The 230,686-nt window shown below is 48.1% G+C and carries 166 protein-coding genes, 17 pseudogenes and 1 riboswitch (2 of these 184 running past the window's edge); of the genes and pseudogenes, 97 read left to right on the top strand and 86 right to left on the bottom strand.

The genetic code is table 11. The annotated features are described in order from the left end of the window. From ACIDITHRIX25_RS92080 to ACIDITHRIX25_RS92070, 3 genes are all read left to right on the top strand, one after another. On the top strand, window positions 1-910 hold the 3' portion of the coding sequence (locus ACIDITHRIX25_RS92080) for an MFS transporter (RefSeq protein ID WP_201732815.1). It extends 566 nt beyond the left edge of the window; 910 of the gene's 1,476 nt are visible here — the last part of the coding sequence; the start codon falls outside the window, past its left edge; its stop codon occupies window positions 908-910. Window positions 911-1,598: 688 nt separating this feature from the next. Further along, entirely contained in the window at window positions 1,599-1,730 is a 132-nt protein-coding gene (locus tag ACIDITHRIX25_RS92075; RefSeq protein WP_283770401.1) for a hypothetical protein, read from the top strand. A 425-nt stretch (window positions 1,731-2,155) separates the two neighbouring features. Beyond that, window positions 2,156-2,437, top strand: a complete 282-nt coding sequence (locus tag ACIDITHRIX25_RS92070; RefSeq protein ID WP_201732814.1) for a type II toxin-antitoxin system TacA family antitoxin — start codon at window positions 2,156-2,158, stop codon at window positions 2,435-2,437. Window positions 2,438-2,680: 243 nt separating this feature from the next. Here ACIDITHRIX25_RS92070 and ACIDITHRIX25_RS92065 read toward each other — a convergent pair whose 3' ends face one another. Further along, on the bottom strand, window positions 2,681-2,905 hold the full coding sequence (locus ACIDITHRIX25_RS92065) for a hypothetical protein (RefSeq protein WP_213333417.1): 225 nt from the start codon (window positions 2,903-2,905) through the stop codon (window positions 2,681-2,683). Window positions 2,906-3,158: 253 nt separating this feature from the next. Here ACIDITHRIX25_RS92065 and ACIDITHRIX25_RS92060 point away from each other — a divergent pair, with 253 nt between their 5' ends. Together ACIDITHRIX25_RS92060 and gad are read left to right on the top strand one after the other, a co-directional pair. After that, a complete protein-coding gene (locus ACIDITHRIX25_RS92060) occupies window positions 3,159-3,383 on the top strand; it encodes a hypothetical protein (RefSeq protein WP_201732812.1) in 225 nt (74 codons plus the stop codon). 1,246 nt (window positions 3,384-4,629) lie between these two features. Further along, window positions 4,630-6,129, top strand: coding sequence for a glutamate decarboxylase (gad, locus tag ACIDITHRIX25_RS92055; protein WP_201732811.1), 1,500 nt, complete (start codon window positions 4,630-4,632; stop codon window positions 6,127-6,129). A gap of 530 nt (window positions 6,130-6,659) precedes the next feature. Here the strand turns inward: gad and ACIDITHRIX25_RS92050 are convergent. From ACIDITHRIX25_RS92050 to ACIDITHRIX25_RS92010, 9 genes and pseudogenes are all read right to left on the bottom strand, one after another. Next, complete coding sequence (locus ACIDITHRIX25_RS92050) at window positions 6,660-8,780, bottom strand: putative transposase (RefSeq protein WP_201732810.1); 2,121 nt, start codon at window positions 8,778-8,780, stop codon at window positions 6,660-6,662. A 201-nt stretch (window positions 8,781-8,981) separates the two neighbouring features. Next, window positions 8,982-9,302: a hypothetical protein gene (locus tag ACIDITHRIX25_RS92045; protein ID WP_201732809.1), complete on the bottom strand. Its 321-nt coding sequence runs from the start codon at window positions 9,300-9,302 to the stop codon at window positions 8,982-8,984. Window positions 9,303-10,291: 989 nt separating this feature from the next. After that, on the bottom strand, window positions 10,292-11,386 hold the full coding sequence (locus ACIDITHRIX25_RS92040) for an ABC transporter ATP-binding protein (protein ID WP_201732808.1): 1,095 nt from the start codon (window positions 11,384-11,386) through the stop codon (window positions 10,292-10,294). A gap of 81 nt (window positions 11,387-11,467) precedes the next feature. After that, a complete protein-coding gene (locus tag ACIDITHRIX25_RS92035; protein WP_052604205.1) occupies window positions 11,468-12,328 on the bottom strand; it encodes an ABC transporter permease in 861 nt (286 codons plus the stop codon). Continuing rightward, window positions 12,316-13,254 carry an ABC transporter permease gene (locus ACIDITHRIX25_RS92030; protein ID WP_201732807.1) on the bottom strand — a complete coding sequence of 313 codons (939 nt, stop codon included), beginning with the start codon at window positions 13,252-13,254 and terminating at the stop codon, window positions 12,316-12,318. The genes ACIDITHRIX25_RS92035 and ACIDITHRIX25_RS92030 overlap by 13 nt, the downstream gene beginning before the upstream one ends. Before the next feature lie 41 nt (window positions 13,255-13,295). After that, a complete protein-coding gene (locus ACIDITHRIX25_RS92025) occupies window positions 13,296-14,444 on the bottom strand; it encodes an ABC transporter substrate-binding protein (protein WP_201732806.1) in 1,149 nt (382 codons plus the stop codon). Window positions 14,445-16,453: 2,009 nt separating this feature from the next. Continuing rightward, window positions 16,454-18,394 (bottom strand): ABC transporter ATP-binding protein, encoded by a 1,941-nt coding sequence (locus ACIDITHRIX25_RS92020; protein ID WP_201732805.1) that lies wholly within the window; start codon window positions 18,392-18,394, stop codon window positions 16,454-16,456. After that, the gene (locus ACIDITHRIX25_RS92015; RefSeq protein WP_201732804.1) at window positions 18,391-20,124 is read right to left on the bottom strand and encodes an ABC transporter ATP-binding protein; all 1,734 of its coding nucleotides are present in this window, start codon (window positions 20,122-20,124) and stop codon (window positions 18,391-18,393) included. The genes ACIDITHRIX25_RS92020 and ACIDITHRIX25_RS92015 overlap by 4 nt, the downstream gene beginning before the upstream one ends. A gap of 245 nt (window positions 20,125-20,369) precedes the next feature. Next, a pseudogene (locus tag ACIDITHRIX25_RS92010) lies at window positions 20,370-21,225 on the bottom strand (IS1595 family transposase); the annotation flags it as partial. 121 nt (window positions 21,226-21,346) lie between these two features. On the opposite strand from ACIDITHRIX25_RS92010, the gene ACIDITHRIX25_RS92005 reads away from it, so the two are divergent. Then, window positions 21,347-22,606: an IS1380 family transposase gene (locus ACIDITHRIX25_RS92005; RefSeq protein ID WP_201732803.1), complete on the top strand. Its 1,260-nt coding sequence runs from the start codon at window positions 21,347-21,349 to the stop codon at window positions 22,604-22,606. Between the two features lie 569 nt (window positions 22,607-23,175). After that, complete coding sequence (locus ACIDITHRIX25_RS92000; RefSeq protein ID WP_201732955.1) at window positions 23,176-23,724, top strand: DDE-type integrase/transposase/recombinase; 549 nt, start codon at window positions 23,176-23,178, stop codon at window positions 23,722-23,724. Window positions 23,725-24,615: 891 nt separating this feature from the next. Here the strand turns inward: ACIDITHRIX25_RS92000 and ACIDITHRIX25_RS91995 are convergent. Further along, window positions 24,616-24,954, bottom strand: coding sequence for a helix-turn-helix domain-containing protein (locus ACIDITHRIX25_RS91995; protein ID WP_052604390.1), 339 nt, complete (start codon window positions 24,952-24,954; stop codon window positions 24,616-24,618). Window positions 24,955-25,036: 82 nt separating this feature from the next. Here ACIDITHRIX25_RS91995 and ACIDITHRIX25_RS91990 point away from each other — a divergent pair. From ACIDITHRIX25_RS91990 to ACIDITHRIX25_RS91975, 4 genes and pseudogenes are all read left to right on the top strand, one after another. Further along, window positions 25,037-26,538: pseudogene (locus ACIDITHRIX25_RS91990) on the top strand (adenosylcobalamin-dependent ribonucleoside-diphosphate reductase). Window positions 26,539-27,272: 734 nt separating this feature from the next. Then, the gene (gene ltrA / locus ACIDITHRIX25_RS91985) at window positions 27,273-28,415 is read left to right on the top strand and encodes a group II intron reverse transcriptase/maturase (RefSeq protein WP_249685607.1); all 1,143 of its coding nucleotides are present in this window, start codon (window positions 27,273-27,275) and stop codon (window positions 28,413-28,415) included. A gap of 175 nt (window positions 28,416-28,590) precedes the next feature. After that, a pseudogene (locus ACIDITHRIX25_RS91980) lies at window positions 28,591-29,271 on the top strand (TSCPD domain-containing protein); the annotation flags it as partial. A 512-nt stretch (window positions 29,272-29,783) separates the two neighbouring features. Then, window positions 29,784-30,170: an RNA polymerase sigma factor sigma-70 region 4 domain-containing protein gene (locus ACIDITHRIX25_RS91975; protein ID WP_052604386.1), complete on the top strand. Its 387-nt coding sequence runs from the start codon at window positions 29,784-29,786 to the stop codon at window positions 30,168-30,170. A gap of 77 nt (window positions 30,171-30,247) precedes the next feature. Here the strand turns inward: ACIDITHRIX25_RS91975 and ACIDITHRIX25_RS91970 are convergent, their stop codons facing one another. After that, window positions 30,248-30,934, bottom strand: coding sequence for a hypothetical protein (locus ACIDITHRIX25_RS91970; RefSeq protein WP_201732621.1), 687 nt, complete (start codon window positions 30,932-30,934; stop codon window positions 30,248-30,250). A gap of 449 nt (window positions 30,935-31,383) precedes the next feature. Between ACIDITHRIX25_RS91970 and ACIDITHRIX25_RS91965 the strand changes: the two genes are divergently transcribed. The 5 genes and pseudogenes from ACIDITHRIX25_RS91965 (at window position 31,384) to ACIDITHRIX25_RS91945 (ending at window position 33,486) form a co-directional block, all read left to right on the top strand. Beyond that, window positions 31,384-31,815 carry a helix-turn-helix domain-containing protein gene (locus ACIDITHRIX25_RS91965; protein WP_201732801.1) on the top strand — a complete coding sequence of 144 codons (432 nt, stop codon included), beginning with the start codon at window positions 31,384-31,386 and terminating at the stop codon, window positions 31,813-31,815. A gap of 53 nt (window positions 31,816-31,868) precedes the next feature. Continuing rightward, window positions 31,869-32,082 (top strand): annotated as a pseudogene (locus ACIDITHRIX25_RS91960) (transposase); the annotation flags it as partial. Window positions 32,083-32,385: 303 nt separating this feature from the next. Beyond that, a pseudogene (locus ACIDITHRIX25_RS91955) lies at window positions 32,386-32,478 on the top strand (IS3 family transposase); the annotation flags it as partial. Further along, entirely contained in the window at window positions 32,452-32,826 is a 375-nt protein-coding gene (locus ACIDITHRIX25_RS91950; protein ID WP_201732800.1) for a DDE-type integrase/transposase/recombinase, read from the top strand. The pseudogene ACIDITHRIX25_RS91955 and the gene ACIDITHRIX25_RS91950, both read left to right, overlap by 27 nt. A gap of 336 nt (window positions 32,827-33,162) precedes the next feature. Beyond that, window positions 33,163-33,486, top strand: coding sequence for an integrase core domain-containing protein (locus ACIDITHRIX25_RS91945; protein WP_502756213.1), 324 nt, complete (start codon window positions 33,163-33,165; stop codon window positions 33,484-33,486). Between the two features lie 124 nt (window positions 33,487-33,610). Here the strand turns inward: ACIDITHRIX25_RS91945 and ACIDITHRIX25_RS91940 are convergent, their stop codons facing one another. Together ACIDITHRIX25_RS91940 and ACIDITHRIX25_RS91935 are read right to left on the bottom strand one after the other, a co-directional pair. Beyond that, window positions 33,611-35,806, bottom strand: coding sequence for an IS1634 family transposase (locus tag ACIDITHRIX25_RS91940; RefSeq protein WP_201732798.1), 2,196 nt, complete (start codon window positions 35,804-35,806; stop codon window positions 33,611-33,613). A gap of 528 nt (window positions 35,807-36,334) precedes the next feature. Beyond that, entirely contained in the window at window positions 36,335-36,505 is a 171-nt protein-coding gene (locus tag ACIDITHRIX25_RS91935; protein WP_201732797.1) for a hypothetical protein, read from the bottom strand. A 716-nt stretch (window positions 36,506-37,221) separates the two neighbouring features. Between ACIDITHRIX25_RS91935 and ACIDITHRIX25_RS91930 the strand changes: the two genes are divergently transcribed. The 4 genes from ACIDITHRIX25_RS91930 (at window position 37,222) to ACIDITHRIX25_RS91915 (ending at window position 40,984) form a co-directional block, all read left to right on the top strand. Then, window positions 37,222-38,292: a YHYH protein gene (locus tag ACIDITHRIX25_RS91930; protein ID WP_201732796.1), complete on the top strand. Its 1,071-nt coding sequence runs from the start codon at window positions 37,222-37,224 to the stop codon at window positions 38,290-38,292. A gap of 366 nt (window positions 38,293-38,658) precedes the next feature. After that, window positions 38,659-39,501, top strand: a complete 843-nt coding sequence (locus ACIDITHRIX25_RS91925) for an MFS transporter (protein WP_201732795.1) — start codon at window positions 38,659-38,661, stop codon at window positions 39,499-39,501. An 84-nt stretch (window positions 39,502-39,585) separates the two neighbouring features. Next, window positions 39,586-40,692, top strand: a complete 1,107-nt coding sequence (locus ACIDITHRIX25_RS91920; RefSeq protein ID WP_201732794.1) for an IS1380 family transposase — start codon at window positions 39,586-39,588, stop codon at window positions 40,690-40,692. Between the two features lie 10 nt (window positions 40,693-40,702). After that, a complete protein-coding gene (locus tag ACIDITHRIX25_RS91915) occupies window positions 40,703-40,984 on the top strand; it encodes a hypothetical protein (RefSeq protein ID WP_201732793.1) in 282 nt (93 codons plus the stop codon). A gap of 255 nt (window positions 40,985-41,239) precedes the next feature. On the opposite strand, the pseudogene ACIDITHRIX25_RS91910 reads toward ACIDITHRIX25_RS91915, so the two are convergent. Both ACIDITHRIX25_RS91910 and ACIDITHRIX25_RS91905 read right to left on the bottom strand, forming a co-directional pair. Then, window positions 41,240-41,363 (bottom strand): annotated as a pseudogene (locus ACIDITHRIX25_RS91910) (IS1595-like element ISAxf1 family transposase); the annotation flags it as partial. A gap of 185 nt (window positions 41,364-41,548) precedes the next feature. Continuing rightward, entirely contained in the window at window positions 41,549-42,688 is a 1,140-nt protein-coding gene (locus tag ACIDITHRIX25_RS91905; protein ID WP_201732792.1) for an IS630 family transposase, read from the bottom strand. 323 nt (window positions 42,689-43,011) lie between these two features. On the opposite strand from ACIDITHRIX25_RS91905, the gene ACIDITHRIX25_RS91900 reads away from it, so the two are divergent. Both ACIDITHRIX25_RS91900 and ACIDITHRIX25_RS91895 read left to right on the top strand, forming a co-directional pair. Continuing rightward, window positions 43,012-43,338: a hypothetical protein gene (locus tag ACIDITHRIX25_RS91900; RefSeq protein WP_201732791.1), complete on the top strand. Its 327-nt coding sequence runs from the start codon at window positions 43,012-43,014 to the stop codon at window positions 43,336-43,338. Between the two features lie 614 nt (window positions 43,339-43,952). Next, a complete protein-coding gene (locus ACIDITHRIX25_RS91895; protein ID WP_201732790.1) occupies window positions 43,953-44,171 on the top strand; it encodes a TroA family protein in 219 nt (72 codons plus the stop codon). On the opposite strand, the gene ACIDITHRIX25_RS91890 is transcribed toward ACIDITHRIX25_RS91895, so the two are convergent. From ACIDITHRIX25_RS91890 to ACIDITHRIX25_RS91880, 3 genes are all read right to left on the bottom strand, one after another. After that, the gene (locus ACIDITHRIX25_RS91890) at window positions 44,168-44,365 is read right to left on the bottom strand and encodes an IS3 family transposase (protein ID WP_201732964.1); all 198 of its coding nucleotides are present in this window, start codon (window positions 44,363-44,365) and stop codon (window positions 44,168-44,170) included. The genes ACIDITHRIX25_RS91895 and ACIDITHRIX25_RS91890 overlap by 4 nt on opposite strands. A gap of 242 nt (window positions 44,366-44,607) precedes the next feature. Continuing rightward, window positions 44,608-44,793, bottom strand: a complete 186-nt coding sequence (locus tag ACIDITHRIX25_RS91885; protein WP_201732789.1) for a transposase — start codon at window positions 44,791-44,793, stop codon at window positions 44,608-44,610. Window positions 44,794-44,900: 107 nt separating this feature from the next. Then, a complete protein-coding gene (locus ACIDITHRIX25_RS91880; protein WP_201732788.1) occupies window positions 44,901-46,676 on the bottom strand; it encodes a DUF2075 domain-containing protein in 1,776 nt (591 codons plus the stop codon). Window positions 46,677-46,993: 317 nt separating this feature from the next. Here ACIDITHRIX25_RS91880 and ACIDITHRIX25_RS91875 point away from each other — a divergent pair, with 317 nt between their 5' ends. The 3 genes from ACIDITHRIX25_RS91875 to ACIDITHRIX25_RS91865 are packed head-to-tail and all read left to right on the top strand — an operon-like array spanning window position 46,994 to window position 47,923. Continuing rightward, window positions 46,994-47,176: a hypothetical protein gene (locus ACIDITHRIX25_RS91875; protein WP_201732787.1), complete on the top strand. Its 183-nt coding sequence runs from the start codon at window positions 46,994-46,996 to the stop codon at window positions 47,174-47,176. Window positions 47,177-47,228: 52 nt separating this feature from the next. Continuing rightward, window positions 47,229-47,525, top strand: a complete 297-nt coding sequence (locus ACIDITHRIX25_RS91870; RefSeq protein WP_349632136.1) for a type II toxin-antitoxin system Phd/YefM family antitoxin — start codon at window positions 47,229-47,231, stop codon at window positions 47,523-47,525. Continuing rightward, the gene (locus tag ACIDITHRIX25_RS91865; protein WP_201732785.1) at window positions 47,522-47,923 is read left to right on the top strand and encodes a type II toxin-antitoxin system VapC family toxin; all 402 of its coding nucleotides are present in this window, start codon (window positions 47,522-47,524) and stop codon (window positions 47,921-47,923) included. The genes ACIDITHRIX25_RS91870 and ACIDITHRIX25_RS91865 overlap by 4 nt, the downstream gene beginning before the upstream one ends. Window positions 47,924-48,282: 359 nt before the next feature. Here the strand turns inward: ACIDITHRIX25_RS91865 and ACIDITHRIX25_RS91860 are convergent, their stop codons facing one another. Then, window positions 48,283-48,732 carry a hypothetical protein gene (locus ACIDITHRIX25_RS91860; RefSeq protein ID WP_201732784.1) on the bottom strand — a complete coding sequence of 150 codons (450 nt, stop codon included), beginning with the start codon at window positions 48,730-48,732 and terminating at the stop codon, window positions 48,283-48,285. 651 nt (window positions 48,733-49,383) lie between these two features. Between ACIDITHRIX25_RS91860 and ACIDITHRIX25_RS91855 the strand changes: the two genes are divergently transcribed. Together ACIDITHRIX25_RS91855 and ACIDITHRIX25_RS91850 are read left to right on the top strand one after the other, a co-directional pair. Beyond that, a complete protein-coding gene (locus tag ACIDITHRIX25_RS91855; RefSeq protein WP_201732783.1) occupies window positions 49,384-50,802 on the top strand; it encodes an ATP-binding protein in 1,419 nt (472 codons plus the stop codon). 1,315 nt (window positions 50,803-52,117) lie between these two features. Next, window positions 52,118-53,344, top strand: coding sequence for an MFS transporter (locus ACIDITHRIX25_RS91850; protein WP_201732782.1), 1,227 nt, complete (start codon window positions 52,118-52,120; stop codon window positions 53,342-53,344). On the opposite strand, the gene ACIDITHRIX25_RS91845 is transcribed toward ACIDITHRIX25_RS91850, so the two are convergent. Both ACIDITHRIX25_RS91845 and ACIDITHRIX25_RS91840 read right to left on the bottom strand, forming a co-directional pair. Further along, window positions 53,341-54,165 (bottom strand): SMP-30/gluconolactonase/LRE family protein, encoded by an 825-nt coding sequence (locus ACIDITHRIX25_RS91845; protein ID WP_201732781.1) that lies wholly within the window; start codon window positions 54,163-54,165, stop codon window positions 53,341-53,343. The two genes, ACIDITHRIX25_RS91850 and ACIDITHRIX25_RS91845, sit on opposite strands and share 4 nt — an antisense overlap. A 547-nt stretch (window positions 54,166-54,712) precedes the next feature. Beyond that, on the bottom strand, window positions 54,713-55,885 hold the full coding sequence (locus ACIDITHRIX25_RS91840) for an ABC transporter ATP-binding protein (RefSeq protein WP_201732780.1): 1,173 nt from the start codon (window positions 55,883-55,885) through the stop codon (window positions 54,713-54,715). A gap of 384 nt (window positions 55,886-56,269) precedes the next feature. Between ACIDITHRIX25_RS91840 and ACIDITHRIX25_RS91835 the strand changes: the two genes are divergently transcribed. From ACIDITHRIX25_RS91835 to ACIDITHRIX25_RS91805, 7 genes are all read left to right on the top strand, one after another. After that, entirely contained in the window at window positions 56,270-56,989 is a 720-nt protein-coding gene (locus ACIDITHRIX25_RS91835; protein ID WP_052605932.1) for a FadR/GntR family transcriptional regulator, read from the top strand. 111 nt (window positions 56,990-57,100) lie between these two features. Then, window positions 57,101-57,397 (top strand): UxaA family hydrolase, encoded by a 297-nt coding sequence (locus ACIDITHRIX25_RS91830; protein ID WP_052605933.1) that lies wholly within the window; start codon window positions 57,101-57,103, stop codon window positions 57,395-57,397. After that, window positions 57,379-58,536, top strand: coding sequence for a UxaA family hydrolase (locus tag ACIDITHRIX25_RS91825; protein WP_052605934.1), 1,158 nt, complete (start codon window positions 57,379-57,381; stop codon window positions 58,534-58,536). The genes ACIDITHRIX25_RS91830 and ACIDITHRIX25_RS91825 overlap by 19 nt, the downstream gene beginning before the upstream one ends. Window positions 58,537-58,538: 2 nt before the next feature. Then, complete coding sequence (locus tag ACIDITHRIX25_RS91820) at window positions 58,539-60,011, top strand: NAD-dependent succinate-semialdehyde dehydrogenase (protein WP_201732779.1); 1,473 nt, start codon at window positions 58,539-58,541, stop codon at window positions 60,009-60,011. After that, window positions 60,008-61,726: an IlvD/Edd family dehydratase gene (locus ACIDITHRIX25_RS91815; protein WP_201732778.1), complete on the top strand. Its 1,719-nt coding sequence runs from the start codon at window positions 60,008-60,010 to the stop codon at window positions 61,724-61,726. Before ACIDITHRIX25_RS91820 ends, ACIDITHRIX25_RS91815 begins: the two co-directional genes overlap by 4 nt. Next, the gene (locus ACIDITHRIX25_RS91810; RefSeq protein WP_201732777.1) at window positions 61,723-62,514 is read left to right on the top strand and encodes an SDR family NAD(P)-dependent oxidoreductase; all 792 of its coding nucleotides are present in this window, start codon (window positions 61,723-61,725) and stop codon (window positions 62,512-62,514) included. Before ACIDITHRIX25_RS91815 ends, ACIDITHRIX25_RS91810 begins: the two co-directional genes overlap by 4 nt. A gap of 391 nt (window positions 62,515-62,905) precedes the next feature. Then, the gene (locus tag ACIDITHRIX25_RS91805) at window positions 62,906-63,814 is read left to right on the top strand and encodes a dihydrodipicolinate synthase family protein (RefSeq protein WP_052605937.1); all 909 of its coding nucleotides are present in this window, start codon (window positions 62,906-62,908) and stop codon (window positions 63,812-63,814) included. On the opposite strand, the gene ACIDITHRIX25_RS91800 is transcribed toward ACIDITHRIX25_RS91805, so the two are convergent. Beyond that, complete coding sequence (locus ACIDITHRIX25_RS91800) at window positions 63,811-64,851, bottom strand: Ldh family oxidoreductase (protein ID WP_201732776.1); 1,041 nt, start codon at window positions 64,849-64,851, stop codon at window positions 63,811-63,813. The genes ACIDITHRIX25_RS91805 and ACIDITHRIX25_RS91800 overlap by 4 nt on opposite strands. 158 nt (window positions 64,852-65,009) lie before the next feature. On the opposite strand from ACIDITHRIX25_RS91800, the gene ACIDITHRIX25_RS91795 reads away from it, so the two are divergent. Continuing rightward, window positions 65,010-66,005 carry a hydroxyacid dehydrogenase gene (locus ACIDITHRIX25_RS91795; protein ID WP_052605939.1) on the top strand — a complete coding sequence of 332 codons (996 nt, stop codon included), beginning with the start codon at window positions 65,010-65,012 and terminating at the stop codon, window positions 66,003-66,005. Window positions 66,006-66,228: 223 nt separating this feature from the next. Here the strand turns inward: ACIDITHRIX25_RS91795 and ACIDITHRIX25_RS91790 are convergent, their stop codons facing one another. From ACIDITHRIX25_RS91790 to ACIDITHRIX25_RS91755, 8 genes are all read right to left on the bottom strand, one after another. Further along, on the bottom strand, window positions 66,229-67,605 hold the full coding sequence (locus ACIDITHRIX25_RS91790; RefSeq protein WP_201732775.1) for an ABC transporter substrate-binding protein: 1,377 nt from the start codon (window positions 67,603-67,605) through the stop codon (window positions 66,229-66,231). A 214-nt stretch (window positions 67,606-67,819) separates the two neighbouring features. After that, window positions 67,820-70,234 carry a glycoside hydrolase family 31 protein gene (locus ACIDITHRIX25_RS91785; RefSeq protein ID WP_201732774.1) on the bottom strand — a complete coding sequence of 805 codons (2,415 nt, stop codon included), beginning with the start codon at window positions 70,232-70,234 and terminating at the stop codon, window positions 67,820-67,822. Next, window positions 70,234-71,133 carry a carbohydrate ABC transporter permease gene (locus ACIDITHRIX25_RS91780; protein WP_160291836.1) on the bottom strand — a complete coding sequence of 300 codons (900 nt, stop codon included), beginning with the start codon at window positions 71,131-71,133 and terminating at the stop codon, window positions 70,234-70,236. The genes ACIDITHRIX25_RS91785 and ACIDITHRIX25_RS91780 overlap by 1 nt, the downstream gene beginning before the upstream one ends. Before the next feature lie 26 nt (window positions 71,134-71,159). Further along, window positions 71,160-72,116: a carbohydrate ABC transporter permease gene (locus tag ACIDITHRIX25_RS91775; protein WP_052605943.1), complete on the bottom strand. Its 957-nt coding sequence runs from the start codon at window positions 72,114-72,116 to the stop codon at window positions 71,160-71,162. 1,420 nt (window positions 72,117-73,536) lie between these two features. Further along, window positions 73,537-74,118 (bottom strand): signal peptidase I, encoded by a 582-nt coding sequence (locus tag ACIDITHRIX25_RS91770; protein ID WP_152626046.1) that lies wholly within the window; start codon window positions 74,116-74,118, stop codon window positions 73,537-73,539. A 420-nt stretch (window positions 74,119-74,538) separates the two neighbouring features. Beyond that, window positions 74,539-75,144 (bottom strand): hypothetical protein, encoded by a 606-nt coding sequence (locus ACIDITHRIX25_RS91765; protein ID WP_201732773.1) that lies wholly within the window; start codon window positions 75,142-75,144, stop codon window positions 74,539-74,541. A gap of 1,448 nt (window positions 75,145-76,592) precedes the next feature. Beyond that, on the bottom strand, window positions 76,593-78,704 hold the full coding sequence (locus ACIDITHRIX25_RS91760; protein WP_052605947.1) for a DEAD/DEAH box helicase: 2,112 nt from the start codon (window positions 78,702-78,704) through the stop codon (window positions 76,593-76,595). Between the two features lie 1,125 nt (window positions 78,705-79,829). Continuing rightward, a complete protein-coding gene (locus ACIDITHRIX25_RS91755; protein ID WP_082058692.1) occupies window positions 79,830-81,353 on the bottom strand; it encodes an MFS transporter in 1,524 nt (507 codons plus the stop codon). 133 nt (window positions 81,354-81,486) lie between these two features. On the opposite strand from ACIDITHRIX25_RS91755, the gene ACIDITHRIX25_RS91750 reads away from it, so the two are divergent. Next, window positions 81,487-82,146 carry a TetR/AcrR family transcriptional regulator gene (locus ACIDITHRIX25_RS91750; protein WP_052605958.1) on the top strand — a complete coding sequence of 220 codons (660 nt, stop codon included), beginning with the start codon at window positions 81,487-81,489 and terminating at the stop codon, window positions 82,144-82,146. Between the two features lie 1,469 nt (window positions 82,147-83,615). Here the strand turns inward: ACIDITHRIX25_RS91750 and ACIDITHRIX25_RS91745 are convergent. The 3 genes from ACIDITHRIX25_RS91745 to ACIDITHRIX25_RS91735 form a co-directional block, all read right to left on the bottom strand. After that, a complete protein-coding gene (locus tag ACIDITHRIX25_RS91745) occupies window positions 83,616-84,548 on the bottom strand; it encodes an LLM class F420-dependent oxidoreductase (RefSeq protein WP_201732772.1) in 933 nt (310 codons plus the stop codon). Between the two features lie 341 nt (window positions 84,549-84,889). After that, on the bottom strand, window positions 84,890-86,548 hold the full coding sequence (locus ACIDITHRIX25_RS91740; RefSeq protein WP_201732771.1) for a serine/threonine protein kinase: 1,659 nt from the start codon (window positions 86,546-86,548) through the stop codon (window positions 84,890-84,892). After that, window positions 86,548-87,243: a hypothetical protein gene (locus tag ACIDITHRIX25_RS91735; protein WP_201732770.1), complete on the bottom strand. Its 696-nt coding sequence runs from the start codon at window positions 87,241-87,243 to the stop codon at window positions 86,548-86,550. The genes ACIDITHRIX25_RS91740 and ACIDITHRIX25_RS91735 overlap by 1 nt, the downstream gene beginning before the upstream one ends. Window positions 87,244-87,791: 548 nt before the next feature. Here ACIDITHRIX25_RS91735 and ACIDITHRIX25_RS91730 point away from each other — a divergent pair. The 5 genes from ACIDITHRIX25_RS91730 (at window position 87,792) to arfB (ending at window position 96,552) form a co-directional block, all read left to right on the top strand. Beyond that, window positions 87,792-89,414, top strand: coding sequence for a hypothetical protein (locus ACIDITHRIX25_RS91730; RefSeq protein WP_201732769.1), 1,623 nt, complete (start codon window positions 87,792-87,794; stop codon window positions 89,412-89,414). A 636-nt stretch (window positions 89,415-90,050) separates the two neighbouring features. Then, entirely contained in the window at window positions 90,051-91,028 is a 978-nt protein-coding gene (locus ACIDITHRIX25_RS91725) for a glycosylasparaginase (protein ID WP_201732768.1), read from the top strand. 343 nt (window positions 91,029-91,371) lie between these two features. Continuing rightward, window positions 91,372-92,340: an aldo/keto reductase gene (locus ACIDITHRIX25_RS91720; RefSeq protein WP_052605952.1), complete on the top strand. Its 969-nt coding sequence runs from the start codon at window positions 91,372-91,374 to the stop codon at window positions 92,338-92,340. Window positions 92,341-93,615: 1,275 nt separating this feature from the next. Beyond that, window positions 93,616-94,944 carry a hypothetical protein gene (locus ACIDITHRIX25_RS91715; protein ID WP_201732767.1) on the top strand — a complete coding sequence of 443 codons (1,329 nt, stop codon included), beginning with the start codon at window positions 93,616-93,618 and terminating at the stop codon, window positions 94,942-94,944. 1,212 nt (window positions 94,945-96,156) lie between these two features. Further along, on the top strand, window positions 96,157-96,552 hold the full coding sequence (gene arfB, locus ACIDITHRIX25_RS91710) for an alternative ribosome rescue aminoacyl-tRNA hydrolase ArfB (protein ID WP_201732766.1): 396 nt from the start codon (window positions 96,157-96,159) through the stop codon (window positions 96,550-96,552). A gap of 1,670 nt (window positions 96,553-98,222) precedes the next feature. On the opposite strand, the gene ACIDITHRIX25_RS91705 is transcribed toward arfB, so the two are convergent. After that, complete coding sequence (locus ACIDITHRIX25_RS91705; protein ID WP_201732765.1) at window positions 98,223-99,863, bottom strand: APC family permease; 1,641 nt, start codon at window positions 99,861-99,863, stop codon at window positions 98,223-98,225. Window positions 99,864-100,653: 790 nt separating this feature from the next. Here ACIDITHRIX25_RS91705 and ACIDITHRIX25_RS91700 point away from each other — a divergent pair. Together ACIDITHRIX25_RS91700 and ACIDITHRIX25_RS91695 are read left to right on the top strand one after the other, a co-directional pair. Then, window positions 100,654-101,508 carry a transposase gene (locus ACIDITHRIX25_RS91700; protein ID WP_201732764.1) on the top strand — a complete coding sequence of 285 codons (855 nt, stop codon included), beginning with the start codon at window positions 100,654-100,656 and terminating at the stop codon, window positions 101,506-101,508. 281 nt (window positions 101,509-101,789) lie between these two features. Then, window positions 101,790-102,095, top strand: coding sequence for a hypothetical protein (locus ACIDITHRIX25_RS91695; protein ID WP_201732374.1), 306 nt, complete (start codon window positions 101,790-101,792; stop codon window positions 102,093-102,095). 2,284 nt (window positions 102,096-104,379) lie between these two features. On the opposite strand, the gene ACIDITHRIX25_RS91690 is transcribed toward ACIDITHRIX25_RS91695, so the two are convergent. The 5 genes from ACIDITHRIX25_RS91690 to ACIDITHRIX25_RS91670 form a co-directional block, all read right to left on the bottom strand. Continuing rightward, window positions 104,380-104,880: a transposase gene (locus ACIDITHRIX25_RS91690; RefSeq protein WP_283770399.1), complete on the bottom strand. Its 501-nt coding sequence runs from the start codon at window positions 104,878-104,880 to the stop codon at window positions 104,380-104,382. A gap of 127 nt (window positions 104,881-105,007) precedes the next feature. Continuing rightward, window positions 105,008-105,256, bottom strand: coding sequence for a helix-turn-helix domain-containing protein (locus tag ACIDITHRIX25_RS91685; RefSeq protein ID WP_052605479.1), 249 nt, complete (start codon window positions 105,254-105,256; stop codon window positions 105,008-105,010). Between the two features lie 745 nt (window positions 105,257-106,001). Beyond that, window positions 106,002-106,706 carry an FAD:protein FMN transferase gene (locus ACIDITHRIX25_RS91680; RefSeq protein WP_201732762.1) on the bottom strand — a complete coding sequence of 235 codons (705 nt, stop codon included), beginning with the start codon at window positions 106,704-106,706 and terminating at the stop codon, window positions 106,002-106,004. A 20-nt stretch (window positions 106,707-106,726) separates the two neighbouring features. Then, window positions 106,727-107,269 carry an FMN-binding protein gene (locus ACIDITHRIX25_RS91675; RefSeq protein WP_201732761.1) on the bottom strand — a complete coding sequence of 181 codons (543 nt, stop codon included), beginning with the start codon at window positions 107,267-107,269 and terminating at the stop codon, window positions 106,727-106,729. A gap of 16 nt (window positions 107,270-107,285) precedes the next feature. Further along, window positions 107,286-108,680, bottom strand: coding sequence for a ferredoxin reductase family protein (locus tag ACIDITHRIX25_RS91670; RefSeq protein WP_201732760.1), 1,395 nt, complete (start codon window positions 108,678-108,680; stop codon window positions 107,286-107,288). A 1,232-nt stretch (window positions 108,681-109,912) separates the two neighbouring features. Between ACIDITHRIX25_RS91670 and ACIDITHRIX25_RS91665 the strand changes: the two genes are divergently transcribed. Both ACIDITHRIX25_RS91665 and ACIDITHRIX25_RS91660 read left to right on the top strand, forming a co-directional pair. Next, window positions 109,913-110,074: a hypothetical protein gene (locus tag ACIDITHRIX25_RS91665; RefSeq protein WP_160291920.1), complete on the top strand. Its 162-nt coding sequence runs from the start codon at window positions 109,913-109,915 to the stop codon at window positions 110,072-110,074. A gap of 30 nt (window positions 110,075-110,104) precedes the next feature. Next, a pseudogene (locus ACIDITHRIX25_RS91660) lies at window positions 110,105-110,338 on the top strand (helix-turn-helix domain-containing protein); the annotation flags it as partial. Here ACIDITHRIX25_RS91660 and ACIDITHRIX25_RS91655 read toward each other — a convergent pair. Then, on the bottom strand, window positions 110,324-110,659 hold the full coding sequence (locus ACIDITHRIX25_RS91655) for a hypothetical protein (RefSeq protein ID WP_201732758.1): 336 nt from the start codon (window positions 110,657-110,659) through the stop codon (window positions 110,324-110,326). The pseudogene ACIDITHRIX25_RS91660 and the gene ACIDITHRIX25_RS91655 sit on opposite strands and share 15 nt — an antisense overlap. On the opposite strand from ACIDITHRIX25_RS91655, the gene ACIDITHRIX25_RS91650 reads away from it, so the two are divergent. Then, a complete protein-coding gene (locus ACIDITHRIX25_RS91650) occupies window positions 110,643-112,298 on the top strand; it encodes a putative transposase (RefSeq protein ID WP_201732757.1) in 1,656 nt (551 codons plus the stop codon). The genes ACIDITHRIX25_RS91655 and ACIDITHRIX25_RS91650 overlap by 17 nt on opposite strands. 559 nt (window positions 112,299-112,857) lie before the next feature. On the opposite strand, the pseudogene ACIDITHRIX25_RS91645 reads toward ACIDITHRIX25_RS91650, so the two are convergent. Beyond that, window positions 112,858-113,235, bottom strand: a pseudogene (locus ACIDITHRIX25_RS91645) (HipA domain-containing protein); the annotation flags it as partial. Between the two features lie 263 nt (window positions 113,236-113,498). Between ACIDITHRIX25_RS91645 and ACIDITHRIX25_RS91640 the strand changes: the two are divergent. The 14 genes and pseudogenes from ACIDITHRIX25_RS91640 to folE2 all read left to right on the top strand — a co-directional run bounded on the left by ACIDITHRIX25_RS91640 (window position 113,499) and on the right by folE2 (window position 130,464). Next, window positions 113,499-114,404, top strand: coding sequence for an EamA family transporter (locus tag ACIDITHRIX25_RS91640; protein ID WP_201732755.1), 906 nt, complete (start codon window positions 113,499-113,501; stop codon window positions 114,402-114,404). 1,552 nt (window positions 114,405-115,956) lie between these two features. Beyond that, window positions 115,957-116,050, top strand: a riboswitch (guanidine-I (ykkC/yxkD leader). Between the two features lie 76 nt (window positions 116,051-116,126). Continuing rightward, window positions 116,127-117,881 (top strand): ABC transporter substrate-binding protein, encoded by a 1,755-nt coding sequence (locus ACIDITHRIX25_RS91635; RefSeq protein WP_201732754.1) that lies wholly within the window; start codon window positions 116,127-116,129, stop codon window positions 117,879-117,881. Window positions 117,882-117,906: 25 nt separating this feature from the next. Then, complete coding sequence (locus tag ACIDITHRIX25_RS91630; RefSeq protein WP_201732753.1) at window positions 117,907-119,886, top strand: dipeptide ABC transporter ATP-binding protein; 1,980 nt, start codon at window positions 117,907-117,909, stop codon at window positions 119,884-119,886. Then, window positions 119,883-120,731, top strand: coding sequence for an ABC transporter permease (locus tag ACIDITHRIX25_RS91625; protein WP_200891287.1), 849 nt, complete (start codon window positions 119,883-119,885; stop codon window positions 120,729-120,731). The genes ACIDITHRIX25_RS91630 and ACIDITHRIX25_RS91625 overlap by 4 nt, the downstream gene beginning before the upstream one ends. Next, window positions 120,731-121,804: an ABC transporter permease gene (locus tag ACIDITHRIX25_RS91620; protein ID WP_201732752.1), complete on the top strand. Its 1,074-nt coding sequence runs from the start codon at window positions 120,731-120,733 to the stop codon at window positions 121,802-121,804. Before ACIDITHRIX25_RS91625 ends, ACIDITHRIX25_RS91620 begins: the two co-directional genes overlap by 1 nt. Window positions 121,805-121,908: 104 nt before the next feature. Further along, a complete protein-coding gene (locus ACIDITHRIX25_RS91615; protein WP_052606452.1) occupies window positions 121,909-123,039 on the top strand; it encodes an agmatinase family protein in 1,131 nt (376 codons plus the stop codon). Window positions 123,040-123,045: 6 nt separating this feature from the next. Beyond that, entirely contained in the window at window positions 123,046-123,870 is an 825-nt protein-coding gene (locus ACIDITHRIX25_RS91610; protein WP_201732751.1) for an N-acyl homoserine lactonase family protein, read from the top strand. Window positions 123,871-124,956: 1,086 nt separating this feature from the next. Continuing rightward, the gene (locus tag ACIDITHRIX25_RS91605; protein ID WP_268749160.1) at window positions 124,957-125,082 is read left to right on the top strand and encodes a hypothetical protein; all 126 of its coding nucleotides are present in this window, start codon (window positions 124,957-124,959) and stop codon (window positions 125,080-125,082) included. Window positions 125,083-125,301: 219 nt separating this feature from the next. After that, a complete protein-coding gene (locus tag ACIDITHRIX25_RS91600; RefSeq protein ID WP_201732750.1) occupies window positions 125,302-125,727 on the top strand; it encodes a BLUF domain-containing protein in 426 nt (141 codons plus the stop codon). 41 nt (window positions 125,728-125,768) lie between these two features. Then, window positions 125,769-126,998: a GGDEF domain-containing protein gene (locus tag ACIDITHRIX25_RS91595; RefSeq protein WP_201732749.1), complete on the top strand. Its 1,230-nt coding sequence runs from the start codon at window positions 125,769-125,771 to the stop codon at window positions 126,996-126,998. A 955-nt stretch (window positions 126,999-127,953) separates the two neighbouring features. Further along, a pseudogene (locus ACIDITHRIX25_RS91590) lies at window positions 127,954-128,661 on the top strand (7-cyano-7-deazaguanine synthase). Continuing rightward, window positions 128,658-129,293 carry a 7-carboxy-7-deazaguanine synthase gene (gene queE / locus ACIDITHRIX25_RS91585; RefSeq protein WP_052607054.1) on the top strand — a complete coding sequence of 212 codons (636 nt, stop codon included), beginning with the start codon at window positions 128,658-128,660 and terminating at the stop codon, window positions 129,291-129,293. Before ACIDITHRIX25_RS91590 ends, queE begins: the two are co-directional and overlap by 4 nt. Further along, window positions 129,293-129,649: a 6-carboxytetrahydropterin synthase QueD gene (gene queD, locus ACIDITHRIX25_RS91580; RefSeq protein WP_052607053.1), complete on the top strand. Its 357-nt coding sequence runs from the start codon at window positions 129,293-129,295 to the stop codon at window positions 129,647-129,649. Before queE ends, queD begins: the two co-directional genes overlap by 1 nt. Then, entirely contained in the window at window positions 129,649-130,464 is an 816-nt protein-coding gene (folE2, locus tag ACIDITHRIX25_RS91575) for a GTP cyclohydrolase FolE2 (protein ID WP_052607052.1), read from the top strand. The genes queD and folE2 overlap by 1 nt, the downstream gene beginning before the upstream one ends. Before the next feature lie 660 nt (window positions 130,465-131,124). Here the strand turns inward: folE2 and ACIDITHRIX25_RS91570 are convergent. Both ACIDITHRIX25_RS91570 and ACIDITHRIX25_RS91565 read right to left on the bottom strand, forming a co-directional pair. Continuing rightward, a complete protein-coding gene (locus ACIDITHRIX25_RS91570; protein ID WP_052607051.1) occupies window positions 131,125-131,904 on the bottom strand; it encodes an SDR family NAD(P)-dependent oxidoreductase in 780 nt (259 codons plus the stop codon). Window positions 131,905-132,920: 1,016 nt separating this feature from the next. Beyond that, window positions 132,921-133,730, bottom strand: a complete 810-nt coding sequence (locus ACIDITHRIX25_RS91565) for a hypothetical protein (RefSeq protein WP_201732748.1) — start codon at window positions 133,728-133,730, stop codon at window positions 132,921-132,923. 1,322 nt (window positions 133,731-135,052) lie between these two features. Between ACIDITHRIX25_RS91565 and ACIDITHRIX25_RS91560 the strand changes: the two genes are divergently transcribed. Further along, on the top strand, window positions 135,053-135,451 hold the full coding sequence (locus tag ACIDITHRIX25_RS91560) for a low affinity iron permease family protein (RefSeq protein ID WP_052606774.1): 399 nt from the start codon (window positions 135,053-135,055) through the stop codon (window positions 135,449-135,451). A gap of 742 nt (window positions 135,452-136,193) precedes the next feature. On the opposite strand, the gene ACIDITHRIX25_RS91555 is transcribed toward ACIDITHRIX25_RS91560, so the two are convergent. Further along, complete coding sequence (locus tag ACIDITHRIX25_RS91555; protein ID WP_052606776.1) at window positions 136,194-137,174, bottom strand: aldo/keto reductase; 981 nt, start codon at window positions 137,172-137,174, stop codon at window positions 136,194-136,196. 3,222 nt (window positions 137,175-140,396) lie between these two features. Here ACIDITHRIX25_RS91555 and ACIDITHRIX25_RS91550 point away from each other — a divergent pair. After that, window positions 140,397-140,960 (top strand): hypothetical protein, encoded by a 564-nt coding sequence (locus ACIDITHRIX25_RS91550; RefSeq protein WP_152626138.1) that lies wholly within the window; start codon window positions 140,397-140,399, stop codon window positions 140,958-140,960. A gap of 217 nt (window positions 140,961-141,177) precedes the next feature. On the opposite strand, the pseudogene ACIDITHRIX25_RS91545 reads toward ACIDITHRIX25_RS91550, so the two are convergent. The 6 genes and pseudogenes from ACIDITHRIX25_RS91545 to ACIDITHRIX25_RS91520 form a co-directional block, all read right to left on the bottom strand. Continuing rightward, a pseudogene (locus ACIDITHRIX25_RS91545) lies at window positions 141,178-143,835 on the bottom strand (heavy metal translocating P-type ATPase). After that, window positions 143,824-144,138, bottom strand: a pseudogene (locus ACIDITHRIX25_RS91540) (cupredoxin domain-containing protein); the annotation flags it as partial. The pseudogenes ACIDITHRIX25_RS91545 and ACIDITHRIX25_RS91540, both read right to left, overlap by 12 nt. A gap of 79 nt (window positions 144,139-144,217) precedes the next feature. After that, window positions 144,218-146,401, bottom strand: coding sequence for an IS1634 family transposase (locus ACIDITHRIX25_RS91535; protein ID WP_201732746.1), 2,184 nt, complete (start codon window positions 146,399-146,401; stop codon window positions 144,218-144,220). 447 nt (window positions 146,402-146,848) lie between these two features. Beyond that, on the bottom strand, window positions 146,849-147,373 hold the full coding sequence (locus ACIDITHRIX25_RS91530) for a hypothetical protein (protein WP_052606782.1): 525 nt from the start codon (window positions 147,371-147,373) through the stop codon (window positions 146,849-146,851). A gap of 33 nt (window positions 147,374-147,406) precedes the next feature. Then, window positions 147,407-147,559: a hypothetical protein gene (locus ACIDITHRIX25_RS91525; protein WP_160291890.1), complete on the bottom strand. Its 153-nt coding sequence runs from the start codon at window positions 147,557-147,559 to the stop codon at window positions 147,407-147,409. Between the two features lie 92 nt (window positions 147,560-147,651). Next, entirely contained in the window at window positions 147,652-147,927 is a 276-nt protein-coding gene (locus tag ACIDITHRIX25_RS91520; protein ID WP_152626139.1) for an SHOCT domain-containing protein, read from the bottom strand. Between the two features lie 1,741 nt (window positions 147,928-149,668). On the opposite strand from ACIDITHRIX25_RS91520, the gene ACIDITHRIX25_RS91515 reads away from it, so the two are divergent. Both ACIDITHRIX25_RS91515 and ACIDITHRIX25_RS91510 read left to right on the top strand, forming a co-directional pair. Next, a complete protein-coding gene (locus ACIDITHRIX25_RS91515; RefSeq protein WP_201732745.1) occupies window positions 149,669-150,763 on the top strand; it encodes an AAA family ATPase in 1,095 nt (364 codons plus the stop codon). Window positions 150,764-150,786: 23 nt separating this feature from the next. Then, on the top strand, window positions 150,787-151,377 hold the full coding sequence (locus tag ACIDITHRIX25_RS91510) for an RloB family protein (protein ID WP_201732744.1): 591 nt from the start codon (window positions 150,787-150,789) through the stop codon (window positions 151,375-151,377). Between the two features lie 320 nt (window positions 151,378-151,697). Here ACIDITHRIX25_RS91510 and ACIDITHRIX25_RS91505 read toward each other — a convergent pair whose 3' ends face one another. Further along, window positions 151,698-152,177 (bottom strand): glutaredoxin domain-containing protein, encoded by a 480-nt coding sequence (locus ACIDITHRIX25_RS91505; protein ID WP_201732743.1) that lies wholly within the window; start codon window positions 152,175-152,177, stop codon window positions 151,698-151,700. Between the two features lie 337 nt (window positions 152,178-152,514). On the opposite strand from ACIDITHRIX25_RS91505, the gene ACIDITHRIX25_RS91500 reads away from it, so the two are divergent. Beyond that, window positions 152,515-152,847 carry a DUF3024 domain-containing protein gene (locus ACIDITHRIX25_RS91500; RefSeq protein WP_502756200.1) on the top strand — a complete coding sequence of 111 codons (333 nt, stop codon included), beginning with the start codon at window positions 152,515-152,517 and terminating at the stop codon, window positions 152,845-152,847. A 484-nt stretch (window positions 152,848-153,331) separates the two neighbouring features. Here the strand turns inward: ACIDITHRIX25_RS91500 and ACIDITHRIX25_RS91495 are convergent, their stop codons facing one another. After that, on the bottom strand, window positions 153,332-153,760 hold the full coding sequence (locus ACIDITHRIX25_RS91495; RefSeq protein ID WP_201732741.1) for an IS1634 family transposase: 429 nt from the start codon (window positions 153,758-153,760) through the stop codon (window positions 153,332-153,334). A 732-nt stretch (window positions 153,761-154,492) separates the two neighbouring features. Between ACIDITHRIX25_RS91495 and ACIDITHRIX25_RS91490 the strand changes: the two genes are divergently transcribed. Next, the gene (locus ACIDITHRIX25_RS91490) at window positions 154,493-154,690 is read left to right on the top strand and encodes a hypothetical protein (RefSeq protein WP_052606789.1); all 198 of its coding nucleotides are present in this window, start codon (window positions 154,493-154,495) and stop codon (window positions 154,688-154,690) included. Window positions 154,691-154,744: 54 nt separating this feature from the next. Here ACIDITHRIX25_RS91490 and ACIDITHRIX25_RS91485 read toward each other — a convergent pair whose 3' ends face one another. The 3 genes from ACIDITHRIX25_RS91485 to ACIDITHRIX25_RS91475 form a co-directional block, all read right to left on the bottom strand. Further along, on the bottom strand, window positions 154,745-155,371 hold the full coding sequence (locus tag ACIDITHRIX25_RS91485; RefSeq protein ID WP_201732740.1) for a class I SAM-dependent methyltransferase: 627 nt from the start codon (window positions 155,369-155,371) through the stop codon (window positions 154,745-154,747). Window positions 155,372-155,909: 538 nt separating this feature from the next. Continuing rightward, on the bottom strand, window positions 155,910-156,758 hold the full coding sequence (locus ACIDITHRIX25_RS91480; protein ID WP_201732739.1) for an SDR family oxidoreductase: 849 nt from the start codon (window positions 156,756-156,758) through the stop codon (window positions 155,910-155,912). A 547-nt stretch (window positions 156,759-157,305) separates the two neighbouring features. Continuing rightward, a complete protein-coding gene (locus ACIDITHRIX25_RS91475) occupies window positions 157,306-158,577 on the bottom strand; it encodes a hypothetical protein (protein ID WP_201732738.1) in 1,272 nt (423 codons plus the stop codon). 616 nt (window positions 158,578-159,193) lie between these two features. Here ACIDITHRIX25_RS91475 and uidA point away from each other — a divergent pair. Beyond that, a complete protein-coding gene (uidA, locus tag ACIDITHRIX25_RS91470; protein WP_052606798.1) occupies window positions 159,194-160,993 on the top strand; it encodes a beta-glucuronidase in 1,800 nt (599 codons plus the stop codon). A 469-nt stretch (window positions 160,994-161,462) separates the two neighbouring features. Further along, a complete protein-coding gene (locus ACIDITHRIX25_RS91465; protein WP_201732737.1) occupies window positions 161,463-162,629 on the top strand; it encodes a PTS transporter subunit EIIC in 1,167 nt (388 codons plus the stop codon). A gap of 198 nt (window positions 162,630-162,827) precedes the next feature. On the opposite strand, the pseudogene tnpA (ACIDITHRIX25_RS91460) reads toward ACIDITHRIX25_RS91465, so the two are convergent. After that, window positions 162,828-163,265, bottom strand: a pseudogene (gene tnpA / locus ACIDITHRIX25_RS91460) (IS200/IS605 family transposase). A 295-nt stretch (window positions 163,266-163,560) separates the two neighbouring features. Here tnpA (ACIDITHRIX25_RS91460) and ACIDITHRIX25_RS91455 point away from each other — a divergent pair. Then, on the top strand, window positions 163,561-164,685 hold the full coding sequence (locus ACIDITHRIX25_RS91455; protein WP_201732736.1) for a zinc ribbon domain-containing protein: 1,125 nt from the start codon (window positions 163,561-163,563) through the stop codon (window positions 164,683-164,685). Window positions 164,686-165,638: 953 nt separating this feature from the next. Then, on the top strand, window positions 165,639-166,679 hold the full coding sequence (locus ACIDITHRIX25_RS91450; protein WP_349632149.1) for a LacI family DNA-binding transcriptional regulator: 1,041 nt from the start codon (window positions 165,639-165,641) through the stop codon (window positions 166,677-166,679). Window positions 166,680-166,991: 312 nt separating this feature from the next. Here ACIDITHRIX25_RS91450 and ACIDITHRIX25_RS91445 read toward each other — a convergent pair whose 3' ends face one another. Together ACIDITHRIX25_RS91445 and ACIDITHRIX25_RS91440 are read right to left on the bottom strand one after the other, a co-directional pair. Continuing rightward, window positions 166,992-167,504 (bottom strand): gluconokinase, encoded by a 513-nt coding sequence (locus ACIDITHRIX25_RS91445; RefSeq protein ID WP_052606921.1) that lies wholly within the window; start codon window positions 167,502-167,504, stop codon window positions 166,992-166,994. Beyond that, on the bottom strand, window positions 167,497-168,768 hold the full coding sequence (locus ACIDITHRIX25_RS91440; protein WP_201732735.1) for a lactate racemase domain-containing protein: 1,272 nt from the start codon (window positions 168,766-168,768) through the stop codon (window positions 167,497-167,499). Before ACIDITHRIX25_RS91440 ends, ACIDITHRIX25_RS91445 begins: the two co-directional genes overlap by 8 nt. A gap of 785 nt (window positions 168,769-169,553) precedes the next feature. Between ACIDITHRIX25_RS91440 and ACIDITHRIX25_RS91435 the strand changes: the two genes are divergently transcribed. Then, on the top strand, window positions 169,554-170,219 hold the full coding sequence (locus tag ACIDITHRIX25_RS91435) for a GNAT family N-acetyltransferase (protein ID WP_200891318.1): 666 nt from the start codon (window positions 169,554-169,556) through the stop codon (window positions 170,217-170,219). A 544-nt stretch (window positions 170,220-170,763) separates the two neighbouring features. Here ACIDITHRIX25_RS91435 and tnpA (ACIDITHRIX25_RS91430) read toward each other — a convergent pair. Continuing rightward, a pseudogene (tnpA, locus tag ACIDITHRIX25_RS91430) lies at window positions 170,764-171,201 on the bottom strand (IS200/IS605 family transposase). A 295-nt stretch (window positions 171,202-171,496) separates the two neighbouring features. Between tnpA (ACIDITHRIX25_RS91430) and ACIDITHRIX25_RS91425 the strand changes: the two are divergent. Both ACIDITHRIX25_RS91425 and ACIDITHRIX25_RS91420 read left to right on the top strand, forming a co-directional pair. Continuing rightward, the gene (locus ACIDITHRIX25_RS91425; protein WP_201732504.1) at window positions 171,497-172,621 is read left to right on the top strand and encodes a zinc ribbon domain-containing protein; all 1,125 of its coding nucleotides are present in this window, start codon (window positions 171,497-171,499) and stop codon (window positions 172,619-172,621) included. A gap of 160 nt (window positions 172,622-172,781) precedes the next feature. Further along, the gene (locus ACIDITHRIX25_RS91420; RefSeq protein ID WP_052604216.1) at window positions 172,782-173,258 is read left to right on the top strand and encodes a LapA family protein; all 477 of its coding nucleotides are present in this window, start codon (window positions 172,782-172,784) and stop codon (window positions 173,256-173,258) included. A 435-nt stretch (window positions 173,259-173,693) separates the two neighbouring features. Here ACIDITHRIX25_RS91420 and ACIDITHRIX25_RS91415 read toward each other — a convergent pair whose 3' ends face one another. Then, window positions 173,694-173,858 (bottom strand): hypothetical protein, encoded by a 165-nt coding sequence (locus ACIDITHRIX25_RS91415; protein ID WP_213333414.1) that lies wholly within the window; start codon window positions 173,856-173,858, stop codon window positions 173,694-173,696. 903 nt (window positions 173,859-174,761) lie between these two features. Here ACIDITHRIX25_RS91415 and ACIDITHRIX25_RS91410 point away from each other — a divergent pair. Both ACIDITHRIX25_RS91410 and ACIDITHRIX25_RS91405 read left to right on the top strand, forming a co-directional pair. After that, window positions 174,762-175,052 carry a type II toxin -antitoxin system TacA 1-like antitoxin gene (locus tag ACIDITHRIX25_RS91410; protein ID WP_052604214.1) on the top strand — a complete coding sequence of 97 codons (291 nt, stop codon included), beginning with the start codon at window positions 174,762-174,764 and terminating at the stop codon, window positions 175,050-175,052. After that, window positions 175,049-175,291 carry a hypothetical protein gene (locus ACIDITHRIX25_RS91405; RefSeq protein WP_052604213.1) on the top strand — a complete coding sequence of 81 codons (243 nt, stop codon included), beginning with the start codon at window positions 175,049-175,051 and terminating at the stop codon, window positions 175,289-175,291. Before ACIDITHRIX25_RS91410 ends, ACIDITHRIX25_RS91405 begins: the two co-directional genes overlap by 4 nt. 775 nt (window positions 175,292-176,066) lie before the next feature. On the opposite strand, the gene ACIDITHRIX25_RS91400 is transcribed toward ACIDITHRIX25_RS91405, so the two are convergent. Beyond that, the gene (locus tag ACIDITHRIX25_RS91400) at window positions 176,067-177,083 is read right to left on the bottom strand and encodes a hypothetical protein (protein WP_201732732.1); all 1,017 of its coding nucleotides are present in this window, start codon (window positions 177,081-177,083) and stop codon (window positions 176,067-176,069) included. Between the two features lie 1,025 nt (window positions 177,084-178,108). Between ACIDITHRIX25_RS91400 and ACIDITHRIX25_RS91395 the strand changes: the two are divergent. Then, window positions 178,109-178,427 (top strand): annotated as a pseudogene (locus ACIDITHRIX25_RS91395) (reverse transcriptase N-terminal domain-containing protein); the annotation flags it as partial. A gap of 87 nt (window positions 178,428-178,514) precedes the next feature. On the opposite strand, the gene ACIDITHRIX25_RS91390 reads toward ACIDITHRIX25_RS91395, so the two are convergent. The 8 genes and pseudogenes from ACIDITHRIX25_RS91390 to ACIDITHRIX25_RS91355 all read right to left on the bottom strand — a co-directional run bounded on the left by ACIDITHRIX25_RS91390 (window position 178,515) and on the right by ACIDITHRIX25_RS91355 (window position 186,306). Further along, a complete protein-coding gene (locus tag ACIDITHRIX25_RS91390; protein WP_249685707.1) occupies window positions 178,515-179,120 on the bottom strand; it encodes a GAF and ANTAR domain-containing protein in 606 nt (201 codons plus the stop codon). A 42-nt stretch (window positions 179,121-179,162) separates the two neighbouring features. After that, window positions 179,163-181,283, bottom strand: coding sequence for a putative transposase (locus ACIDITHRIX25_RS91385; protein ID WP_201732730.1), 2,121 nt, complete (start codon window positions 181,281-181,283; stop codon window positions 179,163-179,165). A gap of 286 nt (window positions 181,284-181,569) precedes the next feature. After that, on the bottom strand, window positions 181,570-181,764 hold the full coding sequence (locus ACIDITHRIX25_RS91380; RefSeq protein WP_201732729.1) for a hypothetical protein: 195 nt from the start codon (window positions 181,762-181,764) through the stop codon (window positions 181,570-181,572). A gap of 34 nt (window positions 181,765-181,798) precedes the next feature. Continuing rightward, the gene (locus ACIDITHRIX25_RS91375; RefSeq protein WP_201732728.1) at window positions 181,799-182,890 is read right to left on the bottom strand and encodes an RNA-guided endonuclease TnpB family protein; all 1,092 of its coding nucleotides are present in this window, start codon (window positions 182,888-182,890) and stop codon (window positions 181,799-181,801) included. 34 nt (window positions 182,891-182,924) lie between these two features. Continuing rightward, complete coding sequence (locus ACIDITHRIX25_RS91370) at window positions 182,925-183,737, bottom strand: ExeA family protein (protein WP_052604286.1); 813 nt, start codon at window positions 183,735-183,737, stop codon at window positions 182,925-182,927. Next, a pseudogene (locus ACIDITHRIX25_RS91365) lies at window positions 183,734-185,087 on the bottom strand (DDE-type integrase/transposase/recombinase). Before ACIDITHRIX25_RS91365 ends, ACIDITHRIX25_RS91370 begins: the two are co-directional and overlap by 4 nt. 26 nt (window positions 185,088-185,113) lie before the next feature. After that, on the bottom strand, window positions 185,114-185,701 hold the full coding sequence (locus tag ACIDITHRIX25_RS91360) for a DUF6431 domain-containing protein (protein WP_201732726.1): 588 nt from the start codon (window positions 185,699-185,701) through the stop codon (window positions 185,114-185,116). Window positions 185,702-185,871: 170 nt separating this feature from the next. Continuing rightward, complete coding sequence (locus ACIDITHRIX25_RS91355) at window positions 185,872-186,306, bottom strand: hypothetical protein (protein WP_201732725.1); 435 nt, start codon at window positions 186,304-186,306, stop codon at window positions 185,872-185,874. A gap of 178 nt (window positions 186,307-186,484) precedes the next feature. On the opposite strand from ACIDITHRIX25_RS91355, the pseudogene ACIDITHRIX25_RS91350 reads away from it, so the two are divergent. Next, a pseudogene (locus tag ACIDITHRIX25_RS91350) lies at window positions 186,485-186,676 on the top strand (ATP-binding protein); the annotation flags it as partial. A gap of 159 nt (window positions 186,677-186,835) precedes the next feature. Beyond that, window positions 186,836-188,698 carry an HD-GYP domain-containing protein gene (locus ACIDITHRIX25_RS91345; protein WP_201732724.1) on the top strand — a complete coding sequence of 621 codons (1,863 nt, stop codon included), beginning with the start codon at window positions 186,836-186,838 and terminating at the stop codon, window positions 188,696-188,698. A 470-nt stretch (window positions 188,699-189,168) separates the two neighbouring features. Here ACIDITHRIX25_RS91345 and tpiA read toward each other — a convergent pair whose 3' ends face one another. The 3 genes from tpiA to ACIDITHRIX25_RS91330 all read right to left on the bottom strand — a co-directional run bounded on the left by tpiA (window position 189,169) and on the right by ACIDITHRIX25_RS91330 (window position 191,291). Further along, a complete protein-coding gene (gene tpiA, locus ACIDITHRIX25_RS91340) occupies window positions 189,169-189,942 on the bottom strand; it encodes a triose-phosphate isomerase (protein ID WP_201732723.1) in 774 nt (257 codons plus the stop codon). 118 nt (window positions 189,943-190,060) lie between these two features. After that, complete coding sequence (locus tag ACIDITHRIX25_RS91335; protein WP_201732722.1) at window positions 190,061-190,744, bottom strand: PRC-barrel domain-containing protein; 684 nt, start codon at window positions 190,742-190,744, stop codon at window positions 190,061-190,063. Window positions 190,745-190,997: 253 nt separating this feature from the next. Then, window positions 190,998-191,291 carry a hypothetical protein gene (locus ACIDITHRIX25_RS91330; protein WP_201732721.1) on the bottom strand — a complete coding sequence of 98 codons (294 nt, stop codon included), beginning with the start codon at window positions 191,289-191,291 and terminating at the stop codon, window positions 190,998-191,000. Window positions 191,292-191,537: 246 nt separating this feature from the next. On the opposite strand from ACIDITHRIX25_RS91330, the gene ACIDITHRIX25_RS91325 reads away from it, so the two are divergent. The 5 genes from ACIDITHRIX25_RS91325 to ACIDITHRIX25_RS91305 all read left to right on the top strand — a co-directional run bounded on the left by ACIDITHRIX25_RS91325 (window position 191,538) and on the right by ACIDITHRIX25_RS91305 (window position 194,426). Next, window positions 191,538-191,729, top strand: coding sequence for a helix-turn-helix domain-containing protein (locus ACIDITHRIX25_RS91325; RefSeq protein WP_201732636.1), 192 nt, complete (start codon window positions 191,538-191,540; stop codon window positions 191,727-191,729). Next, window positions 191,726-191,998 (top strand): hypothetical protein, encoded by a 273-nt coding sequence (locus tag ACIDITHRIX25_RS91320; protein ID WP_052604141.1) that lies wholly within the window; start codon window positions 191,726-191,728, stop codon window positions 191,996-191,998. Before ACIDITHRIX25_RS91325 ends, ACIDITHRIX25_RS91320 begins: the two co-directional genes overlap by 4 nt. 54 nt (window positions 191,999-192,052) lie before the next feature. Further along, window positions 192,053-192,775, top strand: a complete 723-nt coding sequence (locus tag ACIDITHRIX25_RS91315; protein WP_201732720.1) for a Mu transposase domain-containing protein — start codon at window positions 192,053-192,055, stop codon at window positions 192,773-192,775. Beyond that, complete coding sequence (gene istB / locus ACIDITHRIX25_RS91310) at window positions 192,768-193,562, top strand: IS21-like element helper ATPase IstB (protein WP_201732634.1); 795 nt, start codon at window positions 192,768-192,770, stop codon at window positions 193,560-193,562. Before ACIDITHRIX25_RS91315 ends, istB begins: the two co-directional genes overlap by 8 nt. A gap of 531 nt (window positions 193,563-194,093) precedes the next feature. After that, window positions 194,094-194,426 carry a hypothetical protein gene (locus tag ACIDITHRIX25_RS91305; RefSeq protein WP_152625793.1) on the top strand — a complete coding sequence of 111 codons (333 nt, stop codon included), beginning with the start codon at window positions 194,094-194,096 and terminating at the stop codon, window positions 194,424-194,426. A gap of 122 nt (window positions 194,427-194,548) precedes the next feature. On the opposite strand, the gene ACIDITHRIX25_RS91300 is transcribed toward ACIDITHRIX25_RS91305, so the two are convergent. From ACIDITHRIX25_RS91300 to ACIDITHRIX25_RS91255, 10 genes are all read right to left on the bottom strand, one after another. Next, window positions 194,549-195,610: an IS3 family transposase gene (locus ACIDITHRIX25_RS91300; RefSeq protein WP_283770417.1), complete on the bottom strand. Its 1,062-nt coding sequence runs from the start codon at window positions 195,608-195,610 to the stop codon at window positions 194,549-194,551. Between the two features lie 10 nt (window positions 195,611-195,620). Next, entirely contained in the window at window positions 195,621-196,109 is a 489-nt protein-coding gene (locus tag ACIDITHRIX25_RS91295; protein ID WP_052604628.1) for a hypothetical protein, read from the bottom strand. Window positions 196,110-196,555: 446 nt separating this feature from the next. Beyond that, on the bottom strand, window positions 196,556-197,536 hold the full coding sequence (locus ACIDITHRIX25_RS91290; protein WP_201732719.1) for an aldo/keto reductase: 981 nt from the start codon (window positions 197,534-197,536) through the stop codon (window positions 196,556-196,558). A 433-nt stretch (window positions 197,537-197,969) separates the two neighbouring features. After that, complete coding sequence (locus ACIDITHRIX25_RS91285; RefSeq protein WP_201732718.1) at window positions 197,970-198,638, bottom strand: haloacid dehalogenase type II; 669 nt, start codon at window positions 198,636-198,638, stop codon at window positions 197,970-197,972. A 238-nt stretch (window positions 198,639-198,876) separates the two neighbouring features. Beyond that, window positions 198,877-199,518: a peroxiredoxin-like family protein gene (locus ACIDITHRIX25_RS91280; protein WP_201732717.1), complete on the bottom strand. Its 642-nt coding sequence runs from the start codon at window positions 199,516-199,518 to the stop codon at window positions 198,877-198,879. A 50-nt stretch (window positions 199,519-199,568) separates the two neighbouring features. Then, window positions 199,569-199,934: a hypothetical protein gene (locus ACIDITHRIX25_RS91275; RefSeq protein WP_213333412.1), complete on the bottom strand. Its 366-nt coding sequence runs from the start codon at window positions 199,932-199,934 to the stop codon at window positions 199,569-199,571. 324 nt (window positions 199,935-200,258) lie between these two features. Next, window positions 200,259-201,677: an aldehyde dehydrogenase family protein gene (locus ACIDITHRIX25_RS91270; RefSeq protein ID WP_201732961.1), complete on the bottom strand. Its 1,419-nt coding sequence runs from the start codon at window positions 201,675-201,677 to the stop codon at window positions 200,259-200,261. A 335-nt stretch (window positions 201,678-202,012) separates the two neighbouring features. Then, window positions 202,013-202,954 (bottom strand): UDP-glucose 4-epimerase GalE, encoded by a 942-nt coding sequence (gene galE, locus ACIDITHRIX25_RS91265; protein ID WP_201732715.1) that lies wholly within the window; start codon window positions 202,952-202,954, stop codon window positions 202,013-202,015. Between the two features lie 173 nt (window positions 202,955-203,127). Further along, the gene (locus tag ACIDITHRIX25_RS91260) at window positions 203,128-204,123 is read right to left on the bottom strand and encodes an aldose epimerase family protein (RefSeq protein ID WP_201732714.1); all 996 of its coding nucleotides are present in this window, start codon (window positions 204,121-204,123) and stop codon (window positions 203,128-203,130) included. A 104-nt stretch (window positions 204,124-204,227) separates the two neighbouring features. Continuing rightward, window positions 204,228-205,697 carry a glycoside hydrolase family 36 protein gene (locus ACIDITHRIX25_RS91255; RefSeq protein WP_201732713.1) on the bottom strand — a complete coding sequence of 490 codons (1,470 nt, stop codon included), beginning with the start codon at window positions 205,695-205,697 and terminating at the stop codon, window positions 204,228-204,230. A 442-nt stretch (window positions 205,698-206,139) separates the two neighbouring features. Here ACIDITHRIX25_RS91255 and ACIDITHRIX25_RS91250 point away from each other — a divergent pair, with 442 nt between their 5' ends. From ACIDITHRIX25_RS91250 to ACIDITHRIX25_RS91210, 9 genes are all read left to right on the top strand, one after another. Continuing rightward, window positions 206,140-207,414: an ABC transporter substrate-binding protein gene (locus ACIDITHRIX25_RS91250; protein ID WP_201732712.1), complete on the top strand. Its 1,275-nt coding sequence runs from the start codon at window positions 206,140-206,142 to the stop codon at window positions 207,412-207,414. 139 nt (window positions 207,415-207,553) lie between these two features. Continuing rightward, window positions 207,554-208,546, top strand: coding sequence for a carbohydrate ABC transporter permease (locus ACIDITHRIX25_RS91245; RefSeq protein ID WP_201732711.1), 993 nt, complete (start codon window positions 207,554-207,556; stop codon window positions 208,544-208,546). After that, window positions 208,543-209,439, top strand: a complete 897-nt coding sequence (locus ACIDITHRIX25_RS91240) for a carbohydrate ABC transporter permease (RefSeq protein WP_201732710.1) — start codon at window positions 208,543-208,545, stop codon at window positions 209,437-209,439. The genes ACIDITHRIX25_RS91245 and ACIDITHRIX25_RS91240 overlap by 4 nt, the downstream gene beginning before the upstream one ends. Before the next feature lie 5 nt (window positions 209,440-209,444). After that, a complete protein-coding gene (locus ACIDITHRIX25_RS91235) occupies window positions 209,445-211,466 on the top strand; it encodes a beta-galactosidase (RefSeq protein WP_201732709.1) in 2,022 nt (673 codons plus the stop codon). Window positions 211,467-211,518: 52 nt separating this feature from the next. After that, window positions 211,519-212,313, top strand: coding sequence for a DeoR/GlpR family DNA-binding transcription regulator (locus ACIDITHRIX25_RS91230; RefSeq protein ID WP_201732708.1), 795 nt, complete (start codon window positions 211,519-211,521; stop codon window positions 212,311-212,313). 77 nt (window positions 212,314-212,390) lie between these two features. Then, window positions 212,391-212,555, top strand: a complete 165-nt coding sequence (locus ACIDITHRIX25_RS91225; protein WP_201732707.1) for a hypothetical protein — start codon at window positions 212,391-212,393, stop codon at window positions 212,553-212,555. Then, entirely contained in the window at window positions 212,548-213,537 is a 990-nt protein-coding gene (gene galT, locus ACIDITHRIX25_RS91220) for a galactose-1-phosphate uridylyltransferase (RefSeq protein WP_201732706.1), read from the top strand. The genes ACIDITHRIX25_RS91225 and galT overlap by 8 nt, the downstream gene beginning before the upstream one ends. Then, on the top strand, window positions 213,530-214,651 hold the full coding sequence (locus ACIDITHRIX25_RS91215) for a galactokinase (protein WP_201732705.1): 1,122 nt from the start codon (window positions 213,530-213,532) through the stop codon (window positions 214,649-214,651). Before galT ends, ACIDITHRIX25_RS91215 begins: the two co-directional genes overlap by 8 nt. 680 nt (window positions 214,652-215,331) lie before the next feature. Continuing rightward, window positions 215,332-218,943 carry a beta strand repeat-containing protein gene (locus ACIDITHRIX25_RS91210; protein ID WP_201732704.1) on the top strand — a complete coding sequence of 1,204 codons (3,612 nt, stop codon included), beginning with the start codon at window positions 215,332-215,334 and terminating at the stop codon, window positions 218,941-218,943. Between the two features lie 284 nt (window positions 218,944-219,227). On the opposite strand, the gene ACIDITHRIX25_RS91205 is transcribed toward ACIDITHRIX25_RS91210, so the two are convergent. From ACIDITHRIX25_RS91205 to ACIDITHRIX25_RS91195, 3 genes and pseudogenes are all read right to left on the bottom strand, one after another. Then, window positions 219,228-219,461: a hypothetical protein gene (locus tag ACIDITHRIX25_RS91205; protein WP_201732703.1), complete on the bottom strand. Its 234-nt coding sequence runs from the start codon at window positions 219,459-219,461 to the stop codon at window positions 219,228-219,230. A 132-nt stretch (window positions 219,462-219,593) separates the two neighbouring features. Further along, a pseudogene (locus tag ACIDITHRIX25_RS91200) lies at window positions 219,594-219,962 on the bottom strand (MMPL family transporter); the annotation flags it as partial. Window positions 219,963-221,234: 1,272 nt separating this feature from the next. Further along, a complete protein-coding gene (locus tag ACIDITHRIX25_RS91195) occupies window positions 221,235-223,418 on the bottom strand; it encodes a hypothetical protein (RefSeq protein ID WP_213333410.1) in 2,184 nt (727 codons plus the stop codon). A gap of 840 nt (window positions 223,419-224,258) precedes the next feature. On the opposite strand from ACIDITHRIX25_RS91195, the gene ACIDITHRIX25_RS91190 reads away from it, so the two are divergent. The 5 genes from ACIDITHRIX25_RS91190 to ACIDITHRIX25_RS91170 all read left to right on the top strand — a co-directional run. Then, a complete protein-coding gene (locus ACIDITHRIX25_RS91190) occupies window positions 224,259-225,212 on the top strand; it encodes a ligand-binding sensor domain-containing protein (RefSeq protein ID WP_201732700.1) in 954 nt (317 codons plus the stop codon). Window positions 225,213-225,358: 146 nt separating this feature from the next. Next, window positions 225,359-227,425, top strand: coding sequence for a glycosyltransferase (locus tag ACIDITHRIX25_RS91185; RefSeq protein ID WP_201732699.1), 2,067 nt, complete (start codon window positions 225,359-225,361; stop codon window positions 227,423-227,425). A gap of 3 nt (window positions 227,426-227,428) precedes the next feature. After that, window positions 227,429-228,538, top strand: coding sequence for a glycosyltransferase family 4 protein (locus ACIDITHRIX25_RS91180; protein ID WP_201732698.1), 1,110 nt, complete (start codon window positions 227,429-227,431; stop codon window positions 228,536-228,538). 541 nt (window positions 228,539-229,079) lie between these two features. After that, window positions 229,080-229,919, top strand: coding sequence for a glycosyltransferase family 2 protein (locus ACIDITHRIX25_RS91175; protein ID WP_201732697.1), 840 nt, complete (start codon window positions 229,080-229,082; stop codon window positions 229,917-229,919). Beyond that, window positions 229,916-230,686, top strand: partial view of an alpha-(1->3)-arabinofuranosyltransferase domain-containing protein gene (locus ACIDITHRIX25_RS91170; RefSeq protein ID WP_201732696.1) — the 5' portion only. The gene runs 2,397 nt beyond the window's last position; only the first 771 of its 3,168 coding nucleotides appear in the window; the start codon lies at window positions 229,916-229,918; its stop codon lies off the right edge, out of view. Before ACIDITHRIX25_RS91175 ends, ACIDITHRIX25_RS91170 begins: the two co-directional genes overlap by 4 nt.

The following is a 230,686-nucleotide window of genomic DNA, read 5'->3' as shown; positions in this document are numbered from 1 at the left end:
GGTTTTGCGCGAGTCTGAAAAGCAACACGTTCCAGCCGACTTTATAGGAGCAATCGCATCTATCCTGGGTGTTTCAGGAATCGTCTATGGTTTTATCCATTCGGCAGCCTCAGGTTGGACCTCGCCAATTAGTATTGGGGCTTTTGGTATCGGAGTCGTTGGACTCATCTCTTTTTACCTTCGCGAGCGATCAGCCAAGCAGCCGCTCTTGAATCTTTCGATCTTTTCAAACCGTAACCGAAGCGGTGCTTACGCTGTCATGTTTCTAGTGGCTGCAGCGCTATTTTCACTCTGGTTCTTTCTTACCCAATTCCTCCAGGATGTACTTGGCTACTCGCCTCTAAAGGCAGGTTTTGCCTTCCTTCCTATGACCGCTACAGTTATGTTGATTGCCAAGAATGGAGCTAGAGCGATGCGTAAGATCGGGCCGCTCCCGCTTTTGGTCTATGGTCCCATGGCAGTTGGATTGGCATTGTTCCTGTTCTCCCGCCTTGGTCCCGGAGCATCTTATACAACACATGTTCTTCCTATCTTGTTGTTGAATGCCACAGGCCTTGGTGCTACATTTTCAGCGGTATTTCCTACATCTATGACAGGAGTTACTCCTAAAGAGGCTGGACTCAGTTCGGTTATGGTGAGTGTCGCTCAGCAAGTTGGAGGAAGCCTCGGAATTTCAGTCTTAGCGACTGTGTCAGCGGCTAGTGCTACGAACAAAGCTGCTCAGCTTGTTGCCTCCCATTTTACTGGCCATAATGCCAAGATCCTGATCGAGGTTTCAGGTTGGACATCAGGCTTTAAGGCTGGGGCAGTAATGGCTGTTTTGGCCGGTATTATTGCATTGTTTTCCGTTCGGCGACCTAAGCAGGAGGCAATCGCACCTGGAGTAATGACTAGCGTTGTTATGGAATAGAGTTCTTCTTTGATATCTGGGCGGATTCAACTTGACACCTACCAATTGCCCATACGATGTTGCAATGTTAGGCGTCAAGTTGGCAATCAATAAGGGGAACTTCACCTTGGAGTTCAAAAGCGGCCCATAGGGTAATTGATTGTGGTAACAGCGAAATAGAGGTTGCTGTAGAGCTCTTCCTTAGAGAAGATTTGCTAAGAAGATGGGCCCGCGAGAAACGTTGCCGCATCCAAGCTAGTAAATCCACAAGCGAAAAACCTCTGACCGCTCTGGAACCAGTTGAGCTAACCAGGTTGACGCGCCAAGTAGTTGAGCTAGAGAAAGTCTAGCCTTCCTTGTTGAAGAACGATAGACTTACCACGCATGAGAATCCGCCAAGCAAGAGAGATTTGCGCTAACGCAAGCATAAGTGCTCGAGCTTCGAGGTCACAGGAATGGCTCGTCTCGTAGTGGCATCTCGTGCTCCCTAGGCGTCAAGTGAGTTGGCATCTACAAAAAGACAATAATCAAGCGCCCGGTTGTGTTTGATAACAAACAAAGTGGTGTGTGCTTGTCTATAGGGGAATTTACACGAGGTACTCATGACTAATCAAACGGTGGCTCTTTACCATGGTTTATAGTCTGTAAAGTTGCTCTCAGATGTAGGTGACAGCGAAAAGGATCTCTATGGGCGATCACGGTTCGAGCAGTGGACCATATTGAGATCGAAGCGGCAGGGCATGCACGTCTCTATTTGATGGCTGTTGCCGGAAGTTGGCCGCAACTCCCCGACGATCTAGATACTGACCGAGCGGCCTTCGAAGCGGGCAACCCTACCTAGTGGTCTGCAACCATTGATGTACTTGCATTCGGCCTCGTAATTGATGATCCCGACCCGAATTTCATGTACCTCGATCATGGGAGCACGAGCCAGCACGAAGTTATCCGAGGCCTTAGTCATAGCGGCCGAAGCTGTCCCATTTTCGTAGTTCATTGGAGGGTTATGGAAAGAGCTGCGAGACAGACTCGGACTGGACGGGACGTTCTAGGACGCAACTGTTGGGTGAAAAGTGGGTATAAGTATTCGTCAATGACGTGGGGTTGATGGGATTCGTGGTTGATGGCATCAGTGATTTAATCCATCCACCATATTTTCTTCCCAGTGTGGTGAGTTCAGGAGCTTCGTAAAATGCCACTTTTCAAGCTGTAATCGCCTTTGCGCTTAGCGAATGGTAGCACAAAGGACGCACAGAGAGGAGATTTAGAGTGTCCACAACATCTCGACGTCCTAGCATGAGGATGGACCTTCGGACTACTCCAGATGAGAGGCGACTAATCGACCGTGCGGTTCAAGAATGCTCGAGCGATCTTGTAAATTTTGTTATTTCACAGGCATGTGAGGCTGCCCAACGCGTACTAGCTGATCGGGACAGTTTCGTCCTTGACGGAGAAGTACTTGAAGAGTGGAACAGAATCAATGCTGGACCCACAAGGGATCTTCTAGGTCTTTGCCAGGTCCCACAGCGCCCATCTTCCTTCGTCGAGTGAGCCCGAGGTATGCACCACCAGACCTCCTCTTCCTCGGTCATGATCTAAGCCAGTACCATTGTCGTTCATCGGAATAAACTGACTGGCTATATCGGCACGCCCTTCAAGCTACCTCTAGCGGCTCAACGCGAGTCTTTGTGGTCCCACAGCGCTCCAGTAACTCGGTTGTAGCCTACTATGCGTGGTGCATGGCACAGATTCGTTTTGACGTTGCACCCACAAGAGTTCAGCAGGATGAAGACATTATCCTGAGCCAATTGCCCTTCTAGCGCGTCTTGGAGTTGACCTTAGACACGAGAAGCTAGGCTTGGATCCGCTCTTGTGCGAGACGTAGTTCTGCGACTCCTCGACCTGTCTGACAAGATCGGCTGCCGCGGGCTTCTGATTCATGCGCAATCCGACGAGGCCCGTGACTTTTATCTCCGCCACATCCCCGAATTCGAACAGAGTCCAACGGATGACCTTCATCTAGTTTTGTTAATGAGGATATCCGTCGCACTTTACGAGCTGAAACATTACTCACAGAATCCCACCCCTATTGATCTCGAAATGCTTGGGAAAACACAGGCTGGCGCGCGTCACGCTTTCATATTTCATCGAACCAAACCTGTCCGCCAGTAGTCGGGCAGACAGATAAATATATCCCTCAGATGGGCTTTCATTTGCCCTAAAGCGCCCGATCGAGAGCATCGACGACTTGCGAAAACGTATCAATAAAGAGGTGCGCACCAAAGAAGAGACCCGACCTACAACCATTAGTCAATCCGAGAACTGGTTCTTCGGAGCGAACCGGCAGCAATCCGTGGGCCCTTCCACACCGATATCTGGGATGGATCCGCATCAAACCTTGCCAGCAAAGAGGCGGTCGCAATTTATCTGGTTGCTAGATGGTGAGCGAATCGCCCAGCTTTTGATCGGAGCGATAATGGCGATAGATACTCGATAATTGTAAGCATTGAGGCACTGGAGGTAGATGTCGATCTTTGGACACCCGTTGCCCAGCTCAATTTCCCGACTAACAGATCGATGCCCAGGATCTCTTTAGCAGGATTTTAAACAATCATAGAGTTAGAAAAGGACAACTGCAGGTGGAAGCACAATGTAGCTTAATAAATTCTAGTAATTCAGTCGGGAGCGTTATGACTTACGAGGCGCAGATCCGAGGTGCGGGAGGATCTGCTTGGCCGCAATAGGTATTTCCCTGTCACTGTAGCAATGTCGATGCGGCCGATGGAAAGCGTACTTGCCTTGACTTAGCTTAGGGCCTTCTTCCGTCCCCATTTGAATGCTCCTGAGAAAACTAGTTTGCAAAACCGCTACGATTGGCCAGACTGGTGGCTTTATCGGCTGGTCTCGACCTGAGACAGCGAGCAAAAATCAGATCGAAATGTGCTTTCTACTTTAAAGAATTGATAACGAAGACATCGAATGCAGGTGTGATCGAAACCAAGATGGACGGTACCGCTTAGCCGTTTTCATCGCTCCAGTAATCGAGGGCGTGCGTTACTTTAATCGGCAGCCCGCTAAGGCGAATCTTAGATAGGGTCATTGGGACGAGCCCCTTTTCGGGATCTACTCCCAGCGATTCAATTTCTGGATTTCGACGATTCCGGCGCCTTCGCCTTTTGGCCTGTCAATCTCGTTTCCAGCTGAGGTTATTTCGAAACCTCGTCACCTTGATAGCCAGGTTGTTGCGAGGCTTGACATTCCAGGCTTGACATTGCAGAGTTTGCCTTTAAAGAGGCATCTGAAACGCTTTGTTTGAGATTTTTGTTTTTATTGGGTTTTCCCTTGTCAACCCCCCCCGGGTGACCACAACCCCCGCGCAACCACAACAATGGGTGTTCCCTAGGTTGATTGATGATTTGTCGGTGGTTAATAGCAATCTTCGTGGCGGCGATAACCCAAGGAGCTAATTCGATCTCTTGATACGCTGTATTTTTGAAGTGGTATGAGCAATTTTGGCGTCGGTTCTCGCCTCTAGTGGCAGTGCCACCTAATCGATTCAGAACCATAATGTCGACCATGAGTCAAACTCGCTTTGATTAATCGTGCTAAGTTTGAGCCAAGAACGTATCGGAAGCGGGCTTTTTAAAGCGGCCTTCTTGAGTGAACTGCTTTGATTTTTAAGTTGAAGACAACAAAGACTAAGTCGGCTGCACTAATTGGATGGACTAAGGAGCACTGAGCTAATGCTGACAAATAAGATCGATCCCTCTGAAGATGATGGTGGCTCGGATGCTAACCAATACTTGGCCCCAATCTATGGATCTCGGGAGGTGGGTGAGCCAATTCCTCGCTTTAGGATGCCAGATTCTTCGAGTTCTCCACGTTTGATTGCCCAATTGATCAAAGATGAGTTGAATTTGGATGGCAATCAATCGTTGAATTTAGCTACCTTTGTGACTACTTGGATGGAGCCAGAGGCCGAAGAACTGATGGCTCAGAGCTTGGGCAAAAACTTTGTCGATGCGGATGAGTACCCTCAAACTATTGCGATTGCTGATCGATGCGTGAATATGATCGCGGATCTCTTCAATGCACCAAATAGCGGCCAAGCTCTGGGCACTGCTACCGTTGGATCTTCTGAAGCGATCCACCTAGCTGGCCTTGCCCTTAAATGGAGATGGCGAAATAGCCTTGGAGAAGGTGCGGGCGTGACTAGCCATCGAGTGCCAAATATCGTGATGGGGGCAAACGTCCAAGTCTGCTGGGAGAAGTTCGCACGTTATTTTGATGTGACTCCGCGATATGTTCCAATGGCATCGGATCGATACGTCATAGGGGTGAAGGAGGCTATTGACTTAGTCGATGAAGATACAATTGGAGTCGTTGGCATTTTGGGGTCAACCTATACCGGTGAGTACGAACCTATCGAAGAGCTCGCTAATGCGCTCGATGACCTACAAGCCACAAACGGAATTGATGTACCGATTCACGTTGATGCTGCATCTGGAGGGTTTGTGGCTCCTTTTTTAACTCCCAACTTGAAGTGGGACTTTCGGCTCCCAAGGGTCCATTCAATCAATACCTCGGGCCATAAATATGGTCTCGTCTATCCAGGTGTCGGTTGGGTAGTCTGGCGCGACCGGCAGTATCTACCCGATGACCTAATCTTTCATGTCAACTATCTTGGGGGCGATCACCCCACCTTCAATTTGAATTTTTCACGAGGATCGTCTCAGATTATTGCCCAGTATTACAACTTCCTTCGACTCGGGCGTCGAGGATACACACAGGTCATGGTTGCTTTGGACTCAACTGCTCGATGGATAACTCAAAGAATAGAGGAGATTGGACTCTTCAAAGTCTTATCTGCGGAGGAGACACTACCTGTGGTATGTATCTCTTTGGTCGATACCTCTCGTTATAGTGTCTTTGACATTTCATCTTCACTTCGCGAACGAGGATGGATAGTTCCTGCATATACGCTTGCACCTAATGCGTCTGAGATCGCTGTTTTGCGTATCGTTGTGCGCGAGGGGTTGGGGATGGATCTAGCATCAAATCTGATTGATGATCTTAAATCTGTTATAGATCACCTCATTAGGGGGCATAAACCGGCACCCCGAGTTAATCACCGCCACCGTAGCTTGGTTCCTAAAGGTGCCAAGGCCACCAAGGTTACTAGCGGTAATCATGAAGAAATAGCGATGCAAAAGCAAAAGGACAAGCCTCAGGGAATCTGCTAGATCTCTTGGTCTATCTGATTTGAGCGGTTCTTTGGAGAAAGAACTGGCTGACCTGCTGTGCAATGGCAAATGAGGATAACCATCGCTATTGATATCGCAACCGAAATCACCTACTGACGGATAGGATCAGCTGAAATCGGCTCAGCTGAAATCGGCTCAGCTGAAATCGGCTCAGCTGAAATCGGCTGTCCTAATTGGTTGGTTCGATTGATCACCAATGGTTTGATGGCTTACATATGTGCACCTGAGCATCGCAGTGACGAAGAATCAATTTGACTAAATCGTGGGTAGGGAGAGACAATTTAGAGAGGCTGATCTTATGAGGGCTTAGACTAACCAACCTTACAACTCCATGGCGCGGCGATGGCTGCTTAGTGATACCTAATTATTGCGATTTTTTTTTTGCAAATTGTCAATGAAGTATCTATGGTTTTATTTTTTATCGTCATGAAGATTTCTCACCCTCAATGCTTCCGATTGTCTCCAGCGACCAAGCCTCAAACCTCCGGTAATAGCGAAGTACATCGATGTCAAGATTTTGGCTCGATCTGATAAGTAATTGGTCGGTTGTCACCGCTAAGGCGCGGTGGGTTAGCGTTGAGTTGTTCTATGAGCAGACTAAGGGCTCGATTGATGCGGGGAGCATCAGGCTGACGAATGGTAACGGTAATTGCTCTTGGGCTATAGCGGATCTCACCGGGCTGATGAAGCAAGTTACGAGTAATGCTCCGGTACTCATTTAGATCACAGAGATAGTTGTTGAGCGTTCGAGCCAAGTCAAGTTCTGCGTTGTAAGCGAGCAATCTACAGACCATCTGTAAGGCCCGGCGATTGGTGACAGGCCAAGCTCTAGTGGCGTTGGGATCGATATCGGTAGCGGGGATCTTGGCGGGGATAGCTTTGAGTGCAACTCTTGCTTCCTCGAAGACCACACGTGCCACCTCGAGTTGACGCGAGAGACTATCAAGAGTGTTGTTTTTCTCTTTGATGTCGACAGTTTGGGTAGTAGCGTTTCTTCCAATAGATCTCTCAAGCTCTGCAACAGCTAATTCAGCGCTCTTGAGTGCGTTATGGGCTTGAGTGCGCATGGGATTGGTTACCTTGGCTACATTAGGGCGGCGATCCATGCGATAGTCACACAACCAACCAATGCTGTGGTGGTCTTGTAAGTACTTGAAGCTGTTTTCGATGCGCCACCGCGATCTCAGGGTGTGTGCTAGGCGAGCAGCACTGCTCACCAAATCAGAGGTGAGGATCTGCAATGCCACCTGACCATCCTCATAGATGCTGATCTGGCGGAGCGCTCCGACATCTTCTAGATGAAGAGTCTCTGATGCTACTTGGATGTAGTGTCGATATCCATCTATGGTTACCCATGAGTGTTTAGGTAAAACACTAGGTACCTCAAGAGGGGCACGGCGATAGGTGACCCAGTCGAAGCCGGCCTTGTTCAACTCGGCAAAGACCTTGGGGTAGGCACCACCCCGGTCAAAGCCGACCATCACCGGGCGGTCCCCACAGATGACCCGTAGCTGTTCAAGAGGACCCCACATGGTTTTGGAGAGCGACGACGGTGCTCCAGATGAAAAACAGATGGCCCGCCAATTCTCATCGACGATTAACGTGTCGTTCCTACCTGGCTCGCCGCGTCGTCGGCGGGTATTCCAACCTTTAGCCAGTGGAGCAGACCCGGTATAGGCAACGAAGTGATCGTCAACAAAGAACACTTCCGGAGCGCTATCGTCGGCCTCTAGCATTGCCTTGGCTAGAGCTACTTGTACTCTAAGAGGATCAATCTCATCGGCAAGGCCAGCGAGCCGGGGGCGCAGGGTTCGAAGATGAGGAAAGCGTTCCAAGCCGACCAGTGCTCCGGCGTCAGTGTCCAATAGGTGCTTGGTTCCCTCTAGTGACGATGCACCAAGTGCGAATCCAAAGGTTGCAACAAGCAACGTGGCGCTCACGTCGTAGCGGCGTGCGCTACCTGATGGCAACACACCGAACACAGCACTGGCACCCACTCGATCAAAAAAGCCATGCAAAAGCATCGCCCCTGCATAGGCACTTTGGCGGATCCCATCGCTGATGCGGGTAACTACTAGATTGTCGGTGTCGCTACTGTTTCCAAGATCGGGCTTTACTATGGCGGATTCGGCTTCTATGTTTGCTTGATCGGGCTTTTCAACCCCATCAATGACACTGAGGCGTAGTTGTTCGGACTCAGGGCGAACTCGCCGTGCCAGAAGACGGCTCACAGTGGCGGTCGAGACCGAAATTGCAGCGGCGATCTCGGTCCCTGGACGGTTTGCATCCGCCATGGCATAGGCCTGAGCAATCGCCTCATCACTGAGAAGCCGGGGTCGTCCCATAGGTGGGACCAAAGCGGCGGAACCGCCCTTGGATGCTCTGCCCCGCAATCTCGAGATGTATTCGGGTCGCAACTCAAAGAGAGCAGCCACCTCTAAGCCCGAGGCTCCTGCCGAAGTAAGTGCCACGATGGCCAAGTTTCGCATTCCTAGGTCCGCTGGATCGTAGACGAAAACTGCCCGAGGCCCCCAGCTCACCACCATCTCGCCGTTTACCATCGTCTTAGTGAGCTTGAATGGCGCAGGCATACCCGGAAGCAATTCGATTTGTTCTCGGCGTTTTCTCATCTCCTTATCATAGCACTATTGAACGACTTATGCAATTCCTAACATAAAAGAAATCCCTGTTCAAAACAGGGATTGCGGCTCAACTACCGGAGGTCTGAGCCTTTGAGGCGCCCAGTCAAATTGGGATCATTTGGCGGGTGGTTGATCCACATCTATGTTAGGAGAGCCGAAAATGGTTGCCGATAAAGCTGTGACAAAGAATCACTGTTGAGGTGCAACGAGCCGACGAAATAGTTTCAGATTCCTAAGGTAGAGACCAGTGAATGCCAGATTGATCACTCCTACAATGAGGAGTTCCACACCACGAGTATTACCTTGAACAGCCAACAAATATAGACCAAAGAACACTATGATAGCGACACCCGACAGACTGATAACCACCGAGGACTTCGCCCACTCAAGTGCTGCTTGATTGATTTTGGACGTACCTCCGAGGCTGTGTTTGACTACTGCATTTCGAGCTTGGCGACGTTCTGTTGGCGAACATTCCCGGTAGTTTGGGCCGCCGATCAGAACGATCATTGTGTCATCATCGACATGACTTGGATTTCGTTAGTATTCATTCATTCGACTCCAGATAGAACTTGGGTTGTTTTGCTCTCGAACAATAATGCAACTGCCACTATACAATATTACCTCGGCATCCAAGAGAAGTAAATTGGCTCCCTGATGAACTGGTCCAACGAAACGCCGTCTCAGTTGATAAAGTTGCCAGTTGGTAAAGTTGCAGTCTATATTTTGTGGTTGGTCACTTGTTCGACTAGTAAGTGCGAGTCTGCATATCTTAGAGTCAGCGGCCCCTTGTCACTTTAGACGAAGGGTAGTCGTTTGAGAGAGTGTCGAAGCTCAAATCATCTTTACAATCTTATCCCATGGACTCATCGAAGTCCCTAGTGTTATTGCTAACCCGAATGGCTTCTGTGGATGGTGCATGGTGCTGCGATCATGGTATCAAGGAAACCCATTGATTGACCGAGATACTTTAGCGCCGTTCGAATCTAGTTCATTTCGTTTTCTTGTCGATTGAGTGCGATCAGACCCACATTTAGATGAATAGACGATTAAATGATGTTGTGGAATAGCTTTCTTGACATATGAGATCGAAGGTGCAATATGGCCTTGATGAGCGCTCGGCTGATGTCGAGATCTTTCCTGCTATCAATTTGAGATGCCAGAGGGTAGTCTTAGCCGTTTGACAGGGTTGCAAAAGCTCTTCGTGATCATTTTGGTTTCCTTGGTTCCCATACGAGCTGAAGGTTAGCCTTATGGGTGATTTGGCTAAGGATCGCGGTGATGCGCACTGTTTAAATAAATGTACTTTAAATTAATGCGCCCTGGATCTAATGCACAAAGTGAGATAGCCTACGGCCTATTGTCTTCGCCTGTTGGAAAACGATAGGTAGTTGTCTGTCGCCTTGGCTTGGGTCATCTAAGGCTACGAGTAGGAGAGATCGACCGCGACCCATGATCGCTGGTTTGGTCGATCTCTTAGGGAGTTGGATTTGTTATAACTACCTGGCACCATCTTTTACCAAAAGGGCGTCACCTCTTGAGTAAAGGGAGACTGTTTCAGAGTTGGCCACCAGTGCAGCTTCAGAGGTGGGTATTGCAACGATGATCAATCTGTCACTTTTATCTAAAAGTGTCAACTTTATTGTTGATCCAAGAAAGCTTTTGGCAAGAACTCGGCATGTATCATCGCCACCATCTCGAACACCAATCGACTCTGGCCGTACAAGGACCTCAACTTGACTTCCAGATGGAAAGGCTCCGTCATAGGCGTAGTTGATTGGCCCGACCGTAGCAACCTCGACCGTGTTGGAATTGATTATCTTCCCTGGGAGGCGGTTGACGGTGCCGACAAATTCAGCCACAAATTCAGTGGCAGGATTTGTATAGACCGCGAGTGGGGTATCGAGTTGCTCTAGTTGACCCTGGTGCATGACTGCTATACGATCAGCGATGGCAAGTGCCTCCTCCTGATCGTGAGTGACAAAGAAGGTTGTGATGCCTAACTCGAGTTGAATTCTTCGAATTTCATCTCGAAGAGACGACCGTACCTTCGCATCAAGAGCAGATAACGGTTCGTCCAATACAAGTACTTCAGGTTTGATTGCAAGTGCACGGGCGAGTGCAACTCGTTGTTGCTGGCCACCTGATAGCTGATGAGGGTAACGATCGGCCTGGTCTTTGAGACCGATTAGCTCAAGCAACTCATTTGATCGAGCAGTTCGGTCGCTCTGCTTCTGGCCGCGCACTCGAAGGCCGAACTCTACATTTTCTCTTGCTGTCATATTTGGAAAGAGGCTGTAGCTTTGAAAGACCATTCCGATATTACGTTTGGCTGCAGGAAGAGAGGTAACGTCGTGGTTGCCAATGGTAACGCGTCCGCTATCTGGCATCTCGAGCCCTGCTAGGACTCTAAGTGCTGTTGTCTTTCCGCATCCGGAAGGGCCCAAAAGGACGATTAATTCGCCTGGGTCAGCATGCAGGTTGAAGGATTTTAAGGCCGCCACGTCCTTGAAGTTCCGGGCGATTCCATCGAATTCGACCGGCAGTCCTGAGCGACCGTATCGTCCACCTTGGGTATTTGTCTTCGTTGTCAACGATAATTCCTTTTACTTTTACTTAGCAATTTGGTTCAGATCTGTCAGCGCTGGCTTGAATTATGACCTGCGCTGTTGCCATTATGAAATTTCGAGATCGTCTAGTACTGGAGTGCTCCGTTTGGCGCGACGCTGTGAGAAGACGATCGTGATAACGGCTAGCGGTATCCAGGTAAATAACAGCGCTAGCAAAGAGAGTGCTACGGCTTGGCTTGCAGCCAATTGTCCAACCTGGACCAAAAAGACTGGAAAGGTGGTGAAGCTTAGGAGCGATGCGACTGCAAATTCACCCAAACAGAAGGCAAAGGTTAATATCGATGCCCCGATGATCCCACCCCGTAGATTTGGCAGTAAAACATATCGTAAAAGTTTGATCCACCCAGAGCCCAATGATTGGCCAGCTTCCACTAAGGTCTTTAGATCGATAGATTGTACTGCAGAATCCAAAGCTCGATAGCTAAATGGCAGTGCTAGTACGACGTATTCCAACGAGAGTATTACCGGTGTGCCATAGATGATATTGGGAAGCCCCCTAAATGAGGTAATGACCCCCAAAGTTACCACGACAGACGGAACTACGAGTGGAAGCAGCGATGCAGCTTCAAAGACACGGCGCAGCTTTGGAAGACGGACATGGACCCAAACAACAGTGGGAATCAGAAGTAAAAGGGTGAGAAAGACAGTTCCAACCCCCACCTTTGCTGACAGAAAAAGTGTGCTCCAGAATTGTGCAGTCCCAAAGAGTTGAGTATATGCCGAGATCGTGAAGCTGTTATGGTTCCCCAGAAATGAGAATCTGGCCGATGAGACGATTGGCACGATGAAAAAAAGGCCAACCAATGTCAAAACAATATATCTAAATGGTCTTCCTAGACGCAACACGTCACTGGAGTTATTGGCTGATCCTGGTTTGGATGTGATATCTGGAGCTATCGTAACCACTTAGAGGTCCTCCTTTGAATTGTCGCATAGATCAAACCAGCGATTACGACGATGAGAATCATTCCAGCTCCAAGCGCATCCCCAAGGTTGGTCTGTCCGGCTAGGACGTTTCCGGAGATGAGTGCGCCCAATTGGATGGGAACTAATGGAATCGTTCCCGAAGTCAGGGCTTGAGCGGTTGCGTATGCTGCAAAAGCATCAGTGAAAAGGACGATAAATGCTGCGAAGATCGGAGGTGCCAATAGGGGAATGCCGATCCATCGCCAGAACTGCGAGCGTGAGGCGCCTAAAGATTCCGAAGCATCCACCCACTCTTTGCGAAGAGCTTGAATAGGCGGAAGCATAATGAGGATCATTAGAGGGATGAGAAAGTATTGGTAGACGATGGCTAAGCCAGTTACCGAATAGAGCGAAAAGCCGTGCGAATATAGGTCAAAGCCAGCTGACTGTAGGAGTTTGGTTACGATACCAAAGTTTCCAACGGTAGCAACAAATGAAAATGCTAGTGGGACACCTCCAGTATTCGCAAAGACGCCAGAGCCTGCGGTGACTAGGGAGCGCACGATTTTGTTGGAGGTGGAACTTACCGCTAAAGCAGCCAGAAGGCCTACCACTACAGCAACTAGTGCCGCGACAAATGAGAGTTGGATACTCGCTATGAAGCTCTTTAGATATACACCATGGATTGCTTCGTTGAAGTTAGAGAGGGTAAGGTTGCCCTTACCGTCTTGAAATGCGGTGGCAATCACCGATACTGCCGGTACTGCTAGGAAAACCCCAAGATACGCGACAAATGGTAATGTTCCCGCAGCATTTTTCCAGCCCCGACGCCGCCCCCGCAAAATGCGACCAGCAGGTTCGGGAACTGATGTTCCGTCACCTGCTGGAGATGGCGAACGATCGAGGAGCTCGTCGTTTAGTGTCAACTACACTCCTTGTTCGCTTTAGCTACTTCTTGTTATCTAAACTAGCCTGTTATTGATGGCCACTGGTTTGCAACCAGTGCTTGGGCTGCAGAGAGCTGTGATCCAGTTGGGAACTGAGGTTGCCCAGTAACCGTAGGCAGCAAGCTCAGATAGGTCGAATTGACAGTTCCGGCCGTTTGCATGGCTGGAAGTAGGATCGGACGAGCAAGCCCCTTTAGGTAGAGGTTTTGCCCTGCGGCGGAATAAAGGTACTCTTCCCAGAGGCGAGCAGCAGCTGGGTGTGGAGCATTAGCCGAGATTGCCTGAGCATAGTAAGAGGCGTATTGACCATTAGATGGTACGAATACTTTCCAGTTGACCTTGCCCTTTGTCGCTATTGCATAAGCAGCATTTAGATAGTCCCAGTCGATGTTGACCTTGATTTGGCCGCTCTCAATGACAGCAGGGGAGCTCTGTACTGGTACGAAGTTGCCGGCAGCAGCGAGCTTCTTGAAGTAGTTGAGTCCAGGCTGGATATTGGAGAGGGAGCCTCCATTTGCGAGACTAGCAGCATATACTGCACCGAAAGCGGCACCTGCGCTCGTTGGATTTCCATCGAGGGCTACTGCACCTTTGTATTGAGGTTGTAGAAGGCTAGCGAAACTCGTTGGGGGATTTGAGCCAAAAGCGCTCGCATTGTATCCAATTGAGATGTAGCCGCCGTAGTCATAGTACCAGTTTCCCGCTGCATCTTTAGAGTTACTTGGGATCTGGCTCCATTCAGCAACTTTGTATGGGCTAAAGAGACCCTGTGAGGCACCGAGAAGGGCAAATGATGGTCCTACGTCAACAACATCAGGCTCCTTGGAAGTTCCTTTTTCCGCTTTTAGAGCTGCTAATTCTTGGGCTGATGAACCATTTGGGTTCTCGCTTGTGATAGTAATTCCGTATTTCTTCTCAAAGGATGAGATTAGCTGGCCATAGTTCGCCCAACCTGGTGGTAGCGCTATAACGTTGAGCGACCCTTCTTTCTTGGCCGCAGCTATTAGAGCGCTCATACCGCCTCCGGCTTGAGCTGATGTGGCTGTGGCCCAATTCGTTGACGACGATGCCGCAGTGGTCGCAGTACTTGAGCTACTGGTCGATCCACAAGCGCCAAGCACAAGTGCTAGTGCTGTGCTGCTGAGCGTAATCGCTACTTTCTTATTCAATGTTCCTCCTGTTTTGAACCCCTCAGATGTGCAAAATTTAGCATCAAATTATGAGAACTGTATTCAGTTTGCAAAAGATTTATATCTTATTCATTTGTTTTCCACCTTCCGTTCAATGGGTGGTAACCGTTTAAAGGGCGCTGATAGGGTAGTCAAACCTCGCAGATCTTTCCTTGACAACTCTTACTTTGTGGTTAGTCGGAACGACAGAATGGGAGATTGTAGGGTATTAGTTTCAAAAGGAAATCTGATCCTACCTCATGGTTGCATTATTTGGTAGATTCCAGTTCTAGCTTTTGGCGATTATTCAAACTCTGAGTTTTCTATGCCGCCTAAAGGTGCTGGTCTACCAATTATTGTCTCTAGCGAGGCTCCTTTGAGCTAGGAGCGTGACAATAAGTCCGGTGAGTTTTGATCATCGGCTGTTCAGCGTCAGTTAAGTGGATATCTAGCGGTAATGAATCATCTTTGAGTAGTTGAATTCTATTGTAATTAGATATTATGCCGAGATTTATAGCCTCTCAATAAAGACATTGACTTGGTGATAATTCTTGCACTTGGTTGAATTGTGTATTTTTTGTTTCCATCGACAGCTTTTCTATTCATATTTCAGGAAAAATTATGTTGCGCGCTGATTTACTTTATTTAGTTATTATGACCCTAGTAATAAAATATATAAAAGCGGTTTGCTTCAGCATCACTAGATATGGCAGAAAGGATCACCAAAGGTTCATTTTCTTATTTAGATATGGATGAACGTTCTAACTTCAATGGTTATCGTATTGATCCGAATAATATTAACACTTGAAGCTTAAGGTGTTATTGCGATCAAAGGTGGTGGCGAGAATCACCTTAGAACAATAGATATATAATCACTGATCTTGTTACTAAGCGTGATCCGAAGTTGGCAGGGTCAATTGAGTTATGCCGTTTTGCCTTGGTGTTCTGGATCCGAATTGTAGTATTTCGTGGCTTGTAGCGGATATGCAGAGTTGTACTGGCAGGTCAAAATCGTGTGCTCACGAGAAGATGGCTTCCATTTTCCATGCCTTCTTCTCGTTGATTTGTATCTAATGTACTTGAAATCAAAGAGGGTAATGGACCTAGGCGATCGATTTGGAGGTCGACCAAAGAGGCATATCTTTACCTGTGGTGCCCTTTTGCGAAGGCAGTGTCATGGACGGCACCATTTCCGCTATGGTTTCAGGGAAGTGGCCGATTATCTCTTTTGGGTCAGATCTATAAGATCGTTGCTATCCGGACGATCAACTGGGTGATTTTCTCAGTATCTTCTGATCATTTATTTAATAAACTCTACGATTTGTTAAGTTGAAACGCTTTAATGCACATTATTATGAATTTCGGCTCTCGCATGAACCGCCGTGAGAGGAGATTTTTACTCATCTTTAACAATCATTTGGTCTCGAATCTTTGATCTAACGCGGTGAATTTGATGAAAAGATGACTGACTCTAAAGATTTTTGTTTGCTTTATCCCTAGGCGATGATGGCAAAGACTTCATAACTACGTTGCTTTTGTATAGCAAAAAGGTGCCATTGGTTTTGTGACCCAGAACGCGGACTAGGAGTGACCACTAAGGGTCTTTGACATCTTGGTAGGTTGGATTTCGCTTTGTAGGGCCTCTTATCAAGGCGAAAGAGTGAGATTGATGGTGTGTTTTGAGGCTCTTGCTCCTGGCGATGAGTTGATCCAGCGGCGACGTCGCAATAGCAAAAGAGTACCGTTTGGCAAAAGAAGACCGTGATGCCACTGACACCTCTAGTGGGCGACTCTAGTGGGCGAGTCAGTCTGGTTCTAGCATCGAACTCGATGTAGTCGTTTCACCAATAACTACCACAATGGACGACCGGAGCCTATATGTGGACTCTGGTTGGAGGGTAGCAAAGATCGCTGTCTTTGCTTTTGCCAGCAAGCTCGGTCTCCATTAGCTTTTTATAAATCTAGTTAGCCACGCCATGAGTTATCAGAGTTTGAGGCATCCAAGGCGGCTAAATGTCAACGACTGATGCCTCGGTGAACTGGCTATTGTAGAGGCGGAAGTACGCGCCGCGCAATGCGATCAACTCTTCGTGGTGACCCTTTTCGACAATGCGGCCAGATTCCATCACTAAAATTATGTCTGCGTTTCTAATCGTTGATAGACGATGAGCTATCACGAAGCTTGTGCGTCCCTGGCGCAGTCGAGCCATTGCGTCTTGTATAAGTACTTCTGTTCGGCTATCTACGCTACTGGTTGCTTCGTCAAGGATCAAAACCGTTGGCTTTGCCAAGAAGGCTCGGGCTATCGTAAGGAGTTGCTTTTGTCCCTCGGAGAGGCCCGAGGCCTCCCCGTCTAGGTGTGTATCATAACCGTGGTTTAGAGTACGAATGAATCGATCGGCAAATGCAGCTTTTGCAGCTTCTTCGATCTCTTGGTGGCTCGCACCCTGTCGGCCATAAGCAATATTTTCCCAAATTGTCCCGCCAAAGAGCCAGGTATCTTGTAGGACCATCCCGAAGGAACTTCTAACGCTCTCCCTCGAAAGGCTGGAGTAGTCCATCCCGTCTAGGGTGATCGATCCCGAATTTATCTCATAAAAGCGCATCAGGAGGTTGACTATAGTTGTCTTTCCGGCTCCGGTAGGGCCAACGATCGCCACAGTCTGCCCAGGTAGAACCTCGAGGCTAAAGGAGTCGATCAGCGGCTTGTCGACTGCGTAGCAAAATGAGACGTTATCCATCTTGATATGGCCGGCTATGGTCGAGTTGAGAGTTGTTAGATCTTTTAGTTCGACCTCTTGAGGAGCGTCTAAAAGTTCAAATACCCGTTCAGCTGATGCAAGGCCAGACTGGAGAAGGTTCATCTGACTGGCTATCTGGGTCATTGGTTGGGTAAATTGTCGTGCATATTGTGTAAAGGCGACGACGTTTCCAAACGACATAGCGCCAGTTGCTACTCGATATCCACCTATTACAGCGATGGTCACATAGTTGAGGTTCGAGAAGAACTGCATCATCGGTTGTATTATCCCAGAGAGGAATTGGGCCTTGAAACTTGCAATGTACATCCTCTCATTCATGGAGTTGAAGGTGTTCATTGAGGCCTTAGATCGGCCAAAGGTTCTAACCAAGTTGTGGCCGGTATGCATCTCTTCGACGTGACCATTTAGAGCGCCGGTCTCCTTCCATTGTGAGGTAAATTGCTTTTGTGACCTCTTTGCAATCTGACCTGCGCCAAAGATTGCCAAAGGTACCGTGATTAAAGAGACAACTGCGAGGATGGGGGAGATCCAAAACATCATCACCAAGACTCCTATGATCGTCAAAATCGACGTCAAGAGCTGGCTAAGCCCCTGTTGGATCACTGTGGAGATGTTGTCTATATCGTTTGTGACCCGAGAGAGAATGTCGCCATGGGGATGTGTGTCAAAGTAGGAGAGAGGAAGCTTGGCAAGCTTATTCTCTACGTCACTTCTCATGGTTTTTACCGTTCGCTGTGCTACCCCAGCCATGATAAAGCCCTGCATCCAGCTGAGAACGGAACCTAAAACATAGGCACCAGCGGTCTCGCCTGAGAGGGTAAGTAATTGGTGGAAGTTGACGCCGCCATTGGAGCTCAAAGCCATACCCGAGAGCATTGAAGCTAGATGAGCTTGGCCGTGGGTTACTAGATAGTGGGTGACACAGGCCTGGTTTTGATGACAAAGAGACATCAAGGCTTTGACCTTGGAGTTGGATGCGACAATTCCATTGAAGATGACGTTAATGCTGTCGCCTAGCAATTTAGGGCCAACCACCGAGAAGGCGACTGCAAACGAACCAATGATCAGGGCCGCTATTAAAAAATGCGCCTCTGGATTGAAGCGTTTGACCATCGCCTTTGCTGTCGCCTTGGTATTTTTCGATTTTCCTATGGGAAGTCTGGCGTTTTGTGGACCACCTCGCATCATTTGAGGGCTCCTTGATTTAGTTGAGATTCGACGATCTGCTGGTATTCCTGACAAGTAGCGAGGAGCTCTTCGTGGTTCCCTATGCCGGCGACTCTACCTTCGTCTAAAACGATGATCTGGTCGGCATGCATGATCGTACTTACCCGTTGGGCGACAATCACCACGGTGACATCACTAAGCTCACGCTTTAGGGCCGCTCTAAGATTGGCATCGGTGGTAGCGTCGAGTGCTGAAAAACAGTCGTCAAAGAGGTAGATTGGCGAGGTTTTCACCAGTGCTCGGGCTATTGCTAGGCGCTGGCGCTGTCCTCCTGAGACGTTGGTACCGCCCTGGTCGATCTTAGCCTCTAACCCTCCGGCCATAGCCCTAACAAAGTCAAGGCCTTGGGCGATCTCTAGCGCTTTGTAGAGTTCTTGATCGCTGGCATCTTGATTTCCGAAGCGTAGATTGTCGGCGATTGTACCTCTGAATAAAAATGCAGATTGGGGGACGATTGAGATCTCTTTCCATAGCGTCTCAAGATCTTGCAATGAAACGTCAACTTCGTTGACCATGACCCTACCTGCTGTTGGGTCATAGAATCTTGGGATCAGATTGAGTAGTGTTGTCTTTCCGGATCCAGTGCCACCAATAATTGCTGTCGTTTGATTGCCGAGGATCTTCAGCGAGATATCTTTCAGAATGGGTTCTTCGCTGCCACTGTATCCAAAACTCACCTCTTCAAAGGTGATGGCTTTTGTAATTGTAGTTGGAGCCATGGGATTTTGTGGTTCTTGAATCGACGGTGTGGTATTTAGAACGCCCTCGATTCGTTCAGAGCATGCGATCGCTCGCGGTAGGAGTGAAACCACAAAGACCGCAATCATAACTGAAAAGAAGATCTGGGTGATATATGTGATAAAGGCTACGAGATTTCCAACTGGCATAGATCCGCTGGAGATAAGGTGGCCGCCAAACCAAACCACCGCGACGGATGAGAGGTTCAGAATGGCCATAAGAGTTGGCATCGCGATGGCGAAGATGCGGTTGACCTTGATTGAGGTTTCGGTAAGGGTAACATTTGCAACTTCGAATCGGTCTTTCTCCGTCTCGGTCTGGAGAAATGCGCGTACAACTCGAATACCAGTGATCTGCTCACGTAGGACTTGATTGATACGGTCGATCTTGGCCTGGATCGACTGAAAGAGTGGTACGACCAATTTGATCATGGTATAGAGAACTAATGCCATCAATGGTACGACGACGACGATCACTAAAGAGAGCTTGGCGTTCTCTCTGAGCGCCATTATTACCCCACCGACTGCCATAACTGGTGCCATTACCATCATGGTCAAGGCAACCTGTCCAAAGAGTTGAATCTGTTGAATATCGTTGGTATTCATGGTGATCAATGATGCGGTAGAAAAGAGGGTCATGTCATATTGTGAGAACGATTGGACTTTAGAAAAGACCATAGCTCTCAAATCGCGCCCGATTCCCATTGCGGTTCGAGAGGCGAAATAGACGGCCACCACAGAGATTGCACCGAGGGCGAGGGTGATTACTATCATCTCAATCCCACTCTTGATGATGTAGTTCAAATTGCCGGTGATTACGCCATTGTTGATTAGGTTAGCATTTAGATTTGGCAGGTAGAGGTTGCCGATGGTCTGGATCACAATGAGACTTATAACTATTGCTATAGCGCGTTTATAAGGCGGCACGGCGCGCCGAAGAATCTTAATTAACATCTGACCTGTTTATTCGTATTGGGTATCACTCACAGGAGCAATTGAATCAACTTTATATTTTAGAACTGTAACTTCTACTACGCTATCGTAGTCTGTGTGGTATTACTAAAGGTTCCAATGGGATTTGCCTTATGGATTAATCCACCTCGTCTCTCACTGCTTCACGCCCATGAGCCAAATTAGGCCGGTGTAAGTGTGGTTTTGAGACATTGACGAGACAGTGGCGGCATTTGATAACATACTTATCAAGTTTCGTAGGCAAGAGCCATTTTGGAGTCAGATTCGCGGAGTAGCGGATGTGGAGACGCAAACACACATGTATTGAGAAGTCGCTCTACCAATGACATTTCAAAGTGCCTTGCGTTGAATCGGTATGCGAATTCCTCGAGACATAAGTTGCTTATGTTCCTCATCTCCGTGGTATGTTCCGTCGATAAATTTCTTGCAGTTTCCAATTTAGGATCTTGAGCCATTTGAATGTTACGTGTGCTTGTTTGTCTTTGGATAAAGTGAACCAATGCGCTAGTCCAAGGTCTTGCAGCACATACCCCGTAACTTGGGTCACCATTACTTATCAGCTTGGTGTCGGAATCTAAACATCTCACAAAAACATCTTTGGGTGATTTAGCAGTGGTATCTTTGATTACTTCCATGAAGCAATGAGTAGGAGCACCATTGCTAATCGATACTCCCATTAGAACATTGGTTTGTTTTGTTCCCTTTCCTCTTTAGCCTTCGCCATGGCTCTCACCACCTAAAAAGAACTCATCTATCTGGACGCTTTCTCCAAGTTTGTATAAACCATTTCGGTCAGCCATTGCGCTCAGCCATTGCCTTAGGTAGCTTATTTAGCATCAACCAGCCAGTCGAATAAGATACTTGAACGAATTTAGCAAGGGCTCTGATGGCTAGGGGGTAGTAGCCGAAAGACCACGCTTGTCGTTGGACAATAGATAGATAGCAGAAAACCACTCGGAAAAAGAGATATGACTTCGATGAAAGATGGTTCCGGAGGTAACGCTAGTTTGACGGTGAAAAGATTTACATTGAAAAAGTGGAGCTCGAGATGCTGCATTTCTTGAAATGATTTGCCCTGACTAAGCCTGGATCCACCGAAAATTTAGCCGCTCAACTTTGATTTAGACATAGAAAAGGTGCTCTGAACTGGTAGAATGATGTTTGAACACAATTCAAATCTATCAGTTCAAGGAGCACCTTTTAGATGCGAGCATCTGCTAGTGCTTTAGAGTGTTTGATAGTCACCTTTGACGATTCGAACGCAGTTTCCAACAGTGGGTTAATACTCCCTATCACCCTTGCTGAGAGACTTGGCCTTAGGGATCTCTTTGATTTACACATTGACCTAGAGGATCGTCCTGGACGAGCAAATGTTGGCAGAAAAGCTATGGCTATCGTGGCCTCCATTTTGGCCGGTGGTGATTGCATTGATGACACTGCAATCCTTGAAAGCCCAAATGCGCAAGTTATCCTTGGTCAGATAATGCCAGCACCATCCACTCTTGGTGTCTTCTTGCGTAGTTTTGAGACCAGTGACATCGCAGATGTTGAACGAGTTGCAGCTTTGTTGCTAAAACGAGCCTGGCTAGCTGGAGCAGGTCCAGGTGATGAGCCGCTCACCATTGATGTTGATTCCACGATATGTCAGGTATATGGAAACAAAAAAGAAGGAGCTTACTTTGGTTATACCAAAGTAAGGGGGTATCACCCACACCTAGCAGCAGTTGGTAAAACAGGTGACATTCTTGGAATAGTGACACGTGAAGGCAACGCCAATACCGCTCGTGGTGCCGGGGAGTTTGTAACTCAGGTAATCAACAATGCCAGAGCCGCTGGAGCAACTGGTGAAATAACCATGCGTTTTGACTCTGGGTTCTACTCAAGAGCCGTTAGAGACGCAGCTAGTGCGGGTGATGTTCGCTTTTGCATTACAACACGGATGTCCAAGAGACTAAAAGGTATCATCTCCGATATCCAAGAGGATGCCTGGACTTCAATTCCCTACTGGCTTGAAGGTGGAGCTGATGTAGCAGAAGTCAAATATCGCGCATTTGCAAAAGATAGACAAGACGTTCGTCTTATCGTAGGAAGAACAAAGCCTACTCCAGGGTCTCAGCTGGCACTATTTAGAGACTATGACTATCACGCATTTATTACCGATCGACAAGGCGAAACGCTTTTCCTTGAGGCTGATCACCGAGCACATGCCCAGATCGAACTAGTCATCAAGGATCTCAAAGGAGGTTCTAGGTGGAATCATGTTCCATCCAGATACATGAACGCTAATGCCGTTTGGTTGGCTCTGGTCTGGTTAGCTCTGGTCTGGTTAGTTATTGGTGTAACTGCACACAACCTGGCGCGGTGCAACTGCACAAATAGGTGCTATTGCAGAAACTGTAATAACCACACCAAAGCTTCGACGGTGTTACTTTCAGATCGCAGGACATATCACTCGTTCAGCTAGAAAAGTAATACTGCATCTTGAAGAACACTGGCACTATAAGGATAAGTTCTTAGAGGCTCTTGATCGGATCAGAAAGTTTGAGATCGCCATCACCTGAAGATCTGGTTACCTAACACACTGAATATTACTTGAAACAACTGCTCTAGAAGACAAGGGATTAGGTCACTATGGCCAAAATGAGATTTCAGAATCTCAAAAATGACCAAACAGGCTCAATCACAAAGCGAATGGGTCATATTTGGCACTCTGAAACCAGTTACGAGTCATAGACGCTCCGTCAAACCTAAATCAGTTCCGAAAAACCGACTCAGAGTCACACCGAAGGGCTCAAGCTGGTCCAATTCTGTGGATTCAGGCTAAGGAAAAGCCGAGGCTATTCTGGCGAGGGACAAAGGGGTTACAATGATCTCCTCCCTCAGATCGCCTACTCGCAGTAGAACTTATTGATGAAGCTCATAATGCTGGAGCTAGATTACGACTAGCGGTTAAGGAACTCGGTCTGTCACTACGCAGTTACCAGAGGTTCCAAGGCTGAAGGTGCGAATACCCATGACAAGCGTCCCTTTGTCATTAAGGCTAAACCAAGCTTTGCCCTTGATGAATCAGAACGTCAAGAGATATTAGATACGCTCCACAAAGAGGAGTACTCATCACTTCCACCAAGTCAAGTAGTTCCATCTTTAGCTGATAAGGGTATATATCTCGGATCAGAATCTACCTTTTATCGTATTCTTCGAGATAACAAGCAAAACAACCACAGGGGTAGAGCTAAAAAGCAAGTCAAGCGTGGTACACCTAGTCACCTAGCGACTTGTCCACTTGAAATTTGGGTCACGGACATCTCTTGGCTCCGTGGACCAGCTAGTGGTATCTACTACTACCTGTACTTCGTAATGGATCTATATTCAAGAAAGATAGTTGGTTACGAAGTGTATGGATGCGAATCGTCTCAGCAACTTAGCGACGTAGTAAGAAGAGCAACCCTCCTAGAAGGAGGAAGAGCTCCAAAGATATTACATAGTGACAACGGCTCACCGATGAAAGGATCATCTCTACTGGAGCTTTGTTACAAGATGGGAATCACCACCTCTAACTCACGACCTTTCAATATCAGATGACAACCCTCACATCGAGGCGCTCTTTCGTACAACCAAGTACTGGCCAGGTTATCCTTATTCAAGGATTTGAAAGCCTTGCAGATAGTCGGATCTGGGTGGAGAAGTTTGTCAGTTAGTACAACTACCACCACCGCCATAGTGCTCTAAAGTTCGTCACTCCACACGATGTCCACGAAGGTAACCATATGGAGGTACTCTCAAAGCGAGCCGAGCTCTACAAGAGAACAAAGGAACTCAATCCAAAGAGGTGGGTCAACTCCAAAGTGAGAGATTGGAGCCTCACCTGGCGAGAACATGGACCACACCACCGCGAGATAGATCGGTCGTTAGTCAAAGTTTGCCTGCTAGTTCTAAAGTATCTTCAATGACTATTTGACTTAGTTGGTAGTAGCAGCAGAAGAAAACTGTTGGTGAAAGCGGTCAAAGATTGTTGAATTGTGTTTAAACGCTCCGCGTTTATGCACATTTCAATAATCGCTTGCGAAGTGATCATCCACGATGAAATAATCGTTGCGAGAAACCGCGAAATCAGAGAGACTAAAACGGCTCAAAATGGCCAAATGGCCATTAATCTGAAAGCAGGCAAATGCGTCAACTATCCTGACATTCACCGGTACACGAGGTCCCTAATTCTTTGGGTGTGACGGGGGTTGCGATTTGAGCCCAAGTGAGTGTGAATTGTGCAGTTGAGACACCCCTTCGTAATGGTTTGAAACTCCCCAACGGGCCCATAGCGTCGAACAAATCGAGATACGTGCTAAGCGGTGCGACGCTGTAGGTGGGAGCAGCACAAATCTAAACCACGAAGGTGGATATCGGGTAGGTGCAGAGACTTTCGATTCAGTAGCAGAGGTACCAATTATTCCTACGAATAGTTCGGTTGGAAATGTATCAAAAGGGAGCCGAAAGGAGGTAGCTTAGATTGTGTGGAAGTGACAACTTCTTTGGCGGGCTCCGGATTCTTGGGGTTCCACTTCGTGGAGCATCAGATAGAACTGATACCCCAAAGAGAGAGAACCTCTTCCTCCACTTAGAGTCAGTAAAGCTTGAGACACCGGACAATTCAACGATCTCTTCGTGGCTAAGGCCATCAGCAGCTCCAAGAGCAATCTTGGCACGAGTTACGTGAGACTGTGGAGAGGTGGTCTTGCGGATTACACCCTCTAGGAACTTTCTATCGTTGTCTGAAAGAACAACCTTGTAAGCAGGTCGACCGATCTTCTTTTCCATTTTTCTACTAAGTGTAGTGAAATGTACCTCTGTATAGGTAAAACACTACAAATAGGGATTAATTCCTTAATTAAACGAATTTATGACTAGGGAAACTAGAAGAGCTGCGAAGATGGCCATTCTTGACGCTTCACATCCAGTAATTGAAGAATTTATCTGGTGCAAAGCAGTAGAAGAGCACAAAGCTAGGGCGCTCAGGGATGCTGGTTTCGATATGGGAGTTGATGGTAGGGACGGATTTTCAGTCCAGTACCAAGACGCTAACAACTCTGTTCGGGTAACTGATGAATTCATGGAAGCTGTGCTCGAGGACAAGAACTGGGAACTTAGAGCAGTAAAGACAGGTGGATTACTTCGCACCATGCGTGCTCGTGACCTGATGCGTCAGATTGCCCAAGCTGCGTGGGAGTGTGCCGATCCAGGACTTCAGTTCGATACCACAATCAATCACTGGCACACTACGCCAAAAGCTGGACGGATAAATGGTCGAACCCATGTTCAGAATATCTTTCACTTGATAATTCGTCATGCAACCTTGCATCTCTGAATCTGCTGTCTTTTTTGGGTGATGATGGTTCGTTTGATGTCGAGTCCTTCGTTCATGTAAGCCGGTTGGTATTTGCTGCCCAAGATATTCTCATCAATCACAGTGATTACCCAACCGAGGCTATAGCTGAGAACACTCGGTCTTATCGCCAGCTAGGACTGGGCTATGCAAACCTTGGAGCGCTTCTTATGACTTTAGGGTTGCCTTATGACTCAGACAGCGGAAGGGCGCTTGCAGCGACTGTTACGGCACTTATGACCGGAGTTGCTTTTATGACTTCGGCTGAACTTGCAGCACGCCTTGAGCCGTTAACTGGATACTCACGCGACGCCGAATCAGTTCTTCAAGTACTTTATATGCACCGAGAAGCAATGGGGAAGATCGACGAGAAGTTGGTTTCGCCGGAACTTTTCTCATCTGCTACACAAATCTGGGATGACACCCTAGAGATAGCTCGTACCTCTGGCGTTCGCAATGCTCAGGCTACGCTGCTTGCTCCAACTGGAACTATTTCGTTCCTGATGGACTGTGGTACCACTGGAGTCGAACCCGCTTTCTCGCTTGTTTCGTACAAGAAACTGGTTGGTGGTGGAAATATGATCCTCCCTGTACAGTGCGTCGAATCAGCACTTGTGCGCCTCGGCTACAGCGAGTCTGATCGGTAAGCTATTCTCGAGGCAATAGTAAACGGCAGCTCTCTAACGTCAGAGCCGCATCTTCGGCCTGAACATCGTTCGGTTTTCGCGACTGCCGTTGGGGAGAACTCTATTTCAGCGAGCGGCCATATCAAGATGATGAGTGCTGTTCAGCCATTTCTTTCTGGAGCGATTTCAAAGACGGCCAATCTTCCAGAGGAAACAATCGTCGAAGAAGTCGAGGAAACCTACATCGAAGCGTGGGAGCTTGGACTTATGGCCGTAGTTCTTTACCGTGATAACTGCAAGGTTAGCCAACCGCTCTCGAGCACTAAAGATTTAGCAACTCAAGATACGACGTGCGTCATGAATGAAAGAGGTTGTAAATCATGTAGAAGCTGATAACAATCACACTGCAATGCTACATAGATGATGGAGGTAGGCCCTCCGGGATCGCCTTTTGGGAGGAGATTCCAAACCACCGTACGGGGCATTAGCTAAAGACTGTTGTCCAAAGCGGTACGGAAAAGTTAGAGCAATGACTCTTTCAGGTATGAGTTAAGAAGACGAGTGAAAACAAACCACTGACGAAGCGTTCGAAATTGGTATGGATGATGTCGAAACCGAGGGACGTCGAACTTTCGGGACAACTTGGAGACTAACCCAATTAGTGCTCCCCTTGGCTATATGGGGGCATCCGGCGTGTAGGTGGCGTGAGCTTAACATCAGGCGTTTATGTGGAACATGAGAACCCAGTCCTAGACGTTCTTGGCTAAGCCCACATGGGCTAAGCCCAAAGATGAGGAAAAACCTACAAGTTGCAGATCAACAAGAGGGAAAGTACCAAATGCCTATGGATTGGGGGCGGACCATCCCGTAGTAGCTACGAAGTCCTTGTAATGAGGATGGAGCCAAGGGGATGGAGTGAACAGCAGATCTAGTTGTAATTGGCAAATGAACAACTTCTCAAGGTAAAAGTTGAGGGGGAGGGATCAAATGTCAAGACCACGACAAGAAAAAGCTTTTGACAAAAGACAAGTACGTCGTACTTAAAGCATACAAAGAGGCAAAAGCCAATCACAATAGACACAAAGCGAGCACCAGGGATTGATAAGCAGTCCATCTCAGTCTTTGAGATGGATCTAAAGAACAATCTCTACCAACTCTGGAATCGAATGGCTTCTGGAAGTTATTTTCCAGCGGCAACTAGATATGTCGAGATAGACAAGTCAGATGGCGGTAAAAGAATCCTAGGTATTCCAACCGTCAAAGATCGCATCGCCCAAGGGGTAGCTAAAGCCTACATAGAGCCAAGATTGGAAGAGGTCTTCCACGAAGACTCCTATGGTTACAGGCCGAATCGCTCAGCCCATGATGCCATTGAAAAAGCACGCAAGAGATGTTGGAAGTACGATTGGGTCATTGATCTAGATATCAAGGCCTTCTTCGACACAATAGATCATGAACTGCTGCTAAAAGCTGTCTCTATGCACGTATCAGAGCCATGGATAATTCTCTACATCAAACGTTGGTTGAAAGCTCCAATGCAAAACAAAGATGGACAACTAATAGATCGAGAGCAAGGATTACCCCAAGGCGGGGTGATTTCTCCGATTTTGGCGAATCTGTTCTTACATTACGCTTTTGACAAATGGATGGTAAAGAACTTACCCTATGCCCCGTTTGAACGATACGCGGATGACCTTTTGGTACATGTGGAAACAAAGAAACGAGCCGAAGAGATCCTAGAGGCTATAGGTCAGAGAATGACGCAGGTCAAGTTGGAGTTACATCCACAAAAGACCAAAATCGTCTATTGTAAGGACTCCAACCGTAAAGGAGAGTTCGAACAAATACGCTTTGACTTTCTAGGATTTACCTTTGCACCACGCTACGCCCGCAATAAGTTCAAGCAGCAGTTTAACAACTTCCTGCCAGCGGCTTCAGATAAAGCGGTAGAAGAAATGGGCAGAGAACTTAGGCGGTTTCGTATTCACCTCCAAACAGGCCAAACCATAGCCGAACTCGCCAGGCTTTACAACCCGGTGATCTTAGGCTGGATCAACTACTATGGACGCTTCTACAAATCCAGATTAGGCCAACTCCTCCGACGTATCAATATCTATTTGATTAGATGGGCACGCAAAAAGTACAGGCGACTTAGCATACGAGCAAATGCTTGGAAATACCTATCTCAAATAGCCGAACGTGAACCCAATCTTTGGGCTCACTGGTCATTTGGGGTAATACCAAAAGTCGGTTCGCTAGGAGCCGTGTGAATTGAGAGGTTCACGCACGGTTCTGTGAGAGCGGGGAGGGCAAGTTCCTCCCCGCCACTCGACATCAGAAACAGAAACGTGGGAAGCTCTTGCAGCGGAGGCAGAGGCAGAGTGCTCAACTTTGCGCCACCGTGTAGCTGGGCTGGAAGAAGAACTTTCAAAGCCTAAAGTAATCTCTCCAGTTCGCAGTCGCCTTCCTCGTCACCGCAGAAGCCGCACGTATGCTTTCCGTGTTGGTGAAGCAGAAGGATACGTGACAGTAGGGGAGTATGACGACGGACGGCCTGGTGAGTTGTTTGCTAAGGTTTCCAAGCAGGGTTCCACATCGGCCGGAGTCATGGACGCTTTCTCGATAGCCATAAGTCTTGGCCTACAGCATGGTGTACCGCTTGAAACTTATGTTCGCAAGTTCACTAACATGCGCTTTGAGCCAGCAGGGATGACTGACGATCCCGATCTTCGGATTGCCTCGTCTTTGGTTGACTGCATCTTCAGGCGTGTGGCTATTGATTAGCTTGACTCTGGCACTCGCTCAGAGCTTGGGATTCATAGCTCAGAGGAACGTCAAACCATGGTTGAGCCTCCATATACATCTATGAACGGCGACTCAGTAGGTAGTTCATTCCCCGAGCTTGACGGCAATCCCACGGAAGTTGAACTTAGAATGCGACTTGGACACTATTCCGCCGATGCTAAAGCTTTGGGGTCGCCTCTAAAGGAACAGGTTTCCATAGATGAGCATCCTTATAGTAGGATCGTTGATGCGCCACTGTGTTATGAATGTGGAACATCAATGATGAAAACGGGATCTTGCTGGTGTTGTCCTGGGTGCAGCAGCTCAGGGGGGTGTTCCTAAAACCCCTGGTAGACTGCACTATTATAGGATTAGGTGCAACATTTCAAGGGTGTTCGGCGCAAGCTGGGCACCCTTGTTGTATTCGGTTGTGATGCCACGCCTACTTGACATATCAACTTCACAACTTCACAACATAAAAACACTTACTTACTTTAACGCTCTCGGTATATGCTTGGCAGCCTCACAGCGGATGAATCAGAGGGCTTACATGCCTATTTCGGAATGTAAAGTCGGTAAACATTCATGTCTAGCCTGATTGACTTTACGTGTATTGTTGGCTAGACTAACCATATGGTTGCAGAAGAATCCTCTCGCAAAATGGTTAAAGAGTTCAAAGCAGCCAAATGGACAGCATTGTGGACCGACGGTAGTCACACGATGTATGGATGCTCCAGTGGCCAGCATCATTTCACACTCCCGGACGGTCACAAAACGATCTCCCCTGGTGTCGTTCACAATGCGCGTAAGGCAATCGCGGGTTGTACCTGCCATACAGATAGATAGGACAACAAATGACCAAACACACCTACAAAGCAACAGTTGCCAGAGAGGGCCGTTGGTGGATGGTCAGCATCCCCGAGATCGGCGGGTTGACACAAGCACGACGTCTCAGCGAAGCCGGAACAATGGCGAGCTCACTGATCGCGATCACTCTAGACGTTCCATCCGATAGTTTCAATGTTGACATAGAAATAGGGAAGGTTGGGACGGTGGAGGTAGCTGAACGAACTGCCCGACTGCGGTCTACCCGAGAGACTGCAATACGACTCGAACGTGAAGTGCAGACCGATGCCGAAAGTCTCGCTCACGACCTGGCCAATGAGGGCCTTTCTCTACGGGATATTGGCGATATTCTCGGCATCTCGTATCAGAGAGTTCACCAACTGATAGCTCGCTAGGTGTCGCGATACACGTCCACGAGGAAAATTGCGGTATTGATGGTAGATATGTCGTCTAACACTTTAATTTTGATAGCTCACCCAAATGGACTTCCAATGAATTGAACTGTCTGTGAATCTATCTGTCCACCGACACTAGGGGCTGAAGGCATTTGCAAGACATTTATTGCAGAGCGGAAAGATGGTGCCGTCCCAGCGACCACTAACGCAATCTTGTTTGTGGTTGGATCGAGCATTACCCCATAGCTGTTGTTATTGATCTGCAACCTGGTGGTCTGTTTGTGGGTCTTCGGATTGGTTGTGGTCACATAACTACCAAACAGAATGATGTCACCAGCGAGAGGCTTTGAGGTGGATATCAGGTCTTGTTTCATCTGCGACGGGGCGGAGGGGATTACGATTCCGTCATAGTTGCCCATAATTGTTGGAAGCGCATCGAAACACGACGTGTGTAGCGCCGACTGACAACTATTCCCAGAGAGTAACGCCATCCAGAGCGCACTACGTTGACGTAACTGATTCACGCTCCCGCTCGCCCCTGGCGCTAGTCCTGTAACTGACATGCTGGACGAGCCAGATATAGTTCCACTGCTGTATCTAGCAGCATTTGAAAGTACATCTAAGACGTACCGAGCTGGATTATCAGAAGAATGGGCAAATATGGAGTCGTTGTAGACCACCGTCGGTTTCCCATTTACATTTTTGTAGCTAACGCCATTCCATCCAGCGTTGTATGTCCATAAAGCTAATTTTGGGTTGGTCAATATACCACTAGTGCATAACGGCGAATGTCAGGATAGTTGACGCATTTGCCTTCTTTCAGATTGATGGTTAATTGGCCATTTTGAGCCGTTTTTGACTCTCTGATTTCGCGGTTTCTCGCAACGGTTATTTCATCGTGGACGATCGGTTCGCAAGCGATTATTGAAATGTGCATAAACGCGGAGCGTTTAAACACAATCGATTGATCTCCGCCCACAGCCTCAACAGCTAGCTACTACTGAATGGTAAAAAGCTCTAGGGATCTCTCCTGGAATAGCTATTATGTAGAACAACCCGATCCAAAACTCACATCAATTTTGGACCAACAAATGGGGACCCGTCAGGTGCAATTAGTCGAGATCGCCATAATCGAGGACTATTCGCATAACACTCTGAAATGCTCCAATGAGCCCTTTTAATTTCTTGTAAGGTGTGTTAATCTTCTCATGACATGCTTACACCCGAGGAACTCGCCACTATTGAAGCATTCATGGCGAAGACTGAAAACATCGACGAATATAAGCGGGCGCTGGCAGTTCTCACCCTTGAAGATGGGAGTCCCCTCAACAGGACAGGCCTCTCTGTCAAGCATGTACAGCGAATTCGACGGTCATTCCGCAGCGTTGGCACTGAGGCATTCAAGGACAAGCGCCATAACAACGCTCCGGTACTTCTCTCAAAGTCTCAAAGAGATGAAGTGGCAATCATGCTCACGACTACAACTCCCAATGACCACGGCTATAGCAGTTCCCCGTTTTGGTCAACACGGATCCTGGCTACAGTACTCAAGCGCAGATACGGTGTTCTCTATGCCTCTAGGACTAGCTATTACGTTCTGTTTCGGGAAAGTAAGTTCAGCTTCCATCTGCCGGGCAAACAGTGATACGCCCCGGAAATCTTGGAGACTCCTAGTCTTTCAGTTAAGGAGTCATCATTATGGCAAGAGTAAAGAAGTATTCACCCGAAGTTCGTGATCGAGCAATACGAATGGTCACGGACCATCGAGGTGAGTATCCCCCACAGTGGGCAGCTATTCAATCTGTTGCTCAGAAGCTGTAAATGACGCCCGAGACGCTACGTACTTGGGTACGTCAGGCTTCGATAGATGTCGGTGAGACTAAAGGAACAACTACTCAATGAGAGAGAGCGCACCCGTCAACTAGAGCGAGAAGTCGTAGAGCTTCGTAGAGCTAATGAGATTTTACGTGCGGCCTCGATTTTCTTTGCGACCGAGTTGGACGGTCAAAGCGCGAAGCGAAGCAAGTAATTGCTTTTATAGATTGCAATAAGCAAAAGTGGGGAGTCCAGCCGATCTGTAGGGTCTTACAGTTCGCTTCCTCGACTTATTACTCTAATAAATCACGAGTTGCCTCAGTGAGATCTATTCGTGATAAATCTCTCAAGACGAAGATAAGTAAAATTCACAAGGACAACTACTTTCGTATATGGGCTTAGAAAGCTCTGGTGTGCGCTTAAGCGCGAAGGTATCGACATCGCGCGCTGCACAACAGAGCGTTTGATGGCTGAGCTCGGTATTTCTGGGGTGAGACGTGGTAAGACTTACGTCGTAACCACCGTCGCGAATGAGCTCGTAGAACGCCCGAAAGACCTGGTAAACAGGAACTTTACGTCTAATGAGCCAAACAACTTGTGGGTGGCGGATATCACCTACGTCAAGACAAAGATTGGCTGGGCCTACGTTGCCTTCGTTACAGACGTATTTTCAAGGACGATCCTAGGATGGAAGGTATCGCCATCGCTTAAGGCAAACTTGGCAACCGATGCCCTTGAGATGGCTATTCACCAAAGAGCGGTGTCGCCAGGCCTTGTACACCATAGCGATTATGCCGAGGTTTTCATTAAGCCGAGGAATCTAAATTTTCCCTGGACGTGAGAGGTTTGTTGACTAATTCCTCGGCTTAATGTTCCTGCTGATTATCGTTATATTCAGTCTCGCCTATATGTTTTTACGAAAGGGAAGAATGTAGATGCTAAGGCCGCGCGAATCGACATTACGCCGTTAGGGACCGAGTGCACCTCGAAGATGAAGACTTCAGCAACGATATCCCCGCCGAGAACATCCTCACCAAGGATGGACTTCTGGTTCCACATAGCCCACACTAATACCGAAATATTGAGCCGAGAAATTGTTCAGTAAGCCACGACTACGCTGGTAGAACTATAATTTCTCGGCTCAATGAAAACCTCGGCTTAATCGGTATTAAACCGAATTCGGTTTAATACCGATCGCGGAGTACAGTACCTATCTGTTAGATATTCCCAACGCCTAATTGATGTCGGCATTACCGCCTCAGTGGGTTCCAAAGGCGATTCTTATGACAATGCCCTGGCTGAGACGACAAATGGCATCTATAAGGCAGAGTTGGTGAATCCTCATGGGCCCTTCTTTGACGTCGATGAACTTGAGTGGGCGACACTTGGCTATATCGACTGGTTCAATAATCGAAGGCTCCATGGCTCAATTGGAATGATTCCACCAGTTGAGTTTGAAGATAACCACCATAGTTCCTCTTGTGATAACAAAGTGGCATAGCCAAGCTAGCTTTTTCTGCTTTTTATAACCATCAGGTCGACTCATCGAATCAATTGTTAGCCCATCTTTCCGAAAATCAACCTATTCTCCCAGCTATTTGAGTATGTGGTCTTACGTTGGGACACTACAAATGCGTCGCAATGGTCTTTATCCGTTTAAGGGGATCACTAACTCCTAAGAGACGGTAGATCTCTTTGTGAACCGGCTCAGAAACACCACTAGTGCGGATGTGATAGACGACGCCTTTATCTGATGTAAGAACTATGGTGGCTCGGCGGTGACTGTTGAGTTGCTCTTTGATGGTTGACCATCTTCTCTTATCGTTATTTTGCCTCAAGGTCAGCTCAATAGCACTAAGGAGGTGATAGGCAAGTACTGAGATGAAGAGGTGAGCAGCAGTTCGGCTAGCTAGTTGATGATAGACCGGTCGAAGTCCAAGATCACTCTTGAGGGATCTAAAGGCATCTTCTACTTTAGTGAGAGTCGTATAGATATTCCAGATCTCACCTGCATCTAGCTCGCTATGGCTGGTGTCTATGACGTAGGCTCCTTGGAGATTATCATCTTTGGCTTTAGTGGGTTTTTCTGTAATAGTGAGATTGATTACTTTGTCAAAGCGTCTCTTTTTGATGATCTTGCCATGGTCTTGATGATATTCAAGGGATATCTCGTATTTGGAAGCAATACTTGGGTACTTGGCCTTGATGCGTCCGATACGCTCTGAGACAACTGTGGTCTTAGATATAGAACCCTTTGTGATTGAGGTATTCAACGAAGTGATATCTACTAAGAATCTCTCGTTAGCTTGACTAGAGATCGCTGATTCCTTCTTGGATCTCCCCAAAGAACGACACAACACCACGGTTGTGGTGTTGTTGTTGGAGGAAGAGGAGGAGATGGAGATGGAGGAGGAGATGGAGGAGGAGATGGAGGAGGAGATGGAGGTGGCGTTAGTATCAGTGTCGGTGGTGTTGCTGTTGGTGATTTTGGTGTCATCGGTGCCGGTATTCTTGCCGGTGACACCATTACGGATATAGTCGTCAGTGCCGGTGCTGCTGTCGCTCTTGATGATACTGTTGCTAGTGTTGCCGGAGGTGGTGTAACTGTTATTGTCGTCAGTGCCGGTGTCTTCTTCTAGCGTTTGCACTTGTCCTTGTACTTGTGTTTTCACTTGTCCTTGTGGCTTTTGTGGTTCCACTTGGAGCTTTTTCACCAGTACTGGGGATCCTTGGGCATCGTAGATCTCGGTGAAGCCTTCCATCTCCATGAAATGGCTTCGATAGAGGCTCTTTTTGTTAGCTCTCTCAATTACTACGTAGTTGAGATTGCGCTTAATGAGAAGTTCTAGGTTTGCCTTGGTAGCAATTCCCCTATCCATCACAATGGTAGGAACAACATCCCCAAAGAGAGATCCATCCGATAGAGACTCCAAGGCATCAAGTACGCTAATGAGAGTTCTAGGCTCAGAGGTATTGCCCTCATGTATCTCTGAGTAGATGGGTAGTCCCCGGTGATCAACAAGTAGTGCCAGAGAAACTAATGTGCAATCAAAACGCTTCTCTTTGGAATGTCCATGTTTAGCTAGGGAGTTCCCCTTAGTAGAACCTTCGAAGTAGGTGTTGGTTAGATCAAAGAGAAAGAGCCTGGTATTCGTCCTAAAGAGATCAGAGCTAGCTTTATAGAGTGCTGGCTCTATGACGGCTTTAGCGTCATAGAGCTTATCTGCAATTGCATAGACCTTATCCTTGTGAAACTTAGAGAGATCGATACCACATATCTCAGGTAATGAAGAGTTGGAGTTGATATAAGAATAGGTCTTTCGATCAGATCCAGGATGAATAAGACGAGCTATTATCGTTGCCTTGGCAATGCCAAGAGATTCACCCGATAGACCTGCACTCTCTAGGATCTTATCGAAGCTAAGAGCTTCATAGAACGAGTTTCCTATGAGTTCTGGACCGATACTTCTACTATTGATAGTCTTAGCACTAGAGAGATCCACCATCTCAAGGTCAGCCTCAGTAGCTCTTGTTTCTTTAGCGGCTGCAACTTCGGAACGAATTGCATACTTAGTGATTGCCAGATCGGCGTATCTGGCAATAATAGGATCTGATTCAAAGAGTGAGGTTACTCCAGAGAGTCTCTGGGCAATTGCATTGGCCAGAGCTGGCCACAATGACTTATCCAGGTCCAGTTCGGTCAAGGTCATTACTATACGTTGACGGGGACCTTTTTCACAGCGGTAGGACTCAACGAGTTGGTACTTACTGTAGCTAACGCCGGTCTTTTTATTAACTGTTGGAGTTTCACGGATAAACACAACAACACAATAGCACCATGTCAGAGCTAATGCAAGTCATAATCAACACTACTCAAAAATTAGGACACTACATTCGCGACCCAAAAAGACCTAATACCCATCTACCAGGGCATCTATAAATGACACAAGTCGAAAATCCTCAAAAATCCCCTCAAAAGGAGCCAATTGGGGCGATTTTTCGGGAAATCTGCGAAAGAAGGGTTAGGCTTTGCCATGAATAACCATGACAAGGCTAACAATTGCAACCGGTTATCGACACCTCAATCCCACACCTACTAGTGGGCTGCAAGTTGCAGCCCACTAGTAGGTGTACTTCGCGTTGTCATAAAAGACCCAAGTTCTCTCTCACATCTTTTCTGCCCAATCCCAGTGGAGTCAATATGACCGAGGTTGATAACCACGGCGCTTGAAGCCTAGGTGATCTCGAAGGTGCGCTTCATCGACGATGAGCCACAAGCACTGACCAGTCAGAAACCCGCCATGGCTATTGGAAGTAATAACGTAACCCTGGTCGGTAATTCCCATTCGTTACAATAGCGTTACGATATGACTATGGTCATATGCGCGTGGTGCTGCAGTACCTTTATGGCTTCGAGACGGCGTAAGTATCACAGCGACGCCTGTCGCCAGGCGGCTTATCGAGCCCGCCATGGCGTCAAAGCTGCTGTGTCTGATCCCTCCGATACCCGGCGGATGCAAGTCGTCTATGAGTGTCCCCGCTGCGAGAGTCGCTACCTCGGTATTTTAAAGATACCCAGAATGCAACCTTTTGTGTACCCGTATTGGAACGGGTGGTCCTTGTCCTCATTGTGACGAACCAGTCGCCCACGTCGATCTCGATAACTAACCTTCCATCGTTAAATCCAGAGCTCCATCAAAGTTCCCGTAGGTATTTTGATGTACCCAGCATTTCAAGTCAACTATCACCACAAATGCTTCTGTTGTGATTGTGGATTTGTTTGTTACAAAGTTGGTGGTAGTGAGAGATGTCCTAAATAGTAAAGAACCAGCCATATTTTAAAGATTTAATCTAAACAACCAGTTCGCCAGACAGCTCAAATTCCATCAAATATCGTGCTTTTAGGGGTATTGACATCCGTCTCTGCTACGCTAATGCGTACCCAAGAGAACCGATTGGTTCTCAGATAATGGAGTCTCCATTAAACCCGGGGCGTATCAGAAGTCAGCCTGATTGCAGTGCTGAGGTAAATTTGCGAATTTCGCCCCCCAATTCATGCAATCTGTCAGTCAGATGTCGCTTTGGGCGAGTGCTAGTCGGAACAGGATCTTGGAGTGTGGTTATCTATAGGTCAGAGACAGCAAAGATTGCCTTTTCGGCTATGGAAATTTGTCTATTATGCCAAGATGTCAGATATTTAAGGATTTGATAATAATTTCCTCCTAAGAATAGATAAATGCTAAAGAATGCTAAGCGTCATCACAAAAGTTCAATTGTGCTTCGAAGTTCTGGCTCGTTGCTATTGGGGGCGATTCTCGCCAGCTGCGGTAGTGCTGGGGTATCTTCGACTTCGGCGACCACAGGCGGGCAAAGTCTCACTCCCGTCTCGACACTTGCGCCTGCTACTACCTCAAGTGGGCCATTTAGCAACCCAGCCTCGACGCTTGCGCCAACGAACGCTCCTATCAGTGGAGTACTGCCCTTGGGTGATGGCAAGGTTCTCTATGGATCGTCTCAAGTTGGCTATATTGATGCTTGTGGAACGCTTCGTAACAACACCAGGAGAGTCCATGGGGGTCCTTGGATCAATTATTCAAATTCCACATGGACGCCCTCTCAAAAGGTAGCAGTGCAAGGGGCGAACTACTATCCAAATGCTTACTTTAATGTGAGCGTATCTAATGGAACTCGCACTATCGCGACGGATTCAGTACCCGTTGGCATGCCGGTCGGCAACTTTCCGATCTCGCCGAACGATCCTGCTTATCAGTACGACACAAATCCAAACCACATCGTGCCTAAAGCCCTTTCTATAACGGTGCCCGCGTCTCCAACTGTGGCGCAATCTCCTTCATGTCTACCTATGGGGGCTATTGGGGTTTTGACTAATGGCGTGATGCTGTTCAATGCCCTTGATGCCGGATCGCTCGATGCGGTTGCTCATGAAACTCAAGATAGCTGCGGTGGTCATCCTGACCATTTTGGCACTTATCACTATCACGATATTTCTCCGTGCATCCTAGCTAAGGCTACAGGGCAGTCGACATTGGTTGGCTATGCTCTTGATGGGTTTGGCATCTATGTAGAGCGCAACGCAAACGGCTCTCTGGTCACAAATTCCCAATTAGACGCATGTCACGGGCGGGTATCGCCGGTCCTATGGGATGGAAAGACTGTCAACATGTACCACTATGATGCTACAAGCGCATACCCATATACCATTGGCTGCTTTGTCGGAACGGTTACTCCAACAGCGGCGATATCGATCGGAGATCCACTTCCTGCCTTTAGCCAAAGGCAAGGCTAGGTAGGGTTCCGCTAGTTGATCCTGTATTGAAATAGGTGACCACTGTGAACTGGTTTGTCTTTTGCAGGAGATCCAAAGCCGCCAAGTAGACCGAACTCCAGAGACCGTACATATGGTAAGACCAAGGTAAATGCAAGAATTGCTAAACGTATCTTTGAAGACCGGTCTAGATCACATACGCCAAGGCGAAGTTGATTCTCAGTGATTCTCCTCGAAGATATCGGTGGCTGTTAGTCCTTTTTTAGTTGCGACGTCATCATTATGCCAACTCCATCGGCGCCCAGGGCGGTTGTGCTTTTGGGATCCGCGCATCATCCTTTGTCTCGTTGAAACCATCTTTAATCTTCAGCCATTATCGTGAATACAATGGAGATTCCAACTCGAATGAGAATGGCACGTCTCTCGACACTTACCTATTTTTACATAAATGGTTTTATCCTTGGTGTCTGGGTGATTCAAATTCCAACGGTTGCCATTCGAAGCAAGGTGAACCCTGCGACTCTTGGGTGGTTACTTTTGTGCCTTGGGGTAGGTGCGCTTGTGAGCATGGCTGTGGTTGGCAAGTTTGCAGATAGATTAAGCGCCCGGCTGATTGTGCCAACGAGTGCGTTTGGCTGTGCGATGGCGCTATTTTTTCCACTGCGCGCATCCAACTGGTGGGAGCTAGCCATAGTTCTATTTAGTCTTGGAATTAGCGTTGGCGCTTTGGATATCTCTATGAATACCCATGCCATTGAGGTGGAAAGAAGCTATCGTCGCCCCATCATGTCTTCCTTTCACGCCACCTTTTCGATAGGGGGATTTTCCTCGTCAATCTACTCATCTCAGCTAGCAACATACAATGTCTCTCCTGATGTTATCGTAGATATCGCTGTGGTTTTGAGTGCATTGGCCAGCGTTATCGGGGTCTTAGGCCTTTTGAAAAAAGATGCAGTTTCCAAGGAAGCTAGATCCAAAGTGATCCGTAGTACCTGGAAGAACGTGCCTCGCGAGATTCGAATCTTTGCGGTCGTTGCATTGGCAGTAATGGTAAGCGAGGGGATTGCCAATGACTGGAGTTCGCTTTATATGCAAAGCATTCGCCACGCTCCAGCTAATCAAATACCCTATGCCTACGGAGCATTTGCTGCAACGATGACTATTGGTCGGGCAATCTCTGATCGCTTGGCTAAGCCTGGATCCACCGAAAATTTAGCCGCTCAACTTTGATTTTGGTATAGAAAAGGTGCTCTGAACTGGTAGAATGATGTTTGAACACAATTCAAATCTATCAGTTCAAGGAGCACCTTTTAGATGCGAGCATCTGCTAGTGCTTTAGAGTGTTTGATAGTCACCTTTGACGATTCGAACGCAGTTTCCAACAGTGGGTTAATACTCCCTATCACCCTTGCTGAGAGACTTGGCCTTAGGGATCTCTTTGATTTACACATTGACCTAGAGGATCGTCCTGGACGAGCAAATGTTGGCAGAAAAGCTATGGCTATCGTGGCCTCCATTTTGGCCGGTGGTGATTGCATTGATGACACTGCAATCCTTGAAAGCCCAAATGCGCAAGTTATCCTTGGTCAGATAATGCCAGCACCATCCACTCTTGGTGTCTTCTTGCGTAGTTTTGAGACCAGTGACATCGCAGATGTTGAACGAGTTGCAGCTTTGTTGCTAAAACGAGCCTGGCTAGCTGGAGCAGGTCCAGGTGATGAGCCGCTCACCATTGATGTTGATTCCACGATATGTCAGGTATATGGAAACAAAAAAGAAGGAGCTTACTTTGGTTATACCAAAGTAAGGGGGTATCACCCACACCTAGCAGCAGTTGGTAAAACAGGTGACATTCTTGGAATAGTGACACGTGAAGGCAACGCCAATACCGCTCGTGGTGCCGGGGAGTTTGTAACTCAGGTAATCAACAATGCCAGAGCCGCTGGAGCAACTGGTGAAATAACCATGCGTTTTGACTCTGGGTTCTACTCAAGAGCCGTTAGAGACGCAGCTAGTGCGGGTGATGTTCGCTTTTGCATTACAACACGGATGTCCAAGAGACTAAAAGGTATCATCTCCGATATCCAAGAGGATGCCTGGACTTCAATTCCCTACTGGCTTGAAGGTGGAGCTGATGTAGCAGAAGTGAAATATCGCGCATTTGCAAAAGATAGACAAGACGTTCGTCTTATCGTAGGAAGAACAAAGCCTACTCCAGGGTCTCAGCTGGCACTATTTAGAGACTATGACTATCACGCATTTATTACCGATCGACAAGGCGAAACGCTTTTCCTTGAGGCTGATCACCGAGCACATGCCCAGATCGAACTAGTCATCAAGGATCTCAAAGGAGGTTCGGGTTGGAAACATGTTCCATCCAGATACATGAACGCTAATGCCGTTTGGTTGGCTCTGGTCTAATTAGCCATTGGTGCAATTGCACACAACCTGGCACGGTTCACTGCACAACCCGACACGGTGCAACTGCACAACCCGACACGGTGCAACTGCACACAACCGGGCACGAATAGGTGCTATTGCAGAAACTGTTATCACCACACCAAAGCTTCGACGGTGTTACTTTCAGATCGCAGGACATATCACTCGTTCAGCTAGAAAAGTAATACTGCATCTTGAAGAACACTGGCACTATAAGGATAAGTTCTTAGAGGCTCTTGATCGGATCAGAAAGTTTGAGATCGCCATCACCTGAACATCTGGTTACCTAACACGCTGAATATTACTTGAAGGAACTGCTCTAGAAGACAAGGGATTAGGTCACTATACCCAAAATGAGATTTCACAATCTCAAAAATGACCAAACAGGCTCAATTACAAAGGGAATAGGTCATATTTGGCTCTCTGAAACCAGATTTAAGCCATAGACCCTCCGTCAAACCTAAATCAGTTCCGAAAAACCGACTTGAAGTCACACCGAGGGGCTCAAGCTGGTCCATTTCTGTGGATTCAGGGTAAATTGATCGAAGTTACACTTTGGACATCTAAATCCGTCATAGCATAAGCAATTTGATCAAATGATCTTCACATGCCGCCTCTGAAGCGAAGCGTACCATAAAGCCTGAGAGATCCACCATGCCTCCTTTATCGAACATCTGTTCTACTAAAGATTAGCTCCAATCTGGTCTCGGTGGAGGCGAAACTTACGAAACTTGATAAGTATGTTTGATAAAGCTCGATGTGGATTGCCGGGTGCTTTTATCTGTGAACATCGATGGGGATTGGAACTAGTATTCCCTTCCACTAAACAAGATACATGTTATGCCACTCCAAGATCGAACTTGTTCCAGCGAAAAACGACTGGTGCAGCATTGAATTCCTCAACACCTTTCAGAATGCGTTCCTTTAGTTCATCTGTGGAATCAACCCGTATGTGGCGAAGGAAGGTTCTACTCATTTTGGAAAAGACAGATTCGATGAGGTTGAGCCAGGAGCCATGCTTGGGCGTATGAACGTATTCGAAGCGCCCAGGCCGGCTGGCAAGGTAGACCATAGTCTCTTTTGAAATATGGGCTGAATGATTGTCTAATACGACACGGATAGTTGCCTCTTCTGGGTAGTACTCATCGAGCGTCTTTAGCAGTCCGATAAATTCGACACTCCGGTGGCGGTCCTCCACATTGGCAAAGATATGGCCTGAATGCAGGTCGATCCCGGCCAGGATCGACACGGTGCCATGACGGACATATTCATAATCACGCCCTATCGTTGGTGCCTTACCGGGCACCGGTGGCAGATCGGGTGCCGTAAGTCCAACGGCTTGGACTCCCGGCTTCTCATCGACGCTGACGCTATAGATCGGACTTGTTCTTCCGGTTTGAACTTCGCCTTCAGCGTAGATAGACACCTCGGAATAGACCATCAGGACCTCCTGTATCTTGCGGTCGAACTCTGGATCACGTTTTTCCAAGTAATAGCGAATCTTGTGGGGCTTGATCTCGTTCTCGTCCAGGATGCGCCATATTGTGCTCTTGCCCGCCTTTGCTAGACGTGGGAATCCAGCAGCATCGGCATTTCCAGACACAAACCCAGCAAGTCCAGATATCGACCACAGCTCTGCGGCAAGTCCATGATCTACTGGTTTGGTACAGGCAATGGCTACCACCCAGGCTTTGGCCTCATCTGTAATCTCTGGTTCATAGGGACGGTGGTAGGTATCTTTTAGTCCCATCAACACGCCTTTTGCAAGTGCTTTATCGATGCACTTGTAAACCATCGGGCGGCCCACTCCAATCTGGCGTGCCAATTCGGAGATCGGTGTGCCTTCTGCATAGCCAAGCAGAACCTTGGCCCTTTCAACCTCACGTAGCGTAGCTGTTCGCGACCCAGCCAGATCTTTTAGCATTGACTGCTGATCTTGGGTAAGCACCAGAGGTGGTCGTTGTGTCTTCCGTGCCATGATTGCCTCCTTATAGAGTTCAATATAATCATGGCACAAATTGTTATCTATGTAATGCTATTAGCGGAACGAAATTATAGGGCGCTGGGACCCTACTCTCCCCATTCGAATAAGAGCCCCAAATAAGCACCCCAAAAAATAACCATGACGAGAGAAGATCTTGAACGAACTGATGATTGTTTGGTGTTATTGAACCTAAATCAGGCGTGGTTTTCCAACCGGACTTGTAACGGCGACTGGGATTAAGGAATATCTCTTTAGTTCTTCAGTTTGATATGATTGGTTTGATCGGACCCATGACCGACAGATAAGGGAGGTCGAAGATGACAGCGACCCTGAAGATGACGCATAAATCCATCGGGGCGGAAGTTAGAAGGGGTACCTATGATATTTTAGTCGATGGCCGACTGGCGGGATTGGTTAAAATGAATGCAACCACAGAGATTAAAATCGTCCCCGGACCCCACAGCTTGCAACTTCGCAATGGTCGAAATTCCAGCCGCGTTCAGAAGTTTGAGGCTGCCGAGAGTCAAACCGTCTCTTATCGATGCACCGGCAAGAGCTTTCTCCCTATCTTCCTTGCATCTTTTGTCATCTCCGATTTGGCCCTTCAGCTACGTCGTGTCGATGATGGCCACTCTCAATTGTGAAGCTTTTGCTAGTGGGTATTTAGCCATTAGTGCTGAATTGGATGACCCGGACCTAATTCTTCCTAACTGCGACCCCCAAGTTCTTTTTTTCATCTTCATATCGGGTGATTTTGACTCCTTTATATCTTTCGATAACCCCAATGGCTGGTAGGACCCTCCTTGTTTATTTGCCAAGCTGTCCAAGGGGTGCCAACACCAGAGTGCTCTTGTGGTCGAGCTCTAAAATATGGCTTTGTGGGAGATACTTAAATTGGAGAGGTCGAGGCCTACTGCCCCTTGCTATGCCTGACTAGTGGACCTTGGCAATCGTTGACAATCATTTGAAGGAGACTTCCTTGGGAGTTGGCGAACTTACCCTTGATCCACTACACGGCCGTCAAATGCTATTGTTATTTTATTCGCATCATCTCCTTGCTTCCTAGCGCGACAAACATAATCGCTGATCTAGGGATGCTTAGCTCATTAGTTGGCATCTCAGAGGATTGCAATTGGCCGCCTGAGATCATGGATAAACCCTTAGTAGCAAGAGTTCAGATCGATGTATCCAAATTGACGAGCCTGGAAATAGATAGGCTGTAAATGCGTCAGCATCCAAAGGCCACTCGATATACGCAGTGGACGCAGATTTATTAGCGGAGCTCAAATCCGATCTCGTGATCACTCAAGACCTCTGCGAAGTTTGCGCTGTCTTTAGCGGCGATCTTATAACTGCATGTCCGATCGGTATTGAGATATTTTCGATGAACCCAAGAGCCATGGAAGATGTAATTACAAGTGTAATCTCGCTAGCGCGGCGTCTAGGCGTCCCAGAGCGCGGCGAAGTAGTTGCTTAGGAAATCCAAACGTTTGGATTTCCAGCGGTCGACTTTCTCTTCTTCTTATAGGGTACTTTCAAACCGGCTTGTCGCCAAAGAGACCTTACCTTTTTGATATTGACATGGTATCCCTTGTCTATGACGTAGCGATATGCTCTTTTGTAACCTTGAGCTTTGTGTTCTAGGACAAACGTTCTAAGGAGTTGCGTGATCTCTTCGTCTAGATCTGCACTTTTGCGTTCAGGTGCTACGGTACGCTGCGTAGAACGATTTTGACTTGCTACTTTGCAGGCTCGTCTCTTTAGAAACCCCGAATCGTATCTGTAGTTTGTGAACTACCATACGACGACGATTCGGGGTTAGAAATTTCTTATCGTCACCTCCTTGAGCATGGAGACATCAAGAGTTAGGTCGGCAACGATGCTCTTTAGACGACGGTTCTTTAGATTCAAGTTCAATGAGTAAGCTTTACTTTGGTTCCTTTCAATGCAGCGTAGGTACTCTTCCATCGGTACCAGGTTGTCTCGGTAACTCCAAAGCTGCGGGCAACTTCACTTATGGTTGCACCGTCATTTAGCATCTTGTCCCCTTCGGCGATCTTCTTGCGCACCTGTTCTGGGGTATGCCTTTTGGACTTCACAATAATTTCCTCCATCTACATTATGGATACAAAGCTCACATTAGTAGCGGATCAATTAAATGGGAGCCTTCCACTGGTCTTTTATTTCGGTTGCATTTTGTTCGATTTCACTGGGTGATTTCCATGTAGAAGGCCTCAAGAAGGAAGTTCCGTACTCCGTTGTCGACGCAATAGATGAATGTTCCTAGTGTTCCCCTAGAGAGCAGAACCTTGTAAATATTTAGGACAAGATCGAGGTGATATCGGTCGTCATAGCTTTCATTTAGGAAGTTGTTGTTTTCTTTGGACTTCCTATCGTGATAATTTTCTTTTATGAATCGAAACTGATAGCTTGTTGGATCGAAGGCTATCTCTGGCGCGAAGATGACGCCAGCGTAATTTAAGTCGTAACCCTGAACTGTGTGAATAGAACCGACCTCGTCGCATCCAATGACGGACTCAATCCAGTCGGTTTGCTTTCGATTCCACTTGAGGTGTATGCCGTCGATTTTGATATCAAAAAGTTTCGAGTCTCTCTTACTTAAGTGTTTGTAGCCAAAACCAGATGTGAGCCGACAACGTCCATTTGACATTTCGAGGCGATTTAGATCTTCAATCATCTTTGCAAGATCGCAGTAGATCCTCAAATCGTAGCCTATTAATTTCTGGCGGCTCTCTCTACTTGGCGTGGGTACAAGGACCTTTTGGAGGTGTTCGAGGTATTTGGCCCCTCCCGTTCCAAGCCTTTCTTGTTTTAAGAGGAGAAAGTTGGCCTTATTTGCCTTGGCTTTTTCGATCATGCTGCTCTGGTACTCGAGCGAGAGATCAGAGGGACGGACTCTTTGTGTTGGATCCATGAAGGTTATTTGGATATCGGATTTTTCTGTCATCCAATCCATCTCAGTTTTTGAATAATCGTCGAACCCATAAAGCTTGATATTGATCTGGCTGATGAGTGTATTGTAAACACCCATCATGTGACTCGCTCTTTTTCGAAGTCGGTGTCCTTCGTCGATCAGTGCTACATCGAAGTGGTCGTCGCAATTTGCAATATCTAGGGGTGAAAAGATAGGGAGATTTTGAAGCCCTGGGATGCTTTCGAAAGCTTTCTTGACAGTCGCTCGAAATGATTGCTGTGGAATAACAACTGCCACCTTCAGTTCGCGACCTCGGGATTTGATTGCGTCACCGAGACCGATCATGTCAGTCCAGGGGCCATATTCATCGATTTCATCAATTTCTTGCTGGTCTTCGTTCGCGTCTACAAGGAGTTTGGCGAGATACGTTAGTAGGACACTCTTTCCCGTTCCTGCACCACCTTCAATTATTAGCGTTCGCTTTGCAGCTGATTTGACTGAGGCCACGACGGCTGAGATGACGCGTTCAGTTACGTCGCTTTGTCCGTCGTTGAGCGTCGTATATGGTGACAGCTTGTAGGTATCTGAATTTTCGATTTCTTCAAAAGAAAGGTCAAACAACCCCTCCTTTTGAAGTTGCCGGTATATCTCCTTGAAACGCTCGCGATAGGCATCCCTGTTGAAGTAGTTGACGTCTACAAGTCCAAGGTTTCGATTGATTACTTCGTATTTTGTATCGCTGGCAAAGTACCGTATCAAATTCGACTCTAGGTCATGACATGCTGACTTATTGAACGAATCGTCGAGGATTACTCGAATCTGGTCGAGTTTGTTCTTTGACGGGTTGAGTGAGTGTTGGCGATAGCGATGAAGGAAGTTGACGCTCTCTCCAACATAGATCTTTCTACTATTGTCGAGTAGGTACACGACAGGCCAATTTTGAAGTTTGTATGTTACGGCAACTACTGATTCGTCGAGCAATTCTTCTGGACTTTTTCGTATAATAGAGAATTGAGCAGGTCCGCTAGGGGCAATTTCAATGTTCACTTTACCTCGATACCTTTAGGTCGATATTTTCTAGGCTATCTGATTCGAGTCCGTGATGGGTGAGGTGTAACGCGGATTTTATTTTGAATTACTCGTGTCGATTCGATGGCACTGATCAGAATTTACAGCAATATTTTGATTTGTGCTCCTACTTAACGAGAGATAAATTCGGCCATACGAAATCAGATCGATCATCCGGATTATTAGGCGCGCTGAAATCCACAGATTTAGTTTTAGGTACTCGCAACGCGAATCTGAAATCTTATCGCTTGAGCATTAATAGTTGTATTTGTTATGGGATTTCCGTAACAGGAAGGGTGGCTGAAAATGTTAGTGCAGGAGGCTCTCACGACCGGACCCTACGTGGAAGCCATGGAATGAGAGCGCTTGCCTGTCTTCAAGCGATTCTTGACGTGATTCGTCCGACAATGGAAAAGGCGGAACTGATGCTTCTTGGATCGATATTGAATGCTGATCGATTCAAGAGGGTTCGTTTTTAGATATCTCTGGTTTGAATCTCAATATATCAACTTTCAGATAAAGTAGCACTTAATGTGCTACTTTATCTATATGATTAGGATTGGTGTTAAAGAGTTGCGGCAGAATGCCAGTAAGTATCTAGAGCAAGTGAAGCGCGGCGAAATTATTGAAGTTACCGCGCGAGGAGCTTTGGTAGCACTTATTTCTTCTCCCTATCGAGAGTCCGACGGATTCGAAGGGCTCGTCGCAAGGGGCCAAATAATTCCACCTGTCAATCAATTTCAAATCCCTAAGCATCGACGCAAGTTATCGCCGGGTGTCGTTTCCGCTGATGTACTTAATGATCTGCGTGAAGAGCGATTCGAATGATTTATTTGGACACTTCTGCCCTTGTCAAGTTGGTCATCGACGAGGAGGAAAGTGTGGCTCTGATAGATTGGCTCGCGATAAATGCAGATGCCTTGAAAGTTACTAGTCAACTAGCTCACGTTGAGCTGATTCGAGCGTGCAACCGACTCGACGATACTTTGACTCCCTTTGCCCGATCTCTTTTATCTGGCATTGGTAGCATCCCGATAACTAGCAATGTCTTGAATATTGCTTCTGACCTAAAACCATACGAGTTACGAAGTTTGGATTCGATTCATTTGGCAAGTGCGATCTCAATTGGTAGCTCACTTTCATATTTTGTTGCATATGATCTGCGTTTATGTGCAGCAGCTGGCGAAGCGGGGTTCGCCGTCGAGTCGCCATCGAGAGTGGACTAGAGTCCGACTTTGGATTAGCAGCGGTCAATTGTGTTGTAACTATCAGGTAGTTCCAGCCATGCAAATCGAAAGTGTCGAATAAGTCGATGAGCATCGGTAGCCCTTCGTGGACTAAAGCTTAAATTAGATCGTTTTGAATCGTTCGTTGGCAGTGAGGGCGACGTTTTAGTACGCCGATTGCGATTTCCGACCAATTGCTCAAGGCGTTGTATTTTTCGAAGTCGCCTGGCGCAATGATGGCGTCTCCAAATTTGCATCAGAGGAAGTTCACGTAAATCGCTCAAATTCATGTGCCAATAATCTCCAAAGTGACAGTACGTCTTTCGTTGGTGTAGGAAGAATGTAGTACTAGTTGCTGCCTAAATGCCACCAATTTTTTGTGTCAAAGTCGTCGTTAGGATGCCGACCAATACTTCTCGACTAACGCCCACGGCTGAGTCAAGGAACTGCTTAAGTTTGGAACGTTTTTCAGGATCCGTTTCCGATTCAATAGCAATTTGAACGCCACGAATTAGAGATTCAATCACTAACTCCTCGGATGGCCACTGCCCGGATGCGCGCCGTGCGGCTGATGTGACCGCCGTGACTAAGTAGGGTCCAGGGTCTCCTCCAGTAAGGAACTCTCTGAGAGTGATGTACTCCTCTCCGAGAGCGTGAGCAGCTGCGTAGACTTCCTCTTTTGATCTGGACAAGTGCTCGGCGACCTCGTTTATTGAGAGTAAACTATGGGGCCTTTTCTCATTGAGAAGCTCGATGATGGCTTCAAGTATCGGAAGGTCTCGTTCAAACCAAGTGGATGGAACTGACATGTAACTCCCCTTCTGAGCCCGATTGATGGTGGTAAGTTCAGCTTCCCACTGTTACCTGAGAGAGGTGCGGTCGGGAAAGGGCGAACTGAAATTTGCCACTCCCTTTGCTGTTTTCATTGCTGTAGCACCTTTGTAAGTCACCATTATTATTCTGCCTAGCGGCAGTTACAGTCTCTGCGCCCATTAACGTTCCTGTGCTAATGGGGAGCGAATGTCGCACCGCAGCCTTTTGTAAACCTTGTTACTAGATCCAGTGAGAATGTTGTGATTCCTTCGGAAGGCACTCGATACTTGTTACGTAGGTCGCTCGAGCACTGCTACGGTTTGCGCATGTTGCGGTGTTGTGTACACGACTGCAACTTTCGCTCCGCGCAAGAGGCCCTCGACTTTTTGAGCAGCGTCTTTCATGAAAATCAGCTTGATGCAAGGTCGAAGTTCGCACTGTTGGAGATGCTTGAGAGCTAAGTTGCACCTTGGAGACTTGACCCAGGGAAGGTAGATTCCAGGTCCGCGTTGACGCTTTGGTGAAAGCCAGTTCTCTGCATTCATAGCGGTTGGTGCGTTAATGTACGAAAAACAATCCTTTAGATACTAACATTTATGTTACTTACATTAATGTTAGTAACATAAATTATACGCTTGTGAGGTATTATGCCGGGCTTTGTTGGTCGTCAGACTCAGTTGAATTCGCTTGATCGATTGCTAGGGCGTATTCGGTCAGAGATTAATACCGATCTTCCGGGACGTTGCATACTCATGCGTGGTCGACGTCGGGTTGGCAAGAGTCGACTGGTGGAGGTCTTTGCCAACCGTTCGGGGATACCGACGCTCTATTTCACGGCATCGCGCCAGCGAAGCCATGAACTGGAGTTGTTTGCAGAAGCGGTCGTGGAGTCGAATCTTCCGAATGCTGATCTGTTCAGAGGTACTCACCTGGATAATTGGGATGTTGCACTGCGATTGCTCGGGCAGACTTTGCCGCACGACACTCCGAGCATTGTGATCTTTGACGAGTTTCCGTATTTTGTCGAACAAGATGTGAGTATCGAAGCTATCTTCCAAAAGCAGTGGGACCGTATTCTATCCCACAAGCCAGTTCTGCTGATCTTGGTCGGTTCTGACCTCGCTATGATGGAGGCTCTGAACTCTCATGACCGGGCGTTCTACCAGCGGGGAACCGAGATGATAATCCCGCCGCTGTCACCACTCGAGACGGCACAAATCGTTGGTTCACCTGATGAAACATCGGCTTTCGACTCCTACCTTATCACCGGGGGACTTCCACTCATCTGTGACGATTGGCCTGTAGGTCTTCCTATGTGGGATTACCTCGAAGGGGCGCTCTCAGAGACAACGTCAGCTCTGATCGTCAGTGCAGAACGGTCTTTGGCCGCCGAGTTCCCGGTAGAAGCATTAGCCCGTGAGGTTTTAGGAAAGATCGGGGCAGGGGAGACGACCTTTACCAATATTTCGCGTGCTGCCGGTGGGCTCCAAGCAGTTAGTGCTTCCCGAGCACTTGAACTACTTACCGCGAAGCGAATTGTCATTCGAGAGGTTCCATTATCGACCAAGCCCTCAAAAGAGGCAAGATATCGCGTCGATGATCCCTACCTGAGATTTTGGCTTACCTTCATTGGACCTCATCTAGCGGAAATCGAACGTGGACGCTCCGATCGGGTGTTGGCGCGAATAAAAGCTAGCTGGACCTCTTGGAGAGGGCGAGCAATAGAGCCGATAGTTAGGGAGTCTCTGGCCCGACTTCTTCCACTTGATGGCCTCGTTGCGGAAGCCGTAGGCGGATACTGGACCCGAACTAACGTCCCTGAGGTTGATATCATCGGCGCCGACCGCAATCCCTTAGCGAAGGTGATTACCTTTGCAGGCTCAATAAAGTGGCTTGAAACCGAACCTTTTGACAACGGCGATCTAAACGCTCTAGCTGCCGCAACTCTTCAGGTTCCGGGCGCTAGCAAAGATACGCCGTTAATCGCTGTTAGCCGTAGTGGGGTGGGGCCAAACGTCAACGCTGCGTTCAAATTTGGCCCAGATGACCTGATCAAAGCTTGGTAAATTGAACGGGAATGCTCGTAGTTGCTGAAGGGAAATCTCCGATCGTATTGATCCGTGTGTTCGAGGTTTAGTTTGCGCCAACCGCCAAGTGAAGGATTGGATACGTAATCCACGGTAACTGCACAATTTGTTTGATGGGGATCGAAATCGGTCACGCTCAATCGTCCGAACTTTAAAAAGGTCCTTTGGTCCAGCTGTAATTCGATTACTGCTCTGAATCTTAGATTGCCATTTTCGTGTACAGCATTTGAATTTAAGGCGCGAGGTCGAGGCTCGTTCTATCGAGGTATGTAGCCCTGTACCTAAATCACCCAGGAAGGATTGACGACAGGTGGCTCATCCTCCGAGCCGACGAAGTGACTCATTTTGAAGACAACAATATTAGTGCCCGCCATTACAGTCAATGAAATGTTGCCGACACCTGTGCCCCAAGCCTAACGCCGGAATCAATGACTTCGCGGTGAGGCCATTAGTGTGACGAAGGGACTTGACTACAGTTGATCAAAGGCTATTGAGACCGAAAATGCCAAATACTTCAAATCGAATGGGTTGACTCCCCATACGCTTCCTGGGAATGTCCATCCGCAAGATCAACTTTGGTCGGGCAAGACGGATCACTTTCGCCCGTGTTGTACATCGGAAGGATATGGGGCTCACTAGGGGTTTATTTCTCAATTACGGCTGTTATTGGTGGCGTGAGGTGATTCACAAAGTCCATACGATCTGTCTGGGTGACTTCGTTTCTCATCAGGCGCACCAAGTCATTGAAACTATACAAAAACTTAGGTGCTTGCGATTATCGCGGCGAACTTTTCGTTGGTAAAGAACGCGATTCCCATTGCCAAGCTTTCATCCTGGCGAAAACCGATCGAGGATAAGAAGAATGCCATAAACGAATTGATCCTTAGAGACCAGCTGTTATGATCGTTCTGGAGATCCTACCCACAGCCCACAACTCCTATTGTGTCTTGCTTTGGCCCGTATAGTTGCCGACGCAGTTTTCCATGGCGCTGCTATGAGGATAGAAAATATCCGCCCTTTTGTGGGTTCAGGGCCCAAATGGTATCGATACAGACAAATCGAGTAACTGTGAGAACAGAAGTGGCTATGGCATTGATGAATTTGGGTACGAATTGTTTTTTGGAGTGGATCTTTGCGACGTCTTTGAATCTCTTTTGTGACGAATCGCACAGCTAAGGTAACTGTCCTTACCACTAGGATGGAAGTCGAAGTTGGGCCGAGTGGCTAATCTCTCATTGTCAAGTTACCACTTGTGCCTTTTTCCCTTTTCTGTTCGTCTATCCTTGGAGATCAAGTGAAAGAGACAAGAGGCATAGCTGCTTCAGTGCGGCGTCTCTTAGAGTTATCTGGTCAAGAGATCTTAATTATTGCAACTTACCTGATCGTTACCGGCCTCTTTAGAGCTAGCCAGAACGCAGCACAGACCACTATGCCATTGATCGGTCACGACCTGCTTGGAATTGGTGTTAGCCAGATTGGCTTGGTTGCAACGATCTGGGGTGGCGCAAGTGTTGTTACCAATATTTTTATAGCATCCATTCGAGGATCTAGCCGTTACATCTTTGTTGGTGGTTTGATTGCATTTCCATTTGGAATCTTGGCTCTTGTCTTTTCCCACACCTATCTCCAATTGATAGCCTCTATCTTGCTTTTGGCAATTAGCGGTGGGATAGTAATGCCTGCGCTAGCGAGCTCATCAGCAACCCTAGGATCGGTTTCCTCCAAGCGAGGCGCAGTTGCCTTTACTGTTGCACTCAGCTTGAGCCTCGCCATTGGTCCGCTAATCGAGGCAGGCGCCCTGCGCGCAAGTCACGATTCTTTGCGCATTGCGCTCGCTTTCTTTGTGCCATTGGCAGCTGTGGGATCTGTCCTTGGGATATTAAAGTTGGGTCGCACCAAAGATCAGCCTTCTTCAGGGTCATCCGCGGGCCAAAGAGCTTACGTGCTCTTTCGACAGCGAGACTTTCGCGACGCAGTCTTTAGCCTTGCCCTGTACCAGTTTCCATTTGTCGCAATAATCAACTTTGGTGCAATCTTGGCTCGCACCCGCTTTGGTGCCAGTGCGGCCTTTTCACAAGAGGCATTGACTTCATTCTTTTTAGTTTCGTTTATCTCACGGGCGGTCTTGTTATTTCATCCAACCAAAAATAGAGATAAAACTTGGCTTAGAGGTGCAGCGATCTTGACGATTTTGGGTGTCGTTATAGTTGGGTTGGCTGGAAGTTCTCTATGGTTTGTAGTTGCAATGGGACTTCTTGGGATACCTCATGGCCTCACATATCCGCTGGCGCTCAACCTTTTGAATGAGTCGGCTACTCCGGATCAGCTCGCAAAGGGAAATTCAATTCTCTCGGCTACCACTGGATTGATCTCTTTGACTGGGCCATTTGTCATCGGCCTTTTATCTGCTAGTTTTGGTATCTCAACTATGTTTTTGTTGATGGCGCTTCCAACTATTGGATTTTCTATGCCGCTATTCTTTCACCACCATAAAACTGCCTCTGGGGCCCCAGTACTTTAGAGGCCGCTGTAAGCGACACTGGGCAGACCCTGGACCCCTGGTTCTAGAACAAAGATTGATCCGGCTGTTGGGTAGTCTTGTCTTTGGTCGGTTGGAATCAGAAATGCTCCACTTGTGACGTAGAGCTTTTCAAGGTTTTCTCCGCCAAAGCAGCAACTTGTTGTACCAATGTACCCAAGGTTGATAAGACTATCAAGGCTTCCATTTGGGTGGTAACGTCGAAGATCCCCAGAACGGATCATAGATACCCAGATTCCTCCTTCGCTATCGACGCAAAGGCCATCGGGGTTTCCTGGCAATTCACCAAAGTCCACCACGATTCGAGTGGCCCCTATGGTACCGCTCGATAAGTCGTACTCAAATGCTCTTAGTTGTCGGGTTGGGGTATCGATGAAGTACATCTCATCTCCAGCGGGACTCCATCCCATTCCATTGGAGAGTGTTACATCCTCTATTACGGGCACTAGCCCATTATCAGCCTCGTAACGATATAGACCACACGCTTTAGGAGTTCTAGCATAGGAGAGGGTCCCGATATAAAATCGTCCCAAGGGGTCACACTTTCCGTCGTTGAATCTATCTCCGCTTGGCGCGCTACATAGTTTTGCGGTGGAGCCATCTGTTTGGAGGTGCAATAGATCGAGGTCAACGCCGACTAAGAAACCACCGCTTGTTTGTGGAATTGCGGGCGTACATTTGCCCTTGAAGGTCGCAATGTTGTGGTTTTCGTGGTCTCCACTGAGACAATTTAGACTGGAGCCGTCGATGTCGACCCAAAAGAGTGATTGACTCTTTTGGTCCCAAAAGGGAGATTCTCCCAACTCGGCTTTGGTCTCAATAATCTCTATCTCTAGTGTAACTGTGATTTCCTAAAATATAAGGTTTGAACTTCAAATTAACGGCCATAGTCTGGCACGTATCGCCTCTTGAGCTTGGTTGTTTCAGTAACCTCAACCTTTAGATAATTGGACGGCGCAAGGCATGCTCGTCTTTAGGCATGGCCCAATTGGATTGGGTTCGACTTCTAAAGTGGAAGCGGTGATACCAAAGTCACGAGGAAGCGCCATATCGACTGCCATCTTTGGGGCGACGATGAGCCTATGAGGTTTCGGCCACTATCAAACCAGTTAGCGATCTTACTTTTTTGCGATCCGACTTGAACCCATTGGGTCAGTGTTTGCCTGGAGGAACGCCCATGGCTAACTATAGGAGCCATGGGCGTTTGCCTATCGAACATATCTCCAATAGCTCCAGCTAGCAATATCTTCTAATGGATGGCGCTGGTTCTGCTCAGATAACTGCTCAATCAACAACGGGAGAGTCTCTCAATCGCTCTAGCACTTTGGGTATTAGATTGCATCTAGGGTCTTAGATTGCATCGCCTGTTGCGATATCAAAGAAGTGAATTCTTTGGGTGTCAAGGTTTAGTTCCAGAGTTTGCCCCTGTTGAAATTGGTAATAGGGTGGTATGCGAGCTACGCCAAGGCCAATGCCGGCTCCCTTTTCAACGCCGACTTCAATGTCGCCCAAATCCTCTTCCTCTGCAATTGCACCAGCAACTTTGATCGCCTTAGCATCAAATCTAAAATAGACCAGTAGTTCAGAACCCAGTGCCTCAACCAGGTCGATTTGAACCTTCAATTTGGCAGGTCCTTGTGCTGTTGTTGCTACCGATAAGTTTTCAGGACGAAAGCCAACTGCAATCTTTTTGCCTCGATATTTTCTGAGATTTTCACTATAGCCCATAGGGTCAAGTTCGAGACGTTGACCGCCCATGGCGAAGTAGGTTCCATCTTCGGAGAGGCCAGCTTCAAAGATGTTCATCGAAGGTGAGCCGATGAAGCTAGCTACAAAGAGGTTTGCTGGCTTTGAGTAGAGCGTTTGTGGATGATCGCACTGTTGAAGATCTCCGGCATGCATGACTGCAACCCTATCGCCCATGGTCATTGCTTCCACTTGGTCGTGGGTTACATAGAGTGTGGCAACGCCGAGTTTTCGCTGGACTCTAGAGACCTCTGCACGCATTTTAACGCGAAGGTTCGCATCTAAGTTGGAGAGGGGTTCGTCCATGAGAAAGACTGCAGGATCTCGAACTATCGCTCGACCCATGGCCACTCGTTGACGTTGTCCTCCCGAGAGCTGTCCCGGCTTTTTATCGAGCTGCTCCGTTAGGCCAAGGACGTCAGCCGCATTGGTGACTGCCCTTGCTATCTCATCCTTGGAGGTCTTTTTTAATTTGAGTGCAAAGCCAATATTTTGAGCCACCGTCATGTGGGGATAGAGAGCGTAGTTCTGAAAGACCATAGCAATATCCCGCTCCCGAGCGGGTAGGTCGTTTACGACTCTATCTCCGATTCTAAGGGTGCCATCGGAGATTTCTTCGAGACCGGCGACCATTCTTAGGGTAGTGGTTTTACCACATCCGGAGGGGCCAACCAAGACAACAAATTCACCCTCTCCGATAGTTAGATCTAAACCGTGGACAACCTTTTGGCCGTTCGGATAGACCTTGGTCAGCTTCTCCATGGTGACTGTTGCCATTGAAATCTCCTCATTGCCCACCTTCGCCTTCGCGAAGCTTCGCCCCCCATGGCGAAAATTCTTTGCTAAGCAGTTAAGAGTTCTTACCACTTGCGTTATGCAAATGCTAGCATAGAGGATAATTTATATTGACAATGACAGTTTGTATTTAAAGTCCTAGAATGGCGAAAATCATTCAAATAGGCGATTAGATGATAGATTGCTACAAAGATCAAGTGGTAAGACGCTATATGAGGGGGCCGAAATGAATGCGAATCTGATATGTTGTCCACTGGCTGGCGCCCCGGTAGAGGTCAATTCAGTCCGATTTGGTTCAAGAGATAATCGTCAACGCTAGGTCTTTCTTATTTTGACTTTAGCCCAAAGAGCGACCCGGAGGAAGCAATGGATACCATCTGGCGGCCCATCAAAGAGACGGGCCATCTAACCGAGAAGATCGTCTCGCGAATTGAACAGATAATCGATGAATCTAATTTAATTGCAGGATCACGTCTTCCCTCTGAGCGGGACTTAGCGAGACTCCTAGGGGTCTCTCGACCAGCACTTCGGGAGGCTGTGAAAACCCTTGAAGCACATGGTCGAGTAGTAGTTCGCCATGGTCAGGGTGTCTTTGTCAACGCAAGCGCCGATGAGGTTATGAGAATCCGGCTCGCAAATCAAGAGGTTTCCATGACAGAGCTCTACGCCATGCGAAATGTACTTGAGGCACCGGCAGCCGGTTGGGCTGCAAATAGCGCGACCGATGAAGAGATAGAACGCCTTCGCGTAGCACTTGAGGCAGAGGAAGAGATCAGAACTCAGCCCACCGATTATGGGCGTCTTGCCGAATTAGATGCCGGTTTTCATCTAATGATAGTTGAAATCGCCAAGAACCGCTTTCTCCTGCAGACTGTTGGGATCCTACAGGAGATGATGGCTGCCGGTATGGAAACCACGCTGACTGTTCCGGGTCGTCTTGATCGCTCTCGTCAAGACCATCGGGCGATCTTTGAAGCTATCCGAGATCATGATGGCGAAGCTGCTCGAATTGCATGTTCCTCACATATCATTGGAGCGCGGGAGGCCGCTTTGCTCAGAATACGTGGGGTGGAATCGCCCGAGTGAGAGTTGCTATTAAAAGAGTCAGTCATTTCAATTGACAGAATGCAAATCAGAGGCTAAGGTTATTGGACAGAGGTCATACCTTGAAACCAAACTTAGACACTGAGGTGACACATGAGTGATGAATTGGCCTTATTGGCCCATCTAGCGGGGGATTCCGTGGCTATCGCGGTGAGAGATGTTGAAGTCGGGCCTGCCCGATTGGCGTTTCTTGACTCTGAGGATCAAAGAGATATTACCGTTGCAGAGCCAATTCCGCTCGGACACAAAGTTGCTTTAGTGCAGATTCCGGCGGATGCCCAAATTATTGAGTACGGAGAGATTATCGGATCCTCTCGCCAAGAGATCGAAGTTGGAGAGTTGGTCCACATCCATAACATTAGGAGCAATAGATGGCAAATCAAGGCCTAACCGGTTTTCGTCGCGCAAATGGCGCTGTAGGTATTCGTAACTATGTGGTGATCCTAGCCGTCGATGATCTCTCGAACGCAGCGGTTGAGGGAATCGCCGCACTGGTTCCAGGGACGATAGCGATACCTCACTCCTATGGTCGTCTTCAATTTGGAGAGGATCTAGAACTTACCTTCCGAACCCTAATTGGAACTGGCGCAAATCCAAATGTCGCGGCTGTGGTCGTAGTTGGTATTGAACCATCGTGGACCGATCGGGTAGCCGATGGCATTGCCTTAACTCAAAAGCCAGTTGGGCGCCTCTCGATCGAGCGAAATGGAGATCTCAACACTATCGCTTCAGGAGCTCGTATGGCTGCTAAATTTCTCCAGGATGCCAGCGAGATTCAAAGAACACCTGTTGAACGACATGAAGTGATGATGTCAATCAAGTGCGGGGAATCCGATACCACAAGTGGCCTCGGGGCTTGCCCTACGACGTCTCAGGCTGTTGATCGCACTGTGGCCGCCGGTGGAACTGTTTTATTTGGAGAGACCACCGAGCTGACAGGAGGAGAGCATCTTATCGCCAAGCGTTGTATCAATGACGCTGTAAGGGATAAGTTTATGGCTTTCTTCGACGACTATATGGCTACGGTAGAAGAACAAGGCGTAGATCTATTGGGTTCGCAACCTACCCAGGGCAACATCAGAGGTGGTTTATCTACCATTGAGGAGAAGGCGATGGGAAATATTGCTAAGACCGGTTCGGTGCCAGTAGTAGATGCCCTTGAGCCCGCGGTTGCACCTAGTGTTCAAGGCTTAAATTTCATGGATACCTCTTCGGCCGCTGCGGAATGCATCACCCTTATGGCCGCTGCGGGAGCCGTGATTCACCTTTTTCCAACTGGACAGGGCAATATTATTGGCAACCCAATCGAGCCCGTAATCAAGATCACCGCCAATCCTCTTACTGCTAGTACGATGACAGAGCACATAGACTTAGACGTCTCTGGCCTTTTGCGCCGTGATTATGGCCTAAAAGAGGCGGGGGATCAGATCATGGAGTTGATCGATCGAACCATCAACGGTCGCCTTACAGCTGCTGAGGCGATTGGCCACAAAGAGTTCGTGATTACGAAACTTTATCGGAGCGCATAAATATGGCAATTACAACTCGCGCACTTTTAGATGCGGGGGCGGTAGTTCCGATGTTGATTGGAGGCGAATGGGTTCCTTCGTTCGCCTCCAATCTTCGAGAGGTCACCAACCCAGTAGATGATAGTGTTATTGCTCAGATCGCCTACGGTGGTGTCAGCGAAGCTCAAAGTGCCGCCGACCAAGCAACAGCGGCATTTGAGAGTTGGTCTAATACCTCGAGCCGCTATCGAGCTGATATATTGTGGCGAACATACGAATTGATTCTCGAGCGCGCCGATGAGATAGGCGCGCTTTTGTCTTTAGAGACCGGCAAGCTCCTCTCAGAGGGGATCGGCGAGACTCGCTTTAGTGCCGAATATTTCAGATGGTTTAGTGAAGAGATTCGCCGTCCTCAAGGTGAGGTCTTCGCTAGTGAAGATAGGAGCCGCAAACAACTTTCGATCTCGCGTCCAATTGGTGTAGCTGCAACGTTGACTCCTTGGAACTTCCCCCTTTCGATTCAAGCTCGAAAGGTGGCTCCGGCGCTGGCTGCTGGATGCACCGTAGTGGCTCGTCCGTCCGAAAAGGCACCCTTGGCTGTTGGGGAGCTATTTAGAGCTCTAGTCGATGCGGGTCTTCCCCCAGGAGTGGCGAACCTTATCTATGGCCCAGCATCAATACAGTCCAATGCGCTAATCGACCACGATGGCATAGGCGTGATCAGCTTTACTGGCTCCACTCCGGTTGGGTCGGCCCTTATGCGTCAAGCCTCTAACCGAATCGTTAGATGCGCCCTTGAACTTGGGGGAGATGCCCCCTATATCATCTTTAGCGATGCCAATATAGATCGAGCCATTGAGGGGCTAGCTATCGCTAAGTTTAGAAATAATGGCCAGTCTTGTATTGCTGCAAATCGTGTCTTTGTGGAGGACTCCATTATGGATCAGGTCTGCGAGAGGCTCGCAAAGCTCACCTCCTCGATGCGAATTGGTGATCCCCTAGGGCACGAAAGAGTCGACCTAGGTCCGTTGATTGATAGTAGTCGGGTTCGTGATGTCGATCGAATTTGTAGAGATGCTCTTGATAGTGGTGCTAGTTTTCTAGGTGAATCTCCGATTGTTCCTGATGGCGCTAACTTTATGCGCCCTGGCTTTTTAGTTGATGCGGCTTTTGACTCTGCTCTCGCCAAAGAAGAGGTCTTTGGTCCAATTGCTGGAGTATTTTCTTTTTCAGACGAAGACGAAGTTATCCATCGGGCAAACGATACCAAGATGGGTTTAGCGGGTTATGCCTATACGAATAATCAAAGTCGAATTTGGCGCCTAGCCGAAAAGCTAGAGGTTGGTATTTTGGGGTTGAACCATCCACTTCCGTCGGTGGTCTACTCCCCAATGGGTGGCCTCAAAGGTAGTGGACTCGGTCGTGAAGGAGCCCATGACGGTCTCTTAGAATATCTAGAGACCAAATATATCTCTATAGGCATCGAGGAAAAGTGAGCGATCAACTACGCAGTTCGAATTGGTTCGCCCAAACCGGTAAGCTGGGCTTCTATCATCGGTCACATACTAAATCAGAGGGCTTTCCCGATGATATGTTCTCTGGGAAACCCGTCATAGGAATTGGGGCATCTTGGTCTGATCTAGCTCCATGTAACGCCCATCTCCATGATCTTGCCCAGTCGGTAAAGGCTGGAATCTACGAAGCGGGTGGTTTTCCTTTTGAATTTCCAACCATGGCTCTCGGTGAGACCCTTATGCGCCCTAGCGCGATGCTATATCGCAACCTCGCAGCCATGGAGATCGAGGAGCTGATTCGTTCTAATCCTCTAGACGGAGTGGTTCTCCTTACCGGCTGTGATAAGACCACTCCAGCTGCGATCATGGGTGCCCTAAGCGTCGATCTCCCGACGATTATTTTGACCGGCGGACCGATGATGAACGGAGTCTTTCGTGGTGAGACCGTGGGCTCTGGGACCGATCTTTGGCGATTCTCCGAAGACGTCCGCGCAGGAGTGATGACCCAGGAGGACTTCGTCTCCTCGGAGGCGTGTGTCTCTCGAAGTGTGGGCCATTGTACCACCATGGGTACAGCTTCTACGATGGCCTGTTTGGCTGAGGCGCTTGGACTCGTTCCAAGTGGAACTTCCACAATTCCAGCGACAGATGGTGCTAGAAGAAGCGCTGCACAATTGGCAGGTAGGCAGATCGTCTCACTGGTAGCTAAGGATCTTCGCCCTTCTTCGATACTTAGTCGCGAGAGCTTTGAAAATGCGATAGTTGCCAATGTCGCTTTGGGTGGCTCAACAAATGCCATCATTCATCTCTTGGCAATTGCCGGTCGCGCTGAGATCGACCTAGAGCTGGAGGACTTTGATCGGCTGGGCTTGGCGATTCCGACCCTTGTAGATCTAAAGCCGAGTGGCCGTTTTCTAATGGCAGACTTCCATGGTGCTGGTGGTCTGCCTGCCCTTCTGAGCGAGATCTCGGAGTTTTTGCATCTTGGGGCACGGACCGTTTCTTCTAGGACACTTGGTGAAGATATAGCTAATGCTAAGAATTGGAATCAAACGGTAATTCGAAAGGTGGATGCACCTCTTTTACCGCCTGGGAATGGGAGTGTAGTTCTCTTTGGGAATCTAGCTCCTAACGGGGCAGTCCTAAAGCTTTCGGCCGCTGATCCAAATCTTTGTGTTCATCGAGGATCAGCTTTGGTCTTTGACTCAATTGAAGAGTACAACTCTACGATCGACCAGGAAGATTTTATCGTGGATCCAAACAGCGTTTTGATCCTTAGAAACGCGGGCCCAAAGGGCTATCCCGGAATGCCCGAGGTGGGCAATCTTGCAATTCCAAAGTCACTAGTAAAACAGGGCCTTCGGGATATGGTTCGAATCTCTGATGCGAGAATGAGTGGTACCTCTTTTGGAACAGTGGTACTGCACGTAGCGCCGGAATCGGCTAGTGGCGGTCCTCTTGGTCTGGTCCAAAATGGCGATTCGATCTTTTTAGATGTGCCAAATAGAACTTTGTCACTTGAGGTATCTGAGGCGGAGTTGCTCAAACGTAGAGAAGAAAATTCCCCATTTAACCCAGATGATAGCGGCGGTTATGTCAGCTTGTATCGCACTCATGTGATGGGGGCCGAGACAGGAGCGGACTTTGATTTTCTTCGCGGACGTAGAGGATCTGACGTACCAAGGAGATCGACATGAATAACCTCCTTGACTCTCAAGTCTCTCTGGTAACCGGTGGAGGTGGAGGTATCGGTGCAGCTATATCGATGACGCTAGCCATGGCCGGAGCTAAGGTAGCCGTCGTTGATCGGGACCAGGTTGGAGCTGATGCTACAGTTGGGGCGATCCTAGAGGCTGGCGGAGTAGCTAGTAGCTTTGTTGGCGACATAGCAACTTCGCCCGAGCGTATCGAGATCTACAATCGCGCTAAGGGGGCTTTGGGTGAGATTGACATCTTAGTGAATAACGCCGCCGATCATGGGTCCCGCCTTAGTTTTTTAGAGATCGAAATCGATGAGTGGGAGAGAATCCTAGCCACTAACTTAGGTGCTACCTGGCATTTTTCTCAATTGGTGGCCCGATCGATGATCGAGCGCCAAGGTGGCGCTATCGTCAATCTCGGTGCTATTCAAGCGTCGCTTCCAGTTGCAACCTATGTTTCTTACGTTGCAACTAAGGGCGGCATCATCTCACTCACCAAGGCTTTAGCGGTTGAGCTTTCTCCCCATGGAATTAGGGTGAACTCTATATCGCCAGGAGCCATTGCCACTCCTTCTACACAGAGTGCTCTTTCGAACATTGGTACCACCGAGAAGGCTCCCACACTGTTGGGGAGGATGGGATCGTCCCGCGACATTGCTAATGGCGTCTTATTCCTGGTTTCACCAGCTTCATCTTTTATCACAGGGGAGAATTTGGTGGTGGATGGGGGCCGCTCCCTCTCTAGGGATCCCGATCCATTTTCCTCTTTTGGAAGTCGGACGTAACTTTAATTCGCTTTCGAAGGGGTAAAAACTAAAGATCGCCTTGGGTATCTAAGTGGTCGTAGCGCGAGGATTTTGGATCGTAAGAAACCCATTGGGTGGCCTTTTAGTTGATGACCTATGGTAATCTCCGACTAACTCCTGTTTTTGGGAGGATATCGGACCATTTGTTCGCCCTGTGTCTTTGTAGATTGGCTGGCGACATTAGTCGCGCGCAAGTATTAGATCCGCAAGTATTAGATGTGCACAATTAGATGCACAATTAGAAAGAGTTGGCTTTTTGAAAGTTAGGCGAGCTTATTCGATAGGGCGTGGGTTTGATGTGGTGTGAGATGACGGACCTAACTTGCACAGGTGGCGAACGAAATTTGTTTAAGAAAAGGAATTTGATCAGGTGAAGCAATTAAAAAAGGCGCCCGAGGGCGTTTTGGGAGCCTTGGCTACCCCGTTGAATTTAGATGGAACTATAGACTACGACTCGCTTGAGAGTCTTGTGGCTCACATGGTGAGCGGAGGCGCAGATGGAATCTGTCCGGTTGGTTCAACCGGAGAGGGACCCCTGCTTGACCGTCAGGATCGCATTGGTGTGACCCGCCACGTAAGGGCACAAATTGGCCAAGAGCTTCACCTCATCCCTGCTACCGTTAGTGTTACGCCTGGTGATGTAATGGCCGATTTGGCTGCATACCACGAAGTCGGTGCAACTAGTGCTTTGGTGCCACCCCCGTTTTACTATCCCTTAGATGCAAATGCTACCAAAGACTTCTTCCTTAGGGTGGCAGACGAGTCGCCGCTTCCAATAGTGATCTATAACATCCCTCAAATGACCAAGGTAGCTGTAGCTCCAGTGATCGTTGGTGAGCTGGCGAGGCATGAAAACATTATCGGAATCAAGGATTCAAGTAGGGACTTTGAATACTTTTCTAGCGTTTGTGATCAGGTGACCTTGCTAGAGCCGGAGAACTTTAGTGTCCTAACAGGCTCTGATACCATGCTTAGTGCATGTAACTTGGTGGGTGGTTCTGGGACAATTGCTGCATCGGTTAATTTGGTGCCAAGATTGGTGGTAGATCTTCATCTAGCTAGTAAGAGTGGTGACCTAGACAAGGCTCGCATAGATCAGGCACGACTACTTAGAATCGTCCAAGCCTGTCGAGTCCCGGGTTTTCCGGCAGGGTGGAAGGCGGCCCTTTCGCTCATGGGCCTTTGTGGAGCGACGCCCGCCAAGCCAGCTAGAACGGCCCAGGATCAGCAAATTGAGACCTTGAGAGTCGCCCTAGTGGCTCTTGGAGTGCTTGACTAAAGAGCTAGATCCCAACTCGGTGGCAACTCGATATTTGCTGTTTTTGCCATTTGGACTATCTCGTTTGCCACCGAGTCCGCGATTTGGATCTTTGTCTGTGGCGTTATCTCATTGGGTAGCGGTCGACCTGCACCAGGAAGGCGTCCGTTGGAAGATACAACTTGATGAGCCATCTCGTTTAGGCGTTCGGTTGAGGAGCTATCTATCCCAAAGGCACTTGGATCGATCGCCATGAGAAGGTGACTCAATCGTTGCGGAGTAGCTATGGCATCCAAAGAGAGCGGATCAGCGACCTGTGTTGAGAGGGATGGCCCGACTAGACCGCCAGTGAGTGCCTCGACCATCAAAGCTAACGCAAAGCCCTTGGCTCCAGCCATTGGAGCCAACATCCCATTTAGCGCTATCTTGGGATCGTTTGTGGGGATCCCGTTGGAATCGAAGGCCCAGCCATCTGGGATCTCTTCGTCGGCGGCTGCTGCCTGGGCGATTCTACCTCGTGCGACAGTTGAGGTTGCCATGTCGATAATGGTTGGTCGTGGCTGACTTGGAATTCCAGCAGCTAGGGGGCTAGTCGAAAGGAGTGGTCGATTTCCATCCCATGCCGGCATGACAGCTGGACCGTTTGTGAAAGCCAATCCAATCAGCCCTTGCTCTAACATCTCTAAAACATATAGTCCCAAGACGCCACAGTGGTTGGAGTCGGCGACTGAGACGACTCCAACACCATATCTTTGTGCTCGCTGGGTGGCTAGAACGCTAGCTCGATGGGCTTGGAAGTGGCCCATCCCACCATGGCCATCGAGAGCAAGGACGGCTCCAGTCTCTTTTATCACGCTAAGTTCTGCCTTAGCGTTGATTCCGCCTGCTTTGAGACGCCTAAGGTAGTGGGGGAGGCGGAGCAATCCATGAGAGCCGCGACCCCAGGCGTCCGCCATAGTTATCTCATGTGAGGATCGTTCTGCCACCTCTGGACTTAATCCATATTCGCATAGAAGTGCTTTGGCGACCGATTGTGACTCGGAAAAATTTGATTGCATTTTACCCCCGGGGTATGGTAATTATTTGTGGTTTAATCCTAGCAGTGGTAAGACCAATTGGCCAAAATTGACGATTAGCATAGAGATAGGAATAGACCAGCTCTCTAGGGCATTAGATGAAAACCCCTTGGAGTGCAATTGAATAAGGAGTTATCGCCTTGAATGAGAAGTCGCAAGAGTCGACGTCATCGCTACCCATGGACGTCTTGGTGGTTGAAGACGTTTGGGGTAGTGCATTTGATGAGATTGGTCAGAGACTAACCATCACCTACTTGCCTCAACTTTGGGAGGATGATTCGGCCCTTAAAGACTACATTGGCAACGTCAGAGCGCTGGTAATTCGCAATAGGACCCAAGTTACTAGAGACCTCCTAGCTGCCGCTCCAATGTTAGAGGTCATCGCCAGAGCTGGTGTCGGTCTCGACAATATCGACCTTGTTGCAGCTAATGAGGCAGGTGTTGTTGTGGTAGCTGCCCTGGGAGCAAATGCCACAAGTGTAGGTGAACACGCCGTTGGTATGGCCTTTGCCTTTTCCAAAAACCTTATCAGCCAAGATCTCAAGACAAAAGAGGGAGGTTGGGATAGGCGCCTTGGCTTTGAACTTCAAGATCGATCTTGGGGGGTTATCGGCCTTGGAGCCACCGGACGCGAGACGGCTCGAATTGCCCATGCTATTGGCATGAAAGTCTATGGCTATGATCCAAATATCCCAATCGATAGATTCATCGAGGGCGTTGACACAAGGGTAGATACTATCGAAGAAACGCTCGCCTCGTGTGATTTCATCTCATTACATGTCCCCCTTACCCCAGGGACTTCAAAGATGGTTAGTTCTGGCTTTTTATCTAAGATGCGGAGGGGCTCTTATCTGATCAATTCATCAAGAGGTGGCTTGGTAGATGAGGATGCTCTTCTTGAAGCCCTTGACAACGACCATTTAGCTGGGGCAGCCCTAGATGTTCGAGTTAGTGAGCCTCCTGCTTTGCATCCTTTGAATTCCCATGCCAAAGTGATTCATTCACCTCATGTGGCGGGGTTGACCTATGAGTCGCAAGATCGAATCACTGAGATCTTGGCCTTTGAGATTGATACTGTTCTTGGAGGAGAACCAGCGACGATGAATGTAGGAATTCACCAGATCGCCAATAGATAGACCTAGTATCTCGATCTTTCATCTTTAGATAATTAGAGAGATCCTATTTGTATAGCCCCCTTGATTCCGCTGCCTAGGCTGGGGAATCAAGGGGGCATTTTCTCTGTGCCAAGGTTCGCTTTATAAAAGATCTCATCCATAACAAAGACTCCCCAGTTCGCAACCTTTTGGACGCGTAACTGGGGAGTCTTTGGGGGTGTCACCGTGAGGGGGAACTTATTTGTTAGGCGACTACTGCGCTAGCTACTGCTGCTTGCATCGCTGCGAGTCCTGCTGAGACCGAAGATTGGTTCGCCATTACCGAGTTGAGCGGAGCTTGTAGCGTAGCTGAGACTGCAGGGTAGTTTTGAATCGATGGACGGGCTTTAGCACTTGCAAGAATCGTAGGTAGATTCTTTAGATTTGGTGATTTGAGCACTAGTTGTGTATCGGTCTGAACATCTTTTCGAGCAGATAAAAGGCCAGCTCCGGAGGTGAGCTGAATCTGCTGGGCTTGGGAGGTTAGATACTGGATTACTCTCCAAGCCGCCTCTGGTCGAGCTGACTTAGCGTTGATGCTATACATCCAGCCACCGGTGCAGCCATGGCCGCTTCCATTGGTCAGACCAGGAAGAGGAGCATTATTGACCTTACCAGGTACCTTGGATTGCGTTGGACTATTGGCCAGCGTATAGGCATAAGTCCAGTTTCTCATAAAGAGAGCATTACCATTTTGCATCAATACCAAAGCATCGTTTGGCTTCATTGTAGAGGTTCCAGGAGGCGAAATCTTGGTAGTATAGACGGTGTCATAGAGAAACTGTAGCGACTTATTCCCGGCTGGAGTATTTAGGGTAACCTTGGATCCGGAGGAGATTTCTCCGCCGTAACCCCAGGTGTACTCACAGAATTCATCGACAATAGCCTCAATCTGTGCGCCTTCCCAGACGTAACCCCAGAAGTTAGGATTGGTTGCCCTTTCGGCAGTTTGAATCTTTTGTGAAATTCGAACTAGTTCCGCGTAGGTCGTCGGAACGGTCTCATTGTACTTTGTCAATAGATCGGTTCGGTAGTAGAGCTGGCCGACATCGATCGATTGTGGAATTGCATAGAGCTTACCCTTATACTTGCCTATATTTAGAGCAGTTGGGATAAATGCCGATTGGAATGCCGCACTTGCATATTGATCAAGTGGTGTAACCCATCCCGCTTCAGCGAAGGTGCCTGGGTAGGTAACGTCCATCGTCAATATGTCCGGAGTAGATGCCCCACCAGCTAAAGCCGTTACGTATTGATTATAGACGTCGTTGGTCACTGGCGGGATTGTCTGGAAGGTCACAGGAGTGTCTGGGTTGGCATTGTTCCACTGATTGATCAAAATAGTGGTGGTCCCTGAGTTATCCTGAGGACCTGCAATGACAATCGGTCCAGTCTGGCGCGCTGGTGCACCTGAAGTTGTGGTTCCAGCAGCTGCAGCGGCAGTTGTGGTACTCGATGAGGTTCCACTACCGCAAGCTGCTAAAACTGCGCCACCAACGGCCGCTACTCCAAAGCCAAGAAATTTTCGCCTTCCAATTCCTCCATCTGAGATTATCTCATTGCCTTCAGTTTCTGAACCCATCGTTTGGCTCCCTTTCCCCCGTGCAGGTGCACATATTCACTAAATCGCGAGATTTCCCACATCGATAGTGAAGTTTATAAACTAAGCAGTGGCCTGTCCACTGACCAGTTATTCTAACAGTTCTTTACATGTATGTCAAGTATTGAAGTGGTTGCGAAGATAGATATGTGCTATATGACTCTAGCTGATATCTATCCATCTCATAACTGTCCAACTAGTGTTGGTGAATCAGTTGGATCTCTAGATTCACTACTGTCCCATCAGTTTTATGCAGATGGGCCTGAGTAGTCCTAGGCATTGGTTCGTCACAGATGAGCTTTGGCGCGGTCCCAAGCTCTGGGTTTGATGGAATATAGCGGTATCTAAATTCGTGACCTTCTTGGTAGATGGTGCTCTCACATTGAGGGCTTTCCCAAATCTCGATCTCCCAAGTATCGCTTGGGATCTCTCCGGTGTGTTGGCCTAGGGGTCCGAATGCTATGGCTGCGCCGCTTCGTACAAAGATGGGAATCTTGTCCAGCGGAACCTCCATCTCAAATTTCTTTGGACCAAGGTGCGACTCTCCACTCCAAAAATCTGACCAATGCCCAGATGGAAGTACCACCTCGACCGTCGCAGTTGGTGCGTCGTTTGAGAGGACTGCGACAACCAGTAGGTTTGATCCGATTAGAAATTCATGTTCAACTCGATAGAGGTCTAGATTTGTCTCGTCGGCGAAGATAAGTGGCCTTAGCATTGGCCACCCGAACTTTTCGCCTTCGAATGCCGCACTGATCAAGTTGGGAATAAGTTGATATCGAAGGTTTACAAAGCGTCTTACGATATCGCAGGCTTCTTCTCCAAAGTGCCATGGTTCTCTAGGCGTGAGACCGTGAAAGCGAGTTAAGGGAGATAGGGATCCAACCTGTGCCCATCTTATATATAGCTCCTTAGAGGGACCCATTCCATAGAAGCCGCCGACGTCATGTGACCACATTCCTGGAGCAGATAGTGCCCAGCTCAAACCACCCCTTAGGCTATTAGCGAGGCCGGCAAAGCTTGCTTCTGGATCTCCGCCCCACTGAGCTGGATAGCGCTGGGAAGATGCCCATCCACTACGACTCCAGACCAATGGGTTTGAGTCACGCTCTTCATCGATAGCCTCAGATACAGTGCGTGAATACCAAAACGGGTAGAGGTTGCGCCAATTTCTACCCGTCCTCCCGTCTGACATTAAAGCAGAGTCGGGAAGTCCTTCGCCGAAGTCACACTTGAGAACTGAGACACCAAGTGCAAGTAACTCCTTGTTCTTTTCTTTCCACCATTGGCGTGCGGCGGGATTTGAAAAGTCTAAAAGGCGTCTAGGTCGACCGTCTCTGGAGAAGGTTCGATCGACTTTGGCAGGTGCGCCACTAGAGTCGCGGACCAAGTACCCATTTTCTTTGGCTTCGGCGGTAATGGGTGATGCTTCATCTAGGTAGGGGAGTTCCCATAGTGAGATGTGAAAGCCTTCCTCCAAAAGAGTCGCCATCATCTCCTTGGGATCTGGATACTTCTCCTGCGACCAGATAAAGTCACAATTCAATCGGTCTAAAACAAGCCAGTCGGGGTCAATGTGCAAGACGTCGCATGGGATCTGATGGTCTCTCATCCCATGGGCTGCTTCCTCGAGAGAAGCTCGATTTGGATAACGACATCTAGACATCCATAGGCCAAATGCCCATCGAGGTGGGACTCGCATGCGACCAGTTAGTTCGGTGTAGAGGCTAAGGCGACTTGGCAGATCGACGCCAGCTATCAAAAAGAGATCAAGGCGGGCCTCCTCATTTGCCACCTTAAGAACGCTTGGATATGGATTTCCAACGTCGACTTTCATCGGTCCGGGGCCATGAACAAAGGCGCTATAGCCCCTTGAGGAGTGAAAGATCGGAGCTGGTTTATAGACGAGCCCCGTCCCAACCCCTAGGCCATCGTTGGCTATTAACTCGAATGAGGCGCCATTGTGGATAAAGGGTGTGAACTGCTCGCCAAGGCCGACTATGTATTCGCTGGGTTGAATTTCAAGCGAGAAGGTCGATGCGTTATCGCTAAAGCCGATGGTGGGTTCGAATGGAAAGCCAGCTACTTGACGGCGATTGCCACCGCCCATGGTCACTACGTTTCCAGATAGGTCGAGAAGTTCGAAGCTAAAAGGTTCTTTGGTAAGGCGCAAAGTTAGCTGGGTTGTCGAGATATCTAAGTGGGTGCCGGTCTCGACAAGTGTAACTGGTACGAGCTGCAGTAGTCGATCTATGAGAATCCCAAATTCTATACCATCGTAGTCATTTGTCTTGAGATGGTCAGGAACCATTGTGATTCGGATGGTATTTGGGCTATATGCACGAATATAGAGGCTCGCGCTTGCTCTTACCGTGGGGTCTGGTGCGTCGTCATCTGAATTGATGCTCGGAGCATTTGGCAGTAGTGATTCGAGCCCCTGCTTGTTTGGGGGCTCCGAGGTTATGATTCCTGCAACGTTTCCTAATGGTTGGTAACTTACGGCCCCGAGACGTAGCTGGACGCCACTGGCATCTTGGCTATAGCTCTCGATCGTTCTGATCAAAAAGTCGCCCTCGAGCTCTTTGGTATCTAATCTCTCAACGTTGGTCATTACTTTACTGCTCCTAGTGTCATTCCACTTATTAGACGCTTTTGAAAGACTGAGACTGCTAATGCGACGGGAACGAGTGCCAAAACCGTTGCGGCTGAGATAATTCCCCATGGGAAGGTATATTGGCCAGGATACAAAGCGATACCTACTGGAAGGGTTCGCATTGAGTTGTTGGTCATGAAAGTTAGAGCTAAGAGAAATTCATTCCAGTCGCCGGCGAAGATGATAAGGCCCGCTGTGACGATTCCAGGTACCGAAACCCTCAAGATGATCTTAAAGAAGGCGCCAAAATAGCCAAGACCATCGACCATTGCCGCCTCTTCAAGCTCCTTGGGGAGGTCTTGAAGGTAGGCATTCATTAGCCATACGCAGATTGGAAGGCTCAAAAAGGTATAGGGGATGATAAGAGCCCAATAGGTATTTAGGAGGTTGAAGTGGCGGAATAGGTTAAAGAGTGGAACGACAAGCGTTATAGGTGGCAGGAATGAAAATGCAAGGATGACCAGCAAGATCACCTTTTTAAATCTAAATCGTAGACGCGCTATTGCATATCCAGCAAAGGTACCTAAGATCAGGCTTGCCAAGGTGGCAGTTACGCTGACGACTAGGGAATTTATGTAGTAGCGACCAAAGGGTGCCTGGCCAAGGGCCGTTCGGTAGCTACCCAGTGTCAGCGATGATGGTATCAAGGTGACCGGCTGAGTTGTCAACTGGGCCTGTGGCTTTAGGGATGTTATCAGGATCCAAAGGACTGGAAAGAGGGCGTAGAAGCCTAGAACTATTGCACTAGCGTTGAATAGGCCCATTCGAGCTTTCGCCCACGCTCCTCTTTTTGATCGACGAACTGGGCCACTTTTATAGGCCCGCTTAGAGATCTTTTGATTTGGTATCTTTGTCATTGACATCTATTTGCTCAATTCGCTCTTTAACCCAGGGACTCTGGGCGGTATAGGACTTTTACATATAGGAATGCAAAGGCCGAGATCATGATCGCAAGGATAACCCCCATTGCAGAACCATATCCGAAGTTGAGGCCCTGTATTGCTTGTTGGTATAGGTAAAGTGGAAGGTTCAAAGTTGAGTAGCCTGGTCCTCCTAGGGTGAGGCCATAAATTATGTCGAATGCTTGAAGGGCTTCAACGGTACGAAGTACTAGAACAACCAAGATGGTGGGGCGCAACATCGGCATTGTAATCCTGGTGAACCTTTGCCAAGCGGTGGCACCATCGACATCTGCCGCCTCATAGACAGAGGCAGGAATCGATTGAAGACCGGCCAAGAATACTAAGGCTGCAAATGAGTTGACCTTCCAGATCGCCACGAGAAAGAGGGCGATTACCGCTAACGTAGGTGAACCAAGCCAGACAAAAGAGTGTGGTAATCCAAGGCGTTGTAGTACTCCGTTGAATAGTCCATAGTTGGGGTCGTACATAAAGCGCCATACAACTGCGGTGATAACTGTCGGCATCATCCACGGAAAGAGCAGGGCTGCTCGAAATAGACCGCGACCTCGAAACTCTCGATTAGCCATAAGTGCTACTCCAAGGCCTACCAAAGTTTGGCCAAGCACGCTCAAAATCGCATAAAAGAGGGTGAATTTGAGGGCCAACCAAAAGACATGGTCGTGGATCAATTGAGTGTAGTTAGAGAGGGTAAAGTTATGTTGAAGTGGGTCAGTTAGAATATAGTGCTGGAATGACCATGTAATAGTCTGAAGCGATGGATACAACAAGATCGCACAGAGTCCAAGAATTGTAGGGAGAATAAGCCAAAAGGCAAATCTTCGCTCCCTAGCACCGAGACTTTTTCCTCGCTTTTTTTTGCCGCTACTTACCATGGAACCAGACAAAGTCCTGGGTTCACTACGAGTAATTTCTTTCAACGATTCCCCTCCTACCATAAACCGCATTTTTTATGATGCGGTTAGGCAACCGCGTTGTTGATCTTGTTTTATGATCAATTAGAGGTTATCATCCAGCGGAGTTCGATCTTGACCTCCGTTGGTATGACCTCTGTCCTTTGAGCATAGACGAATCATGGTTCACTGTCAAACGACTTTGGCTTGGTTCGTGGAATTTATCATTGAGATATTTGAAACCAGTTTGGGACATCACTAATGTTATGCCAAACCCTACCGGCAGGACGCTGATTTTTATGTTTTGAAAGATATGTTGTTATTTAACGGGTAGCCGGGTTTCGGTTGCATGCACTAAAATACCAGTGTTTGCGCTCAGAGGGTCCCTATCGGAATTCTGACCCTAAACGAACAGGTGAAGGAATTCTTTTGCTCGAGGATCGCCTCGATTGAGTGCCAGCTTGACATAGGCGATATCTGGAAATCGCTTTTGTACGACTGTCTGCCTAGTTGGTTCGAAATCGTCAGCAGGCTACGATTTCACCGAAGGTGTAATGATTCTGCGGAATCAGTAAAGAAAGATGCCTGTTGACTTTCACCTCAAACGTCTTTTTGATCCAGTAGCTCTTGGTTGCTTGCGACTTTCTGGCCATCGCTGTTGTTTGACTGGGCGGTCGAACCTAACCTAAGAGAGGTACCTCTTCGTAGAATTTGTTATGGCCAGTTCGCTAGATTGAAATATTGTTAGACGATGTTTTCTTGGGCGTATTTTGGGTCGTCGTTCAACTCTTTTAGGATCGTAGTGCTAGTTTTCTTTTGATAGGTAGCTTTTCTTTATTCTTCGGGCTATTTTTTTTGGACGGAACTATCATCGCTTCATCAAAGTTCTCACTCCAAATGCCTACTTGCTTTTCAAAGAGTCAGAGTTGCTGTGATACGTAGGGTCTCTGTCGAAACCGAGGGGTTGGGGACTTCTCTTAAGTCATTGGACCACCTCGCTAAAATCTTTGAACCATCTAGTTTTACATGATCAGCTTTCTTTGTAATGCCGTAAATTGCGAACTTCAAGGCTAGAACAGGTCGATGATGGTTGGATTAGGAAGAATTTTCTTGGCTAGCATTGGCGGCTCTCTCTAGATCGCCCGTATAGAAGGGTTTTAGGAATGATTGTTTGAAGTGCGAGTTATGGGCGATCTTTTCGGGGGCGTTGGCTAGCTTCGTGGCATGTTGGAACGAGAATCTTTTTGGTGAGCCTTGTTTAAAATGAAGTTGTTTGAATGAAGTTAGAAGAGTGCAGCAAATCTTTACAGGGTTCTAGCTTGAGTAAGGTTCACATTTTGGTAAAAGTTTCTGGAGCTATTCGATCTTTGTGGATATTTGTGAGGTATCAAAGTGGCCAAGTGTGATTGCTCAATTGATCTTTTTGCGATTTAACATCAATTTGTATCTACTCGTGAAGGGCCGATCTTCTTGTGGAGGAGTTTGAAATGAGGTTCATGTCTTCCATATAAAATTGAACTTTTGGTGTGGATTTTCTTCTTCCCTTTGCACTTCCCCATCCAAAGATAAGTAGTGCTGCCAGCAGTGTGACCTTCAATCCAGGACTTAGCTCTAGTTGTAGCCAGTAGAGTCCGTAGCTGGGGGAATTGAATATTACCTGAGGAAAACCAAGATAGGGTATGACGAGTACGACCTTACCTACGATGTTATTAAGGGTACGCGGTGGCACAAAGACGTCGATCTTATTTTGAGGATTGTCACCCTTGGTTACGATTTGGCCGTTGCTTCGAATTGCCACTATGCGGTGTATCCAAAGCAGCCCATTGCCATGGAATTCGACGACATCTCCTTTTTTGTAAGTGTTCTCGTGCGAGATGAAGACCATGGACCCAGGATTGATTGTTGGATACATCGATGGCGTGGTTATATATGCGTGAGGATAGAAAATAAACGCACCAATCAAGACGGCTACTCCGAAAAAAGACAGCCATTTCGTGATTTTCCATTGGGGCGTGTTCTCAATTTGCAACTTAGGACTTCCTGTCAAAGCAAAGGTATGAATTCTCGGGTCTTGCGCTCTTTTGGCTAGAGATAATTCGGTTCAAGACGAAATTATTTTGTCATTCGATCGCATCGACCTTGAAAGCGGAGGAATTTTGGATCTTGATAGGCAAAGTATTTGGCTTCTCTCTAACTTTTCGCCATAATGGTAGTTTGAAAGCGATTGAACTTAGGACTATCTCAGCCTTCTTGGTCGGGATGGAAAATTATCGATTTTCATCAGTGCGACTAGCTCTCCAGATGATGAATTTCGTCGATTGGAGAGCTAGTCTAGGTAGTCCCAACTAGCACCTAAACTGGAGTTGGTTAGGACTAATCAACCACTTTCATTACCCCCGGATGTTGACTCCGAAGGGCTGATGGCGTCGTAGGTAACTGTAGCAGCTGACTAAGCGGAAGGCGTAGCAGTGACGGTGTAAGGGATATGAACGGTTGCTCCGTACCATGCATTTTGGATTGCAGTGCTACCAGTTTCGGCTGCCAGCGAGAACTTCAAAGTCACGCTCAAAGAATTAGCCGTGCTTCCAGTGCTAGATGCGGGTAAGGTGGCAATGTGAAGCACATTATTCCCGGTATTGCCAGAAAGAAGCGATTTGTAACTTTCTGTAACCGTATTAGCTGAGTTCGCGCTAGTGGGGTCTGGGTAAGTAACCATGAGTTGGTCTAGGTTGTTGGTTGCGCTCGTGGTCCCAGTAGGCGTTCCAATGGTGACATCAAAGCTCTCTCGGGTGTTCCCTGTGTTCTTTAGAGTGATCGTCTCTGTGCAGGGATTTCCGGAATAAGTCGTCCTATTGCTTGGTGGAATTAAGCCGCTACAACTGAAGCTTCCGTTAGTTACCGCCTCTCCCACGGTCCCACCTGTGAAAGTTGCAGTCTGTGCTGAGTTGGCGGAGAATTGTGTATGGGCTGGCGCGCCCCCGAAAAGTGCAAATGCAGTGCCACCTGTAACTGCTAATACAGCTACTTTTCGTGCAAGATGATTAATAATAAACATTTAGCTACCCCTTTAAATAAATGGATGAGTGGGTGCCGGTTTCGCTATTCGCTACACAGAATTAGAGCGACCAATTATGTATACTGTGTAAATACTTCACCCATTAGAGATTATATCGAATATATATTACACATAGAGACAAATTACTGTGAAATTATTAAATTCAGTATTCTCGTAGTGTATTTTCCTAAATGCAACTTGGTAGAAGATAAAAGTGGAGATAAAAGTCTAATCATAGAATGATTAATCTGGACCCGGCAGGGGTGACATGAACTGTTATCCCGGGAGATCGAGGATTTTTCCGATATTGAGATGGAGAAAATACGCGTCGAAATTTGAATGGTCATATGTTTGAAGTGCATGTTTCTCATAAAAAGGTAGCGATTTGATGAGAACAGGAGGATGGAACTCTGCTGCATTGGATAGACGCACTCGAGGATGATTTATCGATGTAGTGCCTGACATGCCAAATACTTGGACGGCACCCTTGCATATTAACAGTAATCCCACTTGCTAAATGGACGCTAAATGTTTGATATTTTAATCGTGTATTCATCAGAATTTGCTTGAATATTTATATAACGTATCAGTTCGATTTATTTAATTATTTATAAAACTAGAACTAAGCATTTGAAATTTCATGTATTTGATTGAATATGCTATCCGAAAGTTTTCATCCATGGTATCTATCTTTAGTGCCGAGTTGACTTGTTTATTCTGAGAGTTCAAAAAATGACATTCGGATTGGGGTCGTACATAAAGCGCGTGGTGGTACTTTTAAATGCTTGTAGGCTATCTGCCAAAGTAAGATTCCTCGGCGCATGCTCAAAGTCGCACCTATTTATCATGCATACATTAGGTGTTTTGGCACGATCTGTTTTATTACTAAAGGGAACGCCCAGCGGGACTATGGGAGTTTGCCATTTTGGCGGCCCTATGTGGAGGTCGTTAATTGACGAGCGGTGAATGCACTTGAATGTATGTTGTGGTCCAAAGATTCTGCCAATGGTGGTCCAGAGAATCAAAATAGTCAGGCCAAAGCCTTGATCAATTTAGACTAACCCGTACCAATCTGTAACTGTAGGGTTGGGAGTCATATCTTTGACTAACGCTATTTTCTTGTATTTGCACTTTAAAATCAAGTGTTAAGTAAATATCAAGTTTTAGTTCGACCGCTTTGGGCCTGTATCTACGTTTCCTGGCGCCGGGAGATATAGTTTTCTGCTCGCAGCCAAGATTGGAGATAAAGCGAAGCCTTTTATGGGCAAGCATTTTTGATTAGTTCAGATGGTTTGTATCCTCCTAAAGATAAAAGCACTTTGTGATCATCTGGCTACACATGGCCACTGTTTGGAGCGAAGTGCGGGATATGGCGCCTCGGTACGATTCGAGACGCTCGTCGCTAATCCAAATGGCAATGGTTCTGGAATAATTCCCAGCTTTATTTGTCATGCTCTTCGATGAATCAGCATCGGCAAAACCATAGTTGCCCCTGCTTCGAGGATCTTGGCTGCGGCGATAGTGATGGGCCAGATCGATGATGTTGCATCTATGACTAAAAGCACTGATTTACCGGTCAAGGAAGTCTTTTCTTCGAGGGTCAATTGTATCTCGCCTTGCCATAGAGCTGCCTCTTGGGAAGAGGATGCATCGGGCGACAATTTAGGGATGACTAATTGGTTGAATTGAAATCTCTCTAGCTTTCCGACTCTGGCGATATGGTCTGCTAGGCCATCAGTCAGCGCCGGATAACCCCCGGCAGGTAGCGATGCAGCTATTTGGGGTCGAGATCTCCAGCTTGACTTCCATTCGACCATCGTGTCGATCGCTAATTTACAAAGTGTTTCACTTGGTCCTTGATCGATTCCAAATGCCTCGGTAAGTATCTCTTGCCATTGCGGTGAATCTGCAAAGATTAGGGTACGTCCAGCTTCTGGTAATAGATGGCTTGGAATTCTCCCTCGTTTTCCAAAGACTCCGCCTGGCCACATCTTTCGGGGTTCTAAGATCAGGGTTTGGCGCCTCAGAAATTGGGTAATGATAGAGATGGCCTCTGGACTCACCTCCATCGAAAGCGGCTCGGGTAGTTTTTTGATACAGACCGAGCATCTATTGCACGCCTTTGCTTCAGGATCGTCCAATGACTCCTGTAGGAGCTGCATTAGACAGCGCTCCTGTCGGGCATAGGCTTTCATGATTGCAGATTCGCGTCGCCTAGCTGAAATGATTTCATCGATATGAGATTGATCGAAGTCGTAGCCCTTATTGGTCGAGCGCCAACCTTTTTCGCTTCTTTCAACAGCCTCTGCTACATTCATCTGCTTTAGGAGGAGCTCGACCATGGAACGTCTAATTCCAGTCTCTGCCTCTAGGGCTGGTATCGTCATAGACTCTTGATTGGGAGATTCTTCGAGCGCCTTGAGGAGCTTTTCGATTTGATCACCCTTGGGAAGGTTTGATGTAGCAAAGTATTCCCAGAGCCTCTCATCACTCTTGGATGGCAGCAGAACCACCAATGCGTGTTCTATTGCTCGGCCAGCTCGTCCAATCTGCTGGTAGTAGGAGACAGGCGAAGAAGGCGATCCGACATTGATAACAAAGCTAAGATCGGCTTTGTCGTAACCCATTCCAAGTGCCGAGGTGGCAACTACGGCTTTTAGTCTGTTGTTGCGAAGGTCATCTTCGATGACTTCTCTCTCAGACGAGGGCATTTGGCCGTGGTAGGCCTCTATTTGAATGGTATCTTTATGTACAGCCCGAATGGAGTCACATAGTGCGATTGCATCCGAAACGGTCAGGACATATATTATCCCTGATCCAGGAAGTATCGGGAGATGATCTGCGACCCAAGCATATCTCTCGATAGGGGAGAGGTCATCTATAACGGCCAGTTGAAGACTTTTTCTGGCAAGTGGTCCACGCATGACCAAAGTGGAACTTCCCAACTGCTTTGCGATGTCACTTGTGACTCTTTGGTTAGCTGTTGCCGTAGTTGCCAAGATCGGGGTTGTAGGTTCTAGCGTGCTTAGGATCTTTGCAATTCGTTGATAATCGGGTCTAAAGTCATGGCCCCAATCTGAGATCGAGTGGGCTTCGTCGATCACTAAAAGTCCTATATCCTTTGCGAGTGCCGCCAGGACCCTCTTTGAGAAGGCTGGATTCGCGAGTCGTTCTGGAGAGACCAAGATAACGTCGACCCTGTTGTGGGTTATTTCGTCTTCAAGTTCGGGCCAAGTCTCACTATTGGAGGAGTTCAAGGTGATAGCTCGGAGGCCTGCTTTTTGTGCCGCTGAAACTTGATCTCTCATCAGCGATAGTAGGGGAGAGATCACAAGGCTAGGGCCGTGGTTGGCGGCCCGTATGATTGAGGTTGCAGCCCAGTAGACTGCAGATTTCCCCCATCCAGTCGCCTGAACCACTAAGACGCGCGCTCCTGGAGTGCAAAGGGAGGCTATGGCTGTAGTTTGGTCGTCGCGAAGGGTTGCATCTGGCCCAGCTAGCAGCTTTATGACTTGGGTAGCAATCTCTTTTTGTTGGGGGTTTAATTCAATTGGCACCATAGTGATGCTAGATCCATAATGAACTAGTTGAACCCTAATCAAAGTCTTTGGGATCGCTTGCGAACTTGAATCTCACCAGGAGATAGGGTTCCCGATTGGGTTTTACATTTTGAATATTACTTCGGTTGATTGCCTGCACGAGGAAGCGCCTTGTCGCTCAGAAGGTGCAGCAAGGTACTTTGGCAGTTTCGTTTTAGGTCAATTCCCATCTCGCGCTCGGATCGTTTTTTCTAAATGATTACCTGGTGTAGGATTCTTTTGCGGTTAGCCTTGTCGATCACATCGAATTGATACTTCAGCGTGATGAGTGGTTTGGCGGTGTGGTTCAATTAGATCTAAATAGCCGAGGAGTAATGGATTACGATCCGAGGCTGCAGATCGCCATGAAGCTTGGTGGCTCCAAATAGTAATTAACAATTTAAATCACCATTTGAAAATGCACCATGTAGACATAAGACGATTCTTGAGTCTCCTCCAGACCTAATTCAAGTCGGAGACGTTTTTCACCTATCACACGGGCATTATTTTGGCTTAGCATGGCCGGCTTTCCCCTTTGCAAGAAAACCCGGCTGATAATCTTCGCCCTTAAACAAATTGTGACGATGTAGAGTTCTTATTCAATTTTGAGCTTTAAACGGTTCCTGCCATTTTGGGGCCAATTGAGTTATGGACTCAATAGGGGAGCTTTGTCTATCTGAGGTAGATAATAGGTTTATGGACGTCCCCTAAATCTATTTACTCGTAGGATTTCAATGGACAATTGCTAAACAAATTAAATTCCAAGTGCCTCTTGACCTGGTTCTTAGGCCTCGATCGTAGGTCTGGTTCATTGATCTGATCGCACTTTTTATCCTTTTTGGATTTGGTAGCCAGTTTCTTGCAAGAAACGACAAAAGACCCACCTAGAGATCGATTATCTCTCAGTGGGTCTTTTGCCTCTGGATGAACTGTATGCGAAAAGGTTAAGTTGATGAGGTTATGGTTACGTTTGCTTTATTTTAGGCTTGATGTCGCCTTTGAAATTAGTATCAATAACGCCATGGTTGACCATTTTCTGAATTGGAAATCTTTGAACTGGAATACACTATGGGCCAATGGCTCGGTCTTGCAGATCTGCATAGAGCACTAAATGCCAGCGTGTACGAACTCGCCTTCGGACAGCTCTTGTTTTCCCCACTGTAGAACAATTAGCGAGACGACTGCACCTGCAACAAAGATCACTGCAGACCAACGGAACGCTGTTACGTAGCTATGGATTCCTGCTTGAGCTAGCAAAAGCTGGTTTGGAACCTTATGAGCCAAATACGCAGTTGCTGTAGTTGCAGCGAGAGTGTTAAGAAGCGCTGTTCCGATGGATCCACCGATCTGCTGGGAGGTATTTACCGTTGCGGAGGCAACTCCTGCATCTTCGGGGTCGATTCCAGCTGTTGCTGCGTTCATCGACGGTGCGAAGATGAATCCCATCCCGGCTCCAAGAACCAGTAGCGCAGGTAGGATCACAGATACATAGCCCGAATGGAGCGAAATCCTAGTCAGGAGCATTAAGCCTAAAGCTGCAATTAGCATTCCACCAACAACCATGGGCTTTGGCCCAACCCTAGGCAAAAGGACTGCGGTTCCAACTGCTGCGACGACCACTAGGACCGCAACCATAGGCAGGAAGGCGACACCAGTCTTGACTGGAGAATAGCCAAGCGTCGACTGCAAGTAGTAGGTCAGAAATAAAAAGACGCCGAACATCCCAACTGCTGCCAAAAAGACTGCAATGTAGGATCCGCCTCTGGTTCGATCCAAGACGACTCTCATCGGAAGAAGGGGGTGCTCGACTCTCTTCTCGATAAGCACGAAGGCAACGAGCAGTACGACGCCAATTGCCAAGAAAGCGAGGGTGATTCCATTTGACCAACCAGCTGTTTCGGCATGAGAAAAGCCATAGACCAACGAGAACATTGAAATAGATGCACTAAGGACTCCGGGGAGATCTAGCTTCTTCTTTTCGAGTTTTTCATCATGGCGAAGAAATATAACTGCACCAAATGTTGCGGCGATAGCAAAGACTAGGTTTACATAGAGGCTCCATCTCCAAGAGAGATATTGGGTCAAGAAACCACCCAGTAATAAGCCAATAGCTGCTCCACCACCAGCAATTGCCCCAAATACACCAAAGGCCTTACCTCGCTCTTTTGGATCAGAGAAGGTGGTCGTAAGTAAGGAAAGCGCTGTTGGAGCTAGAAGGGCGCCGAAGGCTCCCTGCACTACACGTGCACTTACTAGCATCGGAAACCCCGTAGCGGCTCCACCGATTGCTGACGCTACGGAAAAGCCTATCAATCCGACGAGGAATACTCTCTTGCGACCAAAGAAGTCAGCGACACGTCCTCCGAGCAGAAGGAGACTACCAAACGAGAGGGCGTATCCGGTTACGATCCATTGGCGGTCTGCGGTTGAAAAGGCTAACGCCTTTTGAGCTGATGGCAAGGCGATATTTACGACTGTTGAATCTAGAACTACCATCAACTGTGCAAGAGCAACTACCGCAAGGATCCACCAACGTCTGTTGTAAATATGGTGCGCTAGCTTCTCTGCGTGGGTTGCATCTGGTCCCAGAGCGTATCCGGGGCTACCCGGAGCATCTATGGATGACTTCAATTTAACTCCTTATTAAAGCATATGGAGAAGTTATCTCCACTTACTAACAACAACATAGACGTAAATGGAGATATTCCCTCCGTTTATGACTAGATTGTTAATTGTGGAAAAAGACCCTGAATGTTCCTTCGACTTGGAAAGCCGCAATGTTGAGCGATCCCTTAGGCGCGATGCCAGCGAAAACCGCGTGCGGATCCTGGAATCTGCCAGATCTCTCTTTGCTGAACGAGGTTTAGGTGTCACCCTAGATGATATAGCACATAACGCCAACCTTGGGGTGGGCACCGTTTATAGACGATTTCCTAACAAGGATCTCTTGGTGCAGGCTCTGTTTGAAGAGGCTGTTTTAGAGTTAATTGAAGTCGGCCGTCATGCTCTGGAATTTGAGGATGCTTGGGAGGGCTTTTTATTCTTGCTGAAGACCATGTTGGACATGGAGACAAAGGATCGAGGCCTTCGCGAAGTTATTTTAGGAAATGACTACATAGAAGGTCGAATTACCGAACTTAAAAAAGAGGTCGGTCCATTGATCGAAGAGATAGTTCGTAGAGCGCAGGATCAAGGAGGTCTCAGAGGGGATTTCCATGCTAATGATGTTCCTGTTATAGCCGCGATGGCGGGCGCCGCACAAGAATATAGTAAGAGTGTTTCGCCCAATCTCTGGAAACGCTATGTTGCCATAGTTTTAGACGGATTACGTGTGGATCGGCCCAGCCTTACTCCGATGTCAGAAGAGGCTCTGGACCAGGATCAGCTTATCCATGCAATGATAAATTGGAAAGCTCGTAAGTAGCAAGTTCTTGTATCTAGCTAATCTTCAAGTCTCGGAGATATCGTCTTTTAGCTAATTAAAAATATCGCTCTTAGAGTATTTTGGTTTTGGGAATTGGATTTAATATAATTTGGATATTGTCTAGATCCTATTGCTTTAATTTGACCGAAATCTTTTAGTATCGATGTTGAGAAATCTCTTATCCGTATCCTAGCAATTTATTCCGGTGCTCGAGTGCTAAAGCACCTAATATCTAGGGCACTAAAATACCCGTCTACCAAGAGACTTGCGAAGAGTTCTTCGCTTCGATGATTAAATAATTCGGTCGACCATTGTCTCGATCAATTGATAGGTTAGCTCGCGATAGAGGTATCGGTTATCCGATCGATCTCGAGAAATTCCAATACTTTTATCTCAAAGATTTTTTTGGTGGCTGATAGACATTCCAGCTCTATTGCTTTTTCATAATTTAGTTTTTTATGTTTTTCAAACAGGATGTGGAAACACTTGGCCACAATGGCCCCAACACGTTTGAGTTGGTGGCCCCACTCAACTTTCAATCATAATGTCGCGCTATGAGAGGTTTGGTGGTTGTTGAGAGATCTCAAGGAGATCGTTAGATTGCCCTAAGCTTTTAGAGCGTGGCGTGACATTACCATGGGTCTTGTGATTCATGTACTAATTGGCGTCTTATCAGCTGTTCATTGGCTCTACCGATAGGGTACCTATCAGTCTAGACTTCAAGCATGGCGCCTTGAGGGTTGACGTAGATGATTGTTGGTTGACAGACATTGTCGATCTTGAACCTGTTTAGATTTTTTGAGTTTAGGTGGTCAGACTCATCGAAGGCGATCTCTAAATAGATGTTGCTTGGTGTAATAAAGCTGATCCGAGCCAATTAATTGATTTGAAATTTATCGTTTTGAGTCTTGCCATGACAGTCCAAGCCAACTTTGCGGGCACAACTTCAACGAGGACTATTGCTTGGGACTATTCGATTTTTTAACGATTTCGTTATCCCGTCTTATCAATGTAGGGGCTGCACACATTAGCAAAGAGCATATTTGGTATAAATAGTGCGATATAAACGATTACTACTAACCCTATATTGGGTTGCGATAAGAGATGTGGTGCGGCATGAATGTGGCAATATGTTTATGATTATAGTTTTTTAAGTTTTTCAATTTAGATGTTTGTAGGTATAAAGGAGCCAAATAGCTTTGATGATTTCACGATAAGAGGACCTATGAGGCGTGTTTCAATCGAGGTGTGGTACTTATGATTGGTAAAACCACTGATTCGTATAGCTGTATCTGTGCTAACATCATCATCTGTTTGGTGAACAAATAGGAACTAGGGTCTGGTTATTGTATCCGAATGTGGAATTCGCGGAGGAGAACCCTTGGGTTGGCCAACTTTGAGGGTAAAGCTGGCCAAATTGTGTAATCTTGTCTAGGTAAAAATAGCCCGGAATGTTCTCTTGTTGCTAGCTATGCTAGCTGTTTTATTAGACCATCACTGAGGTCAGCGAGGTGATCCAAGTCGTTGAGGTCTAGGATTTGCAGATAGATGCGCTTCGCACCTATCGCCCTGTAGCTTTCGATCTTTTCAATTATTTGAGCGCTCGATCCACAAAGTCCATTTTCGCTCAAGTCGTCAACACTTCTTCCAATTGATGCGGCTCTTCGCTTTAGAGTTTCGGAGTTGTTGCCAAGACAGGTCGCGAGTGCCACTGAATAGATTATTTCCGATGGAGATCGATTTGCTTGGTCGGCCGCATTGCTCACCGCGTCGAATTGTACTTTGCAATCTTCAACTGAAGCAAATGGTACGTTATATTCCTGAGCGAAGGCGCCAGCTAGTGCAGGTGTTTTTTTGGGGCCACGTCCACCTATTATTATCGGAGGATGTGGCTTTCGCACTGGCTTGGGCAATGCTGGTGAGTTTTCAAGTGAGTAGTAGCGGCCGTGATAACTAAATGTTTCCTCGAGACTTGTGCTCCAGAGCCCAATGATGATCTCTAGTTGTTCCTTGAGACGGTCGAAGCGTTCGGCGGTATCTGGAAAGTTGATTCCATAGGCGCTGTGTTCCTGCCCAAACCATCTAGCTCCGAGTCCTAATTCCACGCGACCATTGGACATCTCATCTACTTGGGCAACTGATATTGCAGTTACACCGGGTGTTCGAAATGTCGCTGAAGTCAAGAGGGTGCCGAGTGCTATGGTAGAGGTCTCTCGTGCTATTGCACCTAGTGTAATCCAAGAGTCTGTGGGACCTGGGTTCGGTTTGCTGTCGCCCATCCTTAGATAGTGGTCGGATCTAAAGAAGGCGTCAAAGCCAAGTGCTTCAGCACTCTTAGCAACTCTAAGTTGCGTCGAGTAAGTAGCCCCTTGTTGGGGCTCTATAAAGATTCGTAGTTGCATTGTTCTACGTTAGTTGATGCTCGGCGTCTATTGGTTGGAGCTGATTAATCCATTTTTGTCTTGGCTAAAAGAACCCCGAGGTGGCTAAAGATATCAGCCTCTGTTTTTTTTAGCTTTTTAATGAGATATTCGGAGATGGATTTCATTGTTTGCCATGAGCATGCGTGTATTAGATCTAGGTTAGGTAAGATTTGCGATTACCTAAGGGAGAGTCTTGCCGGGCGCGGCTGCATTGGTTTGAGGGTTAGAACCACGAGTTCCAAAAGCAAATTGGTATTACTTGATGTCACTTTGTTGTTGAGCTGTTTTGGCAACTGGACCATTGATGAAATCGGAAAGTGTTATCGACAGATGGGTACTCTTGGGTCGTAAAAGCGGGTTCCTTCGAGTGGACCTGACGTTTTGCCGTTGTTATAAAATGCGTCAGCCGTCACATAGAACTTTCCGTTCCACGGAGGTGAGACGATGCGATACCACCATACATTGGAGTCTTGAACTTGAAATCCAGCGATTCTGCAACTGATTGCAAGTGTTTCCCCAATCTTTAGACTGGGACCTGGCGTTCCGTTTGCTGTCTGGTAGTTTTCTATAGTCTGAGCGGCACCTCCTGGAGTCTCAAGGTAGAGTGTTTGACCAGTAAGTAGGCTCTGCTTGGTCGTGAGCGCTATGGGGACTATCGTTGACTGTAGGCCTGAGTTAGAACTTTGGCTGTTCGTGCCGATAATTGTCAGGCTTCCGGTAGTTTCACCTTTTATCCCGTGGTAACTGAGTTTCCATTTTGAATCCTTTGTCCCAGCGGGACAGGTCAAGGGGATTATGAAGTTACCAGTGGGATCGGCTATGACTTTTTTGGGATATAGCAATGGGGTAGTGCCACCGAGAATCTTGACCGAAAGTGTCTCTCTGGCTTTTGCTCCTGTACCGATTACGGCACTATTGATGCCATCGCAGGTGATCACTTGATTTAGGGGCTTTGGCTGAACTTCTGCGGCCAATTTTGAAGTCGATCCGTCGCGGATTGCTAGTGGAAGGCTAAGTAACGCCAGAACGACAACGGCAGCACCAGAGGTAGAAGTGATGATACGCCGTCGTCTACGTCGATGGCATTCGAGGAAATTAGGGTCGATGAGTTGTTCGAGGCGGTCAGCCCAGCGAGTTAGATCGCGGTGACGCAGTGAAGGGTCTATTTCAAGTAGAGAGGTGAGGTGTTGTGCCAATAACTTTGGATCTAAGAACTCTAAATCTTGAGCACGTTCCTGAATCTTCATTTGGGTAAATGCGGAACTTTCGACTGCAGGTGGTTCTTCAAAGAGGATCCAATAGGCAAGCGCGCCTATGCTCCAGACGTCAGAGACCTTTCCCGGCTCTCCAATTCCTCCAGTCATCTCAGGAGCACGCCATCGATAGGTACCGACACCACGTGTTTGATCGGAGCCCAGATGTGGACGTGCAGTTCCAAAGTCAATTAGGATCGCTTCGCCCGACTCCGAAATTCGAATATTTGATGGCTTTATATCTCGATGGACGATACCTTCTGGAGCTAAGGGTGTCTTGAGGGAGTGAAGATAGGCGACCGATCGTGCGACCTGTGCGACCCATAGAAACCCTTGTGAGAGTCCACTGAGCTTGACTGCATTCGCGAAGGTCTCTCCGGGTATCCACTCTGAAGCGCTATAGATGACGTCAAAATCTTCGTCTCTCGGATCGTCGATATCAACTAAAGCAGTTCCTATAAAGCTTTCGTAGTAGTGCATTATCCCTGGGTGGTTAATTCCAGCCAGTGTTGACATTCGCGCGAGAAACTGTTCGTATTCATTGAAGGTTATATTTGACTGAAGTTTAAGGGCTATTTCATGAGATACCCCTTCGATCTCACGAACGCCACGATAGATGAGTCCCTCGCCTCCCTGGGCGATTGCAACTGGGACGCCTTTTTCAAGTTCAACTCGATAACGACGGTGATCTCCAATTGGCCCGGTCCACAATTGATCATATGACATCAGAGGTCAACCTGTTGGTTCTCAACTGGTATCGCATGGACGCGGATCGCCTCGACTACTGCGACTCTCTTGTCTGCAATGTCTGGAAGCGGTATATCGAGTTCGAACATTCGTAGCCAAATACTATATAGGATCTCGCGGACAGTATTTGGGTGTCGGTTTAGAATTGCTCCAACCTCGGAATGGGTGGCGGGTTCGAGTCGCCCCCGGCTTATTGGTCGATAGTATTCGGTCAGAACGCGCACTTGGATCTCGCTCAGCTGTAACTTGAATCGTTGAGTTGGCGGATCACTCGATGGAACGTCTGCTTTTGATGGATAAGAGAACCGTCCTGCAACGTTTAGGACCCAAGGAGCATTTGTTCCGTGGATAATAACGTCGAACTTTGGTTCACGAGGACTAAACCCCTCGCCAATTGGAACCTGTCTTTCAATTGCTCCAGTTCTGACAACCAAAGCACGATTGCCTTGTTCATCATTTGCTTCGATGTAGATCCTGCGGTCGCTAACAAAGAGATGGCCAGCAACTCGTGGCACCGTACGATCAGGCAGGGGAGCGTATCCAAAACGTATCTGACATTCGCTTGATCTTCCAAAGGCGACCCGGCTACCAGCATAAATAGTTACAGAATCAACTCCATGGGGAGCTTGAAAAATTACACCTGCTGCTGTATCGGTTTTAGGTCCATTGTTCACTGTGATTGGTATTATACATACTCTAAGTGAGGACAGGTATCAACAGATTTGTTATTTCGGAATTTAGATTCAAAAATCTTGACATATGACTTCGGCTCACCTTTGATCTCTGGGGAACTATTGCTAATTTATGTGAACTCTTTTTATCATACATGAAGTTCTATTCGTTGGTTGGATCCATGAGTACTTCTTCCTATAAGCATCTTATACTGGCATTTAGACCTGGTTAAGTTGTGCTTTTGGGAATCTGTTGGCAGGGTTTTTACGAAGTTGTTTTTCCGGACTCTAGAAGAACTACGATTGGATACGAGCAATGATTGTGTGAAGGTCAGGACCGATTAGATCTGGAACAAGAGTCATTTGAAAGTTGCGCTAGCATTTTTGCAATCCTGCAATAATTTCCTTATTTATTGGCTTAGCGCAAAAGATTGGTAGTAGATAGCCATGTAATCTTGGTGTTGCTGTAGTCTCAATATATTGCGATCGTTGACGATGTTGATGTAGTGACTGCCATTTCATAAAATTCGGTCTTCTTAGGAAAAGATGCCATGCCTCTTTCTGTTTTTTTCTCTCGGAGTCGTAGACGTGCGACCGGGCTGATCCTTCTCTTTGTGATTACATCTCTCTTGAGTTCATGCGGGATTGCCACAGGAGCAAAGGCAAATTCGATAGCAAGTTCGACTGTATTGACCCTTCAAGGACAGTCACAGGTGCGGTTTGGGGGCAGTTCAGCCTCTGCCGCGAAATGGATAGCCACCACCATCCTGCCAAAGGGCGTCGATGAGAAGGTCTCGGCTCTTACCTGTATTTCCCCTTCGCTCTGTCTTGTTGGGGGTAATAGGGGAACTCTCTATGAGTTCAACTCAACTATCAATAAAAGCCAAAGCGTCAGTACCTTCGACAAAAGCGCAGTAACTGGCATAAGTTGTTCATTGGAGGGCTTATGCCTAAGCCAGAATGCAGACCGAGGGTTTGTCGTCTTCGATAACACCGGTGGTGTTCTAACCAAGGTGGGTCAAGGCGTGCTGCCTAGCCCCTTGGGCTCGAATTCGATCTCTTGTTCGGGAGCAGCTAACTGCTTGGGCGTTGATCGATACGGCAGAACCTACATTTTCTCAAGCGGCATTTGGACCAAGGGAACTAGCCAAAATTTACCAAATAATGCCAAGCGCTATCTTTCTTGTTTTTCTCCTGGATTGTGTCTTTCGATAGATTCGCTCGGTAATACCCGTGTTTTATCGAACAACGACAAATGGGGCGTTGTAGAAAAGGTTAATCTTCCCAAAGGTACTGTTATCAATGGGCTTTCATGTGCCAACTCTAGCTTTTGCATGGCTACCGATTCCTCCGGTCAAAGTCTTAGCTTCGTGAATGGCATTTGGTATGGTCCTACCTACATTTCCGGATCGAAGGGAGCTGCAATTATGGGGATCTCTTGTTCGAGTCGCAATTTCTGTATCGCGATCGATCGTGGCGGCTTTGTCTATAGATACGCTTTTGGCCGCTGGCACCAAAGGGTCAGGGTGGACGCTGCCAAGGGCGCCTCGCTTAATGGGGTTACCTGTGTTGGGCCGAACCTTTGCATTCTGATCGACAACAAAGGCAGATCATTTGTAAGTCGGGTTTTCAACTACTCGCTTTCGACATTGAGTTCTGGTGCATTAGGATCATTCGTTCCTCTAGCAACACGATCATCGTCTTCCCCGGCGCCTTCAATTGAGATTTCAAGTGGTGCTGGCGGCGCACCGACTGTTTCCTCAGCGAGTTTTTTAGTCTCGGGCTCTACGGTGATAGGGAATACTACTTCTGATCCCGGAATGCTTGGAAATATCTTTGCCCTTGACTCTGTCCCTTTCAACTGGATGGAATCAGAATATTGGAAGGTCGACTTGACAACAAGCAGCACTTTGACGCTCACCTATGTAACCCCAGACCCATCGTCTGTTCCACTTTTGCAACTCGTTGGCCCTGACATAGCCAATCACGCTATTGCTAGCGCAAGTGGTCTCAACTTTAGTGGCGTTCCAGATGGCAGCCACATAAGCAGTGCTGGCAGCTATACCTGGAATTTGAAGGAGCCTGGAGTCTATGTGATTGCCTTAGGCCTTGGAAATCTCCATGGAAGCAGCGGACCTTACAAGTTCTCGCTCAAGCTCACGAGCACCATTTAAATAGCACCACTTAGTAGGCGTGTGGTCTTATTATTCGTCATAAGTTGGAGATGTCATCGCTTTCATTTTGGCGAGTAGTACCTGAAGAGCGAACGCAGATGACAGACTGGTTTTTCAGGTGGCATGGTCTTCAAATGAGACTCTGAAGGCACTACTGGCAGATGAAGCCTATCGTCAGATGAAGCCTATCGTCAGATGAGGTTTATATAAAAGTAATTTATTGTTGTCGCTATGATTGTCGTTTTATCTATGGAGTGGCGTCGACCATTTGCTTTTGTCGATTCTGACCAGGTAGTACCCCCCTAAATCTCGCACCTAAAAGGATAGAACTGCGTTTTTCTCGAGTGTTGTGGCCAAAATACCTAGCTTGTCTTTTTTTGGCTTTATGGGTCACACTGCCTAGCCCTTTTTTGTTGGTGGCCTTAGCTTTGTTTGATTGGCTCTATCTGCCTTTGAGGCGATCGTTCCAGATTGGCCAAGTATTACGGTGGCTTTGGCGGGGGCTGTCTTTGAGGCGATCGAACCTTGCGTGGCTCACATTTGTATTTGAGCTTTTGCCTTGTTCTTGTCGAAAGCTCAAAGATGGAAGTTGAAGAATCAGTTGAAGAATCATAGGAGTACGCCTTTAGCAATTCCATGGTTTTTGTCTCTGTGAGAGCCCTTGGGGCTGTATTGTGGCTCAATGAGTTCGATTCGGAGAGTGACATGTTATTAGTTGCAAGCGAAAATGGCGGAATTGGCATCGATGCCGTGTGGGATTTCATCTCAAATGGGGGAGATCTAATCTCTACTTTGGAGCAAGCATGCAAGGTGGTTGAAGACAACCCCAATGACCATAGTGTCGGTAGCGGTGGCCTCCCAAACTTGGTTGGTGAGGTAGAGCTCGATGCATCGATAATGGACGGAACTACCAGACAGGCCGGTGCCGTTGCAGGACTTAAGGGCTTCAAGAATCCAATAACTGTTGCGCGCGGTGTTATGGAACTCTTGCCGCACGTGCTCTTAGTCGGGGAAGGTGCTGCTAAGTTCGCTGATGAGATCGGCGCCCTTCGAGGTGAGCTTCTTAGCGACGAATCCAAACGAATATGGAGCGAGGGTGTCGCTAAGGTTCCAGCCGAGATCGCATCGGATACTCTAGCGCGTGCGCGTGCGCTTACCATGGATCCAGAGCGTGCAGTGGGTACAGTAAATTTCTTGGGTCTTGATGGCGATTCAAATATTGCTTCAGCGGTTTCAACTAGCGGGTGGGCGTGGAAGTGGCCGGGACGTGCCGGCGATACTCCAGTGTTTGGTGCTGGGAACTACTGTGATTCGCGTTATGGCGCGGCGGCTTGTACGGGATATGGTGAATTGTCTATAAGGGTTTCTCTAGCGAGAACGATTGTCTCACTTCTGGCTCGCGGAGCCTCACCAATGGAGGCCGGATCGGAAGCTCTTTCAGATATCTTCAATCTGGGAGAGCCAGTTGAAAACCTCATCATGCACGTTGTGGTTTTGGACAAGGCCGGAAATCACGCCGGTCTATCGACCCAGCCTTCAAAGTTTTATGCCTGGCGAGATGAATCGGTTGATTCATGTCAAATAACTCCTCGAATTCAGATAGTTCCGAAGTAGGAATAGCGTTGAATTGATTCCTTGACGCCCGTTTTCCCGTTGAAGTTGTTCAATCCATCGAGAATGCGACGGTACATTTTTTAATCGATGGGGACGGATTGGGTTTTTTGATGATGGCTTTTATGTTGTCCGGGCTCAATTTAGATTCGCCATGTAAACCCAACTAGTTGATCTTAATGAGTTGACTTTATTGGCATTTGTGATTGGGTGAGAGTTAGAAGTTGGGATCTGGACACTTGTCACTTATAGACAATAGGTATTGGCAGCATTTGATTTGCCTTTGTACAAGTGGACGACTTTTCGAGGGATTCAACTACGGTATTTTTAGGAGGTCGACAAAGAGATGAAATATGTAAAGCTAGGATCTAGCGGATTAGAAGTATCAAAGATATGTCTAGGTTGTATGAGTTTTGGCGAAGCCAATCGAGGTTCACACACTTGGACTTTGAACGAGGAGAGTTCCCGCACGATCATCAAGGGCGCACTTGAGGCAGGAATTAACTTCTTCGATACCGCAAATGTCTACTCGGATGGAACCAGTGAGGAGATTACGGGTCGAGCCTTGGCGGATTTCGCAAATCGAGATGAGGTCGTTATAGCCACTAAGGTTCACGGTCGGATGAGGCCTGGACCCAATGGAGCGGGCCTTTCACGCAAGGCGATAATGGCCGAGATCGACAATAGTCTTCGTCGTCTAGGAACCGACTATGTCGATCTCTATCAAATTCATCGACTCGACCATAACACTCCGATTGAAGAGACGATGGAGGCGTTGCATGATGTCTGCAAAGCGGGTAAAGCTCGATACATCGGGGCCTCTTCGATGTATGCTTGGGAGTTTTCTAAGATGTTGCATGTCGCAACTCAAAACGGCTGGACAAAGTTTATCTCTATGCAGAACCACTACAACCTCATCTATCGAGAAGAGGAAAGGGAGATGCTTCCGCTTTGTAAAGACGCTGGAATTGGGGTAATTCCATGGAGCCCACTCGCTCGAGGACGTTTGACTAGACCTGTCAATGAGAGCACAGAACGTGCAAATACCGATGAATTCGGAAAGTCGCTCTATAGAGATTATGATAATGAAATTGTAGACCAGGTCGTAGCGATCGCCAATGAAAGAGGCTCTAAGCCAGCTCAAGTGGCTCTGGCATGGATCCTTTCTAAGTCTGTTGTATCTGCGCCAATTCTCGGAGTGACTAAGTTGACTCAACTTATGGATGCTGTTGATGCCATTGGCCTAGAACTCTCCCCGACGGAGATCGAGCGCCTCGAGGCGCCATATAAGCCACACGCGATCGCTGGCCATTGATTCTGCTGGCCATTTCCATTGGCGGCTAAATCTAATACCAAGAACCTTTTTGGGCTTCATGTGCTGTAACTCATGGAGTCCAATTTCGGCACAATGTGGCGAAAAGGATAAGTAGCCTTGAGTCAAATTGATCGGAACTTCTAGAAGATCTATTAGCCGTAACGATTTGGACTAGTTCTGCTTTAGCGTTCAATAGTGGGGCTATCCGAAATGAATTATCTTTTTACTTTCGATGGCGAACTGCTCTATCGATATGGCATCACTAGCTATTAAGGGTGTTGCCATGTCAATTCGGCAACGCCACTGACCGTAAGCGACGAGAACTTTAATAGAAATGCATATCCTAAAGATCAAAAGATGGTGTTGCCAAGGCAGAAAGCCCGAGGTATCAAAGGGGGCTGTTGTCTGTGTGATTTGGACCCATGGTTGAATTGTATCAAATTAGCCAAAATGACGATTCCTAAATTTTGCGACCAGGCAATATGAGATTCGGCCCAAGAACCAACTCAAAGATTATCAAAGACAACGCCTCCACGATTGGTTTGGACGGGTTGTGAAATTGCACGTTTAGGAGTCGAATTTATCCAATCGGCATAGCCGTTGGTAGCGCTCAGCAAAGAGATGTGGTCGAAAGTGAAAGCTGCCACGTGGATTTCTATTGAGTCATTTGATCCACAATGTATGTCTTTATGATTGAATGCTGAGTTGGCCGCTCGCCCAGAGTTATTGGGGCTATCCCAATTGCAGGAGCGAATTGAGGGAGCGGATACAGGGAGGTTCGATACCCCTTCTGCGAGAGCTTCATGGTAAGAGTTGGAGTCGGTGACCTTTGTTCGATGATGATCCTAGATCCATCTTCGGTTCCATAGGCTAAGAGTTGTGGGAGACGTCAAATAGTTCTCTAGCTCAAGTAACCGACACGGATATATCGATTGATGAGAATTTTAAATTGGCCAGTTTTTGGCGGGATTAGGTTGGCAGAAGAAGACCTTTAATTTACGGAACGAGCAAAGGTGCCGACCATCGCGAGGCTCACCGTGCTATTGGGCGAAGAACGAAGAGGATTCCTCTTGAGACCAAACACTGCGACTCCTCTAATTATCTCTATAGAAACGGATGTTGTAGGTAAGGTACTGTAGCTTGACGATTGACGTCCAACTATGCGATTAGCAGTTGGGTTTTGGGGTTTTCTATTAGATTAACCTCATGAAGAGGTATTTTCGACCATCGCAGATCTTTGTTACACCCCACGTGCTCTTCGCGTGCGATTAGGGTGTGTCGGTCGTTGTCGTTATTGATATTACCAAACCAGAGCTTCAATCTCTAGTTTCGGTGCCGATCCCATCAAATGAGTATTGGCTCGCCTCTGCCTATGGAAAAAGCCTTTGGATCTGGTCGTTATCGGCACAAAGGACTCTTTATCATGTGCAACAAGGTGGCCAAGTCGCTTGCATTGAGATAGGTTATTCTGTCCACAGCTTGCTCGCCGATACAGGTGGGTGCTGGGTGCTTTCAGAGATCGACGATACTAGGCTACCTCATGGGCAAGATGAAAATCCAACGACCGAACTGCTCCTCATCGACAAAGAGACTTCGATGGTAAGATCTTTTCTCCTGGCGGGGATACCCCATGGAATTGGGCTGATTGGTGGCCAATGCTGGGTCTCAACACTCCATAAGGATCAAGATTGCCAGGGTACAAAAACAGTCTGGTGGCACCAAGATAGAGAAGAAGGGAACTTCGAACGAGGTCAACCTAATTTAGATTCCCTAGAAAGCGCGACATGGTCCTCGACGCCATGGAGGAGTTTTCGTGATCTACCGCGGCTCTACCGTCGTGATCTAACGGGCGTTACTCCATTGGGATTAGATGCCCATCTCCTCCTACGGCTGAGTCACACCAACGCCAAAGCGGAAGAGATTCGCCGTTTAAATGGTATGGTGATTTGGCCACTCAATGAAGATCAAAGAAACATCATCGCAAGTGTTCCACTAGGCGGAACACTGTTGGATACCCAATCCATAGATGACAGCCTCTATTGCAGCATCGCAAGCGATGATGGCATAAAAATAGTACGCCATGACGGATCGGAACCATCTGTCATGACCATCATTGGCGAGCATGACTTCGATGTTTCAACCTTCCTCCAGCGGCCACAATGGTTTGGTTTGGATCATTCTCCAGAGGAGGAAGTGCTACAACAACTTGCCGAAGTGAAAGCCTTCTTTCAGAGAGGATGGGGTTCGTCTGAACAAATACATCCTCCAGCAGCTGCCATTGAGGAAGTGAAAGTTCTCAAGCAAAGCGGATGGAGTGCGGCGCCACCCAGAAATCCTTCCAAGGATGCTATTGAGGGAGTGAAAGTTCTCGAGATTGAGGCGGTTGACAGTTGGCCAGATACAACCATAGAGATCACCTTCACTTCAACGCAACGTCCAGGTGTGATCTTTGTAAGGAAGTTTCGAGCTTTTAGAGAAAACGGAATGCCCTCGCAATATGATATTCCAATCAGCATGATGGAGGATCTTGAGACCGGTCGACTGCCACTTCCTAACCAGTATCGCTACGACAGTCGCGGACGAGTCCTAACACAGCCGCTCTAGATCTGACTTGTACTATTGGCTTTTAATTTGTAATATTGACTGTAATAGGGGGTAACTATCAATACTGATCTTGTAGATGCCAACGGGTCTTGGGCGTGAATTCCCTGCGCCTAAGATGTGATGGCACAGGGAATTCACCGGAGTCTCTGCGAACAAGGTTGTCATTTTGAGGGATTGAACAGTATCATTAGGGATCTTCGACAATATTCGTGCCAAGATGCTGGCTTGGTCTCGGCCATGAAATTCGGACAAAGAGATTCCAGGGAACAGTCTGCATAAAAAGACCCAGGAAAGCTATTTTAGGAGCGGCTGTCCCTCTTGGTCGATAGGGTCACTTGCAGTGACTTGGCATTTTTGTTCCAAGCATCGGTATGATTATTCGTCGAGTTTTTCTATAAACAAGGTAGCTTATAACCCCATGGTCAATAGTGATTCCCACGTCGTCGCCGGGATGTCGCCATTGTATTGGTTGATTACGGTGGGGTTGTGGAATTGAGTTTTTCAAACCATCTTAGCAGCGTTCATTATTGTTAAATTTACCCCGGAAATAGCGCATGTAGTGTTCGCGCCTTTTCGATTTTCGACCATAGTCTCGACCACAAGATCGTATCTCTGAGATTTGGTCATAGTAATGTAGATACTGGGGGCCAAAGGAGATTTCAAAGTTGAGGATGGTGAATTGAAGATGCGATTCGACAGATTTGGAGCTTATTTGACGCTGACTGGTCAAGTGATTGGCCATAGCAATTAGTCTTCGCGTCACGTTCGGTTTTCGTTTTGGCTAACAGGTACCTTTATAATCTTATGGACCAAGAGTTCTGACAAAGGGGCCAGGAGATCAAAGAGAATTCAATTCGCAATCTAAACTGTCAGATCTGAGCGTAATAAGCATGGTAAGCCAAATGGAACTGTAGCCGTCCCAACTTTGGCACCACTACTGTAAGTAACAGCGAAGAATCGAAGGTCAGGACAAAGCGCCAGTTGTCTAACACCTAGGGTGCTTTGCGTAATAAGTAATTCCTCGTGGTCACTTTGTCTCTAAGGAATGCTTCACTTTATGGGAATATGTCATAGGCTATGTCTCTTTCGAAGAAGTATCCTATTTGTATGTGTGCAATTTGGTAGATGGTGCTTGGAGGGGATTCAGGTTCTATCAAATAGTTTTTTCCGTAATTTAATAGGTTTATTTGTATCACAAAAGGCGTTATAAAAATGGCTTTGTCGCCGAAAATTACAGTACCTACTTCGTCTCTGACGTGGCGTTTTTCTAGAAGCTCAGGTGCCGGTGGTCAGCATGTCAATACTACCGATTCACGCGTCGAACTGATCTGTGATCTTAGCGGAATCTATTGCTCCAGCGTGAACCGCGACTTGATAATGCGACGTTATGGAGACAGCATACGCGTTGTTTCATCAACTCAAAGGTCTCAGGGTCAAAATCGCAAAATTGCACTTGATCGTCTACACGAACTGTTGGAGAATGCCTGCAAAACCCCAAAGATTCGAAAGCCTACTCGTCCGACTCGCGGTGCTAATCAAGCTCGATTAGATGACAAAAGGGCGCTTTCGAACAAGAAGCTTCAAAGGGCGATCAACGTCGATGAATAGATCGACCTTATGTGCTCTAGAGCTCTAGTGGGCCTAGGCAAATCTGCCGGGTTATCTTAAGATTGAATTCGAATTGGTTGGTATCTCATCTGTTCGGTCTCTCGTTAGTTCGCTTCCTAGTGGGATTGAGATTGATGGCAGCTACTGCTTTCTAGAGAGATCTCGAGCCATTTTGCTAAAGGAGAGAAGGTGGGCTAGAGGATTCTCTTCTTTTTGATTTACGGCTTTTGATGAAGCTCCATTCTCCTCTTAGATAGGGCAACGTAGGGGTTTACGATTTCGATATTGATTCTTTTCGATTGGCGTCCTGTAAAGGGGCGAGCAAGTGACTGCAATGGATGGCCGTGACCAAATTGAGGCGTGAATTTGGATTGTGGGCGCTTTTGGTTCGAAAGAATCTCCCCAAAAGGACAAATACACTTTCAAATGCAGCAATAAGGTGATCACGCAAAGAAGTCCTCAATTTTAGTAGGAATTTGAGGGGGGGGAGTTTAACTATAACGATCGAGAGGTTACCTACTTGGGATACTTTGTGGCCTGAACTTAATCAGCGGCCTGGTTGGTGGAGGGCTGTTTCGGATTTGAATTTCAGCGGTACATGGTTGTTGGATTTTAGGTCAAGCTCTCATTGCGGGTTTATATAGTCAATTAGCCCGAGAATATTCCTTCGTAGCAAGTGGGAGATTCACTTTTTGATTTTGACAAGGGTTTTGGCGGGTGGCAAGTATCTTTTCGGTTCCAGGTAATCTTGCTTTCCCATTGCGTAAATTTCAAGTTATCTAAGTGATATCGGTGCTTATTGGGCGCCGTTGTCGACTTGAGTCACGGTTGAGCTTTACTGGGTATTTTTTACAAGCTTAGGGTTGTGGTGTAGATGGCTGTTAGATCCTGGCCACTAGAGCCTCGTCGATCTATGGGCATAGCCCCACCTCTTTTTTTTGAAAGCCCCTCCAATCTCAAGGTCCGTCGCTCTTTGATTTTGTATTTCGCTGCTTTTGAGATGTTTTCTAGCTTGGGACAACTTGGGTAATTCGCTTCAAGCTCTGGTTCGGTGGTTTCTTTTTGTCTATTAAATGTGATGAACGCGGTCGTAATAGAGTGGCCCAGGACTTTTACCCTTTGTCCGGGCAACTGTTACCATTATTGATCTTCTATCAATCCTGCATTTTTTCAGTGGGCCCACAATGAAACTTTGAGGTAGATAGAAAGTTGTAATTGAGGTATGGGGAGTTTTGAATGAAGGGCAACTCTTTGATCAAGAATAAATTTCGGCTAAGGTGCCATCATTAGTATGGATTTCATTTTATTGTTGTGACGTTTGTCATAGTTTTACTTGTATGGATTGTGGCCTCCTGTGATTCGACAACAGGTGTAGGAGGACCATATTTTATGAGATATGGGTCTTTGATTGGCCTATCATTAGATTGTTGCTTGAGCGTGATCATGTATTTGAAATAGGCGACTTCGGTTATTTTCACTGGTCGTTCGTCCATAGATGTATCCATGAAGTCGCACGGGGAGCCGCACCTATGGCTGATAGTGGCGGGCAGATTGGGTAATAACAAAATGAGCCCCACCTTTGCAGGTAGGGCTCATTCTCTAGATTTTCTTATCTTCGAGATCACCTTTATGAAAAATTGGGTGATCTAGTGGCGAACTAGCGCTAGTTACTAGACGCCCGACGCAAGTTGATCGTCGGTGATCTGCTTGAGTGCCGCAATACCATCTTCGGTCTTTCGACCAGAAGCAACACCCCAATAGTAGAAGGCAAGTGCCAAAGCAGCCACTATAACCAAGTCGAGTGGGTAGTGGATTAGGCCCTTACCATGGTTGTATTGAGCGCCGAAGGTTGCTGAGCCGAAGTAGGTCATGGCAAGTATGGCGAGCAGGTATACAATTAGCCAGATAGCGCTCTTGAAGGACGCAGAGTCAACCTTATTGAGAGTTGAATTCTTGCCTGAGGCCGCAGCTGCATAGACCGCGGCGCCAGCGAGAACCGCTACAATGAGCTTCCAGTCAATTGCCCAACCGGTCCAGTAAATGACCATTGTGCCGATTACGAAGGCCAACGGAGCGACGATATTTAGCCCACCTAACCTAAATGGACGATTGGCTTCAGGATGGGTCTTTCGCAAGACGGTAATGCTGATTGGTCCGATCATGTAGGTTAAGACTGTAGCGGAGGAGATGACGCCAACCAAGCTACTCCAGGTTGGGAAGGGAGCAAGTGCTGCAATTCCAAAGATGAGAGTAACTAGTAGACCGACTGCTGGAACTGCAGTGCGTTCATTCAGCTTACGGAAGGGAGCAGGAAGGTACTTGTTGTTTCCAAGCGCGTAGAGGACGCGTGCAGTGGATGCCAAGTATACGTTTCCAGTTCCGGCAGGTGAAAGAACAGCATCTGCATAGAGCAGAGTTGCCAACCAACCAAGTCCTAGTGCGCTTGCAACCTGAGCAAATGGGCCAGTGAAGTTCAACGCTGCCCAACCCTTGGCTAAAGCCGAAGGTGCAATGCCAGCTATAAAGACGACCTGAAGTAGGGTGTAAAGGACTATGGCAATTCCAACGGCCATGAGAATAGCACGGGGTACGTCGCGCTGTGGGTTCTTTGCTTCACCAGCAAGATCCACGGCCTGCCGGAAGCCAAGGAAGGAATAGACGATTCCAGAGAGGCCGACGGCCTTTAGGATACCGGCAACTCCAAATGGTGCAAATCCGCCTGGCACCTTAGCAGCAGGAGCCATTTTTATGGTGTAGTTGCCCCAGTGGCCAGCAGCGAAGAGGAAGATCAAGATCGTAGCCGATGGCATGATAAATTTGATCATCGTCACAATCGTGTTGGTCTTCGCAAACGCTTTTACACCAAAGGCGTTAATTGCGTAAAAGAGCACCATAAGGATTGCTTCGGCGATGAAGCTATTTGTCTTGCTATTGGCGAAAATGCTGATGTAGTGCTGTGAGTACTGAATAACAGCTTCGGCTTCAATTGCTGGCACCGTAGTGTAAGCAATGAAGGCGGCCCACCCCATCATGAATCCGGTTAGGGATCCGTGCGTGAAGTGAGGGTATCTTGCGATACCGCCCGATTGAGGTAGCATCCCGGAGAGCTCGGCATAAACCAATGCGATCAAGGCGACCGCAACACCTCCAATGAGCCACGCTATTACTGCAGCCGGACCAGCGTCATTGGCTGCATAGAGCACTCCAAAAAGCCAACCAGACCCAATGATGGCTCCAAGACCGGCCATAGTCAAGTCGAGTCGGGACATGTCCTTTTTCAGCTTGATTGGCGATGGAACTTTAATGCTCATAATGTATCACCCCTTTGAAAGGAATCGTTTGAATGTAACTTGTTAGAAAATATCACGCAAATTAGGGTCGGAAGGCCCGAATTGGGTATTTTTCACCCGAATGTTACAAATGTGACGAAAGTTGCCGAAAGATTATTCCGCGTGCTGTCACCCTAAGTGCTCTTCGGGAAACTATCCTCAGGGCTCTTTGGCCGATTCTGCTCGATCCAATTCGGTACAAATTGCCTCTTGAGCAGGTATTATCTTAGTTTTCACTTGGGGCGGCGATCTCAAAGATCGACGAACATTTATGCGAACATTGTATAAATGTTGATGCTTGTGTTTATGGCTAGTTTTTTTCATCTTAACATTGTGAAAATGTCATTACATTTGCAACTGTTTTATTAATGTTTCGCCAATGTGAGTCGCAGTGATCTATTTTACCGGTCCTCTTGGAATAAAACTGAGATTTTTTTGGTAGTCCTTTTTCACAAGGCGTGCAAGGACTGAAACTGGGATGACTTTTTCTGAAGTCAAAATCACGGAGATGCAGAGACCGAATATCCAGCCAATCGATTAGTTTGAAGTATCATCTAGGTTTCGATCGCATCTCCTACTTGGAGTGTTAAAGGAATGTGGTCACAGGGAGTAAGGCCTTGTGCTGTCTTTATGACCAGGATTTATGCATTACCCTGGATCCACCGAAAATTTAGCCGCTCAACTTTGATTTTGGCATAGAAAAGGTTTTCTGAACTGGTAGAATGATGTTTGAAGACAATTCAAATCTATCAGTTCAAGGAGCACCTTTTAGATGCGAGCATCTGCTAGTGCTTTAGAGTGTTTGATAGTCACCTTTGACGATTCGAACGCAGTTTCCAACAGTGGATTAATACTCCCTATCACCCTTGCTGAGAGACTTGGCCTTAGGGATCTCTTTGATTTACACATTGACCTAGAGGATCGTCCTGGACGAGCAAATGTTGGCAGAAAAGCTATGGCTATCGTCGCATCTATCTTGGCCGGTGGTGATTGCATTGATGACACTGCAATCCTTGAAAGCCCAAATGCACAAGTGATTCTTGGTCAGATAATGCCAGCACCATCTAGGTTTGGTGTCTTCTTGCGTAGTTTTGAGACCAGTGACATCGCAGATGTTGAACGAGTTGCAGCTTTGTTGCTAAAACGAGCCTGGCTAGCTGGAGCAGGTCCAGGTGATGAGTCACTCACCATTGATGTTGATTCCACAATATGTCAGGTATATGGAAACAAAAAAGAAGGAGCTTACTTTGGTTATACCAAAGTAAGGGGGTATCACCCACACCTAGCAGCTGTTGGTAAAACAGGTGACATTCTTGGAATAGTGACACGTGAAGGCAACGCCAATACCGCTCGTGGTGCCGGGGAGTTTGTAACCCAGGTAATCAACAATGCCAGAGCCGCTGGAGCAACTGGTGAAATAACCATGCGTTTTGACTCTGGGTTCTACTCAAGAGCCGTAAGAGACACAGCCAGCCAAGGCAATGTTCGCATTTGCATTACAACACGGATGTCAAAACGATTGAAGCAGGTTATTGCAGCCATACCAGAAGAAACATGGACTTCAATTCCTTATTGGCTTGAAGGTGGAGCTGATGTAGCAGAAGTGAAATACCGTCAAATACAGTAAATATCGCGCATTTGCAAGAGATAGACAAGACGTTCGTCTTATCGTAGGAAGAACAAAGCCTACTCCAGGGTCTCAGCTGGCACTATTTAGAGACTATGACTATCACGCATTTATTACCGATCGACAAGGCGAAACGCTTTTCCTTGAGGCTGATCACCGAGCACATGCCCAGATCGAACTAGTCATCAAGGATCTCAAAGGAGGTTCTAGATGGAATCATGTTCCATCCAGATACATGAACGCTAATGCCGTTTGGTTGGCTCTGGTCTAATTAGCCATTGGTGCAACTGCACACAACCTGGCACGGTGCAACTGCACACAACCTGGCGCGGTGCAACTGCACAACCTGGCGCGGTGCAACTGCACAACCTGGCGCGGTGCAACTGCACAACCTGGCGCGAATAGGTGCTATTACAGAAACTGTAATAACCACACCAAAGCTTCGACGGTGTTACTTTCAGATCGCAGGACATATCACTCGTTCAGCTAGAAAAGTAATACTGCATCTTGAAGAACACTGGCACTATAAGGATAAGTTCTTAGAGGCTCTTGATCGGATCAGAAAGTTTGAGATCGCCATCACCTGAACATCTGGTTACCTAACACACTGAATATTACTTGAAGGAATTGCTCTAGAAGACAAGGGATTAGGTCACTATACCCAAAATGAGATTTCAGAATCTCAAAAATGACCAAACAGGCTCAACCACAAAGGGAATAGGTCATATTTGGCACTCTGAAACCAGATTTAATCTATAGACCCTCCGTCAAACCTAAATCAGTTCCAAAAAACCGACTTGAAGTCACACCGAGGGGCTCAAGCTGGTCCAATTCTGTGGATTCAGGATTACTTGACTTTATTTATGAAAAGATCTCTACTTGTAGCCGAGATAGAAGTGGCTCCGGATCGATCTAATTGAGAGAGCAGTACAGTAGTTTTCATCGGAGTGCGTGGATTTGGGCAATCGGCGCGAATTTCTAGTTTTTGGGAGAATGGATGAATGTTCAAATAAGAAAGCTGAGAAATGGTTCGTTCTTGATAAGACTTAATTGAGAGACAGGCTGTCTTGATAAATCGCTGGTGGTTTTTGAATCCATGAAATATTAAATGCATAATTTAGTCAGTTGAGCTTTTTAAAAAGTCGGTTTATCTGATGAATTATTTAGACTGCAAATTTAAACCTATAATTATCGATCATTTAGTTGATATACTTTAAAAAAGATTATTGATTAAGATTTAATTTTGTCCATGGGGGTTATTGTCGAATAGCGGCAGTTTTTAAATTGCATGTTATAGCGTGAAAGTCCCGATATTACATGATAAATATCTTCAGTCGTCGTGCCTTGAGTCGTTGTTCAATGAATATTGGTTATGTGGCTTCCGTTGGAAGCTCCAGCAAGTAACTTGAAGCCCTTTGGTGTGTATCGCAGTCTGGAATACGCGAACCGTTCATGACTGCAGCGGTATCAAATATTGCAGTGGCTTCAGGTATTTAAGTACGCTAGTTTGTTGCGACTACGAGCCCTTTTGTGCGTCCTAATAGTTGGGCCGAAGTTTAGCGTTCGGTTAGATAAATTAGAGTTTCAATTATTTTTTCGGTGATCTGATAGTGCGCTGGTATTCCCGTAAGGTTCTACTCTTGGTATCTTTTTTGTATCTTTGGAGTTTTTAATCATAAATTCAATGACAGGAGATATTGGGTTTCTTAGAGTGGGCCACCTGATCAAGTTCATCGAGGCCAATTCAATCCGGTGTTTCCAGGATAGCTAGTCGGGTAGGCACGACTCATTGCTGGGTCGTGCCCCCTTAAGATCCTAGCGGGCAACTTTCATCCCACTAGGCTCAAGCCTTATGAAGGACCCTTTCGGGACCCGGTCATACAGTTACCAATTTGCCATGGAGGTATAGCCTTTACGACGTAGGCTTGTGACCTTCTGACGTTACTACTAAAGTTCCGACCGATCGATCTTATCCCAATGTGTTTCGTCAGTAGGACCACACTGTGGCGTGAGCCATGTTCATTTGCCTTCCTAGCCTATGAGGTTCTATGAATCACGTAACTAAGACTGTCTCGTAACTAAGACCGTCTCGTAACTAAGACCGTCTCGTAACTAAGACCATTTCACACCTTGGCACCACGGGGAAGTCTGCTTGGCTCCGCACCAGGTAATGTCTCACCAGGTAATATCTCAAGGTATATCCGTCTCATTGCAAGTGCGCGTTTCGCTTTGCCTCCAATTGAATATTCCACCGAAATAACATACGCTGGGATTAGGGCCTGCCTTTTCACAGGAGGAAATTGTTGTCAGCGCGCATCTATAAGACAATGCTGCGACCGTTCCAGATAGCTTTTGATCCAAGCCCATCAGCAACTTTGGCTTGTTTGCAATAACGATCTTTAACCAGCAGTTCACATATGTTGCTCATACCCAGCTAGGCCTACCTCCATGCTCCCTGGTCCCTTATTGCCTGGTTCCTTATTGTCTGGCCCCTTAGGGCCTTGTTGCTGGCAGTGTCGGCTTCACCTCACGGATTTGGCCTATGAGATTTCCCGCGGGTACTTTTCCGACAGCTCTACACCAGAGAATTACTCCTCTGGCATGTGTCGGTTGGCTTTGCCAGCTGAATGGCAAGTTCCTCCTTTTCGAAGCGTTAAATTCGGCGATCTCATGTCGCACGGAGACAATTGCATAAGTAGATCTTTAGCTGTTTTGGATTTAAAGGGCTCTCCTAACATAGATGTGGATCAAGCAACCCTTTCGTAGGGGAGCTTGAGATCAATCGGACCGCATGAAAGCATCACCAAGCCAAGTGTTGATTTTGCAGAGTGAAGACCATAGCATCTAGCAATGGCGGATCTAATATATTGTTTAGACCCTCAAGCCTTCCATTAGAGACACCCTTTTCAAGCTAGGGGGCTCAATAGCAGCCATAATTCCAGCTTTATGGATTCGAATTGTCTTTGACAATCTGACAAAGCTAGGTATCTGTGATCGTGAAGCACGAGCACACCAGGAATCCAAGAACTCAGCTACTTCGTCATTGGATAATCCACTACCGAATATCCCTCTTAGGGATTCTTTCATCTCTAAGGGCTTTAGAAGTATTGCAGCGGTTGACTTTATTTGACGTAGAGTCTCATTTTGGCGTTGAGTCAAATCACCAGGATTCTTTAGTAATGCCCATCTTGCACTCACAAACCTACGGGCGTAATCTGGAGTAGGAAGTTTTCTCAGCTGGCGCCATAGGTCGCATCTTACCTCCTCCAGGGCCTCAGTGCCCAATTTAACGACATGAAAAGGATCGAGTGCGATTTGAGTATCTGGTGTGCGATCAGCGAAAGCTTTAGCAAAAGCTGGTCCCATGTCCATTGTTGCTACTTGTGTGAGAGCTTGGAACGTTGCGAACCAAGCTCACATAAGAACCCATCTAGACTCTTAGCGCTTTTTCCTTCTGCTCCATAGACGATCTTTCCAGTTTCATGATCTGTTACGGGCTCTAAATAACTTGGGTTATGTACTTATGGTGTTTACGATAGGCAATCTCATCTACCCCTATTATTGAGAGCTTCTCTAGTCGCTTTGGATCGATCTCTTTGGCTACTACTCTCTCACAGATCGTACCAACTGTTTTCTGAGCAATCCGGGTGAGCTTCGTAACTGTTGTTTTATCCATCTTTGCGGTTGAGCCGGCAACTAGATGTTCAAAGTCTCTCGTGAAGCGAGATTTGCGATACCGGTCACCCAAATGGCACTGACTCAGTGATTACTCCATGATTGGGGCATTTCGGTCTCCGTAGGGCACAAGAGATCCAAGTACGACGTATTCCCATGTCAAGATGTCTCCAGCGAGAGTTGATAAGTTCTGATGTCGTAGCGGTATTTTGTTTTGAATTTACGGCTTATTCAACAACACTTTGGACATGCGAGCTTGGATCGTGCAAGTTTGACATCTACAACAATTTCATCTTTTGAGATAAAAATATCGTTGACAATGACACCTTTAACGTCAAGCAACTGCTTGACTAGAGAGTTAGCGTGCACGGTTAGATCTCCTAAATCTGTGTGTTAGTAACTTCAAATTTAGAGGTCACAAACCGTGCAGGTTTCATTCAATGCTTTTAAAGACCCAAAAGTTCTTATCGTACAGGCGTTACTTATCAGTTATGGGGTCTTGGTGACCCACATGAGGGTTAGGAGAGCCATTTAAAGCTCCGCACTTAATGCTAGATAAGGCCCCCCCAACTGCATTCGAAGTCAAAAGATACCACCCGAAAGAGTTGATCTATGAATTGTGCAATTGTCTCCTAGGCTTTCATTTTGACCGACAATCGGTATGGATGCTGCCACATATGGGCAGGAGTTATATAGCTTGGATTTCGATAACGTAAGATTATTTAGGTTAGGTAACTAAAGCTACCGGGCAAGGGCTGTTGATCGAAAATGGTAGAGGTGACTAATAACGGTCGCTAACCGGGAAACGATAACAGGTTTTAGCCTTTTGAAAACGCAAAATTTGGAGTGGCCAGCATTGATCCATCACTTTTCACGATCATAGCTTCGGTACCTCTCATCTTTGAAACCATGCCAAGGACCTCAGTGCCTCCAGCAATAAGCGCAGTGGCTATCGCATCAAGACGAGTTAGGTCTGTTCCGAGTACGGTTGCGGCAACCGTAGTGATAGGCAATCCTTTGACGCTAGTAATATGATCTCCGCGTTCATAGCTTCCTGAGGTGGCAACTGCCTCGGTGACATCGACGACCCCAAGGAGCTCCCCTGGTTTAAAGGGATCCTGGACCCCAATAGTGTAGATTCGACCGGGAACAACACATATGTCGCCACCCGCATTTACAAGGCCACCCTGAATTCCCGCTTCAATCAAAATTGATAAGGCACGTTTGGCCGACCATCCTTTTACAAGACCTGTTGGGTCGAAGCTTGTCCCCAATGCCCATGGGTCAAAGTGGCCAGCTGTTATGGTCTTTGCTCTTTCACATTCCTGCATTACTTCAATGAAAAGGGGAGAAGGGTGTTCGATTTCTCCCCAGTTGAAGAGTGTGAGCTCACTGTCTTGCTTCCATAGGCTGAATTGGTTGTCTAGCCGATCGATCTCAGCACACGCGAAAGAGATAGCTGCTTCGATCTGTGATTTTGACTTTTCCTCATCGACGATTAGAAACGTAAAGACGGTACCCATTGCATGGTGAACGTTAGAGATCATTTGAAATGGAGTTTAGTCAACGCGCTCTGTATTGAATAGGCGTACGCTTCACTTGTATAGGTAGCACCAGTGATACCCATGATTCGCGTACTTTGTGCTTTGAGGACCTCGGATTTTAGGATGGGAACTACTTGCTGTTCTATCTGCAAGGAATAGGACTCAGCTGTCTGTAGAGAGCTGACGGTTACGTCGGTGATTTTATTATTCGTGATCGTAACTTTGACCGCCATCTGTCCATAACCATAGTTTTCCAATTTGCCAACCATAGTGGCATTTGCTATAGATGATGATGGTGCTGCAGTTGTCGTGGGAGCGGCTTTTACGACGGTGGTAGTAGTCGCTCCTGAACTAGCAGTGGCTGCTGTGGTTGTAGTCGCTCCTGAACTAGCAGTGGCTGCTGTGGTTGTAGTCGCAGATTGGGCTGGAGCGCTAGATTTTACCAATGCAGAGCTTTGAGTTGAGGGTGCTGGCCCGTGAATTGCGATAACTCCAACAAAGCCAACTGAGGCTGCGCCTAATAGTTTTAGGGATGGTTTCACGTGATTCTATTCCTGACTAGATACTGTAAGCTTCGTGATGAATGGCTTCAGGTGGGACGCCATTTCTCTTGACTATTGACTCAACTTGATTTACAAAGCCTTCGGGCCCGCAGATGAATACGTCTCGACGTTTCATATCGGGTACGAGTTTTACTATGGCGGCCATATTTACGGCTTCGCGTTTTCCGATCAGTTTATGGACTACGCCCTTTCGGTGCTTCACGAGCTCTGTGATCTCTTCCACTAGAGCGAGCTCGGATTCCTTGTTGGCGCGTAATACAACAACAGGACGAGATTTCAGCGGGATCTCTTCTAGAAGGGCTCTTACGGCCGTGACACCAATTCCACCGGCTATCAAAAGAGCCTGGGGTCTCTTTGAAGCCCCAACAGTGAATGAACCGTATGGACCTTCTATGGCCACCGCGGTGCCGACTTTGATCTCAGAGAGTGATGAGGAGAAATCCCCAAGAGCTTTTACTGTCAGTCGCATGTAGGGTGGCTTTGGCATTGCCGAGACTGTAAAGGGGTGAGCCTGCCACCACATTCCTTTGGTAAGAAAGCGCCATTCGAAGAATTGCCCGCCTGATATCTGCAGGCGATCCAGGTCTTTTCCTTGCAGAACTATTGAGACCACACCTTCGCTCTCGCGGTGGACTTCAGCAACTCGCAATTGGTGACGGACGGTTCGGTAGATCGGCACTCCAATGCGAAATATCACGATCAGCGCAACCGCTATGAGCCAACCTCCTATCCAGACAATCTGAGTAAGTGGATGTTTTACAAAAGATGGCCCGAGGGCGAGTTCATGAGCAAACGAGATGGCAAGGGCTACATACATGAGAAGGTGAAGGATCCACCAGTTCTCCCTAGAGATATTTCTTCGAATCTGGGGAACTGATATTATTCCGATTAGGACCATAATGCCAAGGCCGATGGTTGCACTTAGAAGATGAGGAAAGGTATTTACTACGACCCCAACTTCTGAGAGTACGCCAGTCTTGGCAGCTTCGGCGTATGACAATGTGAGGAAGATCGCGTGAGCTAGAATAAGCAAGATTGGCCATGGGGCTAATTTTCTGTGCCAGTGTATAACGCCACCTTGACCCAGAACCCGTTCGAGGGCTGGCATTCGACTGGCCAGTATTACCATCAGCAAAGCTAGGTAAGTCCCGACTAGCCCTGTAACTGATCCGACAAACATCGAGAGTCCACCAGTGACGTGCAACTCGCTTTGTGTGCCATCGACAATTGGCAAAGCTACAAATACTCCTAGACCAAGTCCAAGGAGTAACAGCGTCGCATTGTATGCCCAGCGAGATGGGGGCGTGGGCGTTGTCCTTATAGTCTCACCAGTTTCCCTCGCAATCCTATCAGATTGCGAGGTCACAGGGAAAAATGTAGTATTTTCCATTACAAACTCCGTCTTTCTAGGCAAAACATTAGCGGTTCTAAATGAATCCTTTCTGAAACAAAAGGCTAAAGGTGCCGAATTTGTTAACAGGCGTGGTGCTCTTAATATCGTTTCATCGGCCTTGTGATGGTTGCAATTGATTTATTTACTCCAATTTCTCCTGGGAGTCGATCTAAATTTTCCTTCGATGGGAGGAGTCTTTAACAGAATCAACCTCAGTTTCCGGAGGTGGTTTTTGAGCGATGGTGGCTCCACTTGGGGTTTAATGTCACTTGATCGAATGAAACAGTCACCCTCGAGATCGGCATGGAGGATTTATGGTAGGAATTCGCAAGGGAGGGCGTGCCGTGGTAGCTTTGACAAGTCTTTCTAATTGGAGAAGTTGACCGACCATCTTTAGGTAATAATTACCTGAGTAATTTCTGTGTAATGGTTATGAAATTAGTTTCTTTGTTCTAATAAATGGACTGTTTTAATTTCTCGTTTGGATGGGATCCAAGTCGGTTTGGCGCGTTTGATTTCAGCCGGTTCGAGGATTGAGTGAGCTCTCTGGCTTCGGAGCGGTCTTAAACGGAGCATTCAGGCATATTGAGTAGGCAATCCACCGCTGCTATTGTCCTTCGCGTAGTGGTGTTTTGTCTTGAGGTGAATTATGTCGGTGTAGCTTTTTGAGTTTGTCTATATCCTATGGGCTCCGGCGTAGCATTATTTGCTCCACCGCAATGGCTCTCCTGTGGAGCTTTGGTCGCAAGTTTAGGTTGTCTGGGACTTGTGTTTGATGGACGAAGCTCAAATGACCCTAAAATCGCATCTGCCTCAGCAGTGGATCAATAGTTTGGGAGTCTCCCATCTAGATCAATATTTACATAGATTTGAGTGATCTCTTTCAATCTTGACGTCAGGCGGCTTTAGTCGACTTTGAGCTTCCGGACCTATAAAAAGAGTCGAAAATACTCTTTTCTTTAGTCCTTCTAGATACCTTTTATAATTATAACCGTTCCCCCTTCGTCCCCTTGTAACTAAAAATCATGGTGGCTTACAATATTATTGACAGGAAGTGTGATCCATGTCAGCAAAAGATAGCTCTTGCACCGCACCAGCGTCAAAACCAAGTTTGGAGTCCAGGCCTCCTGACATGGTACCCAGCAAGTTTCTGTAAATTAGCCTCTGAGCTGGATAAATAATTCTGCAGGTGACCTGTTTCGGAGCTTGAATATGATATAATTGATGAGATGGAAACCACCTCAGGCAACCAGAATTCCGGGCTGATGATCGGTCAGCCACCATTGCCACTGGTTCCCAAAGAAACCCTCCCAATCGGTGATTCTGCTGGCATCTACGAAGACGAGCGTGGAGGTGCGGTCTTTATCTGGGGCAATGTCGTCTACACCTAGGGACCGGGTGACGAACCCCTTCGGCGACTTGCTGCAGTGCAACTTGTAGAAACTGGCGCTTCACGACCGATTGATGTTTCTCGTGCGTTTGAGATCAAACCCAATGCCTTGTGGCGTTGGCGCAGAGACTTCGCAGAATTCGGTCTAGCCGGCCTCATCGATGCGAAGAGAGGTCCGAAGTCACAGCGCCTAGTAACCCGAAGAAGTCTCTTCCTACATCAAGGAACTGCGGCTCGACGGAAGAACGATTCAGTCGATAACTGATGAGCTCGGTATTTCTACCTGTCCGGCCCGCCAAGCACTTGGCCGCCTTGGTCCGAAATCGAAGGTATCAGCGGTAATCGATCCGTCGGATACAGGTGATCTGGATGAAAGAGACACCGAAGGTGACGAGATAGAGCTTGCCCGTGCAATCCATCCGTCGACAGATGACATAGAGAATGACTCTTTTGCAGAAGCCGAGCTATCTTCTGAAACTGAACTATCTTCTGAGACTGAGCTATCTTCTGGTACTGAACTATCTTCTGAAACAGAGCTATCTTCTGGTACTGGACTTCTTCCGGTTCCATTGCCTGAACCACGCACCAAAGAACGAGTCCTTGCCCGCTTTGGTCTTCTTGAAAGTGCAACGCCTGTATTCACCCAAGGTGCTGGACTAGCGAGGCTGGGATCACTGTTGATCCTTCCGACATTGGCACAGACTGGACTCTTTAGCTCGGCAAAGAAGACTTATCACAGCCTGTCTGACGGTTTCTACAGCCTGAGTGCAACGATTCTCACCATGGTCTTTCTAGCGGTCTTTAGAGAGCCACTCGCAGAAGGTGCAACCCGTATCCCACCCTCAGACCTCGGTCGACTCCTCGGACTCGACCGTGCCCATGAGGTAAAGACCATCCGACGAAAGTTGAGCGAGATCGCAGGACCTAACAAAGGATCTGAATTCGTAAATGCCCTTAGTGAGTATCACGCAGAACAAGATCCCGACGTAATGGGTTACCTCTATCTCGATGGCCACGTCCGAGTCTATTCAGGGAAACGAGACCTACAAAAAGCACACGTGACCAGAACCAGGATTGCAGCACCAGCAACCGTTGAGACCTGGGCGACCGATCAGAGGGGTGACCCTGTTTTTGTCGTGACCTCTGAACTTAGCGCCTCATTGGTCTCGGAGATCAGGCGCCTACTCCCATCACTCAAAGCCTTGGCAAAGGGCCACACGATGACCGTGGTGTTCGACCGTGGCGGATGGTCACCAAATCTGTTCGCAGAAATGGTCCGAAACAAGATCGACTTTGTCACCTACGTCAAAAACAAGCGCACGAAAGAGCCAGATGATGCCTTTTTCGAAGAGTCCTTTTCTGAGGATGGCGTTTCATACCTCTATGAGCTGGCTGATCGGAGTATCTGTCTGAATCTCACAAAGGAAGTTGACGGCCAAAAGACCCTTAGCTGTCGTCAGATCACCAGACGTAGGGAAGGTGGTCGCCAAACCCAGATAGTAACCTCCCGCACCGATGCCAGTGCGTCAGAGATAGCTCATCGTATGTTTGCCCGCTGGCGTCAGGAGAACTACTTCCGTTATGCAAGAGAACACTTCGCACTCGATGCACTCGATTCCTACAGTTTTGTAGGAGACGACCCTTTTCGCATGGTCCCAAATCCTGCGAAAAAGAGAGCCCAGGCTGAATTACGCAAAGCACGTCTCGCCCTATCTCAGGCAGAAGCAGCGATAGGTATCGCACTCGAGGAGTCGAAGCGGACATCTTTGGTGAAGTTCAAGACACAAAATGCAAAACTCACAGCAATAACAGAAAAGGCACGAAGCGAAGTTGACCGCCTCGGCCAAGAGGTCCATGATATCCCCACCCGAGTACCACTTAGTAGCATTCGCCCAGAGGAGGTACTCATGGACGAGGAGAGAAAGCTCGTGACTCACGCAATCCGCATGTCTACCTACAAAGCGGAGTCGGCCTTAGCCCGCATGATCGCACCCATCTGTCCGATGGACGAGGCGAGGGCATTGCTACGTGAAGCATTCAATTGCGCTGGTGATCTCCAAATCGTCGATGGAGCACTTGAGATCCGGATCGACCCGTTATCTGCCCCTCGACGCACCAGTGTACTTGTTTCATTGTGTGAACAACTTACGTCCTCAAAAACCTGCTATCCGGAGACCAATTTGGTCATGCGATTCTCGGTCAAAGATCGACCTGGCATCTCCTGAACTTTATCCCCCATGTCAGGCGCCCTGGAGTCGGAAGCGGTGTCGGTATTTGTTTCTTGAGCACCAACTGTAAAGGAAATTAAAACGGTTTAAACAAATCACCGAACTGTTATGACCAGTAATTGATTTAATCTGGCGATTTTGAATGAAGTGCATTCGTAAACACTTGCAGAAACTCCCCGTGGAACTGACGCGATCCAACATAACAAATATTGTTTGGTGCATCTTTTGGCTCAATAACTAGTTAAAAAAAGGCCCCTGGGTGAGAGGATTAAAACGACATTGAGCTTACGTTGTTTGAGAACTGCCATGCAACGAAAGGCCGCTCGTGGACTTTCTCTACGAGCCGCGAAGGTAACGAGCTGCCTAGGTTAGATACCTCTGATCTTTGCGATACTTCATAGAAGGAATTGCTTATGCGATCTACAATCTCTCTCGCTCTTGAGATGACCGAGTCGGTGTCGAGGTTTAGCTCCCCCGCAACTGAGGGCCAAGGATCTCGATTTTGATCTATCCAAACGTGATATGACCCTCCTATCTTCATTGCGAAGCGGAGTTTTCACTCATGCTCGCTGTATGGAAGGCCTGAAGCCACATCATAGAGTGGTGCAAACCTAGTTTCTTGTCCGCGGACCATGATCGAGTAATTCTTTGCATGTGCATCAGTTCCTCCAATGAACCAATTCCATATCAATGCCTCGACGATGTGCCATATTGCTTCTTCCGCTGCTGTTGGTCTAAGTGCCCTGCGAAGGAGTTTTGCAATATCTTGGGGCGACTGACCACCTTCGTTTTGGTACTTTTTTGTTGGAATGCCTCCAGAAGCCTGACACAGATCTTCTTGGTGGATCCTCTTTATAATTCCACCATCGACGTAGCGGTCGTAACGATCGGAAACCACGGTAACAACTCCGCCAATTTGTTCCAAAGATGTTCTTACGGTCCGTAGCCGCTTAACTACCTGGTAGGTTTTGGGGTGCTGTTGATTTTAGTCAATGACGCTTGAGGTACAGATAGTCGACCTCTAAGTGGTTGTGATGTCGTTTATCACTTTTTGTGAGAAATAGTTGTCTCTTGGCTTTACGACGGTATCGAATCGGATTACCTTGATCGGCATGGATGGCCAAGAAACCAAGCATACTAGCGTGAATCTTGGGCGAATGTAGAAATGAAATGCCATTTCATCTAAGGATTTAATAAGTGGGTAATTTCAGAACGGGCAATACCTCGAAGGCCGGATTTTTGGTGGCTGGCGGTGCGATCTCTACGCAATTTGGTGCGGCATTCGCTACTCGTCTGTTTCATTCCATAGGGCCCACTGGTGCGGTATCTCTTCGAATTGGATTTGCAGCGCTTGCTTTGTTGGTCGTGAATTTGCCTAATAGAGACAAGCTTGCGAAGGTGCAAGGGCGGGGTCGAGATATTTGGGTTGCAATAGCATTTGGTGTGGTGCTAGGGGCTATGAATTTGACCTTTTATGAGGCGATTGCTCGTATTCCATTAGGCGTAGCCGTGACGATAGAGTTTGTGGGTCCCCTTGGAGTTACCATAGGTGGGTCTCGACGGTTGATGGATCTCGCATGGGCAGCTTTGGCGGGTATTGGTGTAGCTCTTCTAGCAGGTAGGGGGCTGTTGGGCGGCGAGATTCGCCACCTGAACCTCCTCGGTGTCGGATATGCACTTTTGTCAGGCCTATGTTGGGCTGGGTACATTCTTCTAAATTCTGCTTCAGGGCGGCGATTTAGAGGTACAACCGGACTATCGATTGCGATGGTTGCAGCGACGATCGTGATCTTGCCCTTTGGTATCGTTCGTGGCGGGTGGCATCTTCTAAGCTTAGATAGCCTCTGGGTTGGATTTTTGGTGGCACTACTTTCTTCAGCTCTACCGTACTCCTTAGAAATGTACGCCCTTAAAAGGGTGACATCTCGTGCTTTTGGCATATTGCTGAGTCTGGAGCCGGTCTTTGCCGCACTTGCTGGTCTTTTGGTCCTGGGGCAGAGGCTAGATATGGTAGAAGTGGCTGCTCTTGTCATGGTCATAGTCGCCAACCTGGGAAGTGCGTGGTTTGACTCCAATAGGTCCGCAATTGTTGTCGACATATAGAGTCCACAGAGCAACATCGCCTCGATTTATTGCCCTTATGAATATTTCTTTTTAATAGGTTCTTACATCTAGTCTTGACCGCCCTACCGAACTCAAAAGGCCAACATCTTCTCGGTGGTGTAATAAAAGATGGGTTTTGGAGATCAAGAATCGGTTCAAGGGTAAGAGTAGCGACAGACTTTTGGGTTTTGGGTGCAGTTGACAACTGTGCCTGGAAGATGGCGTTCTTTATTTGAGATTTTTAGTGTATCGTCTTCGATTTATTGGTTATCTTCTGGTTCATGGAGCTCTATGGCGTTGGCCAATCAAAGACATGACGACCAGTGGCCGCATTGACGGGGCACCAATGGAAAAAGACAGCAGTGATATCGAATAAGTCAACCTCCATCGATGGTATTTTTTGGGATTGATGAAGTTTGAATTTATCGAGCGCCCAAGTGAATTTTCGTTGCTTGGCTTGTGGAACACAAAGATACTGAGCCTATATGCGATATCCGACCTGGCTAGATCGTTTAATATTATTTCATTGAAAGGATCATTTTCCAACCTATCTAACCAGTTCTCAACCAACCAAAATTGTCCGACTGCAGCCCTTGGAAATTCCAATCATAAGTTTGGCTATCTCTGACTAGGCGCAATGGCCAATTTGTATTGGCCCATTGACCAACCTGGTCTGAGTTCCTGGGCTAGTAAGCCTATGGATCGCTAGCCCTTTAGTCCGAGGTACCTTCAGGTGGTCTTACTTTTTTGCGCTGAGGCTAACTTGGCTTTGCTTTTAAGTGTTGCAGAAGATGAAGTGCTAAATGACTAGATCCTGGTCGTCTCCATTTACGTTCGCCCATTTAATTTTGCTTAATTTTCCATAAATTGCTTCTATAGCTGACCTCATTTGAAAGTCTATTGCCATGCTTGGTGACGGATATCCTAGAAGATTTGCATTCAAAAAGATTCAAATTCAAATGTACTCTCTAGCCTGTTATAGGTGCTAATTGGCATTTGGATTGGGTAATATCATTTCGTAGTTCGATTGACTTGTGTTGTTTGTGCTTTGATCTATTGCGGATAGCTTGATATTACCAAATGATAGCAAGGTATAACTCAAAGAATCGATTTTGATTGAAATTGGATTATCTAATTAGATCAATCATTTGAAATTCTTTTTTTCAGTTGAGCGGGTTCGCCAATCGAACTCACTGGTGGGATCTTGGCCTCCTGGCTGGGTGTCACTCTAAGTAAGTGGCATCATGAGGTAAGGGCTAGAAAATAGCTAAATATAACTTTCATCATCAGGGTGATTTCAGATTACACCATTTCAAGTCGTAGATGCATCGATTGGAACGGGTGATTTAACATCGTGTTCATGAATGTGCATACGGTTTAGACCAGTAGCGATCTAACATTATTTGCATTGAAGAAGTTATCGAGGTGCAGCTGTTTGAGGTCAATCTAATTTGGATCGTCTCTACCTGTGGTATCAAAGTACTTTTGTAAAACTGATTAGGACGGAAGGGTAAAGTTGGCTTAATAGGGAGTGATAAGGTCAGATTTGACAATTATAAGCGTCTAGGGTTCCACGGTTTCCGGTTTGGTCCGAGAGATGCGAGCGGTATAGTGCCGCTACACGGAGGGATAAAAGCCCGGGAGGTCTAATAGCTTCCGGATTAATTAACTCTGGGAGCGCTATTTCTACGGATAAATTAAAACTTAAAAGGAGCTTTGTTTATGCCAAGCAAACCTATATTATTCCAAGCAGCTTTTACTCTAAGCGGTATTGATAATGATAATCAAAAGGAGAACCCTCGATCGAGGTTCCCGAGATCAGGCAGTTACAAGACGGGCGGTTACAAGACGGGCGGTTACAAGAGAGGTGCAATATTTGCGGCTGTAGCCTCGATCTTCTTAGCGGCCTGTGGTTCTGCGGCCTCTTCCACTTCTTCTTCTTCGGCAGTGGCTGCTACTGTGGGATCACCGACCTCCAAGACCTTAAATCTCGCATTTACTGCTGATACGCAACCGCCAGATCCAGACGTCTTTTATGCAGGCCAAGGTCTCGCTATCACCAATTCGGTCTACGAGGGATTGGTACAATACCAGCAAGTACCAGTCAACTATACCGGCGATCTCACCTTTACCCCTCCTGCGACACGCGCGAAGATCGTAGGTGACTTGGCAACTTCTTGGACTGTTTCACCAAATGGCCTAACTTACACCTTCAATTTGGTAAAAGGGGTAACCTTCCACGATGGAACTCCATTTACCTCAACCGCGGTCGCTGCCTCCTTCGCTAGGAGGAAAGCGGTAAATCAAGGTCCTGCCTACATGGTCTCGGATGTTGCCAGCGTGGATACCTCCAATCCTTATGTTGCTGTGGTTCACCTAAAGCAACCCGAGAGTGCATTTTTGGATTACCTGGCTTCTGCTTATGGTCCTAAGATGGAGTCGCCAACGGTCCTTAGTCAACACGCCGGTAAAGATAACGCTCAAACATGGTTGGCTACCCACGACGCAGGTACGGGGCCTTACTATATTTCATCTGTAACTCCAGGCCAGGAATACGTTCTAAAGAGCTACCCTAAATATTGGGGAGCTAAACCCTACTACACGACAATTAATATAAAGATCATTCCGAGTATCTCAACTCAAGAGCTAGAACTTAGATCTGGTAAAATCACCATGCTTTTGCATGGCCTCTCCACCTCAGCTATTGCAAGTTTCCGCTCGGATCCGTCTTTTCACGTCTATGCGGTACCAACGCTTGAGACGCCGATGTTATGGGTAAACCCTAATTCGAAGTTGCTCTCTAGCTCCGTGGTTCGCAACGCCTTAGCCCAAGCGATCAATCGGGCGGAGATTGTCAAGTTCATCTATCCCGGACGGGCAAGTGTTGCAAAACAGATCTACCCGGTAGGAGAGTTGCCCTCGAACCTAGCGGTCGACAATCCGACCTACAATCCGAAGGCCTTGGCTAAAGTACTTCCGAGTAGTGCTGCTTCTACGACGCTAACTCTAGGTTATGATGCTCCATCTCCATCGGATGCTCAAATGGCTGCCTTGATCCAAACGCAATTAGCGGCCGCTGGCCTTCACGTGAATGTTCGAAGCTATACCTCAACAGCGCTGTATGGATATGCTGGGAACCCAGCTGGAGCTCCTGATCTTCTAGCTGTGACAAACTGGCCAGATGCTCAAGCTCCAGACACCTGGGCGCGAATTGTAATGACGCCAACCGGTGGATTGAACTACCTAAATTGTTCAGTTCCAACTGGAACCAGCTACCTCAATCAGGGCCTTTATACAACATCAGCTTCGACGGCGCAAAGCTTTGACGCTAAGGCCGGTGCCGCCTTTGCTGCTTCGGGCTGTTGGGATCCCATTGCCAATAGGGGAGATACCGTAGTTGCACCGACTTGGATGAAGGGTCTAGTGCATCAAGTTCCAGTACCCCGAACGCTTGTATTGGCTGATCTACACCCATAGATCTAACGACGAATGAAGATGTGAGATGGAAGATACTTTGGTAAGTCCACCAGATATTCAAATCGCCCGAGGCAATAATGAGATCGCCAGCGTCGTCGGTCTCAACGTATGGCTTAGGCGCGCAAGACAAGAGAGCCATATCCTAAAAGACGTTGATCTAAAGATCGGAAAAGGAGAGATAGTAGCACTAGTAGGGGAGTCGGGATCAGGCAAGTCAGTGTTGGGGATGACACTTTTAGGCCTTCTTCCTAAGAGTTCACGCCCTCGAATCGAAGGCGAGGTCTCTATTCTTGGCTCTAAGATTACCTCGATCTCCCAAAAGGAGCTTCAAGGGTTACGGCGTCACTCACTAAGTGCGATCTTTCAGGACCCGATGAGTTCGCTAAACCCATCGATGAAGATTGCAAGCCAGATGAAAGAGGTTACCAAGGAGTTAGATCGTGCCCTTTTCGCCCTTAGGCAGGTGGCCATAAAGGAGCCAGAATCTGTTCTTGGTAGGTATCCTTTTGAGCTTTCGGGCGGACAACGTCAACGAGTCATGATCGCTATGGCCTTGGCAAAGGAGCCAGCGTTAATTGTGGCGGATGAGCCAACTACTGCTCTTGATGTGAGCGTTCAGGCTCAGATTCTCTATTTGATTAAGCAGCTTCGAGCAGACTTTGGTACAGGCTTTTTATTTGTAACACACGACCTTGGCGTAGCTGCAGAGATAGCTGATACCGTCGTTGTTCTATTGGCTGGACGGGTCCTAGAAAAAGGTCCCACCAAAGAGATCCTCTCTTTTCCGGCTCATCCCTACACAAAAGAGCTGATTGCCTCTCGACTGACAATGGATCAAGATCAAAGCTTGCGATTGCGAACAAATCCTAAGGATCAATTTGCTGGCTTTAGCAGCGATGGCTGTCCTTATGTAAATAGGTGCGAGAATGCCCTTGATCTCTGTTTGGTCGAGTTCCCTGGGGTGAGCATGGTCCAAGATAATTGGACCATTGCTTGCCATAACCCTTCACCTTCGCCAAAAGCCGTTGCGGTTGAGATTAAAACCATGGAGCGACGAAGCGATCTAGATTTGAATAAAAAGGTGGTCTTAGAGGCCATAGCTATTGAGAAGAGCTTTCAATCACGCACAAATCGCTCGGGGTTTCGTCAGGTCCTAACTAATGTCGATCTTACGCTTCATCAGGGTGAAGTTGTGAGTTTGGTGGGTGAATCCGGATCGGGTAAGTCAACCTTTCTTAGGATTTTAGCGGGCCTTGAGAAAGAGTCCTCTGGGACGATAATAAGACACGACGACACAATGCCAAAGATGGTCTTTCAAGATTCCGGATCGTCTTTGACTCCTTGGCTTAGCGTGCGAGAACTTTTGAAGGAGGCCCTTTCCTCTAAGACCCTTTCTAAGGCCGAGATAGCTAAAGAGGTTGAAGATGTGGCTGCAAAGGTGGATCTGAGTACACAAGTGCTCAACTCCAGGGCAGCCTCATTATCGGGAGGACAACGCCAGCGCGTAGCCATCGCGCGATGCGTTATCTCTCCGCCTTCGGTGCTCCTTTGCGACGAGCCAACGAGTGCACTAGATGCCTCCTTGGTTGCTGGCGCCCTAAATTTGCTTCTGTCGTTATCTGAATCTCTTGAGATGGCCATGGTCTTTGTCACCCATGATCTAGCGGTCGCACGCTATGTCTCTAGTCGGATCATGGTGATGTTAGGTGGTCGGGTGGTTGAGTCTGGCGACTCGAACGAGGTCTGTTCGAATCCGCTTCATCCCTACACAAGGATGCTTTTGGACTCTCTTCCCGGTGAGCGGAGAGGAAACTCTCCCCAAGAAGCCCTAGGTAGGCAGCCCGATATCTCGGGCGTGGACAATGAACTCAGTGCGGTCGGTTGTGCCTTTGCTAATCGCTGTCCCAATGCTATTGAGATCTGTCGAACTACCACGCCCGTCGCTACCTATATCTCATCGAACCGATATGCTGCCTGTCATCTAGTCAAAGGAGGTACCAAGTGACAACTCTTGCACCCGCCTTATCGAAACGCGGTGCCATACAATCTATTAGGTGGGATCGACATAAAATCGCAGTTTTGGCTTTGGCTGCGGTGACTCTTGTCGCTCTCCTGGCGCCGGTATTAGCACCCTATAACCCGCTTGTTCCTGTAGATCAACCCTTCATGGTTCCCTTTGGCGCAGCTCACCTTCTGGGTACTGATTCAGTTGGACGTGATGTTCTATCTAGAGTTTTATATGGTGTGCGTTCGAGCTGGCTCTCGGCGATCGCTGTAATTTCCTTCGGAGTCTTATTGGGCGGAACCATTGGAATGATCGCTGGAGTATCTGGCTCCAAGATCGATTCGATTCTTATGCGTATCACCGATGGCTTTTTAGCCTTTCCTGGACCTGTCTTGGCTATTGCGGTCGTCGCATCCTTGGGAGCTTCTCTGCTCCACACTTTGATCGCAGTTGCCATTGTCTGGTGGCCGTTCTATGCACGAATAGTGCGTGCTGAGGCTCGAGCGATAATGTCTCGCCCTCACATAGAGGCGGCTAAAACCTTTGGTGTTGGTTATTTTAGATTAGCTCTTCGTCATGTCCTACCAGGGGTAGTTCCAGCGGTGATTGTTACGGCTTCTCTAGATGTTGGCAACCTGGTGATTGCACTATCGGGCCTTTCGTTCTTAGGATTGGGAGCCCCAGCGCCGTCGCCAGAGCTTGGTGCGATGGCTGCTAGAAACCTTCAATATCTTCTTCAACAGTGGTGGGTTTGTGTGATGCCGGCGCTGGCGATAGCTGTAATGGCTATCATCTCCAACTTCGCCGGTGATGCCCTTAGAGATTTTGGTTCAAGAGGACAATAATGTCAGGTTCATTTTTCTTTATCAAATTTATACTTAGGCGAATAGCCGCAGCAGTAGTCATCGTTCTTGGATTGACAGCAGTCTTGTTTTTCCTTCAGAGTATCTCTCATTCCAATCCTGTCCATGCGATGTTGGGGGCGGGAGCGACACCAAGTGCTATCGCTGCCGAAAAGGTGAAATTAGGGCTTGATCATCCTGTCTTTGTCCAGTATTTTAACTATCTCTATGGATTGATTCACGGAAATTTAGGTATGTCCTATAGGACGAGGCGACCAGTTGCCTCTGATCTTGCGACCTATCTCCCAGCAACTTTGGAGCTAGCCTTTTATTCACTGTTACTTGCGGTTGTATTGGGTTTGCTACTAGGAGTGCTCTCTGCCGGAGAGTTTAGGGGTACTGGTGTTTTGCGTGCAATTCTGATTGCTGGTGCATCTACGCCGCAGTTCCTTCTAGCCATTGGGGGACTTTTGATCTTCTATGGCAAATTGAATCTCCTTCCAGCAACTGGTCGTATTGGAATAGCCAATCCCCCAAGTGGGCCAACCGGCTTTTACACTATCGATGGCATACTAAATGGCAACTTTGGCGTGACGATCGACGCCTTCAAGTACCTTCTTCTTCCGAGTTTTTCAGTTGCGATTGGTCCAGCTGTCTCAATCGGGAGGGTCTTGCGTGGATCACTTATTGAAGCGATCAGCTTAGATTTTGTGAAGACGGCTAACTCCAAGGGTCTTTCGCGGGTTCGGGTCCTTACTGTCCATGCTCTAAGGAATTCATTGGGGCCAGCACTATCTATGACAGGTTTGCAGGCGGGGCTAATGTTTGCTGGCGTGGTGGTCATCGAGGACGTCTTTGCATGGCCTGGGATTGGATATTACACCGCTCAGTCGATTCCAAGTGGAGACTTCCCGGCTATAGCAGGTGTCACGCTGGTGCTTGGCGTGGGATATGTCATCATCAACACAATCGTTGACCTTGCTCAGCTCTTTGCCGATCCTCGGCTCCGTCATCTTGAGATGGCTAACGTCAAAACCAAGAAACCACTGCTTGGCCTTAGTGCCAATCAAGGGTAACTCCCCAAAGTTTCAAATCCCCCTCCCAGGCGGAATTCGAGGGTTTCACCCTCTGGTTCGTCATGGGAAAACTACATAACAATCAATAAGAAAGGGTATCTAAAATGAGCCACTCACATGATAATCACGACCACTACCAGCCTCGATATGGCAAGGAGGCAAAGTTCGCGGTCGAAGCCGAGGCGAAGCTTCCAACTACCATGTGGGAGAAGGAAAAGGCCTGGGCTCTCGAAGTTGGACTTCAAGGTGCAGATAGCTTGCGTGACAAGTCTATTCCCACCTTTTCTAGAGGTGAATTACCTCACTTTGCTGGGATCAACACCTTCCTAAAGGCTCCTTATCTTGAAGATGTTAGGGAATGCGGACGATATGATGTTGCTGTCCTGGGCGCACCTTTGGATTCTGGAACCACCTACCGCCCTGGTACTCGCTTTGGTCCTCAGGGAATCCGGCGTATCTCTGCTCTCTATGGAAGCTATAGCTTTGAGCTTGGAGTGGACCTTAGAGAATCGATCACCATTGCTGACCTAGGCGACATCTTTACAATTCCAGCCAACATCGAAAAGAGCTTTGACCAGATCTCAAAGGCGGTCTCACACGTCTATGCCAGCGGAGCTCTCCCGGTCGTACTTGGAGGCGATCATTCAATTGGATACCCGACGGTGCGAGGGGTGGCTGAGCATTTGGATGGCAATTTGGGGATCATTCACTTTGATCGTCACGTCGATACTCAAGAGTACGATCTCGACGAACGCATGCACACCACTCCATGGTTTCATGCAACAGATATCCCAAATGTTCCACCTAAGAATTTGGTCCAGATCGGAATCGGTGGGTGGCAGGCACCTAGACCGGGCGTAGCAGTTGGTCGTGAGCGTCAAACCACCATTATGACGGTAAATGATTGTGTGGAAATGGGGGTAGTAGAAGCGGCTGAGGCTGCAATAGAGGTTGCCTTCGATGACGCCGAGGCGGTATGGCTCTCCTTCGACGTGGACTGTTTGGATGCAGCCTTTGTGCCAGGGACGGGTTGGCCAGAGCCGGGAGGATTCCTACCGCGAGAAGTATTAAAGATGATTCAGATTATCGGCTCTAAAAAACTCGCTGGAATCGAAGTGGTTGAGTGCTCGCCTCCCTATGACAACGCAGATATCACTTCTCTTATTGCTACCCGAGTAATCTGTGATACCTTGGCGTGCCAGGTGCGCTCGGGCCACCTTCCTAGGTTAAAGTAGGTGATAATGGTTGGACATTCTTCTGCTGTAAAGCAAGTAATAATGCTCACCCTGGGATGGGAGGAGTTACCAAAGGCCTGGTCTGTTCATGGTTGTGATCCTAAGGAGAGGCTCATCGAGCCAGTGCCAGCTCTTTTGATCGAGACGATTGACGGTTGGGTGCTTTTGGACACTGGCTTCAATAAGGCTTTGATCCAAGACAGCGCTCTTTATGACCGTTTTCATTCAGAGTTTTATGAGATAAAACCTATTCTTCCGGCCTATGAACTAGATCCTCTCCTGGATGCCCTTGAGCGTCATGGACTAGAGATCGATCGGCTTTTGGCCGTTGGTGTAAGTCATCTGCATAACGACCATGCCGGTGGCTTGCGCCACTTTGGAAGGAGCAAAACTCCCATTTATATCCAATCCAAGGAGTTGGAATTTGGCTTGGGGGACATTACGAAGGCTCAGAATCATGGTTTAGCTCGAGTTGACTATGACGATCCAAGACTTAACTATTCAGTGATATCTGGGGATGTTGAGATTGCACCTGGGATACATGCAATCTCAACACCTGGCCATACACCAGGGCATCAGAGTTTTATGGTCGATTACCCCCAAAGTAATGGATCAAAAGGATTCATCTTTGCTTTTGATGCTGGGGATTTGGTGGAGAACTTTGAATTAGAGTTGGCAATCGGTGGCTTTATCGATGTAGATGCAGGTGAGACGATCGATCAGATTAGGAAGCTAAAGTCGTTAGCAGTTAAAAATAATATGACCATCGTACCTGGTCACGACCCCGATATTTGGCCAACTACACAAGAAGGTCTCTCTAGAATCTGCTGAGATGCGTTTTCTGCTTCTCATGGAGCTATGGGGTTCGTACACATTGTTTCCGTCAGTGGATTGGTGTTGTGGTTTCACTAAAGGGTGAACCCTGAATATTCAAGGATAAATCGATGTGATCGTTATTGGCCCGCCATGGCTTTTCAAAGTCCGCCCTTGAGTGCTTTTGAATTTCAATTGTGAATATCAAAGCACCAAGGGTCCAGAGAGGCCAATTAGTTCAGTTGAGGCCCTTGGATGAAATCGACTACATCTATCGAGGTTTGGCAATGCAATAGTTGTTTTGGTGAAGCGAAGCCAAGCTTTGCTTCATCAAGAACCTGAGTTCGGGTCGCCTTTGGTCAGAGTCTTTTGGCATAATCTCCAAAACGTACCCTCTTCCTATTTGACGATGGTAAGTTGGCCGTGAACTCATGATATCGTGGTTTGCTGTGACCCGGAATATTGGTTTGGCTAATTCGGACATATCTCGAGCTGAGGACAATTGACAACTCGTGATCTCCCGAACTTTTTGTGTTGTTCTTTGGGCTTGCAAATGACGATCCCAAAGAACAACACAAAAGATCATTATTTTCCCTCGTGAAACCATAGCTATATAGGCGTTGGCTTTCAACCGTTTCAAGTGGTCGATGGTCATCATCGAAACCTTCAAGACAGAAGTTCCATCTTTAGCCATTTGCCGCTGACATTGCAATACCACAATGAAAATATCACGTTGACATGCGACTAGCCACCACCTCTTTTTATAGATCTAGACGGGGACGATATCTGATTTGGCTAGAATAACTGACCTTTTTGAGCATGGCGAGAATGGCAATAATGGTGATTGAAAGACCCTTCGCCTCGACTTGAACTTCAATGATCAAGATTCAACTATGGTGCTCCTTCAATTCATTAGAAGTGCTATTTGACAATTGCTTGTGGACTTTTTGGAGTTGTAACGGCCAAGCCAAGAACGCAATCCAAAGCTCACTTGGTATTTGTACTAAGGATTGGGGCCTGTTCCAAAAATAAGCGCGACCACCTTGAAGCTAGATCAGATTCATTGATTTGGATTCTAGTTCGGAGGCTGAAAAGGAGGAAGGATTGGCCCCAAGAGTTCTGTGCGATTTTGATTCAAGCGTAGGTGCAGTATTATATATAGGAAAGGAGATACTTGGAAGTATCGCTCATCTAGACGGGGTCGCTCGTTTAGCTAGTGTCGAGGCATAGGCGGTTGGGTGGTCGTTCTGAAAGATCGATTAGTGGGGTGCTCTAAATTGATTATCTGATTGATTATCTTTGCCAAATCAAGCAACTAGTCCTGTCCCGACTTTAGTCTTTAGATATCTCTATCGATAATACTTTATGTGAGTTTTAGCCCGCTTCTCACGAGGCTGGGACTTTTGCCCAAGCGCTTGCGGTCCGTTGTCAGGTTGACAAAGAGGTAACGTGAATAGATTGATTTACTGTAGTCAGGCAACTCATGGTCTTTCGCCAGAGGAGTTAGTTTCGCTGCTCGAGATTGCTAGGAAAAACAACAAACAGAGGGGTTTAAGTGGAATGCTTTTGTACGCAAGTCAGAGTTTTCTCCAATTGATTGAGGGAAATGAAGTTCAGCTTGAGGTGACCTATAGGGCTATCCAGAGGGACAAAAGGCATACCAATCTTCGACTTCTCATAAACCATGCAGTCTCTGAACGAATGTTTCCCGACTGGACTATGGGTTTTGAAGATGTCAACGATGAGCAATTGGCATTGGAGCTAGAAGGATTCACCCCAGCGATTGAGTATCCTTTGGTAAATTCAAATTTAGTAACTAATTCAGTGATTGCCGAAACGCTACTTCGCCTATATTCTAAAAATCGCGAGCGATAATGGATGCTGGTATACCAGAGAGCTGCGCGATGGTTGATGCGGTGCGCAAATCTGTTTTCGAATTTCTAGCTATTTTTGGAGCCGATGGAAAATTTAGGGAGGTCAATTCGCTTCTCGCGCAACTTTTGGGTCTCACTATTGAAGAGGTTGAAGGACGCTCGCTTCTGGATTTGATTCATCCAGATGACATTCCAAGGACTGTTGCCAGCCTATTCGCGCTTGAATCGGGAAAAAATGAGGTTGCATTCGAGACGCGATTTGCTCCCAGCGATGGGGTATTTAGACACATTCAATGGGTGGGAAGACAGTTGTCTGACTCAACTCTTTTTTGGGCAGTTGGACGTGAAACATCCGAGTTTCATAGAGTTCTAGCCGAAAGTCAAGACTATCGGCTTCGATTGGAATTAGCGATCGGTCTCGAAATATCCACCATGTGGGAGTTTGATTTTAAGACTAAGAGGATTACATGGGAGCCTACGATAGCGGCTCTCTTGGGGCTCGCCTTGGAGTTGGTTCCTCAAGATCTTGATCAATTTTTAAATGTGGTCAATCCCAAGGATAGAGCGTTATTGGCCCTGGCAATGGCCACCCTTGAATCAAATGGCTCAATTGAGGTCGGAATTTGGATCGGACAATCCGTTGGTGGTCGCTATCTATCGGTGAGAGGAAAGGTCTTGGACCGAACCCGACGTGGTAAGGCATTGCGTGCAATTGGCCTCTTGATCGATAAGACCGCTGAAAAGGCGATGGAAGAGCGGATGCTTAGCATGGCTATGAGCGATGGCCTTACCGGAATAGCAAATCGGAGATCGTTTGATGGATCCCTCAGGAGCGAGTGGCGCCGTTGCAAACGAGCATTGGATCCAATCACCTTGGTAATGATTGATATCGATAATTTCAAAATGTTCAATGACACCTACGGTCACCTTGTCGGTGACGAAGCAATTCGCGCTATTGCCTCTTCCCTGTTAGCGCTCCTAAACCGGGAAGGCGACTTTGTGGCCCGATTTGGCGGTGAAGAGTTCGCAATGATTCTTCCGGCTACTGATTTTGACGGTGCGAAGAAGGTCGGCGAGAAGATAGTGCGCGAGATCAGAAAGATCAAGCTTTCCCAGGCATCCGATTGGAATTTTAGTGTTTCTGTGGGCACTGCGACCACAACCTTCTTGAAGGATCCAGGTCGATCGGTGGACCTCCTGTCTAAGTCGGATGAAGCACTCTATGAAGCTAAACATGAAGGCAAGGACAGATGGGTGTCCAAGACGCTTTAGAGGTCAGAATCACACCATAGTAGAGCCAATGTCGTGGTTTTTTCTGTGAGTGTTAGGATCGTTGGCACATTTGCTCAGTTCAAGATTAATGGTTTTTTGGCACCTTAGTGCCACCAAAATCTAGTCAATTCCGGTTTCTCATGGATCGACTTACCCGTGGTAGTCATTTGGTTTAGACGGTAATTGATGATCCTCCATAGCTTTGGGCTCATGAGATCGAAGATGGATACGAGATCGCCACCATGTGGACAAGGACTCGCCATCGTCGTATTATCGTCATGCAACGGGCGATTGGAGTGGAGTTGATAAATAGGAAACCTTCCGACTGTGTTGATTGATGACGAACTTGTGGCGCGCTTTATGCTCACCTTCCCTCTGGGATCTCAGACTTCTAGCTATTCAGGGCCACCATGAGGGGTTATTGAGTTGTGGCTCAATATCACGCGAGCGATCATTGGAATGTGCAATGCGCTTCGCGTTTACGCACAATCCAATAACCTTCGCCCACGAGGTTCTTTTAACGTGCTAGTGCTAAATAAATTTAAGACTCTAAGATCTTGGATCTCTACCTGTTGGGTCGATCGACTTAGAACTACGCAGATAAGCTAGCACTCAGAGCCGACTTATCCTTAGGAGGAGTAGTCCAGATTCTCGCCTCTTGACTAAAGCCTTTTTTGACTCTTGGAATAAGCCTTCATCGTGTTCTTCTACTTCTTGCGCCCTATAGTTGATATTCTATTTTAATATAAGGCATCTCCCTTGACACCTAGAGTCCCCTCTACTATGGAATATGAGCTTTACCCTTCGAAACAGGTACTACTAATACAATGAAAAAAAACTCAAAAGAGCAGAGTTCATTTTTGATATCAAATACTAAGCTGTTACAGCCGTTAGCAATTGTGAGTAATTAGGTGAGATATTTATAGTAACTGAATTTCACGTTGCACACGGGAGGATTTTTGGGCGCAAAGAGCCAGTTATCTTACCTGGTGGATGCCTAGATACTACCACTTGTCTTGTGCTTGTCAAAGCAGACGAATATGAGTGTTGTGGCCAAAGCTTTCAATACGGTCAATGGCTTCAATATGGTCAACGACATTCGGTTGAACTTGAATTTGCTCGTCGTGTAGGTACTTTCTATGCTGTTCTGCGACATGTGCTTGCGAATATTGATCTAAGAGTTTTTGGGGGTTCGGCACTGACTGCGGACATACCCGTCCCTACTGATTTCGGATCTCAAAATCGTACTGAAGACATTCCTGTTACTTACGTACCTGTACGACATACTATTTTTACCTTTGTCCTAGCGTTGGCAGCGACAATTGAGGCCACTAATATCTTTATTGGTGTGAACACCTTGAATTATTCGGGTTATCCGGAATGCAGACCATAGTTCATTAATGCATTTGAGAGCATGGCGAATTTAGCTAGCAAAGCGGCAGTCGAGCGCAGGGCGCACACGGCCATCAACACTCCCTTGATCAAATTAGCAAAGGTACAGATTATCGAATTGGGTATTAAATTGAACGTCGACTATGACATAACACACAGTTGCTACAATCTCAAAGACGATGGAACAATGTGCGGAGTTTGTGACTCTTGTGTATTGAGTGATAGAGGATTTCCTGCACATGGAATGTTAGATCCGGCGGTCCTCAGGTGAGTTACGTCGTTAAGGAAATTTTCTACACATTGCAGGGAGAAGGACATCGAAGCGGGCGTCCTGCGGTTTTCCTTCGATTTGCAGGTTGCAATCTATGGACAGGGAGAGAGGTGAACAGATTGAAGGCCATATGCCAATTCTGCGATACCGATTTCGTAGGTACCGATGGGACTGATGGTGGCATCTATAAGACAGCCCTGGAATTGGGTGATATGGTTGACAGAATTTGGCCCGACAATTTCAGCGACCGTAAATACGTTGTTTGCACAGGTGGAGAGCCACTTTTACAACTCGATGCCGAACTTGTAAATGCTTTACATGAACGCGGTTTTGAAATCGCCATTGAAACGAATGGGACGCAACTTCCTCCGGAAGGTATTGATTGGATATGCGTAAGCCCTAAAGCTGGTGCAGAATTAAACCTTACCTACGGAAACGAACTCAAGGTTGTCGTGCCTCAATCTGGTATTGACCTTGAGTACTTGCGTAAGCTCGACTTTGAGAACTTCTATTTGCAACCGATGGAAAATGAAAACCTTGACTCGAATATCAAGTTCGCGATCGCCTACTGCCTAGAAAACCCTGTATGGAATCTTTCGCTTCAAACGCATAAAATGATAGGAATTCGTTAATGGAAATTTATAAAGAATTTTCCTTCGACTCAGCACATCGCTTGCCCAACCTTCCCGATAGTCACAAGTGTTCACGACTCCATGGCCACACCTTCAAAGTCACGGTCTACGTTCAAGGTGATGTCGATCCCCAGCTGGGATGGGTTCTTGACTTTGGAGACATTAAAGAGTGTGTAAAGCCAATTATCGACGAACTAGATCATCGCTACTTGAACGACATCGACGGACTCGAAAACCCAACGAGCGAAAATATCTCACGATGGATTTTTGAAAAGTTGATTCTTGTGATGCCTGTTTCAAAGATTATGGTGAACGAGACGTGCACTTCAGGATGCATCTACACGGGCCATCCATAATGAGAGATATTCAAGCAGAAAACGACCTCCGCGGCATAGCCCTTGAAGAAGTCGGCATCAATAACCTTACTCTTCCTGTTTCGGTATCCGCTGAATCTGGAACTTTGATATCAACCGTAGCAAAAGTATCCATTGGCGTATCCGTAGCGGAGAATCTTCGGGGTACTCATATGAGTCGGCTAGTCGAGAGTGCAATTATTCACCTTTCTGATTTATCGCCATGTTCAATCGAAGAATGTCACAAAGAGATAGCCAGCAAACTTGATGCAGTTGACACTACCGTACGAATTGAGTTTGACTATTTCATAAATAAAGAATCTCCTATTTCAAAAAAGAGATCGCCAATGAGGTACAAAGTAAATCTAAATTCATTCAAAAGAGACTGTACCTTCATAACGACAGTTGGGGTGACCGTGCGCATAACTTCACTGTGTCCGTGTTCCAAAGAGATTAGCGACTATGGCGCACATAACCAGAGAGGTACCGTCGAAATCGCGATCCAATACCAAGGACCTCCCGGGGCCAAACTGGACCAGGATTTCGGCATAATGGAGTCAATCAACATTGCAGAAGATTGCGGGTCCGCTCCTTTGTATACTCTTGTCAAAAGAAGCGATGAGCGATTCATAACTATGCTCGCATTTGATAATCCCGCATTTGTCGAAGATATTGTACGAAATGCAACTCTAAGATTGAGGCAAAACAATAGTTCTGCATTCATGGTTTCGGCAGTAAACGACGAATCAATTCATGATCATAATGCTTTCGCGTCTTTTGCGTCTTCTGATTGGAACTGGAAATATGGTCGGATGTGAAGGCCCTCTATTAAATTGATCCGCTGCTAATGTGAGCTTTGTATCCATAATGTAGATGGAAGAAATTATCGTGAAGTCCAAAAGGCAGATCCCAGAACAAGTGCGCAAGAAGATCGCCGAAGGGGACAAGATTGATGAAGGACTCGCATTAGGTACATGAACGGGTATGGACAAAGCACCGCGGAGAGCTAACGGAGTAGCTAACCCGTTGGCATCAAAACGTTGAGATAATTATTAAAAGTATCAGAAGTACCAAGGGTTTCAATACGTTTTGTTTACAGTTGATTCAGGTGGGAATTGATTTTTGTTGGGTGACAAGTGCTATTACGAACGAGTAGGAAGATCTTTGATAATCTTGGACCAAAAGCACTGGAATCTTAGCTGATTCGTGAGATTTTACGAACTTTAGCGGGTTTCACGAATGAGATCGGTATCATCAAGCCCAAAGCTAGGTGAGCGGTCATTTCCAAGTGTGATATTCGATAATAAGTACAAGGAATATTTAAGTATCTTTCGCTTGTGGGTTTGGCACCCCATCGGAGCAATCTCCTCCTGAGGTGTCTTCGAGCAAGCACATTTTGGATGGTTGGCCGAGTGTGTTTGTCGTACTTCGATGGTATTGATTGGAATGTTTTTACATTCATCTCTTTGACTTATCGTCTATTTTGCTGAGATATGATGCTCCAGAAGCCATTGATCAAACGTCGATGCCACGATTCGTTCCCCTGTGATCTCTTGTGCCATCTTTGAACAAAGAAAGATGATTGGTCGATCCATTATGGTTGGTGACAACAGCTTTGCCTCTAGTTCAGGAGAGATATCACTTGGAATCATTCCTGTTCGCGTGGCTCCTCCTGGTAGAAGCATGTTGACCCTAATCGGGCTATTGGCGAGATCTTGGGCCATGATGTGGCTCAGTGATTCAGCGCCAGCTCTAGAAGGTCCATAGGGTACAAAACCACTTCTTTTCATGGTTTCATGGTTCATGGAGATATTGACGATACGGCCGTGACCCTGTTCAAGAAACCGCGGTGTGAATTGCGATGCGACGAGAAAATAGCCAGTGAGGTTTGTTGCGATTACGTCCCTAAATCGGTCTGGAGCGACCTCATAAAAGGGCATTGGATTGGTTAAAAAGGAGTGATTGACGCTGATCATTCCAACACCTGCGTTATTCACGAGAACATCTATTGTACCGAATTTATCAAATATCTCATCCGTCGCAGCTGCTACGGACTCTTGATCTCGAACGTCCATTGGCAAAATGTGTGCGTCAAGGTTCTTGGCTCGTCGTTCTTCGACGATTTTTACCAATCGGTTAGATGGGCGTGCCGATAATGCTACCGTGGATCCGGCATTTAGTAGTGCATCGGCCATAGCCAGACCGATACCGCTACTTGCACCTGTGATTACGACTTTGGTGCCATTTAATTCTTCCATAGGGCTAATCCTATTACACGAAGATGATTTCTTCTACCTTCGTTGCCCCTAATCTTTTGGATCACAAGTATCTTTTGAATTCGAAAATGATTATCAAAATCAGGTGCAACATTATTTTTTTTCGATCTCTGATAGATGTGATCACGATGAGTCGATTCGAAAGAGGCCCTGTCGACTTCGACAAGATTAGCCTCTGCTTGATCTATTTTGGCTGACTGATCGAGGTGGCTTCTCAGATTCAGAGCTAATTCAGCGTCCTGTTGAGCTGAGCCCAATCGAACTGAGCCCAATCGAACTGAGCCCGACCTAGTAACGCATGTTTCGGGGGTTCGGGACTAAATCAACTCATAAGGTCAGGGCAAATATTGCTTGGGTGATTCTCTTTAAAACTAAATTTAACTACTCGTCAAAGAGACCGAGAGGGCGACAACCTTTTGCGCGACCACCTTGAATGAATGGGCGCGATGTTGCCCTTACGGAGTGAGGCTCCCTTCTTATTTTTCAACTGATGAGTCGCGCCAACTGCCATGAGTCGCGCCAACTGCCATGAGTCGCGCCAACTGCCATGAGTCGCGAGGAGCTGGGCTAGCTGTGATTGGCTCGAAAGAGGTTTGTTATGTGGTTGAATAGACCAATGGTTCGCATAGGTTTTTTGTCGCGATGTATTGAGTTGACAAATAGTAGCGGTTGCTGGTTTGACGAGAACAACGCCAAGGGCAAACGCCGCAACAGGCACACAGTGGAGAGCATATCGAGCTACTAAATAGACGGCGCGATCTCTACGAGGGAGCTCGCAAATCCAAACCAGGACGGTGGATCTCGGGCAAATGCAGAGACTGGGATCCAGTATCAGAGGTACCTATTATTCCTACGAATAAATCGGTGGGAGATGAATCAAAAGGGAGGCAAAGGGAGGTAGCTTAGATGGTGCGAAAGTGACAACTTCCTTGGCAGGCTCCGCGAGCTGCACCATACTAAGACACCATACCAACGCATTACAGTCCTGCGCGATGCGCTTAGCATATGGGCATACGGTAGCAGTTTTCTATGTTATGAACACTAAAGCCCGCATCCACTAGGATGTGACCCGAAGTGGATGGCCGTCCTCTGGTAATGGCAATTTTGGCGCCAAGTACACGGGCTTGATGTAATCGATTGAAGAGGACGGCTTGATAGCAACCCTGCGATCTAAATTGAGGCAATGTAACGCCGCCGTAAAGGCGAGCGATCTCACCAGTTATTTGGCAATACCCGGTAGAGGCAGGATGACCATCTAGGTAGGCCAGAAACTGAAATTCACTTGAATTATCAAGATTTCGGAGGGTTTCCCTGAGGGAGATATCTATTGTCACTTCGTCAGGGGCGGTTCGACCCCAACCCACAGTTTCAAGAGCAATTGCGTCCCGCAACTTAGCTTCATCATCTACCAACTTCACATCTATATTTATTGAACGCCTCCTTTGAGCGACTATGTCTTCATCAAGATCCCGGGCCAAAACCCAATAGGTGTCGGTGATGGTTCCACCATGGCTTATCAGATAAGCTTCAGTTTCAAGGGGGAGTGTTCCATTGGATACCCACCAATGGATCGCATCTAAGTCCCAGTTGGCAACTTGTGATGAAACTTCACTAAAGACAAGATCGAGTAGTCGCGATGTATTTGACCAAACGACCTGTGCCGCTGGTAGTGTCGGTGAAAGCAGATGCTGAGGATAACGAATAAGTCGATATTCATCGGTCCTAAGGTCCAAAAAGTCATCGTCGAGTCTGGCTTCATCAAGGCCGGAAAGTGCCTCTAAGATCTCTTGCGAAGTCCATCGGCTCATTTGAAAGTCCTTTTCTATAATCTCTAAGGCCGCTTATGCTGAGCTGCGATCCACCAGCAAACGAACATTTCGAGTGTTGGTTTGGAGTTGGCGGATGATTACTGAGGGTTGAGATACCATTGTATCTTGCTCCCTTATTTCTTGACCAAGTTGCTTTGCAACGTGCCGCTAAATCATTCGATCGAAGACATTGATAGCTCTAACCCGATACTCTTAAATTGTAAAGTAGGAAGCTTGATGTCAGGTAAATTACATGGTCAGGCCAGGTTATATTTCGAAGGTAGCCTCATTACGACTGTGCGACCTAGATGGGTTTCACTAGCTTTTGGGAGCAACGGCAAATTACTGCGGTTTTATCGTTCGATTGAATTTCGCAAGTGCGTATCGAGCTGAGTCCTAGGAGACAATTGCTTAAGTAGATCTTTACCCGTTTTGGATTTAAAGCTCCGCACTTAATGCTAGATAAGGCATAGCAAGCGTACTCCGAGTCAAAGAATACCACCCGAAAGAGTTGATTTTCGAATTGTGCAATTGTCTCCTAGCTGAGTCCTACTACGCGACATCGAGCGAGTCCAAGACCTTCCAGGCCCGAAAAACCCCAGGCTCAGATACACGTAATTCGAGGTGCTATCTCCGCTTTGATTGCGAGCACCTGCTTGGGTTAGAGTCAAATGTGCTCAATTGCCTACCGATACATCTTGTTTGTGTAATTGAACCACAAAACGGCGCGGGGGTGCTGTCTTGGATTGAATAATTAGAAGGTTTGATCGGAGAACCGAGCGCAAGGGAGGAGTCAATGTCCCTTTTGCATAAATAAAAAGTTGCAGATGTCGATATGTAGCTCGTTATTGCGAGTGGTTTTGAAAAAATGCTATTTAGGAGATGGCGAGGCGGCTTCCCTCCGGTGGACATTTCGATGGATCTGCAATGCAATGCAATGGAATTGATTTTGAAGGATGTTTGCGAGGCCAGTTGGAGTCGCTTGGATTGGAGATCGAATTAGCTCTCGTCTGAAGTTGGATGGGCGCAACCATCAACCATCTCACTTGTTTTAAAGTGAAATCCTCTCCAAAACGTTGTCTTTAAAGCCCAGTTCAAAGGTCACTGCGTTCCGATACCGCGAACCCAGGTGTAACGAATGCTGCCCAAAGACACTACGATGTAGGCAGAGTGGGTCAAGATTTCTCCTTGATGACAACCATTTGCTCATGGCCGGTGCAGTAGGATCAAACGCTGCCTTCTGAGTTCGTTAATCTCTTTATTCAAATAGGCAGTGCTGTATTTAATTAGCACTGATCCTGATCCTTATCGATTGGAATTGAATGCAATTATCCCCTTTTCACGAGAATATGAGTCGAGTCTTGCAGCGTTTAGATGCAATTACTTCGCGAGTCAGTGCCACCGTTGTTATGGTGATCGTATTACTAACTTTCAATGTTATCTTGGCGGTCCAAGGTTTCCCAACGTCGTGGCAGGCAGCCTTTGCCACCATCTCAAACAGTGTGGTGTTGATTTTCCTGTTTTCTTTCAAGCACACCGAACACCGAGGTCTAGCGGCACTCCAGCTCAAGCTTGACGAGGTCATTCGTGCAATACCAACGGCGGACGACCACCTCGTTCAAATTGAACGTGCTGATGAGAACGAATTCGGAGCCCGGGAGAAGGAGCAAATCTCCGTGCATCAATCACTTAGGGGTTTTAGAGACGATACGGAATACTAACTAATATCGCTACTAGGGGTCCAACAGTACTTTGCTTTGAATGGTAAATTGGCTTGGCCCCCATTAAAGCAAAGGATAGATCGGATCGCTTAACGGTGGATTTTATTCATTGAGGTGGCCTGGTGAGCTATAGTGCTTCGACTAAAGACTGAGGCTTGATTGAAGATTGAAGATGGTGCACCATTGCATGGATTTGATTGGTCGGCACCGATTTATTCATTCTTAAGCCTGGTCGGTCGTGCATTTTTCGTTTTACTTGCTGTAATCGTTAGAACCAGATAGATTAAGTTACCAGCTTGCCGACTCTTTTCTGTCGGCCAAGCGAGGTAGTGGTCGAAAGTTTGGTTGGGATAAGCCAGAGCAAAAGAGGTACGCTAGTCTCCATTGCAGAGCGATCAGTGGTCGGTTTTTGGATGGTCGTACTTGTGGGAGACAGGATAGGTCGGCCGTCGATAATTACAGTGGTTGATATTTGACTAGTCGATTTTTTAGTACCGATGAGTCAATTTCCTCGATCGCTGATGAGCAAAATCAACTTATAAAACTAGATTGCAAAGCGTACGCTTGTGGCTAAACAAATGCCACGAAAGGCAAGGGTTGACCTTAGGTCGATCTATATGATTCATTGCGTCTGTAACCACAGCAGCGGGTGAAATTGGCACTCTCGATCCTTTGGTCGCTAGGGAATTCTTTGAAGCAAAATGGTGTGCGTCGGAATTACAACTAGCTCTTTTTGCTTTGGTCACCAGCGAGAGTGAATTGCTTTGCGCAAGAAAGTGTCGTAGATCTCATGTACATCGCGATCGATAGATCTACCCACCTCCAAATGGTTTGCGCTATCAATATTTTGCATCAGCTGTTCAATATTGCGTGCACCAGGAATGACAGTTGACACTTCTTCATGGAAGGCTATCCAGGCGATAGCGGCTTTGGAGGGTGTAATCTCATTCTGAAGCGAGCTAAATTGCGTCGATACTCTTAGACCTACCTCGTAGTCAACGCCTGAAAAGGTCTCGCCGACGTCAAATGCCTCTCCGTGGCGGTTGTAAGTACGATGGTCGTCGGGGGCAAATTGCGTTTTTGAATTGTAACGTCCTGAAAGTAATCCCGATGCTAGCGGTACTCGCGCGATGATTCCAACGCCGTTTTCTTTAGCGGCCGCGAAAACCTCGTCAAGTGGTTTGAGTCGAAACGCATTAAAGATGATCTGGATGGTTTCCACGTTGGGACGAGAGATTGCGCGAAGGGCTTGGGAACAAGTTTCGACACTGACTCCATAGGCGCCAATCCGTCCCTCTTCCACCAGGGAGTCAAGTTCATCGAAGATGTGGTCGCTATCGTAGACGTCATCGGGTGGACAGTGAAGTTGGGTGAGATCTAGTCGATCGACTCCTAGATTTGTTCTAGATCGATCTATCCAATCGACGAAATTCTTCCGATTGAACTCTCCGATTGATTGCGATGCCCTTCTCCCCATCTTTGTTGCGACGGTTATCGTTTCTCTATCGATCTTGGCTAGAAAGTCGCCGATTATAGTTTCGCTTCGACCATCGCCATAGACGTCAGCGGTATCAAAAAAGGTCACCCCACCTTCGTATGCGGCTTCAAGGAGTGCAGTTGCACTTTCCTTGGTGACATCGCCCCAGTCGGCGCCGAGCTGCCACGTTCCAAGGCCGATAATCGATACATTTTTTTTGGTTCGTCCAAGACGGCGTGTTTCCATGACTTTGATTATAGTCCTGCGGAATGAATCCTTTTTAGCTGACTAGGTTCGCTGTGTAATCGTTCCAATTGTGATTCGCCTAAGTTTACAAGCTAAATTTCCTCGCCATCTAATCATTGATGGGTAGCTCTCTAGAATGCTTGATCCGCTCGGGCTTTAGAGAGACTCTAATTTCGTGCGAGTCAATTGGTTCAGTGGGGTAGGTGTCAGTGCGCCGAAAAATGATGCCGAGATCACCAAAGTCAAGATATTTGATGATAGTTGAGCTCTTTGACCAACTGGTGATTTAGGTAATATCTTTAAAATATAATTACTCACGATATGGGTGACTCCCGCCATCGCCAAGCCTCGCCAAGACCAACTTTGTGACACGGTAGCGCCGTATCGATATAGCTGCAACTAAAGGGAGAGCGCAATTGAAATTTTGGCACGCCTAAATGCTGGGAGCAACTTTAGTGGGTTGCCTCTACGCGTCCTGATTACTTGCATGCCTTTAATGTTTAGGCTATAGCATTGTCGTTCATTCCGCTCGGTGATGCGATAGGCATCGCTTTCAGTAGTTTTGGGGCCAAAACAAAGGCGCTAGGCTGTGGCGAAGCCAGCGGTTATATGGCGAAGCGGTTGGCAAATGGCGGCGAGTTTGCCCTAGGCAAACGTTTGCAAAACCGTGTCAAGAGTATCAGAACGTCATGCTTCGCTTCGTTTTTGGAGATATAAAACCCATTACGATAGCTCAGTTGCCTATAGAGAGCTACCGTGAGTTGTGCCAATCTAATAAATAAAGACAGCTGAACTTTATTGCGCGGGTGACTCATCGAGCAGTACCTCGCAAACAAATTAGCACACGTGCAAGCTGCTTCTCTTTTTGGACGTCGGTGTCAGATCTCGACCGTTAAATCCGAAGTGCCGTTAAATGGGAGAGCTGCCTAAATGGAGAGTCGGTTGCTACATGGCTTGGCAATTTTCAATAAAGTATTAAAAATAAACGAGCCTGATTCCAAAACTACTTATTAAATCAGTATTTCTCCTTAGCCCTACTCTCAGCTCATAGTTAGTCATAATCCTCATTGCAAGACGAAGGTGACTCTCCGATCCAATTGTGAGAATGGCTTTTTTGTTCCAGAAAAGTGCTTTACGGAGGTATCGATTTGGAGGAAACCCTTTCTAGCAAATTCGTTACCGTCGAATGCACCATAACGATCAACTCGCAATTGCCCTTTTGTGGCAGGTTCAAGGTGCATAGTGAGCTATGGGAATGAATGGTAAGAGCACAGCTGAAGTAGGTAATTTAAGTTGATCACCAAGGAAATCACCGGGCTTAGAGTTAGATGCCAGGAGGATCGAGGGCTGTAGGGTTCTCGTGTTACCTTCGGTTGCCATAGGGCTTAGGCGACTGGTAGCTTTTGGCCCAGCCGTAACTGACTATACCTCTTCAAATGGGCAAATCGAGCTTCCTAAATCAAACGACAGGTCAATTTGGAAGATGATGATTGAAACTGATACTGGCAAATTTTCCACCAAAGGCCGCTTGGTGTTTGACTAATTTCATCTCTAGCAGTGTCTGGTTTTCAAAAGCCATTTTATCGATTCCACCGGGTTGGTGTGGATCAGTTCTGAGGGGCAACTATTGGGGATCAACGGTCAGTTTATTCGTTATTGGGCGTTGACGTAGGGGCTTTGATTAGAGCTTTTGAGCTACCGAAAGAGAGCTGATTTGCTAATTGAGCGACCGATGAACTCGTCCTACGGTTCTTATGATGCGATGGTACTGAGGTGCTAATTTCACTCGACCATAATTTCCAATGCTATAAAAACGAGAATAGTTATAGCCCCCATAATTTCGCGGGCGAACTACGTCTCGTGAGCGGAACCCGATACGTAACTCACCGCTGAGACGATCGCAATGATTGTCAGAATTCGGGTACGCCAGTGTGGGTCACCGCTGTATCCTGCAGATCCTAAATGAGCTCTCTTTGAAAATTACAATCTCTTCTGGGGCTTTCTATCACTCCATTTGAAAGTAGCGGCCAGCAATATAGATAGGGTCGCAAGGTAGATAGCTAGGGTTAGGGCCGTGGTGCGACGTTTGATAACAAGTGTTGGAAATTCAGCGAGAATAGATTCGAAAGTAGTCAAGCTCAGGCATGTAATTGTTCCTTTAGCTATATGGCGGTGCTGTATTACTCTAATTTCCTAATTGTTGCCAAGATATCAACCCTTAAAGATGCTAAATCGTTTCCTAAGAAAGATAGATCCTATCGATATTACTTAAATCAATAAAGCCAATCCAGTGGCTACCTCGGATCAGTTGATTCGTCCAACGCCCAATCCATTTGCGCCAGCCTAGCTAAGCGAGAACGATTTCTTTGTATCTATTTACAGGAAAACTAAGGCGCAAGCCGGCTTCTTTTGTGGGTGATATCGTCACCTTGAGTTAATCGAACCCAACATTGATTATTATTTTGATGCCGTGATTGATAACTATGTTTGATAGCGATCAGCTCTGGATACCCGGAGCCGATCGGTAATGATTTATGGCTCTCATACCATTGGTGTTACCCGGAGAAGAACTCCCAGGGTGCGATCAGAAATCGAAAACAAAGGTAGCTTCGTGTGCATTCGCTGCTCAAGGTCGGTTGTCAGTTTTCAATTCCAACCGTAGGTATTTTTAACGGCGTGTCATCCGGAAGTGGCCTATTACTCCACAGGGAGTCTGTGTTAAGTGCTAGATAGACCGAGTTTTTAGGGAACCATCAATCATCTCCTTATAGAGGACCTAAGTTTTGATCCCCTAGGCGCTCTAGGTGGTTTAGTTTCGCACATTGCTCCATCACGAACGTACTTAGCTACAGTATTCCTAGATACACCGTCAAGTTTAGATATTTCGTGATAGCTGTGTCCTTGTGATCTTAATTCAATTAAATTCATTAATGTCCTGCCCTTGAAGCATTTGATTGCACCTGGGTGGTTTTGAATGTTCCACAGACAAGTCTTACTGGAGGGTGGGTCAATTTAATGTTGCTGATCCTGGGTCAATTTAATGTTGCTGGCAACAGAGAAGCAGTCCTGACAAAGACGGGACGAGTTGGTACTACCAGACAGCGCACGATATCCCCATGTCCCATCGATCCCTGAGCTGACAAAGACGGGACGAGTTGGTACTACCAGACAGCGCAGGTCCGGCTAACAAGCCAATGTGGTGTAACGAAAGTGAACCAGTGGTTGAACCCGCTTAAGCATGGAACCGACCCCAAATCTGGTAGATATGGGTCGGGCAGCGGTGCGTATCGTTCTTATGTAATAGGAGGGATAACTCGTGCAATGACTATTGACGCCAGTGTACGAGGTCATGGTGAAGGCCGCCGGCGTAACCATGACGAGGCCGCAGCGGAAGAGCTGGGCACCCATCCTGTCAAAGGAAACATGGTGAACATGGGAACCATTCCGAGGTCGCCCTCGCTCTCGCACATCCAGTGCGAAGACGGGCGGGCCCACCGTCGGCTGATGGCCTTGAGATGGGGCGGAGGATTCGTAGTAGTCAGAGGACGGGAAAGCCGTCTACAAGGGAAGGAATCCAGCGAACCCGTAGTAGAAGTACTGCAATGTCAGGAGGTCGCCGGTGAATACCGACGCATGTTGACCAACGCTAAGGTGAACATACCGGAGTCACAGTGCAGTTTGAACCCAGATCACTACATGGATGAAATCTGCTCTCTCGAGCGGCTCGAGCCGAGTGAACTCCCTGATGTCGGCTCGATTATCTCAAGGATTGCGTCAGTTGGCTAAGAGGCGTTGATATGAATAGCCGTATTGCCTTCCCGAAGAATGCACCGCCTTTCAACAGATAATCCGGGGTCGATTTGGCCCCCATTGGCCTTCACTCTAGGGATGTTTTGTCTTATTTGTGGTGGAGGCCAATGGGCGAAGTACTACATGGTAACTAGTGTGACCGTTATCCATTCCGAATTGAGAAGATGGGACGGGTGATTGTCATTTGCCGAGATCAAACGGACTCAGTGGCGTCTGTTTGGCGTGGCTTTGCCTCCCCGACCTCGTGGGGAACAGCTACGCTCTGTGGGAAACGAAGGCGGCGTAGCCGATTGGCGTTGGTGACAACTGACAGCGATGAGAGCGCCATGGCGGCAGCCGCGATCATCGGAGATAGCACGATCCCAAAGAACGGGTAGAGTAGTCCTGCTGCGATCGGGATACCTATGATATTGTATCCGAAGGCGAGCGTGAGATTCTGTCGGATGTTGCGCATTGTTGCTCTTGACACGCCGATGGCGATGCAGACTCCAGCTAGTGATCCAGACATCAGTGTTACGTCAGCGGCCTCGATAGCGACGTCGGTCCCGGTACCAATGGCTAATCCCACATCGGCTTTAGCGAGTGCCGGGGCGTCATTTATTCCATCGCCTACCATCGCCACTCGTCGACCCTCAGATTGAAGCCGCCCGATCTCTGCGGCCTTGTCCTCAGGGCGCACCTCGGCCAGCACCTTGTCGATCCCGACTTGTCGTGCAACGGCTTGTGCGGTGAGTTGAGCATCGCCAGTGAGCATGATAACTTCAAGGCCAAGTCGTCGCAGTTCTGCGACTGCCTCGATGGAGTCCTCTTTGATAGAGTCGGCGACCCCGAGAAGACCCGCTGGATTGCCGTCAATGGCCACAAGCATGGCGGTCTTGCCATTCGAAGAGAGCGTTCTCGCCTGATCGGCGAAGACAGAGTCGTCGACGCCCGCGCCCTGGAGTAGCCTGGCATTTCCTACGAGAACGACTCGACCGTCGATGATGGCGCGCACGCCTTGGCCGGTTATCGATTCGAAGCTCTGAGCCTTGGTCATCTCGGCATGCCTGTTGGCTGCACCTTCAACTATGGCAGAGGCGAGGGGATGCTCGGAATCGGCTTCAGCAGCAGTGGCGAGGCCCAACATTACCATGGGATTGGTATCACCGAAGGCAACGACATCGGTTAGAGATGGATGGCCGGCAGTTATAGTGCCGGTCTTATCTAGTACGATTGTATCGAGCTTTCCAGCGGTCTCAAGTGCCTCAGCGGAGCGGATTAAAATTCCCGAAGTAGCAGCTTTGCCGGTGCCAACCATTACTGCGAGCGGTGTAGCAAGCCCGAGAGCACATGGACAGGCAATGATCAAGACGGTAACCGCGGTGATTAATGCATATGTAAACACGGGCGTGGGGCCAGCGATGTACCAGATCGCAAAGGCTGCTAGTATGCTAAAGACCACCACGGGAACGAATACCGATGATACCTTATCTACGAGGCGTTGGATAGGAGCACTAGAAGATTGTGCACGGCGCACCATCTCGACAATCTGGGCGAGAACGCTGTCGGCTCCCACACGCGTCGCGCGGATCCGAAGCGACCCTGTGCCATTCATGGTGGCTCCGACTACCATGGCGCCGAGATCCTTTTCGATCGGGATCGGCTCGCCGGTCACCATTGATTCGTCGACCGCTGAGTGACCCTCAACTACTTCGCCATCGACAGGGATCTTTTCGCCTGGGCGTACGAGCACGAGGTCACCAGGGAGCACGTCCTCGATGGGGAGTTCGGCTTCGATCCCGTCGCGAATGACCCGCGCAGTCCGCGCCTGGAGGCCGAGTAATGACCTGATGGCCTGGCCCGTGCCAGCCTTGGCCCGGATCTCAATAAGACGTCCGAAGAGGATCAGGGTTAAGATGAATCCAACTTCCTCGTAGTAGACGCCACGTAGGCGCACTGGTGCGATCGATGGTGCGAGCGTGATTGTAAGGCTGTAGAGGAACGCGGCGAAAGTTCCGAGGGTGATTAGTGAGTTCATATCGGGGCTGCGATGCGCGAGACCAAGCCACCCGGCTCGGTGGATCGGCCATCCAGTGTAGATAAAGACCGGTGTGATTAATACGAGAGCGAACCATGGATTGACAAAGATTCCCGGCAGCCAAGTGGCGTTTAGAAAGTCTTTGGTCATTACGCCAAAGAGCACTGGAACGGTAAGCACGGTTCCGATAACAACTCTGCGTCAGAGGTCGGTGATCTCGGCCAGTCGCTCCGCGTCCTCAGAATCTTCATCGACTTCGGATTCTGAAGCACTTGGGTGCCCTGAGCCGTCGCGAACTACCGGTGGAACGATCACCGGTGTCTGAGATGGTGGAGGGGATGGCTTTTTGACCATGTCCATTTCGACTGGTATCTTCGTGGTGGTCGCTGATTTAAGATCGTCGCGTGTCCAACTGCCATCGTCGTTGATTACCTCGATAGTGGCGTGGAGCATGTTTTCACCGCATGAGATTTCATGGATTCCCACCTCCAGCACGCCCAGATCTACCGTGGTCTTTTCATGTGCTGGGAGCACCAGGTCGATCCCAAGGGAGGCAAGCACAACTCGATCCGAACATGCTCCGTCTTCGCGTCGATCAAAGATCAAACTGAGGGGGAGTCCCCTTAGGGCTCCCACCTTGTCCGGACGATAGCCACCATCAACGATTATGGTGGCTATCTGTTTGTCTTTGTTGGATGCGATTTCGGTTACTACTATTTTTTTGTCGTTCGTGGCGCCATTGTCAGTGTGGGTCGCGTCAATGACGGTGGTCTCTAGGGTATCGCCTTGATCTTGAGTGGCCTGGTCTTCCACGATTAGGAACCCGTGGATCATGTTCATTCCGCATACAAATCCGTATTCGCCAGGTCTAGCCGGGGTAAAGTCGAGGCTCGCCTCACCAAATGTTGGTAGCTCAGCTGAGACTCCAAAGTCAGGGAAGATAACCCTCGACGTGCAATCGCCGGACTCTTGTCTGTCAAAGACTAAGTGCAGAGGTACGCCAGCGTGAGCTAGAATTCGATTCGGGGTGTACCCACCTCGCACGGTGACTCGCACGGTCTGGATTCCGGCGACGACGTCGGTAGCGGTGACATGCTTTGGTCCAAAGAACCACCAACCTAGACCGCCTGCGACCAAGACGTCTGCTGCTAGCCCATCTTTCCGAAAATCAACCTATTCTCCCAGCTAGTTGAGTATGTGGTCTTACGTTGGGACACTACAAATGCGTCGCAATGGTCTTTATCCGTTTAAGGGGATCACTAACTCCTAAGAGACGGTAGATCTCTTTGTGAACCGGCTCAGAAACACCACTAGTGCGGATGTGATAGACAACGCCTTTATCTGATGTAAGAACTATGGTGGCTCGGCGGTGACTGTTGAGTTGCTCTTTAATGGTTGACCATCTTCTCTTATCGTTATTTTGCCTCAAGGTCAGCTCAATAGCACTAAGGAGGTGATAGGCAAGTACTGAGATGAAGAGGTGAGCAGCAGTTCGGCTAGCTAGTTGATGATAGACCGGTCGAAGTCCAAGATCACTCTTGAGGGATCTAAAGGCATCTTCTACTTTAGTGAGAGTCGTATAGATATTCCAGATCTCACCTGCATCTAGCTCGCTATGGCTGGTGTCTATGACGTAGGCTCCTTGGAGATTATCATCTTTGGCTTTAGTGGGTTTTTCTGTAATAGTGAGATTGATTACTTTGTCAAAGCGTCTCTTTTTGATGATCTTGCCATGGTCTTGATGATATTCAAGGGATATCTCGTATTTGGAAGCAATACTTGGGTACTTGGCCTTGATGCGTCCGATACGCTCTGAGACAACTGTGGTCTTAGATATAGAACCCTTTGTGATTGAGGTATTCAACGAAGTGATATCTACTAAGAATCTCTCGTTAGCTTGACTAGAGATCGCTGATTCCTTCTTGGATCTCCCCAAAGAACGACACAACACCACGGTTGTGGTGTTGTTGTTGGAGGAAGAGGAGGAGATGGAGGTGGAAGAGGAGGAGATGGAGGTGGCGTTAGTATCAGTGTCGGTGCTGTCGCTGATATTGTTGCCGGTGGCACCATTACGGATATAGTCGTCAGTGTCGGTGCTGCTGTCGCTCTTGATGATTTTGGTGTCGGTGCTGCTGTCGCCCTTGCTGCTGCTGTCGCCGGTATTCTTGCTGGTGGCACCATTACTGCTATTGTCGTCAGTGCCGGTGTCTTCTTCTAGCGTTTGCACTTGTCCTTGTACTTGTGTTCTCACTCGCCCTTGTGGCTTTTGTGGTTCCACTTGGAGCTTTTTCACCAGTACTGGGGATCCTTGGGCATCGTAGATCTCGGTGAAGCCTTCCATCTCCATGAAATGGCTTCGATAGAGACTCTTTTTGTTAGCTCTCTCAATTACTACGTAGTTGAGATTGCGCTTAATGAGAAGTTCTAGGTTTGCCTTGGTAGCAATTCCCCTATCCATCACAATGGTAGGAACAACATCCCCAAAGAGAGATCCATCCGATAGAGACTCCAAGGCATCAAGTACGCTAATGAGAGTTCTAGGCTCAGAGGTATTGCCCTCATGTATCTCTGAGTAGATGGGTAGTCCCCTGTGATCAACAAGTAGTGCCAGAGAAACTAATGTGCAATCAAAACGCTTCTCTTTGGAATGTCCATGTTTAGCTAGGGAGTTCCCCTTAGTAGAACCTTCGAAGTAGGTGTTGGTTAGATCAAAGAGAAAGAGCCTGGTATTCGTCCTAAAGAGATCAGAGCTAGCTCTATAGAGTGCTGGCTCTATGACGCCTTTAGCGTCATAGAGCTTATCTGCAATTGCATAGACCTTATCCTTGTGAAACTTAGAGAGATCGATACCACATATCTCAGGTAGTGAAGAGTTGGAGTTGATATACGAATAGGTCTTTCGATCAGATCCAGGATGAATAAGACGAGCTATTATCGTTGCCTTGGCAATACCAAGGGATTCACCCGATAGACCTGCACTCTCTAGGATCTTATCGAAGCTAAGAGCTTCATAGAACGAGTTTCCTATGAGTTCTGGACCGATACTTCTACTATTGATAGTCTTAGCACTAGAGAGATCCACCATCTCAAGGTCAGCCTCAGTAGCTCTTGTTTCTTTAGCGGCTGCAACTTCGGAACGAATTGCATACTTAGTGATTGCTAGATCTGCGTATCTGGCAATAATAGGATCTGATTCAAAGAGTGAGGTTACTCCAGAGAGTCTCTGGGCAATTGCATTGGCCAGAGCTGGCCACAATGACTTATCCAGGTCCAGTTCGGTCAAGGTCATTACTATACGTTGACGGGGACCTTTTTCACAGCGGTAGGACTCAACGAGTTGGTACTTACTGTAGCTAACGCCGGTCTTTTTATTAACTGTTGGAGTTTCACGGATAAACACAACAAGACAATAGCACCATGTCAGAGCTAATGCAAGTTATAATCAAAACTACTCAAAAATTAGGACACTACATTCGCGACCCAAAAAGACCTAATACCCATCTACCAGGAAATCTATAAATCACCCAAGCCGAAAATCCTCAAAAATCAACTCAAAAGGGGCCAATTGGGGCGATTTTTCGGGAATTCTGCGAAAGATGGGCTAGGACCGTGACATCATTAATATTCATTTGCGGTACCTTTCTGTTTTGAAATAGTCAAATGTTGCCATTGCTTGTGGCCCATGTGCGCATTGTCATCACCATCACCGCGATGCAGGCGAGCGGAACGAATAGGAAGCTGATGCCAAGGGTATCTGTCATCAAGAGCACGACCACTATGAAGAACATGGGGACCCAGCTTGCGATCATCATCCAACTATGGCTACTATGATTTGGGTGGCTGTAGCCTATCGAGGCGCCTGGCTTTCTAATGTCCACGGTAGCTTTAATTGTGACCTTCCAAACGAGGCAGGAACACAACCGCACTTAGCATACAAAGCGCTTTGGCTGAGCGTATCGGCTAAAGCGAAATCGAGCACCATACCGATCGGTAGTACTTTGAGAACTGCGGAGAGCACGCCCCCGGCAGAGGTCAGGAGAACGGCGCTGGAAATGATGGACACAAGGCCGATAGCCACGCGACTGATTTTATCGCCGGGTGTGATGTTGATGCTTCGCGGTCGCAACCAGTTGGCCCCGAGGTCGAGATCTTGGCTTGGCCTCGATGGGGATTGGGTAGTTGTCGCCATTGCTTCATCTCGTCTCTCTTTTCTTGGTTGTAGTTTTTCAAAAATTAACTTTTCATCACATCTGTAATATCTGGGAGGCAATAGGTGAAGATACCCTAGGTGCTCCAGATCCAAGATAAAGAAGGCCTCAGGTAGCTTGGGGATCTCATCGAGCGTTGTAGGACTGTCAGTGTTGAAGTTCATCGTGGTCGGAGCGATCTCTTAGCTCAGGTCGCCTTATCGAGCGGTATCGCTGATACCTCCTGCAGCGATACCTAGTACAGTCGCACCTTTTGTCGCTATTTCCTGTGCAGCCATTACGTGGGTGGAGTAGATTTGAGCGAAAGAGATCCAAATGACGATTTGGAGTCGCCACTCGTCGTTTCTCATCTTTTTTTATCGGTGATAAACGAGTCAGCACCATGATAAGGCTCCTCGAGATCGAAACAAACTCGCTGACCACCTAGCCAGCGAGTTTGCGATCATCTTTTAATTCCGCTACCCATTGAGGTGCGCTCTCTATGGCCGATCGCTTCGTGAAGGCTTTGATACTCCTCAAGGTTGATCTCACCATTAGCAAGGCGTTGATCGATGGTGTGATGTGCTTCGAGGCTATGATCCGCGTGTCCAGGTCCCTGGGTTGCTCGTGCTAACAGGACATAGACTGCCCAAGCAATTAACCCCCAGAAAGCTATCATTGCGACCCACATTAGGCTCGCCTGCCAAAATACCAAATGACCTCCATACCAGAACATCATTACGACCACCTCCTTGGCCCGAAATTTCGGGCTTTCAAGCTAAGTATCGCTATGAAGTTACTAATGGATTAGAGGCTTTTGTCCACGCTCCCATCGATTATCGGCCCTCGTTTCGCGAAGGTCCAATTGTTTTACGGGCTATTTGTCTAAATTCACATGGCCGCCAATATTACATTGGCTGAGGATTTCTACCATTTGTTTGTAGGGTATATGAAAATGAAAACTCTCGACATTTGGAAACAGGTCCGACATTTGAAAACTAGCCCTTTGCGGAAATGGTCTGCCATCTGAAAACCCATACTGACTATGCGAGCTTCATAAAATGTACTAGTGGCCCGTAGTCACCGTTAAATCTGAAGTCCGGATCACTTGATTGAACTAGCCAGATTTGACGATCGATATGGACGGGAGCTGAGTTTGTTGGGTCAATTGCGAGATTGAAAGTCACGGATGAGCTTCCATTGAGTCATCTTTTGAGTCGCTGCGTCACGGTGTATGAGAAGGATGCTGTCTTATTCGCGAAGACAAGGAGGATCTTTTGATTTGAAGTCTCAGCGACAAAGGCCTTTGAACCTTCAATCTTCTCTATGGATCGAGTAGGGATCCGTTGGTCGCTCTGTCGTGGCTACTGGCGTGCGCCTCTATACAATACTGACAATCTGTGCGAAGGCGACTCATTAATTTTACTCCGCACGCTGCAGACCTGTTTCGGTGATAACCGTTATTAGGTTTGGCTCAATATCAGCCTTCCGGGGTTTCAGAAATGAATCGGTTCTGCGTTTTTTGCCAATTGCGACAGTTCGTCGTTACTGTCGATCAATTTGTCCCTCACCTCATTTATTGAGAATGTTTTACCTCTGGCGTTTTTCGCATAGATATGTTCCATCGACCTCAGGGAGAACTTTGAGTCATCCTGGAGGTTTCTCGTCTAAATGAAGATGCCATTTTGTAAAGCACGCCAGGATCAGAATTAGAGCTCGTGTTCATTGTGGGTTTGCGCTAGAGGTAACGCTACGACTGAGATCGTGATCGATAGATCTGTCATTGCGAACGTGTGATCTAATTTTAAGAAGAGATTACGCAGAACCGGGTCTCTCATGGGCTCTAAGTGCTTGCTTTGGCGCAACTTTGATCATCTCTGGAACTTTCATGTCACATCGGGTGAATTGTTTTCTGGTCAGATTGACGACAGGGTAAAGGGTTCACGAGCTAACGATATTGCCGACGATTATCTCAAATTTATAAGGAAGGCGCCCAAAGATCGCTCTTCGAGTCGTTTTTGATCTTTGACCCCTGTTTATTGTATTTATTGCAGAACCTGACCGAGCAGTCATCATCACTTTTAATTGATATCCTCTTGCTTTTGGCGGGAATCAAAAGGCGTTCATACACACAAAAGTGATCATAAAGATGACGCTAAGCCATTCAGCTTCCGCTTTGGAATTTGTTGTTCGGTCTTTTGTATTTTTAGATGGGGTTTCGTAATTATTTGACGAAATAGCGGTTCTAAGTGCAGTTTTTCGGCCATCATGTGGCATGTGCTTCTTAGATTTGAAGTCTCAAATTACAGGTCCATTTTCGAGCCCGCCGAACTGTTCGTGATTGCCGTCGACGAAGATCGTAACGCGGTGCGAAAATTCGAATCTATTTCACAGGTGGTATTGACGACCGCCGAAATCATGGGCCTAATGCATCTGGAAAGTCAAACGTTATCGACGCGCTCTATTGGCTATTCAACGCGGTGCGGGTTTCGCTAAGGTTTTGGGACGACGAAATAGCCTATGAGCCGTTTAGATTTGGAACTGGACCAATAAGTTCGACCAAATTCGAGGTAGAGATGTTGGTGCAAGAAGTTCGATACGTCTATCAAATTGAATTCGATCGCAATGGTATTCGCGCTGAATCTCTGTATAGCTATCCAGAGCGCCGGCGGCGACTCCTTTTTAGGCGTGAGGGTGGTCAATTGGAACTACGGCGTGGGATTACTTCATTATCTGGGATCCGAGAGTTGCTGACTAATACCATGATGGTCCTTTCTATAGCTGCAAAGCTTCAGGTTCGGGAAATTTCTTCGTTCGCTAGTGCACTTTCGGGCTTCGGATTCGTCGGGAACGTTTCATGGAATACGAGCAGATTCTCTAGGCCAACATGGCATCGATCCACTCAGAGAATCTTCGAAGAGGGCGACGGGATCGCAACACAATCCCTATTTGATGACATTGTTCCCGGAAGATTCACGTCTCGAGAGATGGCCATGGCCCTATTGCGCTTTGCGGATCTTGGAATCATCGAGGTGCAAATACCGCAGAATGTGCTTGAGGATCTTCCTAATACGCCACGGCTACGCAGTAATGCCCCCGGGAAGCAATTGAAATTAATTCATGGAGCACCAGGACAGGAGCTTGCTTTTGATTTTGCAGAGGAGTCAGAAGGAACGCGAAGGTGGTTTTCTCTCATTGGTCCAATTTTGAAGACATTTGAGTTTGGTCAGGTTCTAATTATAGATGAGATTGATGCGGGCCTTCACTCGAACTTGTCGGCGCGACTTGTTGAACTATTTCAGGATCCATCTGCTAATCCTAACAATGCACAGTTGATCTTTACGACTCATGACACTAGTTTGTTGAATCATCTAAATCGCGATGAAGTGTGGTTTACCGAGAAGGGTGCAAATGGATCAACGTCTCTGAAAGCTTTGGCTGAATTCAGCGGTGACATGGTTCGAAGGTCGTTAAATCTAGAAAAGGCATATCTCCAAGGGAGATTTGGTGGAATTCCATATCTCGATCAATTGGCGTTTTTTCGTTTACTTGGCCCTGTGGCGTCCTCGGATTAATGGCTAAGGCGACATCCAATCGAATGAGAGCTGACAAAGGTAGTCTAGGTCGTAAAGTCGGAGATTTGAAGCCGAAAAGGACCTTTGTGGTCTTTTGTGAAGGAGCACGAACCGAACCTATCTATCTCAATGCGCTTAGGAGGTTAGGTAGCAAAACTTCTGTAGTTGATTTGAAGGTAATTTCTGGAACCGGTGATTCTGCACCTTTGAATTTGGTTTCAAAGGCGGTTAAGCTTGCAGAAAGAAACGATTGTGAAATTGATGAGATTTGGTGTGTTTTTGACGTTGATGATCACAAAACGATAAACCAAGCTATCAAGCTTGCGAAAGATAACAATATTGAACTCGCGATTTCGAATCCTTGCTTCGAACTTTGGTTAATCCTGCACTTTTGTGATCATCGCAGTACGCTGAATTGCTCAAAGGCATCCAATATCCGAATGGTTTTCGATAATTCCAAAGGCAAAGAGGTTAATCCCAACCTGTATCTACCACGCCTTGCTACTGCCATTAAACATAGTGAGAGGCTCGATCAGATGTACGACCAGAATGGTTCAGAGCTCCCCAACAATAACCCATCTTCGGGAATGTATCGGTTGGTATCACGCCTTTAACGTGGTAGAAGTTTAGGATCGATTGCGGGCAATTGCGTGAAGCTATATTATCTAAATTGGTGTCACATGATTCAATTTAATCCAATACAGACGGTCAAGGATCTCATTTTATTGGAATGCGAAGTTTGAGTATCTGCGCCTAATTGCTCATCTAAATCCCAGCTTAAATTCTCATGGATCTGAAATTTCGCACTTGTCTCGCAGGACAGCAACGATGGTGAAATTGATGAGATTTGGTGTATTTTTGACGTTGCCGACCACAAAGCGCTGTTCCAAGCCGCGAAGATTGAAGATTGAAGGGTAGCCAAAAAGGATAGGGCTTAGCTGTCAGCCTTAACTGAGTAGGTGACTACCTTGCGACGTCGCAGCCAATTGAATAATTGGTAGATCGCAATATTTGCTATATCGACCGCATACGATGCGATGCTGTTGATCTGGCGTTCAATTATGAAGCTCACCACTATTAGGACTGCAACCGTACCTAGCTGAATCCCACGTAGCCAGGATTTTGGCGCGGGATCGAGAGGCTTGTTGGGAACGAAGTCGGGGTGAGCGCGCCCTATGGCGTTTACAACCTGTGAAATGCTTGGATTTACTAGAGTCACATCGTCGATCACAAGCGTCGGGACGGTTTCGTTTCCCCCGGCGGCTTGTCGTACGAATGCCGCTCCCAGAGGGTCTTTCCGGATGTTGACTTCCTTGCTAAGGGAAACGCCAGCTAAAGCGAGTTCTCGTCGCAGGGATGAGCAAAATGGACATCCTTGACGCCAGTAAAGAGTCAATTGAGGTTGTTTAGACATGTCATGCAAAGCCCGGGTTGAGCTTGATTATTCCCTGTATTGGTTTATAGATTTATTTGTCGTACCTAATATGTTGTATTTTAATCGTTTGATTTGGCGCGAAATATTACGCTACGGTTGAAATCGCCTCTATGGGAGTTCCGGATTGCCATTTTTGGCTCGAATTTGAGCTTTAGATCGGGTTACGCAATTGTCCCGGCTTGGTCCCCTTGGAACCAATTTCACCTCTGGATGTTTTTTTGAGCGGAATTTGCGAGTTGTCCATGGCGATTTCGATCTAGGGATCTCACTATCATCATAGTTCTTGGTTTTAAGGCCCACAATCTAAGCTTGAAGTATGGCTGTTTCGGAATTTGAGCTTTTCAAAATTAATCGGTACTGCGATCAAAGAGTGCCAACTAGGGCGCGTGACCAAGTGCGGGTTGAGTCGTCAGTCAGAGGCAATACGGTTACAATCGTTGAGTGTCGGGCGCCTTGGCATGAGTCGCTTACGGAGTGGACGAAGCATGAAGTTGCTCGCCTTCGCGTCAATGTTTCTACCGGTAAGTGGTCGCTTTTCTGGCGTGACCGTAATAACAAGTGGAATCCATATGACCTTGTCGATGCCGGTACGCTCGATGAGATGTTGGCGGCAATCGATGAAGACGTTACCTGTATCTTTTGGGGTTGAGAGCGCGCAGTTGGTCAAAATTCGACCCTTCGGGTTTTTGAGGGTACAAAGATGAGCGCTGCGGTAGTTTCTATCCTTCATGGGCGAGGAAGCAAACTTCAATATGTTGAACCATTTTGGTCTCAATGGCCGTAGCGGCCATCTAGCTTGGGGAAGGTTCATTGAACCCACTGGCTGATTTAAGGCGATAGATTCCACTTTGGTTAATATGTGAATTAGCTCTGGATCTTTTTGGATCCTTTAGGATGCAATATCGAAATAATCAGGCATCGACTATTGAGAATCAAAAGCTGACCCAGCCATCTTTGATGGGGACTTTCTCATGCTTGTAATGGGGAGCTGCAATGATTATCAATTGCGGCCCAATCGATTCAGGCTAGCCTACTTAGAGCATCAGCAATTCTACGCAAATTCTCTTGACCCATCTTTCCAAAAATCAAACCATTCTCCCAGCTAGTTGAGTATGTGGTCTTACGTTGGGACACTACAAATGCGTCGCAATGGTCTTTATCCGTTTAGGGGGATCACTAACTCCTAAGAGACGGTAGATCTCTTTGTGAACCGGCTCAGAAACACCACTAGTGCGGATGTGATAGACAACGCCTTTATCTGATGTAAGAACTATGGTGGCTCGGCGGTGACTGTTGAGTTGCTCTTTGATGGTTGACCATCTTCTCTTATCGTTATTTTGCCTCAAGGTCAGCTCAATAGCACTAAGGAGGTGATAGGCAAGTACTGAGATGAAAAGGTGAGCAGCTGTTCGGCTAGCTAGTTGATGATAGACCGGTCGAAGTCCAAGATCACTCTTGAGGGATCTAAAGGCATCTTCTACTTTAGTGAGAGTCGTATAGATATTCCAGATCTCACCTGCATCTAGCTCGCTATGGCTGGTGTCTATTACGTAGGCTCCCAATTGGATGATCCGATACCAATGTGAGCTTTGTATCCATAATGTAGATGGAGGAAATTATTGTGAAGTCGCAAAGGCATACCCCAGAACAGGTGCGCAAGAAGATCGTCGAAGGGGACAAGATGCTCAACGAAGGTGCAACCATAGTGACGTCGTCGCTTTGTTAAAAAAGCCTAAGGTGCTGCAGTTACCGATACGACTCGGCATCTTGGTAAGAGTACCTACGCCGCTATGAAGGGGACTAAAGCGAAGCTTACTCATTGGACTTGAATCTAAAGAACCGTCGCCTAAAGAGCATCGTTGCTGACCTATCTCTTGATATCGCAATGTTTATGGATCTGGCGATAAGAAACCTCTAACCCTATAATGGCCGTCGTATGGTAGTTGACAAGGCTACAGAGACGATTCGGGATCTACTCCGTTAAGGTCAGCCTTTTGGAGGCCCAGGGTCATATTGCGTGGCGGGTTAGCTACAGCTCATTGCTGAGCCGTGCCTAACCGACAAACTTTTTTCACAGAAGCTCCTTCATCGCGTGACGGTTCGAATCGCCTTTTGATAGAACGCCGTTACCACTGTGAAATCGACTTCGTTAAAAGAACCTTTGACCCCTAGCCACCGTTAAATCCGAACTCCCACATTGTCCGGCCAACAAATCTGGACGCTGAAGGGTGACCGTGGACGTTCTGGAAACACTCTCGACAAGTACTTCAACTTGACGTTCATCGGCGAGCATTGTGTCGACGCCAAAGGTGCGCTCGGCGCTCAATTCCAAGCGTGGTCCGTTCGCGATCTTGGCCGTAGGTCATTGCACTTCGAAAGTCTTGAATGCTGCCGTGGCAGGTCTTGAATGCGCCCCGTGGATCCTTGATCCCCCGATCTCTGAAAAATTCCTTACGTCGACTCCGGTTGTTGGCGATTTGACCCAGGACTGAGCTTGAACTGTGCGGTCTTTCGACCGTAGCGGCTCCGCGGTAGGGTAATCGGTCTCAACCGCCTGCACTGGTCCTCAGCACGCTGACGGCATAATCGGACGATGTTGTCCAAGGACGAATATCCCAGGTGGCAAAGCGATGCTCTACCGTGAGCCCGGCAAGTGCCAAGTCCATATCGAAGTCATAGATTGAGTAGCCGCGATCCAGGGCAAATCCGACGGCGATAGGAGCGTCCGAGCGAAGGTGCCGTGCTATCCGACCGAGCACCTGAGCGCCGGTGCCCGGCGCTAAGAAGAGCATGACATTTCCGGCGAGAACGGCCCCGTCGAAGGTTTCGGGGTGTTCCATCGCTGCTAGGTCTAGCTCCGCCAGGTCCGCCACCAACCATGTCGGGCCGGGGTGATCTTGCCGTGCAGCATCGATTAGTAGTGGGTCGACATCGACGCCCAGGACCTGGTGGCCCCGCCGAAAGAGAGCTGCGCCTACCCGGCCGGGACCACAGCCGGCGTCGAGGATCCGTGCGTGGGGGGCTACCAGTGCATCTATCAATCTTGCCTCGCCATCCAGGTCGGCGCCTTCGGCCGCCATTTTGCGGAACCGCTCGATGTACCACTCGGAATGGCCTTCCTGGTGGTCGGTAAACCAGCGCGGGACGGAGGACGCTTTTGGTTGATTAGTCATCTCTTTAGGTTAGAGGCCGCGCAGACAGGCAGTGTACCTATGAGCTGATAGTTAGGCGCCGAAGATAACATCTATCGGTAATTGACTTTTTTCTGGGCAAATGTAGGTTATACAAAAACCCAATACCATTGCAGGCGATACCATTATGCATGCACTTGACTCGGAGGCTGCAAATACGATCCGGGTCGCGATCGAAGCTCTCTTGCCAAATAAAAAAGATGTCCACCCACTTGGCTGTCACAGGTATGGCTCAACCGATCGACAAAGCCAAGCCGCGATGAGCGCGCCGACGAACTATGTGCCAATCGGGAACTGGGCGCCTCCTCAGTCGTTGTAGTGTCGACAAGCTCCACATCGATTGGGGAACTGTTAATGAAGGGCCAGGCTCGATGATTGATGGGCTGTTTTCAAATGCGACTAATGCCTTACTGCCGGCGACCTGGGATTAGTTACGATTGGCCTGAGCTAAATAGCGATCTCCCAGCAACTCTGGGTCTTTTGGTATAAATTCCAATTTTTTGGGGGCTCGTTGCTTGATTCAAACTCCGCTGTAGGCCATGAAACCTCCGTCTATCGGTATTGTGACACCGGTGACAAAGCCCGAAAGATTGTCGTCAGCCAGCCATATAACAGTGCCGAGGAGGTCTTCGGCCAGGCCGAATCGTTTCATAGGGGTGTGATCGATAATCTTTTTAGATCTTTGGGTCAGCGACCCATCCTCTTGCATAAGTAGGTTGCGATTTTGATTTGTTAGGAAAAAACCAGGTGCTATTGCATTTACTCGAATTGAGACCTCTGATAGGTAGACCGCAAGCCAAGCGGTGTAGTTGTTTATCGCCGCTTTGGATGCAGAGTAAGCAGGAATTTTAGTAAGTGGCGTATATGCGCTCATCGATGAGATGTTGATTATGGTGGCGCCATGGAGACCGATCATATTTTTTGAGAAAACCTGAGAAGGTATAATCGTTCCAAGTAGGTTCAAATTGATTACGCGCTCGATCCCTTCGATCTCAAGGTCGTATAATGTTCGAGAATTCACATCGAGAAGGTCAGCTTCACTTAGGACCTCATCCGAGGTAGTGGCATCTTGATGATTGCCTCCCGCTCCATTTATTAAAATGTCACAACAACCAAACATCGATAGAGTCAATGCCTCTGCCGCTTTGACGCTATCTTTATCTAAAACGTCACAGGAGATCGCAATGGCGGTTCCTCCTCTTTGTTCGATCTCCGCCACGATTGACTCGCCTGTAGCTTTGTTTCGATTCAAAATCACAATATTTGTTCCGTGACGTGCAAGCTCTTTGGCCATAGCGCTAGTGAGAACGCCGCTACCACCGGTAATGACCGCGGTTTTGCCTTTTAGATTTTCATTCAGAGGGATCATCGTCGCCTTTAGTCATTCCTGGATTATGTAGGATGTATCTGGACTGCCACTGGGCGCCTAAACCTGCTGTGGTCTTCTATGAGGATTATCTTGGGATTATATTGGGCGCCATGATAGAACGATCTGATTAGTCGAAACCCTTGTCAATGTTGTTTTTGTGGCTGCTGGATAAATACTCTTGTTGTCTCGGCGACCGCAATAGCAATTCTGCTAGTCCATTTTTTTTGGGCCAGTTCTTCACTTTTATTCTCGCTTCATAGTGATCAATTTCTTGATCCCAATTTCGATCGTTGCTAGGTCTATACGACCACCAGGATAACTTGCAATTTTGACCTATAAAATTTGCCCACTATGAAGTGGCATCGTCATCCAAAGTTGCATCTATATCTTCAACCGCCGCTTTTTCTTCATCGTCTTAGATTTGGTAGTTCAGACGCTATGACAATGATGGCACTGCTGGTTTAGTCTTGGGTGTGGTATTGGCTAGCGCCCAAGGCCAGGCACCATGTCAAAGAGATGATTTTTCATATTTAGTCATTTGAAGAACTTATTTCTTTATAAACCTCCAGAAGTTGTCAGAGAGGAGGTCATTTACATCCCTCTCAACTTCGTCATGGGTGATTTTCCATCCGGTGTCCAGGACCCCTTGGTACTGGTCAACTAGCACATCAGCTATGACCGCCCTAGAGTGTGACCACTTGTAGATAAGTTGTTCTAAGATTCTGGCGTCGGAGTGCTGTGGAACGAAACTCGTTCCAAGGAGTTCAAATCTCATCTGTGTTGTCTCTTTGATTAGGGAGGGTGTGTTCAGGAACCACCAGCATCCAAAGATCATAAGGTTTTTGAATTTTCGTGCAAGGACACTTAGGTGATGCTGATCCTCTCGCGATAGGAATGTTACCAAAAACTTCTGATTGGGAAAGTCGCGACACAGATTTTCAATCGAGGTGACGTCTGCAGATGCCAACATATCTCCAGCGAGCCTGAGGCTTGGGTTGACTCCTCTTTTGACGCCAACCATTATTGAAAGTGGTAACTTAGCCTTAGCACAGATGGGTAGGATGCACTTTTGGATCAAGATGGTTCGAATGTCGGAATTTGGATATTTAAAGTCACTAGGAAGCGAAGCCGCGAGATAGAGCGGATCGATCTTTTGGATCCACTCCCACAAAAAGCGAGTTATCTCACCTAATGATTCATCATCTGTCTCGCCTAGTTGCGCATCTACCCTATAGCCCCATTGGTTTAGTTTTTTAGCGGTCGTCTCCCAATCATTCAACAAGGGATCAAGGCGCAATGCCGAGTGAAACCTGTTGTCGAGGCTACTGCGAACATTGGCCTTTGAATTCCACTTGTCACGTTCGTCTTGATCGAAGGGGTCATTGGTCATTACAACATCTTTTACCTTTGCCAAATCAAAGACGAGATCCACAAGTTCTTGTGGTTGGATTTGATCGTACCAATCTCGATATTGGGAAAGCTTTGGCTCATCACTAACGAGACCCAATTTGTTGATGGTAGTTAGAACCCCTCGGGTGGCCTCGCTTATCGGGGTATGCTCCAAAAAGAGAGTCGACCAAATGTGATCTGCTCGGTGGTGCTTTTCTAATCCCCAAAATTCATCGTAACTAAGGGACGAATGGCGAAAGGTCTCGGCTACTAAGTAGTGATAGGTGAGCAGTTCGTCGATTCCATAGAGCATCAGTTCCGAAAAGCTTGCGGGGTAGAGGTGCGTGTGAACATCGGTTGCTGGCGTATTTTGAACGAGCCTATTCACGGCATTTCGGAGTTCGGTTCCATTTGTGATCAAGATGGACAACTTAGATCCTCCCCTTTGTTTTCAAATGCGACGTTTAATGGTCTTATCAGTGCCTTCTAGTAATTGTAATCATATTATGCACACGATAACATTACTTTTTTTAGATTTGTCACATTCACAGGTCAACTGCTCTATTCCACCTATTGGGATCGTTGGGCTGGATAGTGGGTGTGATGACGTTGAAGGCACGGATCTGACGTAGGGATCCTACTTTGTGCAACCGGCGTTACAGCTCGCACAAATCTATCCCTGCATGCGCCTAGATAGAGGTGGTAAATAGCCTCTGAAGTGGTTAGTTGGACAAGAAAAGATGGCAAGTGTGTACTTTTTCGATTTTGGGTGATCGATACATCTTCAACTATTGGTGCTCGCTATAGCTGTCGTAAGTGTCGCATTTTCGATCTTCGTATTGGTGGGGCTCTGGGCCTGCAATTTCCAGATTTTTAAAATAATTCTACCCAATGTGAACGTGTGCATAAAAAATGTTATACAATCATTCATATTGATGAGTTATTTTTTCAACAATCAATGATTTTGTGTGAGCGTGTGCGTAGGAGATTAATCACCTACCGCCGCACTCTTGGGGCTCGAGATAAGAGATAGGGGGTGCTTTGGTTTGTTGTATCCAATAAGTACTGACACCAGAGCTGTCATTGATCTAAGTGGAATTTGGTCTTTTGTGCTTGGCACAAGCGATGAGTTCGATGAGACATTTGTCGACCACCCACTCGTTGGGGCTATGCCTATGGCAGTTCCAGCCTCTTATAACGATTTGGGGGTAACTTCAAAGATACGCAACCATGTTGGGTGGGTCTGTTATGAGTCGACATTTAGCGTACCGAGCGTTCTTCTAAGTGAGAGAGTGGTTCTTCGCTTTGGTTCGGTTACGCACTTTGGGCGAGTATTCATCAACGGTAAATATGTAGGTGAGCACAATGGTGGCTTCACACCATTCGAATTCGAGATAAATAAATTCTTAATTTCGGGCCCAAACCGCTTGAGCGTAATGGTAAATAATGTCGTTGATGAGACAACTCTGCCGGTTGGAACTTATTTTGACCAAGAGATAAGTGGCCTTGGTCGTGTTGTGAAAAACACACCGAACTTTGACTTCTTCAACTACGCAGGCATACATCGACCTGTGAAGATCTATACGACACCGAGGTCTTATATCTCCGATCTTAGTGTTGTGACTTCGACGGTTGGATCTCTTGGTCATGTTCAAGTGGACGTGGAGGTTGTTGGCGGTGCTAATCACCTAAAGATGCGACTGCGCGACGAGGATGGCAATTTGGCTGCTAGCGGCGATGGGCCATCTAAGACCTTGGAGATTGGCGATGTGGTCCTGTGGGAACCTCTAGATGCGTATCTGTATAATCTCGAAGTTGACCTTTGCGAGAACGGTGTCGTTTTGGACACCTATTCGATTCCGGTTGGAGTTCGAACCGTTGATGTGAGAGATGCACAGTTTCTTATAAATGGAAAGCCATTTTACTTTAAGGGTTTTGGTAAGCACGAGGACTCCTCTATTCATGGGCGTGGATTCGACGAAGCCCTAAATGTTGCCGACTTCAATCTGGCTGCGTGGATTGGAGCAAACTCATTTAGAACCGCCCATTATCCATATTCAGAGGAGATACTACGCCTCGCCGATCGCCAAGGCATAGTGGTGATAGATGAAACCCCTGCAGTGGGCCTTCACCTCAACTTCGCCGCTGTGCTATTTGGTTCGCGTGAGCATCGGAATACATGGGAGCACATTGGGACCTTCGCTAATCATCAAAAGGTTATCGAGGAGCTCGTTGCGCGCGATAAAAATCATCCATCAGTGGTCATGTGGTCGATAGCTAATGAGCCAGCTTCTGAGGAGGCTGGCGCTCGGCAATACTTTGCTCCCCTTGTGGAACTCGCTAGAAAGTGTGATCCTCAGAAGCGTCCGGTAACGATCGTTACCCATCAGTGGGCCACGCCGGGGGTGTGCGAAGTTGCAGAGTTAGTCGATGTTCTTGCTCTAAATCGATATTACGGATGGTACGTCGACAGTGGAGATCTAGAGGCCGCTGGCGAGCATCTCCATCAAGAGTTGATCGATTGGCATAATCTGCATCCACAAAAGCCGATCCTAATGACTGAGTATGGAGCCGATACTGTGGCTGGCCTTCACGATGTAGATCCTGTGATGTTTACCGAGGAGTTTCAATCGCTCTTTCTATCTACCTATCACGAGGTCTTTGACAAGTGCTCCTGGGTGGTAGGCGAACAAGTTTGGAACTTTGCAGACTTTGCGACTAGTCAAGGTGTTCTGCGAGTACAGGGTAACAAAAAGGGGGTATTTACGAGAGATAGAAAGCCGAAGGCCGCGGCCCATGAATTGAGGCGCCGATGGAGTTCTATGGCTAACTACAACTACAAGTGATAGATCTTGCCTGGGATGTTGGGGCGATCTGGGGCGTTGCGGGGCACTGTCGAGCACCGTGAAGCACTGTGGGCCACTGTGATTCTTCGGTCTAGGTAGGCATCACAAGACGACCAAGGAGATCTTTCGGAAAGAGAAAGTAACGAAGTCTCTTTTTGATTCTATCGAATCTATGGAATCTATCGAGAGTCATCTGTGGCCTATGTGGATCTCTTTTATGGCGATATTGTGGATTACAAGGTCAACAATATATTCAAATTAGTGTATCGGTTTGATTAAACATAATTGACCTATTCGACACTATAAATTATAAAAATATGGAGATATATCATCTCCTTTAGTTTTCCATGTCATTTTTCATATTGCAGCTAATTGATCCCTTGGAGATGACTGTTCATTTTTGAATATTTTTCATTATTGGCTGGGATAAGAATAGATAAATTAAGTATTTAGTCGAGGGGGTTCTACTATGAAATTAGAAAACGGTCCGGATGCAAAGGCGGACGAGGAAATTGCGGTTGGGACAATCGATGCTGGGGTATCAAAAGCTGAAGATGGCGGGGCCAGCAGTGTGGTTCAGAGGATCTTTAAATTTATTTCGACCTCGTTCGGTCCGCTGATTCCCCTCTTTGCGGGATCAGCAACTATCAAAGCATTGCTTGCAATACTTTTGAAGTTTCATTGGATAGACCCTAAATCTGGCACCTACCTAATTTTGGCGGCAGCCGGGAATGCTATCTTTTACTTTCTACCGATTTTCCTTGGTTACAGCGCGTCAATCGCACTGGGTGCAAATGGGTATATCGGTAGTGCAATTGGCGCAGCTCTTATGGAGCCGAACTTCACTTCGCTCCTCGCCCACGGAGCCAGAACCTCCTTTATCGGGATTCCAGTGGTGCTTGCTAACTATTCCTCGACGATCTTACCGATCTTTTTTGCCATACCTCTCTATGGCCTCGTTGAGAGATGGTTGAACCGAGTTGTACCGAAGGACTTGAAGATCTTTTTGGTCCCAATGCTGTCGCTCATCGTTTTTGTTCCTCTCGCGTCTATTGTGGTTGGCCCGTTTGGAACTTATGCGGGGAAATTGGTTAGTGACGTTGTAACTGCACTATTTAGGGGCAATGGACTCATCGCTGGTGGCGTTATGGGGGCAGCATGGACGTTTCTGACGATAATCGGACTGCATATAGCTCTCGTTCCAATTGTCATTTTGGATCTGGCTAAAGGCGGAGATCCCATCCTTGCAACCGCATCAGCTGGCGTATTTGCTCAGATCGGTTTCGCACTTGGTATGGTCATTCGAGGTCGAAAGGGTGATATCAAGGCACTTGCAGGCGCGAGCTTGGTTCCAGCTATCTTCTCGGGTGAAACCCGCCCAATCCTCTACGGTTTCTTTCTTCCTTATTATCGCAGGACGTTCATCTATGTTGCTCTAGCCGGAGCAGTTGGCGGCGCTATCGCTGGTGCTAGTGGCGTCAAGATGGTCTCTCTCGCTTTTCCAAGCTTTATGTCAATACCACTCTTTTCGCCTATGGTTCCGTACCTGATTGGCATGGCCGTTGCCTTGACAGGAGCCTTCGCTATGACAGTAATCTTCGGATACGATAGAAACGAAGCGAAGTCTCAGCTCTAGTAGTTGGCTTGGCCTATCTTTTGAGTTTGGCCACTTTCAATTGATTTTGAACCAACGGGAGCGCAATCGGTTTCCGTAAGGGAGGGGTCAAGCGACCTAATTCTTTTTCGGTCTACCTGATTTACCTCTTGGGAGTTTCTGGTCTTCTATGTACTGTTTCACTTCCTCTAATGGGGCTCCACCACAAGACACTATCGACTAGGAGGGCGACCAAAAGTGCTCCCCCCACAAAGCCTCTCGGACTTCCGGCCAGTTCTTTGCCCTTACTCTCATGGCGATAAGTGTCTTCATGGACATCACCAGTCTCGACAGGGCAACTTTAGCTGCGTTGGTGATCAGTAGGTGGGTAGGTGATCAGTAGGTGGGTAGGTGATCAGTAGCTGCGTTGGTGATCAGTAGGTGGGCATGATCGCCGTCTGTTTCGAAAGCATCGAAGGTGGAATCGAAACGAGTACACACCTCAATGAGGGCAGATCTGATCTCGTCACTAACTCTCTCGGTCATGACATTACGTCGATATTTAGGTACCAAGACGATGTGTGCATGTAATTGATATACCACATGCCTTCCATTGCGCCAATCATCGTCATGTAGTGAAATATAGTCCTTAGTAGATAATGCTATATTAGTTATCAAATGGCTAGTAGAAGCACAGAGTATACAACAGCTATCGTGCCCGTCACTCTGACAGGGGCCTCTTATCGTCTAGCCCATGACTCGTGCCATAGGGCAGCACTGTTATGGAACCAAGCGGTCAATTGGGTCCATGGCGAATGGAAAGCCAAGCGCTCTCCTAATAAGTACGACATTCAAGGGTTTCTCAACTCGATACCTCGCCAAGACCGTCCATTACACGCCCATACCACTTTAGACAATCGCTCACGATCTCTCAGAGGCCATAACCACAGCTAGGGTAAACCGCATGCAGGGTATGAAGATCCGATCTCCTTGGCGTAAGAAGAACTACCGGCCTCTATCGTTCTCGAAGAACTCTGGCTGGCGTATCTCCAAAGGTCAACTCCACCTGTCACTAGGTAGGGGCCGTCCGCGTATAGATCTTTCTATTCCCACCGTTTTAGATTCTGCAACTGGCGAAGAGGTTGACCCTGGGCTATGGGGTGAGATTCAACTGTGCTGGGATCGAGATAAAAGACGATTCAGTCTGCATATCCCTTATGAGACTCTCCGAGAAGTCTCGGTGGGTGATGCTTTGAGTGCCATCGACGAAGGAATCATCAACTCTATGGCGCTAGCTACTTGGGTAGATGACAAGACCATAGACGTAACGATTATCAATGGACGCGAAGCTCCAGCTATCAAACGACAAAGAAACAAGGCCGTCGGTCAACTACAGCACAAGATCAGCAAGTGCAAGAATGGATCTAAGAAGCATAAAAGGCTGGTAACTGCGAAGAAGAAGATCAACTCCAAAGCAAAGCTATCGCTTCGTGACTTTGATCATCAGGTTTCCAACAAGGCGGCCAATCACGTCATTAGCCACAACACCGCCAGAGTTATAGTTGGTGACGTGAGGGGTATTGAGAAGGAGACCAAGTCCAAGCGGCGCATGGGCCGCCACGGTCGTCAACAACTCTCCCAGTGGTCAAGGGGTCGACAGGAACGCTACCTCAAAGACAAGACCGGATTAGACCTAGATTTCCTGAACGAATCAGGTTCAACCAAGACCTGTCCAGCGTGCTTGACACGCAATCGACCATCAGGTCGGCCCTACCGATGCAAGAACCCTATTTGTGGTTTTACTTGTCATCGAGACGCTGTAGGAGCGATCAATATCCTCCAGAAGGCGTTATGCGGGGAATACACTCCAATTGGACCGGACATAAAAGTCCGAGTCACGTATCTCCGGGCTGTCGAGCGCTGGTCACTTGATCAACGTGAAGCACACCCCAAGGTGCAGTGCCGCAAGGCCAGAGCCCGAAGTAGTGCCCAGAACCGGGCCTTGTCTGAGGCAACTCAGATTAGCAAGCCGAAGCTAGCAAACTCATCCACCAGTACCGATTCATCGGCAACAGACCAGTTGGTCGTGGTGGCGTGACGGGAGCGATGCTTGGTAACCCCAACCAAACGGCGGAGCCAGAAGCCCCGTCCGTAAGGGCGGGGAGGTTCACGTGATACTTTAGGATTGATCAAGTATCACTTCAATCCTTGAAGAAACTCTGATAATTGGCCTCGAACACCAAGGGTGGTGGTGGTCTTAGACATTTGGTAGAACTGCCGTCTTAGCCTAATCACCTAACGAGCTTGGATACCCCGCGAGCCTCGGTTCCTTTAGCCCTTTACTACCAAGTGAGACCTGGCGCTGGCATGATCCAAGTGCTTGCATGAGCCAAGTGCTTTGTAAGGGTTGAGGTCGGTCGGCTCCTCATGGGTTATCTGAGGGGAGTTTGTGGTTAGCTTAAGGACTCATCTTGATCTTAGAACGACACCTCTTGGTAGCAGAGCGCCGAATTTTATAGAGCGCCGAAGTTTGTAGATAACCTGGTCTAAGGGTAGAATGCCACTGTCTACATCCCCAAGTCACGATCTGGTTCGTAGCGGCAACACTAAGGGCGATGTTTGGCTGGATCGATTGCGTGATTGGCATGAGAATGATCATTTTGGCGGGTGGTTTTGGCGGGATGTGGTGACCTTTCCGGTTATAAAAAAGGTTGGATAGGGCCAATTCGATCTTTGGGGTTTGAACGACGCCGTCGGATTTTCAATTTTGTGGGAGCCTTTCGCGATAGTCTTTTTGATTTGTGGGCTGGAGGGATTGATCTTTGATTTTTCCCTGAAAGTTCTAATCCTTTAAATGAACTACAGGTCAAAAGTGACAGAGAGGGTTTGACGCAAAGAGATCGACTGAACCGGTGGACTACTGTGGCTTTAGGCGTTAGAGGCTAGGTAGTTATTTCGAGACTATTTGGCCAGCGCATGGAGTGTTGTAGCGAATGGATCGGGGAATTAGGTCAGCGGTTTTAGGTAAGATGGTCTCGTTGTTAAGGAGATATAGTTGAGGATCTCTACAAGTTTAAAGTTGGATCACAAATTAGCATAACTATAAAAGACATCGCTAGGTTGCTAGACGTCTCCCATACCACGGTCTCTCGTGCCCTGAACGACAGTCCCTTGATTAGTCCTGCAACAAAGAAGAAGATCGTAGAAACCGCGAAGATGCTCAACTACGTCCCAAATTACAGTGCACGTAGCCTTGTCCAAAATAAGTCGTATAACGTCGGCCTTATCTTCTCGACGATCGGGGGTTCTACTTCACCTGACTTTTTCTATGAAACCATAAGCGGAGTTACCTTAGCCATGGAGCCTGGATACAACTTGGTGGTAAATGGGGTGGATTCGCACACTGAACTCGATTGGGTGGATTCGAAGCGCTTCGATGGTATTGTCTTGGTGAGTCAGACCGATAAGGATGACGCCTTCATCTTCTACGCGATGGACAGAGGGATTCCATTGGTAGTTCTCAATAGAAATGTCGCCGTAGATAATCTCGTAAATATTCTCTCTGCCGATCGAATTGGAGCATATAACGCAGTAGAGCACCTAATTGAGCGTGGTCATCGTGAGATCGCTCTAATAGGCGGCGTTCCAGGATTTCAGGCAACGACTGAGCGGCGTGAAGGATACTTTAGCGCTCTTTCGGATAGCGGCATTCCAATTCGAGGTGACCTAATGGCCGATGGTGACTTCACTATGGAGAGTGGGTTTAGCGCAATGACGAAATTGCTATCTGTTGGCGTGTCTCCATCTGCTGTCTTTTGTTTAAATGATGAGATGGCCATTGGGGCCATGAAGGCGATTGTCAACGCTGGCTATCGTGTGCCAGAGGACTTCTCTGTGGTTGGATTTGATGATAGCAAATTTTCTTCATATGTGACTCCATCGTTGACTACGGTGAGACGATCGATAGCCGAGGTGGGTCGGGTTGGAACTTCTAGCCTCATGTCGATTCTCAATGGTAACCAGGTAGATGCTGAAAAGATCTTCATCGCAACGCGCTTTATAGCCAGGGAATCCGTTCGCGCAGTGGGTTAGCTTGGCTCATTTCGATGAAAGTCGTTGAATGGTACCTTCAGCGAGACAGTGACGTCGGTTTGGCTGTGCTGAATAAGAGACTTACCGAATAAGGGCCGTGCTGGATGGGTTCCGCCATAATCGCATTTCGATCATGCGCCATGGCTCGTCCATCCGTGAAGGTTCGTCGTAGCGGGGCTGTGGCTAAATGAAGATTGTCGATCTTTCGTTAATATAGAGTTCTCGTCAAAAGAGTGACGGTTAGTCGAATTTCGCGTTATTGCTCCATTTGTCAGTAATGTTGTTTAGATTGCCATATTGACATTTTTTCGACTAGTTCACCATCCTCATTTTATATTCGGTGGTTATGGAGTCGAGTAGGGCATCTATTGGTGAAGTTGCATCGATCTTCAAGAGATCATCTGACTCTTCTAATATCTCAAATTGGGATTGAGCTAGTGTGGCGGGCATGAAGTGATTGGATCGAGCGGATAATCTTGAGAGCGACTCCTCGATTGGAATTGAGAGCAAAACCATCAACGGTCTGGGGTCGGCTTGGCTAACTACTAAATCGCGATATTTCTTCTTCAAAAGCGATGCACCAACTATCACAGGGGTGCCGCTTTGGTTCGCTTGGGTAATCTTTGCCTGGATTTTTCGCAACCAAGTTGTTCTATCGTCGTCATTAAGGGGCGTGCCACCTTGCATCTTGGCGATAGCATCTGGGCTGTGGAGGTCATCGCCATCGATGAATTGATATCCAAGACGCTCACCTAGGACATTGCCTATAGTTGACTTTCCTGCGCCGCTAACACCCATAACTAAGATTGAAGGACGATTAGACATCTTTAGCCCTCCAGAGTGCGACTCCTGGTTGAAAGATATGGATGCACCCGTTCTCGTCGTATTCAAAGAGATTGCTCTCGCTCGGTTGTTTGAACCCCTCATCACTGTCGATGAAGCTAAAGCCTACGCCCTCTACCTTCTTGCGTCCGAGAAGCGGTGCATAGTACTCGACTTTGAATCTACCAAAGGTGGAGCCGTGTAATATATGAGCAGCACCTGCAAGGTTGCCCTCGAGCACGCCATCTTTGCGCATCAACTCTATCGCTTCATTGCCATGATAGCCATATCTCTTGATGATCGACTCCAACCCTTGCTCTTCTCCAAATCGATCGATACCCAGAGCAAATATTTTAAGAGTTGCATCGTCTCCTAGGGCAAGTCTGGTTCGATAGATCGCCTTGTTGCCTATCCAAGTCGACTTGTATATCGCAGGATCAAGGTAGGCGTAGATCTCCGATTGCTTTTGCGGGAGATCAAAGATATTCGTTTGAGCTGAGATCCGGGCTCCTTCCTCGAAGCCTCGATCCCTCGGACTATCCCCAGTGGCTAACGACAAAGAGATATAGGTCAGTTTTTTGGACTCCTCCGCCTGTGGGTTGAGCACAGTGTCTACGAAGAGTATCGGAGCGCTCTTTTGTAGTAATACTTCAATTGCATTATTTAGAAGGTCGCGTACAGCTGTCTTTGGGTTTCCTAGAGTCCTTTCAATTCCCCAAAGGGCTGAAAGAAAGTGGCTAGCCTCAATAGTTGGCCTTCCTCCGAGTCCGACCAGGACATTTTTCACCCCACCCGATATTCCAATGACCTCATGTGGCAATAGTTGACCGATAGAGATGAAGAGGTCGAATTCGTCTGATAGGAGGTGGCGGTTGATGGAAATTGGAAGATCAAAGAGCCCTTCCATCTCCATAGTTTCCTCAACGACGTCTTGAGAGATGGAACCAACAACTTCTGTCTGATGGATAAAGTCATGATCGATAAAGCTCGCTGGTTCAAAGGAGCGATACATCGTCTCTTTCTCGAAGTTACTCATTCCAACGTGAGTGCCAAGAGCCGGAATTATCGCTTTGATTCGATCTCCAAAGATGTGGTGAATAATATCAGTAATTTCGCCACTTTTAGAGTGCAGACGAGAAAAGTCCGGTCCAACTATTGCGATTGATCGGTGGTTGATTTTGGCAGCTAATTCCTTAATTAGCGATATCAAATCAGATCTTTCTATCCCGCCTGGGTTAGAAATCATTATTGATTTATCATTATCCATAATTTCTCATTTTGTAGATATTTTTAGTTAATAGTCTAATCCAAAGAGAGCGCACTTGATTGAGATTGTGATTCATCTCATGAGTGTTCTTTTGAATGGGAGATCTTAAAAATGCTGCGATTTCTCCAGCTGCGATCTCTCCAACGGGATAAAGGTAAACAAAGCTAGTTGGTGTTTTGAGCAAGATTTAGCCACGTTCATCACTCTTGTCATTGAGAAGGCTTCGATAAGCCGGCTAGCAGTTTTGAGCATTGTGATTCACTGGTCCTTCCTTGAGGACAAGGCTTACGGTGACAAGGTTGACGTGAACTGGCTATACGCGCGAACTAGTCGTACACGCATAAGGTTGACTCACGCAGAGGGCTGATTCATACAGAAATTATCGAACGTGTACAAGAAATAACAACGTTTGGATCTTTCTTTCTTCTCGACGACTGGCTAGAGCGAGCGACCATGGACATGTAGTAGGGGAGCGTCCATAGTGGCGAAGGAATTTGGTGAGGAACTCCAAGTGCAACAGGTCAATTCGTGCAATAGGTGAACTTGCACAACAGGTCAATTCGTAGATGTTGGTCAGGCTTTCTAAGGATTGTTTTGTAGTTGATGTGGTTGAGTCGTGGCTTGGGGTGACCTAGGTTTCAGCTTGATTATGAATCGGCATCAGCCTTGAAAGCGCGTAGTTGCTTCTCATTGGTTTTGGTTTTTCTTTAGAGAGGGGAGTCGCTGGTCTAGATCCAACTGCAAGTTTCCCATGACGTCGACGGTCAAAGAGGTAGGATTTAGAGATGCAAGGAAAAGATAGCAGCCAAATCGATAGAGATGAACAAGTTGATTTAGAGATGGTCAACAGCCTCAGTAGCGTCCGTGTAGCTTCTTTGTCTGATCTCGATGGGATCGTAGAAACCCTCACCTTAGCTTTTTTCGACGATCCGTTATGGGGTCCCGTTTTCCCAGATGTTACACGCCGAGCTCAACAGGCGGCTTTATTCTGGCGACTACTTAGCGCTTCGGCGGGACGATACCCCTGGACCTTTGTCACTGAACACATCGAATCGGTTGCGATCTGGATTCCTCCAGGCGGCGTAGAGCTCACGAGCGAGGAGGAAGCTGCCTTCGAAGAGTTCCTTGTTGAGATTGCGGGCCGTAAAGATGCAGACAATATCATTGCTATCAACGAATTATTCGCAGAATCTCATCCCATTGAGCCACACTACTACTTAAGCCTGCTTGCCACGCACAATCAACACAGGGGTCACGGTATGGGAATGGCTCTTCTGCGCGAGAACTTGGCTCGAATAGATGAGCTTGGTGCTTGTGCATACCTTGAGTCGACTAATCCAGCCAACAATGAACGTTATAAGAGTGTCGGCTTTAGCGTTCATGGTAGTTTCATTGTTCCATCGGGGCATGTTGTAACGACAATGTGGCGGCCCGCCAAATCATATAGCTGAGATTCTTATCGTTTGATATTGAGTGGGATTTTGAAACTATAATGAGATTTAGTGACCTCTGTCTTGACGATGCGAGTGGAGGGCTACTGGGCTGAGAAGCTTTAGGGCAACTCAATCCCTCGCCGAATTATTGGCTCTAGATATTGGCTGTGGCTCTAAATACTGGCTGTGGAAAGTGGTTTGAGTGGTCAGAATTCGAACGGCCTCAATTTCTAATCAAACGGTGCCACTTACTTGATTGATCAATCAACTTGGTCGATGGGTCGATATCTTGTGGAGATTTACAAACGCGTCAGATAGGTTTTGCGATTTCCAAACGCCCTTTATTGATGATAAAGCTTTTTTATCGCGAGCTCTCCGGGGGTATGAACACTTTTTCGTAGTCGATCCTTTTGAACCAACGGGAGCGCAATCGGTTTCCGTAAGGGAGGGGTCAAGCGACCTAATTCTTTTTCGGTCTACCTGATTTACCTCTTGGGAGTTTCTGGTCTTCTATGTACTGTTTCACTTCCTCTAATGGGGCTCCACCACAAGACACTATCGACTAGGAGGGCGACCAAAAGTGCTCCCCCCACAAAGCCTCTCGGACTTCCGGCCAGTTCTTTGCCCTTACTCTCATGGCGATAAGTGTCTTCATGGACATCACCAGTCTCGACAGGGCAACTTTAGCTGCGTTGGTGATCAGTAGGTGGGTAGGTGATCAGTAGGTGGGTAGGTGATCAGTAGCTGCGTTGGTGATCAGTAGGTGGGCATGATCGCCGTCTGTTTCGAAAGCATCGAAGGTGGAATCGAAACGAGTACACACCTCAATGAGGGCAGATCTGATCTCGTCACTAACTCTCTCGGTCATGACATTACGTCGATATTTAGGTACCAAGACGATGTGTGCATGTAATTGATATACCACATGCCTTCCATTGCGCCAATCATCGTCATGTAGTGAAATATAGTCCTTAGTAGATAATGCTATATTAGTTATCAAATGGCTAGTAGAAGCACAGAGTATACAACAGCTATCGTGCCCGTCACTCTGACAGGGGCCTCTTATCGTCTAGCCCATGACTCGTGCCATAGGGCAGCACTGTTATGGAACCAAGCGGTCAATTGGGTCCATGGCGAATGGAAAGCCAAGCGCTCTCCTAATAAGTACGACATTCAAGGGTTTCTCAACTCGATACCTCGCCAAGACCGTCCATTACACGCCCATACCACTTTAGACAATCGCTCACGATCTCTCAGAGGCCATAACCACAGCTAGGGTAAACCGCATGCAGGGTATGAAGATCCGATCTCCTTGGCGTAAGAAGAACTACCGGCCTCTATCGTTCTCGAAGAACTCTGGCTGGCGTATCTCCAAAGGTCAACTCCACCTGTCACTAGGTAGGGGCCGTCCGCGTATAGATCTTTCTATTCCCACCGTTTTAGATTCTGCAACTGGCGAAGAGGTTGACCCTGGGCTATGGGGTGAGATTCAACTGTGCTGGGATCGAGATAAAAGACGATTCAGTCTGCATATCCCTTATGAGACTCTCCGAGAAGTCTCGGTGGGTGATGCTTTGAGTGCCATCGACGAAGGAATCATCAACTCTATGGCGCTAGCTACTTGGGTAGATGACAAGACCATAGACGTAACGATTATCAATGGACGCGAAGCTCCAGCTATCAAACGACAAAGAAACAAGGCCGTCGGTCAACTACAGCACAAGATCAGCAAGTGCAAGAATGGATCTAAGAAGCATAAAAGGCTGGTAACTGCGAAGAAGAAGATCAACTCCAAAGCAAAGCTATCGCTTCGTGACTTTGATCATCAGGTTTCCAACAAGGCGGCCAATCACGTCATTAGCCACAACACCGCCAGAGTTATAGTTGGTGACGTGAGGGGTATTGAGAAGGAGACCAAGTCCAAGCGGCGCATGGGCCGCCACGGTCGTCAACAACTCTCCCAGTGGTCAAGGGGTCGACAGGAACGCTACCTCAAAGACAAGACCGGATTAGACCTAGATTTCCTGAACGAATCAGGTTCAACCAAGACCTGTCCAGCGTGCTTGACACGCAATCGACCATCAGGTCGGCCCTACCGATGCAAGAACCCTATTTGTGGTTTTACTTGTCATCGAGACGCTGTAGGAGCGATCAATATCCTCCAGAAGGCGTTATGCGGGGAATACACTCCAATTGGACCGGACATAAAAGTCCGAGTCACGTATCTCCGGGCTGTCGAGCGCTGGTCACTTGATCAACGTGAAGCACACCCCAAGGTGCAGTGCCGCAAGGCCAGAGCCCGAAGTAGTGCCCAGAACCGGGCCTTGTCTGAGGCAACTCAGATTAGCAAGCCGAAGCTAGCAAACTCATCCACCAGTACCGATTCATCGGTACCAGACCAGTTGGTCGTGGTGGCGTGACGGGAGCGATGCTTGGTAACCCCAACCAAACGGCGGAGCCAGAAGCCCCGTCCGTAAGGGCGGGGAGGTTCACGTGGTAAAAGTGGGCTGCTGTCAATCATCAAAAGATAGGGACAACCTCATTGATCGGGTCATCCATGCCGTATAATGAGGAGTGTAAATGTCGTTCGTCCGCAAGAACGGTCGCAGAGGCTCTTTTGGTTTGATGCGTCTCGCCTTAGGGGCAGATTGGGGGCTTTTGATGGGAAACCAATCAGATCATGAGGATGACATACCTGCAGTTGAGCCAGAGCAACAAGTTGTCCAAAGCCAGGATGTAGTTGAGCCTAGTTCACACGTAACTCCTATTTCCGAGGTTATCTTGTCGACTCGAGCGTCGAGGGCGTGGGTACGATTACTCCCCGCACTGGTCGTCTTGGTGGTTATCTTGGTGTTTGTCTTTCAGAATCCTAAGGACGTGAAGGTGAGCATTCTCACCTTTTCTGGCACACTCCCGCTCTCGGTGGCAATCCTTGGCTCAGTTATCCTGGGCGTGTTGATGACGCTAGCGTTGGGTTCAGTTCGTATCCTCCAACTTAGGCGGCAGCTTCGTCGTAAGACAAAGGAGTCCAAGGGCAGTGGCCGTCATTTTGGATGACATTTGGCTGACATAAAGTGGCTAGTTTGGGATGTTTGGCTCTATTGGGAAAAGTTGCGTTTTGGCTGATCCATGGGTTGAGGTAGAAAATTTTGACCAAAGGGTCTGTTTGACCGGGATCCCTGTAACCAGGCGGCCTATTGCGTCGTTATGGCGTCAAAGTTTTGGTGCCGCTTTCTCCTGATGCCCGATAGATGCCAATGCGTCCATTGGTGTTCCCGGTGCGATAGTCATGCCTTCAGTCGCCCGTGGAGGGAAGTGGCTCGTCCCTATTTATCTCCAGAGCATCCAATTCGCTTAAGACCTGACGCATCGAAGACAAATGGTAGGACTCCTGGTAGATGAACGATGCTAGTACGAACGATCCGTTCTCTGTCAAAATGGCAACAGGGAAATACCGGTCCCAATACCTGTTGAACCTTGTCCTTTCCCAGCTCAGGTCAGTGCAAAACAGGCGATACGAGCCCTTACACAGGTAGTATCATCACTCACAGGGAGCAACAAGGAGTCTCTCTCTTGTTCTGCACTAATTTCCCCGGCGTAGCACTGCCAGATCGCAAAATACGTATTACCCGTAGCTACCCCTATCTGCCTATTCACAGCCCAGATCGTTGTATTCACTGTCTCTTTGTTGATAGACCCACTTTGTGTGCAACCAATCTCGATTCCGGGATCTTGACTTGTACATTCGGGGTCGTCCCATGTGTGGTAGCTAAGAGTTTGATCCCAACCGATTCAGATGCTTTTGACCATGGAGAAATCTGTCTCCACGTGGGAGCACTAGTTGAGAAAAGAGTCGAGATTATGCTTCACCTCTAGGTTTCCTACGTCTGCCCGCAAGGCCGAGATCTCATTTATGGCTCTTCAGTTTTTAACGTGGTCTAGCTCTAATTGGAGGCTTGTAGTTGCCTAATAGGCCTGCGTCCAACGATGTCAGTTGCTGCGTTCCTGACTGTGAACGAAATCAAGGTTGATTGCCAGAAGCGCTTAAGGACAACGAATCGGGACAACCACGATTGTAAAGCTCCCTCCTGACGACAACCTCATTTTGTTTTCCTTGAGTGGGATGCCGATGGTCTCGACTATCTGGTGAAAGTAGTTTTGGCGTTGAAAGTTATCTGCATGTGGCACATCTGGCTGAAACTCAACAAGTCGCGATAGCCAGTCCTCGAAGGTTCCGCGCGTAAAATTCGACGGTATCTCCAGGTTTTCCGCAAGCAATCATCCCAATTCATTTGTATCAGGCATTAGATTAGAAATTGCTTTTGAAAAGCCGGATCCAAGAAGAAAGACTCGTCTTGGTGCAGAGTTGCCAATCTATCCCTCACCTTTGGCCATCTTCTTCCCTGGATGCGTCATGTGGGGATTCTGCCTAACCAAGTGCATAGCGATAGTGGGAATCCGGCTATCGGCAAGGTCATTTATGCCTGCGGAGGTTTCTCGATGTATTTCATGGTTAGTTATTAGCGGATTCTGCCGCAACAATATCAGCAGGCTAAAAAGGTGCCGTATGCTATACGGTATGGCATTTATGGAACGGATGGAGATGCGAGTCTCGTCAGAGGAGCGGAACTGATTCGCCGAGCTGCAGTAGCTCGGGGTGAGTCAGTGACCAGTTTCGTTGTGCAAGCAGCGACAAGGGCAGCAGAGGAGGAGGAGCTTGTTATTGAACGGGAGACACTCATACCCGCGGACTTCTTTGACAGTCTTATTGCAGCACTCGATGCTCCTGACGAAGTGCCAAGTGCTCTACATGAGCTTACAAGCCATCCTCGCTACTTTATCCGAAGGTGATCCAATACCAGTCGGAGCACCTTTCGGCTGATCATAAACTCGATGTTTTTGATTGTGGAAGTTCGGCTCTCGATGATTGGCTCCGACGGTTCGCCCGTCATGCCGAGGCCACCAACAGCGGACGAACCTTTGTGTGGGTCGATCCGACATCTTCGGTGGTTGTCGGCTACTTCACTTTGGCTGCCCATCTCCTGCGTCGAGTCGAGGCACCGAAGGGAATCGCACACGGTTCGTCCTAGGTAATCCCAGCGATCTTGTTGGCTCCACTGGCTTTAGATCACTCCCTTCAAGGTCAGGAGCTGGGTGGTCAGTTCTTTTTGATTCACTGGAGAGGGCTGTGGACGCATCCACTAGAGCTGCGGCACGGTTTATAGTTGTCGATGCCATCGATGATGCGGCGATGCTATTCTACCGCCGCTATGGTTTTCGGTCCTGCCCTAATCCCCGCCGCCTGGTACGCAAAACCAGCGAAGTGAATACTGCTCTGAAAAATAGTGATTTACAGAATTAAGGTAAACGGTTGACCTGTTTGCCGCCCCCGTCGTGAACAATGATAGGGGGATCCGACATGAAGAGGCGATGGCAGTTCGAGTAGCGATGGCTTATATTCTCGACAAATACGCAGCTTCCGAAACGATTGGTGCAACCAATCGTTTCGGAAGCTATAATGCCCCATGTTTTTCGTCATACTAAGGCAATGCACTTGCTCTGAGCAGGAGTGAACTTGATCTACATCTGTGATCGCATGGGACATGTAGATATTTTCACTACCGAGATTTATGCCCGAGCCGATACCGAGTTTAAATGCGAAGCGCTCGAAAAGGCGTGTCCCAACATGATCTCGCTAGATTTGCCCGGATGGAAGGACTATGCCGATATCCTTGCCTTCTTGACATGTTCTTGAGGAACTGATACCCGGTTACGCGAAGCTAGTGCACCCGTAGGTACACTGAGAAATGCGGGTATGTCCTTCAACTTCGCATAATCGTTTACTTCACATAAGGTGGATCGAACTTACTGGTACTCAATGACATCGGGTTGAGGGACGAGAGCAAGAACGTCGGATGGAGGATGCAACGGTTTGTCTTGTTGGTAGAAGAGCTTTATACCAAGACCGAAACGCGGGTCAGATGCCAAAAGATGATAACTCGAGACCTTCACGGGCCAATTCCCAAATCCATCCATGTTGAAGACAATCTGCACGTTGGCCTGCGGTTGTACATCCTGCTTGTTCTGTACCATGGTCTGCGTGAACTGATGAATAAGGAGCAGCTTTTGCGGTAAATTATAGGCGGTCGTGAGGGACTGTAGCCAACTTGCAACCTGGTTGATTTCAGTTGCCGTCGTATGACCAATAACCTGACCGGGCACTTGTGTATTGTTTACTTCCCACTCTGGGTCCAGAGCTAACGCGACGTCAGGTAGCTTTAGGAATGGGGCAAGCGTCTTTGCATCGGCCAAGAATCCCCCGCGACCGGGTTGAATATCTAGGATCAAAAGTCCATCGTGTGCCTGGACAACGTCGAGGTACTGCTGAATAGCCTGAGGAGAGATTTCCTGAGAGTAGGTCCCACCGGGGCCGGGGGCATGTTGGGCCACATAGGTAATCAATTCAAAGGCCGGTATCACTTGTACTCCCGGCTGTGCGTATGGCGCTGCCTGTTGTGCGAGAGCCGTCCACGCAACTTCTGGCGAGGTCTGCCCGAGCACTCCAAGCACCCCACCGCCGGGAGCACCGTAGAAGGCAACGATGCGCTTTCCTGGGAACAAGGTCAGGCCACCTCCTGGTTCGGCTAACGGCGTTGTCGTAGTTGGTGGCATCGTCGTTGTAGTACTAGTAGTAGTAGGCGGAACTGCCGTTGTCGTGGGTAACGACTTCGTCGTGGTAGTCCGACTCGGTGGTGGAATCCGTGCCGAGCCACCGAAGCTGAGACTCACTCCGATTGCCGCAATGATGACAACGACAACGGAGACCTCAGTAGCAATGACTCGACGGCTCGATGAGATTAGTTTCGCGAGTAAATGCTTCAAAGTTGCCTGACCTCACACCTTCCTTTGGCGGTAATCCTGGAGACACCGAAAATTTAGGCAATCGACTTTGATTTTGGCGTGGAAAAGGTGCTGCTTGAACTGGTAAACTTTAGGTTAAAATAGACTAAAAACAACCAGTTCAAGTAGCACCTTTTAGATGCAAGCATCTACTAGTAGCTTAGACCGTTTGAAGGCCACCTTTGACGATTCGAACGCAGTTTCCAACGGCGGATTAATACTTCCTTATCGCGCTTGCTGAGAAACTTGGGCTTAGGGACCTCTTTGATTCTTGCATCAATAAATAGGTGCGAAATGTAGTTGCCTGGTAAAACTGTTCCAAAAGGAGGAACTTGTCATTCAGCTGGCAAAGCCCACCGACACATGCCAGAGGAGTAATTCTCTGGTATGGAGCTGTCGGAAAAGTACCCGCGGGAAATCTAATAGGCCAAATCCGTGAGGAGAAGCCAACACTTTCAACCAAAAGGCCCTAAAGGGCCAGGCGGCACGGAGGTAGGCCTAGCTGGGTATGAGCAACATATGTGAACTGCTGGTTAAAGATCGTTATTGCAAACAAGCCAAAGTTGCTGATGGGCTTGGACCAAAAGGTATCTGGAACGGTCGCATCATTGTCCTATAGATGCGCGCTGACAACAATTCCCTCCGGTGAAAAGGCAGGCCCTAACCCCAACGTATGTTATTTCGGCGGAACATTTCTAAGCCCGTATCCCAGCCCAAGCAATTGGGCAAGCCAAAGCTAAGGAAGGCCGATGGGGATGGGGGGCACAAGGATTGGAGAGAAAGCGCGAAACGCGCTCTTGTTAATGAGACGGATACACCTTGAGACATTACCTGTTGAGAGATTACCAGGTGCAAAGCCAAGCAGACTTCTCCTTGGTCGCAGTTGTGAAATAGCCAGAGTTGCGAGATGGGCCGTAGAACCTCATAGGCTAGGAAGGCAAATGAAAATGGCTAACGCCACAGTGTGGCCCTACTGACGAAGCCTACGTCGTAAAGGCAACACTTTCCAAGGCAGATGGAACAAGGTGAAAGTCCTTCAACATCTGATTCCTCACTCACTCATTTAGCAGCAAGGCACTTGCTGCTAAATTAGTGACAACAAATAAAGGCAATAAAACCCCGGGTGTGGACAAGATAATCTGGTCAACACCCAAATCAAAGGCAGATGCCATAACACAGGTGACGCACCGGGGCTATCAGCATCTGCCACTTCGCCGGTTATATATAGCTAAGAAAAGCAGCAAAACGAGGCCTTTCGGTATTCCTCCTATGAAAGATAGGACTATGCGGGCTCGATACAAGCTAGCCCTCGACCCAGTAGCTGAGATATATAATTGTCACTTCCAGCAAATACACTGACGATTACCGTGATGCGAAACATCTTGCGAACTCTCCACAGTACCCCGAACTTCGTTACGTCGGATTGTCCAAATCATTCGCTTGAAGCGTTCCCGCCACGATGGCCGAGGCGACCAAAGTGATACCTTCGTTGTGATTGCGTGAATGAGCACGGAGTCGCCCAAACGCTTGGTCCATTCTGCACTGCGTCGCTTCGGCAATGATGCCCTTCGCTTGTTCGATGACTATGCGACTGGTGAGAGCGTGATCGAGTTGCTCATTGAGCGAGGTGGCGTCGAGCATCGCGCGGTGTTGAAGGATGGCGATGGTCGCCACGTGAGCGAGGCCTTGCGCGGCGGCAATGTCTCCGTCTTCCATCGGTCCCTGCAATGTTCGAAAGAGATTGAGAGCGCCAATGGTACGTCCCCGCAGTCGCAGGGGAAGGCTGTGCACCGAGTGGAAGCCGTGCTTGATTGCTCGCGGTGCAAAGAGCGGCCAACGTCCGTTCGCCTCGCTGAGGGCCACATTCACTACGGCTACACCGCTCCGGTAGCAGTCCATGCACGGACCTTCATTCGTTTGGATCTGGAAGAGCTCAAGCACGCGCATCGATTCGCTCGAGGAAGCTACGAACTGCAGTTCTCCACCGGGTGAAGCCAGCAAGACCCCAGCGGCGTCCACCTCCAAGCCTCAAACCTCCGGTAATAGCGAAGTACATCGATGTCAAGATTTTGGCTCGATCTGATAAGTAATTGGTCGGTTGTCACCGCTAAGGCGCGGTGGGTTAGCGTTGAGTTGTTCTATGAGCAGACTAAGGGCTCGATTGATGCGGGGAGCATCAGGCTGACGAATGGTAACGGTAATTGCTCTTGGGCTATAGCGGATCTCACCGGGCTGATGAAGCAAGTTACGAGTAATGCTCCGGTACTCATTTAGATCACAGAGATAGTTGTTGAGCGTTCGAGCCAAGTCAAGTTCTGCGTTGTAAGCGAGCAATCTACAGACCATCTGTAAGGCCCGGCGATTGGTGACAGGCCAAGCTCTAGTGGCGTTGGGATCGATATCGGTAGCGGGGATCTTGGCGGGGATAGCTTTGAGTGCAACTCTTGCTTCCTCGAAGACCACACGTGCCACCTCGAGTTGACGCGAGAGACTATCAAGAGTGTTGTTTTTCTCTTTGATGTCGACAGTTTGGGTAGTAGCGTTTCTTCCAATAGATCTCTCAAGCTCTGCAACAGCTAATTCAGCGCTCTTGAGTGCGTTATGGGCTTGAGTGCGCATGGGATTGGTTACCTTGGCTACATTAGGGCGGCGATCCATGCGATAGTCACACAACCAACCAATGCTGTGGTGGTCTTGTAAGTACTTGAAGCTGTTTTCGATGCGCCACCGCGATCTCAGGGTGTGTGCTAGGCGAGCAGCACTGCTCACCAAATCAGAGGTGAGGATCTGCAATGCCACCTGACCATCCTCATAGATGCTGATCTGGCGGAGCGCTCCGACATCTTCTAGATGAAGAGTCTCTGATGCTACTTGGATGTAGTGTCGATATCCATCTATGGTTACCCATGAGTGTTTAGGTAAAACACTAGGTACCTCAAGAGGGGCACGGCGATAGGTGACCCAGTCGAAGCCGGCCTTGTTCAACTCGGCAAAGACCTTGGGGTAGGCACCACCCCGGTCAAAGCCGACCATCACCGGGCGGTCCCCACAGATGACCCGTAGCTGTTCAAGAGGACCCCACATGGTTTTGGAGAGCGACGACGGTGCTCCAGATGAAAAACAGATGGCCCGCCAATTCTCATCGACGATTAACGTGTCGTTCCTACCTGGCTCGCCGTGTCGTCGGCGGGTATTCCAACCTTTAGCCAGTGGAGCAGACCCGGTATAGGCAACGAAGTGATCGTCAACAAAGAACACTTCCGGAGCGCTATCGTCGGCCTCTAGCATTGCCTTGGCTAGAGCTACTTGTACTCTAAGAGGATCAATCTCATCGGCAAGGCCAGCGAGCCGGGGGCGCAGGGTTCGAAGATGAGGAAAGCGTTCCAAGCCGACCAGTGCTCCGGCGTCAGTGTCCAATAGGTGCTTGGTTCCCTCTAGTGACGATGCACCAAGTGCGAATCCAAAGGTTGCAACAAGCAACGTGGCGCTCACGTCGTAGCGGCGTGCGCTACCTGATGGCAACACACCGAACACAGCACTGGCACCCACTCGATCAAAAAAGCCATGCAAAAGCATCGCCCCTGCATAGGCACTTTGGCGGATCCCATCGCTGATGCGGGTAACTACTAGATTGTCGGTGTCGCTACTGTTTCCAAGATCGGGCTTTACTATGGCGGATTCGGCTTCTATGTTTGCTTGATCGGGCTTTTCAACCCCATCAATGACACTGAGGCGTAGTTGTTCGGACTCAGGGCGAACTCGCCGTGCCAGAAGACGGCTCACAGTGGCGGTCGAGACCGAAATTGCAGCGGCGATCTCGGTCCCTGGACGGTTTGCATCCGCCATGGCATAGGCCTGAGCAATCGCCTCATCACTGAGAAGCCGGGGTCGTCCCATAGGTGGGACCAAAGCGGCGGAACCGCCCTTGGATGCTCTGCCCCGCAATCTCGAGATGTATTCGGGTCGCAACTCAAAGAGAGCAGCCACCTCTAAGCCCGAGGCTCCTGCCGAAGTAAGTGCCACGATGGCCAAGTTTCGCATTCCTAGGTCCGCTGGATCGTAGACGAAAACTGCCCGAGGCCCCCAGCTCACCACCATCTCGCCGTTTACCATCGTCTTAGTGAGCTTGAATGGCGCAGGCATACCCGGAAGCAATTCGATTTGTTCTCGGCGTTTTCTCATCTCCTTATCATGGCACTATTGAACGACTTATGCAATTCCTAACATAAAAGAAATCCCTGTTCAAAACAGGGATTGTGGCTCAACTACCGGAGGTCTGAGGCTTCGACGCAGCGATCACTCAGGGTCGTGAGGATGTTGATGATGTCGAAGCTGTCAACGAGATTGTCGGCCAACTCGACCAGCGTGCTGACTATCAGTGATTCTCTACTCATAATTCCCTCGTCTTGCTGGGTTCCCCCAAGAACGGTCGGCGACCCTTGAGGATGAACTACCGGATGCCTCTACACTAATTCCCATATTCCTCGTATTCCTCATATTCCCTGTTTTTCGGGTCTGTTTCTAGCCAGACCCTAGACTGAAAGTCAAACCGAGTGCCACGGTCGATGATTCGATGCGCGAGTTCGGATGGAGATATATCCACAGCAAACGCGTGTGCGCGAAGCATGATCAGGGCGTCTTTCACCGAAAGCTTAGTCTGCACCGAAAGTATCCCCGAGGCTTGGTGCACGGAGAAATCAAAGGTGGACTGGCCCTGGAGTTCGTTGGCGATGGCGCCTCTGGGGACACCGGCTTGCATCACAAGAACAGCGCGGCCGATGATGAGTCATCCCATCATCGCAACTGCCGCCTGTACCAAATGGCCTGGGAACGGGCAGGGCGCTGGACCCAACTGGCCCACAACTGATAACCGACCAGTCACGGATATTCAATGAAGCATTCTCATCTCGATCCACCTCAACATGACAAGTATCACAGATAAGTCTCTTTGCGAGCTTTGCACCCGTGAGTCTGCCTGTGCAGTTGTGGTGGATTTGCGACGAGGGAAAGAAGCGATCTACAACGACTACCTTGACTCCGGCACGTTCGGCCTTATAGGTAAGCGTTGGTTTGAAGGCTCCGAGTCCGGCATCAGATACCGAACGGCGCAATGCCCGTCTTCCCATACTTCGACCCATGGCAGCGATGTTAAGGTCTTCAATCTTAACTTCGCTGTAGTTATCCACCAGGTAACAGGTTAACTGATGGATACTTTCACGACGGACGTATACGGCTTTACGGTCTAACTTGACAAGCTTGGCTTTCGCTTGCCTGTGACCGTGTGATCCGGGTATCCGTCGGATGAGATTGCGTCCAACCCTACGACGCTCATTCATAGTAGCTCTGAGCGGAGCGGGGTTAGGAATAGCTGTCATGCTACCATTGCTGTCTGCGATAGTAGCAAGTGACCTTAGTCCTAGATCGACACCGGCGCGGGGGTCTTTCTTGGACATAGTTGCAGACGGTGGAGTAACTACGCTTGTCTTGATCGCGAGCTGGCAGGAGACGAACAACCGACCCCATCTCTGTGATAGAGTGCGCTTGAGTAGACGAGCATTGTTCTTAGCTAGGTGACGCTGTATTCTGCGCGTGTTCTCCATAGAGCGTAGCGCACCTATCATCGGCAGCACGATTGTTCGATGATCGTCCTCAAAACCCATAGTGCCAGTCGTAAAACGTACTCTGTTGCGGTCTTTTGTTGCCCACCAGCCAAGCTGATCATGCAGACGACATAGTAACTGATCATGTTGTGTGATCGCTATGTCGCCAGTGACACTGATGGTGGTCACGGCGGTCCTCTGGTTGTCGCTAACTTTCTCATTCTCACTCTGAATCAACTTCTGATATTGCCTGGCGTGCCGATTTCTCATCTACGATTGCGCTTTTATTTGCAAATGTGGCTATCAGTGCTTGACGGGCAAGGTTGTTGACCGCTCTCGGCAGACCTCTGGAAACCTGATGAATCAGTCCCAACGCTTCATCTGAAAATAGAGCATCCGTTCGACCTGCCAGCTTCAGGTGATGTAGCGTATAGCTTTTGGTTTCCTCCGATTTCATTGGTGGAACGCTATAGCGAAGCGATATTCTCTGTTCAAGTGCGCTAAAGGTTGAAAGTCGCAGCCGTGCCTTTAGATTTGGCTGACCAACTAAAACCAGAGCAAAAGAGCTGGATGAATCCATATCGCTATTGGTAAGAAATCTCAGCTCTTCTAACTGGGAACCTTCCAAGAGATGAGCCTCGTCACATACCACTACCACCTTTCGTCCCTTTTCCGATTCAGATGCAAGCAGCGAGATTGTCTGGGAGATAAGCGGTGTTTTGTAAAAACAGGGACTCTCGCCTAAATGAGAGACGATCCCTGAATATATCCCTTTAGTTCCAAGTGCCGGATTAGCCAGATAGATAATACTGTGTCTCGATGGCTCTAACAGTGACACTGCTTTTCTCACTGCTACTGTTTTGCCAGATCCAACTTCTCCGGTTATCACTCCAATAGCTGATTCATCAACTAAAAAGCCAATCCGGGCAACTGCTTCTAAGTGCCCCTGGTTGGGGTGGAGATCAGACGGGGATATTTCTTTTGTAAATGGCATCTTTGTAAATCCAAAATGTGAACGTATCTGATCTATGCTCATTTCTCTTCCTCTGCGTTTAGCTCCCTGTAGCCAATTGGAGATCCAAGGTATTTCCTGTGCTGTTTATCCACCAGGGATAGATAGTCAATTCCGGTTGGTTTTATGGTTTCTGGCGAGTGGGCAATGGTCATCGGATGCGAATGGCGGGAGATTTTATGAATAACAGCCTTACCAAAGTCTCTGTCCATATACCGCACATTGATAGCTGAGAGATCGAATGGATCAAAGACCAGATCTACTTTCCTACCTACCAGAGCCTGGTCTACTTCGTAGTCGTTCCCATAGAGGGAAACCGTTGCAGTTTTTGTAACAGTTCTTGATTCAGAGAATAGAAATGCCTCCCTCACAAGAGAAAGATCTGGTATCTTTGGCAGAATGGAGAACCGTTCAAGTGGTGTCTGGCCGGTTTCAGAATGAATCCGTCGGTGATAGACCTGTTCCACCCACCCCTGGAAGCGTTCTTCGAGAACTTCCAGCGAAGAGATATCGCTGTGGGCTACTTCTACTAGGAACTGGTCTCTTACCGTTGATGAAAAAACGCTCAATTTTTCCACGACCCATTGGACGCCCAGGTTTCGAGTGCACTAGCCGAATCCCGAGAACTGCCAGGGCTCTTAGCAGTTGACGCGAGACAAATGGACTCCCGTTGTCGAGATACACGGTACCCGGTATACCTCTTGAGAGTATTCCACGTCGTAGCGCTGCCTGAGCTGAAAGAGTATCTTCAGAATATGTCCAGCGGTGAGCTGTAACCAATCGGGAGTGATCGTCACAAAAACAAAACAAGATTGCCTTCTTTCCGGCAATTACCGGGCCGTGTAAAGCATCTCCCACCCAGAGCTCATTTGGATAGTCTGCCTCAAATCTCCCAAATGCAATGTTTTGACCGCTCAGCTGGGATCTTGTGAGTCCTAAAGCTTTGAAATGACGCTGTGGAGTTCTTTCATTAGGTGACCATCCATTTTGAGTTCTGATGATCTGGGCAATATGGGCTGCTGTTCTAAAAGGATCTTCTTTTCTAAGCTCACATGCTAAAGAAAGCAGATGCTCCGGGGTACGGGGCTCAACATGGCGTGCTGAAGGGTGAAGAGCTTGAAAGCCGCCTTTTCTGTAGGTACGGATCCAGCGGTCGATGCTTTGGCGCGATACCACTACCGGAACTCCGTCAATACCAATATGGGTGGTATAAGCCAACTCGCGTACAAGTTGCCCCCGCTTTGTTTTAGAGAGGGTTTCATCTGCTGCTTCACGAACTATCCCGTAGCGAAATAGTGCTATATCTTCCGCTCGGTGATGTTTTGGCTCTTCCAGTGGATCCGTTGTCACTTTTTCTCCTTTTTGTCGTGCCAATAAATGACAAAAAGAATCATTACTGATTATGAAGGTGCTGGAAAGGGTGAGTTGGTGTTGGAAAGAAGTCTTCCTCCGCACATAACTGACATCTGGGACCATGGGGGACTAGGACCAAAGCGGATGCTTAGAGAACGAACAGCAATCCCAATTGCACTTAGGGCATCTGCGAATAGAGATCCCGCTGGGGCAATCTCAGACAATGTGACATCTAAAACCAGAGCCCAATTGGTGAAGCGTTCTAGGAGTATCTCCAACTTTTCTCTAAAACGTCTGAGCCAGCCTCGGACGGTTGTCTCGGGACGACAGATATTTGCAGCGATCTTTCTATGTCCAAGTCCCTCAGCCTTTTGAACTAAAGCTGACCCGATTACCGCTGCTTCGTCCACCCGGCGAACTAAAAGGTAATCGGGCAGGAGAACCGAGGTCTTAAAACAATCACTACAGCGCGATCTTCGTGGACAAAGCGTCTTAGTGCAGTCACGCATACGAATGGTTCTCGACCTCGCATGTGCCCATTTCCGAAGCACTCCGTTACAGGATGGACAAAAAAGTTTTCCACCCAACAATTCAGCTTCCACAACGTCGGGATCACTAGATACAATTAAGGTCATGGTGCCTCTGGCATCTCTGGGGGACCCTCTTGTAGTTCGGACAAAAAACAGCGAGGGGGTCCCATTTTATTCGGACTCCCTAGTTTGCCCTAACAGATAGCGACAACGCAACTACACAGCCACCTCTACGTCATCATCAGCTTCAGTGACGCCTTGATACCCCCGCGTAATCAACGAAAGCGTCGCCCTACATCTTTTCTCTTGGACTTGAACTGAGGGAAGCCGACCTTCCTGCCCTTTCGTTTGCCGTGTTTAGAGCTAGACCAGTTAGATAGCGCCTGTACGAGGTCAGCTATGCCAGAGGCATATGCCTCTTTGGAGTTATCACCCCACCAAGGAGCGATCCCGTTCTTTCCTTGGTTCCACTGTTTAGGAAGTGCCTCAAGAGTCCACGGCGTCGATTTATGGTCTGAGTTCTCTTTCTTGGCTTCCATGTCTGACTTTACTTTGGTTAGCGCTCCGTTGTAGGCGAAGCGTCTAGCACCAAAGTGAGAACGGATACCAGATGCTACCTGTGGATCTTTTGGCCACTCGACCTCAATCGAAGCCCCTGTGACCGTCCAACCAGTTGGAACCTTCTCGCCGGTATCGTCACATAGCTGCAAATAGTACGCTGACTGACTCTAGTGCATATCTCGGTATTGCTCGAAATCTCCGGTGAGCGATATCTTCCTTGTTGGGTTACCTTCGTCAAGAAGAACTTTACACCCAGTTAGTTCGGACACTTTCTGAGCCTGTGCTTTTGTCCGCATTACTGCGATCATGAGCACACCGCATCAATAGCATGCCTCACTCATTCTCATCAGCAAACTGGCGTTTTCAGGCTGGGGTGGTGTTTTTGGGGACCAAGTAGTCGCAGCTGCGATGATCGACCGCATCGTCCATTATGCCGCCGTGCTCGCCCTCAAAGGCGCTAATTATCGATTGAGGGAACGAGGCATCGAAAGCTTTACCAAGCGTGATGCTGACCGCTGAAGACAAGAGCTGGGGTGTCTGAAACTGTTCACTTTTCGAGCGTTGTAAGTGTTTAGTTTTCGAGCATCGTCCATCGTTACAAATCACTTAAAGTAATTCACTAAAAAGACCGATATACACGTCATGTCACTCAGAGTAGTGTTATCAAGGCGAAATATTTTGCCACTAAGAGATACCGGCCTCGGAAAAGCAACGGCAGCACTAATAGATCAGGGAACGACGACTGAGCCCAACAAGCCAGCAAAACCCCGTGAATGGGCAGCGAAGCCCCGGCATGCATTGCTGTTACATCTAGGTCTCTTTCTGATACCTATAGCGAGCGCAGTGATGAGCAGCATCGTCTTCAGCCACATCATCCGAGAGCCACATACGACAATCTCGCAGTTGGCATGGTTGGCTTCGCTATTGCTCTCCTCGTCATTACTTTTGTTGGTGGTGGAGAGGCAGACCCGGAGATTTCTACCGTTAGTCGCCCTCTTGAAACTGACGATGATCTTTCCTGACCAGGCACCGTCTCGGTTCAAGTCAGCAATGCGTGCTGGATCCGTGAGAAAACTCGAAGAGCGTGTCAAGGCTGTCGACATGAAGGCTCAGGAATTCAAGACGCCGACAGATGCTGCTTCAGTTATCGAACTGGTCGCTTCACTCACGTACCATGACCGTAGAACCAGAGGTCATGCTGAACGAGTGAAAGCCTATGCACTGCTCATAGGACAGGAAGTCGGCCTATCAAAGAGTGACTGCAACAAACTCGTGTGGGCCGCACTGCTTCATGACGTAGGGAAGGTGGCTGTCTCCACTAAAATCCTGAACAAAGGTGGGGCTCTTTCGCCTGCCGAGTGGGAAGAAATACGAAGACATCCCCTTGAGGGCCAGAAACTCTTGGAGCCACTTCTGGGGTGGATGGGTCCATTTGCGAACGCCGTATGGGAGCATCACGAGAAATGGAACGGCCAAGGCTATCCGTTAGGTCTATCCGGGAACAATATTTCCCTCCCTGGGCGCATCGTTTCACTTGCCGATGCCTACGAAGTCATGACAGCCGCACGGTCCTACAAGAGGCCAATGTCTATATTGGAGGCCCGTCAAGAAGTAGTGAGATGTGCTGGGACGCACTTTGATCCTGATGTAGTACGTGCCTTTCTAAACATTTCAATTGGGCGCCTTCGGTTTATGTCGGGCCCTGCTGCTTGGATTGCTCAACTGCCCTTCCTCGGATGGACGGCCCCTGTGGGTCTCCCCGCCGTGGTTGGAACTGTCGGAAAAACGATGGCACTCGTCTCATTCGTGCACGGTGTTGCTCCGTCGGTACTCGTCACGCAAGCAGGCCCTGCAAGCAAGGTTGCAGCATCAGCACTGACTGCGAACACGACTGCAAGCGCAACAGGTAGCACTATGACTCCCGCTCCAGCGTCCAGAACGAGCTCACAGGAGAATTCTCTCCCAGCTCAGGAGTACCAGGGATACGAACTCGACCGAGGTTCGGTGGTAGCACCGCCAGACACATCAAACGGCAGCGCTGCGTCTGCAAGCTCTTCAGGTACGACTCACGGTCGCCCGACATATTCCGACTTGAATCCTGCGACCACAACGACATCTGGGAACGCGGCGGTCAGCCATGCAGCGTCGTTACCGGCGACAACAGCGGGCACAAGACCTGGGAACGCGGCGGTCAGCCATGCAGCGTCGTTACCGGCGACAACAGCGGGCACAAGACCTGGGAACGCGGCGGTCAGCCATGCAGCGTCGTTACCGGCGACAACAGCGGGCACAAGACCTGGGAACGCGGCGGTCAGCCATGCAGCGTCGTTACCGGCGACAACAGCGGGCACAACAGCGGGCACAATAGCGACCACAACGACATCTGGGAACGCGGCGGTCAGCCATGCAGCGTCGTTACCGGCGACAACAGCGGGCACAATAGCGACCACAACGACATCTGGGAACGCGGCGGTCAGCCATGCAGCGTCGTTACCGGCTGGAGCATCGCCGGAAACTGTGACGCCAAGGCACCAAAGCTAACGCTACCCATTCACCGAAGACGGATGGGCCGCGAGATTCAGCTGAATGACGAGCATCTCCCTGGTCACTGTTGCCAGCAACCTATCTTTGACTCACTACGAGCAAGATATTTTTGACCCACGCCACCTATTCGTGACGCACGTCGCAGTTTTCAATATTGCGTGGTCGCAAGTTATGGAATAGTCAGGCCATTCCGCAATGGCTCCTGTGGTAGGTTGAAAGGATTGGTAAATAATTACTGGAATGACTGGTACAGATTTTTGGAGTACTCAGGCGCGGGCAGAGAGCGGTGCGATCTCCAGGTGGCACATGGCACTTGGGTGCCGAGGAGCAAACAGGCCAGCCAGGCAACCATCAGAGCAATTGGCTTGACGGCGTCGGGAGACACGACCATCGTCGTTGCGCTGCTCACAAGGCCAGCCTCGACCCTGTCCTGGAGAGGGACGAGTTGTCCAGCATCGCGGCCCGAATCAACCGGTCACGATGGTGCTAAACTGCTCGGCGTCGAGGCTCGCCCCACCTACGAGGAACCCGTCTACGTTCTCCGCACCGAGTAACGCCCCGGAGGACTCAGCTGTGACCGAGCCGCCATACTGGATGCGAACCATCGCGGCTTCATCTACTCCGGCTAAGTTTCCGAGTTCGTTTCGAATCGCTGTACACATCTGCGCCGCATCGTCGGGCGTGGCGGTCACCCCAGCACCGATAGCCCAGAGCGGCTCGTAGGCAATGACTGCCGCGGCAACCAACTCAGCTGGCCGGTCGCCGAGCGCCGAGGCCACCTGCCGGCGAACCTTCCTTTCAGCAACGCCACTGTTACGCTCTGCGGTGGTCTCACCAACGCAGAGGATCGGCCGCATTGCGTGCCGATAGATGGCGCTGACCTTGTCACGCACGACCTCGTCGGTCTCGCCGCACTGCGCACGCAGTTCGGAGTGCCCGGCAATCACGTAGCGAACGTTCAGCGAGGCAAGCATTCCTGCGCTCACCTCACCGGTATAGGCACCTGAGTCGGCGAAGTGGCAGGTCTGCGCACCGAGCACAACAGGAAGGCGGTAGGTTTCGATGGCGGCCTTCACCGTGGCCAAGGAGGTGAACGGCGGGTGGATGCTCACCTCGCGCCCTGGCGGAATAGGCGAGGCACTCAAGTGCGCAGCGAACTGTTGCACCAAACTAAGCGCCTCGACGTTGTTCAGATGCATTTTCCAGTTGGCGCTTATGAGTATCACACGCTGGTCGCCCATTGTCATGTCCTTTCTATATCTGAAATGAGTGCCGCCGTCAATCCTCTTCTCGCCCTCATACGCCGGGCTTCGGCCTGTCCATAGGCGACCATCGGGTTGGCGCCGATGTCGATGGAGCTTACCCTTGGTCGGCGAGTTCGACCGGTGGCAGGTCGCCCACTTCGTCTTTGGTGAGGTTTAGGCTGATACCGTCATTAACTCCAGTCACGGCGCCGATCGGGATGGCGACCTGTTTTTTGCCCCAAAGGTGCCCTTCATTGAGAAGTACATGGGTCACATGATGATCATGGGGATCAACGACCAGTCCTTGTACTTGTCCGATAGATCCGTCGGTGGCGCGTACGGGTTCGCCACGGCGCACCGTAACCTCACCAACTGGAACACGGTCGGAGACGATTACCTGAGGACTAGCGTTCACGCCCACCCCATCCATTGTGCTCGTTCCATCCATTGTGCTCGTCCCAATCATCCCACTCATGCCAAGTCCGTAGTAGGGATGAGAGAGCATCTGGTCCTGCTTGTAGTCCCACGGTCCATATGCTCCAGACAGGAACTGGGTTTCTTCAGCATCCTCGAGATTTTCGAACTGAGTTACGGTACAGTTTAGGTTGATCTCGGCTCCAGAAGAGCTGACGAGATCGATCGGAACGAGATGGCCCATTCCCGTCCGGTGCTTCGCCTCGACGACCAAATGAGTGAGCGTTCGGGCGACGGGATCGACGACGACACGTCGCAGTTCTCCGCATGTGCCATCGCTACACGACACGTTGCTTCCAATAATGAACTCCGTGTTCTCGCTCATGATAGGCACCTCGTCTTTCTGTAGTCTTGAAGAGTTGTCATATTGTTTCCTTTCTGTAGTGGTTCCGACTCAGTAGTAGCCGAATGGTTGGTAGACACAAATCGGACCAAAGTAATTTTCTGATTGATCCGATTTGAATGTCTCGAACTGACTCCATTTTTCAAAGACCTTGGCCTTTGGCTGATAGTTAGCATTGGGCGTTGTCGTAGTTGTAGTCCGTTCAGAGTTATTGAATAATCGTCGTAGAAGCTGTTCATTTATTTGCCTCACCGGTTGTTTCATTGTCGGCTGGGCGCTGACCGGCGTTGGCGCTATGCAAAACGTTGAGGCCCTCGGCGAGGTCCGCCATCATCCCGTACTCAATCCCATTGTGGACCATCTTCATAAAGTGTCCTGTGCCGTTGTGGCCACAGTGCAGGTACCCGTGCTCTTGCGTGGTGGACCTGCCGGTTCGTCCTAGCGTTCGAGGCGCAGAGTCCATACCGGGCGCAACGATTAAAAAGATCGGCTCGAGGCGTTTGACTACTTCGGTCTCACCCTCAATCATGAGACAGTCGCCCCGTTCAATGTCCCACACGCCGCCACGCGTTCCGCGATCAGTGCGATGAATTCCTTGGCTGAATAGATTCGTGGCGCGGGTCGTATCAACTCGGTATTACGAGTTTCCGCCGTCGATGATGATGATGGTTGTTGCCAGCAACATTAAATTGACCCAGGATCAGCAACATTAAATTGACCCACCCTCCAGTAAGACTTGTCTGTGGAACATTCAAAACCACGGAGGAGTCATCAAATGCTGAAGGGCAGGACATTAATGAATTTAATTGAATTAAGATCACAAGGACACAGCTATCACGAAATATCTAAACTTGCCGGTGTATCTAGGAATACTGTACGCAAGTACGTTCGTGATGGAGCAATGTGCGAAACTAAACCACCTAGAGCCCCTAGGGGATCAAAACTTAGGTCCTCTATAAGGAGATGATTGATGGTTTTGTCAAAGACGGATTGATCAGTGCTCCAGCGATACTCTCTCGAATAGAACCTTTGGGCTATAGCTCTAAAGAAACGACGATCCGTAATTACGTAAAATCTATCAAACCAAATATTCGACCTCACGCCAAGGCGACCATTCGCTATGAAAGCAAACCGGGAGCTCAGATTCAACTTGATTGGGGACTCTTTGGTTATGACGATCACCGAGGAACAAGGAGAAACATCGCTGGACTTATGGTGACAATGGGTTATAGCTAAAGGGTCTATCTAGAGTTTGCCCTAACAGCTGACATCTATGGCTTTTCTACCTGTTTGATCAATGCTCTTTATTACTTTGGTGGCATAACCGATGCATTTCTTACCGATCACATGAAAACAGTTGTCCTTGGTGGCTCAACCACTCAAGGATGGGACCTAAATAGTCACACGAGCGACTTGGCTAAATATTTAGGTATATCAATCAAGTTAGCTCCAGTGAGAAGACCCCAGACAAAGGGCAAAGTAGAACGAGGAATACGATACGCCAAGGATAACTTTTGGCCAGCACGTACTTTTACCAACTTAGCCGACTTGAATGAACAGGCTCTTTCTTGGTGTCGACAAACTGATACGAGAGTACATAATGGCCTTGGCGAGACTCCCCTAGAAGCATTTGCCAATGAGTCGCCCTATCTTCGGCCTCTTCCGAAACGAAGTGAACTTTATCAATTTGAACGTCAGTTTAGAAAAGTTGGTGCTGACGGATTCTTTTCTTTCGCCGGAGTTAGATATGGAGTTCCTTGGCGGTTTTCCCATAGGGTTGTCAGCGTGATTGTTGAGAACAATGCTCTTTTGGTCTTTTTAGATGAAGAGCTAATTGCTACTCACGCACTCTCTTACAAAAAGCGCTCCATGGTTTATCTGCCCGAACAATATAAAGGCATAGAGCGACATGGATCTTTCATAGGGCCTGTTCCAATTGCTAGGCAATACGTTAACACCCAAGTACAACAACGTTCACTTGGGGTTTACGAGGAGGTTAGCCTAAATGCTTGAGTTAGAAGAACTTCGTTTGATTCTTATTGAATTAGGACTGAGCCGATCAGCAGAAATCCTAGAGTCCAAGCTTACAAGTGCCACTGAGGCGAACTACTCCTATTTGGCATTTGGTAAAGATCTACTTAGCCATGAGCTCTCGACTAGGCGCGAACGAGCCTTTGAAGTTCGAATGCGAACGGCAGGCTTACCTTCCAAAAAGCGTATATCTGACTTCGACTTTTCCTTTTGTCCTTCGCTCGATAAAGCAGTAATCGATGGCTTGTGCTCATTGGCATTCGTGGCAACTTCGTCAAACGTAGTCCTACTTGGACCTCCTGGGGTTGGTAAAAGCCACATCGCTATAGGTCTTGGAATGGAAGCCATCATTGGCGGATACAGCGTCTACTTTACAACGCTATCTAAAATCGCCGATGATCTGTCATATGGGACATCTGGAGCTAGATTTAGAAAATACATCACTCCAAAAGTACTAATTATCGATGAAATCGGATACCGAGCCATCGACCATGTAGCCAGCAATGCCTTCTTTGAGGTAATTAGCGCCAGGTACGAAACTGGATCGATAATTCTCACTTCAAATAAAGGATTTGGAGAATGGAGTGAAATATTTCCTGATGTCATCCAAGCAACAGCAATTTTGGATCGTCTGTTACATCACTGCACGGTAATCAATATCAAAGGAAACTCCTATCGCTTACGTGATCGTGTAGCCCAAGGTATCTACACCAGCCCTCAGGCAGCTGCAGCTCATAGACAAGGAGAAGTAGTGACAAGTGAGCGGTGATTAGTTGATAGCCAACTTCACCTTAGCGACTAGAAATCTTCAATTCGAGCCTCTTTAGTGGGTCTTTGGATCCTACGGTTGACTCTTAGGCCTACTTGAGCTTCAAGGATCACAGCCAGCCCTTCGTCGAATGACAACGACAGAGAGGCTGGCTCTTGTTTTGACGATTGAATTCATAAAGCGATCCATTTAGCGCTAGTGACCTCCAATGATCACAGACGATTAGTTCGCTCTAGTCAATGACCATTTGAGAACGCCTAGCTAGTGTTGCCAGCAATAGCTAGCACCCATGAAGATGCATATGGGTAACCATACCCATATGCATCTTCATGGGCCTCACCCAGATAACTCCCCGATGTCACCACCATGGCTGCAGTGGGATGTTCTTAGTCAATCTCAGTCTGGGTGAATGTGTAAAAACCCTTAGTTGTCCGCATTCACCCATGATTGCTAATAGCCATCACCAAGGGCCAGGAATTACTTGAGACGTTTCCTTGGCACCCAATCACAACTATCCATAAGGAGATGTAAGTGGAAGATAAAATCCCCCTAGGCAACGCTATGGCAACGCCAGTATGTCATTACTGTGGGAATGCAATTACTGGTACTAAGCCAAGAATCTACTGTAGCGACAGATGTCGAGTAAATGCATGGAAGCTCCGTAATAGAAACAAGGTCCCCATAGCGAAATTGCCAAAGGGCAATAAGAGAAAAGATTGCACCGTCTATGAATGTCCGCAATGTGAAACAAGATACCTAGGAGTCCAGCGATGTGACGACTGTGGCTTGTTCTGTAAGAAGGTCGGAACAGGTGGACTCTGTCCCTCTTGTGATGAAGTAGTAGCCTTCATCGATCTCATTTGAGGATAAGACCACCAAAAGCTACTATCGCGCGTTGGATTGCTTTCCTGTAAATATTAGGGACCAGGACACCACAGCTTTTAGGGTAACGGAGCCTGCCAAGGAAGTTGTCACTTTCGCACAATCTAAGCTACCTCCTTTCGTCTCCCTTTTGGTCCATCTCCAACCGACTTATTCGTAGGAATAATAGGTACCTCTGATACTGGATCCCAGTCTCTGCATTTGCCCGAGATCCACCGTCCTGGTTTGGATTTGCGAGCTCCCTCGTAGAGCTCGCGCCGTCTATTTAGTAGCTCAATATGTTCGCCACTGTGTGCTTGTTGTGGAGTTACGAATTTGATGCCAGAGTGCTGATGGTCGTTGTTGTAGTGATCAACGAATTCACTCATCCACTTACGCGATTCTTCTATTGTGGCAAATCCTCCATAGGGATAGGTTGGAAAGTACTTCACGGTCTTGAAGAGCGACTCGATATGAGCATTATCGTTAGATACCCGAGGCCGTGACCTTGATATATTTACATCTAGCTCATATAAGTACTCAACTAGTGACCAGCCCTTCATAGGTGATCCATTGTCGCTGTGGATCACCTTCGGGACCATATTCTCTCTAGCCATTGCTCGCTTTACGACTCTCTTTAGCTGCTCAGAGCTTTCGGATTCGTATACTTCCCATCCGACTATCTTCCTCGAATAAAGGTCGATGATCACATAGGCGTAGTAATAGATACCCCTAGCTGGTCCATTTAGCCAGGTGATATCAAGTGTCCAGATGTCACCTGGTTTTACTGCTGTGTGCACTGGTCTAGCTCTCTTCTTCGGCGGTTTCGTCCTGCTCCTGCGCTTGTTTAGATTGCTATCGGCTAGTACTCGATAGAAGGTCCTCTCAGATGCAATGTATCTGCCCTGATCAGCGAGCTTTGGAACTATTTGGGCAGGGGTAAGAGAGGAGAACTTACTCGAAGTACACACTTCGATGATCTCATGTCTCTCTTCCTCCGATAGTGCGTTAGAGCGACGTTTGTGTACAGCTCCTCGCCGGCGATCTGTAGCACCAGATTCCCATCGCCTAAATGTACGAGTGGATATCTTCAAAACTTCACAGGCTTTGTAACATCTAGCACCTGCATCTACTGCTTCATTGATTAGAGCTACAGCTTGAGCTCGAACGTTGTGATCTAGATACAGAGGGGAGAGACTAGACGTCCCCTTCTTCCCCCCAGATCTCTCGTACTTTTTTTTGAAGAACCAATAGAGCAGCAGCTTCTGCTAGCGCCTTTTCTTTCCGTCGAAGTTCAGCTTCAATTCGTACTCTAGCTTTACGTTCTTTATCAAGTTCCGCCTGGTGAGCCCTATTAGCAGCACTCTTGTTGTCAAGAGCTGACTCTAGGGTGTTGCGCCACTCCTCCAGGTCTACTGCTAGAACTCCATTTGATCTCAACCAAGAACCGAGTTCGTGCTCATTCATCGCAGCTGTGTCAACAACAGCTTTGATCTTGTTGATCTTATCGCTGGCTGAATTTGCACTAGCCTTGCGCTCTGAGTTCCACTGGTAGACAACGTTTGCATTGATTTCGTTATCCCTTGCAATCTTGGCGATAGCACCAGGTGTAGCATCTCCTGAATTGTCGAGCTCATATAGAGCTGCAACTACTTTTTGCTTTAGTTCTTTGGGGTACCTTTTCATGTCCATTCCATCTTCGCCCTCTTATAAACAAAAATCAAGCTAGATGACAACAATCTTGGCAGAGAGGGCTAGTTCAGGGTTGTGAGGGTGGTAGAAAGATCCAAGGTTGAGATCAGCCTCAGGCGTGTTAGTGCCAAGGTGCCTCCGCTGTACATCTGCCATCTAACTTCGGTTTCAGCAGAGCGACGTCAGTGAATTTTTAGCTACCGCTAAGATCGGTGAAAGTGCTAAGGATCGAAGTGGGAAGTCGGGAGAATAGGACACGTAGGTCGTTTTAGCTATTGCCGCAATCAATTCAGGCCACCTATTAGAGGTGGCCTGAGAACGTCTTTTGAAGTCAAAGTTAAATGCGTAGGCTCGTGAGGTAAGTCGGAAGATTACGACAGCGATGCCGACATGAGATCGAATTTTTCATGTGGCGCTCATCTCCGTTGTACTTCTTTCGATTACCAGCGTGGATGAATAGATGATCTTAGATACTGGTCGTAGATGTCAACTACGCCGGTATCTATTGATGCTCCCAGATCGAGATAGTCAGTAGCTGCTAAATTTCCCTTGAGCTGGCTGATATTTCGCGCACCAGGGATAACTGTTGATACTGCGTCATGAGAGAGAATCCAAGCTATTGCCGCTGTAGCGGGCGCAACTGCGTTCTGTAGGTTGGCAAACCTCTTGGCTGCTTGGAGGCCTACTTCGTAGTCCACTCCCGAGAAGGTCTCTCCTACGTCGAAAGCTTCGCCCTTCCGATTGTAGTTGCGGTGGTCGTCTTGACTAAAGATGGTCTCTTTTGTGTACTTGCCGCTCAATAGCCCTGACGCTAGTGGAATTCTTGCGATTATCCCAACTCCAGCCTCTTTGGCGCTTGGAAGTACCTCGTCGAGGGGTTTTAGTCTGAAGGCGTTGAAAATGATTTGAACTGTTGCCACGTTCGGCCTCTTAATCGCTCTTAAGGCTTGAGAGCAAGTTTCTACGCTGACGCCGTATTTTTTGATAGCGCCTTCGTCAACGAGGCGATCAAGGTCGTCATAGACACTTTCAATATCGAAGACCTCGTCTGGTGGGCAGTGCAATTGTGTCAAGTCGAGGCTATCGACTCCTAAATTTGTCCGCGAACGATCGATCCACGCGGAGAAGTTTTCGTAGGTGTAAAAGGAGCTGTCGAGAGGAGCCCTTCGCCCCATCTTGGTGGCCACAATGACCTTATCTTTGTCAATAGTCTTGAGGAATGAGCCGATTATGCGCTCACTCCTTCCATCGCCGTAGACGTCGGCGGTGTCAAAGAAGTTGACGCCGGCCCCATAGGCATTGCCTAGTATTTCAAGTGCCTGTTCTTCTGATACATCCCCCCAGTCGCCGCCTAGTTGCCACGTGCCAAGACCAAGTGCAGAAACTGTAAAATTCGCTCGCTGTATCTGTCTATTTTCCATGATTAATACCCTAGTGAAGTGCAGCCATTGATCAGATTCCTGCCCTTTTTAGAAAGTGACAAAGGGAGAGGAGGATTTGATGGAATCTGCTTGTGGAAGGGGCCACTGCGGCTGATGCGGAGGAGCTCACTTAGGGCGAAGACGCTCGAGATGGTAGTTCTCATGAGGAGGTTTTGGCTCATAGCTATCGATCCATCCAAACTTGGTCGGACCGTGAAAGGCGGTTACCTTAAACGCCGTCGGTGCAATGGAAAACCATAACTTCATCTCGGCTTCCACCGCGGTCCTTGATTTAGCTTTGATCTTTAGTGAGTCACCGACGGCTGTATTGATTCATGCACCGTGGAGGTCGGTCGCGATTTCAGTTTCTAGACAGTTTCGGCGCTATGAGCTGAACGGTATACCTTGGAAGTACAGTTATTCGATTGATTTGCTAGGCGTCGAGGAGAATCATAAGGTCGTTTAGATCTTGCCCAACATACTTTGCTCTTGCGCCAAGGTTTTCGAATGGAGCTCGACGTCTATTTACCCAAAATGTGTCAAAACCGTAGGTGGAGGCACCATTTATGTCCCAACTATTAGATGATACAAAGAGGATTTCAGCCTTTGAACATGCGGTAAAGCCGAATATTTGGTCATATGCGATTGGGCTAGGTTTGAAGACGCCTCCCGCTGAAGCCGAGACAAGATAATTGAGTGAGGAGTGCAGTTCATCGTTCTTGACGGCGATCTTGATAGACGACGGAGTTCCATTGGATACAACCATCGTTTCGAAGTTTCTATTGAGTCGGGCAAGAACGGTACCAACTTCGTCGAATGCGGGAAGGTCAAGATACGATCGCGCAATGTCCTCAACTAATTCGTTGGTATGGTCGAGGCCGAGAAGTTCTATTGAATAGACGAGTGCATCGGCCGTGATTTCATCGAAGTCCTTGAAGTCTCCGGTAAGTGATCGTAACCAAGTGAACTCCAGTTGAAATCTCCGCCAAAGTGATACAAGTTCTATACCTTTGTCGCCAAAGTAGCGAACGCATGCATCTTTGGTGCCATCGGTATTCAGCAGAGTTCCGTAAAGGTCGAAGGCGATTACTTTGTAGTTCATTTCATACTCCGATCGAACTAGATTGTCGAGGACCATTACTTCTAGTAAGTGTCACAATCTCGAATTAACTAGCTCTCGTCTGTAAGAATACTTTCGAAATCGACTCTATGTAGCCCCTAGGCAATCGATTGTGGCTGAAGGACTTCAAGTTCAACAAGTGTGCCCCCTTGAGTAATTGTTAGAGGCAACATTTGTCACTGCGGAACTACGAAACTAGCGCTCTCAAGACCCTCGGAACTTATACGAGCGCTCGAGCCGCTTCAAGAATTGCCGACGGATCTTTGCGCTTGGTGTAGTCGAGGTCGAAGAAGTTTGCGACGACGGTGGAGTCGCGGTTTACTATCAAGGTTGCAGGTACCGGTAGTTCGATTCCTTCGCCTGTACGCATGATATCAAGGCCAAGCTTTTCGTAGACATCTATTAGGTCTTTGGGTAGTGAAAACACTAGGTTGAGCGATCTAGCTACACTTTGGCTTGGATCGGCGGCAATCGGGAAGGTCAGTTCCCTCTTTTGGATCGTCGCACCTATACGGTCGATCTCTTCTGGTGCGATCGCTAGCAGCCACAACCCTTGTTCTTCGAATTTGTGAATCAATTGCTGGTAGCTCTGAAGCTCCATGTTGCAGTACGGACACCACCCGCCTCGGTAAAACTTGATAACTCCCGGACCCTTGGACAAAGCGTCCTCCAAATAAAATTTCGAGCCATCGCTAAGGTCTAGTTCGAAGCTCGGAACCTTGTCGCCGACCTTTACAATTCCTTCGCCAAAGCCGCTATCTTTGAGCAGCTGAGTTGCTCGATCCATCACGGCAAGAGTCTCTGTATCAATTCTCTCTCGAGCCCTCTGGTTGTAAAAAAGTAAGTCGTCTACGAGTGCCAACTAAAACCTCCGGAGAAACTTCGAATCAATTATCAGAGTTATATAACCGTCTAAAGGCTGATAAATTTCTCTCGGTCGAGCTCTATCCGATTGTTAGTCGGTGATTGGTTGCTTGAGAGATATGACAACTTCGAATAGTAGTTCGTCAATTCAGTCGTTAAATCTGATTTCGTACCCCTTGAATTCGTATCTTTCGATTGAGAGCTTCCACTTCGCACATTATGGACCTTTACAACTATCTTGCCTTGTGAAGATGGATGGGAAGCCTTCGCGCGCCTTCTAGCTCGTTCGCTACTTTTTTGAGGTAGATCAGCAATCAATGGAGCTATGGCGAGCGTTATGAAAAGTAGCAAGAGTGCTACGAAGATTAAGATTGTCATAATTATTGCCGCCTCTTTTGAGTCCACTTTGTACATGAAGCTTCGACCCCTAAGTTAGGAATCTGCTTAGACTGACCTAACCGTAGCCATAGTGATGAAAGGGATTTTCAGAAGAGCTTCAGGTTGCGCGCGGAGGTCCAAAGGGAGAGTGCTTGACGACTCACAAACGTAGTAATTGGGCTGTTGAAGGTATCGCAAAGGTTTTTCAGGTTCCTATGTGCGTGGACTTGGCATAATTTGAACCTTCTGATGCAAGTGAGTCGACCCAAAGTGTCCGAGGCAGGCGGAATGGTAATTTGAACCTGCCTCGGTCTGTTTGGCGCGATTAATTGAAATTAAATGTGCTTAGGTATTTGTTGGCTACTCTTGTATAGCTTTGACCAAGAGAAACTCTTCAAAGCCATGGTGGCCGAACTCGCGACCGATTCCAGATTTTTTATATCCGCCAAAGGGGGCGTTGGGGTTGAAAGCTCCTCCATTTATCTCCACTTGACCAGTTCGAATCTCGCGCGCAATGGACCTGGCTCGATCTTGAGTCGAGGCCCACACTCCTCCCGCCAAACCGTAGTCAGAGTCGTTTGCAATCGAAATAGCCTCTTCTTCGGAGTCAAATGGCATGATCACAAGAACCGGGCCGAAGATCTCCTCCTTGGCGATGGTCATATCTGAGGTGACATTCGAAAAGATCGTTGGTTTGACGAAGTAGCCAGTTTCGAGCCCTTCGGGTTTTCCAGAACCGCCTGTTACCAAGGTAGCGCCCTCCTCGATTCCGATTGAGATGTAGCGCTGAACCCTATCCCATTGTGCCTGTGATACTAGGGGACCAAGGCGCGAGCTCCTAGCAAATGGATCGCCAACGGTCATCTTTTCAGCTGCATTTGCGGCGATCTGCTCTGCCTCTGTAAGTTTGCTGCGATGAACAAGCATTCTTGTTAGCGCCGAGCAAGTCTGCCCAGAGTTTAGAAATGCCTTTGACACTCCATCTGCGACAGCTCGATCGAGATCTGCGTCCTCCAGAATAATATTTGCGCTCTTCCCGCCTAGTTCGAGGGCGACTTTTGCAATTCGCGAGCCGCAGATTTCGGCTATGCGTCGTCCCGCGCGTGTGGAGCCTGTGAAAGAGACCATGTCAACGTCAGGGTGTTTGGCGATTGCCTCGCCAACGACTGGTCCAACCCCGCATACGAGATTAAAGACGCCAGCTGGCAGTCCAACTTCATCGATTATCTCCGCGAGAAGAAAGGCGTTCAAGGGTGCTACTTCGGATGGCTTCAACACGACAGTGCAACCAGCAGCGATCGCGTAGGCAACCTTGGCCGCAATTTGGTGAAGTGGATAGTTCCAAGGCGTGATACAACCGACGACACCGATCGGCTCACGTACGATGATTGAATTTCCCGAGCGCTCCTCGAATTCAAAATCTGACGCGATCGCGGCAGCAGTGTTGAAAGAATTGATTGGTAGGCCAACTTGGATCAAAGAACTTAGATTCTTGACCATTCCGACCTCTTGAGAGACGATCGTAGATATTTCGTCGAGGCGAGCCTGAAGTCCTTCAGCAATTCTGGTGCAGTACTTAGACCTCTCCTCAACTGACACCTTTGACCACGTATTGAATGCTCGTTTGGCTGCCTGAACAGCGGTCGCGACGTCTTCGGCGGTACCTTCGGGTACCGTCGCCATGACCTCTTCGGTCGTGGAATTTACTACTTCGATAGTCGATGTTGAGGTGGATTTAATCCACGATCCATCGACGTAGATGGCGTCTCTTGTTATCATCATCTTCCCCTTCTTGAAAATTTTTAATATTGGAGATATGCCGTGTCGCGGCGTACGCCAACGACCCCTCGGGCTAATTTCTCCCCTAATCGTATCATTTTGAGGCTAGATCCGTATTTGGTAATGAAATAGCGCATTTCGTTTCGTCGTCAAAAGGGCAGGTAGCTACCGAAGATCAAAACGACTCTTTGATGGCTCTAGAAGTACGGAAGGTTTATCGTTGAGCCCAGCAGGGTATGACGAGCGCAGGGCCAAATTTCGGCCTTGGATCACACTTGAAGTTCGATTGTGTCAATTCGTTGAAATTGAAGGTAGAAATCTTCAGGTGGACGATCCTATGCTTCGAGTGAACTTTTGACGATTTCGATTAAGGCCGGTATCGAAGGAGTCCAACCGAGCTCCTCTGTGATCCGCAGTGAACTTGCGACTAGCTCGGGTGCGTCACCGCTCCTCCGGTCGGCAAATTCAATCTGTGGAGCTACCCCCAGTAGATCACCAATAGTCTTTACCACTTCTAAATTCGAGTAACCGTTTCCATTTCCTAGATTAAATACTTTGTACGAACCATCCGTTGAGCGCCCTAGCGCTAACTCGGCGGCACGTGCTAGATCGACAACGTGGATGTAGTCCCTTACGCAAGTTCCATCTCGGGTGGGATAATCGGAGCCAAAGATGGTAACTGCTTCGTTTCGTTGGATTCGCGCTGTCGCCACCGGAATAAGGTGAGTCTCCGGGAGGTGTCGTTCGCTTCGACCTCTAAAGGTGCCTGAGACATTAAAGAACCGAAGGCTGGTACCGGTGATTCCGTACGCCTTGGCGTAAGATTCAATCGCCATATCCATCGTTAACTTTGTCATTCCATATGTGTTGGCCGGTGATGGCGGAGTATCTTCCGTGATAGGTGAAGCAGCTGACACCCCATATACCGCCGCCGTTGAGGCAAAGACGAAACGTGGGATCTCCCTTATTCGAGCAAACTCTAAGAGGCGTTGTGTTCCGATTACGTTATTTTTCCAGTAGAGTGCTGGGTTTTGAACCGACTCTTCGACACGCGAATGTGCAGCGAGGTGAATTATTCCATCGAATTTTTTCCCCTCATCGAATATGTTGAGGGCGTCGGAAATATCGCCTTCGATGAAGTTCGCATTGACGGCTACGGCGTCTCGATATCCACGAGAAAGATTATCGAGAACGTCGACGTCGTGGCCCTGTGAGACAAGGTACTCGGTCATGACGCTTCCGATATATCCGGCGCCGCCGGTAATTAGGATCTCCATTTTTACCTCCTGGCATTCTTGTGTTGGTCTCGCGTGTGGACGGACAACTACTTCCTGTGATACTCAATTCAGATGGATTCGTGTCCATTTGGGTCCAATTTGTAATTTTGAGTTACGGCGACGTCAGAGCTGCAACTCAATTTCTTGGCTAAGTTTCGATAGGTCGTCGCTGGTCATTCGATGAATATCCCCCATTGAAGATCTTTTGTCTCAAATGGTTCAAGCAAATGGCTATCAGGCTCGAGGTTGAATGCGTTAGGTGGACCGGTCATAGGCTCAAGGGCAATCGAAGCATTTGAGGGGTTTGAAGAGTCAAAGTAAGCCTGAACATGGTCGAAGTTTTGATCGTAAAAGATGCCGCACTTGCGAGTGCCATCAGTTATGTAGGCTCGATCGAATGAATCCAACATTGCGTGATCTGGTGTGGATTGCCGCGCCTGGCCGCTGGAGTTGATGAGATCTGTAAATGCATAGTCAAGGTAGGTCTCCCCAATCCTTCGCGGAGATCTAAAGTCGAGATCGACGATGTCGGCGGAGGGTCCAACGAGTGCTTTGAGTGAAGCGGAATCGTCGACCGATACCTTCTCAACTGGATTCTTTCTCTCGTCCACCAGCCATAGTTGATTGGCTGGAATATACAAAGAGCACTCCTGAACCGGTCTATTTGGAATTTTTAAGTAAGGGTGCGATCCAAATACAAGGGGAGCTGAGTTGGTTCCCCGATTTTCGAAGTTTATCGATATAAGTAGCAATGCATCTTTGAGCTCGAAGGTGATCGTCGTCTCAAGAATGAAGGGCCATCCGGGACTTGGTACTAGGAGATAGCGAAGTGCGAGAGTGTCAACACTGTGAGAGATAAGATCGAACTCCTGCCATCGCACAAGGCCGTGAATTGAATTATTCAACGCTATCTCATTGATCGGTAACTGATACGAGACTCCTTGGTGGTCGTATCTGCCGTCAGCGACTCTATTTGCCCATGGAATGAGCATCTGACCTCTGGCCTTTGAGACCATCTCGTCGATCGGAGTCTCTTCTACATAGCTTTCATTCTGGAATGTAAATGACCGAAGAGTTGCCCCGACGGAAGAAATTATCGCGGAGGTTTCACCCTTTTTGAGATGGTACTGAATTCCAGTTGGGTGGAACGTCTCTCTGTTCGTGGTCAATTTGAACTCCCTCTTTGACTCAATCGCATCGATTACCTTCTATTTCGACGAAGGTTATGCCCGCCTCGTCATTTAGCGGGCATTTCATTTGCATCTTAGGGATGTCAAACGTTCTTCTCGTGATCGGCAATCGTCGAAGTTGAACTGTTGTAGGCCGCGTTTGAGATGTCTAATGTCGTCGCCGTAGCCGTATTGCGAGGGCTCGACGTCTGAAGTAGGTCTTTCAACCTAGAGAGTGCCCACTCGTCGAGGGTGTCTATCGGATCAGAGAAGGTTCTAAGGCCACCATTTGCTTCCATTGCAGAAGCGATTAGTTCCCGCGCCATGATTGAAGGCCTTGTGAGCGCACAGTCGTGGTCGTTGATCCATAGGTTTCCATGGAGCGGAGCCCTGCTTCGAGCGTTCAGTACCGCTGCCCGACTTCCAGGCTGGCTAACGTCCTGAAGAGGGGGATTCCAATGCGGAGCGATGTCGGGCGAAATCCTCATAGCGTCGAATAGGCCGACCGATGGAAGAATCGGTGCTCCGCAGCCGACTAGTGTCGCTTCACTGCCAATGATTTCGCGGATTCCGCTGAGAACTTCGCGATAAGGCTCTGTTGTTGGGTCGTCTGAAATTAAGCCAGCGTAGAGGTAGTCGAGTTTGAAGTAGGTAATCCCCTTATCGGCTAAGTACTTGAACGTATCGAAGATTGAGCTTCTCACATTCGAGTTTTTGAGATCGGTAACTAAGAGCCTTTGTTGCCAGTTGTAGCCAGCACTTTGGTTTGGTGCAATGAAGGACGGATTGTCAATCACGGATTGAGATTTTTCCCCAATGAGAAATGGGGCTACCCAGATTCCAACGTTGTACCCAATATCTTTTACGGTCTTTATCGTGGCGTCGAGGTCCCCAAATCGGCTAGAGGGCCTCCAAGTTCCGAGATCGATCTGCCATCCGTCATCGATCTGAATGGTATCTACATTTAATTTGAGAGCGGCAATTTTTTCGGCCTCGGAGGTGATATCTGCCGCCGTCACATTCGTCCAATAGCAGTACCATGAACACCAAGCAGGCTCAATTGCGGATTTGAAGTTAACCTGAAGGCGCAGCGCGTAGTCGCGTGACAGTGCATCTAAAACACTTGGAATTGAGGTTAATGCTGGCCAAGCGCGTACTTCGATTGCACTTGTAGATTCCACTAAAAGCGCTGAGGAGGTGGCTATGGTATTCATTTCACGCCCAAGTGCAGTGAAGTTACCATGCGGAATGCCCGAACTATCTTCTATTACTGTTGCGGTGATGTGTGGTACCAAGCGCGGAAGGTCAACTCCTTCAAATGAAAGGATTGGCGTACCGTCACCTGGATCGACAATAAGCCATCCGTCTGAGACGAACCTTCCCGGCCCGCTAGGATCGACAAATCCGGGGCGAAAGGCCATAGTCTCCCAGATCTCTCGTTTTGGCCTAGGTGAAGTTGAAAGTGTGGAGTAGCTTGCCGAAGGGCTCCAGGACTGCCAACCTAATTCAAAGACTTGGGCCGAATTGGAATCGATCGGTAGAAGAAAGTTGGCCGGTTTCGTCTCAGATGGCATAGGTGGATCCTCGTGTGCGCGAAATTGAATTCAATCTATCAGTAAATGTTACTCTTTGATACTTTTTGTGAGAATTATGGACATTTCCAAAAATTTTTCAGCTGGGTGATTGAAGTATTGAGCATCCATTTCCGACGATTTCCCCATAAATACTCGTTTGTAGTGGTGTTTCTAGATACAGCGATCAGCTGGCGAGGCAATGAGACGTTGCGGAGCCTCGAGCAAATGTGGGAAAATGTTAGAAAAAGTAACAAATTTGTTGCTTCTGCGTTGCAAATTGTTTTCCAACGTGTTAACTTCGAATGGGGCAACGCTCTAAATGGGCTGCGATGCTGGGGTTAGCATCGCGATAAGTAAAAGGGGGGAAATCAAGATGGGCTATCAAGGCTCAATCTCACGATTCTTCAAACGCAGTAGTAAGGGCATAGCTTTAGGCTTGTCAGTGGCTACATTGGCAGCCGCTTGCGGCTCAACCGCATCAAGTAGCAGTACCTCTGCACCAACTACATCTGCTGGTGTAGTGCACTTGACCTTCTGGTCATGGGTGCCCGGTCTGCAGACGTCTGTAAACATGTGGAATAGCTCACATCCGAACATTCAAGTCAAGCTCGACGAGGTGACTTCGGGCGCCGCTGGCACATATGCGAAGATGTTCTCCGCTTTGCAAGCCGGTAACGCACCCGACCTTGGTCAGGTTGAATATCCAATTCTTCCGAACTTTGAGCATGTGGGTGGACTCGTGAACTTGGCTCAATATGGAGCGAATTCCATTAAGAGCCAATTTGTGCCTTGGACGTGGAACCAAGTTTCACAAGGTAGTGGAGTTTACGCTATCCCTCAAGATACCGGTCCTATGGGCTTGTTCTACAGGGCAGATCTATTTACCAAGTACGGCTTAACTGTACCTACGACGTGGGCCGAATATCTAACTGACGCACAAAAGATTCATCAGCAAAATCCAAATGCCTACATCGCGGCGTTTCCGGCATCTGACTCAGCTTGGTTCTCTGCACTCGCGTGGCAGGCAGGAGCCAAGTGGTTCAATACCCAAGGCAATTCATGGGTGGTCAACATGGCTGATCCCGCGACGCAGCAGGTAGCGAATCTTTGGCAGACCATGATCGCTCAGGGATTAGTTAAGGTCGAACCTGACTTTTCTACCGGATGGTATAAGGATCTTTCAGACGGAACGATTTTGACTTGGCCAACAGCGGTCTGGGGCGAAAATACAATTGCCACTAATGCCGCAACCACTTCAGGCGATTGGCGAGTTGCACCGATGCCAAACTGGGGAACGACGACAGTGGACGGTAACTGGGGTGGCTCTACTACCGCAGTATTCAAAGATACAAAGTATCCAGCTCAAGCAGCTCAATTTGCAGAGTGGCTGAATACTAATTCCGGAAGTATCAATAACATGATTACTACTGGTGGTCTTTATCCTGCATCGCTCGCAGGCCAGAAATTGCCGGCGGCAAATACGCCGGTAGCCTTCTACGGTGGTCAAAACATCTGGCAGGTCTTTTCTCAGGGTTCGAAGGCAGTCAACACAAGCTTCCTCTGGGGTCCTGTGATGTCGACGACCTTTACACAGCTAAATGACGCTTTTGCCAAGGCGACCACAGGGTCTGGAACCTTAGCAGATGCCGTCAACACTACGCAAAGCTCTACGATTTCAACTATGAAACAGCAGGGATTTACAGTAGCGGCTGGATAGGCGCCACGATCTCAGGCTCTTAGAGCGTTGACCTTCGGGAGCTCTGGTGGCCCCACCCGCTACCTGAGCTCCCATGGAAGGTTGAACCTTGACAGAGAGCTTTTCATGCCACGTTCAATGCTAGAGGGGGAGCATACAAGTGACAACAATAGACCTTCCTGGAAGGGCAGGCGAACCCGCGAACTTAAAGCAAGGAAAGGCTGTTGCGGGAAAGGAACGTATGAAGCGGTCTAGGGGAAACAAGGTTGCACCTTTGATGTTCCTCACGCCGTTTATGGTTCTTTTCGCGATCTTTTTCTTATTGCCGATCGGTTACGCGATCTACCAAAGCCTTTACCACAGTCAAGTATCTGGATTGGGGCTAGGTCCAAATTCCACGGTTACGAAGTTTGTCGGACTCAGTAACTTTTCTTCGGTCCTTCATGACCACAGCTTTTTTTCAGGCCTTGGAAGAGTTATCCTTTTTGGGATCGTTCAAGTGCCGATTATGCTTGTGCTGGCAACCCTGCTTGCACTTCTTCTAGATTCAGCGACGGTTCGCCTCAAGCGCTTTTTTCGACTCGCATTCTTCCTTCCATATGGTGTTCCAGGTGTAATCGCTGCGATCTTATGGTCGTTCCTCTATCTGCCCGGCCTTAGTCCAATCGTTTCGGTCCTCAAAAGCGCAGGCTTTGGAACGAAAAACTTCTTGGGGATTCACAGTGTCCTATGGTCGATTGCAAACATTATCACCTGGGAGTACACCGGCTACAACATGTTGATTATCTACGCCGGCCTGCAGGCAATTCCTCCAAGTCTCTTCGAGGCGGCACGGATCGATGGTGCTAGTGAGATAATGGTTTCGCTTAGGATCAAACTTCCCCTGATCTTTTCCTCGATAGTTCTGACAGCGGTATTTTCGATCATTGGAACCCTCCAGCTCTTCTCAGAGCCGCAAGTGCTGCGCGCAGTAACGACGAATATCTCGTCATCATTTACTCCTAATCTTCTCGCCTATACCAAGGCATTTGTGGAAAATGATCCCAATACCGCTGCTGCTGTAGCTGTGATATTGGCACTTGGCACCTTTATTCTTTCGTTTGGATTTCTGAAGCTCGTTCAAAGGCGGGCATTTAGTGAGGTTGAGCTATGACAATATTAGACGTCGAAAAGCCCACTAGAAAGAAGGGCCCGACCGGAGCAGAGAGGCTTACCTCTCGTACCTCAATCATTTCTATGGCTTTCCTCTTCGTGATGGCTACCTACTTTTTGGTCCCTGTCTACTGGTTAATCATATCGTCTACCAAGGGGCCGGCGACCCTCTATGGCTCGCAGGGGTTTTGGTTTAGCCACTTCCAATTTTTTTCGAATCTTTCGGGCCTCTTTAGCTACAGCAACGGAATCTTTGTTCGTTGGATTTTAAATACAGTGCTGTATGCAGGCGTCGGTGCGACAGTCGCGACCTTGATCGCTTCAATGGCTGGATATGCGCTATCGAAGTATAACTTCGTCGGCAAAGAGGCGGTCTTCTCGGTGATACTCGGAGGCGTCCTAGTACCTGGCACGGCGTTGGCACTTCCTCTATATCTGTTGATGGCAAAGGTGCACTTGACTGATACCTACTGGTCTGTGCTTCTTCCTGCGTTCGTCTCTCCCTTTGGCGTTTTTCTCTCTCGTGTATATGCAGGTGCATCTATCCCAGATGAATTGATAGATGCTGGACGCATAGACGGGGCGAGCGAATTTAAGATCTTTAGGTCAATTGGTCTCAAGATTATGTCACCCGCGCTGGTAACGATCTTCCTATTCCAATTTGTGGCCATCTGGAATAACTTCTTCTTGCCATTAGTGATGCTCTCAAACCAAAATCTATATCCGGTGACACTTGGGCTCTATTCGTGGGATAACCAATACGGGCAAGCTCCTCAGCTAATCGCTTACGTAGTTATAGGCGCCCTGATATCGGTGATTCCGCTGATCATTGCGTTTCTATCACTGCAACGCTTTTGGCAGACAGGTCTAACTTCAGGAAGCGTAAAGGCATAATCGATATGGAGAGCAGTAAGAGTAGGGTCAAAGATCCTTTGGTGAATGACGGAATCTTTTTTGGAGGAGACTATAACCCTGAGCAGTGGGATCGAGAGACCTGGCTTGAGGATGTTGAACTCATGGCGCGAGCAAGAGTAAACCTCGTTTCGGTGGGTATCTTCTCTTGGTCCCGCTTGGAGCCTGAAGAGGGCCGCTTTGACTTTGCTTGGCTAGATGAAGTACTTCAGCTCCTCTACGACCGTGGGGTCTACGTTGACTTAGCAACGGCGACCGCGTCTCCCCCTGCGTGGTTGATCAAAAAAGACCCCACGGTCCTACCCGTAGACCATGAAGGTCGGCGATTGAGTTTTGGAGCTAGGCAGTCGTATTGTCCCAATTCGCAGAGCTTTCGGTCGGCAGCTTCGTCACTTGTTGAACGTCTAGTCGATCGCTATAGCGACTTTCCGGGTTTGAAGATGTGGCATGTTAGTAATGAGTACGGTTGTCACGTCTCAAGGTGTTATTGCGAAAATTGCGAGGCAAAGTTTCGCTCCTGGCTTTTGAAGCGTTACGGAAGTATTGATCTACTAAATCACGCTTGGGGAAGTGCCTTCTGGAGCCAACTGTACGGTAACTTTGACGAGGTAAATCCTCCGCGAATAGCACCGACATTTGCGAATCCAACGCAACAGCTTGACTACTACCGTTTTGCTTCTGACTCAATCAGAGAACTCTACGAGATGGAATCAGAGATCATTCGACGTCGTTCTTCTAAGCCGATAACTACGAACTACATGGGCTTTTTCAAGGGAGTTGATCAATTTGCGTGGAGGGGCGTGGGAGACTTCGTCTCTTTCGATAGCTACCCCGATCCTCACGCGGGAGAAGTTCATGTTGATTGCGCTGCGGGTTACGATCTAACTCGATCCGTAGCAGAGGGTGAGCCTTGGATTTTGATGGAGCAGGCTCCAAGTGCTGTGAATTGGCGCGGAATAAATGGCGTGAAGAAGCCTGGCCAGATGCGGGCGTTGAGTATGTCAGCTGTAGCACGAGGTGCAAATGGCGTGATGTTCTTTCAGTGGCGAGCCGCAAAGGCGGGAGCAGAAAAGTTCCACAGTGCGATGTTGCCTCACACTGGTCCAGATAGCCGTATCTATAGAGAAGTTACCCAACTCGGCGAAGACCTCACCAAACTTTCTTCGGTCGTTCGTGCCAAAGTAAATGCTGAGGTGGCGATTGTATTCGATTGGAACAATTGGTGGGCAATTGAACTCGATAGTCACCCAACAGATCACGTACTTTACCTCCTGGCCATTCGTAAGTTCTACGGATCTCTTCAACGCTTAGGTGTAACTTGTGACTTTGTATCTCCTAGCGATGACCTTTCCAGTTACAAAGCAATAGTTGCTCCGAATTTGTATCTTTGCTCTCATGACTTTGCTGAACGGATAGCGCGCTACGTCGAGGGTGGAGGCTCTGTCTTGGGAACGTATTTCTCGGGCATCGTTGACGAAAACGACCACATCGTTCTAGGTGGCTATCCAGGTTACCTGAGAGATGTATTTGGTGTTGTTGTGGAAGAGTTTTCTCCCCTTCGTCCAGGGGAAAGTTTTGAATTTACCTTCGCGAATAACCCCGTCGTTCGGCGGGGAACGATTTGGAGTGAGATTGTTAGAGCTACTACTGCGAGTGTGTTAGCAAAAGCTGTCCAGCTTGGAGATGTCGAGAGTATCCCTGGGGACCCTACGAGTGGTGTTCTCTTTGAGAATCAATTTGGCAACGGTAGGGCGCTGTACTTATCGACAGAGGTTGAGGACGACTTCTTGGATCTAGTGGTTCAAAGGTTGCTCGGCGAAGGCGGAGATGGCGTTACGAACGAAAATGTTGAGGTCGTTCAGCGCGGAGAATTCACATTTGTCATAAACCACGGCGGCCATGTTGAATTTTCGTTAAATCGTAGATGTAGGGATCTTCTTTCGGGAATGGAACTCGCTGAAGGTGTTAGCTTGAAGCCGTACGATGTCCTCGTTCTAGAGGACGTCTAGGTAGGGGTTGAGATGGTTTTGGTTCTACGTGCAGTTCTGGCAGGTGTGTTTGATGATACCTAGTCAAAGGCGCAGTCGAATCTTTGAAGAACTGCGTAATCGCGGTTCGGTTCGTGTCGTAGAACTCGCGGACCTTTTCAGTGTCTCTGAGATGACCGTGCGTAGAGACTTGGACCTCATGCAGGAGTCTGGTCTCCTTGTGAAGGTACACGGTGGAGCCGTGGTATCGGATAAGAGTGCCGAAGAGCCGGGTTTTGAGGTCAAAGTATTGCAGATGGCCACCGAAAAGGCGGCTATCGCACGGGAGGCGATTAAGTACGTCGCCCCGGGAAATTCAGTTGCGGTGTCGGCGGGTTCAACGACCTGGGCTCTTGCGAAGTTGCTTCCGACAGTTCCAAATGTGACTGTAGTTACCAACAGTCTCAGCCTTGGGGTCGAGTTGCACGACAAGTTCCCAATGCTTCCGTTGATAATGACCGGCGGAGTACCTACCCCATCGGGTGCTCTCGTTGGGCTAGTCGCCGACGTCGCAATTGAGTCACTTTATGTTGATGTTCTGTTTTTGGGTGTTCACGGCATGGATCCAGAGGCAGGTTTGACTACTCCTAACCTTGCCGAGGCGCAGACTAATAGGACGCTTTTGCGCTACGCTCGACGAGTCGTTGTCCTGGCTGATCACACTAAATGGAGAAAGATTGGAATGGCAAGGATTGCGCCCATATCTGTCGCAGACGTTTTGATTACTGACGATGGTATTTCAGACGAGGCACGGATCTCCCTTGCGGACTCTGTAGGGGACCTTACGGTGGCGATGGTCGAGGGTGAACGTATGGAGTTGTCGAGTTAAGTATTGAATTGCTGCCCCATTTAGGTCAAGTAGAGCGAAAAGTTGTTGGTAGTTGGGCTATGAGCGGGAGTTTAGTAATGCCAGAAAAGCAAGCTGAAGGTAGCAAAGCTGCGACCCCACCCACGGAAGTTATCGAAATGGGTGGGATTGAATCTTTGATCAAGCGTGAGACCTCATTCAAAATTGATGGAAGGCGAATGACGTTTTACACGAGATTAGAGGTTGGTAAGAGCGGTGACTGAACGTCGTTTTGACCCTACCAGAAATGAGTGGGTGACATTTGCGACCCACCGTCAAGACCGAACTTACAAGCCAAAGGCCGACTTTTGTCCTTTGTGTCCTACCAAGAGTGGCGCGCGAAAGACTGAGATCGATCGCGAGACGTTCGAGATTGTAACTTTTGATAATCGCTTCCCAGCCTTTTCACCGACGGCTCCGGAGCCAGGTGTATCGTCTACGCAATTTCATCCGGTTGCTCCGGCCAATGGTAGGTGCGAAGTTGTCGTCTACTCAGACGATCACCATTTGACCTTCTCTGATTTGACGTCAGCGAGGGTTCGAATGTTGGTTGACGTATGGGTTGACCGTTGGAAGGTGCTTGGTTCCGAGGATGATATAGCTTATGTCATGCCCTTCGAGAATAAAGGCGAAGAGGTTGGCACCACCTTATCTCACCCACATGGACAGATCTATGGCTACCCGTTTATCCCTCCTGTTCCGCTAAAAGAGTTGACGACGGCGGAGGATTACTTCGAAAAGAACCATCGGTGCGTAGAGTGCGATGCAATACAAGGTGAATTGCACGATGGGAGCCGCATCGTGTTTCAAAACAACTTCGTGGTAGCTTGGGTTCCTTTCTGGGCTAGGTACCCCTATGAAGTCCACGTTGCCCCCAAACACCATGAACCTAACTTGGCGACCTTGTCAGATGAGGTGCGGAAAGATTTTGCCGATGCACTCCTGCGTGTAGCTAAGAACTACGATCTACTCTTTGGATTCTCTCTACCTTATATCATGGGGTTCCATCAAAGTCCGACCGACGGTGATATGCGGTGGAACGACTTTTCGCATCTGCACGTCGAGTTCACGCCACCACACAGAAGTGCGGATAAGTTGAAGTTTCTGGCAGGATCAGAGTCTGCCGGAGGGGCTTTCATCTCAGACGTTGCCCCTGAGAGCGCGGCGACTCTGCTCCGAGAGCGATGGAGCACCGTGAATGATTGATCCTGCTAATGCGATTGACTTTGCGCGGAGTAGCTTTTCATCCAGCCCCGAAATTGTAGTAGAAGCACCAGGGCGGATCAATTACATCGGAGAGCACACTGACTATAACGGTGGCCTCGCACTGCCCGTCGCGATTGATCGCGGTATATCTATGGTGATCACAAAGAGTTCGCAAGGTTCAAAGATTCGAGCGATATCTCAGAGTCAATCAACGCTGGTAGAAGTTGGCCTCGACGATGTAGTTCGCATGGACTCCTTCGAAGGTTGGTCGAGGTATCTCCTAGGTGCGGTTAAGGTCCTCCTAGACGAGGGTTTTGCCCTACGGGGTGCTGATATCGCTATATCGTCTGATCTACCTCTTGGATCGGGGCTATCTTCAAGTGCTGCTCTCTTACTAGCTGTTATCTTCGGGTTGAGCCTTCACAATGGCCTCGATCTGCCTCGAGATAGAGTTGTCGAGTTAGCCCATCGAGCCGAGAGTAGCTATTCGGGAGCCAACGTTGGCTATCTCGATCACTTTGCCATCGGGTATGCAACTCCTAATCGCGCTACGCTAATTGACTTTGCAACCATGAAGTACCATAGCTGTGAGATGCCCTTTAGTGACTTGATCGTCGTTGATTCGAACGTCCACCACTCAATAAGTGCAGGGGGTTACGGCAAGCGGCGGCTCGAGTGTGAGTTAGCTGCCAAAACCCTGAACCATCGCTTTATCTCAGAGGCGACCCTCGAAGAGGCACAATCCCTTGAGGATTTGGATCTACGGAGGCGTGCGATGCACGTTATATCTGAAAATGAAAGGGTTCGAAGTGTGGCAAGGGCTTTTGACGATGGGAAGACCGGTGCAAGTTATCTAGTTGAATCGCATGAATCGCTCCGTGATCAATTTCAAGTCTCCTGCGCCGAGACCGATCTCATCGTCGAAAGTGTGCTTAGGGCAGGCGCTGAAGGCGCAAGGATGGTCGGTGGCGGATTCGGTGGATCTTGCATAGTAGTCGGCGGTGACTTTGAAGCTTTAGAGGCTGTGGTCTCTAATGACTTCGCTAGCCGCGGTTTTTCCCAGCCCACTCTCTTTCGGGCCGGCTTGAGTGGCGTTTTGCGGCAAGTGCATTGATTTGAAGAGTTATCCCTGTTTAACCCTTTATAGGTCGTACGATCTGCATTTTTGATATCATGTAGATCTCAACTTATTGAAGATATTTCGGTTTACTTCATGGTCGCCGTGGTTGATTTTCCTCGGCGGTGGCTGATATTTAATGCGCTCCGATGTCATCGATGCGACGTACTTGCCCCCGTAGATGCCATTAGTTAGAAAAAACCCACCTGAATTTAGTTTTAAGTGATTGTCCGGTTTTTTTGAAGATGCTCCTTCCTCCGATTATTCGCTGTCTCAGGCTTGCAATTCCTGAATGCGTCGCTTATGTCATAATCAAAATGAAAGTAACAACGTCGACTATAGGTTAGGGTCATTTCGAGGAATCGGCATATTCCATGACCTATGGTGGAGATTCGAAATGAATGCGAATTCCGCTAATTTTAGAAAGTGGAGCTAAACGACCATTTCCCATCGTTGGGATTCTGCTAACTTTGGGTTGAGCGCTGTATATCTGAACTAATTGTTGCTATTTCTCCCCCAAACCTCTTATCTGTCAATTTACGTTTGATATATTTTTTTGGTCGCAATAATAATTTTCTTCACGTAATTATCAACTTGATCACTACACCCAAAGAGAGCCTGTTTCTCTTTGGGTGTAGTGGTTGTGGGTTACATATAGACAAACGGAGCATTACAAGGTGTCGCAGCTTTCTGTCCGAAAAAGAATCTCATCTGCCATGAGAGATCGATTGGTAAAACTAACTACAATCCTCACAGCTACGATCCTTAGCCTTGGCATATTGCCACTCTTTACGGGAGGGATAACGCCAGCTTCAGCTACTCCTACTACTACTACTAATCCTCCTCAAGCACCAGTTCAGTTAACCCCAGTTGTAGACAACTCAACTTCCGTAACCCTCAATTGGAGTAGTTCTGCAAGTTCCACTGTCACTGGATACAACGTCTATGAAGGTACCTCAACGAACGGAGAGTCAGCTACGGCTGTAAATACGACGCCGTTATCGCAAGCCACAACTAGCTATCAAGTAACCGGACTAACAGCGAAGCAATCCTATTACTTCACCATCAAAGCAGTAGATTCATCTTCAAATACATCAGCTGCTTCAAATGAAGTAACTGCAACCCCAAATGCAACCCCAATCCTCTACGTCGCTCAAAGTGGCACAGATTCGAGTACTTGCGGTACTCATAGCAACACGTGTAAAACTATTGGTCAGGCAGTCTCAAATGCATCAAGCGGTGACACCATCAACGTTGGATCATCAACTGCAACTAGCCCCTTCCAAGAGACAGTGATTGTCAACAAAGACCTAACAATCACTGGCCAAGGTGCATCATCTACCTTCGTTGGTGGAACTTCAACATCGAACATGGTCTCTGGATCAGTCTTTACAGTAAGCTCAGGAATCACAGCCACCATCACAGCAATGACGATTCAGTACGGCAACACAGCCGGCTTAGGCGGCGGCATCTTCAACTCCGGGACCCTCACCGCCACCAACGACACCATCTCGAACAACACAGCCATCTACGGCGGCGGCGGCGGCATCAACAACTCCGGCACCCTCACCGCCACCAACGACACCATCTCAGGCAACACAGCCGGCAACGGCGCCGGCGGCGGTATCTTCAACAACAGCAACCTGACCGCCACCAACGACACCATATCAGGCAACAAAGCCACCAACGGCGACGGCGGCGGCATCTTCAACAACAGCAACCTCACCGCCACCAACGACACCATCTCGAACAACACAGCCATCTACGGCGGCGGCGGCGGCATCAACAACTCCGGCACCCTCACCGCCACCAACGACACCATCTCAGGCAACACAGCCGGCAACGGCGCCGGCGGCGGTATCTTCAACAACAGCAACCTGACCGCCACCAACGACACCATATCAGGCAACAAAGCCACCAACGGCGACGGCGGCGGCATCTTCAACAACAGCAACCTCACCGCCACCCTCACCGCCACCAACGACACCATCTCAGGCAACTCATCCGGCGACTTCGGCGGCGGCATCTACAACTCCGGCACCCTCACCGCCACCAACGACACCATCTCCGGCAACACAGCCATCTCCGGCAACGGCGGCGGCATCTACAACTCCGGCACCCTCACCGCCACCAACGACACCATCTCCGGCAACGCAGCCCCCAACGGCGGTGGTATCTTCAACATCTCCGGCACCCTCACCGCCACCAACGACACCATATCAGGCAACAAAGCCACCAACGGCGACGGCGGCGGCATCTTCAACAACAGCAACCTCACCGCCACCCTCACCGCCACCAACGACACCATCTCAGGCAACACAGCCACCAGCGGCGGTGGTATCTTCAACAGCAGCAACCTGACCGCCACCAACGACACCATCTCAGGCAACACAGCCGGCCAAGGCGCCGGCATCTTCAACAACCGCGGTACTCTAACCGCCACCAACGACACCATCTCCGGCAACACAGCCATCTACGGCAACGGCGGCGGCATCTACAACGGCGGCGGTACCCTTACCCTCGCAGCCTCTATAATCGCCGATCAAAACTCCGGTGGTAACTGTACTGTGAATGGTGGCACCATCACCGATGCCGGCTACAACCTAGATAGTGATGGAACGTGTGGCCTAACTTCATCAAAACATTCACTTAGTAGTACCACAATCACCCTCCCAACTCTTATCACCGTTGGTAGCACCCAAGTAATCCCAATAGCACCACTATCTCCAGCCTTTGATGTGATCCCATCGACCTCCCTCCTCTGTACAGGTGGTAATAGCGTTGTCCTTGTCACGGGTCAACCTGGAATCAACATCCCATCTACAGATCAAGTAGGTAACCCTCGTATTGTCACAGATGGAACGACATCTGCTTCATACTGTTCAATTGGCTCCTATCAAGATCAAACCCTTGCGCTATTTCAGCCACAAAACCTTACAGCTATCCCAACGGGAAACAAGATAGATCTCTCTTGGTCACCATCTACAAATGCACTTGGCAAAAGCCCCGATAGCTACTCGGTTTATGTAGGTTCTACTTCAGGCAATGAATTAAAATTCGCAATTAAGTGTGCAGATTCAAGAACTACATCTTGTACTTTTACGCCAAGTACCCTAGGTGCAACCTACTACTTCTATGTAGTTGCAAATAGCGCTACCTATGGGAATTCCGTACCATCTAGTGAGGTGAGTACGATTGCCAACAACTATCCGAGTCAACCACTAATTCCAAATGCGACCGCTAATGGAACGTCATCGATCACGATTTCGTGGGAAGCTCCATCTAGTGATGGCGGAACAGCAATTACTAGCTACCAAGTCTTTGAAGGAACAGCACCTGCTAAAGAGTCAACATCTCCAGTTTGTACAACTACTACAACGACAACCTGTACCGTAACAGGACTCAACCCATCTGCGACTTACTACTTCGACGTAGTAGCTAAAAACGGAACTGGTAACTCAAAAGCCTCAAATGAGGTTTCAACAACCACGGCAACACCTATCCAAAGCCCATCTGTACTAGCAAACCCCGGATACTACATAGCTGCAAATGACGGTGGAGTATTTACCTATGGAAGTGCAAACTTCTATGGCTCTCTAGCTAATACACATCTCAACAAGCCAATAGTAGGAATCACCTCAACCCCAGATGGCAAAGGCTACTGGCTAGTTGCATCAGATGGAGGAGTCTTCTCATTTGGTGGTGCTACCTTCTACGGTTCAACTGGCAACATGACCCTCAACAAACCAATAGTAGGGATCACCTCAACCCCAGATGGAAAGGGCTACTGGCTAGTCGCATCTGATGGAGGAGTCTTCTCCTTCGGAGACGCTACCTTCTACGGTTCAACCGGCAACATGACTCTAAACAAACCAATAGTAGGAATCACAGCAACTCCAGATGGCAAAGGCTACTGGCTAGTTGCATCAGATGGAGGAGTCTTCTCATTTGGTGACGCTATCTTCTACGGTTCAACTGGCAACATGACCCTCAACAAACCAATAGTAGGGATCACCTCAACCCCAGATGGAAAGGGCTACTGGCTAGTCGCATCAGATGGAGGAGTCTTCTCCTTCGGTGACGCTATCTTCTACGGTTCAACCGGCAACATGACCCTCAACAAACCAATAGTAGGGATCACCTCAACCCCAGATGGAAAAGGCTACTGGCTAGTTGCATCAGATGGTGGAGTCTTCTCCTTCGGTGATGCTACCTTCTTAGGTTCAGTAGCGAATCTCAACCTCAACCAGCCAGCAGACTCCATACGAAGTGTTGCACTGGCTGGGTAGGTGTATTAGCAGAAGAACTGCGCTGGGTAACTATAGATAAGGTTCTTTTGCAGTCGATAGAGTGTTTTACTGACCTCTAGCACATGGTGAGCATTGTTTATCGCTGGTGGATTTCGTGGTGATTTTCGATGAAGCTAGATACTAGTTTTTTGTAGTTGGGTTCATAAAGGGTTGATTGTCTGTCGAATATTTAGCTACTTTTGGTTCGGCCATCGGTCTGTTTAACTGCATTTTGTTTCCCGTTCCGACCTTCGTCTGATCGAAGTTACCTATAGGGTTGAGTTTCAGAGGTACTCCGACCGTAGACAGTTATACCTGAAGTAGGCCACTATCGGCTTTTTACCGTAGGGTTCTACGCCAATTCCAACTCCAAATCCGACTACTGATGATTCTGTGAGTGGGATCTCGGTTACTCGCGAGTGACTGAATCTTTCAATCAAACCAGAGGTCGTTTTGAAAACACCACCTTGTGCGCCGACCTCTTTTGCGACCTTAATGAAATCGCCTTCATTAACCATGGAGTCCTTCATGGCCATCTTTGATTGAGGTGGCACGATCAATTGCTTCATCATTCGTAACTCGAGGGTTGCCTCGTTCGAATTGAACCCTCGATTCAACAGAGAAGCCGTTATTAGTGGCTGGACAAAACTCTATTCCACAGAGATCGATGGGACGATACGATCGAGCCACCTTGGCATGTACCATGCCCTCTTTCCTAGAAGTGTCATTACTGCTGGTACTAAGGTGAGGCGGATAATCGTAGCGTCTATCAATACGCTAACGCCAAGGCCAAGGCCGAGCATTTTGATGACAGGCGCTGTTGATCCAATAAAGGCAAAGAAAACAGATATCATGATCGCGGCGGCAGACGAAATAACCCTAGCGGTAGCCGAGAGGCCACTTGCGACGGCGTCGTCTGCATCCATACCCGAGAGATAGGCTTCCTTTACCCGTGAGATCAGGAATACTTCGTAGTCCATCGAAAGTCCAAATGTAATAGCTAACATCATCATGGGTACTTAGCTTGCAAAGGCGGTGACAAAGCAAACCTTCTCGTCAGATACTGCCACGCCAAAGAGAGGGACTTAGAGTTGTGTTTTGGTGTCGCTTTGCCCCGTGTTAGATGGTTGGAGATTCTCGTAGATTCAGTGGCCTTCGAAAGAGACACCTCTGAATCGAGAAGTCTTGACGATGCGTTGAATTGCCTTATCGATCTGGAAGTCAGAATGCTATTTGGCGAAGTTGCCCCGACCATTGTCACGTGCAGATCAATGTCTCTAAAAGCCAATATTGCAATGCTTCGAGATAATAGGGTTTTAGTTCTTCATTGATTGAGCAATAAGAAGCCACTTTATTGAAGATCGTCTTGCCTCGCCGAAATAACAGAGGCTGCAGATTCGCATGGATCGCTCAAGCAGATTGAAGCCACCGGTACGCCACCGCGGTACTCCAACAAGGGCGAAGGAAGAGAAGCGAAAGAGACGGCAATGAATTGCCAGTCTCTTTGAGATTCCGCGAATAATACGTGACGCTAGATGCACCAATCCAAAGAAGCGTCACCTCTAGTAATCCATTAGTTAATGATAGGCGAAGGCGGACCATGTCCGAGTACTCAAGTGTGGCGCCAAGCTACGCGATTGTCTTCATATGTCACGAAAACCACGGATAGATAATCAAGGGAGAGCGTTTCGACAAGGTTATCAGCTACGTTGCGGCGAAGAAGTCCTCTGGGGTCGATAGATAACCCCGTTGCCTTTTAAGAAGATCCTGAGTGCTGTGTGATCGAAACTACCCATAGCGAAGTCGCTGTCAATGAGAAACCGATTGACGCTTGCAAAAGTGGCAAGACCCATTTGGGGCGCCATAGGGCGTCTTGGACTGAGTGAGAGCGCTCTCTACCATCTTGCTTTCAAGGCAAACAGAGACATATCACCTCATCTCGATCCGTGGCCTGTGGCCGATCGCCTGCTGTTTGCAACCGAGTTAACCGCGCGACGAAGGGACGACACGAGAAGGTGGTTCGCGCTCAAAGAGGAAACTTTCAATCCATATGCGCAATGCCATCGTTCTAACCTAAGTATCGGACGCCACCTATCACCTAAAAGTCTCTTCTCTTGCCGATCCTGTGCAAAAAGTGATCTATCGGATCCCCGCAGTACGGAACTCCTTTCGCGGCCGAATGACTAATGCCGTCCATTTGGAAGTATCCGATAGACAAATTTCACCTCTATGAACTGGGGGTACATAGTCGAATATCGAAAGTTTGCTTGGGAGGTCCACTTACTTGAAGATTAGTTCGGTTGCGGTATTTCAGATGAAATAGTTTGTCTCTTCCTAAACGGACGATCCGCAACTAAGTAGAGAACTCCGAAAGCAAACGTTATCAGTGAAATTGCATCGCCGATCAGTGACAGGTGCTTAGGTTTGAACGTTATATAGGAGATACCGGCGTGAACGTAGAGGTAGATCTGGCCACTTGCCGAGGGTAGCACTTCATTGTTTTGATACGTCCAACCCCTTATCCAAGGCAACGGCACTTCAACATATCCGTTGGACGAAGACGATACTGAGATTGAACCGTATGGGTCGATCCGCACCTTTGCCCGACCAACGACTTGTGGATTGGTTGGTGATTTTGGTGGGGTAATTGGACCAGATTCAAACCTCGATGTCACAGTCACAGTATTGGCAAGGCGTTGGGTCTGCTCCATGGAGATGAGTGAGCCCCACGAACTAACAGTGACGGGCTCTTTGACTACGGGGCGGCTCGTTTGAAAGTCAAGGTTCTTGTAGATCTCTATCGTGGGGCCATCAAAGACTAGTTTCATATCGGATTGGTGATTGAGCCAGGAGTAGTTCTTGAAGTCAGCCGTCTTGAATAAAATCACAAATTGGATTCCAAGCGAATTTAGGGTTTCACCGAAGTTGGCGAAGTAGTTGCTTTTGGTAATTAGGTAGTTGAGGTAGGCGTAGTAGTAGGTGGTGTTAGTAGTAAGAAGGCCGGGTAACTCGGCGTCTTGGCTCGAGATTGTATTTGGCCCAAAGTAGTTGGCGCACGGATTTGCTATCACACGCCCACCGCTGAATTTGAATTCTTCGTATAGGTGCCATGGTAGGCACAACGAATAGCCGCTTCCCTTTGAAACAATGTTGTAAGCGGACGACCAATCGGAAGGAAAGTTGGAAGATGCAATCTGTCCATTTAGGGCGAATGGTTCAACTGGTTCATATGCAAAGGGGAGTGCGACGGCAATAATTGCGATTGCTACTTTGAAACGGTGTTTACCTTCGTATCGCAGGAGCAGTGTATCGACTCCGATACCGAAGAAGTAGGCCAAAGTTACCGCCCATATGACATCGAACTTTTGCGCTTCGCGCATTGCTCCAAACGTTGGAACATAGCGAAAGAGCGTGTCGAAGAGCGGCTTTGAAGGACCTTGTGACCCGAGAGCCAGCACGATAGCAAAGAGCGATGATAGTAGGAGGATTTTTTCGAAACGGTAGTTTGGCACATTTACATGGTTTGGCCTGCCATCATCGATCGACTTTCTCTTCGCAAATATTACAGAGATGCCTAACGCCGCGATGGATAAGATGCAGACGAGAATAAGCGGCCAGCCAACGATGATATCTCGGGCGAGTTTTGGGCCGCGCCGCCAAAAACCATAGAGTCCTATTAGGTTGCCTAATGCGCCATACCAGGTCGAACCGGAAGTTCTATACGCCGATAGATTTGCGGATGTGACGACGCCGTTTGCACCACTTATAAGGACGGTAATCAACTGATAGACCATCGAGGCGGCTACAAAAACCCCAGCCTTTAAAGTGCCAACGATGACTTCGCCTCTTTTGATGCTCGCAATCATGAAGACGAGTACGACTATGCCAACGATCCAAAAGTAGTGAGGACTTGCAAGAATCATAATTGACCATACGACTCCGAACCTCAGCCACCCCCTTTTGTCGGTGATTGACTTCAAATAGACAAACGATAGCGGCAGAAGTGAATATCCAACAAGAAGCGAGAGTTGCCCTACGTAAAGGCGATCAAAGACAAACGGGTTATAGAGGAATAGGGTTGTGGCAGCTATCTTCGCTGAAGGCGAGCGAGTGCTGATGAGTTTAAAAATTCCTAAGGATCCGCAGATGAAAGTGGTTAAGAGGACCAGATCCGTCGTGTAGCCTCCAGCGAAGATTTGAACTACCTTTATGAGCGTGGAAAACACCGCACCGCTGGAAATGCCCGTTGTATTCAGGCCAAGGAGTGTCGGGTCTAGTAATGGCTGTCTTTTTGGAAGTACCCAATCGAGCAAGAATAGGTTCGAATGCAACCAGAGGGGTGCATCGAAGAGGATAAAAAGCAAAAGAGCAGTTATGAGTGCGATGCCCTTGTCGCCGCTTCCTTCGAGTACATAATCGGAAAACCGTCTTTTTTCCCTGTCAATTTGGTTCATGTCTTGTAAATCGGGAGTCATTTGTGCCCAATGCTAATTGTCGAGGGGCGTCCTATCCATCCACGTGTAGTGAAATGGCGTATTTGGGTGGGTTTGATTTCGAATCGGTCAATATCGAAGGACCTCTTTTAGGTTTCTATTTCATTTCAAAGTTAGTTGCTAATGAGAACTTACTTTAGGCCGTTGAAAGGTTCTTCGAATGTCAACATTTCCTTTAGTCATGATCAATATTTCGTGTATTCAGACGATTTTCAAGTATGGAAGTATCAAGAAGTGCTCGACGTCTGATTCATCACTTTGGTAGATGGTTGTAACAAAAGATAAGGAAAGGCTTTGCTAAATCTTTGAAGGAATTCAGTCGATAATAGGTAGGTGCCTTCAGTGGCGTCGTAAATAATTGCCTTAAGCCGTTTATCCACGTCAGGAGCGATAGTGTTTTTGGAAAAATAAGTTAGTTCCACTCTCAAAGGCCACCAGCTGGAGTAAATGGGGAATTCTAGAGGTCCGTCTTGACATCGCGGGCGGAAGGTGTGGATTGTGTGATCAGATTTTCGGAACCCGCATCAGCTGTTTCAGTTGCCCAAGAGGCTTCAAGCTACCTAAAAGGTAGACGACTGTAGATAGCGGTTAATTGTTTAAGGTAAAGCCTTTGTTGGTGGGCCCCGCCCATTGTTCGATCCAACGTAAAGGAGCGATCATAAGTTTTATTATGTAATCATATTGATGTGTAATGTTTACTTTTTTAAAATATATTTGCTGACTAATTAGGACGTTGCAAAGGCGTTTTGTCGCTAGTATAAGGTCAGTCTTTGGTTTCTTGGGAAAATTTGTCCCTCGGACGTTTGTTAATGGGAGGACCGTTTGTTCAATAGTATGATCAAGTTGCTAAAGCGAAACGTGGCGCTATCGATTGCTGGAGGAGCATTAGTTATTGGTAGCGGTGCTTCGCTGATATTCACAGGGGCATTTTCCGCTACGCCTACCTTCTTTGGATACGGCTCGCCATATGGTTATGGAACGACGGCAACGCCACCTGCTCCAACGCAAAGTACGGTTTCATATCGTTTGTTTGGCTCTGACGGAGGCGTATTTACCTTTGGTAACGCTGGTTTTTATGGCTCAATGGGCGGCAAAATGCTCAATAAGCCGGTTGTAGGTGGGGCTGATACACTCTCGACCACGACCAATTCTGCTGGTAATGGATATTGGCTCGCGGCTTCTGACGGTGGCGTATTTACCTTTGGTAACGCTGGTTTTTATGGCTCAATGGGCGGTCAAATGCTCAATAAGCCAATCGTAGGATTTGCACCTACTCAAGACGGCAAGGGTTACTGGCTCGTAGCTTCCGACGGTGGCGTATTTTCCTTTGGTGACGCAGCATTTCACGGTTCATTGGGCGGCGTTTCGCTCAATAAGCCGATCGTTGGAATGGTAAGCGATCCAGCCACAGGCGGTTATTGGCTCGTAGCTTCCGACGGTGGTGTCTTCTCCTTTGATGCACCATTCATGGGCTCAATGGGCGGCACGAAGCTCAATAATCCAGTCGTAGGCATTGCAGCTACCCCAGATGGCAAGGGCTACTGGCTCGTAGCTTCCGACGGTGGTGTATTTACCTTTGGTGATGCCGGCTACTTCGGTTCAATGGGTGGTAAGACTTTGAATGCACCCGTAAAAGGGATTTTGCCAACTTCAGACGGAATGGGCTACTGGCTCGTCGGATCTGATGGCGGCATCTTCTCCTTTGGTGATGCACCTTATGCAGGTTCCGAAGGCGGAACCAAGCTTAACTCTCCAGTTGTCGGTATAGCTGACTAGCTTTTCGGTTTGCTTGGCATACGTTTCCGCAGGAGGCGTATGCCAAGCCAGCTAATTTCAGCGATGCTGAATCACAACTTAATTCTTACCTGAGACGGTTCACAAAAGGACCCTCAGATCTTTGTTCCCAAAGTGGAGTGGATGTATTGGTTATCCTAAACCGATTACGTACCGTAGACAAGGGTGCTTTGGCATTCTTTGCGGCCTCAGGCGCCGTGGGTCTTTCAAATTTTATCTTTCACGCTGTTATAAGCAGATCTATCGGTCCATCTAATTACAGCATCTTAGGTGCCTTACTAAATGTGACCTTAGTTTTGAGTGTCCCAATTGGTGCTCTGCAAGTCGCAGTGACCTCAAGAGTGTCAAAGGCTGTGCGCGCTGGAGAAGACTTCAACCCGAATCCTCTTCTTCTGAAGTCAATTGCACTTGGAATTGTTTCGGTCTTAGTCTTAGCGCTAGGAGCGCCAATCTTTAATAGGTACCTCCAAATTGGAACGTTGTTTCCGATGCTCTTGACACTCTCCTCGTTGGCTCCGAGTGTTCTAGGTGCCACTTTACAAGGTGTCATGATTGGGCAAAATCGGTTTGGATGGGTAGCAGCCGCTAATTTTCTCGGCACGATTATCGGTCGACTCTTTTTTGGGGTTCTGCTCGTACACTTTGGCTTTGGCTTAGATGGCGCCTTGTTCTCGAGTGTGCTTGGCCAAACCTTGCTGACGTTAATTTTGCTCGTACCAGTTCTCTCTGTTTCGATGAGAAAAAAGAGTGGCGTTAAGTTGAGGGTTTCGGTCGTCGATGCACTTCTTTCAATTGGAGCACTAGCTGGTTATTGGGCTATGGCAAGCGTTGACTCTTTTCTTGCGAGGCATTACCTTGGTAGCCACACAGCGGGAATCTATGCCGCTTCGTCAACTGCGAGTCGAATTGCCCTCTTTGCGCCAGGTGCAATCGCCATGGTGGCCCTACCTCGAATAACGGGGGGAAGCGGAGATACTCATGATGCACGTAGGGCGATTAGATGGGCGCTCGTAGGTGTCAGTTTGGTGGGATTCGCAACCGCCTTGGTCATCTTCATGCTTCCGTCGTTGGTTCTGGGTGTTTTGTTTGGTCACCAATTTCTTGTAGGTACGACCGCACTACGCCTACTGGCGTTTGAGGCAGCCATCTTAGGTGTAATTGGCTTGTTGAGTTATACGTTTATAGCTCGACGTTCACTCCTTGCCTTGCTTCCCTGGGCGGCGATTCCTCTAAATGTTTTGTTGCAGTTCTTTGTGAAGCCCACAATGACTTCCCTGGCGCTTGGGGTTTTTATTGTATCCCTTGTTGTTCTTGGCGCGATGTTCGTACCTTTGATCCACGCAATGTTGTCGTCCCCTTTGAAGGTGGATCCTGATACGCAGGAATTTCCTGCCCCATTGAGCAATTCGTCGGAGATCGACCTATCCATTGTGGTTCCTTTTTACAATCCAGGAAACGCACTCGTTACTCACGTTTCGGAGCTCGTCAATGTTCTCGTAGGTGCGGAAGTATCGTTTGAGATCATCGCGGTGTCTGATGGTTCTACAGATGGTTCTTGTAGAGCGCTCTCTGATCTCGCATTGGATAATGTCCGGATTGTTGAATTTGTAAAGAACTGTGGCAAGGGCGATGCGTTGCGTGCTGGCCTGTCGAGAGGTGTCGGAAAATACCTAGGGTTTATTGATGCAGATGGCGATATACCAGCCGAATTGGTATTAAATTTCGTCGAAGTAATGCGAAGCTCAGATGTAGATTTTGTAGTCGGCAATAAAAGACATACGGATTCACAGGTTGTTTATCCCCCAATAAGGCGAATCTATTCGTGGGGATATCAACAGCTAGTTAGAGCTCTTTTCCAGATATCGGTTCCTGACACTCAGACTGGCATCAAGTTTGCGCGGCGTGAGGTTGTTGAAGCGGTGCTCCCCCTCATGGTAGAGAAGCGTTTTTCATTCGACCTAGAGATGTTCGTCGTTGCGAAAACACTGGGATTCGTCAATGTGGCTGATATGCCTGTCGTCATTAGGGATCGTATATCGTCGACCGTTTCTTTGAGTGCGGTCAAAGGAATGCTACTCGACACGCTGGGCATTTTCTATCGACTTCATTTCGTCCGCTACTACGACCAAGTGGAACGTGGATTAATTTATCGAGAATCATCAAATTCTCAACTGATCATGCCTTCGGAGGCTTAATTCGTGCGGGTTCTTATTTTCAATTGGAAAGACTTATCAAATCCTCGAAGTGGTGGCGCGGAGGTTTATACCGACCGCGTTGCGACTGAGTGGGTCAAGATGGGCCATGATGTAACTCTATTTTGTGCGGCTGTTGAAGATCTGCTAGAGCATGATCTTGCTGCTGGCGGATACAACATTGTGCGTCGGGGAACTAAGCACAGTGTGTATCGAGAGGCACGACGCTTTTGGTTGAATGAGGGTATCGGTAACTTTGATCTGGTGATCGACGAAGTAAATACACGTCCATTCATGACGCCAAAATTTGTAAAGAATGTGCCAATTATGGCTTTGATACACCAAGTTTGTAAGGAAGTGTGGGGTTATGAGTACCCATTCCCCATTTCCTCCGTGGGTCGATATATTTTAGAGCCAAAATGGTTGTCGAGCTATAGAGATGTTTTGACGATAACGGTTTCGGAATCTTCCAAGGAATCACTTGAAGAGTATGGGCTTCGAAATGTTGTTGTGGTGCCAGAAGGCTCGGACTTGTTGCGGGTGAGTCCCAAGCTCTTTGAGAAAGAAGAAGTCCCAACGTTGATCTATGTTGGGCGTTTGTCCAAAAATAAAAGGCCGGATCATGCTATTGCGGCTTTTGAGAGGGTTAAGAGGGATATTCCTTCCGCGAAGATGTGGGTTGTTGGAACGGGGCCGATGGAGAGCCGACTTCGTCGACGGGCTTCCGAGGATGTTGTATTTCATGGTCGCGTTAGCGAGGAGGAGAAGTTCGAACTTATGGGTCGGGCACACGCACTTTTAGTAACGTCAGTGAGGGAAGGCTGGGGGCTCGTGGTAACAGAGGCGGCATCCGTCGGAACTGTTTCTATCGGCTACGATGTGGCGGGCTTGAGGGATTCTATTGCTGCTTCTGGTGGTCTTCAAATTGAACCGAAGACGACAGATCTAGCAATGAAAATTGGGCATTATTTCGACGAAAATTGCGCCCAGAATGTCTTCGTCGATGGTGTTGTCGAATGGTCAAAGGTGGCTGAAATGATTTTAGCCAATAGTGAGGGTGCTCTAGTTGAGTTGCAGCAGAAACCTGAAGCGGACAGTTTCTCACCGTTGGATTAGCGACGGAGCCTTCCAATAAATTAGTTCCTTCACACATTCTAAGCTGCCTGGAAATGCTTGACTGGATTGGCCCCACTCACCACTTGATTATAACAAATTGGAACTACTCACCAAACGCGACACGGCACTCCGCTTAACAATGCAGATTTCAACATAGCTGAATTCCTAGGCCCAATTGGTAGTAATTTCACCAATTTTGAATAAAGTTCGGAGTAGTTGCAAGATCTAGCGACTTTGGGGTAATTTTTGGACGATTGTGAACTCTTTAACCCTTTGATTACTTCATAGTACGGCCAATTTGTTCAAGGACGGCTATTGAAATTTGCATAAGCGCGCAGCGCTTACACACAATTCAACAATCGTCGACTATCAGGACCAGTATTTTGCTACTGCTACTTTTCCTGAAATACAAAATTCGTAAGCAAGGCCCTGCTAAGCCCCGTTCTGCGAAGGAGTAAGGTATATTGATGATCTGATGAACGAAGGTCGGTTGCAACAATCTCTTTGGATCTTTGATAAATCAGTAGGACTAGGAGACCAGGTGGTTGAAAAAGTTACGATCGTTGTCCCTACTCGTAATTCTGAGCGGACTTTGCGAGCTTGTCTGGAGTCCATTCGCCATCAAAGTAACCCTTGTACGCTGGTGGTAGTGGATAATTTTTCGTTAGACTCGAGTCGGCATATTGCATTGGAGCTTGCAGATGTCGTCATCGATAGCGGACCAGAACGTTCTGCTCAACGAAATATTGGAGCATCTGCTGCACCTGCGGAGATTTTGGGTTTTATTGACTCGGATATGATTTGTCCCTCAGATCTCGTTGAGAAAGTGCTGATCGAAGTCGGCAAAGGTGCGGTAAGCGTGACCGTACCGGAACGAACCATCGGCCAGGGCTATTGGACGGAGGTCAGGGAGTACGAACGTAGCTTCTATTTGGGGAACGATGCCATCGAAGCACCAAGATTTTATCGAAAGGATGTCTTTGACTTAGTAGGGGGATTTGATGAATCGTTGACAGGCCCGGAGGATTGGGACCTTGGTCTTAGATCGTACTCCGAGGGACCACGCTCGAGAGTGGAAACTGTAATTCTTCATGACGAAGGGCGAGTTCGATATTTCGATGCCTGTAAGAAAAAGGCGTACTATGGGGTCGGCCTGTTGCGTTATGCGTCCAAGCATGGTGCTTCTGGCATAGTCACGGCTTCGCGGCGACCGTGGTTGAAGGAGCCAAGTACCTACACTTCTCTTCTAGGGTTGGGACTACTTGCGCTAAAGATCGGTGAAGCATTTGCCGTCTTGGTGGCGATTTCGATACATCAATTCAGGAAGCTATCGGTGTCACTTCAGGTCGTTAAGAGGCGCCTTGCTAGGGGCAATGGTTGAGTACGACCCAGACTTCAATAGATATTAGTCCGGAATCTCCTAGGGCTAGGTTGGTTGAAAATAAGGATTATTTTCGACGGATTATCGGAGCTGTTGGCCTTGTTGCGATCGTGATTTCTGAGCAACTCCGATCCGGACCGATACAGTATGCGCTTTCGGATTTGGGGTTCTTTGCTCTGCTGGTTTCGGCCGTTCTCTTGGTGGCTCGAAGAACAAATCTTGATAAAGTTCCAACCTCAGAGATTTCGCTACCTCAGAGTCAAGCTCGAGCGCTCCCCTGGCGCTGGACTTTTGTGGGACTGGCTGGTTTTGGTCTGATAATAAGCCAAGCCTGGTTTCGTGCGGGAACTGTGATTGCAGGAGGGGATATATCGCCGCCAATCGGTACGGCTTGGATTGGGCGTATTTTTGATACTTACGGCTGGTCAGGAAGTAACCTCGGCGGACCAGTTTCCAATCAAAACCAGCTTCCCTACGCTGCACTCTTTAAGATTGTGCACCTAGCTGGCGGTTCAGGGGCGTTGGCTCAGCGAATAGGACTCTCACTTCTTGTTGCAGGAATTATGGTAGCTGCTTCGGGCCTTGCCCGGAGCCTAGGGATGTCACCGTTGGCCGGAGTGGTTGTTGCGATTTTTTACTTCTTCAACCCGCTGACGCTGACTCTGGTTGGGATTAATGTCGTATTTCTTGTTGCGATGGTCTTGACTGCAGGGCTTCCCGCCATTGTAATTGCCTACGGACGAGGATCATTTAGGCGATGGCAACTC

The organism is Acidithrix sp. C25, from assembly GCF_904848545.2.
Note: the sequence above shows the minus strand (reverse complement) of the source record. Positions and strands in the feature narration are given on the sequence as shown.

Coding starts and splice junctions, on each gene's coding strand:
- ACIDITHRIX25_RS91720 (WP_052605952.1), top strand. CDS start 91,372: ATGAAATATGTAAAGCTAGGATCTAGCGGATTAGAAGTATCAAAGATA.
- ACIDITHRIX25_RS91825 (WP_052605934.1), top strand. CDS start 57,379: ATGGCAAATCAAGGCCTAACCGGTTTTCGTCGCGCAAATGGCGCTGTA.
- ACIDITHRIX25_RS91230 (WP_201732708.1), top strand. CDS start 211,519: ATGATACCTAGTCAAAGGCGCAGTCGAATCTTTGAAGAACTGCGTAAT.
- ACIDITHRIX25_RS91840 (WP_201732780.1), bottom strand. CDS start 55,885: ATGGCAACAGTCACCATGGAGAAGCTGACCAAGGTCTATCCGAACGGC.
- ACIDITHRIX25_RS91870 (WP_349632136.1), top strand. CDS start 47,229: ATGTGCTACTTTATCTATATGATTAGGATTGGTGTTAAAGAGTTGCGG.
- ACIDITHRIX25_RS91665 (WP_160291920.1), top strand. CDS start 109,913: ATGGAAACCACCTCAGGCAACCAGAATTCCGGGCTGATGATCGGTCAG.
- ACIDITHRIX25_RS91285 (WP_201732718.1), bottom strand. CDS start 198,638: ATGAACTACAAAGTAATCGCCTTCGACCTTTACGGAACTCTGCTGAAT.
- ACIDITHRIX25_RS91670 (WP_201732760.1), bottom strand. CDS start 108,680: ATGGAAAATACTACATTTTTCCCTGTGACCTCGCAATCTGATAGGATT.
- ACIDITHRIX25_RS91565 (WP_201732748.1), bottom strand. CDS start 133,730: ATGAGCCGATGGACTTCGCAAGAGATCTTAGAGGCACTTTCCGGCCTT.
- ACIDITHRIX25_RS91520 (WP_152626139.1), bottom strand. CDS start 147,927: ATGATGTTCTGGTATGGAGGTCATTTGGTATTTTGGCAGGCGAGCCTA.
- ACIDITHRIX25_RS91745 (WP_201732772.1), bottom strand. CDS start 84,548: ATGCAACTACGAATCTTTATAGAGCCCCAACAAGGGGCTACTTACTCG.
- ACIDITHRIX25_RS91635 (WP_201732754.1), top strand. CDS start 116,127: ATGCCAAGCAAACCTATATTATTCCAAGCAGCTTTTACTCTAAGCGGT.
- ACIDITHRIX25_RS91800 (WP_201732776.1), bottom strand. CDS start 64,851: ATGCAATCAAATTTTTCCGAGTCACAATCGGTCGCCAAAGCACTTCTA.
- ACIDITHRIX25_RS91630 (WP_201732753.1), top strand. CDS start 117,907: ATGGAAGATACTTTGGTAAGTCCACCAGATATTCAAATCGCCCGAGGC.
- ACIDITHRIX25_RS91255 (WP_201732713.1), bottom strand. CDS start 205,697: ATGCCATCTGAGACGAAACCGGCCAACTTTCTTCTACCGATCGATTCC.
- ACIDITHRIX25_RS91975 (WP_052604386.1), top strand. CDS start 29,784: ATGACCAAACACACCTACAAAGCAACAGTTGCCAGAGAGGGCCGTTGG.
- ACIDITHRIX25_RS91905 (WP_201732792.1), bottom strand. CDS start 42,688: ATGGCACGGAAGACACAACGACCACCTCTGGTGCTTACCCAAGATCAG.
- ACIDITHRIX25_RS91785 (WP_201732774.1), bottom strand. CDS start 70,234: ATGACCAACGTTGAGAGATTAGATACCAAAGAGCTCGAGGGCGACTTT.
- ACIDITHRIX25_RS92065 (WP_213333417.1), bottom strand. CDS start 2,905: ATGAAGGTCATCCGTTGGACTCTGTTCGAATTCGGGGATGTGGCGGAG.
- ACIDITHRIX25_RS91965 (WP_201732801.1), top strand. CDS start 31,384: ATGCTTACACCCGAGGAACTCGCCACTATTGAAGCATTCATGGCGAAG.
- ACIDITHRIX25_RS91465 (WP_201732737.1), top strand. CDS start 161,463: ATGAAATTAGAAAACGGTCCGGATGCAAAGGCGGACGAGGAAATTGCG.
- ACIDITHRIX25_RS91420 (WP_052604216.1), top strand. CDS start 172,782: ATGTCGTTCGTCCGCAAGAACGGTCGCAGAGGCTCTTTTGGTTTGATG.
- ACIDITHRIX25_RS91385 (WP_201732730.1), bottom strand. CDS start 181,283: ATGAGAAAACGCCGAGAACAAATCGAATTGCTTCCGGGTATGCCTGCG.
- istB (WP_201732634.1), top strand. CDS start 192,768: ATGCTTGAGTTAGAAGAACTTCGTTTGATTCTTATTGAATTAGGACTG.
- ACIDITHRIX25_RS91290 (WP_201732719.1), bottom strand. CDS start 197,536: ATGGAAAATAGACAGATACAGCGAGCGAATTTTACAGTTTCTGCACTT.
- queD (WP_052607053.1), top strand. CDS start 129,293: ATGGAAATTTATAAAGAATTTTCCTTCGACTCAGCACATCGCTTGCCC.
- ACIDITHRIX25_RS91320 (WP_052604141.1), top strand. CDS start 191,726: ATGATTGATGGTTTTGTCAAAGACGGATTGATCAGTGCTCCAGCGATA.
- ACIDITHRIX25_RS91790 (WP_201732775.1), bottom strand. CDS start 67,605: ATGGGTTCAGAAACTGAAGGCAATGAGATAATCTCAGATGGAGGAATT.
- ACIDITHRIX25_RS91930 (WP_201732796.1), top strand. CDS start 37,222: ATGCTAAAGAATGCTAAGCGTCATCACAAAAGTTCAATTGTGCTTCGA.
- ACIDITHRIX25_RS91860 (WP_201732784.1), bottom strand. CDS start 48,732: ATGTCAGTTCCATCCACTTGGTTTGAACGAGACCTTCCGATACTTGAA.
- ACIDITHRIX25_RS91510 (WP_201732744.1), top strand. CDS start 150,787: ATGAGAGCTGACAAAGGTAGTCTAGGTCGTAAAGTCGGAGATTTGAAG.
- ACIDITHRIX25_RS91570 (WP_052607051.1), bottom strand. CDS start 131,904: ATGGAAGAATTAAATGGCACCAAAGTCGTAATCACAGGTGCAAGTAGC.
- ACIDITHRIX25_RS91555 (WP_052606776.1), bottom strand. CDS start 137,174: ATGGAAACACGCCGTCTTGGACGAACCAAAAAAAATGTATCGATTATC.
- ACIDITHRIX25_RS91530 (WP_052606782.1), bottom strand. CDS start 147,373: ATGAACTTCAACACTGACAGTCCTACAACGCTCGATGAGATCCCCAAG.
- ACIDITHRIX25_RS92015 (WP_201732804.1), bottom strand. CDS start 20,124: ATGTTAATTAAGATTCTTCGGCGCGCCGTGCCGCCTTATAAACGCGCT.
- ACIDITHRIX25_RS91830 (WP_052605933.1), top strand. CDS start 57,101: ATGAGTGATGAATTGGCCTTATTGGCCCATCTAGCGGGGGATTCCGTG.
- ACIDITHRIX25_RS91440 (WP_201732735.1), bottom strand. CDS start 168,768: ATGGATAATGATAAATCAATAATGATTTCTAACCCAGGCGGGATAGAA.
- ACIDITHRIX25_RS91730 (WP_201732769.1), top strand. CDS start 87,792: ATGCCTCTTTCTGTTTTTTTCTCTCGGAGTCGTAGACGTGCGACCGGG.
- ACIDITHRIX25_RS91500 (WP_502756200.1), top strand. CDS start 152,515: ATGGCTGTTTCGGAATTTGAGCTTTTCAAAATTAATCGGTACTGCGAT.
- ACIDITHRIX25_RS91335 (WP_201732722.1), bottom strand. CDS start 190,744: ATGAGCGAGAACACGGAGTTCATTATTGGAAGCAACGTGTCGTGTAGC.
- folE2 (WP_052607052.1), top strand. CDS start 129,649: ATGAGAGATATTCAAGCAGAAAACGACCTCCGCGGCATAGCCCTTGAA.
- ACIDITHRIX25_RS91240 (WP_201732710.1), top strand. CDS start 208,543: ATGACAATATTAGACGTCGAAAAGCCCACTAGAAAGAAGGGCCCGACC.
- arfB (WP_201732766.1), top strand. CDS start 96,157: ATGGCTTTGTCGCCGAAAATTACAGTACCTACTTCGTCTCTGACGTGG.
- ACIDITHRIX25_RS91855 (WP_201732783.1), top strand. CDS start 49,384: ATGCCGGGCTTTGTTGGTCGTCAGACTCAGTTGAATTCGCTTGATCGA.
- ACIDITHRIX25_RS91505 (WP_201732743.1), bottom strand. CDS start 152,177: ATGTCTAAACAACCTCAATTGACTCTTTACTGGCGTCAAGGATGTCCA.
- ltrA (WP_249685607.1), top strand. CDS start 27,273: ATGGATCTAAAGAACAATCTCTACCAACTCTGGAATCGAATGGCTTCT.
- ACIDITHRIX25_RS91435 (WP_200891318.1), top strand. CDS start 169,554: ATGCAAGGAAAAGATAGCAGCCAAATCGATAGAGATGAACAAGTTGAT.
- ACIDITHRIX25_RS91740 (WP_201732771.1), bottom strand. CDS start 86,548: ATGTCATATGATCAATTGTGGACCGGGCCAATTGGAGATCACCGTCGT.
- ACIDITHRIX25_RS91835 (WP_052605932.1), top strand. CDS start 56,270: ATGGATACCATCTGGCGGCCCATCAAAGAGACGGGCCATCTAACCGAG.
- ACIDITHRIX25_RS92005 (WP_201732803.1), top strand. CDS start 21,347: ATGCGAGCATCTGCTAGTGCTTTAGAGTGTTTGATAGTCACCTTTGAC.
- ACIDITHRIX25_RS91425 (WP_201732504.1), top strand. CDS start 171,497: ATGAAGATCCGATCTCCTTGGCGTAAGAAGAACTACCGGCCTCTATCG.
- ACIDITHRIX25_RS91225 (WP_201732707.1), top strand. CDS start 212,391: ATGCCAGAAAAGCAAGCTGAAGGTAGCAAAGCTGCGACCCCACCCACG.
- ACIDITHRIX25_RS91270 (WP_201732961.1), bottom strand. CDS start 201,677: ATGATAACAAGAGACGCCATCTACGTCGATGGATCGTGGATTAAATCC.
- ACIDITHRIX25_RS91370 (WP_052604286.1), bottom strand. CDS start 183,737: ATGAGCATAGATCAGATACGTTCACATTTTGGATTTACAAAGATGCCA.
- ACIDITHRIX25_RS91525 (WP_160291890.1), bottom strand. CDS start 147,559: ATGAGAAACGACGAGTGGCGACTCCAAATCGTCATTTGGATCTCTTTC.
- ACIDITHRIX25_RS91700 (WP_201732764.1), top strand. CDS start 100,654: ATGCGAGCATCTGCTAGTGCTTTAGAGTGTTTGATAGTCACCTTTGAC.
- ACIDITHRIX25_RS91705 (WP_201732765.1), bottom strand. CDS start 99,863: ATGAGCATTAAAGTTCCATCGCCAATCAAGCTGAAAAAGGACATGTCC.
- ACIDITHRIX25_RS91760 (WP_052605947.1), bottom strand. CDS start 78,704: ATGGTGCCAATTGAATTAAACCCCCAACAAAAAGAGATTGCTACCCAA.
- ACIDITHRIX25_RS91235 (WP_201732709.1), top strand. CDS start 209,445: ATGGAGAGCAGTAAGAGTAGGGTCAAAGATCCTTTGGTGAATGACGGA.
- tpiA (WP_201732723.1), bottom strand. CDS start 189,942: ATGGGCGACCAGCGTGTGATACTCATAAGCGCCAACTGGAAAATGCAT.
- ACIDITHRIX25_RS91295 (WP_052604628.1), bottom strand. CDS start 196,109: ATGAAAAGGTACCCCAAAGAACTAAAGCAAAAAGTAGTTGCAGCTCTA.
- ACIDITHRIX25_RS91680 (WP_201732762.1), bottom strand. CDS start 106,706: ATGGGTACCGTCTTTACGTTTCTAATCGTCGATGAGGAAAAGTCAAAA.
- ACIDITHRIX25_RS91820 (WP_201732779.1), top strand. CDS start 58,539: ATGGCAATTACAACTCGCGCACTTTTAGATGCGGGGGCGGTAGTTCCG.
- ACIDITHRIX25_RS91725 (WP_201732768.1), top strand. CDS start 90,051: ATGGTTTTTGTCTCTGTGAGAGCCCTTGGGGCTGTATTGTGGCTCAAT.
- ACIDITHRIX25_RS91215 (WP_201732705.1), top strand. CDS start 213,530: ATGATTGATCCTGCTAATGCGATTGACTTTGCGCGGAGTAGCTTTTCA.
- ACIDITHRIX25_RS91920 (WP_201732794.1), top strand. CDS start 39,586: ATGCGAGCATCTGCTAGTGCTTTAGAGTGTTTGATAGTCACCTTTGAC.
- ACIDITHRIX25_RS92020 (WP_201732805.1), bottom strand. CDS start 18,394: ATGATGCGAGGTGGTCCACAAAACGCCAGACTTCCCATAGGAAAATCG.
- ACIDITHRIX25_RS91445 (WP_052606921.1), bottom strand. CDS start 167,504: ATGTCTAATCGTCCTTCAATCTTAGTTATGGGTGTTAGCGGCGCAGGA.
- ACIDITHRIX25_RS91275 (WP_213333412.1), bottom strand. CDS start 199,934: ATGTACAAAGTGGACTCAAAAGAGGCGGCAATAATTATGACAATCTTA.
- ACIDITHRIX25_RS92050 (WP_201732810.1), bottom strand. CDS start 8,780: ATGAGAAAACGCCGAGAACAAATCGAATTGCTTCCGGGTATGCCTGCG.
- ACIDITHRIX25_RS92045 (WP_201732809.1), bottom strand. CDS start 9,302: ATGATCGTTCTGATCGGCGGCCCAAACTACCGGGAATGTTCGCCAACA.
- ACIDITHRIX25_RS91620 (WP_201732752.1), top strand. CDS start 120,731: ATGTCAGGTTCATTTTTCTTTATCAAATTTATACTTAGGCGAATAGCC.
- galE (WP_201732715.1), bottom strand. CDS start 202,954: ATGGAGATCCTAATTACCGGCGGCGCCGGATATATCGGAAGCGTCATG.
- ACIDITHRIX25_RS91205 (WP_201732703.1), bottom strand. CDS start 219,461: ATGGTTAATGAAGGCGATTTCATTAAGGTCGCAAAAGAGGTCGGCGCA.
- ACIDITHRIX25_RS91810 (WP_201732777.1), top strand. CDS start 61,723: ATGAATAACCTCCTTGACTCTCAAGTCTCTCTGGTAACCGGTGGAGGT.
- ACIDITHRIX25_RS91195 (WP_213333410.1), bottom strand. CDS start 223,418: ATGACTCCCGATTTACAAGACATGAACCAAATTGACAGGGAAAAAAGA.
- ACIDITHRIX25_RS91560 (WP_052606774.1), top strand. CDS start 135,053: ATGCAATTATCCCCTTTTCACGAGAATATGAGTCGAGTCTTGCAGCGT.
- ACIDITHRIX25_RS91330 (WP_201732721.1), bottom strand. CDS start 191,291: ATGATTGAGGGTGAGACCGAAGTAGTCAAACGCCTCGAGCCGATCTTT.
- gad (WP_201732811.1), top strand. CDS start 4,630: ATGCTGACAAATAAGATCGATCCCTCTGAAGATGATGGTGGCTCGGAT.
- ACIDITHRIX25_RS91995 (WP_052604390.1), bottom strand. CDS start 24,954: ATGGAAAAGAAGATCGGTCGACCTGCTTACAAGGTTGTTCTTTCAGAC.
- ACIDITHRIX25_RS91325 (WP_201732636.1), top strand. CDS start 191,538: ATGCTGAAGGGCAGGACATTAATGAATTTAATTGAATTAAGATCACAA.
- ACIDITHRIX25_RS91480 (WP_201732739.1), bottom strand. CDS start 156,758: ATGATCCCTCTGAATGAAAATCTAAAAGGCAAAACCGCGGTCATTACC.
- ACIDITHRIX25_RS91865 (WP_201732785.1), top strand. CDS start 47,522: ATGATTTATTTGGACACTTCTGCCCTTGTCAAGTTGGTCATCGACGAG.
- ACIDITHRIX25_RS91925 (WP_201732795.1), top strand. CDS start 38,659: ATGGAGATTCCAACTCGAATGAGAATGGCACGTCTCTCGACACTTACC.
- ACIDITHRIX25_RS91900 (WP_201732791.1), top strand. CDS start 43,012: ATGACAGCGACCCTGAAGATGACGCATAAATCCATCGGGGCGGAAGTT.
- ACIDITHRIX25_RS91690 (WP_283770399.1), bottom strand. CDS start 104,880: ATGGACATGGGACCAGCTTTTGCTAAAGCTTTCGCTGATCGCACACCA.
- ACIDITHRIX25_RS91780 (WP_160291836.1), bottom strand. CDS start 71,133: ATGACAAAGATACCAAATCAAAAGATCTCTAAGCGGGCCTATAAAAGT.
- ACIDITHRIX25_RS91455 (WP_201732736.1), top strand. CDS start 163,561: ATGAAGATCCGATCTCCTTGGCGTAAGAAGAACTACCGGCCTCTATCG.
- ACIDITHRIX25_RS91360 (WP_201732726.1), bottom strand. CDS start 185,701: ATGACCTTAATTGTATCTAGTGATCCCGACGTTGTGGAAGCTGAATTG.
- ACIDITHRIX25_RS91615 (WP_052606452.1), top strand. CDS start 121,909: ATGAGCCACTCACATGATAATCACGACCACTACCAGCCTCGATATGGC.
- ACIDITHRIX25_RS91610 (WP_201732751.1), top strand. CDS start 123,046: ATGGTTGGACATTCTTCTGCTGTAAAGCAAGTAATAATGCTCACCCTG.
- ACIDITHRIX25_RS91485 (WP_201732740.1), bottom strand. CDS start 155,371: ATGACTAATCAACCAAAAGCGTCCTCCGTCCCGCGCTGGTTTACCGAC.
- ACIDITHRIX25_RS91765 (WP_201732773.1), bottom strand. CDS start 75,144: ATGTTTATTATTAATCATCTTGCACGAAAAGTAGCTGTATTAGCAGTT.
- ACIDITHRIX25_RS91950 (WP_201732800.1), top strand. CDS start 32,452: ATGGCTGAGCTCGGTATTTCTGGGGTGAGACGTGGTAAGACTTACGTC.